This is a genomic window from Actinomadura decatromicini (genome assembly GCF_008121305.1).
GTDB lineage: Bacteria > Actinomycetota > Actinomycetes > Streptosporangiales > Streptosporangiaceae > Spirillospora > Spirillospora syzygii.
The window spans coordinates 568,084-729,835 of record NZ_VSRQ01000006.1 but is presented as its reverse complement, the minus strand read 5'-3'; the positions used below and the strand labels follow the sequence as shown (position 1 = coordinate 729,835).

Here is a 161,752-nt window from a genome sequence, read left to right as displayed (position 1 = left end):
TTGGGCGTTCGGTGGTTTTGGCGGAGGGGAAACACCCGGTCCCATCCCGAACCCGGAAGTTAAGCCCTTCAGCGCCGATGGTACTGCATGGGAGACTGTGTGGGAGAGTAGGACACCGCCGGACACATATTAACGGGAAAGGCCCCGCCGATACCGGCGGGGCCTTTCTCATTTCTGGGGTTGTATTGCTCGCGGACGCTGGATGGGTCGGACGGTGAATCGACATCCTCCGCTTCTGGAACAGCGAGCTCGCATTCGTCGAATCCCTTCCGCGGGAGCGCCGCGAGGTGCGCTGACCTCTCCAACCCGTAACTCGGCTCAACTATGTGAATGCGTTGAAGACGGCCTCCGGGGTGTCTCGTTTTTCGTAGAGGGTCCAGGCGGTGTCTGCGAGGGTGTCCGGGTTGAGCGTTCCGACGACCATTCCGTCCAGGCAGTCGAGTTGTGAGGTGACCATGCGGTGGATGTCGCCGCGCTCGATCAGCCCGCCGATGGTCAGCGTCCCCGCGTAGACGCCCTGGTCGGCGAGGGCCGCGTTGAGGGTCAGCGCGTAGTTCCGCAGCGCGGCGGACGAGATCGCCAGGTTTCCGATCGTCGGCATCGGTACGACCGAACTCAATCCACCGGCGAACAGCAGCCCGCCGTTGCCTTGCTTCACCATTCCCGGCAGGACCGCGCCGACCGTGTCGATGGCCGGATACACCCAGCTCATCGCGTCCTTGGCGGCGGTGACGTCGGTAGACGTGATGGGCGCCGGGCGTGCGGCCGGGTCCGCGGCGCCGGGGCCGTAGTAGACGACATCGATGCCGCCGTGGTGTTCGGCGATCGCGCGCAGTGCGGCGAGCAGGGCGTCTCGGTCGCGGACGTCGGCTGGATGGGACGTCGCCTCGATGCCCGCGTCCGCCAGCGCGGCGACGTAACCGGGGTGCCGGTCGCGGTTCCGCGAGATGAGGGCGATCCGGTGACCCTCGCGGCCGAAGCGCTGCGCGATCGACATGCCGAGACCAGGCCCGACACCGATGACGACGGTCGTTGCTGACATGACGCGAGACCTCCGGAGGGAGACAACTTGAGGAGAGCCTCAAGTTAGCACAAATCTTGAGGGTGCCCTCAAGTTCATAGGATGGAGGCATGCCCGAGACGACGAGACCCCGCAGGGCCGATGCCGCGCGCAACCGGGAGAAGCTCCTCGCCGCGGCGTCCGCCGTCTTCGGGGAGCGTGGGCTCGACGCGCCCTTGGAGGAGGTCGCGCGGCGCGCCGGAGTCAGCATCGGCACGCTCTACAACCATTTCCCCGCCCGCGAGGACTTCTTCGACGCGATCTTCCCCGAGCGGCTCGCCAGGCTGGACCGGATCGCCGAGGCCGCGCTGTCCGACCCCGACCCGTGGAACGGGTTCGTCGCCTTCATCGAGGGTCTGTTCGCCCTGCAGGCCGAGGACCGCGGGCTCAACGACGCGCTGGTCCGGCGCTTCCCGCTCGCGGCCGAGGTGACGGCGGCGTGCCATCGCGGGTTCGTGAATCTGGTCGAGATCATGGCGCGGGCCAAGGCGTCCGGGCAGCTCCGCGACGACTTCGAGGCGTCCGACGTCGCGACGCTGATGTGGGCGATGTCGCAGGTCATCCGCGAGTCCATTGATGTCGCGCCGGACGCCTGGCGGCGCTGCCTCGCGTTCTACCTCGACGGCCTGCGCGCGTCCGCCGCCCACCCGATCGACGTCCGCCCGCTGACCGAGGAACAGATCGATCGCAGGCACGATAGACGCTGATGACCCCCATGGACGCCGATGACCCCGAGGTCCGTCCGCTTAGTTGGATTCCAGTGTCTCCAGCAGGGACGCTACGGCGTTCAGGTCGTCCTCGCTGAAGACGCGGATGCCCTCGCGTTCGAGCAGTGCCGTCGTCACGCCCTCGCCCGGGATCGGCGTGCCCGTGAAGGTGCCGTCGTAGACGCGGTGGCTGCCGCAAGACGGGCTGCCCTCCTTGAGCAGGGCGATGCGCGCGCCGGTCCGCCGGGCCGCGTCGAGCGCCTGGCGGGCGCCGTGCAGGAACTCGGCGGTCATGTCGTCGCCGTGCTCGGTGCGGACGCGGGCCGTCCCGTCCAGGACGGCGTGCCCGTCGCCGCCGACGATCTCGGCCGGTGGGCGCGGCACGGCCAGGCCGCCCGACACCTCGGGGCAGAACGGGACGAGCCGCCCCTCAGCCCGCCACCGTTCGAACAGCCCGCCGCCGACCGGCTTCGCCGCGCCGTCGTAGCGGACGCGCCGTCCGACCAGGCAGGAGCTGACCAGAATGCGTTCCACGCCCCCAGCCTAGGCAGGTCGGGCGAATGCCCGGACAAGGTCGGTCACTTGCGGATGCGGTTCACCGCCAGTTGCGCGACGCGGACGGCCCCGCCCGGGCTGAGCCGGACGCCGCGCCACGCCAGCCGCCCGTGCGCGGGCGCGACGATGAGCGCCTGGTTGCGGGCGACGCCGCGCATGATGTCGCGGGCCAGTTTCTCCGCCGTGTAGAGGCGCGGGGACGCCTTCGCGATGTCGCCGGTCGCGTCGCCGCTCATCGGCGTCTCGGGCAGGTCTGGGTTGACATTGTGCAGCAGCGGGGTGTCGACGAAGCTCGGGCAGACGACGCTGACCTTCACGCCGCGTCCGGCCGCTTCGGCGCGCAAGCCGAGCGACAGGCCGACGACGGCGTGCTTGGTCGCCGTGTACGGGATGCCGATCGGCATCGGGACGAGCCCGGCCAGCGACGCGGTGTTGACGATGTGCCCGTGTCCCTGCTCCAGCATGATCGGGTAGGCGGCGTGGACGCCGTGCACGACACCCTTCAGGTTGATGTCGATCGCGCGGTTCCAGTGGTCGAGCGTGAGTTCCTCGGCGAGGCCGCCGATGGCGATCCCGGCGTTGTTGAAGACCAGGTCGAGCCGTCCGTGGTCGTCCTTCACGGACCGGTAGACGTCGGCGACGGCGGCGGCGTCGGTGACGTCGAGAGCGGCGGCGGACGCCTTGCCCTTGCCGAGGCCGTTCAACCGGTCCGCGACCTGGGCCGCGCCGTCCGCGTTGACGTCGGTGACCATGACGGTGTCGCCGCGCGCCACGAGGGACGTGGCGATCGCGCGGCCGATGCCGGACGCGCCTCCGGTGACGATCGCGACGCTCATCGCGCGTTCCCCTCGGCCGAGGCCGAGGCCGAGACGGCGCGGCGCTGCTTCGGCTCGTCCCAGATGCCGAACGCCCGCCACACTTGCTTGCCGACCGGGCCGACCACGCCGAGCTCGGCCATCAGGTCGCGGATCTTGCCGACCGAGTTGGAGATCTCGGCCTGCGACGCCTCACTCCGGTACGCCTGGCGGACGACGTCCTTCGGGATGCCGAAGTGCCGCACCATCGGGCCGGGCGGGGACAGCATGATCCGGGCCATCACGCCGAGCACGACGGGCGTCGCGACGCCGAGGATGCGGCGGCGCAGCGGGTTCATCTTCGGCACGCGGTGCTTGAGGTAGTGCCGGGCGAACGAGATGTGCCGGGCCTCCTCCGCGATGTGGATCTTCATGATGGTCTCTTCGAGCGGGTGCTTGATGTGCCCGCCCTTCAGGGACTTGCGCTGGACGTAGTCGATCGGGTCCTCGCCGCCGAGCACGAACACGAAGAACATCTCGGTGCTGACCAGCGGGATCCACGGCGCGGCCTGCGCGATGAGGCTGAGCGAGCGCGGCATTCCGCGGATCGGCATCTTCGTGCGGTTCACGAATTCCTGGAACATCATTCCGTGGTGACATTCCTCGGTCGTCTCGTGGTAGACGTACCGGAATTCCGGGCGGCCGTTCGGCAGCCGGTAGGCGTAGTTGAGCAGTCCGCGCTTCAGCAGGTTCTCGAACTGGAGCCCGATCTTCATGGCGGTGGCGACGCGCCACAGCCCGATCTGCGCCTGGATCTCCGGCGGCTGCGACTGGTACCACTCGGTCTCGCCGAGCCGGTCGAACGGCGGCAGCACCCAGCGCGGGTCGTTCTTGTCGACGGTGAACTCGGGGTCGTCCCACGGGATGTCGGCGTACGCCTCCCAGTGCTTGTCGACCGACGCCTTGTTCAGGCGGTCGATGACGCCGAGGTAGGACTTCCTGTCCTTGATCTGCTCACGGACCTCTTCGGCGAGTTCGGTGGGGGCTTCGGGCATTTCGGTGCGCTCCCTAGGGGCGGTCGGCCGGGGCCGACGGACGTTCAGGGGTGGTGTCAGGGATGGCCGCGGGGACTCCGGGGCCCGGGACGATCAGCCGCGCCACGTCCTTGACCTGGCGCAGCACGGCGGCCTGGTGGCCGTCGGCGTCGTCGTCCAGCGCGTTCTGGATGGACAGCCCGACGAACATCGCGAACACGCCGCGCAGCATCGTCGGGACGAAGTCGGCGGGCAGCGTGTTCGCCGGGAACAGCCGCTCGAAGGTCTCCAGGATGACCTGGAGGATCCGCTCGTTCAGGTCGCGGCACAGCGGCCGCAGCTCGTCGTCGGTGCGGGCGGCGACCGCGAGCTCCATGAGGGCCTTCGCGGGACGTCCGCGGAACACCTCCCAGAGCAGGTCGAGCGCGCCGGAGACGTCGCGCCGCTCGGGCGGCAGCACCGCGAACGCGGTCTCGTAGGCGAGCCGCTGGGCTTCGAGGAGGTGCTCCAGCGCCGCCGCGACCAGCACCATCTTGGTCGGGTAGTGGTGCTGCTGCGCGCCGCGCGACACTCCGGCGCGGCGCGCGACCTCCGTGGTGGACGTCCCGGACCAGCCGAGGTCGACGAGGCACTCCATGGTCGCCTCCAGGAGCCGCGCCTGCGTCTGCGACCGGCGCTCCTCCTGCGTACGGCGCCGCGGCGGACGGTGCCGGTGCCTGCGGCGGCTGCTCACTGCCATGCCCCAGACGGTACGAGCCGACATACAAGCAAGCAAGCCTGCATGTATGTTGTCCGCGTCACAATTGGACATCCAGTCTTATTGATCGCCGGGCGTGCCGGACGTGCCAGGCGTGCCAGGCGTACCGCGCGGGACGTAGCCGGGGCGTCCGCGCTGCGTCCGGGGGAGCAGGCGCGGTGCATCTCCTGACCCGACGACGGGCGGCATGCCGCGCCGCCACGATCCCGGGCATGGGAAACGCAGCAGAGGCAAGGCGATCCATCAACGACGGCACGGGCAACGACGACACGGGCCGGGCGCGGAGCGGCGGCGGCGCCCGGACGGAAGGGCTCACCAAGGTCTACGGCTCCGGCGACATGGCGGTGCGGGCGCTCGTCGACGTCAGCGTGGAGCTCCCGGCGGGCCGGTTCACCGCGATCATGGGGCCGTCCGGCGCGGGCAAGTCCACGCTGATGCACTGCGTGGCGGGGCTGGAGGACGCGACGTCCGGCAAGGTCTACGTCGGCGACCAGGAGCTCGGCGCGCTGTCGGACCGGGGCCTGACGAAGCTCAGGCGCGAGCGGATCGGGTTCGTGTTCCAGGCGTTCAACCTGCTCCCGACGCTGACCGCGCGCGACAACATCCTCCTGCCGATGACGCTGGCGGGCACGACGCCCGACCAGGAATGGCTGGCGACGGTGGTGCGCGTGCTGCGGCTGGGGGACCGGCTGTCGCATCGTCCGTCCGAGATGTCGGGCGGGCAGCAGCAGCGGGTCGCGCTCGCACGCGCGCTGGTCACCCGTCCGCAGATCGTGTTCGCGGACGAGCCGACCGGCAACCTCGACTCCCGCACGGGCGGCGAGGTGCTGAACCTGCTCCGCAACGCGGTGGACGACCTGGGCCAGACCGTCGCGATGGTCACCCACGACCCGGTCGCGGCAGGGCACGCCGACGCGGTGGTGTTCCTCGCGGACGGACGGATCGTCGACGTCATGGAGGCGCCCACACCCGACCGGGTGCTGGACAGGATGCGCGGTCTGGGGGACGTCCGATGACAGGGCTCGTTTTCAAGGAACTGTGGGGACGCAAGCGCCGCATGGTCGGCTCCCTGGTGGCGGTCTTCCTCGGCGTCGCCTTCCTGACCGGAACGCTCGTGCTCGGCGACACCCTCGCAGGAAGCATCGACGGGTACTACTCCAAGGCGTTCGGCAAGACGGACGTGACCGTACGCAACGCGGTGAGCGTCAGCGACGAGCCGTGGGGGTCGCGTGGGCAGATCGACGCGTCCGTCCTGGACAAGGTCCGCCGGGTGGACGGAGTCGCCAACGCCGAACCCGTCATCCGGGGCTCCGGACAGCTCCTCGCCAAGGACGGCACCGTCATCGCCTCGCGCGGCCCGCGCACCGCCGGGAACTGGATGACCGACCCCAAGCTCAACCCGTACCGGCTCGCCGAGGGACGCGCGCCCCGCGCGCCGAACGAGGTCGTCATCAACAAGATGTTCGCGGACGAGGGCAAGCTCAAGGTCGGCGACCGGACGGCGGTGCTCACCCCGGAGAAGGTCCCGGTGACCGTCGTCGGGATCAGCAAGTTCGGCGACGAGGACGCCTTCGGCGAGACCTCGTTCACCGCGTTCACCCTGGACGACGCCCGCCGCTACGTCGCGAAGTCGCCCGACCGGATCAGCGAGGTCTCGCTCCGCGCCGCGGACGGCGTGAGCCAGGACGAGCTGGCCTCGCGCGTCCGGCCCGTCCTGCCCGGCGGGACCGAGGCGATCACGAACAAGGCGCAGGTGGACGAGGGCATGTCCAAGGTCGAGTCCGGCTTCCTGCAGATCTTCCGGACCGTGCTCGGCGCGTTCGGCGGGGTGGCGCTGCTCGTCGCCGCGTTCAGCATCCACAACACGTTCGCGATCACGATCGCGCAGCGCACCCGCGAGTCGGCGCTGCTGCGCGCGCTCGGCGCCGGCCGCCGCCAGGTGCTGACGATCGTCGGTTTCGAGGCCCTCGTCATCGGCGCCGCCGCGACGCTCGCCGGGCTCGCCGGCGGGATCGGGTTCGCGCTGTTCCTGCGCTGGCTGTTCGGCGCGTTCCGGATCGGCATCGCGATGGAGGGGCTGACCGTGTCCGCCACCTCCCTCATGATCGCCGTGCCGGTGGGGCTGGTGGTGACGCTGGTGGCGGCGCTCGGGCCAGCGCTCCGGGCGTCCCGGGTCGCGCCGCTCGCGGCGCTGCGGGAGACGGCGGCGGAGTCGCCCCGGCCGACCGACACGCGGGTCATCGTCGGCGGCGTGCTGGCCGCCGTCGCCGCCGGGACGGTCGTGTTCGGCGCGGTGAGCGAGCAGACGGCGATGGCGGGCGCGGGCGCGATCCTGTGCGTGGTCGCGACGGTCGTGCTCGGGCCGGTCGTCGCGCGTCCGGCAGCCGCGCTCATCGGCGCGCCCGCGGCCCGGACGCGCGGCGTCGCCGGGATGCTGGCCAGGGACAACGCGTCCCGCAGCCCGAAGCGCACGGCGGGCGCCGCGACCGCGCTGATGATCGGCGTCGGCGTCGTCACGCTGCTGACGGTGTTCATCGGGTCGCTCGGCGCGTCCCTGGAGGACAGCGTCGCCGGGTCGTTCAAGGGCCCGCTGGTCGTCAACTCCGGCAACAACGAGACCGGCGGGTTCGGCACCGGCCTGGCCCGGGACGCGGCGCGGCTGCCGCAGGTCGAACGGGTCGCGGGCGTCGGCGGCGGCGCAATGCGGGTGGACGGCGACGCCTCCACCGTGAGCGCGGCCGACCCGTCCGCGCTGGGGCGCGTCCTCGACCTGGACGTCAGGCGAGGCGCGCTGTCGGACGCGGGCACGTTCGCCGTGGCGAAGGGCGTCGCCGACGACAAGGGCTGGCGCGTCGGCTCGACGGTGCCCGTCACGTTCGCCGACGGCGCGTCGCAGCGGCTCACCGTGGGCGCGATCTACGAGAACACCGACCTGACCGGCGACTACGTCGTCCCGCGGACGGTGTTCGACGCGCACACCGGGCAGCCGCTCGACACGCACGTGTTCGTCGACCTCAAGCCGGGCGCGTCGGTCGCGGAGGCGCGGGCGGCGCTGACCGCGCTCGCCAAGCCCTACGGCGGTCCGGACGTGCAGACGCGCGACGGGTTCGTGTCGTCCCTGACCGAGGAGCAGCGGGGGTTCATCACCGTCGTGTACGGGATGCTGGTCCTCGCCATCGTGATCGCCCTGCTCGGCATCGCGAACACGCTGTCGCTGGCCGTCCACGAGCGGACGCGGGAACTCGGCCTGCTGCGCGCGGTCGGCGCGACACGTCCGCAGATCCGGTCCATGGTCCGCTGGGAATCGGTGATCGTCGCGCTGGTCGGCACGGCGGGCGGGATCGCGCTCGGGCTCTTCCTCGGCTGGGGGCTCGGCGCCGCCCTCGGCAACCCGTTCGCGCCGCCGGTCGTGACGCTGGCCGTGGTGGCGGTGGCCGGCGCGGTGGCGGGGGCGCTCGCCGCGGTCCGCCCGGCGCGGCGCGCGGCCCGGCTGGCGATCCTGTCGGCGATCTCCGCGCCGTGACCTCCCGTCCCCCCGGCCGTGCCGGCGGCCGGGGGGACGGGGCGCCGCGGACCGGCGCTGGCTATGGTGAGTCCATGCAGGTCAACCAGTCGGGCAAGCTGACCAACGTCTGTTACGACATCCGGGGGCCGGTGCTCAAGCGGGCCAAGCAGCTGGAGGCGCAGGGGAACAACATCCTCAAGCTGCACATCGGCAACCCGGCCCCGTTCGGCTTCGAGGCGCCGCCGGAGCTGCTCCAGGACATGATCCGCAACCTGCCGGAGGCGCACGGTTACAGCGACTCCAAGGGCATCCTGCCCGCCCGCCGCGCCATCGTGCAGCGGCTGGAGGACGACGGCGTCGCCGGCGTCGACGTCGAGGACGTCTACCTCGGCAACGGCGTCTCCGAGCTGATCGTGATGACCCTGCAGGCGCTGCTCAACGACGGCGACGAGGTGCTGATCCCCACCCCGGACTACCCTCTGTGGACGGCGGCGGTGTCGCTGTGCGGCGGGCTGCCCGTCCACTACCTGTGCGACGAGGCCGCCGACTGGGCGCCCGACCTGGACGACATCGAGTCCAAGATCACCGGCCGGACGCGGGCGCTGGTGCTTATCAACCCGAACAACCCGACCGGGGCCGTCTACCCGCGTCCGGTGCTGGCCCGGATCGTCGAGCTGGCGCGCCGGCACAACCTGATCGTCTTCGCGGACGAGATCTACGACCGGATCCTGTACGACGACGCCGAGCACGTGCCGATCGCGTCCCTGGCCCCCGACCTGCTGTGCCTCACGTTCGGGGGGCTGTCGAAGAACTACCGCGTGGCGGGGTTCCGGGCGGGGTGGGTGGCGCTGTCCGGGCCGAAGGAGCACGCCGAGTCTTACATAGAGGGCCTGGACATACTCGCGAACATGCGGCTTTGTCCGAACGTCCCCGGGCAGCACGCCATCCAGGCCGCGCTCGGCGGATACCAGAGCATCGACGACCTGGTGCTGCCGACCGGACGGCTGGGCGAGCAGCGCGACCGTGCGTGGAAACTGCTGAACGACCTGCCGGGAGTGAGCTGCGTACGGCCCATGGGCGCGCTCTACGTCTTCCCTCGGCTCGACCCCGAGATGTACCCCGTCGAGGACGACATGCGGTTCGCGCTCGACCTGCTCGAACAGCAGAAACTGCTCATTGTGCAGGGGACGGGGTTCAACTGGCCGTCCACGGACCATTTCCGCATCGTCACCCTGCAATACGCCGACGATCTGGAGGACGCCATAGGCCGCATTGGCGAATTCCTCAGTACTTATCGCCGGTGAGCGGGTCGAGCTAGTCCGGGTCGGACGCGGCGGCGTCGAGGCGGCGGAGCGCTCCGCGGACGACGTCCGGGTCCGTCGTCGCCCAGAACGGGGGCAGCGAGTTCTTGAGGAAGCCCCCGTAGCGCGCCGTCGCGAGCCGCGGATCGAGGACGGCGACGACGCCGCGGTCGTCCATCGACCGGAGCAGGCGTCCCGCGCCCTGGGCGAGGAGCAGCGCGGCGTGCGTCGCGGCGACCGCCATGAAGCCGTTGCCGCCGCGCGCCGCGACCGCCCGCGACCGCGCCGACGAGACGGGGTCGTCCGGGCGCGGGAACGGGATCCGGTCCATGATGACGAGCTGCAGCGACGGGCCGGGCACGTCGACGCCCTGCCAGAGCGACAGGGTACCGAACAGGCACGTCCTCTCGTCGTCGGCGAACTGCTTGACCAGGAGGGGCGTGGAGTCGTCGCCCTGGCAGAGGAGCGGATGGGACAGGTGGTCCTTCAGTTCGTCGGCCGCCCGGCGCGCCGCCCGCATCGAGGAGAACAGGCCGAGCGTGCGGCCGCCCGCCGCCTCGATCAGCTCGGTGATCTCGGTCAGGTAGGCGTCGGCGAGGCCGTCCCGTCCGGGTTGGGGGAGATGGCGCGCGACGTACAGGATGCCCGCCTTCGGATGGTCGAACGGGGAGCCGACGTCCAGCCCCGACCAGGCGATCTCTTCGGTCTTCTCCGTCGCGGTCTTCTCCGTGGCGGTCTTCTCCGTCGCGGTCTGGGCGAGGCCCTCGGCGGCGGTCTTCGCGTCCCTCGGGCCGCTCTCGTTCAGCGGCGGCAGGCCCCACTGGCGGGCCAGCGGCTCGAACGACCCGCCCAGGGTGAGCGTCGCGGACGTGAGGATCGCGGTGCGCCGCTCGAACAGGGTCGTCCTGAGCAGGGCGCCGACCCCGATCGGCGCGACGTGCAGTGTGGGCGGACGTTTGGGACGACCGTCCGGGACGAACGGCTTCTCCAGCCAGACCACGTCGAAGCGCTGCGCCATTTCCGGCTTGAACGCGTCGAGCATCCTTACGGCGGTGTCGTGGAGGTCTTCCAGCGAGGACCGCGCCGCTTTGCGCGCGGCGGCGTCGCCTGGGTCGGCGTCCTTCTTCTCTGGGCCGAGCGAGGTGAGGCATGCGTGCGCGGCGTCGCGGATGGAGGCGAGAGTGTTACCCAGGGCGGAGGACAGGACGTCCATGCGCTCGGCGGGCATTTCCTCCAGTAGGAGGCCGAGCCCCTCTGCCGACTCCTTCAACCGGTCCGCGGTGGTCTCGTCGATGAGACGGCCGCACCGGCGCGCTGCCGTCTCGACCCCGGCCGCGCTCAGATCGCCGGTCGCGACGGACGTGACCCGGTCGACCAGTTCGTGGGCCTCGTCCACGATGACGACATCGTGCTCGGGCAGGACTTGGAATTCCTCCAGCGCGTCGATGGCGAGCAAGGCGTGGTTGGTGACGACGATGTGCGAATCACCCGCCTCCGCCCGTGCCAGCTCGGCGAAGCATTCCGTCCCGTGCGGGCAGCGCTGCGCTCCCAGGCACTCCTGCGCGGTGACCGCGACCTGCCGCCACGCCTGTTCGCTGACTCCCGGGACCAGTTCGTCGCGGTCGCCGGTCTTGGTCTCGTCCGCCCATTCGTTGAGGCGCTTCACCTGGCGTCCGAGCGTGGACAGTTGCTGCGGGTCGAACAGGCTCGGGCCCTCGTCCTCCTCCGGGACGCCCGTCTGCACGCGGTGCAGGCAGAGGTAGTTGCGACGGCCCTTGAGGATCGCGAACTTCAGCTCCGTCCCGAGGAGCGGGCCGAGCGCCTCCGCCAGGCGCGGCAGGTCGCGGTCGACGAGTTGCCGCTGCAACGCGATCGTCGCCGTCGACACGACCACCGTCGTCTGCTTCTCCACCGCGTACCGGATCGCCGGAACGAGATAGGCCAGCGACTTGCCCGTGCCGGTTCCGGCCTGCGCGGCGACGTGCTCACCGGACTCGATGGCCTTCTCCACCGCCTTGGCCATCTCCATCTGGCCCGGTCTCTCGGCGCCCCCGATGGACGCGACGGCGCCGGCGAGCAGGGTCGCCATGTCGGGAATCCGGGTGTCGCTGCCGGTCAGCAGATCAGGGGCGGGCACGTCGGCCAACGCTACCGTCCGGGGCGGACACCCGCGTCCGCTACCCGGCGGCCCGAAGTTATCCACAGTCGGCGGAAGGGGTTCGCCCGGCGATGGCCGGCTGCGAGTGTCGACCGCATGACATCACTGGTGATCCGCACCATGCTCGACGCCATCGCGGCCGTGCCGTACCTGCTCGGGTTCCACCCGTCGCGCAGCCTGGTCGTGATCGGTTTCGAGGGCTCCATGCCCGGCTCCTGCGCGGCCCGCATCGACTTACCGGCGTGCGAGGCCGCCGCGCGGACGGCCTCCGTCCTCGCAGGTCACGGCTTCCGCCGTGCCCTGCTGCTCGGCTACGGCCCGGCGGACGAGGTCGCCGAGTCCGCCGCCGCCATGCACGCCGCCCTCGGCTCGGCGGGCGTGACCGTCGCCGAGGCCGCCCGCGTCGCCGACGGCCGCTACTGGCCGCTCACTCCCGACTGTCCGCCGGAGGGCGTCCCGTACGACGTCTCCGCGAGCACCATCGCGGCCGAGGCGACCTTCGCGGGACGGGTCGTCCTCGCTGACCGGGACGAGCTCGTCCGCTCCGTCCAGCCGCTCGACGGCCCGGCCCGCGCCGCCATGCGCCGCGCCACCCAGCGCGCCGAACTCTCCGAGCCCGGCGATGACCCGGTGGCCCTCCTCGACCGCGTCCTGGCCCGCGCGTACGTCGGCGTCCTCGCGACCGACGACGAGGTGGCCCGGCTCGGCGTCCAGCTCACCGACCTGCGCGTCCGCGACGAGGCGTGGCTGCGCCTCGACGACGAGGCCCCCGCCGCCGACATCGTCTTCTGGCGGGACGTCCTGCGCCGCGTCGAGGAACGCTACGCCCCGGCCCCGGCGTCCCTGCTGGCCTACGCCGCCTACAGCGCGGGCGACGGCGGCCTGGCCAACGTCGCCCTGGACCGCGCCCTCAACGCCGACCCGACCTACACGATGGCCGTGCTGCTCCACGAGGTCATGGACGCGGGTGTCCCTCCGTCCAAACTCAGCAAATCCAGAACCCGCGACCGACACCGAGAAGCAAGCTGACCGCCCACACGAAATCCCGCCACTGCAGGACACCTGGCTGGTGTCCGTGCCGCCGCCCCCGCCGCAGCGGTCACTTGCGGCGGACCGGGCGGCCACCGGCCACCCACCCCGCTAGCCGGTGGTCGCAAGTGACCGCAGCGGCCGCTTGCGGCGGCCGGACGGCCAGCGACCACCCACCGAACTAGCCAGCGGTCGCAAGAGAAGGAGTGACCAGATGCGCTGATCAGGGGCCTGGCCTGCGTCTCGCCCACGACGCATCCCCTAGGGTGCTGATCATGGCATGTCGTATTTCCGAGCTGGTCATCGATTGCCGGGATCCGGAGACGCTGGCGGCGTTCTGGTGCGAGGTCCTGGGGTTCATCGTGCTCCACACGGAGGACGGCGCGATCGAGATCGGGCCGTCTGAAGGGTTCGGCGGTCTGCAACCGACGCTGGTCTTCAGTCCCAGCACCGATCCCAGAGTCGGCAAGCTTCCGTTGCACATCGACGTCAACCCCACCGACCGCGACCAGGACGCCGAACTCCAGCGCCTCCTGGCCATCGGTGCGCGTCCGGCCGACGTCGGCCAGACCGGCCAAGAGAACTGGCACGTCCTGGCCGACCCAGAAGGCAACGAGTTCTGCCTCCTACGAGCCCGCCTAACCTGACCCACGACCCCCACAGCACGCACAAACCTGTCGCGGCCCCTGTGCCTACCGTCCGCCCGTGTTCCTACTGTCCGCCCGTGTGTCTACCGTCCGCTTGCGTGCTGCCGTCTGCTTGCGTGCTGCCGTCCGTCTGTGCGGCGCCGTTCGCCGTCGCGCTGGGCTGCTCCGCACCGGGCGCGGCTCCGCATCAGGCCGCGTCGTGCCTGAGGTGCCTGCCGCGTCCGGCCGTGTTGTGCCTTCCCGTGCCCTGCCGTCCGGTGTCGGGCGTGAGTTCGAGGCGGTCAGTGCTCGTTCGGATCGGGGTGTGTGCTCGGTCGGTGACCTGCGGCTCGTGGGGGCTTGCGTGCTCCGAGGCGGGTCCGAGCGCCGTCGCCAGCTGTGACGTACGCCGCTGCCGTCGCGCCAGCGGCTGCCAGGTCGGTGTGGGTGCCGAGGCGGCGGGGGGGCTGTGTACTCAGATCGATTGGGGATTGGTTTCGTCATTTTTGGTCGCTTAAGAAAGTGGATCATGGTTGACTGCGGGGGCGGAGGTGGCGGCCATGTATGCATCTGACCAGGTATGGCGTGAGGTTGACGCCTATTTCACGGGGTCTCTTGTCGCCGAAGACGACGCGCTCAGTGAAGCCCGCGCGTCCGGCGTGGACACCACCATGCCCCAAGCGGAGGTGTCGCCCAACCAGGGCAAACTCCTTGCGATGCTCTGCCAGGTCGCCGGGGCGAGGCGCGTGCTGGAGTTCGGCACCCTCGCCGGGTACAGCACGGTCTGGATGGCGCGTGCCGTCGGGGACGGCGGTCATGTGACCACGCTGGAACTGGAGGAGCAGAACGCGGCGGTCGCCCGGAAGAACCTCGAACGCGCGGGCGTCGCCGATCGCGTCGAGGTCCTGGTGGGTCCGGCGGCCGAGTCCGCGCAGCGGCTCATCGACGACGGCGTCGCGCCTTATGACTTCGTGTTCATCGACGCGGACAAGCCGAGCAACCCGGCCTACCTGCGGGCGTCGCTGGCGCTGACCCGTCCGGGCGCCGCGATCGTGATCGACAACGTCGTCCGCAACGGTGCGGTCACCGACCCGGACAGCTCGGACGAGCGGGTTCAGGGCGTGCGCGCGGTCGTGGCCGACATCGCGAGTGATCCGCGCCTGGACGCCACCACACTCCAGACGGTGGGCGTCAAGGGGTGGGACGGCTTCACCCTGATCCGCCGCACCGGTTGACCGGCCCTACAGGTCGCTTCAGCGGAACTCTCATGTGATTGGCGTGCGACCCCTGACCAGCGCGGGCCGGTTGACCGGCCCTACAGGGCGCGTCAGGGAACTCTCGTGCGTTCGGCGTGCGACCCCCGACTAGCGCGCACCGGTTGACCGGCCCGCGGATCACGTCGGGGAATTCTCATGGGGCTGGCCCTGGCTAGCACTGGGCCGGGAGCCGCTGGCCAGCACTGGGCCGAGGGGTCAGGGGGCTACGGCCTGGCCGGGGGTGCCGGGGTCTATGCGGCGGTCGGGGTTGCGGGCGTTCCAGGCGCGCATGCGGGGCGGATAGCCGACGATCTGGACGTCGTAGACCGGTAGGCCGAGGTCGTGGGCGACCTTGCCGATGACCTTGGGGGAGCCGACGCGGCGGCGCGTCCATTCGCCGTCGTGGGCGACGGCGACGGCGGTGGTGTCGGTGGCGAAGGTCTCCGGCTCGACGAAGAATTCGACGCCGCGCCGTGAGCGGGCGAATGCGATCAATGCCTCGATGTCGGCGTCGGTCGCCTCGCGGTCGAGCTTCGTCACCGTTGACCCGCGGTTCTTGCGGATCCCGAATCGATCCCGGAACCTCATTGCCTGCCCCGTTGTCCGAAGGGCTCCGGAACCATTCCGAAGCCGGTTGCGATGTATGACAATAACGAGTTTTCGGCGTCCGGAGGTTCCCGACACAGCGCTGACATACCCGGCGGGGCGGGGCCCGCGTCCTAGACTGGCGAGTCAAGGGGGACCACCAGCGGGGGTGTTGATGGACGGGCCGGTCCTGGTCCGGCGGGCGGCCGCTGCCGTGCTCGCGGCCGCGATCTGCGGATGGCTGAGCACATTCGCCCCTGGTGCGGGACGTGCCGAACTCACCGCCGCGCACGGCCGCGGGCCCGTCCAGAAGACGCCGAAACGTCCGCCGGAGCCGCCCGAACCGCCGCCCCCTGATTGCGCGCGTGCGAAATGTGTGGCGCTGACGTTCGACGACGGTCCGGGCGAGAGCACCGCCGAATTGCTGGACATCCTCGCCGCCCGCAAGGTCAAGGCGACCTTCTTTCTGATCGGGGAGAACGTCGTGAAGCGTCCCGATCTGGTGCGGCGCGAGCGCGATGCCGGACATGAGATCGCCGACCACAGCTACACGCACGCCGACCTTGGCAGAACGTCCAAGAAGAAGGCTTTTTCGGAGTTGACGAGGACGCAGGACGCGATCCGGCAGGCGTCCGGATACACGCCGGTGCTGCTCCGGCCGCCTTATGGGTCGACGTCCAAACGCCTGACGGAACTCACCCGCGAACTGGGGCTCGCGCAGGTTCTCTGGGCGGTCGACCCGGTCGACTGGGAGCACCGCGACACCGGCTACGTCGAACGCCGCGTGCTGAAGGCGGTCAAGCCGGGCGACATCGTCCTGATGCACGACATCCACCCGACCACGGTGAAGGCCGTCCCGGGAATCATCGACCGGCTGGCAGGCGAGGGCTATGCGTTCGTCACCGTGCCGGAGCTGTTCGGCGGGAGACTGATCCCGGGGGAGGAGTACGACCGGCGGAACTCAGGGGAGGCTCAGGGACTTCCCTGATGGTCCGTCGTGCGTTCGCCGCCGACCATGAGTACATGGACAGCAGCTACGCGGTGGGGGATCTGAGGGTCTCGGACGCCGAACGGGAACCGGTCATCGAGCGCCTTCAGGAAGCGTACGCCGAGGGCCGTCTCGACCACGACGAGTTCGACCTGCGCATGCATTTGGCGATGACCGCCAAGACCCGCAACGACCTGGGCGCGGTGATCCGTGACCTGGCGCCCGTCCCTTCGGCGCCCGTCCACTGGGACGGCGAGGCGCCCACGGGAGAGGATCGCATGCTCGCCGCCGTGTCCCACGCGGTCGCCATTCCGACGTTGTTCGTGGGGCCGCTGGTGCTGATGCTGGTGAGCGGAAAGCGGTCGGGTTACGTCCGGCGGCAGGCGGCGGAGGCCGTGAACTTCCACGTGACGCTGCTGCTCGTCACGATCGTCACCTTCGGTGTCGGCGGCGCGCTCTACGCCGTCGCGTGGATCCTCTCCATCATCGCCGCCATCTTCGCCCTGAGCGGGCAGACCTTCCGCTACCCCTGGATCCTCCGCCTGATCAAGTAGCACACTCCCCGAGCGGCTCATATCCGGAGCTGCTCCGCGCGTCCACCCATTTGAGACGCCGCTACGAACTCGCGTCGGGATGACCGAGCACACCCGCGCGGTATATGCCTGTCTGTCCATCTTCGGGTGATTCTGCGCACCCAGAGCGGCCTGCCCCGCCGGGGATCGATCGACGGCCCGGTCTCAGGGCGGCCGGTGACCCACTGCCGCGCCGCGCTGAGACCCCGTGCCGTCGTGCGCGCGGAATGTCGGTGGCGTGTGGTTCGGTGTGTCGTGGCGGCGTTCTCGGCGCGGGTGGTGAAACTGCGAGGCCGCGTGTCCGTGGGTCGGGACGTGGGGTTTGTCGGGGTGGGGCTTTGGGGAAAGGTTGACGTGGCTGGGCTGTGGCGGTTGTGTCGCCTGCAGGAGATGAAAAGACGTCGATGGTGTGCGCGTGCGGGCTTATTCCCCTCCGTGCCTGTGACTCCCCTAACGTCCGGGTTGTGTGGACCGTGCATGGGATGATCGATTAACTGTGTTCGGGAGGGGTAGATGACGGAACTTGCGGTCAAGGGCGACCACCAGCGGGCGGTGGAGTCGCTCAGGAGGTCGTACGAGGCGATCCCCGAGGGGACGCCGATACGGCTCGCTAAGCGGACCTCGAACCTGTTCCGGTGGCGCGACCCCTCGGAGGCGCCCGGGCTGGACGTGTCCGGCTTCGACAAGGTGCTGAGCGTCGACCCCGAGGAGCGGACCGCGCAGGTCCAGGGCATGACGACCTACGAGGACCTCGTCGACGCGACGCTGCCGCACGGACTGATGCCGACGGTCGTCCCGCAGCTCAAGACGATCACGTTGGGCGGCGCGGTGACGGGTCTCGGCATCGAGTCGACGTCGTTCCGCGACGGCCTGCCCCACGAAGGCGTCCTGGAACTGGAGGTCCTCACCGGGGACGGGCGCGTCGTCACCGCGACGAGGGACAACGAGCACGCCGACCTGTTCTACGGCTTCCCGAACTCCTACGGGACGCTCGGCTACTCCCTCCGCCTGAAGATCGAGCTCCGGCCCGTGAGCCCGTACGTGCGGCTGCGCCATCTGCGCTTCGGCGACACGGCGGAACTGGCCAAGGCGATGGGTGAGATCACCGAGGCGGGGACGTTCGAGGGCGAGACCGTCGACTTCATGGACGGCACGTTCTTCAGCCCCGGCGAGCAGTACATCACCCTGGGCTTCTTCGCCGACTCGGCCCCGTACACGTCCGACTACACGGGCCAGGGCATCTACTACAAGTCGATCCGGGAGCGGTCGGTCGACTTCCTGACGATCCGCGACTACATCTGGCGCTGGGACACCGACTGGTTCTGGTGTTCGCGCGCGTTCGGCGTGCAGAACCCGACCGTCCGGAGGCTGTGGCCCGACAAGTACAAGCGCTCCGACGTGTACCGCAAGCTCGTCGCCTACGACCGCCGGTACCACGTCGTCGCGCACGTGGAGCGGTGGCGCGGGCTCAGGCCCCGCGAGGACGTCATCCAGGACATCGAGGTCCCGGTCGAACGCCTCCCCGAGTTCCTGGAGTTCTTCCACGCGGAGGTCGGCATGAGCCCGGTGTGGCTGTGCCCGCTGCAGGCGAAGGAGCGGTGGCCGCTGTACCCGCTCGAAGTGGGCCGCGCCTACGTCAACGTGGGTTTCTGGGGAACGGTCAGGCTTCCCCCGGGCCGCATCCCCGAACACCACAACCGGCTGATCGAACGCAAGGTCGCCGACCTTGACGGTCACAAGTCCCTCTACTCGACCGCTTTTTACAGCAGGGACGAGTTCTGGCGTTACTACGACGGGGAGACCTACCGGCGGCTCAAGGGCGGTTACGATCCGGCCGGCCGACTGCTGGACCTCTACGACAAGTGCGTACGCGGACGCTGACCATGCGCCCGCTTCGGGGGAGTGTCCCGGTCGGCCGCGTCCATCGGCGCCGGGGCGGAGAGACAGGAGGGAACACATGACGCTGGCGAGGGTCTTCGAGCAGCTCGCCGGGGCTGAGGCGCCAGTGGAGTTCACGGCGTACGACGGGTCGCGCGCGGGGGTGCCCGGCGCCGACATCCGGCTGGACGTCCGTTCGCCGTACGCGGTGTCGTACCTGCTGCACTCGCCGGGCGCGCTGGGTCTCGCCCGCGCCTATGTCACCGGGATGCTCGACGTCCACGGCGACATGATCAGGGCGCTGACGACGATGCAGCAGGTGCTCAGCGACGTGACACGGGTGGACAAGGCGCGGATCATCCGCGCGGTGGCGGGCGATCCCCTGCTGCGCGCCGCGGCGACCCGCCGGCTGGACCCGCCGCCCCAGGAGGCGCCGTTCAGCCGCATCCCGTCGTGGCTGCGGCACTCCAAGAAGCGGGACGCGCGGGCGATCTCGCACCACTACGACGTCTCGAACACCTTCTACGAGTGGGTCCTCGGCCCGTCCATGGCCTACACGTGCGCGTGTTACCCGCGGGCGGACGCGACGCTGGAAGAGGCCCAGTTCAACAAGCACGACCTGGTGGCGCGGAAGCTCGCGCTGAAGCCGGGGATGCGGCTGCTGGACGTGGGCTGCGGCTGGGGCGGCATGGTGATGCACGCCGCGAAGGAGTACGGGGTCAAGGCGCTCGGGGTCACGCTGTCCAAGCAGCAGGCCGAGTGGGCGCAAAAGGCCATCGCCGACCGCGGCCTGTCCGACTTGGCGGAGGTGCGGCACCTCGACTACCGGGACGTCACCGAGACGGGCTTCGACGCCATCAGCTCCATCGGGCTGACCGAGCACATCGGCAAGAAGAACCTGCCGGCCTACTTCTCGTTCCTGCACGGCAAGCTGAGGAAGGGCGGGCGGATGCTGAACCACACCATCACCCGTCCCGACAACACGCTGCCGTCCCGCAAGGAGAACGGGTTCATCAACCGGTACGTGTTCCCGGACGGTGAGCTCGAAGGCCCCGGCTACGTCCAGATGCAGATGAACGACGCGGGTTTCGAGATCCGGCACCAGGAGAACCTGCGCGAGCACTACGCCCGCACGCTGACCGGCTGGTGCGACAACCTCGACGACCACTGGGACGAGGCCGTCGCCGAGGTCGGCGAGGGCACCGCCCGCGTGTGGCGCGTCTACATGGCGGGCTGCGTGCTCGGCTTCAACCAGAACTGGATCCAGCTGCACCAGACCCTCGGCGTCAAGCTGGACGACGACGGCGTGAGCCACATGCCGCTGCGTCCCGACTGGGGATCGTGACGGCGGAACCGCTCCCGACACCGAGGACGGCGGGTCGACCGGGAACACCCCGGACGGCCCGCCGTCGCGGTGTCCGGGGTCAGGGCCTGGCGGCGTCCCAGGCCGCGCTGGTGAGGAAGTAGGTGTCGTACAGCTCCTGGACGTCGAGCAGGCTCTCCGGCGGGACCTTGCCGTAGGCGATGCGCTCCAGGTGCCGGAAGTACTCGAACCGCTCGACGCCCGGCGTGATGACGATGAGGATGTCGGCGTCCTCGCCGGTCGCGGCGGCGAAGGCGTGCGGCAGGCCGGGCGGGACGACGACGAGGTCGCCGCGTTCCGCCGTCACGACCTGCTCGCCGGACAGCAGCTGGGCCGCGCCGTCCAGCAGGTAGAACAGCTCGGCGGAGCCGTCGTGGCGGTGCGGCTTGGCGCCGTCCGCGCCGTCCGCCAGCGTGACGCGCTGGGTGGACAGCGCCCCGCCGGTCGCGCTGCTGTCGGCCAGCAGCCGGATCGTGGTCGGCGACCGCCCGATCACCTCGGCCTCGGCGGAACGGACGATCACGGACTCGTCGAAGTCCGGTGCGATCAATGACATGTCGGTCACTCCTTGGTGCGGGACGAACAGGGCGTGCAGTGAACAAGACGCCGGTGAGCAGGGCGTCGGGGCGAGCAAGGTGCGAGATGAACAAGCCAACCCAATAAACAGGCTGCGGGGTGAGCAGCATGTGGGGGACAGGCCGGACGGGACAAGGCCAGGGCAGAGGTCAGACGGCGAAGAGTAGGGCGGCGCTGGCCAGGACGACGACGGCGGTGGCGGCGTGGATGCCGAGCGCGGCGGCCCAGGTCCCGCCGTGCCGCCGGACGATCAGCGCGTCCCCGGCCGGGACGATGGCCACGACCAGCATGTACCACCCGAGGGCGTGGGCACTCGCGAACGCGGCGAGCGCGAGGCCGAGAAGGCCGAAGACGAGGTCGCGCAGCCCCTTGATCTCCAGGTAGGCGGCGTCGCCGTCCTGCTTGGCGGGCACGCCGTACCCGGCGGCGGCCGGACGGGGCGAGACGAGGAACCGCGCGCCGATGAACGCGACGAACAAGGTCAGCGCGACGGCCAGTCCATAGGCGAGGGGAGTCAGCATCGGTATCTCCAACTGCTAGCACTGCTAGGAACAAGAACGACGCTAACATAGCAACGGCAGAAGCGCTAGCGATGCTAGAATCAGGGTCATGTCGATCCAGACGCGCCGGGAGCGCGAGCGGGCCGAGCGGGAGCGGCTGATCGTCACGGCCGCCCGCGAGCTGGCCGAGAGCGAGGGCTGGGACGCGGTGACCACCCGGCGGCTTGCCGCCGAGATCGAGTACAGCCAGCCCGTCCTGTACAGCCACTTCAAGGGCAAGGACGCGATCATGGCGGCCGTCGCGGTCGAGGGCTTCGCCGACCTCGCCGCCGAGCTGCGAGAGGCGCGGGACGGCGCCCGCCCCGCGCACGAGCTGGCGGCCGTCGCCGCCGCCTACACGGGTTTCGCCGAACGCCGTCCCGCCCTCTACGACGCGATGTTCACCCGCTCCGTCGACCTGCCGTTCGCGAGCCCGGAGGCGCCCCGAGCACTGCACGCCGGGTTCGGCGAGTTGCGCGAAGCGCTGCGCCCGATCGCGGGCGACGACGACCTCGACCTCCTGACCGAGACGTTCTGGAGCGGCCTGCACGGCCTCGTCACGCTCACCCGCGCCGGACGCCTGCCCCCCGAGCGCCGGGACGCCCGCCTCGCCGTGCTGGTCGGCCGGTTCTCGGCCTGACCTCGGGCCGCCCAACGCCGGGTCAACATTCCGCCCTTCCGGATATCGTCGCAGGTCAACGGGGGTAGGCGGGGGACGACGACGCCGACCCGGGGGGACGCCATGCACATCACGTCCCCGGTGAAGCCGATGCTGGCGGCGACGGTCGACCGTATCCCGCCGCCGCAGTCGTGCCCCGGCGGCTGCGCGTACGAGCCGAAGTTCGACGGCTTCCGGACGGTCGCGATCGTGACCGACTCGGGCGCGGTGAACCTGTGGTCGCGCCGCCGCACCAGGCTCGACGAGGCGTTCCCGGAGATCGTCGCGGCGGTCGGGGAGCAGCTCCGGCCGGGGACGGTCGTCGACGGCGAGATCGTCCGCTGGGGGGAGGACGGCCGCCTCGACTTCGCCGCGCTCCAGCGCCGCCACGTCGCGGGGCGCCGCCGCCGCGAGCTCGCCCGCGCCGAGCCCTGCCACTACGTCGTGTTCGACGTCCTCGAGTCGGACGGCGCCGACCTGCGCCCGCGCCCGCTGCGGGAGCGGCGCGCCGTCCTGGAGGCCCTGCTCGGCGGTGCCCCGGCGGACGCGCGGGTCGTCGCGACGCCGCAGACCACCGACGTCGAGGAGGCCCGGATCTGGTTCGACGCGCTGGCCGGGCAGGGCGTCGAGGGCCTCGTCGTCAAGGACGCGGGCGGCGCCTACCGGGAGGGGCGCCGCGCCTGGCGGAAGGTGAAGCGGCGGATCACCACCGAGGCGATCGTCGGCGGCGTGACCGGGACCAGGCAGGCGCCCGAGTCGCTGATCCTCGGCCGGTACGACGCCGACGGCAGGCTCCGCGTCGTCGCGCGGACGACGCCGCTGCCGCCCGCCGCCCGCGTGGAGCTGGCGGAGGTCCTGCGGCACGCCGACCAGGACCATCCGTGGCCCGCCGAGCTGCCCGCCGGGTTCGCGGGCGGCCCGTACGGGGCGCACCCGCCGATCCGCTACGTCCGGACGGAGCCGGAGATCGTCGTCGAGTTCAGCGCGGACGCCGCCGTCGAGCGCGGGCGCTGGCGGCACGGGGTCAGGTTCGTCCGCGTCAGGCCGGACCTCGCGCCCGGCGAGGCGCCTTTCTTCGGCGCATGACGGATGGACGCGGCGGCCCGCCGATGGTAAGCCCGTCCTGAACGGGCCGCCGGCACGGCCCGCGGAGCGCGGGAGCCCCCATGGAACACGACTACGTCATCGTCGGCGCCGGGTCCGCGGGGTGCGCCCTGGCGGCGCGGCTGTCCGAGGACGCGTCCGTCACGGTCGCCCTGCTGGAGGCGGGCGGTCCGGACGACAAGAGCGAGATCCACGTCCCGGCCGCGTTCCCGAGGCTGTTCAAGACCGAGTACGACTGGGACTTCACCACCGTCAGGCAGGCCGAGCTGGACGGGCGCGGGCTGTACTGGCCGCGCGGCAAGATGCTCGGCGGCTCGTCGTCGATGAACGCGATGATGTGGGTGCGCGGCCACGCCGCCGACTACGACGGCTGGGACGTCCCCGGCTGGGCCTACGACGACGTCGAGCCGTACTTCCGCCGCGCCGAGGGGCGGGTCGGCAGCAACGACGGCGGCGTGTACGGGACGTCCGGCCCCGTGACGATCTCCGAGCAGCGCAGCCCGAACGAGGCGACCCGCGCGTTCCTCGCCGCGTGCGCGGCGTCCGGGCTGGCGCGGCTGCCGGAGCTGAACGGGCCGTCCAACGAGGGGTACGCGCTGACGCCGGTCAGCCAGCGGCGCGGCCGGCGGTGCAGCGCCGCGGACGCCTACCTGCGCCCGGCCCGCAGGCGCCCGAACCTGACCGTGGTCACCGGCGCGCAGGTGACGCGGATCCTGATCGAGGACGGCCGGGCCACCGGCGTCGAGTACGGCGGGCGGCGCGTCATGGCCCGCCGCGAGGTGGTGCTGTCGGCGGGGGCGATCGGCTCGCCGCAACTGCTGATGCTGTCCGGCGTCGGCGACCCCGACCACCTGCGCGAGGTGGGCGTCGAGCCGGTCGTGGAGCGTCCGGCGGTCGGACGGCACCTCCAGGACCATCTCGCGGTCGGCGTGATCCGCCGCTGCCCGCGTGCGGTCACCCTCGCGAACGCGGAGTCGCTGCCGAACGTCGCCCGCTACCTGCTGCTCCGGCGCGGGCCGTTCACCTCCAACGTGGGCGAGGCCGTCGTGTTCACCAAGAGCGATCCGGCGCTGGCCGCGCCCGACCTGGAGCTGGTGTTCGCGCCCGCGCCGTTCGTCGGGCACGGGCTGACGCCGCCGACCGAGCACGGCGTGACGGTCGGCGTGGTGCTACTGCAGCCCGAGTCGTCCGGGCGCGTCGCGCTCGCGTCCGCCACCCCGGCCGCCGCGCCGTCGATCGACCCGGCGTACCTGACGTCCGACCGCGACCTCCGCGTGCTGATGCACGGCGTCCGCCGGGCGGAGGAACTGCTCGCGGCCGAGCCGCTGAAGCCGTACATCGGCCCGCCGATGGACCCGTACACCGGCGTGAACGGCGACGCCTCCCTCGCCGGATACATCCGGCGGACGAGCGAGTCGCTCTACCACCCGGCCGGAACCTGCCGGATGGGGACGGACGGCGAAGCCGTCGTCGACCCCGGCCTCCGCGTCCGCGGCGTGGCGGGGCTGCGCGTCGCGGACGTCTCCGTCCTGCCGCGGATCACCCGCGGGCACACCAACGCGCCCGCCATCATGATCGGCGAGAAGGCCGCGGACCTGATCAGGCAGGCCGGTTCCACGGGCTAGCGCAGCCAGGCGAGGACACGCTCGTTCACCTGGTCGGGCTGGTCGAGCTGGACGAAATGCCCCGCGCCTGGGACGAGTTCCGCGTGCGACCCGTCCGGCAGCGCCGCGAGGACGGGCCCGAGGTCGCCGCCGGGCGCGATGACGTCCGCGCTGAGGCAGCCGTCCTCCGTGCCGTGCAGGTAGAGGACGGGGACCTCGCCCTTGGCCGACACCGCCTCCTGCTCGGCCGCGTACCGCTCGGAATGCCGCGAGGTGTCGAACATCGCGCGGTAGTAGCCGAGCGCGGCGGAGACGTTGTCCGGTGCGGCGAGGCAGGCCATGGCGTGGGCGACGTCCTCCGCGCGCTCGGCCGCGCCGGGCGGCGACCAGTCGCGCCACAGGTTCGCGATGAAGCTCCGGTCGACGGCGGCCTCGGCGAACCGCGTCTGGAAGACGAAGATGTAGAACGACCGCTTGAGCTGCTCATAGTCGAAGAACACCCCGGCCATCACCGGGATCGGCGGGACGGACAGCGCCACCGCCCGCCGCCAGCGTTCCGGGGCGATGTTCGCGGCGCCGTAGGCGGCGAAGGCGCCCCAGTCGTGCCCGACGATCACGGCGTCCGGCCCGCCGCCGAGCGCCTCGTGCAGGGCGACGGCGTCGGCGGCGAGGGCCCCGGCCTGGTAGGCGCCGTCCGCCGGGACGGACGTCGGCGCGTAGCCGCGCGTGAACGGGGCGACCGCGCGGTATCCGGCGGCGGCCAGCTCCGGCATGAGGTGCCGCCAGGTGTGCGCCGAGTCGGGGAAGCCGTGCAGGAGCAGCGCGAGCGGCCCGTCCTCGGGGCCCGCCGTGAGAATGCCGAAGTCGAGGCCGCCCGCACCGACGGATCCGGCGGTGATGGCGCCGATATCGTCCAATTCGTCCATGTCATTCGTGTCATCCCTGTCGTTCATGTGGCCTCCCTCGGTTTCGCGGCGCACGCTACCCGGCCCTCCCGCGCCGCCGAAGGCGTTCGGAACGACCCCCTCCGGAGACCGGCGTAGACGAACTGTGATGCGTGTCACCGCGCTGATAAGCGTGCGCTTGCGCTTTACTTTGAGAGAGTTCCTGTAAACCGAATCGGGTTCGGAAGCGGCGAGGTGGTGGCGGGTGGCCAAGGTCGAGGACATCAACCTGACGGACTGGGATTTCTGGCGGCGGCCGCACGCGGACCGCCACGCCGCCTTCAAGGCCCTCCGGTGGCATCCCGAGCTGGTGCTCTTCGAGGAACCCGACATCGTCATCATGCCGCAGGGCCCCGGCTACTACGCGCTGACCAGGTACGACGACGTGGTCGAGGCGTCCCGCCGGCCGCAGGACTTCTGCTCCGGCAGGGGCGCGATCAGCATCCCGGACATGCCCGGCGACATGCACGAGTACTTCGGCTCCATGATCAGCATGGACGACCCGCGGCACGCCAAGATCCGCCGGATCGTGTCCCGGGCGTTCTCCCCGCGCATGATCCAGCGGTTCGAGGACCGGGTGGAGGCGGTCGCCGGGCAGATCGTCGACGGCGTCGCGGCGGGCGGCGGCACCGGCGACTTCGTCGCGGACGTCGCCGCCCGCCTCCCGCTGAAGATCATCTGCGACATGATGGGCATCGCCGAGGAGCACTACCGGACGGTCCTCGACGCCACCAACGTGATCCTCGCGGGGAACGACTCGGAGTTCGTCCCGTCCGACAACGCCGAGGAGTTCGCGATGGCGCTGCTCGGCGCGGGCGAGACCCTCAGGGGCCTGGTCGAGGAGCTCGGCCGCAAGCGCCGCGACGACCCGACCGACGACCTCACGTCCGCCCTGGTCAACGCCAACATCGACGGCGAGTCGCTGACCGACCAGGAGCTCGGCTCGTTCTTCATCCTGCTCGTCGTCGCCGGGAACGAGACGACCCGCAACGCCATCGCGCACGGCCTCGACCTGTTCACCCGCAACCCCGACCAGCGGGCCCTGCTCGCCGAGGACTTCGACGCCCGGATTCCCGGCGCAGTCGAGGAGATCGTCCGGTACGTGTCACCCGTGATCTGGATGCGGCGGACCGCCACCCGCGACACCACGCTCAACGGGCACGAGGTCAAGGAGGGCGACAAACTCGTCCTCTACTACTGGTCGGCCAACCGCGACGAGACGGTGTTCACCTACCCGGAGAGGTTCGACATCCTGCGCGACCCGAACCCGCACGTCGGGTTCGGCGGGCCCGGGCCGCACTTCTGCCTCGGCGCGCACCTCGCCAGGCGCGAGATCACCGTGATGTTCCGGGAACTGCTGCGCCGGACGCCCGGCGTCCGCGCGTCCGGCGAGCCCGAGCGGCTGGAGTCCAACTTCATCAACGGGATCAAGCGCCTGCCCTACGCGCTCTGACTCAACCGGCTCTGACTCAACCGGCTCTGACTCAACCGGCTCTGACTCAACCGGCTCTGGTTCACCAGGGCAGCGGGCCGTCCTCGGCGAGGTAGGCGCCGGACGGGCCGTCCGGGCCCTGCGCCGCGACGCCCGCGATCACCGCCGCGCCCTGCGCCGCCGTCCGGGGCCCGGCGTGCCCGTTCATGTCGGTGGCGCAGTACCCGGGGGCCACCGCGTTCACCTTGACCGGCGTGTCCGCCAGCTCCCTGGCGTAGGCGACGGTCACCGCGTTCAGCGCCGTCTTGGACGTGTTGTACGGCAGCAGGTTCGGTCCGTCGAGCGGTTCGGCCGGGTCGGTCAGCCACCCCAGCGAGGCGAGCCCGCTGGACACGTTGACGATCCGCCCGGCGGGGGAGCGGCGCAGGAGCGGGAGCATGGCGTTGGTCACCGCGACGACGCCGAGCACGTTCGTCTCGAACGCGGCCCGGACGAGCTCCGGCGCGACCCGGCTCGGCGGCGGCGAGGTCGCCGGGCCGGTCGCGTCCGTCGTCGTGATCCCCGCGTTGTTGACGAGGACGTCGAGCCGTCCGTGCTCGTCGTCGATCCGCTTGGCGGCGGCCTCGACGGACGCGGGGTCGGTGACGTCCACCTGGACGAACCGGGCGTCGATCCCCTCGGCGGCGAGCGCGGCCGCCGCCCGCTCGCCCCGGTCCGCGGACCGGGCCCCGACGAGGACGGTCATGCCCCGGCCGCCGAGCGCGCGGGCCGTCTCGAACCCGATCCCCTTGTTCGCTCCGGTGATGAGTGCGATCTGTGTCGTCATGCCGCCCAGGCTCGTCGGCGGCGGCCCGGCTGAGGAGAGACCGCCCGAGGCTGGGACCGGCGGTACCACCGTCCGCGTGGCGCCCGCGCCGCCGCGTCGGACATCCTGGAGGCATGGACAGGCAGGAGTTGGCCGCGTTCCTGCGCTCGCGCCGCGCCCGCATCCGGCCGGCCGACGTCGGGCTCCGGGCCGGGACGCGGCGCCGCACCCCCGGCCTGCGCCGCGAGGAGATCGCGCACCTCGCGGGCATGTCGGTGGACTACTACATCCGGCTCGAGCAGGGGCGGGGGCCGCGCCCGTCGCGGCAGATCCTCGCCGCGCTGGCCCGCGCGCTGCGGCTGACCGACGACGAGCGCGGCCACCTCCACCACCTCGCCGGGGAGCCGCCTGACCCGCCGGGCGGGCCGTCGCGCGACGTCCCGCCCGGCATCCTGCACCTGCTCGACCGGCTGGACGACACGCCCGCCTACGTGCTGAACCCGCGCCACGACATCCTCGCCTGGAACCCCCTCGCCGCCGCGCTCATGACCGACTTCGCCGCCATGGAGCCCCGCGACCGCAACGTCATCCGGTGGCTGTTCACCGGCCCGGCGATCGAGCGCTACGACACCGACGCCTACGTGGCGCAGCTCGCCCGCGAGTCGGTCGCGGACCTGCGCGCCGCGTCCGGCCGCTACCCGGACGACCCCGGCATCGCCGAGCTCGTCGCGGAGGTCTCGGCGCGCAGCCCGCTGTTCGCCCGGCTGTGGGCCGAGGGCGAGGTCGGGATCAGGCGCGGCAGCCGCAAGTCGATGAACCATCCGCTGGTCGGGGAGCTTGAGCTGCACTGCGACATCCTTTACGTGCCGGAACGCGACCAGCGGGTGGTGCTGTACACGGTCGCGCCGGGGACGCCGTCCCACGAGGGGTTCAAGAAGCTCCGGGAGATCGCCGCCGAGAGAGCGGGCGATCTGAAGACGTCCGCCGCGCGGCTCCGCTGGTGACGCGGGCCCATGGACAGGCGGGAGATGGCGGGGTTCCTGCGGTTGCGGCGGGCGCGCGTCCAGCCCGGGGACGTGGGGCTTGAGCCGGGCGTCCGGCGCCGCACGCCCGGGCTCCGCCGCGAGGAGGTGGCGCGGCTCGCGGGCATGTCGGTGGACTACTACATCCGGCTCGAGCAGGGGCGGGGGCCGCGCCCGTCGCGGCAGATCCTCGCCGCGCTGGCCCGCGCGCTGCGGCTGACCGACGACGAGCGCGCCCATCTGTTCAACCTCGCCGGGGAAAGGCCCGCGCCGATGCCGGGGCCGCCGCAGGAAGTGCCCGCCGGAATCCTGCACCTGCTGGAACGGCTGGACGACACGCCCGCCTATGTCCTGGACGCGAAATACGACGTGCTCGCGTGGAACGACATGGCCGCCGCGCTCATCATCGATTTCTCCGCGCTGGAACCCCGCGACCGCAATCCGCTGCGCTGGCTTTTCCTCAACCCCGATTCACGCCTCACCGAGGAAGGCGGCGAATACGGGACGTTCGCGCGGTTGAGCGTCGCGGATCTGCGCACCGCGCTCGGCCGTTATCCGGACGACCCCGGCGTGACGTCCCTGGTGGCGGAGCTGAGCGCGGGCAGCGAGCAGTTCCGGCGGCTGTGGGAGAGGCACCATGTCGAAGTGCGGCGCGGGTCCAGCAAGTGGATGCGGCATCCCGTCGTCGGGGACATAGAAGTGCATTGCGATGTGCTGCACGTCCCCGAGAGGGACCAGAAAGTCGTCCTCTATACGGTCGAGCCGGGGACGCCGTCGCACGAGGCGTTCCGGCTACTGCGCGTGATCGGGACCCAGGACCTCAGCCCGCGCTGAGGCCCCGGGCCCGGACGCCCGGCCGGACGCCGCCCGTCAGCGCAGCTCGCGCTTGAGGATCTTGCCCGTGGCGGTCATCGGCAGCTCCTCGCGGAACTCGACGAGCCGCGGGTACTTGTAGCTCGCGAACTGCTCCTTGCCCCACGCGACCAGCTCGTCCTCGGTCACCGAGGCGCCCGGCTTGCGGATCACGTACGCCTTGATCTCCTCGCCGTGCGTCGGGTGCGCGACGCCGACGACCGCGGCGAGCGAGACGTCCGGGTGGGTGAGCAGGACCTCCTCCAGCTCCCGCGGGTACACGTTGTAGCCGCCGCGGATGATCATGTCCTTGGAGCGGTCGATGATGTAGTAGTAGCCGTCCTCGTCGCGGCGGGCCACGTCGCCGGTGCGGAACCAGCCGTCCCTGATCGCGTCCTCGGTCGCCTCGGGACGGCCGTAGTAGCCCTTCATGATGTTGTGGCCGCGGACGGCGATCTCCCCGGGCCCCTCGCCCTCGATCTCCTTCCACTCGTCGTCGATCAGCTTCATCCGCACGCCCCACACGGGCAGGCCGATCGAGCCCGGCCGCGTCGGGCGGTCCGGCCGGTTGAACGACGCCACCGGCGACGTCTCCGAGAGCCCGTAGCCCTCCAGGATGTCGACGCCGAACTTCTCCTTGATCCCCTTCAGGACCTCCATCGGCAGCGCGGCGCCGCCCGACACCGCGACCCGCAGGTTCTCCCGGATCGCCGCCACGTCCCCGGCGGACGTCTCGTCCGTCAGCAGCCCCCAGTACATGGTCGGGACGCCCGCGAAGATGTTGACCTTCTCCTTCACCATCAGCTCGACGGCCTGCTTGGCGTCGAACCGCGCCTGCATGACGAGCGTGGCGCGGCGGTAGATGCCGACGTTCATCACGCACGTCTGCCCGAAGATGTGGAAGAGGGGCAGGGTCACCAGGGACGTGTCGTGCAGCGTCCGGTAGAAGAGCGTGTCGTCCACCATGGCGTTGGTGAGCAGGTTGTGGTGGGTCAGCTCGGCGCCCTTGGGCTGGCCGGTCGTCCCGCTGGTGTAGATGATGACGGCGGTGTCGTTCGGCTCCGTCAGCTCCGCGTCGAACGTGTTCGGCTGCCCGCCGAGCGCCGCCCAGAACAGCTCCGCGCCCTCGATCGGTGACTCGGTCGCCGCCAGGCTCGCCGGGAGCAGGAAGAGGTGCTCGCACGCGTCGGCCTGGTCGAACCCGGCCTTGCCCATCTCGCCGAGCGGCAGCTCCGGCGTCCCCTCGAAGCAGAACAGCGCCCTGGCGTCGGAGTCGGCGAGGTGGTAGGCGATCTCGCGCGGCTTCAGCAGGACGTTCAGCGGGACGACCACCGCGCCCGCCTTGAGCGCCCCGAAGTACACCATCGGGAAGTAGGGGAGGTTGGGACAGGACAGGGCCACCTTGTCGCCCGGCCCGATGCCCCGCGACCGCAGCAGGTTCGCGACCTGGTTCGCCACCCCGTCGACGAACGAGTAGGAGAGCCGTATGTCGCCGAACACGACCGCGTCCCGGTCGGGCGTCTCCCGGGCGGCGTCCTCCAGCAGCACGGACAGGTTGAGCATGACACTCCTTGGGCGGAATGGTGACCGGCCGGTTTGTTACCGGCGAGTGTATGAACCGTTCCACACATCCTGCTGCATGGGGATACGCGTGCGCCATCCCCGGACGCGGCTTTGACGTGCCGTTTCCGTCCTTGCGTGGGTTAGGAGAGCCGGGAGGACCGGACGGGACGGGCCCGGAGATGGGAGCGGGGACCGGGCGGGAGCGCGGTCCCGCCCGGTCCCCTCTGGGGTGCGGGCGACGGAGAGCGACGCTGCCCGCTGAGGAGTGGTCTGTGTGTCAGCCGAACTCGGCGTCCGAGCACTGGTAGAAGGCGTTGCCGGTGTCGGCGATGTCCCACCCGGCGAGGACCAGGCGCCTGCCGTGCTTGTGCGGCGGCGTGCCACGCCGGGCCGTGCTGGACGAGGAGCGCTTCCCGCCGGCGGGCCGCCGGCCGTCGAGCAAGCCGTCGAGCTGGCCGTCGAGCGGGGCGGAACCGCCCCTGCCCGCGGCCGGCCCGGCGGACGCCGTGGCGGCGAGGGCCAGTGTCCGCGTGTGCGGCGGACGGATTCTGGCTGGCATACGCGCTCCTCCTGGCGGGAGGTGGAAGCGACCGTGATCGGAGTCGTAGCCACGGGCGGACGGATGGACGGGGGTCGAGCCGGGTGGTCGAGCGGGATGTTCAGTTAGGAGCGAGCAAGATTTCTTATAGGAAACCTTCCTATTAGTAGAGCATGAATGATGGCCGCCCGCCCCGTCAACCCCCAGGTTTTCTGGCCGCATCCGGCCGTCCCCGCGCGGCCCCGGCCGCGCCCCGCGCGGTGTCCGAGGTCCCCGTTACGATGAGGCGCTCCACCGACAAAGGGGCGCGCTATTTTGATCATCTTCGGCTGGCGGGTGGTGTTCTTCACCCTGACCAGGGGAACCTTCCACTGTCCCGACTGCGGCGGCGACCGCGACTACCGGCGCCGGCAGGGCCGCAACTTCTTCACGCTGTTCTTCATCCCGGTCATCCCGCTGACGAAGACCGGCGGCGAGTTCATCGAGTGTGACACCTGCCGCGGCCGCTGGAACCCGGGCGTGCTCAACGTGCCGACCACCGCGCAGCTCGCGCAGATGCCCGCGATGCTCCTGCGCCTCGCCATCGCGCAGGTGCTGCGCTCCGGCGACTACACCAACGCGGCCGCGCGCGCCCGCGCGGTCGGCGTCGTCCAGCAGGCGGGCGACGCCGGCTACGACGACGCCGGGCTGACCGCCGACCTCGGGCGCCCGTTCGAGGAGGTCAGGGTCGAGATGGGGCACGCCGCCTCCGCTCTCGCGCCCGAGGCCCGCGAGAGCATCCTGCGCGCCGCCGCCGAGATCGCGCTGATCGACGGGCGGCTCAGCGTGTCCGAGGAGGAGACGCTGTCCGCCGTCGGCGCCGACCTGCAGCTGACCCGCGTCCAGGTGACCGGCGTCATCTCCATGGCCCGCCAGGAGTCCGGCCACTGAGCCCGGAGTCCAGCATCCGGGCCGGAATCCGGCATTCTGAGCACCGGCGCGAGGGCTTGCGGTTGCGCTACTCTTGCTGTATGTCCGCACGGCTGCTCCTCGAACGACCACGTTGACGCACTGACCGTCAACGTGGTGGCCCCTCCTGCGCGAGGGGCCCTTTCATGTCGGAGGACGGCCACGACCTGTGGCGGCATCCAGCGAACGAGCAAGAAACCGGAGTCGGAAGCGTGAGCAGCGACGAGCACTACGATCCACGGGCGGTTCAGGACAAGTGGCAGGCTCGCTGGGCTGCGCTCGAACCCTTCGCGGCGGACGAGAAGGACGAGACCCGCGAGCGTCGCTACGCGCTGGACATGTTCCCCTACCCCAGCGGTGACCTGCACATGGGCCACGCGGAGGCGTTCGCGATCGGCGACGTCCCCGCCCGCTACTGGCTCCAGCGCGGGTACAACGTCCTGCACCCCATCGGCTGGGACTCCTTCGGCCTGCCCGCCGAGAACGCCGCCATCAAGCGCGACTCGCACCCCGCCGAATGGACGTACGCCAACATCGACACCCAGGCGGCGTCGTTCCAGCGGTACGCGCCGTCCTTCGACTGGACGCGGCGGCTGCACACGTCCGACCCCGAGTACTACAAGTGGACGCAGTGGCTGTTCCTGCGCTTCTACGAGCGGGGCCTGGCCTACCGCAAGGGCGGCCACGTCAACTGGTGCCCGAAGGACCAGACCGTCCTGGCCAACGAGCAGGTCGTCGGCGGCCACTGCGAGCGCTGCGGCACGCTGGTCGAGAAGCGCGTGCTGACCCAGTGGTACTTCAAGATCACCGACTACGCGGACCGGCTGCTGGACGACATGGCGCAGTTGGAGGGCAAGTGGCCCGACCGCGTCCTGCTGATGCAGCGCAACTGGATCGGCCGCTCCACCGGCGCCGACGTCGACTTCGTCATCGAGGGCCGGGACGAGCCCGTCACCGTCTACACGACGCGCCCCGACACCCTGTACGGCGCGACGTTCATGGTCGTCGCCGCCGACGCCGCCCTGGCCGAGGAGGTCTGCGCCCCCGACCAGCGCGCCGCGTTCGAGGCGTACCGCGAGGAGGTGTCCCGCGAGAGCGAGATCGAGCGGCTGTCCACCGAGCGGGAGAAGACCGGCGTGTTCCTGGGCCGGTACGCGGTCAACCCGGTGAACGGGGAGCGGCTGCCGATCTGGGCGTCCGACTACGTGCTGGCCGAGTACGGGCACGGCGCGATCATGGCCGTCCCGGCGCACGACCAGCGCGACCTGGACTTCGCGCTGAAGTTCGGGCTGCCGGTCCGCGTCGTCGTCGAGACCGGGCTGGCCGACCCCGCCGAGACCGGCGTCGCGACGCCCGGCGACGGCGCGGTCGTCAACTCCGGGCCGATCGACGGGCTGACCAAGGCCGATGCCATCGCCCGCATCATCGAGATCCTGGACGAGCGGGGCACCGGGCGCGCCGCGGTGAACTTCCGGCTGCGCGACTGGCTGGTGTCGCGGCAGCGCTTCTGGGGCTGCCCGATCCCGATCGTCCACTGCGAGGCGTGCGGCGAGGTCCCCGTCCCGGACGACCAGCTGCCGGTCACGCTGCCCGAGGGGCTGCGCGGCGCCGACCTGGCGCCGAAGGGCACGTCTCCGCTGGCCGCCGCGTCCGACTGGGTGAGCGTCGAGTGCCCGAAGTGCGGCGGCGCGGCCCGCCGCGACACCGACACCATGGACACCTTCGTCGACTCGTCCTGGTACTTCTTCCGGTACTGCTCGCCGCGCTACGAGGGCGGCCCGTTCGACGTCGAGCAGGTCCGCCGGTGGATGCCGGTCGACCAGTACACGGGCGGCGTCGAGCACGCCATCCTGCACCTGCTGTACAGCCGGTTCTTCACCAAGGTCCTGTACGACATGGGCATGGTCGAGTTCACCGAGCCGTTCCGGCGGCTGCTGAACCAGGGCCAGGTGATCAACCAGGGCAAGGCGATGTCGAAGTCGCTGGGCAACGGCGTCGACCTGGGCGAGCAGATCGCCGAGTTCGGGGTGGACGTCGTCCGGCTGGCGATCCTGTTCTCCGGCCCGCCGGAGGACGACATCGACTGGGCGGACGTGTCCCCGCACGGCATGTCGAAGTTCCTGTCCCGGGTGCACCGGATCGCGTCCGAGGTGGCGTCCGCGCCGGGCGTCGACTTCGCGTCCGGCGACGTCGGGCTGCGCCGCGCCGTGGCCCGCACCGTCGACGAGGCCACGACGCAGGTCGAGAACGAGCGGTTCAACGTCGCGATCGCGCGGATCATGGAGCTGGTCGGCACGACCCGCAAGGCGATCGACTCCGGGCCGGGCGCCGCCGACCCGGCCGTCCGCGAGGCGGCCGAGGCGATCGCGGTGATGCTGTCGCTGTTCGCGCCCTACACCGCCGACGAGGTCTGGGAGCTGCTGGGACGCACCGCCCCGGTGATCCGCGCGGGCTGGCCGTCCGCCGACCCGGCGCTGCTGGTGGAGGAGTCGGTGACGTGCGTCGTCCAGGTCGCGGGCAAGGTGCGCGACCGGCTGGACGTCCCGCCCGGCATCGCTGGCGACGAGCTGGAGCGGCTGGCGCTGGCCTCCGCCCGGGTCCAGGACGCGCTGGGCGGCGCGGAGATCGCCAAGGTCGTCGTCCGGGCTCCGAAGATCGTGAACATCGTGCCGAAGCGCTGAGCGGACGCTGAGCCGCGTCACGCGGACGCGGGAACGGCCGCCGGAGGACTCTCCGGCGGCCGTTTCCGTCGTCTCGCGTGGCCGCCCCCGTGCCGGGGCGGGTGATCACATCTTGCGCAGGACCGCCACGACCCGGCCGAGCACCGTCGCCTCGTCGCCGGGGATCGGCTCGTAGGCGGAGTTCTGCGGCATCAGGAAGATGTGGCCGTCGTCGCGGCGCTTGAACGTCTTCACCGTCGCCTCGCCGTCGATCATGGCGGCCACGATGTCGCCCTGCTCGGCGACCGGCTGCTGCCGGACGACCACCCAGTCACCGTCCGCGATCGCCGCGTCGATCATCGAGTCGCCGGTGACCTTCAGCAGGAAGTGCGTGCCCTCGCCGACGAGCTGCTTGGGCAGGGTGAACACGTCCTCCACGGCCTCCTCGGCGAGGATCGGGCCACCGGCGGCGATCCGGCCGACCAGCGGCACGTACGCGGGCGCGGGCTGCGCCGAGCCCGGCTGGCCGCCCGCCGTCTCGTAGGGCTCCTCGTCGGTGCGCACCGGCGTGGCGCCGGGCACCCGCACCTCGACCGCGCGCGGCCGGTTCGGGTCGCGGCGCAGGAAGCCCTTGCGCTGCAGCGCCCGGAGCTGGTGCGACACGCTCGAGGTGCTGGTCAGCCCCACGGCCTCGCCGATCTCGCGCATGGACGGCGGGTACCCGCGACGCTGCACCGAGTCGCGGATCACCTCCAGCACCATGCGCTGCCGCTGGGTCAGCCCCGTCTCGTCCATGGGGCCGTCGGGCAGCTCCCGGACCTTGCTCATCGCTCGTCGCCTCCCGGGCGCCTCGATCCGTCACTCCTTGCAACGAACGCTATCGCGTCAGGGGCCAATGATCAAACAATTGTTCGAAGATGTGCTCGCTTTTTGTCGCGGGCTCCTGGTAGAACATCGTACAGACGTTCGATCGAAAATGCATTCGACCGCGAGGAAGGGAGAGATGCCGGATTCACCCCACGGTGACCGCTCTGGCGACCGGGTTCCGGTCCGGCTGACCCGGCGGGGGCGCGCCGTCCTGATCGGATTCGCGGCGACGGTCACGCTCGTGGGCCTCTGGCTCAACGTCGGGCAGGGCGCGTTCGCGGGCGACGGCGGGTCCGGCGCGTCCCGTCCGGCCCGGACGGTCGTCGTCGGGCCGGGCGACACGCTCTGGAGCATCGCCTCCGCCGCCGACCCGGGCGCCGACCCGCGCCGCGTCGTCCAGCGGATCATCGATCTCAACGGGCTCGGCGGCGACCCGATCGTCCTGCCAGGTCAGGAGTTGCGCCTCCCCTCCGGGTGACACGCCGGGACGAGCCGGGCGAACCGCACGGTCCGTGGTCGGCGGCGACCCGCTGTGACGACACGCCCGGAGGGAAATTCGGGACGCCCGAGATGACCTGCGCGGACGCGCCGGATGTGACGTGTGAGGCATCCGATCAGGTTGCGTACGCGTGCGCCGCGCCGTACCGTTGACCACAACATCTAGTAGTCACACCGCTGTACTTCACCCATATATGGAAGTGTTCGGCGGTGTGAAGCGTTATCGTCAGGGGAGGGATCGAGCGTGCATTGCCCGTTCTGCCGCAACCCTGACACCAAAGTGATCGACAGCCGTTCGACCGACGACGGGGGCGCCATTCGCCGCCGCCGCTCGTGCGCCGAATGCGGGCGTCGCTTCACCACGCAGGAGAACGTCCTCGTGATGGTGGCCAAGCGCAGCGGGGTCACCGAGCCGTTCTCCCGAGAAAAGATCATCGCCGGGGTGCGCAGGGCCTGCCAGGGCCGTCCGGTCGGTGAGGATGCGCTCGCGAAATTGGGGCAGCGGGTCGAAGAGGAGATCAGATCCGCCGGATCCGCGGAGATCCCCTCCCATGAGGTGGGTCTCGCGATCCTCGGTCCGCTTCGCGAACTCGACGAGGTCGCCTATCTGCGATTCGCCTCGGTCTACCGGAGCTTCGAGTCGCTGGACGACTTCGCCAAGGAGATCGAAGCATTGCGTAAGGCCGGTGCCTCGGGGGAGCCCGGCCCGTCCCGGTAGGGGCGATTCCGAAAAACAGCAGCAGAAGTGAGAGCGCCTCCGCGCGGGCATGGCCCGTGCGGCGGCGGGGTTGTTCCTGGACAGGGCCCGGCGGGTGGGCCCGAGAGGGGGAGATGGTCATGACGGAGACGGTGAGCGGCTCGGCGGCACGGCGCGGCAAAGGGAGCCGCAAGGGGCTGAAGATCGAGCGGATCTTCACCACCCCCGGCGTGCATCCTTACGACGAGCTGCGCTGGGAACGTCGTGACGTCGTCATGACCAACTGGCGCGACGGATCGGTGAACTTCGAGCAGCGCGGCGTCGAGTTCCCCGACTTCTGGTCGCTGAACGCCGTCAACATCGTCACGTCCAAGTACTTCCGCGGGGCGGTCGGCACGCCGCAGCGCGAATGGAGCCTGAAGCAGCTCGTCGACCGCGTCGTCCGCGGATATGTGGAGACGGCGCTCGCCGAGGGCTATTTCGCGTCCGACCAGGACGCCGAGATCTTCGACCACGAGCTGAAGTACGCGCTGGTCCACCAGATGTTCAGCTTCAACTCGCCGGTCTGGTTCAACGTCGGCACCAAGTCCCCGCAGCAGGTCTCGGCCTGTTTCATCCTGTCGGTCGACGACACGATGGAGTCGATCCTCGACTGGTACAAGGAAGAGGGCGTCATCTTCAAGGGCGGCTCCGGCGCCGGCCTCAACCTCTCCCGCATCCGCTCCAGCAAGGAACTGCTGTCGTCCGGCGGGACGGCGAGCGGGCCCGTGTCGTTCATGCGCGGCGCCGACGCCTCCGCCGGGACGATCAAGTCCGGCGGCGCGACCCGGCGGGCCGCGAAGATGGTCGTGCTGGACGTCGACCACCCCGACGTCGGGGAGTTCATCGAGACCAAGGCGCGCGAGGAGGACAAGATCCGCGCGCTCCGGGACGCCGGGTTCGACATGGACCTCGGCGGCAAGGACATCGGCAGCGTCCAGTACCAGAACGCCAACAACTCCGTCCGCGTGTCGGACGAGTTCATGCGGGCCGTCGAGGCGGACGGCGACTTCGCGCTGCGCGCCCGGATGACCGGCGACGTCGTCGAGACCGTCAAGGCCAAGGACCTGTTCCGGCTGATGGCGAAGGCCGCGTGGGAGTGCGCCGACCCCGGCATCCAGTACGACGACACGATCAACGACTGGCACACCAACCCCGAGACCGGGCGGATCACCGCGTCCAACCCGTGCTCGGAGTACATGAGCCTCGACAACTCGTCCTGCAACCTGGCCAGCATCAACCTGCTGAAGTTCCTCACCGACGCCGGGACGTTCGACGTCACGCGGTTCGTCAAGCTCACCGAGCTGATCATCACGGCGATGGACGTCTCCATCACCTTCGCCGACTTCCCGACCGAGAAGATCGCGGAGACGACCCGCGACTACCGGCAGCTCGGCATCGGCTACGCCAACCTGGGCGCGCTGCTGATGGCGACCGGGCACGCCTACGACTCCGAGGGCGGACGCTCCCTCGCCGCGGCGATCACGTCGCTGATGACGGGCGTCGCCTACCGCCGGTCCGCCGAGATCGCGGGCGTCGTCGGCCCGTACGCGGGCTACGCCCGCAACGCCGAGGGCCACAAGCGGGTCATGCGCAAGCACGCCGCCGCGAACGAGGGCATCCGCACGCTCGACTCGATGGACAAGGCCATCCACACCGCGGCCTCGAAGCAGTGGCAGGAGTGCCTGAAGGCCGGCGAGAAGCACGGCTACCGCAACGCGCAGGCGTCCCTGCTCGCCCCGACCGGGACGATCGGCCTGATGATGGACTGCGACACCACCGGCATCGAGCCCGACCTCGCGCTGATGAAGTTCAAGAAGCTCGTCGGCGGCGGATCCATGCAGATCGTCAACAACACTGTGCCGCGCGCGCTGGAGAAGCTCGGCTACCAGCAGGAGCAGATCGAGGCGATCGTCGAGTACATCGCCGAGCACGGCCACGTGGTGGACGCGCCCGGCCTGCGTCCCGAGCACTACGAGGTGTTCGACTGCGCGATGGGCGAGCGGGCGATCAGCCCGATGGGGCACGTCCGGATGATGGCGGCGGTGCAGCCGTTCCTGTCCGGCGCGATCTCCAAGACGGTCAACATGCCGGAGAAGGCCACCATCGAGGACATCGAGAAGGTGTACTTCGAGGGCTGGCGGCTCGGCCTGAAGGCCCTCGCGATCTACCGCGACAACTGCAAGGTCGGCCAGCCGCTGTCCGTCGCGGGCAAGAAGGAGGAGGTCAAGGAGGCTCCGGTGGAGACCCGTCCGGTGCGCCGGCGGCTGCCGAAGCAGCGTCCGGCGACCGTCACCCGCTTCTCCGTCGCGGGCGCCGAGGGCTACATGACCGCCTCGTCCTACCCGGACGACGGCGTCGGCGAGGTCTTCCTCAAGCTCGGCAAGCAGGGCTCCACGCTCGCCGGCGTGATGGACGCCTTCTCCATGGCGATCTCCATCAGCCTCCAGTACGGCGTCCCGCTGGAGACCTGGGTGGAGAAGTTCACCAACATGCGGTTCGAGCCCGCCGGGATGACCGACGACCCCGACATCCGCATGGCCACCTCGGTGATGGACTACATCTTCCGCCGCCTGGCGCTCGACCACCTGCCCTACGAGGAGCGCGCGGGCCTCGGCATCCTGACGGCGGGGGAGCGGGCCATGCAGGCCAACGGCGAGGACCCGGCCGCCCTGCACGCCGAGGACGAGGTCGACCACGAGTCCCTGGCCCAGACCGCCGAGATCACGAGGCCGGCGCCCGCGTCGCCCGCCCCGGCGGCCGAGGCCCACTCGTCCATGGAGGTCATCGAAAGCCGCCAGGGCCGCACGGCGGACGCGCCGCTCTGCCTCACCTGCGGCACCAAGATGCGCCCCGCGGGCAGCTGCTACGTCTGCGAAGGCTGCGGCTCCACCAGCGGCTGCAGCTAGGCGAAGCATGAGAAGGGGGACCGGCCGCGGGCCGGTCCCCCTTCGTCGCGTTCTGGCACTGGGGTTGGTCAGAGTTCCTCGGTGACGCCGGGGGTGCGTTGTTTGCGGGCCGCTTTGCGGGCTCCGGCCACCATGACGTCCTCTTCGGAATTGTCGGAGTCGTCAGGGGTTTCGGCGGGCTCCGGTTGCGTCTTCGTCGCGCGGCGTCGCTTCTTCGGCGGTTGTTCTGCGGGTGGGGTCTCAGTTCCGCGGAGGGAGTCGACGAAGCTCGCCGCGTCGTCCTCTTCCTCTTCCTCCGTGTCCGGGTTGTGCAGGCGGCGGGCGACGATCCAGCGGTCGACGGTGAGGCGGCCGCCGCCGCCCGCGGCGAAGAGCAGGCTCGCGAGGCCAAGGGCGAGGACGAGTTCGTAGCCGTCCTCGATCTTTCCGCCGTCTACCAGGAAGACGCCGTTCTCCGCGTGGACGAAGAGGAACGCGCCCGCCATGTCCATGAACAGCAGGACGCCGGTGATCGGCAGGCCCAGTCCGGCGATGAGCGCGGCACCGCCGAGAACCTCGACGAAGGCGGAGTAGATCGCGGCGGCGGTCGGCAGCGGCACGCCGAGGGAGTCGAACGAGCGGCCCGTCGCGGTGATGCCCGCCTCGATCTTCTGCCAGCCGTGCGCCATGAAGATGATCCCGACGCCGACCCGGGCGAGGGCTGCCACGACGTCGTAGAGCGGCCGAGTGCGCATACCGTCGGCTCCTTCGGACGGGGATGGCCGATTTGACGGAGAGTATGACGTCCTGGCTGGTATCCCGCGAGTCGCCCAGTTGAGAGGGCGTTAGCGTGGTGCGGACGCGGCGCTGCCCGCTGCCTGCGCTGAGTTCGGACGAGAGCGAGCCGCATGAAGAAGCACCAGTACGAGGTGTCGGTCACCTGGACGGGCAACACCGGTTCGGGCCGGACTTCTGAGGTTGGTTCTTCGTGAGGTTCTGGTGAGATGATCTGGTGGGTTGGTGAGATGCTGAACGCATGATGGGATCTCGCCAGCTCGAGTACTTTCGGGCCGTCGCGCGTGAGCTGCATTTCACGCGGGCGGCGGAGGCGCTGCGGATCGCGCAGCCCGCGCTGTCCCAGCAGATCCGCAAACTGGAGCGGCAGTTCGGCGTCGCGCTGTTCGAGCGGAACAACCACCGGGTGGAGCTGACCCCGGCCGGGGCGGCGCTTCTGGAGCACGCCGAACGCATCCTGGCCGACATGGCCGCGGTCGAAGACGAGATGCGCGGGTGGACCGAAGGCACTCGCGGGCGGATCCGTCTCGGGGGCGCGCGCGGGTTGACGGCTCGGCTGGCGCGCCTGTTGGCGGAGTTCGCCCGCCAGTACCCGGCGATCGTCGTGGAACTGCTGGAGATGAACACCGAGGAGATGGTCGCGGGCCTGTACGGTGGACGGCTCGACGCCGCGACCGTCGTACGTCTTCCTCCGCAAGAAGAGGGACGACGGCTCGAATCCCTACCGCTCGGTGAAGAGCCTCTCGTGCTTGTTACGGCGCCCTCTGGGCCGCTTGCGGGAAGGTACCGGGTTCCTGTCGCGTCCTTGGACGGGGTCGACCTGGTGTGCTACCCGCAGGGATCGGTCATACGGGAGATCGTCCTGTCGGCCCTGGCGGACGCCGGCGCTACGCCGCACATCCGTTTCGAGACGCGCGAGTACAGCACGGCCAGGGCCATGGTCTCCGTCGGGCTCGCGGCGGCCGTCATGCCGCGCTCGGTGGCGGAGGAGCCGGGGCAGCCGGTCGGCGTCGTCCGGCTCGACCCGGAGCCGACCTGGGCGCCGTCGCTGGCCTGGCCCGCCGGACGCCGTCCCGGCCCCGCGCTGGCCGCGTTCATCGACTTCATGGCGCGGCACCCCGGCCTCGCTTCATAAGCTCTGCATATCACCAGTAGGTTAATCATGTCTTGGACGTCTGACCTTGTCGCGCCGATGATTGACGTGTCCGCGGAGCGCGGGAAATTCTGAAATGGAGCACGCCATGAAGCGCGGTAGGCACGAATTCCAAGGTCTGATGGGCGGCGATCCCGAGGAGGCACTCGCCGAAGTGTTGCGGACCTCCCCGCAGATGTTCGAGACGGTTGTGGACGGGGCGTTCGGCGGCCCGCTGTCCCGTCCGGAGTTGAGCCGTCGTGCGCGCGAGCTGGTGACGGTCGCCGTCATCGCCGCGGGCGGCGGAGCCGACCAGCGTCTGGCCAGTCATGTGCGGGGAGCGTTGCGGCAGGGTGTCGCTCCGTCCGAGTTGCTGGCGCTTTGCGAACACCTCTCGGTCTATGCGGGTTTCCCGCGCGCGCTTGACGCACTCGCCGTAGTGAACGACGTCCTTGCGCAGCAAGGGATACCGGTCCCTCCGCGGCTGCATCGGGTCGCGCTCGCTGACCACGAGACGGTGGTCGCCCAGCGAGGAGACCACGGACCCGCAGTGATTCTGTCCCATTCCTTGGGTGTGGACTGGCGCATGTGGGAGCCGGTCATGGACCGTCTGGCCAACGGCCGCCGCGTCTTCGCGTACGACTTCCGCGGCCATGGCGCGGCAAGGGGGATGTCCCGTCCGTTCACCATGGACGACCTCGCGGCAGACATGCTCGGTGTCATGGACGCTTTCAGCGTCGACCGTGCGCACGTCGTGGGATTGTCCATGGGCGGGGGCATCGCGCAGACCGTCGCCGTCAACGCCCCAGAGCGGGTGGCGTCGCTGGCCTTGCTCGCCACGACCGACCACCCGTTCGATGCGTTCGAGGGCCGCGCGCGCTCTGGCGAGGTGGACGGGATGGAGGCGCAGATCGTCCCGACACTGACGCGGTGGTTCACGCCCGCCGCTCTCGCCACGAACCCTTGGGGTGTGCGGTACGCGCGTGAGCACATTCGCCGTTTCGACCCGTCCGACTGGGCCGCCGCCTGGCGCGCCTTCAAGAGAGTGGACGTTCAGGGACGGCTCGCCAGGGCGAAGTTCCCCGTCCTGGTACTCGCGGGTGAGCACGACGCCTCGACCACACCGGAGATCATGTCGGGCATAGCGGAGCGCATTCCCGGCTCGACTTACCGGGAGCTTCCCGGGACGCCGCACATGCAGACGCTCGAACAACCCGAACTGGTCGCAGAGGCGCTGGACGAGTTCCTCCCCGCCGACCGGTAGGCGCCTGGGCTCTTACCGTGTGCGCCCCCGCGCTTTCAGGGGAGTGGCGGGCATCGCGGGCGCGGGAATGGGCGGACCGTCGTAGCCGCGCACCTCGCCGAAGCGGTCACCGGTGGTCCAGTCCTCGCGCGCCCGCGCGATCTCCTCGCCCGTCCTGGCGACGAAGTTCCACCACATGACGAGCTTCTCCTCGAACGGTTCCCCGCCCAGAAGGACGAGGCCGCTGTCGCCGTCGGCCCGCAAGGGGAGTTCGCGTCGTCCGGACCCGAGGTAGAGCATGGAACCGGGCTCCACGCGCATCCCATCGACCTCGGTTGAGCCCGACATGGTGAGCACGGCGTACTCGAAGTCTGGCTCGACCGGTAGGCGCACGTCGGCTCCGTCGTCCAAGGCGAGGTCCGCACCCACGATCGGCGTGAATGCCGTGCCGGGCGAGGAAGCGCCGTCGAGGTCACCCAGAATGACCGTCGCGTTGAAGCCTGGACCGTCCACGACGGGAAGGTCACCATGATGCTCGAACGCGGGGTCGGTGTGCCGGTGCCCATCGGGCAGCGCCACCCACAATTGGGCCCCGTGCAGGATCGACGGGTGGTCGCGTGGCGATTCCTCCGAATGCGCGATGGCGCGTCCCGCCGTCATGAGCCCGAGCTCCTTCGGGCGGACGGTCTGCAAGCTGCCGAGACTGTCGCGGTGCAAAACCTCGCCGTCGTGCAGCCAGCTCACCGTCTGCAGCCCGATGTGCGGGTGAGGCGGCACCTGCATGCCAGGCTCGTCCGCGATGTCGTCGGGTCCGTAGTGGTCGACGAAGCACCAGGCGCCGACCATGCGCCGTCCCAGGCTGGGCAGAAGCCTGCGGACGACCGTGCTCTCGCCCAACGGCACCCGGCGCGGAGGCAGGAGTTCATGCACGGGACCGCCCGGCACGTCGTCCCGTCCACCGCATTGGACCGGCTTCGGTCGTACATCGAGATTGCTCACCAGCGTCGCCTCCCCCAACTCGACCCCGGAATCAAGGCTAGGACGGTGGGGTTTGAATCTACGTGATGCACGGTGAGTACAAGGTTCCCGGGGGCAAGCTCGTCGTCGCAGACGTCGATGTCGTAGATGGCCTTCTGCGCAACCCCAGGATCAGCGGCGATTTCTTCCTCGAACCAGACGAGGCCCTAGAGCGGATAGACCGCATCCTGGACGGCCTCCCGGCCGGCCTGGACGCGAAGGCGATCGGCGCCCGCGTGGAGGCGGGTCTGCCACGCGACACGGTCATGCTGGGAATCACCGCCGAGGCCGTGGGGATCGCCGTCCGGCGGGCCGTCACGCGCGCCTCGGACTGGCGGGACCACGACTGGCGCCTGATCCACGAGCCGCCGCAGGAGCCCGCCCTCCACATGGCGCTGGACCAGGTCCTCGCGGAGGAGGTGGGCGCGGGACGCCGCCCGCCGACGCTGCGGGTGTGGGAGTGGGCTTCCCCCGCTGTCGTCATAGGCAGCTTCCAATCCCTCCGGAACGAGGTGGACGCGGAGGCGGCCGAACGCCACGGGGTGAATGTGGTGCGCCGCATCAGCGGCGGTGGCGCGATGTTCATCGAGCCTGGCAACACCATCACGTACTCGCTGTACGCGCCGGAAACGCTTGTGGCCGGGATGTCGTTCGCGGAGAGCTACGCCTTCCTGGACGACTGGGTCCTGGGCGCGCTCGGCGAACTCGGCATCAGAGCCTGGTACCAGCCGTTGAACGACATCACGTCCGACCAAGGCAAGATCGCCGGGGCGGCTCAGAAGCGGCTCGCCGCCGGAGCGGTACTGCACCACGTCACCATGGCGTACGACATCGACGCAGAGAAGATGCTCCAGGTGCTCCGGATCGGCAGGGAGAAGATCTCCGACAAGGGCATCGCGAGCGCCGTCAAACGGGTCGACCCACTGCGCCGCCAGACGGGACTCGCCCGCGAGGACATCATCGACCGCATGATTCAGCACTTCCGGACCAGGTACGGCCTGGCCGAAGGACACGTGACCGAGGACGAACTCCGTCTCGCGCACAAATACGTGGGCGACAAGTTCGGCACCCCGGAGTGGACCGCGCGCGTGCCCTGACGCTGGAACGCACGCACAGGCCGGGCGCGCGGAGGCGGGCGGAACTCATGGTCGTTTCCGTGCGTCCTCTCCTCATGCAGGTCGCGGGGCCGAGCGGCCACCCCGTAGGTTGGGCAGATCGGCCGATGATGAGGAGCGTTCATGTCGATGCAGAAGGGCGCCAACACCGCGGTGCCGGTTCCCTCCGTCCGGGTCGAACTCGGCTGGCAGAGCGGGCCGGGCGTGCCCGACGCGGACGCGTCGGCTCTCCTGCTGGCGGACACGGGACGGGTGCGTTCGGACGACGACTTCGTCTTCTACAACCAGCCCGCCCACAAGTCGGGTGCCGTCCGGCATGAGGGCAAGCAGCAGGGACCGACCGTCCTGGACGTCCTCGCCGTCGACCTGGACCGCGTCGAGCCCGGCATCGACAAGATCGTCATCGCGGCGTCCTCGGACGGCGGGACGTTCGGCCGGTTCCAGGGGCTGTACGTGCGGGTCGTCGACGCGGCCGCCGGAACGGAGGTCGCCCGGTTCGACAGCCAGGGCGCCACCACCGAGACCGCGTTCGTGCTGGGCGAGCTGTACCGGCGGCAGGGCGGCTGGAAGTTCCGCGCCGTCGGCCAGGGCTACGACTCGGGCCTCGGCGGCCTGGCCACCGACTTCGGGATCTCGGTCGACGACCCGGGCCGGGCGGCCCCTCCGCCGCCCCCGCCCGCCCCTCAGCAGCCCCAGACGCCGCCCCCGCCGCCCGGCGGGCAGTACGCCCCGCCCCCGCCTCCGCCCGGCGGCCAGTACGCGCCTCCGCCGCCCCCGCCGGGCGGCGGGTACGCGCCGCCGCCCCTGCCCGGGCAGTACGCCCCGCCGCCTCCGCCGCCGGGCCAGTACGCCCCGCCGCCCTCCGGCGGGCAGTACACGCCGCCTCCGCCGCCCGGCCAGTACGCACCGCCTCCGCCAGGGCAGTACGCGCCTCCGCCTCCTCCGCAACAGCAGCAGCCGCAGCAGCAGGGCGGGGCCGTGTCGCTGACGAAGAACGCCCCGTCGGTGTCGCTCACCAAGCACGGCGCGACGTCCGGCCACATGCGCGTCAACCTGAACTGGACCGCGCGTGAGGGCGCCGCCAAGGGACTCCTCGGCAAGCGCCGCCGCGGAGTGGACCTCGACCTCGACCTCTGCTGCCTCTGGGAACTGCAGGACGGACGCAAGGGCATCATCCACGCGCTCGGTGACATGGGCGCGCTCGACCGTCCGCCTTACATCAAGCTCGACAAGGACGACCGCACCGGAGCGATCGAGGCAGGGGAGAACCTCCACATCAACCTCGACCACACCCGCGACTTCAAGCGGATCCTGGTGTTCGCCGAGATCTACGAGGGCGCCGACGACTTCCGCGGCCTGGGCGCGGTCGCCACGCTGTTCCCGGTGGGCGCACCGCCCATCGACATGCGCATGGACGACTGCGTCGACGCGTCCCGCGACGCCGTCCTCGCGCTCATCGAGAACGTCAACGGCGAACTGGTCGTCCGCCGGGAGGGCCGGTTCGTCCTCCCGCCGCCCGGACGCCCGCGCTGGGGGAAGATGACGGTCGACCAGGCGTACAACTGGAATCTGGAGTGGGTCGCGTCCCGCGGTAAGGACTGACCCTCGGGTTCGCGCATGTGCTAGGCAGGGCCCGGAACATTGGCTGTTCCTGCCGATTGTCCCGGGCCCGGCGCCGACGGTAGGAACGTCGCATGACTACTCAGCGGCAGTATCCCGTCGTCCCCGCACCCCGTTTCGACGTTCCGGCCACGGAGGCCGCGGAGCGCGCGCGGGCGTTCGCCGACACGATGACGCTGCGCCGCACCGTGCGAGACTTCTCGCCGCACCCGGTGCCGCAGGACGTCATCGACCATGCGATCCGTGCCGCCGCGACCGCTCCGAGTGGGGCCAACCTCCAGCCATGGCGTTTCGTGGTCGTCACCGACCCCGAGCGCAAGCGGTTGCTCAGGGAGGCCGCGGAGCGGGAGGAGCGCGAGTTCTATGAGCGGCGCGCCTCGGAGGAGTGGCTTGAGGCGTTGGCCCCTCTGGGCACCGACTGGCGCAAGCCGTTCCTGGAGGACGCCCCCGCGGTCATCATCGTTTTCGAGGTGCACAAGGGGCCGGAGACACCGCGCCCCTACTACGTGAAGGAGTCGGTGGGCATCGCGGTCGGTTTCCTGTTGGCCGGGCTCCACCAGGCCGGTCTGGCGACCCTCACGCACACCCCGAGCCCCATGAAGTTCCTGAACGAGGTGTGCGAGCGTCCGCAGGAGGAACGCGCCTACGTCGTGATCCCGGTCGGCTACCCGGCCGACGACGCGATGGTCCCCGACATCACCCGCAAGCCGGTGGACGAGGTCATCGTCCGCCTCTGACCGTGGCGGGGACGCCTCAGGCGGCCTTCACGGCGTCGGCCAGCTTCTTGTCGCGCGCCACCCGCACCAGGGCGGCGCTCAGCCGCGCGAGGTCCTTGTCGGGCACCTGGGACGCGAGCCGGTCGGCGTCGGACGGGAGGCCGATCCGCTCCGCGCCCTTCTTCACCTGGCCGTCCACGTAAGGGCGCAGCCAGGGCCAGATGGCCTGGGCCTCGCGGCAGAAGATGTCCACTCCGGTGGGCCCGATGCCGGGGAACTCCTGGAGCAGTTCGGCCGCCTTCTCGGGATCGCGCCCAGCCTTGGCGGCGAGCCGTCTGAGGTCGCCCTTGTACTTGTCCTGGACGAGGTCGGCGACGTCGCCCAGCCGGGACGCGGTGCTCTCGTCGTATCGGACGTAGTGGCCGCGTCCCAGGGCGTCGACCCGCTCCTGCCAGGTCAGCTTTTCCATGCCGCGTGGCGTGCCGCCCCCGGCGTCGAACAGTTCGCGTGCCGCCGCCATGGCGATGTCCGACGAGATGCGGGCACTGAGCAGGTTGGCCAGGACGAGCAGTTTGAACAACGCGGCCGGCTGGTCCTTCAGCGTGATGCCCGCCTCTGCGGCGAACGTCTGGCCTGACTCGTTCAGCAGCTTCTTCACAACGGCGTCCATGGCGTCCACCTCCCGTTGAGGCCGCACTTACCCGAGGCGGCGGAGATGACTCATGCGCCGACGCCGGGCCCGGTCACAGGAGGCTGAGCTGCCCTTCGCCTGCGAGCGGGTCGCGGTGCTTCTTCAGGTGCTTCCAGCGCGGAAGGTCGTCCAGGTAGGACCACGACATCCGGTGATGCGGCGTTGGCCCGAACTCCTCAAGCGCCTTCTGATGGACGGGCGACGGATATCCCGCGCTGTCCGCGAACCCGTATCCGGGGAATTCGCCGTCGAGCGCTGCCATGAGCCCGTCGCGGTGAACCTTCGCCAAGACGGAGGCGGCGGCGACGCTGACCGAACGCTGGTCGGCCTTGACCTCGCAGCGCACCCGCCAGGGGCGGCTCAGGAAATCGTGCTTTCCGTCCAGGATGACGATGTCCGGAGTGACGGGCAGCGCCTCCAACGCGCGAACGGCCGCGCGGCGCAGCGCCTCCGTCATTCCCATCGCGTCGATCTCCTCGGGACTGGACGCGCCGATGGCGTAACCGGAAAGCCATCCGGACAGGACTTCGGCGAACGACTCACGATGGGTTTCGGTGAGCAGTTTCGAGTCGGTCAAGCCGATGGTCTTCTTCCCACGTCCCTGGAGGACCGGTGGCGGCGTCAGGTCGGTGACCGCCGCGCACGCCACGACGGGGCCTGCCCAGGCGCCGCGTCCGACTTCGTCCACCCCGGCGATGCGGACCTCACGGCCCGCTGGTGACATGGCCCGGAGTTCGTCCTCGATCTCATAGCCCGCTACGCGCGACACCGTGTTGGCCGTATCGGCGGGGCCGGGAGCTAGTCCGGGCAGGGCACGGGTGGGGTCGGTCAAGGGATCTCCTCGGGAACCGTTCAGGGGACGCGCCTCGGGGACGCGCCCCAAATCGTAAGGTCCCCGGGGCCGTGCGCGCCGAAGGCGGGGCGGGGACGTGACGAATTCGGCCGGAGTCGGCTGCGAGTCCTGAACGGGCACTTCTGGACAGTCCAAATGTCCTGGTCTCGGAACCGGCGTTTCCCCGTACCGCAGCAGTTCGGCGGGCGTGACACCAACGAACCGGGCGCGGGGAGTCCCGTTCCGGGCGGTCCTGCGCTTTACTCGCTTCTGATGGCTTTGTTCGGCAGGTCCCGCTCCCGCCCGGCGAAGGACGCCGCGGCACGGGATCTTTTCGAGCGCCTTCGTTGGCGCTATTTCCAGATCACCCCGGGCGTCCGTTTCCTGGCCGGGGTGCTGCTCGTCGCGCTCGCGCTGACGGGCGCGATCCTGCTCGACGGCCCGATCCTCGCTACGGCGGCGTTCGCGGTGGTCCTGCTCGTCGTCGTCCACCTGACGCTGCGCTCGCCCACGGGAATGGCACTCATCACCGTGGTCGTCGCCTGGCTCGCGTTGTCGATCCCGCTGGGCGGGCTCTACTCGGGCGAGGACCACCCGCCGTATCTGCGCGCCGATCTGCTCCTTGCCTTGCTCGCCCTACCGGTGGCGTTCATCGCGTTCCGGTTGCGGGGGTACACGCCATGGCGCACCGCACTCGTCGCGCTGGGCGCGGCAGGGGCGGCCACGGCCGCACTGGCGCATCCGCTGCCGCAGACGAGCGCGGCACCGGCCTGGGCGGCGGCCCTCGCCGTCCTCGTCTACCGATGGGACCGGGCGCGCCGCACGGTGCCCGCGGAGGCGTACGAGACCGGCTGGGTGCAGGAACAGGCCGGACCCAAGGGAGACACGAGCGTGGGGCCGCGTAAGCACTCGTCAGGCAACGACAAACGGGATCGGCCTGAGAAGACCGACCGGCCAGCGCGCTCCGGCAGGCCCGACCGGCGGAACTCCGACGAGGACGACGCAGGCGTCGCCGCGGCCGTGCCCGCCGGCCATGGGCAGCGCGCCGCCGCGCAGGCGGCCGAGGCCGCCGCCGCTCCGGAGCGCACCGCGCCCGGGGAGACCCGCAAAGAGAACACTCCGGAGATCTCCGTGGCGGAGGCGCTCGCCGAACTGGAGGCGATGATCGGGCTCGAACCGGTCAAGCGCCAAGTCCGCTCGATCGCCGCGTCCATCGAGGCGGCCCATATGCGAGCCGCCGCCGGGGTGCCCACGGAGAAGCCGATGCGGCACTTCGTGTTCGTGGGGCCGTCCGGCACGGGCAAGACCACCGTGGCACGTGTTCTCGCCAAAATCTTCTACGCCTTCGGGCTGCTGCCTGAACCGACGTTGGTCGAGGCCCACCGCGCGGATCTCGTCGGTGAGTTCCTTGGGGCCACGGCCCTGAAGACCAACCGGCTCGTCGACTCCGCTCTGGGCGGGGTGCTGTTCATCGACGAGGCGTACAGCCTCGCCAACTCCGCCGAAGGGCAGCCCGACCGGTTCGGTGACGAGGCCGTGCAGACCTTGCTCAAGCGTGCCGAGGACGACCGCGACAACCTCGTCATCATCCTGGCGGGATACGACGCGCAGATGGCCGAGTTCCTCGACTCCAACCCCGGCCTGGCGTCGCGGTTCGGGACGCGCGTGCATTTCCCGTCGTACCGTCCGTCCGAACTGCTGCAGATCGCCGACTACCACACCGGCCTCCGGGAGGACCGGCTCGACGCGGAGGCCCGGCAGAGGCTCGCCGAGCGCTTCGAGGAGGTCGAACGGCGCGGCATCGTCGACGAGTTGGGCAACGGACGGTTCGTCCGGTCGCTGACGGAGGCGGCGGCGCGCGCGCGGGACGTGCGGGTGGTCGACGCCGTGTCCGGCGGGCCCGCGCGGCCCAGCGCCGACGACCTGGTCACCCTGCGCGCCGCGGACGTCGAGGCCGCGTTCGCCGAGGTCACCGAGCGGTACCGGGGCTACGCCGAGACGCCGACGCTGGACGAGGCGCTCGGCTCGCTCGCCGCGATGATCGGGCTCGAACCGGTGAAACGGCAGGTCAGGGAGATCGCCGCGCAGCTCCAGGTGGCCCGGATGCGGCAGGAGCAGGGCCTTGTGACCCGCCCGCCGACCCGGCACTTCGTGTTCACCGGACCGCCCGGCACCGGGAAGACGACCGTCGCTCGTGTGCTCGGACGCATCTTCGCCGCGTCGGGGCTGCTCGCCCGCCCGGAGGTGGTCGAGGCACAGCGCGCCGACCTCGTCGGCGAGCATCTAGGTGCGACGGCTCTCAAGACGAACAAAATCATCGACTCCGCCCTCGGCGGTGTCCTTTTCGTGGACGAGGCGTATTCGCTGAGCAATCCGGGCTACTCCGGTGGGGACGCTTTCGGCGCCGAAGCGGTGCAGACCCTCCTCAAGCGCGCCGAGGACGACCGCGACCGGCTCGTCGTCGTCCTCGCCGGTTACGAGGACGACATGAACCGGTTCCTGTCGTCCAACCCTGGGCTCGCGTCACGGTTCGACGTCCGCGTCGACTTCCCTTCCTACGGGCCTGACGAACTGCTCCGTATCGCCCAGCTCATCGCCGAAGAGGGCGGCGACCACTGGGAAGAGCGTGCCTTGGACGACCTCGCCCTGGTGTTCCAGCGCGTCTGCGGTGCCGGACGTATCGACGAGTTGGGCAATGGACGCTTCGCCCGCTCCCTGTACGAGAAGGCGTGTGCGTGCAGGGCGCTGCGTGCTGCCGGTCTGGGCGACGCCGCCACGGCCGATGACCTGACCGTCCTCACCGCCGAGGACGTCCGTGACGCCTTCGCCGACCTCGCCCATCGCCTGGCGTGACCCGCGGCGCGTTCTGTCCGGGGCGTGCGCTGTAATCGAGGGCATGACCTCGGTGACATGGGCGCAGGTGCTGGCCTGGCGGATGCGGCGGCAGTTCATCGAACGCCCCGAGGACGCGACGGCGGTGCGGATAGCGCGGCGCTTGGCCGGAGTCCAGGCGCAGGTCGCGTCCGCCGCGGAACTCGCCGTGGCGGTACGGCGCACGACCCCCGAGCCGGGGGCCGTGGCACGGGCGCTGACCGACGAACGCACCCTCGTCAAGACGTGGGCCATGCGCGGAACCCTGCACGTGCTCCCCGTCGAAGAGGCCGCCGCCTATCTCGCCCTGTGCGCCACGGCCCGCCCCTGGGAGAAGGCGAGTTGGCAGAAGACCTTCGGAGCGACCCCAGCCGACCTGGAGGCGATCGCGGCGGCCGCCACCGACGCGCTGTCGGGCGGAGCGGCGCTCACCCGCGAGGAACTCACCAAGGCAGTGGTCGGCGAGACCGGGTCGCAGCATCTCGCCGAGGTACTCGGGTCGGGCTGGGGGACGCTGCTCAAGCCGCTCGCCTGGTGGGGTGTGCTCTGTTACGGGCCTCCGCAGGGCACACGGGTGACGTTCGCCTCGCCGCGACATTTTCTGCCCGGCTGGTCGGACCTCCCCTCGGTGGAGGACGCCGCCCGCACGGTCGTCCATGCGTTCGTCGGGGCGCATGGGCCCGCCACCCCTGACATGTTCGACAACTGGCTAATGCGCAAGACGAGCCGCAAGAAGGACGTCAGGGAATGGTTCGCCGCAGCGCAGGACGGCATGTCCACCGTCGACGTGGACGGCGTGCAGATGTACGTACTGGAAGAACACCGCGACGAACTCTTGGCGACCGCGCCGAGCACGTCTGTGCGGCTGCTCGGCGCGTTCGACCAGTACGTCCTCGGAGCCGGGACAGGGGCGGCCTATCTGGTGCCCGCCGAACGTCGCAAGGAGGTCAGCCGGGCCGCGGGGTGGATCTCACCCGTCGTCCTGTACGAGGGGCGAGTGGCGGGCGTCTGGGACGCCAAGGACGGTGACATCGCCGTCACCACGTTCGAGGACGTCCCCGCCGCGCCGCTCAAAGAGGAGGTCGCCCGAATGAGCGCTTTGCTGGCCTGACCGGGTTCGCGCCAGGCCGCGCGAAGCGAACCGGAAACCCTCGTCTAGCGTGACCGACCATGGACGAGCGGGAAGCGCGGGACGATCCGGTCGAGTACCGGCAGGAGCGCTACAAGCCGCCGGACGGCGCGGCCGAGATCCTGCTGATCCGGCATGGCGCGTCCGAGCCCGCCCGACCGGACCGCCCGTTCCCGCTCGTGGACGGCCAGGGCGATCCCGCGCTCGCGCCGGAGGGACGCCACCAGGCCGAACGTGTCGGTGACCGGCTCGCGGAGGAGCGCCTCGACGCCATCTACGTGACGCCTCTGCGCCGCACCGCGCAGACCGCCGCACCCCTGGCACGCAGACTCGGGTTGGAGCCGCGCGTCGAGCGCGGGCTGCGCGAGGTGTATCTCGGCGAATGGGAGGGCGGCCTGTTCCGGAAGAAGGTCGCCGAGAACGATCCGGTGGCACAGCGGATGTTCGCCGAGGAGCGCTGGGACGTCATTCCCGGCGCCGAATCCAACGAGGCGTTCGTCGCGCGGATCGACGAGGCCCTCACCCGCTTGGCCGAGACCCATGCGGGCGGACGCATAGCCGTGTTCACCCATGGTGGGGTGATCGCGCAGGCGCTCGCGTCCGTGACCGGGGCGAGGCCGTTCGCCTTCATGACGCCCGACAACGGCTCCATCTCGCGGCTGGTGAGGCTCGGTGCCCTGTCCTCGATTCGGGGCTTCAACGACGTGGCGCATTTGGAGAGGTCCGCGCCCGCGCCCTTGACCTAAGTACGGAAACGGAGGTGCTGGCCGGGACGCAACTGCGCGGCGTCGTTGACGGCTGGCGACTCCAGTACGGCCACCACGGGGTAGCCACCGGTCGTCGGATGGTCGGCCAAGAAGATGATGGGCAGCCCGTTGGGCGGCACCTGGAGCGCCCCGGTGACCATGCCCTCGCTGCCGAGTTCCCCCTCACGAGCACGGGTGAGCGCTGGACCGTTCAAGCGGACGCCCACGCGGTTGCTGTCCGGCGACACCTCGTACGACGTGGACGTGAGCGTGACCATCGCGTCCTCGGTGAACCAGTCGTCACGCGGGCCGGGAAGGATGCGCAATACCGGTGTCTCGGCCAGAGGCGGTGTGGGGGCGATGTCCACGGCGATGTCCGCGAGCCCAGCAGAAGAACCCAGCGCTAGACGGTCGCCTGGGGAGAGTGGTGCGGGACCAAGGCCGGACAGCAGGTCGGTCGAACGACTCCCAAGTACCTGCTCTGTCTCGACCCCACCGCGCACAGCGAGATAACTGCGCAGCCCGGACGAAGGCGTACCGAACTCGACCAGCGCACCGTCCGGAACATGGCAGGGCGCGTTCGTCCCGCATCCTCGTCCGTTGACGGACAGCGGCACAGGAGCGCCCGTGACCGCGATCCAGGCGTGCTTGTGGAAACGCAGCGACGCCCCACCGAAAGTGAGCTCAACGCCTGCCGCGCCCTCGGGATTGCCGACCAGCCTGTTGGCCAGGCGGAGCGCCCGCTGGTCCGCGGCCCCCGAGCGCGGGACGCCGAGGTGAGCGTGCCCCGGCCTGCCCAGGTCCTGGACGGTCGCCAGCGGCCCGGGCCGTACGACCTCGATCACGGGCGCTCCCCGGGAACGAACCGCACGCGCGTCCCCGGACGCAGCAACGAGGGCGGGTCGCGCGTCTCGTCCCACAGCCGCAGGTCCGTCCGGCCGAGCAGCCTCCAGCCGCCCGGCGACCGGGACGGGTAGACGGCGGCGTACGGACCGGCGATCGCCACCGAGCCGACCGGGACCGACGTCCGCGGCGACGACCGCCGCGCCACATGCAACACGGGGTCGAGGCCGGTCAGGTAGGCGAAACCGGGGGAGAAACCCAGGTAGGCGACCGTGTAGGAGGCGGCGGAGTGGCGCCGGACGACCTCGCCGCTGGACAACCCGGTCAGCCGGGCGACCTCGTCCAGGTCCTCCCCGTCGTAGACGACCGGCACTTCCACCGGGTCAGCGTCGTCCGCCGCGTCCGCGGGCAACCGCAGTTGCGGGAGCCGCGCGGCGAGCCGGTCCAGATCGGCGGACTGGTCCGCCACGACCAGGACCGTCCGCTCCCCGGGGACGACGTCCACCACACCAGGGAGACCCTCGTCGCGCAGGGCCGCGTTGAGGCGCAGCGCGGTAGCGAGGTCCTCGGTCTCCACGAGCAGGGCCGCATCACCGGCACGGAGCACTCTCACGCGAACGACTCCAGCACGACGCCCGCCCCGGACAGGGCCGACCGCACCGACCGCGCCAATTCCACCGCGCCGGGAGTGTCGCCGTGCACGCACATGGAGCGCGCCTTCAGCGCGACCTCACCGCCGTCTACCGCGACGACCGTTCCGTCCAGGGCCATCCTGACCGCACGCTGGACGACGGCGTCCGGGTCGTGGATGACCGCTCCCGGTTCCCGGCGGGACACCAGCGCACCGGACGGAGTGTAAGCCCGGTCGGCGAAGCACTCGGCGACCACGGTGAGCCCGTCGGCCACGTCATGCACCGCCGAGCCGGGAAGGGTCAGCAGAGGCAGCGAGGGGTCGTACGCACGCACGGCGTCTGCCACCGCCCTGGCCTGCACTGCGTCCCGGACCACCCGGTTGTAGAGCGCCCCATGCGGCTTGACGTAGGCGACACGTCCGCCTTCTGTTCGGGCGATGCCGTCCAGGGCGGCGATCTGGTACAGGATCTCGGCGGTCAGCTCGGCTGGGGCGACGTCCATTTCCCGCCGTCCGAAGCCCGCCAGATCCCGGTACGACACCTGGGCGCCGATCGTCACGCCGCGTTCCACGGACGCCGCGCACACCCTCCGCATGATGAGGGGATCGCCCGCGTGGAACCCGCACGCCACGTTCGCGCTCGTGACGACGTCCAGCAGCGCGAGGTCGTCGCCCAGTTCCCAGACGCCGAACCCCTCACCGAGGTCGGCGTTGATGTCCATGATCGCCATGCCCAAGACCTACCACCGAATCCCGGGACTCAGACGGACTCTTCGCGCACGTCCTCGACCTCGTGCCTGGACGCCCACGCCTGGTACACGCCCCGGTCGAACAGTTCCAGGCCGAGGCCCTCGGCCACCGGCGCCTCGCCGCCGCCGTACTCCACGCGCAGCCAGCCCTCGTGCTCGCCGAGCACCACGAACGGCTCGCCCCGCCAGGTGCAGCGCGTCAGGACGTACCGGAACTGCTCCACCTCCGACCGCGGCACCACCTGGACCCACCTGTCCGGCGCCGTCTGGCGGAAGCCGTCGACCGGCTGGGACGTATAGAGCCGCACGCAGTCGCCGTCCGGGCTGGCCTCGTACTCGGCACCGTGCCAGACCGCGTAGAAACCGTGCCGGACGCTCATTCCCGTCCCCCGGGAAGCCGCACGAGCCACCGGCGGTAGTCGGCGTCGTAGGACGCCACCAGGGTCTCGGGACCGTTCGCGACGATCCGGTACAGCTCGGCCCCATGCGGCAGGCGCTGACTCTCGATCTTGAACTCGGGAATGGCCGGGCCATCCGCGGACGTGCGCTCCGACCCACCCAACGGACGTCGGAACAACGGCGGCTTCACCGCGGGCCAGCGGATCGCGAAGACCTCCTCGTCCGTGGGCGCGAACGGCGATCCCTCGTACAGCAGTCCGAGGCCGTGGATCATCGCCGCCGGGGTCTTCATCTCAGCGACGTCCTGGAGCCGGTGCACGTACCCGGCGACGAGGTCGTAGCCGCCTTCCAGGTAGTGCTGCACATGCTCCGGCCGCACCACCTTCTGCATGACCACGACCTGAGCCGTGCCCTCCACGAACAAGTGCTCTCTAGGGAACGGGACTGTCTGCTGCCTCGTAAGAGAGGTTTTCTCCTGGCCCCCTCCGGGCGAGGGTGCGTCCGGTGTCCGCTGCGGACTGGCCGGCCTGTCCGCGACGACGTCGCGAGCGGTGACACTCGGCCCGTGCTCAAGCGTCGGCGTCACCGGCAGCCCCTGCGGATCGCTCGGCGTCTCGCGCGGCGAGGGCGGCGGGGCGGGCGGGGCGGGCGGACGTGTGGGCGGCTGTGAGGCGGCGCGGACGGCGGAGGGTGGGCGAGGTTCGGCCCGCTGGGGAGCGGGGCTCTCCGGCGGGCTGGGAGCCTTCGGCGCGGCGGCGCGTCGCTCGCCGGCGGCGCCGCCGGTCCGGCCGCGGGACGGTGACCGGACCGACGCGCCCGCGACATGGACGTCCGTCGGGGCGGGCGGCGTCGGCGCGGCCGCCGGGCGCGGCTCCTCGGGCTCGAAGAGCGCCTTGGCGTCCAGGAAGGACGCGCTGGGCAGGCCCGGATTGATCGCGAGCTGCCACTCCGGGTGGGGCCACCGCCGGGCCAGCTCCGACAGCGACGCCTCCCGGTGGTGCACCGCCTGACCCTGCAAGGAGCGGTCCATCGCCTCGGGCGAGGTGAACGCCAGCACGAACGTCCCGTCGCCGAACTGAGCAGTGGCGAACTGGTGCCCGCCCGCGCCTGGTTCACCGGGCGCGGGCAGGTACAGGACGGCCCGTGCCAGCAGTTCGAGGTAACCGCTCTGGTCACCGCGCTCACGGGCCTCGGTGAGCGCGCTCTCCAACGCCGAGCCGGACGGACGCGCGGGCCGTGCGGCCGGACGTCCGCCCCCCTCCGGGACGGCTGGCCGGATCCCCAGCCCGGGGAGCGACAGCGGGCCGCCGTCCGGTCCCGACCGGCTGGCCTGGTAGACGAGCCCGAGCGGCGACTCGATCCCGTAGGCGTCGCGGAACGCGCCCACCATCTGCCCGGCGAGCAGGGCGCACGTCTCCAGATGCTCGGCCGCGGTACGGCCGCGCTCGCGTACGGGGAACTGGCGCCACCAGTTCCTGCGCTCCTCGTCGTCCGGTGGTTCCCAGCCGAGCGCCCTGAGCCGCCGCTCCTGGCCCGGGGCGAGCGGCCTGGGCAGGAAGGCACTGCTGACGGCCTCCGCGTCGAACAACCCCTCGGCCCGCATCGCCTGGACGTACGGCAGCCCGCTCAGCCCTTGGACGATGACGAACGAAGTGACCGGCAGGCGTGAGAGCTCCAATGTCAGCCGCTGGGCGAAGTCGTTCCAGTCCACTCGGATCCACTCTCACGTATGTGGGGGCGGGAATGCCTTACTCGACGGTAGCCCAATCGGCGGCGGCCGAGCGGCGCCTCACTCGGATCGCGGAGCGGGAACCGCGTCGGCCCTCACCGGCGTCCACGCGCCGCCGATGGCGTCGTACACCGCCAGGGGGGTCTCGTCGCCCTCACCGGCCGAGTGCCAGAGGCGCGTGCCGTGCGGCGGCCGTAGCGGAACACCGGTCGGTTCCCGGGCGGCGCTCGGCCTGTTCGTGGGCGCCCCCAGAGGAGCGGGCTCCGGTTCGGCGGGCAGCGGCTCTACGGGTAGGGGCTCGGGTGCCGCGCGCTCGACGGGCGGGGTCTCAGGTATCGAAGGCATGGCCGGCACGTTGGGCACGGACGCGCCGGACCCAGCCGCAGACCCACCCGACGCGCCAGGCCCGGACGCCTCCGGTTCCGGCGTCCCGGATTCGAGGGCGGCGTGCAGGTCGGCCGCCGAATACGGATCGATCGCCGTATGGGAATCGTCGTGCGCTTCAGGACCGTGTCCGGCGTGACTCGCCGAGGAACCGTTCAGGGCACTGCTGGGACGCTTGGGCTCACCGGCGACGGGGTTCGGCCCGGCGAGCGCGGTCGGATCGACCGTCCCGTAGGGATTCGCAGAGCCCTGCACGGGCGGAGGCGTCCGACGCGAGTCGCCGTGCAGTTCTCCGTGCAACCGGTCGATGACGGACGAGTCCAGAAGGACCTCGCTGGGCAGGCCCCAGTTGATGGCCAGCCGCCAGGTGGGGTCGGGCCACCCGGACGCGAGTTGGGCGAACGACGTCCGCCGGTACAGGCCGGGACGCCGGTCGCCCGTGCGCGCCAAGGCGCCAGGTGAGGTGAACACCGTGACGTAGGTACTGCTGCCGATGCTGATGGTGGGGAACTCGGCGCGGTCGGGGTCTTCCACCGCGCTCGCGCTTGCGGGGAGGACCAGATCGGCGTTGGCCAGCAACCTGAAGTACGTGGTGTTGTCACCGTTCGCCTTGGCCTCGGCCAGACGTGGCTCCAGCAATTCGGCGTTCACACGGGAGGTGCCCTCAAGCGGCATGGACGTCCCGGCAGGGGGCGTGCCGACGGGCGGGGGAGTCGCCCCCGCCAGCGCGTCGGCTGCGGGCGGGACGCCCGGCGACGCGGCCGGAGGGCCCGCCGACGACGCGCGGCGCTTGTTCACGCGCGACGGGTCGGCCACGTCGATGCCGAAGTCGGTCAGCTCGATGAGCCCCGTGCCGTGCCGGTGGAACGACTCGTACACCAGATCGGACGGCCGCCGGACGCCCTGGACGTCCCGCAGGGCGGTGACCATCACGTCGGCCAGCCGCGAGAAGTCGGCCTCGGTCACGGACCGCATCCCGCCGGGCGTGCCGAACTCGGGCAGCTCCGTCCACCAGTTGCGCGGGGTGGGGTCGGACGGCGGACGCCAGCCCGCCTCGCTCATGACCTCCTCGTCGGCGAGGGTGAGCAGGAGCGGGCCTTCGAGGAAGTTGTTGCTGACGGCCTCGGCGTAGAGCCGGTCCGGTTCCCGCATGGCCTGCACGTAGTGTCGGCTCTCGTCGCGCTCCCGCACGATGAGGATCGTGTCCCGTTCGAGCCCCGCCAGCTCGCGTCCCAGCCGCCAGGCGAACTCGGACCACTCCAACAAGATCACTCCCTACGGCCGGGGGCGGGCCCCCGGGCCCCGCGAGACCATGCCCGAGACCCGATGATTACCGCCGGGGACGCCACGCGCAAACCGGGAGTTCACTCCGGCGCGGGTTCGTGACGAAGCACACGCAGCGCCGCTCTGAGGGCCTCCGGCTCGTCCCCGTTACGGTCCAGCACGTCGATGAGTTTGTGCAGGATCTCGTGTCGTTCGTAGCCGACGTCGAGGAGTGAGCGGGCGGTCTCCCATAGCTGCGGGGGCTCGCCGTCCCAGAGCCGCTCGGTGAGGCGTTCGTGCGCGACGATGTGCTCTTCGTCCGCGCCGGGATGCTCGAACTCCAGAATGGTGCGCCGGTCATCGGGGTCGGCTGGGTCCAGGGTGGACAGGTTGATGAATCCGTGCCGTCCCGACCGCCTATGGGTGCCGGACAGGAAGGGAAGCGCGAACGCCCTGCGCGGAAGCGCCTCCAGATCCCCGTCGGGGAGCAGCCGGTCGACCAGCTCACGGTCGAGACCGAAAGCGGCCGGGTCGCGGTAAGCCTCGGCGAACTTCGCGGTGGCGTCCCACAGGGCGTCCAAGGTCGCCCTGATCCCCTCCTCGGGCAGCCCGGTGCGCTTGCCCGCCCATCTCACCCAGGCGGCGAGGACGTGGGGCACGGCCTCCTGTTCGGACGGGGACAGCAGAACCTTCCGCGGCAGCCAGTCGAGCAGGAACATCTCGCACTTGATGGGGCTGACCCGAAGCGGTCTACCGAAATCGTGCGTGCAGCCGTAGTCGATGATGCGGTCGACGCACCGGCTGGCCGCCGAGAGGTCGGAGAGACCGTCCGCCTCGTCCGAGGCAAGGAACCGGGCCGCGATCGTGGCCCGCCTGTCACGCCCGTGCACCGGCGCTTGGGGGAGGCGTCCACCCGGGGGCAGGATGTCCACGCGCGCGCGGACGAAGGCGTGATACGAGCCGAAGTTCTCGTTCACGGGCGGGTCGTCGGTGTCGTCGGTGAGGTCCAGCGCGCTCTGCAACAGCGCCTTGGCGTCGCGCGGGTCGTACTCCTCGAACCGCATCAGCGGGTTCTCGCGTCCCTCACGGCGGCAGTGGTCGAGAAGGGTGTCGACCCTGGACGAGACCCATGCGTCCCTGACCATCCCGACCGACGGCGGCCGTCCGGGACGCGCGGCGGGTGCGAACGGATAGCCCGCCTTGTGAACGGCCCCGCCCTTGTTGCGGTCGACGAGGATGACCAGGGCGTGCCGTTCTGCGCCGCCGTAGGTGTAGGTGCAGACGACGGAGTCCTGGTCGCCGTAGACGTCCCTGGACACGTAGCACTCTTCGGGGGCGACCATTCCCACGCGGTCGGCCCATCCCGGCCTGGCGACGCCGTTCTCCATCAGTTCGAGTGCCGCGCCCTCCGCCTTCGCGGCCTGCCGCGGGGTGCCCATGTAGGCCATCCCTATGAGCAGCGCCAGCGCGGCGGGGGTGCCCGCGGCCCGTGCGTAGTCGACCAGGGGTTCGCCGATGACCTCTTCGACGTCGCCGTCCGGTACGCGTCGCCCCCACCAGGAACCGAGGATCTCGCTGATGACGAGCTCGGCGTCCAAGGGGCTGCGCAGGGCGAGCAGTTCGCGGGCATGCAGCAGCATTCCGTCGAATATCGCCGAGACCTCGTCGGGGGGTGGGGGACGGTCCCGGCCCGGTTCCCCGGAGGGGCGGTGGCGGTGGCGGGGACTCACCCTTCTAGCCTCTCAGATCGGCCGTGTGCGATGTCCAGGACACGTCCGAAGACAGGGGGCCGCCGGGCGGTCGCTCCGCCCGCTCAGCCGTCCACGCCGCTCGCGGGGCTCCGGCCGGACGGCGGCTCGGACTTCAGTATCCCGGTGAGATGCTCCCGGGCCATCCGCTCCACCCTCGCGGGAGTGGCCTCAAGACCCAGATGGGTCATGCACGCCTGCACGTCGGCCACGCATCGATGCACCGTGTCCGACGTGAAGGTCGCGAACTCGTCGCAGAGCCGTCGCGCGAGCGCCTCACGGGTCACGCTGCGGTGATCGGCCAGTGCATGCATGAGCGCACACCTCCGCGCACGGGGTTCCGATGTCCCATTCCAGCGCGTTTGCGGGGAGAGTCAATACGTTCCGGGCCGACGTTTCGCAAATTCTGGGTCATCTTCGGCGGAGGACTTGTCCATATCCGCGTCCACATCATTGACCTGGGGGTTCTCCCCGTCCGGTGAGGTGCGGACGGTGTCGTGCGACCGCTGCCAGGAGTCCGCCCAGCCCGCGTGGTGCCGGGCGGCCCAGTCGGGATCGACGCGCCCGGTGAGCATTCCCTGGAGCGCACCCCGGTCCCGGAACGCCTCCCAAAGGTGCCCTGCGGTCACCGCCACGATGACGAGGAAGAGCCAGTCGTGGACGAACGTCGAACCCGTCCGCCACCGGTCGCTCCAAGGATCGGGGAACGTCATGATCTCGCCGGTGCCGAGCATCAGCAGGATCGCGCCCGCGACGAAGGCCGCGTTCAGTTTCTGGCCCGCGTTGAACTTGCCCACGGGCAGGACTCCGCGTCCACTCCGGACGGCCCTGCGGTCGCGGCGCCTGAGCCACTCCCAATCGTGCGGAGCGAATCTGTTCAACCGGCGGAGGTCGGCCCTGAACGCCCGAGAAACCAGACCAAGGACGATCGGAACCGGCAACGCGAACCCACACCAGACATGGACGGTCTTGAGCATCTCCCGATGACCCACCACCGTCGACAGTGCCGGGAGGTACAGGCAGGCGGCGGTCGCCATGCAGATCAGCATCAGCGAGCCGGTCACGTGGTGGATCGCACGTTCGGCGCGGGTGAACCGCAGCAACCACGTCCGCGCGGGCGGCGCAACGTCATGTTGGTGCATCATCACGCCCGTTCGACCGTCCCACCCAGGCGTCCACGTCGTATCCGAGGTTCTCCCAGTAGCCGGGCTTCACGCGATCCGTCAGCTCGATCCCGCCGAGCCATTTCAGCGACTTGTAGCCGTACATGGGCGCCACGTAGAGGCGGGTCGGCCCGCCGTGATCGTGCGTGACCGGCTTGCCGTCCATCTGCGTCGCCACGAGGACGTCGCGCCTACGCGCCTGGCTCAACGTCAGCGACTCGGTGTAGACGCCGTCGAACGACGTGAACCGCACCGCACGGGCCTGGGGCGACACTCCGACCGCGTCCAGGAGGTCGGGCAGGGCGACACCCACCCAGCGGACGTCCGGGACGCGCCAGCCCGTCACGCACTGGAAATCTTTGTCGAGCACCGTCTGGGGGAACCCCGCCAGATCGGCCATTCCGAAAGACCGAGGCTTGTCGACAAGGCCACTAACGGTCACGCGGTGGGTGGCGACACCGTGCCGCTTCACACTCCCCGTGACCGAGTAGTAGCGAAAACCGCCCGCCGCCGGGAGGACGTCCCCGATCGACCCCGCCGGCGCCAGCGCGCGGCTCACTTTGTCCTGGAGCGATGCCCCCACGGCGACCCCCGCGACGCCGAGGCCGAGCATCCCGAGTACGACCCGCCGTCCGACGGGGCTGCCTTCCGCCCGTTCGTCCTCGTTCACGTCCCCATTCGAGCACCGCCGCGCTGGGCGCGCCAGGTTCCGGGGGCTCCCGTAAGACTTCTGACAGATCCGGGACCGGCTCTAAGCTGGGCGCATGGCCACGAAGGTACAACTCGCCCAGCGTCCCGAGGCCGATGAGCTGCTCGGACGCAGCCCGCTGGCCGCGCTGGTGGGCATGCTGCTCGACCAGCAGGTCCCGATGGAGTGGGCGTTCACCGGGCCCTACACCATCGCCCAGCGGCTCGGCTCCGACGACCTGGACGCGCACGAGATCGCCGCCTACGACCCCGAGCGGTTCGCGGCGCTCCTGTCGGAGAAGCCCGCCGTCCACCGGTACCCCGGTTCCATGGCCAAAAGGGTGCAGCAACTGTGCCAGTACCTCGTGGAGAACTACGACGGGGACGCAGAGCGGGTGTGGAAGGGCGTCGACAGCGGTAAAGAGCTGTTCAAGCGCCTCAACGGCCTCCCCGGGTACGGCAAGCAGAAGGCACAGATCTTCGTCGCCCTCCTGGGCAAGCAGTACGGCATCCAGCCCGACGGCTGGCGTGAGGCCGCGGGCGCCTACGGGGAGCAAGGCTCTCACCGTTCCGTCGCCGACATCACCGGGCCCGAGTCGCTCGCGAAGGTCCGCGCCTTCAAACAGGAGATGAAGTCCGCGGCCAAGAACGCCCGCTAGCCGTACTCGGCCAGGCCCGGTGCGTTCGCGATCGTGCCCGCACATGCGTCCTCGCGTGCGCGGACGCGCCGAACCCGCCGAGTTGACGCCCTGTGACGCCCGATCGCCGTAACATCTCCTACTCGCCGTCCTCGCGGACCGCCTCCCCGTGTCCAGGGCGACGGCGCCCGAATCCGACCGTGTTCGCTTGGTGTCGAAGTGACGATGATGTTCATCAGGGCTTCCGTCCACGGCGAACCATCGGGATGATGAATACCTGACTCCGACCGGTGTTGTGATGGAGGCGGGAGCGCTAGCCTGCTCCCATTCACTCATAGTGATGAAAACTTGCCGCGCGGTACGGGACCCTCTGGGGCGGAGGTGTTGTCCATGAGCACCGAGACGTCCGTTCCGCATCCTCGCGTCTCAGGGGTGGAGGGCCAGCCCATGGATGCGTCCGACGCCGCGCTGTACGCAACCCTGCTGACCGAGGCGCCCGCCGGGCTGGCCTTCTTCGACCGCGAACTGCGCTGCCGCAGGGCGAACGACGCCCTCGCGGCGCTACTGGGCGTGTCCGTCCGGGACCTGCAGAAGCGCAGACCCGGCGAGGTGCTGCCGGAGGCGCTCGCGACGGCCTTCGAGACGGCCCTGCGCAAGGTCATCGCCGAGGACCGCCCGCTCAGCGACCTCGACCTCGTCGTCCCGTCCGGCGGGCCCGTCGCGCCGGCCGCCGCGCCCGCGCCGCCGGTCCCCACGGCGTCGCCCGACGCGCCGGGCGTGTCCACGGCGACCGAGGAGCGGATCCTCGCCTGCACCTGGCTGCCCGCCAGGGGCGCCGACGGCGAGCACCTCGGCGTCGTCCTGACCGCGCTGGACGTGACCGACCGGCGCAGGGCCGAGGAGGTCATCCGCCGCAAGGAGCAGCGCTACCGCTCGCTCGTGGAGGCCAGCGCCCAGGTGGTCTGGGTCGCGGCGCCCGGCGGCGGCGTGATCGACGACGCGCCGGAGTGGCGGGCGATCACCGGCCAGACGCCGGACGACTACGCGGTCGGCGGCTGGCTGTCGGTGGTGCACCCCGAGGACCGTCCCCGCATCGAGGCCGCCTGGACCGAATGCGTCGACGAGAACCGGGTCTTCGAGACCAACTACCGGGTCCGCACCAAGAGCGGCACCTACCGGCACTTCGACGTGCGGGCGGTGCCCATCTGGGAGGGCGACGCCGTCATCGAGTGGGTCGGCGCCAACACCGACGTCACCGGGCAGCGCGAGGCCGAGGAGATGCGCGGTCGGCTGACGGAGCAGCTCTCCGCTGCGGCGCTGCGCACGGCCCGCCTCCAGCAGGCCACCTCGATGCTCGCCGAGGCGCTGACCGTGTCCCAGGTCGTCCAGGTCATCACCGAGGTCGGACGGTCCGCCATCGGCGCCGACTACTCCGCCGTGGCGCTCCTCGACGACGACAAGCTCCGCCTCAGCATCGTCGGCCAGCCCGGCGCCGAGGGCGAGGCCGGGCTCGCCTCCCGCGACGAGATCAAGGTCAGTGACCAGACCGTGATGTCGGTGGCGGTGCGCGAGAGCCGTCCGTTCCTGGCCGAGCACCCTGACAGCCTGCGCCTGCAACTCGGGCACGGAGAGCGCGACCTGTTCGCCCAGCACACGGAGGAACGTGCCTGGGTGGGTCTTCCGCTCCTCGCGGCGGGTGCGCCCATAGGCGCGCTCCGTTTCTCGTTCACCCGCCCTAGGGAGATCACCGAGGAGGAGCGGGTCTTCCTGGAGGCGCTCGCCGGGCAGTGCGCCCTGGCCGTCGAACGAGCCCTCCTGTTCGAACGCGAGCACAAGACCGCGGAGGAGCTCCAGCGCAGCCTCCTTCCGAGCGACCTCCCTCAGCTGCCCGGAATGGTGCTCGCCGCCCGGTACAACCCCGCCACCCGCCACGTCCAGGTGGGCGGCGACTGGTACGACGTGTTCCGGCTTCCCGACGACCGGCTCGCCGTGGCCGTCGGCGACGTCATGGGCAAGGGCGTCCTGGCGGCGGCCGGAATGGGACGTGTCCGCAACGCCCTGCGCGCCCTGGCCCTCAACGATCCGCGTCCCGCCGCCGTCCTCGCGGGCCTCGACCGCCTGTTCAGCGCGACCGAGGACGAAGAGCAGTTCACCACCGTCGCCTACGCGGTCATCGACCCCGAGACGGGCCACGGCGAGTTCAGCAACGCGGGCCATCCGCCGCCCCTCCTGATCTCTCCGGACACGCCCGCGCGGGTCAGCACGCGCGAGCCCGGGACTCCCCTCGGCTGGCCGAGCCAGCGGCAGCAGACAAGTTTTTCCATCGAGACCGGCAACACTGTGGTGTTCTATTCCGATGGACTTGTGGAGAACCGTAGGCGTGGGGTGGACGCCGGGCTGGAGGAGCTTGTCGCCGTGGCCGCGGACGCCCCACCTGAAGTGGTAGGAGATCCCGAAAGACTCGTCGACTTCCTGGTCGATCGGATGCTTGCCGGGTATGAGCAGGTAGACGATGTGACCGTGCTTGCCCTGCACGTCCCGCCCAAGTCCGGGTGACGCCCGCCGGCAACGGCCGAAGAACGGCGTCGCACGTACGAAGGACCGTCCCGCGCCCTCTAAGGTGGAGAGTTACCGGGTAGGACCTCCAAGGCGGAATGCGCAGCAGTGCCAGAATGCTTGACCCAGAGAGAGCGGGTACGCTGCGGTCCCGCACCGGGAGGTTCGTTCCGTGTGTGGTCCCACTCAGTGTGAGGCCGGGCCCGTCAGGGCACTTGGGTCAGCCAAGCCACACGTTCGTTCGAGAGGTATTTGTGTCGCCTGCTAGCTCGACCTCGAAAGCGTCAGATCTGCACGATCACGTCATCGCGCAACTGATCGAGCGTGGACGGTCCCAGGGCAATCGCCTCGAAGCCGACGACGTACGACGTACGTTCGAGGAGGCCGACATCCCCGTGTCTGCGGCCTCCAGCATTCTGCGGAGCCTCAGCAAGGAGGGTGTGACCGTCATGGTGAGCGCTGCCGACTCCGCGGCGCCTAAGCGTTCGCGCAAGCGCGCGACGCCGCCGGCGCGCAGGCCCAGGACGGCCGCCGCGGCCAAGGAGCAGCCCGACACGGTGACCGCGGTCGTCGGTGACGACGCGGCCGCCGAGGATGTCGTGGCCGAGCCGCGTCCCGCCGCCGCCAAGCCCGCCGCGCCGAAGAAGGCCGCGCCCGCCAAGGGCGCCAAGTCCAAGAAGGCCGCCGCGAAGAAGCGCGCGGCCCCCACCACCACTGCCAAGCCGGCGCCGGCCAAGCCCGCCGCCGACTCCAAGGCGGCCGACGACCCCGAGGTCGAGGACGACGTCGACGTCGATCTCGACGCCGACCTCGCTGATCTCGACGACGTCGAGCTCGTCGAGGACGACGCCGCCGAGACGGACGACTCCTCTGAGACCGAGGAAGAGGAGGTCGCGCCCGCCCCCGCGGCGAAGGAGGCCGCGCCGGGCAAGCCGGCCGGCGGTTCGCCGTCCGAGGAGGAGGGCTTCACCCTCGGCGACGACGACGAGGACGCGCCCGCGCAGCAGATCGCCGCCGCCGGCGCGACCGCCGACCCGGTCAAGGACTACCTGAAGCAGATCGGCAAGGTCCCCCTGCTCAACGCCGAGCAGGAGGTGGAGCTCGCCAAGCGGATCGAGGCCGGGCTGTTCGCCGAGGAGCGCCTCGCCGTCGCGGCGGCGGCCATGTCCGAGGAGGACCTCGAAGACTTCGAGTGGATCGCCGAGGACGGCCGCCGCGCCAAGAACCACCTGCTGGAGGCCAACCTCCGGCTGGTGGTGTCGCTGGCCAAGCGCTACACGGGGCGCGGCATGCTGTTCCTGGACCTGATCCAGGAGGGCAACCTCGGTCTGATCCGCGCCGTCGAGAAGTTCGACTACACCAAGGGCTACAAGTTCTCCACGTACGCCACCTGGTGGATCCGGCAGGCGATCACCCGCGCGATGGCCGACCAGGCCCGCACCATTCGCATCCCGGTGCACATGGTCGAGGTCATCAACAAACTGGCCCGCGTGCAGCGCCAGATGCTCCAGGACCTGGGCCGCGAGCCCACCCCGGAGGAGCTGGCCAAGGAACTCGACATGACGCCTGAGAAGGTCGTCGAGGTCCAGAAGTACGGCCGTGAGCCCATCTCGCTGCACACCCCGCTGGGCGAGGACGGCGACAGCGAGTTCGGCGACCTCATCGAGGACTCCGAGGCCATCGTCCCGGCGGACGCGGTCAGCTTCACCCTGCTGCAGGAGCAGCTGCACTCCGTCCTGGACACGCTCAGCGAGCGCGAGGCGGGCGTGGTGTCGATGCGGTTCGGCCTCACCGACGGCCAGCCGAAGACGCTGGACGAGATCGGCAAGGTGTACGGGGTGACCCGGGAGCGCATCCGGCAGATCGAGTCCAAGACGATGTCGAAGCTGCGTCACCCGTCGCGGTCCCAGGTGCTGCGCGACTACCTCGACTGATCAGAACGCGATCGCAGGGCCCCTTCCACGGAAGGGGCCCTGCCTCGTTTTCGTGGTCTCCGTCAGTCGTGCAGGACGACGTCCAGGTTCGCGCCGTTGAGCTCCGCGGTGTGCCCCAGCCCGGCGACGGTCTTGAGGAGCTCCTCCGGGGTGCGGGGCGAGGCGCCCGCCTTCAGCAGGTCGTGCGCGATCTGCCCGCGGGTCGCCTTGGCCATGTGGCTGACCACGGTCCGCTTGGGGACGCCGCCGACGAGCCGCTCCCGGAACACGCGCACCGCCACGGCCGGGCCGGGCGCCTTCCACACGGCCGCGTACGGCCCCGAGCGCATGTCGACGACCAGGTCGTCGTCCAGATCGTCGTGCAGGCGCAGGGCCTTGCGCATGGGCGGGCGCCAGAGCGTCCCCAGACGGCCGGCAGGGGGCAGCGAGACCGCCATGGCGAGCCGGTAGGGCGGGACGCGGTCCGTGAGCCGCAGAGCGCCCCACAGGCCCGAGAAGACGATGATCTGCTCGGCGGCGGCGTCGGCGTCCAGGTCGGCGAGCCTCAGGTTGTCGTAGAGGACGCCCGTGTAGAGCCGCGCGGCGGGCAGGGTCGGCGCCTCCCGCAGGGCGAGGTTGCGGGCCAGGGCCTCGTCCGCCTGGCCGGGCGGGAGGGCGAGCACCTCCGCCGCGTTCTTCCGCTTGCTCGCCCGCATCAAAACTTTCAGGACGCGCTCGCGCATGGGATTCAGGCCGGGGAAGCTGAGCGAGCCCAGGTCGAGGGGCGGACCGTCCCCGTCGCTAGCCTTCTTCTCCGACGGCGGCAGCAGGATGTGCACGATCCCCCCGAAAGCGGTGGCTGATGGAGCGGTTCCCAGAGGTCGGACGGCTGGTCGCCGAGGCGTGGCCCGCGCCGTCGACCAAGGATATGGGCGGCTGGCTGCTCCGGCATGCGGGAGGTGTCACCAAGCGGGCCAACTCCGTCCTGCCCCTGGGCGACCCAGGGGACGTGGGCCACGCCGTAGGTCAGGCGGAGCGCTTCTACGGGAAGCTGGGCCTGCCGACCGTGTTCTCGATCGACGCCCAGGCGAAGCCTGCGGAACTCGACGGGTTCCTGGAGGCGCGCGGTTACGAACTGGTGGATCCGACACTCGCCATGGTGGCCGCCCTACCGGACGTTCCCGAACGGGACGGCGTGCGGATCGCCGACACACCGTCCAGGGAATGGCTGGATCTCTGGTGGTCCGTGGACGGCCGCTACGGTCACGAGCTCCCGATGGCGGAGCGGATCCTCACCGGCGTGCGGGCGGGCTACGCGTCCCTGGACGGCCTCGCCGTCGGACGCGGCGTCCCCCAGGGAGAGTGGCTCGGCGTGTACGCGATGGCCGTCGCGCCCGACGCGCGCAGGCGCGGCCTGGGACGGCGCGTACTCCGGGCCCTCCTCGCCTGGGGACGGGAGCAGGGATGCGAACGCGCGTACCTGGTCGTCGTCGAACGGAACGCCGCGGCGGTCGCCATGTACGAGGCGGAGGGCTTCGAGCGGGCCGCAATCTACCACTATCGCGTGAAGAAAGACCCGTCGAGTCACGATAAGTGATTCTCGAATTACTCTTCGAAGTCATCGCGTTCCGGCTCGGGGAATGCGAACGGCGGCCACCGTTTCCGGTGGCCGCCGTTCATCGGGCCCTGTCTATGGGGAACTACCGCTCCTCGACCGGGGCGGAGGCCGGGGTTTCGATGAGTCGGTCGGTCTCGTCCTGGATGTCGGCCCCGTTGGCGCGGAGAGCCTCTGCGTACTTGCGCCCGTGGTGGGCACAGAACAGAAGGTCGCCGCCGCCTACAAGGACTGCACGGACGTAGGCCTGGGCGCCGCAGCGGTCGCAGCGGTCTGCGACGGACAACGGCTTGGTTGGGGCAAGGGCTCCAGTCACGGCACCTTCCTCATGCTCGGGGTCGGTACTTAGGACAACATCTAACCCGACGCTGGCGTTCCCAACCTGGTTCTTCGTACGCCCACAGCAGAATGGCCCAATTAGTGACTGACGTCACAGCGGGCTACATCGCCTCAAGCGGCGTCCCAACGGAACAAACGCATGGCGATCAGGGTCCCTACCACCGCGACACCCAGCAGAACGCCGATTTGCGGCAGCGCGGACATCGGCCCTAGGCCGCGTCCCATCACGTTCAGCATCCCCTCGTTCAGGTAGCGCAGGGGGAAGATGTACGACAGACCCTTCAGCCAGGTTGGTGCGTCGTCCAGGGGGAAGAACGATCCGCCCAGGAAGGCCATCGGCAGGACGACCAACTGCGTCACCGCCTGGGCCGTCTCTTGTGTCTTGGCCCATGCGCCGATCAGCATGCCGATCGCCAGGAAGGCCAGCACCCCGGACAGGACCATCGGGATCGCCATCCACCACGAGCCCCCGAGTTGCAACCCGAACATGGGCAATTGCGCCACCAGGACGAAGAGCGCGAACTGCACGAGCGCCACGGCCAGGCTGACCGCGACACGCGCGGCGAACACGGTGGGGATCGGGGCGGGGGAGAGCTGGAGTCGGCGCAGGATGCCCTTCGTCCGCCACGTCACCAGCGTCTGGGAGGCGCCGAAGACGCCCGCCGACGCCAGGGCCCACCCCAGGAGGCTGGGCGTGAAGAACTGGATGGCCTTGAGCGAGTCGTCCTCGACCTGCTGGTTGGTCACCTTGTAGGCGGGCGGCTTGCCGGTGGCGGCGAGGTTGGCCGACTGGACGAGCGAGTCCATCAGACCGCGCACGGTCCCCGACTTGACCTGGTCGGCGGCCGAGTAGTGGACGACGAGCTCCGGTCCGTGCTGCTCGATGACGGCGTCCGCGTCGCCCTTCTCCACCTTGCGCAGGGCGGCGGCACGGTCGGACGTCTTGGTCACCTTCATGACCTTGGCCAGATCGCCATGGGCGACGGCCTGGTCCAGGACGACTGACGGGCCGACCTCCAGCACCTTGACCTTCGACGTGGTCTGGTGGCCGAAGATGCCCCCGAACACGACCAGGAACATGAGCGGGAACAGCACCGTGAAGAACAGCGCCGTCCGGTCCCTGCGGAAGCCCAGGAACATGGCCCGGGAAAGGCTCTTGAAACTCTCGAACGTGCTCACGCCCTGTACTCCCGTCCGGTGAGCTCCAGGAAGACGTCCTCCAGCGTCGCCCCGTGGATCTGGACGCCGTCCAGGGCGTCCTTGGCGGCCATCGCGGCGATGACCGCGGAGGGGTCGCGAGTGGTGATGATCAGCGAGACGCCGTCGTCGGCGACGTCGTCCGCGCCGGGCAGGAGCCGCGCGTCCTCCACCGCGAGGACGCCGGTGGCCACGCTGATCCGCGCGGGCGCGTCCAGGCCGCGTACCAGCGTCGCGGGCGGGCCCAGTTGGAGGATCCGGCCCGCGTCCATGATGGCGACGCGGTCGCAGAGGCTCTCGGCCTCGTCCATGTAGTGCGTGGTGAGGACGATCGTGCGTCCCTCTGTGTTGATCTCCCGTAGGACGTCCCACAGGTTGCGCCGTGCCTGCGGGTCCAGTGCGGCGGTCGGCTCGTCCAGGAACACGAGTTCCGGATCGTGCACGAGCGCGCACGCTATGGACAGGCGCTGCGCCTGCCCGCCCGACAGCTTCTCCACCCGGACGTCGGCCTTGTCGCCGAGCCCCACCAGGTCGAGCATCGCGTCCGCCTTCTTGGAGGCGACGCCGTAAAGGGAGCCGAACGTCCGCAGTTGTTCGCGCGCGGTGAGCCGCTCGAAGAAGGACGACGCCTGCAACTGGACGCCGATCCGGGGGAGCAGCTTAGAGTTCCGCGGCCATGGGGGCAGGCCCAGCACGGACACGTCCCCCTCGTCGGCCTCCCGCAACCCCTCGATGATCTCCAGGGTCGTGGTCTTGCCCGCGCCGTTCGGGCCGAGGATGCCGAAGAACTCGCCCTCCTTGACCCCGAACGTCACCCCGTCCACGGCCCGGACGTCCCCGTAACGCTTGCGGAGGCCCGTGACCTCGATCGTTTGAGCCATGCGGAGGACGATAGGGAAGCCGCGTCTCACCGCACACCCACCTAAAGGTGGACGTTCGGGTCTAGATGCCGGAGCGCGGTAGCCTGGCGAGTCGACCGGGTGCGCCGCGCCGGACGTGCCGGAACGTCCGCGGCGGCGAGCCTTTCGGAGGATTGTCGGTGGCCGGGGGTACCCTTCTGCCGACCGTCCCACCCCCGAGGAGCGCACGCACGTTGACCGCCGCGACCGCCGAAGCGACCACCGATGACCCGCACGGCTACTCCGCCCGGCACCTCTCGGTGCTGGAGGGGCTGGAGGCCGTGCGCAAGCGACCCGGGATGTACGTCGGGTCGACCGACAGCCGGGGCCTCGCCCACTGCCTGTGGGAGATCGTCGACAACTGCGTCGACGAGGCCCTCGCCGGATACTGCACCCACATCGGCGTGACGATGCACGCCGACGGGTCCTTCGAGGTGTCCGACAACGGCCGCGGCATCCCGGTCGACCTGGAGCCCAAGACCGGCCTCCCGGGCGTCGAGCTGGTCATGACCCGGCTGCACGCGGGCGGCAAGTTCGGCGGGGTGTCCTACACCGCGTCCGGCGGGCTGCACGGGGTCGGCGCGTCCGTGGTGAACGCGCTGTCCGCGCGGCTCGACGTCGAGGTCGACCGCGACGGGTACACCCACGCGATCAGCTTCCGGCGCGGCCTGCCCGGCGAGTTCGCCGACGAGGGGCGGCCGAACGCCAGGTTCAAGAAGAAGTCGGGGCTGCGCCAGACCCGCAAGGTCGCCAAGAAGGTCACCGGCACCCGCGTCCGGTTCTGGCCCGACCTGCAGATCTTCCTCAAGGACGCCACGATCGACCAGTCGCTCGTGCTGGACCGGATGCGGCAGACCGCGTTCCTCATCCCCGGCCTCACGATCGACGTCCGCGACGAGCGCGGCGAGGAGGTCGTCGACGAGACGTTCCGGTTCGACGGCGGCATCAGCGAGTTCTGCGCCTACCTCGCCAAGGACCAGCCCATCGTCGACGTCCTGCGGTTCCAGGGGCGGGGTCACTTCACCGAGACAGTTCCCGTACTGGACGACCAGGGCCACCTGACCCCCACGGACGTCGAGCGCGACCTTGAGGTCGACATCGCGATGCGCTGGGGCACCGGCTACGACACCATCACCAAGTCGTTCGTCAACGTGATCGCCACCCCCAAGGGCGGCACCCACGTGCGGGGCTTCGACCGCGCCGTGCTCAAGGTCCTGAACGAGCAGTTGCGCTCCACCAGGCTGCTCAAGAACGGCGACGAGGACGTCATCAAGGAGGACGTCCTCGAAGGGCTCACCGCGGTCGTCACGGTCCGGCTGCCCGAGCCGCAGTTCGAGGGCCAGACCAAGGAGGTCCTCGGCACCTCCGCGGCGACCCGCATCGTGTCCCAGGTCGTCGCCCGCGAGCTGCGCGAGATCTTCGAGAACCCGGCGCGCGGGCAGAAGCAGCAGCTGCGCGCCGTGCTGGAGAAGGTCGTCGGCGCGGCCAAGACCCGCATCGCGGCCCGCACCCAGCGCGACAACCAGCGCCGCAAGAACGCCCTGGAGAACTCCGCCCTCCCGGCCAAGCTCGTCGACTGCCGTACCGCCGACGACCGCAGCGAGATCTTCATCGTCGAGGGCGACTCGGCGCTCGGCACCGCGAAGCTCGCCCGCAACTCCGAGTTCCAGGCGCTGCTGCCGATCCGCGGCAAGATCCTCAACGTGCAGAAGGCGTCCGTCGCCGACATGCTGAAGAACGCCGAGTGCGCCGCGATCATCCAGGTGATCGGGGCCGGCTCGGGCCGCACCTTCGACCTCGACTCGGCCCGCTACGGCCGGATCATCCTGATGGCGGACGCCGACGTCGACGGCTCGCACATCCGCACCCTGCTGCTGACCCTGCTGTACCGCTACATGCGGCCCATGCTGGAGGCCGGGCGCGTGTACACCGCCGTCCCGCCGCTGCACCGCATCGAGCTGATCAAGCCCAAGAAGGGGCAGGACAAGTACGTCTACTGCTACAGCGACGGCGAGCTGACCCGCAAGCTGGTCGAGTTCGAGCGCAAGGGCCAGCGCTGGAAGGAGCCCGTCCAGCGGTACAAGGGCCTCGGCGAGATGGACGCCGACCAGCTCGCGGAGACCACCATGGACCCGCGGCACCGCATCCTGCGCCGGATCCGCATCGAGGACGCCGACGAGGCCGCAAAGATCTTCGACCTGCTGATGGGCAGCGACGTCGGGCCCCGGCGGGCGTTCATCACGGCGGGCGCGTCCGAACTGGACACCGAGCGCATCGACGTGTGACCGGCGGCCGTGCGTCCACCCGGGCGTCCGTCCTGGCGTTCGTCCGGGCGTGTCCACCCGGCGGTGGAGAAGGCGAACTCCAGCCGAGCGCCGATCCGCACGCCGCCCGCGTTCTCTAGCGTCGGACGCATGAACGCGCTGGGCAGCACGCGCCCCGCCCGCACCGTGCCGCGGTGCGCGGACGGGCGCACAGGGCACACGGTGATCGTCCGTCTCCGCCGGGACGGCCCCGCCGGGTGGCGTCCCGTCCGGGGACGGACGGCGCACCGCCCCGCAGCGGTTAGCGTCGTACCGTGAACTGCGGCATCCCGAGGCCCAAGGAGCGGGCCATCTCGCGGGTCCTCGTGGTGATCCTGCTGACCTGGGGCGCGTTCGCGTACCTGCGCGGGCTGGTCCGCTCCGAGCAGCCGCCCGCGCTGCACGGGTTCGGTCTCGGCGTCGTCGCCATCAACGTCGTCATGATCACTCTGCTGGCGGCCGGGGCCCGCGCGGACCACCGGAGGGACGGCCGGTGGCGCACGGCGTCGATCGTCCTGCTGGTCGCCGCCCTGGTGACCTCGCTGGCGTTCTACGGGCTCGACCCCGAGTTCGGCGGCTCCTTCATCGTCCCGATGATCGCGCTCTGGGCGCTGTTCAACCGGCTTCCGCTGCCGTGGGGCGTCGCGACGAGCGCCCTGACCATCGTGATGCTCGGCGCCCTCGGCGAGGTGTTCCGCGACCGCGGCGCCGACTTCGGGCTGCTGGTCGCGTTCCTGGGCGTGACGCTGGGCGCGGTGGCGAGCAGCCAGGGCGCCGCCGCGCGGGAGGCGACCAGGCGCGCGGAGGCCGCGAACGCCGTGCTCGCCGAGCGGTCGCACATCGCCCGGGAGATCCACGACATCCTCGCCCATTCGCTGTCGGCGCAGATCGTCCACCTGGAGGGGGCTCGGCTGCTGCTGGCCCGGGACGGCGACCGCGTCCAGGCCCTCGACCGGGTCGAGCGGGCGGGCAACCTGGCCCGCTCCGGCCTGGAGGAGACCAAGCGCGCGCTGGCCACCCTGCGGGGCGAGATACCGGAGCCCAAGGAGGCGATCGCCGAACTCGCGGAGGAGTTCTACGCGAGCACGGGCCGCCCGTGCGACGTGGAGGTGACGGGCGTCCCGCGCGAACTGCCCGCGCAGGCCGGGCTCACGGTCGTGCGGACCGCGCAGGAGGCGCTGACGAACGTCCGCAAACACGCTCCGGGCGCGCGCGCACATGTCGCCCTGCGCTACCTCGGCGACAGGGTCGAACTCGAAGTGACGGACAGCGGCGCCACGGAGTCCGTCATCGAACTGGACGGCGGCGGCTACGGGCTGGTCGGCATGCGCGAGCGCGCCGAGCTGATCGACGGGACGCTGATCACGGGCCCCGACGGCAAGGGCTTCCGGGTGTCCCTCAAGGTGCCGGTGTGACGGGAGACTGGACGCGGTGAGCGAGAAGACGAGAATCCTGGTCGTCGACGACCAGACCGTGGTGCGCGAGGGCCTGGTCCTCCTGCTGGAACTGCTGCCCGGCCTCGACGTCGCCGGGTCGTGCGGGGACGGCGAGCAGGCCGTCGCGATGGTCGCCGAGCTGGAGCCCGACGTCGTCCTGATGGACCTGCGGATGCCCCGGGTGGACGGCGTGGAGGCCACCCGCCGGATCAAGCAGGACCACCCGGACGTGGAGGTCGTCGTCCTCACCACCTACGCCGACGACGAGTCGATCTTCGCCGCGCTGCGCGCCGGGGCCCGCGGCTACCTCACCAAGGACGCGGGCGCCGACGAGATCGCCCGCGCGATCGCCGCCGTGCGCGGGGGAGCGGCGCAGCTCGACCCGGCCGTCCAGCGGCGGCTGGTCGAGGCGGTCGCGACGGAGGAGCGTCCGCGCCGTCCCGCCCCGGGCGGGCTGCCGGACGGGCTGACCCGCCGCGAGGCCGAGGTGCTCGCGCTGATCGCCCGGGGACGCTCCAACGCCGAGATCGCCGGTGACCTGTTCATCTCCGAGGCGACGGTGAAGACGCACATCAACAACCTGTTCGCCAAGGCGAACCTCCGCCACCGGGCGCAGGCCGTCACCTACGCGTTCAAGCACGGCCTCGCCGGATGATCATCGGTCACCGGGCGGCAAGACCTCGGTCAAAGCGCGTCCCCGGCCGTCCGGACGCGCCCAGCATGGGACCGTGCTCAGAACCTGCATGATCGCGGACTACCTGCGCCCGTACGCGCAGTGGCGGATCAACCGTCCCGACTCCCACCGCGACGACCGCAACGCCCGCGCCGCCATCGGCCTGATCGACGCGGCGGCCTACGTGGCGCAGCTGGACGACGCCGAGCGCGTCATCGTCCGCCTGATCGTCGCGGGCTGCTTCCGCGACGGCCGGTTCGACCCGGGCCCGGAGGGGGAGCGGATCATCCGCTTCTGGCATTACGACGACCCGTCCGGGGGCCCGTCCGACCTGCTCGAAACGCTGGCGGCCTGCGCCGAGCGCGGGCTGCGCTCCGGGCGGGCGGAGATCGGAACGTTCCCGCGTCCGCGCAGGGGCGAGACGACCCCGGCGTAATACAGCCGGTGTGGTTCGCCCGGTGTGGTTCAGGCGGCGTAATTACACCGAATTCACACGGGGTCGTTTCCGGGCTTCCACTTGATGCCGCAGCCGAGGCTCGGCGTGTGCGGCTCGGGGACGCCCTTTCCGGCCAGCACCAGGTCGAGCGCGGCCCGCAGCGACGCCCCGTCGGCCGGGACGTCGTTGCTCGGCCGCGCGCCGTCGAACTCGCCCCGGTAGGCGAGGCGGCGGTCCCGGTCGTAGAGGAAGAAGTCGGGGGTGCAGGCGGCCTTGAACGCCTTCGCCGCCTCCTGCGACTCGTCCACCAGGTACGGGAAGCCGAACCCGGCGCGCTCGGCCTGCTCGCGCAGATGCTGGGGGCCGTCGTCGGGGTAGTTCACGACGTCGTTGCTGCACACGGCGACGGTGGCGAGGCCCTTGGCGGCGTACTCCGCGGCGAGGGCGCCGATTCCCGCCTCGACCCGCCGCACGTAGGGGCAGTGGTTGGACATGAAGATGACCAGCAGAGCGGCCGCCCGCGGAAAGTCCTCGTCCGACACGGTCCCGCCCTCGACGGACGGAAGCCTGAACGCCGGAACCGGAGACCCGAGCGGCACCATGAACGATGCGATCGCCATCCCCCCATCATCACCCACCGGCACCCGTCCCACCCGAAGACCGGACCCGCCTCCGTCGTCCGGGCCGGCGACTGCTAGGCTCCATACCAAAAGGTTTGGTATGGAGGTCTGAGTGGGCAGCGAGGACTGGCTGGACGAGGGGCTGGCGCTGCTGGCGGAGCAGGGGGCGCCGGCGGTGACGCTGGACCGGATGTGCGAGCGGATGGGGATGTCCAAGGGGGCCTTCTACCATCACTTCGGGTCGATGCCGAAGTTCCGGACGAGGCTGCTCGCGCACTACGAGGAGCGGCACACCGCGGCGATCATCGAGCGGGTGGAGAGCGCGGGCGACATCTCGCCGCGGGCGAAGCTGGGGCGGCTCGCGGCCGTGGCCGTCGACGGCACCGGAGCCGATCTCGGGGTCGCCATGCGGGCCTGGGCGAAACAGGATCCCGAGGCGGCGGCCATGCAGGAACGGGTCGACGCGGCCCGGATCGCATACCTGCGGGAACTGTGCGCGGGGATCGGGTACCCCGCCCCGGAGCGCATGGCCACGCTCATCTACCTCGTGGTGATCGGTGGCGCGCACGTGATGCCTCCGCTGCAAGGCGAGGAGATGCGCGACCTGTACCAACTGCTCTTCCCACTCCTGGACGGCAGGGAGGCCACATCGTGAGGATCATCGACCGCGTCCCCGAACTGCGGGAGCTGCTGGCGGACGCCGACCACGTCGACGTCCGCGAAGCCGAGTCGGAGGTGAGCCTGCGGGAGTTCGTCGCCGGGGCGATGGGACGGAACCCGGCCTGGATGCGCGGGCTCTTCCGCGCCAGGGGAGTGCTGGCGAGGATTCTGCGCCTGCGCGAACCCGATATCCCGATCCGCGCGGTGCAGCGTCCGGAGGAACTGCCGTTCGCGCCCGGTGGCCGCGTCGCGTTCTTCACGGTCAAGGAGGCCGCCGAGAATCGCTTCGTCGTACTCGAAGCGAAGGACAATCATCTGTCGGCTTGGCTGGTGGTGGCCACGGAACCCGCGGCGGAGGGCCGTGCGCGGTTCGAGCTGGCGACCCTCGTCAAATACCACCGCTGGACGGGGCCGGTCTATTTCGGCGTCATCCGTCCGTTCCATCATTTGATCGTCGCGGGGATGACGAGGGCGGGGGCGCGCGGTTCGTCCGTCGCGAGAGAAGGGGGAGTCGACCGGTGGGTTCCGCGGTTGCTGTTGACGATCGCCGCCGGGCACGTCGCGGTCGGGCTGGTCGGCGACCGGGCGCGGTGGGGCGGCATCGTGTCGGAGGGGTTGTGGAACACGGTCGCGGGCGATGACGACGCCCGACGGTCGACCCTGTGGTTCATGCTCGGCGGAATCGCCCTCGGCGGGCTCGCCGTCCTCATCCGCCGGTCCGTGATCGACACCGGAAGGATGCCGCCCGAGACCGGCTGGATTCTGCTGTCCTCCGCCATTCCGGTCTGCGTCCTGGAACCCAATTCCGGTGCTTGGACGCTTCTTCCCCTGGGTGCGCTCGCCCTGTGGGGCTCGCGCCGTGACCATTCCGCGGCGTCCGGAACTTTGGAACACGGAAAGCCCGCTCCGACCCAATGAGAAAGTCCCGGCGCCGCAGGGCGCCGGGACTTTCCGTGTTACTCCGCGGGTTCGGGCTCGTCCGGGGGCGGCGGGCCGAGGGGGCCGCTGATGGAGGTCAGCGGGCTGTCGAGCGGTTCGCCGGAGCCGTCCCGGCGGCCCAGGGTGACGTTCAGCATCGCGGGCCTGCCGCCGGCGGCGGCGGCGCGCAGCGGCGTCGGGGCCGCCCACGCCTGGAGGAGGACGTCCTCGCCCTTGAGGAAGCGGTGCGCGCGGACGCCGCCCGTCGCGCGTCCCTTGGACGGGAAGTCGGCGAAGTCGGCGAGCTTGATCGCCCCGGTCTGGGTGCCGGGCAGCGCCGACGACGAACCGGAGATCGTGATCACGCGCGCCTCCCTGGCCGGATCGATCGCCCCGAACCACAGGACGCGCGCGCCGGCGCCGAGCTTGATGCCCGCCATCCCCCCGGCCGCCCGTCCCTGCGGACGGACGAGCGACGCCGCGAAGTGCAGCAGTTGAGCGTCGGTGGTGATGAACACGAGGTGCTGCTCCTCGGAGAGCAACTGGACGGCGCCGACCACCCGGTCGCCCTCCTTGAGCCCGATCACCTCGAACTCGTCGCGGTTGGCCGGGAAGTCAGGGACGACCCGTTTGACCACGCCCTGCGCGGTGCCGAGGGCGAGCCCGCCGCCCTCCTCGCCCACGGCGGCGAGGCCCACGATCGTCTCGTCCGCCTCCAGGTCGACGTACTCGGTGACCGGGGCGCCGCCCGCGAGGGACGGCGGCGTCGCCGACGGCGGCAGCGTCGGCAGGTCGAGGACGTCGATGCGGATCATCCGGCCGAGCGAGGTGACGGCGCCGACCTGGCCGCGCGCCGTCGCGGGGACGACCGAGGTCAATACGTCGTGCGCGGAGCGGGGGCCGCTGTCGGGCAGCGGACCCGGGCCGTGCGTGCGGGCCATGAGCCCGGTCGAGGAGAGCAGGACGGTGCAGGGGTCGTCGGCCACCTCCAGCGGGACGGCCTCCGCCGCCGTGTGCCCGGACGACTCCAGGAGGATCGTCCGGCGCGGGGTGGCGAACTCCTTGGCGACGTCGCCGAGCTCCTTGGACACGACGCCGCGGAGCTTGCGCTCCGACTCCAGGATCGCGGTCAGCTTCGCGATCTCCTTGGCGAGCTGCTCCTTCTCCTTCTCCAGTTCGAGCCGGTCGTAGCGGGTGAGGCGGCGCAGCGGCGTGTCGAGGATGTACTGGGCCTGGATGTCGGAGAGGTCGAAGATCTCCATCAGCCGCGCCTTGGCCTGCGCGGCGTCGTCGCTCTGCCGGATGACCTGGATGACCTCGTCGATGTTCAGCAGGGCGACGAGCAGGCCGTCCACGAGGTGGAGGCGGTCCTCGCGCTTCTTGCGGCGGAACATCGAGCGGCGCCGGACGACCTCGATGCGGTGGTCGACGTAGACCTGCAGCATCTCGCGCAGCCCGAGCGTGCGGGGCTGGCCGTCGACGAGCGCGACGTTGTTGATGCCGAACGTCTCCTCCATCGGCGTCAGCCGGTAGAGGTCGGCGAGGACGGCCTCCGGGTTGAAGCCGTTCTTGATCTCGATGACCAGGCGGAGGCCGACGGTGCGGTCGGTGAGGTCCTTCAGGTCGGCGATGCCCTGGATCTTCTTGGCGTTGACCAGTTCCTTGATCTTGCCCTTGACGCGCTCCGGGCCGACCGCGTACGGCAGCTCGCTGACGATGATGCCCTTGCGGCGGGGCGTGACGTTCTCGATCGACGTGGTGGCGCGGGTGCGGAAGGTGCCGCGTCCGGAGGCGTAGGCGTCGCGGATGCCGTCCAGCCCGACGATCTTGCCGCCGGTGGGCAGGTCGGGGCCGGGGACGAAGCGCATCAGGTCGTCGAGGGTGGCGTCCGGGTTGTCGATCAGGTGCCGGGCCGCGGCGATGACTTCGCCGAGGTTGTGCGGCGCCATGTTCGTGGCCATCCCGACCGCGATCCCGGACGCGCCGTTGACCAGCAGGTTCGGGAACGCGGCGGGGAGCACCTCGGGCTCGGTCTCCTGGCCGTCGTAGTTCGGCCGGAAGTCGACGGTGTCCTCGTCGATGGACTCGACCATGAGCATCGCGGCGCGGGTCATCCGGGCCTCGGTGTACCGCATGGCGGCGGGCAGGTCGTCGCCGCCGAGCGAGCCGAAGTTGCCGTGCCCGTCGACGAGCGGCATCCGCATCGCCCACGGCTGCGCCATCCGGACCAGCGCGTCGTAGATGGCGCTGTCGCCGTGCGGGTGCAGCTTGCCCATCACCTCGCCGACCACGCGGGCGCACTTGACGTGCCCGCGGTCGGGGCGCAGCCCCATCTCGTTCATCGAGTAGAGGATCCGCCGCTGGACGGGCTTCAGCCCGTCGCGGGCGTTGGGGAGCGCCCGCTGGTAGATCACCGAGTAGGCGTACTCGAGGTAGCTGCCGCGCATCTCCTCGGAGACGTCGACGTCGACGATGTTCTCCTCGAAGTCCGGCGGGGGAGGGGCCTGGGATCCGCGTCGTGCCATGCCCCACATTGTGGCCGGTCCCACGGACATCTTCGGCCCGCCCCACCGGTTCGGGCGCTCTCCCGAGAAGATCGGTGTCGTTCCGTCACCTTCGCGGACGTGTTCAATGAGCCGGGACGGTTTCGTTTCCGCAGGCGGAGGTTCCCTTGAGCGCGCTGGCCGACTTCCAGAACTCGATCTATCTGCAGGGGCTCGGCGACGTCGTCCCGCAGCTTCCGACGGACCTGACGAAGCTGGAGGGGCTCGCCGAGCGGGCGCTGTCGGCGCGGGCGTTCGGGTACGTCGCGGGGTCGGCGGGCAGCGAGGCGACGGCGCGGGCCAACCGGGCGGCGTTCGACCGGTGGCGGATCGTGCCGAGGATGCTGAGGGACGTGTCCCACCGCGACCTGTCCGTGGAGGTGCTGGGCACCGAGATGCCGTCGCCTGTGGTGCTCGGGCCCATCGGCGTGTTGTCGATCGTCCATCCCGATGGGGAGTTGGCCGTCGCACGGGCTGCGGCTGAGGAGGGCGTGCCGATGGTGCTGAGCACGGCGTCGTCCTACGGCATCGAGGACGTGGCCCAGGCGAACGGCGACGGGCCGCGCTGGTTCCAGTTGTACTGGCCGAAGAACCAGGATCTCGCCGTGAGCCTCCTGGAGCGGGCCAAGGCGGCCGGGTACACGGCTCTAGTCGTCACGCTCGACACGTTCACGGTGGCGTGGCGTCCGCGCGACCTCGACCAGGCGTACCTGCCGTTCCTGCGCGGTGTGGGCGTCGCGAACTACTTCAGCGACCCGGTGTTCCAGGGGATGGTCGGCGGGCCTATCACCGACGCCAACCGGGACCAGGCGATCCTGCACTGGGTCGCCACGTTCGGGAACCCGAGCCTCACTTGGGACGACCTCATCTTCCTGCGCGAGCACTGGGACGGGCCCATCGCGCTCAAGGGCGTCCAGCATCCGGACGACGCCCGCCAGGCCGTCGACGCGGGCATGGACGGCGTCATCGTCTCCAACCACGGCGGACGCCAGGTGGACGGCGCCGTCGCCTCCCTGGACGCCCTGCCCGGCGTGGTCGACGCCGTCCGCGACCAGGCGACGGTCCTCTTCGACAGCGGAGTCCGCACGGGATCGGACGTCGCGAAGGCGCTCGCGCTCGGGGCCAAGGCGGTGTTGGTGGCGCGTCCGTATGCCTATGGGCTGGCCCTCGGGGGACAGGCGGGAGTGCAGCACGTCCTACGCTGCATCCAAGCCGAACTGGAACTGACGCTGGCGCTCTCAGGGATATCGCGTCCGGACGAGCTGACCCCGGACCTTCTCGTGCGCGCGTGACTCGCGCCGGCCCACTCGGGCCGGCTCTCAGTCGTTGAAGGCGCGGCGGGCGACGACCAGGCTGCCGCGCTTCGTGACCGGCAGCGGGGTGCGCAGGCGCCGCGCCGCCTCCGCCGCCTCCGGCCGGGGGACGCGCCGGGCGACCAGGTAGTCGCGGACGGCGTCGTGGTCGGGCAGCGTGAGCAGCGGCGCGTCCCAGCGCTCCACCTCGACCTCGCCGAACACCTCGCAGACGCGGGCCGGGGCCTCCTCGGCGTCGAACCCGGACGGCTCGGGCCGCCACACCGGCGCGAGCTCCGGGCTGTCGGTGCGGCAGACGGCGGTGACGAGCAGGACGCCGCCCGGCGCGAGGACGCGGCGCGCCTCCCGCAGGGCTCGGCCGGGATCGTCCAGGTGGTGGAGCAGGTTCACGGCGACGGCGGCACCGAACGTCCCGTCGCGGAAGGGGAGCCGCAGCGCGTCGGCCCGGACGCGCGGACGCGGGTGGGCGCGCAGCAGGGCGGCGGACATGTCCAGCCCCACGAACCGGAACGGCGGCGGGTCGGGGAGGGCGTCGCTGAGCGCGCCCTCCCCGCAGCCGATGTCGAGCACCCGGGACGGCCCGTCGTTGAGCAACTTGGCGGCGATGTGGTCGTGCAGGCTCCGCGCCCCGATCAGGTACTTCCTGACGACCCTGGCGGCGAGGCGGAAGGACTCGGTGTCGGAGTCGTGCTCGGGTGTGCGGGCCATGCCCTGAGTCTGCCCGGCGGGACCGCCGCGAAAAGCCGGGAGCGTCGGGGGCGCGGCGCGTCAGGCGGTGACGCCGCCGTCGATGACCAGGTCGTGCCCGACGACGTTGCGGGACGCGTCCGAGGCGAGCCACAGGGCCGCGTCGGCGACCTCGGCGGTGTCCGACACCCGGCCGGACGGGGCGGCCGTCCGCATCCGCTCCGCCCGCTCGGCGGGGGTCTCGCCGGGCAGCAGCGACATCGGCGTGTCGGTCGGCCCGGGGCTGACCGCGTTGATCCGGACGCCGTCGGCGATGTGGTCGAGCGCGGCCGTCCGGGTGAGGACGCTGACCGCCGCCTTCGACGCGGCGTACGCGGCGAGCCCCGGCCGCCGCCCGTGCGCGCCGATGTTGGACGAGACGTTCACGATCGTCCCGCCGCCGTGCCCGCGCATGTGGGCGATCTCGTGCTTCATCGACAGGAACACGCCGGTCAGGTTGACGGCGAGGACGGCGTCCCAGGCCGCCTCGTCGACGTCGGCGACCGGCCCGGCCGCGCCGAGCACGCCGGCGTTGTTGACCGCGACGTGCAGGCCGCCGTGCCGGGCGACGACGGTCTCGACCATGCGGGCGGCGGCGGCCGGGTCGGTCACGTCGGCGACGACATGGTCTGCCCTGCTTGTCCCGTATGCGCCGATCTCTTTGGCGGTGGCGGCGAGCGCGTCGGCGTCGCGTCCGGCGAGGACGACGGTGGCGCCCGCGCGGGCGAGCGCGTGCGCGATGGCGCGGCCGATGCCGCCCGCGCCGCCGGTGATCAGGGCGACGCGGCCGTCGAAGCTCGTCATGGGTCGACTCCTAAACTAGATCGAACGTTCTCGAATAAGGGCAGGGAAACCCGCTGCCCGAGCAGGGGAGGGGTCAGTCGAGGAGGGCGGCCGCCTGGCGTGTCGCGTCCCGGAGGCGGCCGTCGTCGGCGGGGACGCGCCCCAGCACGCGGACGCCTTGGAAGAAGACGACCAGGAACCGGGCCAGCGCGCGCGGGTCGCGGTCGGGCGGCAGTTCGCCCTGGGCGCGGGCGCGGGTCAGCGCCGAGGTGAGGGACGCCTCAAGGAAGTTCCAGCTCGCCTCGACCAGGCGCGCGGCAGCCGGGTCGCGGGCGGCGAGCTCCACGGCCGAGTTGACCACGAAGCAGCCGTGCCGTGGCCGGTCGCGCGCCGACTGCTTGCCGTACCGCTCGATCAGCCGCCTGATCGCGGGCAGGACGGGCCCCGGCTGCGACAGCGCCTCCGCGATCGCCGGGTCGGTCGTCTCCAGGTAGCGCTCCAGCGCCTTCAGGTACAGCTCGTGCTTGCCGCCGAAGGTCGCGTAGATGCTGGCGCGGGCGACTCCGAGATGCTCGACCAGGTCGGCCATGGACGTCGCCTCGTAGCCGCGCTCCCAGAACAGCTCCAGGGCGCGGTGGAGCGCCGCGTCCGGGTCGAACTCCTTCGTCCGTGCCATGGCAGGACGATCCCATATCAAGAACGATCGGTCAAATATCAGTGGGACGCGCGCGCCGGGACGGCGGGCCGCCCGAGGTCCAGCGTGTCCAGTACCGAGCCGTCGGCGGCGAGCGCTTCCACGACCGGGCCCTGCCGCGAGCCCCACACGACGGCGGCGTGGCCGTGCGCGGGGACGTCCAGCAGCCGCGTGCCGACCCGGATCCGGGCGACCTCGGCCGACGCGCGCAGCCGCGCCTCGTTCACCCACTTGGCGCCCCACGGCAGGAGGCGTCCGGCGTTGCGGACCGTCCGGCCGGACCCGTACTTCAGCAGGTACCGCCCCATCTCGCCGGACGAGCGGCGCGCGAGCGCGTCGTCCGGGGCCGTGCCGCCCCCGCCGCCGAGCTCCATCCACTCGCCGTCGCGGCGGTGGAACGTGAAGCCCTCGATGAACGCGCCCGGTCCGGACGCGGGGTCGCCCCAGTGGTGGAGGAGCGTGACGACGGCGACGTCGCCGTCCATGTCGAGTCCCAGCGGGAGGAAGTCCCGGCCGTCGTCGAAGGCGGCGGGCGCCGGGTCGGGCAGGCCCTCCCTGAGGAGACGCAGGCACTCCTCGCGCACCTCGTGATGGTTCATAGTCGGGGACCTCTGGATCGTGCGGGCCGGGTGGACGCCGTGGCGGCGGGGTGGACGCCGTGGCAAGCGGGTGGACGCCGTGGATCGACCTGGGGTGGGAAGGCGAAAGGCCCTCCCGCGGAAGGGCCCGGCGTCGGACACACTCTAGAGGTCCGGCTCGTCTGGTTTCACCTGTCGGGTGCGCTCCCGTCAGCGGCTCGTCATCCGTCCTTCACCGGCCCGCCGTCCACCGCCTCACCGGGCGTGAACGCCCGCACCGCGAGGGCCGCGCACAAGATCGCGATGGGCAGTTCGGCTCCGACGGCGAGCGCGACCGAGAGCGCGCGGTGGGCGCCGGGCGTGGCGGTCGTCACATCGAACCAGGCGTCGGTGACCAGCAGGGTCGCGGTGACGGCGGCGACCGTCCGGTACCGCTCGTCGCGGCGGACGAGCAGCAGGCCCGTGCCGAGCAGCGCCGCCGCCTCCATCAGGTCGAGCCCGACCCAGGCCGTCGACCAGTTCGGGACGACGGCCGTCGACGGCATCGTCCGCGCGAGCCCCCATATCCAGGGGGCCATGGCCGCCGCGCCTCCGATGAAGGCCCAGCCCAGCCACCGTCCGCGCGGCCGCCGCGCTCGTACGGGCACGGGCCGCTTCCGTGCGGGAGCGGCCGGACGCGCGGGCGCGGGTCGCGGCGGACGTGACGTGAGCGGCGGACGTGATGTGAGCGGCGGCGCGGTTCCGGCGACCATGGCGAACCCCCTGGAGACGTTGATCGATTCGAGTCCAAGCCTCGCCTTCCGGCGGGTCGCGGTCGGTAGCGCGGCTATCCGACTTGGGGTGGCACTAGGTTCACCCTCCGCTCTGCAGCCTGGACCATGGCGGGCCCGCGGGCGCCGCCCCTACGGTTGCGCCATGGCATCCATCACCGCGGCGACGCGGCGTGCGCGCGCACACGCGCCGTGGTCGTCCGCGGCGTGGCGGGACACCGCGTTCGTCGCCTCCGGGGTGCCGCTCCAGTCCGCCGGATGGCTGATCGTCGGCGTCCTCTGGACGGTCTGGACGCCGGTCAAGGTCCTGCCCGTGCTCGTCCTCACCGGGGCGTCGGTGATGCTCCTGCTGCTGGCGCTCCGGCCGCTGACGTCCTGGCAGCGGGAGCGCTGCTGGGCGCTGCTCGGCCTGCGCGTCCCGCGCATGCCGGGCTTCGAGGACGGCCGCGCGTGGGACGCCCTGCGCGACCTGCGCTCGCCCGAGCTGTGGCGCGTCCTGCAGTATCACCTGGTCGTCGGGCCGTTCCTCGCGGTCGGCGGTCTCGCCGTCATCGCCGCCTGGGCGGGCGGGCTCGTCCTCGCCGTCTCGGGGCTGTACGCGTGGGCGCTGCCTCCCGGCGGCCCCGACCTGGCCGAGCACCCGCCGCGCGTCGTCCTGCTGACCGTGATCGGCGTGCTTCTCCTGGCCATGGCGCCGTGGGTGGCGGCGGCCGTCCGCCGGGTGGACGCCCGCGCTGTCGCGTCCCTGCTCGGCCCGGACCGCGCGAAGGAGTTGCAGCGGCGCGTCGACGACCTCGCCGAGAAGCGCGCCAGCGTCGTCGACGCCGCCGACATCGAGCGCCGCCGCATCGAGCGCGACCTGCACGACGGGGCGCAGCAGCGGCTCGTCGCCCTCGCGCTGAACCTCGGGCTCGCCCGCGAGACCCTCGCCGGCGTGCCGGACGACGCCATGCGCGTGATCGTCGAGGCGCACGAGGAGGCGAAGGAGGCGCTCAGCGAGCTGCGCACGCTGATCCGCGGGCTGCACCCGGCCGTCCTGGAGGACCGCGGCCTGGACGCCGCCCTGTCCGGCATCGCCGCGCGGGTGCCGCTGCCCGTCCGGCTCAGGGTCGAGGCGGAGCCGCGCGCGTCGTCCACGGTGGAGGCGGTCGCGTACTTCGTCGTGTCGGAGGCGCTCACCAACGTGGTCAAGCACGCGCGGGCGAACGAGGTGGACGTCGCCGTGCTCCGCCGCGGCGACACGCTGCGGGTCCGCGTCTCCGACGACGGCGTGGGCGGCGCCGACCCGTCCGCCGGGACGGGCCTCACCGGGCTCGCGCGGCGCGTCCGGTCCGTGGACGGTACCTTCCGTATCGCCAGCCCCGCCGGGGGCCCGACGACCGTCACCGTGGAGTTGCCGTGCGCGTTGTGATCGCCGAGGACTCGGTGCTGCTCCGGGCCGGGCTGATCAAGCTGCTGGAGACCTCGGGCTTCGAGGTCGCGGCGGCCGTCGGGGAGGCCGAGGGGCTGCTCGCGGCGGTGCGCGAGCACCGTCCGGACGCGGCGATCGTGGACGTGCGGATGCCGCCCGGCTTCACCGACGAGGGCGTCCGCGCGGCGCTCGTCATGCGGCGCGAGTCGCCCGAGGTGGCGGTGCTGCTGCTGTCCCAGTACGTCGAGGAGCGGTACGCGGCGGACCTCCTCTCCACCAGCACCAGCGGAATCGGCTACCTGCTCAAGGACCGGGTCGCCGACGTCTCCGTCTTCCTGGACGCGCTGCGCCGCGTCGCGTCCGGCGGCACCGCGCTCGACCCCGAGGTCGTCGCGCAACTCCTGCTCCGCCGCCACCGCGACCCGCTCGACCGGCTCACCCCGCGCGAGCGGGAGGTCCTCGCGCTGATGGCGGAGGGACGCTCCAACGCCGGGATCGCCGCCGCGCTGGTGGTCAGCGAGAGCGCGGTCGCCAAGCACATCAACAGCATCTTCGCCAAGCTCGACCTGCCGCACGCCGAAGGGGACCACCGGCGGGTGCTCGCCGTCCTGCGCTTCCTGGACGGCGAAGCATGACCGACACGCCCACACCCCTCTCAGACCCGGACCCGGAGCGCGCGCCGCAGCGAGACCGCGAGGCGGGGCGGGAGCGCGAGGCAGGCCGGGACCGGGAGGCGGGACGAGAACGAGAGGCAGGCCGGGACCGGGAGGCGGGGCGAGAACGAGAGGCAGGCCGGGACCGGGAGGCGGGACGAGAACGAGAGGCGGGGCGGGACCAGGAGGCTGAGGGGGAGCCGAGGCCGCGGCGGCGCGGCGTGTGGATCGTCCTCGCCGTCGTGACGGCGCTGGTCGTGGTCGCCCCGGCGGGCGTGTACGCCTTCGGACGGGCCGTCCGGCAGACGGCGGAGAGCGTCACGCCCTACCACGTCGCGATCAAGGAGCTGCGGCTCGACATGGACGACGCCGAGGTCTCCGTCGGGCCGGGACCCGAGGGCGAGGCCCGCGTCTACCAGCGCCTCACCTGGGGCCTCCACAAGCCCGCCGTCACCGAGTCGCTGGTGGAGGACGTGCTGTTCATCACCTTCCGCTGCTCACGGGCCGGCCCGGTCGTCGGCCGCGAGTGCGGGGCGGACGTCGACGTCCGGGTCCCGCCCGGGGTGCGGGTGTCGGCCGTGACGGGCTCCGGCCGCGTCGTGGTGCGCGGCCTGGCCGGGGACCTCGACCTGCGCACCGGCTCGGGCGAGGTCCAGGTCGCGGACGTGCGCGGACGGCTCCGCCTCCAGGCCCGCTCCGGCGAGATCACCGCGACCGGGCTCGCCTCGCGCAAGGTGGTGGCGGAGGCGTCGTCCGGGGCGCTCGACCTGCGCTTCGCCGAGCCGCCCGACCTGGTGACGGCCATCGTCCACTCGGGGTCGGCGAAGGTGATCGTCCCGCCGGGGTCGCAGTACCAGGTCCTCGGATGGACGGGCTCCGGCTCCGCACACCTCAACCCCGCCGTGGTGGACGACGCCTCACCTCGCCGGATCTCCGTCCAGAACAACTCGGGCTCGAGCTACATCGACTACCGCGACGACTGACGACACCTCCTCTGTGACGTGCCTGTGGTGGAGGCAACACCGTCAACGTTTGCGTCATTGGTGTCGAGGCGGTTTACTGCTGACGTGACCTTCGTGCGCCCGTTCCCTGAGCACCGCTCGCCGACCGTGTCGGCCGCGCGGGCCGCTCGCCGCGCGCGCTGTCGTCGAATGTGTGACCGCTGAGGGCCCCTGCCGCCTGAGCCTCGCGCCCCGAAGCGAGCGAGTCCCCGACACACGAGCCGTCATGAACTTTCAACGTCACCTCCTGGCCCACGCCCCCTATCCACCGGGCCGCTCCTGACCATGTCCCCACCCGGCCAAGCCGCGCCTAGCACCACGCGCAGCGACGCCTCCGCCTTCCGCATCGCATCCGCCCCAGCGGCCGGCACCGCATCGCGGCCCAGCCCGGGGTCGCAGTCGGCGCCGCATCCCGTTCCAAGCTGGGAGCGCGCTCGGCATCGCGTCGCGGTCCAGGCTGAGACTGCGGTCGGCGTCGCATTCCGGTTCGCGCCGGGATCGCGGTCGGCGTCGCGCAGCGGTCCAGGCTGATCGCGCTCGCGCTGCGGTTGCGATTCGGGTTGGGATCGCGGTCTGTGGCGCATCGCGTTTGTGGCGTGTTGCGGGCGTGCTGCCAGTGCGGTCCGCATCGCGGTGCCCGTGGCCGGGGGATCACGAATCGCGGTTCGCGTCCGTTGCCTTCGCCGGGACGGGTCGCCGATCGCGAGGTGGTCCCGCGTCCGTGGCCGTCGCATCCAGCGTGTGGCCGTCCGCTCCTACCCGTCGTCGCCGCCCATCAGGCGACCCCGATGAACTGGTTTCCTGTGATTCAGATCGAAAAACTCAGAAAGGTCTATCGCGGTCGCGGCCGCGAGGTGACCGCCGTCGACGGCGTCGACCTGACCGTCGCCGAGGGTGAGGTCTTCGGTGTGCTCGGTCGCAGCGGCGCCGGGAAGAGCACCCTGTTGCGCTGCGTCAACCTGCTGGAACGGCCGGACTCCGGGCGCGTCGTGGTGGACGGCCGGGACCTGCTGGCCCTCCGCGGCGGGCGGCTGCGCCGGGCCAGGCAGGGCATCGGCATGATCCACCAGCACTTCGGCCTGCTCGGCAGCCGGACGGTCGCCGGGAACGTCGCGTTCCCGCTGGAGGTCATGGGCGTGCCGCGCGGCGAGCGCGCCCGCCGGGTCGCCGAACTCCTGGACCTGGTCGGGCTCACCGAGCACGCGAAGGCGTACCCGGCGCAGATCTCCGGCGGGCAGAAGCAGCGCGTCGGCATCGCCCGCGCGCTCGCCGGACGTCCGAAGGTGCTCCTGTCGGACGAGGCGACGTCCGCGCTCGACCCGGAGACGACCGCGTCGATCCTCGCGCTGCTCCGCGACCTCAACCGGCGGCTCGGCCTCACGATCCTGCTGATCACGCACGAGATGGGCGTGGTCAAGAGCATCTGCGACTCGGCCGCCGTGATGCGGGACGGCCGGATCACCGAGTCGGGACCGGTGACCGGGCTGCTCGCCCGTCCGGGATCGGAGCTCGCCCGCGGCCTGTTCCCGCTGCCGCCCGCCGAGCCGCGTCCCGGCACCACCCTGGTCGAGGTCACGTTCACCGGCGGCGCCACCGACGAGCCGTTCGTGTCGGCGCTGGCCCGCAAGTACTCGGTGGACGTCAACATCCTCGGCGGCGCCGTCGAGACGGTCGGCGGCGAGCGCGTCGGACGGCTCCGGCTCGAACTGCCCGGCGACCCGTCCCTGAACGCCGCCCAGCTCGCCTTCCTCCGCGAGGCCGGGCTCACCGTGGAACTCCGCACCCCCGAGGAACAACCCCGAACCCCTGTGGAATCCGGGAGCCCCGAGGAACTCCGCACCCCCGAGGAGGACGTCCGATGAGCTGGGACGAGGTCATGCCGCTGCTGTGGCCCGCCACGGTCGACACCCTCTACATGACGGGCGTCGCGACGCTGTTCACCGCCGTCCTCGGGCTGCTGCTCGGCGTGCTGCTCGTGATCACCGAGCGCGGCGGGCTGCTGCCCGCGCCGCCGGTCAACCGGGCGCTCGGCGTGGTCGTCAACATCGGGCGGTCGCTGCCGTTCCTGATCCTGATGGTGGCGATCATCCCGTTCACCCGGACGGTCGTCGGCACCAGCATCGGGAACGCGGCCGCGATCGTCCCGCTGACCGTCGGCGCCATCCCGTTCTACGCGCGGCTCGTCGAGATCGCGCTGCGCGAGGTCGACCCCGGCGTCATCGCCGCGGCGGACGCGATGGGCGCCACCCGCCGCGAGATCGTCGGCAAGGTCATGCTGCGCGAGGCGCGCCCCGGCCTGGTGTCCGGGCTGACCGTCACCGTGATCGCGCTGATCGGCTACACCGCCATGGCCGGCACGGTCGGCGGCGGCGGGCTCGGCAACCTCGCCGTCGTCTACGGCTACGAGCGCTTCGAGACCAAGGTCATGGTCGCCACCGTCGCGCTGCTCATCGTCATCGTCCTGGTCATCCAGGCGGCGGGGGACCTCGTGTCCCGCCGGCTGACCCACCGCTAACAAAGAGAAGGGCACCTGTCGTGCTTCGCAAGATCACAGTCGCACTGGCCTCCGTCGGTCTCCTCGCGGGGCTGACCGCCTGCGGCTCGTCGGGGGCGTCGGACGATCCGGACGCGCCGCTGAAGGTCGCGGTCAACCCCGTCCCGCACGGCGACATCCTGTCCTACGTCAAGGACAATCTGGCCGCCAAGGAGGGCCTCAAGATCGAGATCGTGACGTTCAGCGACTACCAGCAGCCGAACACCGCGCTGACGGAGAAGCAGGTCACGGCCAACTACTTCCAGCACGTGCCGTTCATGGAGGAGTTCGAGAAGAAGTCCGGGAAGAAGCTGTCGTTCGTCGCGCCCGTCCACCTGGAGCCGCTCGGCGTCTACTCCAAGAAGCTGAAGAGCCTGCAGGACGTCCCGAAGGGCGCGACCGTCGCCGTCCCGAACGACCCGGCGAACGAGGGGCGCTCGCTGAAGCTCCTCGCCGCGAACGGGCTGCTCACGCTGAAGCCGGACGCGCCCGCCAGCGCGACCGAGCGCGACATTACGAGCAACCCCAAGGGCCTGAAGTTCAAGCCGCTGAAGGCCGCGCAGCTGCCCCGCTCCCTGGAGGACGTCGACCTCTCGGTGATCAACGGCAACTACGCGATCGAGGCGGGCCTCGCGCCGAACAAGGACGCGCTCGCCGCGGAGAAGCCCGAGGGCAACCCGTACGCGAACGGCGTCGTCACCCTGCCGGAGAACAAGGACGACGAGCGCGTGAAGAAGCTCGTCAAGCTGCTCCAGGGGCCCGAGGTCAAGAAGTTCGTCGAGGAGAAGTACAAGGGGTCGGTGCTGATCGCCTCTTGATCCGGAAAGCGCGGCGTTCTGTCCTCGGCTCCTGATAGGACATGGATCCACGATCGCATGAAGGGGACCCATGGGCGTTTATCAGCATCTTGAGGAGTTCGCCGGGCTGCCGGTGGCCATATTCAACGCGGAGCCGGGGTCGGACGACGAATTTGACACCGGCTCCGCGAAGGCCGACGGCCTCCCGGCCGCCGCCGAGGCCGCCTGGCACGTCGGGACGTTCTTCGACGACGAGCCCTTCGCGGACGTCTTCCAGCGCTTCCTGGCCACGGTCGACACCACCGAGGTCACCGCGCTCGTCATCGGCTACTGGGGCGCGTCCTACGACGACAACGTCGCCGACCCGGCGGCCCTGCTGGCGGAGTCCGCCGCGTCCTTCCCGAAGCTGCGGTCGCTCTTCCTGGGCGACATCACCGGTGAGGAGTCGGAGATCTCCTGGATCGAGCACTCCGACATCTCGCCGCTGTTCACCGCGTTCCCCGGCCTGGAGCGGTTCGAGGTCCGCGGCTCGCAGGGCCTGTCGCTCGACCCGATCCGGAGCGAGAGGCTGACGGCGCTGCGGTTCGAGTCGGGCGGGCTCCCGGCGGCCGTCGTCCGCGCCGTGGGCGCGAGCGACCTGCCGAACCTGGAGCACCTCGACCTGTGGCTCGGCGAGGAGAACTACGGCGGCGACGCGACCGTCGCCGACCTCGCGCCGTTCCTCGGCGGCGAGCGCTTCCCCGCCCTGCGCCACCTCGGCCTGGAGGACAGCGAGATCCAGGACGAGATCGCCGCCGCCGTCGCGGGCGCGCCGATCGTCGCCCGGCTGGAGTCGCTGAGCCTCGCGATGGGCATCCTCACCGACCAGGGCGCCGAGGCGCTGCTGTCCGGCCAGCCGCTCACCCATCTGCGGAAGCTCGACCTGCACCACCACTTCCTTTCGGACGCGATGGTGGAGCGGGTGCGGATCGCGCTGCCCGGCGTCGACGTCGACCTCGACGACCAGGAGAAGCCGGACGGCGAATGGCAGTACATCGCGGTGTCCGAATGACCGCCTGGCACAGCTGCCCCGTGGGCGCGGGATGACGTTCGCCGTCGTCGGCACGCCCGGCGACCGGCGGCCCGCGCTGTTCGCGGCGGCGTGCCGGTCGGCCGGGCTGCCCGAGCCCCGGCTCGTCCCGTGGACGGACGTGCTCCGCGGCGCCGAGATCGTCCTGGCGCCGGGCGAACTGCTCCGCGTCGACTCGCCCGGCGAGGACGCCGAGGCCGACGCGCTGCTGCGCGGCCCGGGGCCGCCCGCCCGGGTGGGCGGCGGTGCGCGCTGGCACCGGACGTTCACGGCCGCGCTGCGGCGGCTGTCCGCGGCGGCGTCGGCGTCCGGCGCGCGCCTGCTCGGCGACGCCGACGAGATCGGGGTCATGTTCGACAAGCGGGCGACGCACGCGCGGCTGCGGGCCGCCGGGGTGCCCGTCCCGCCCGCGTTGCCGCAGGTGGACGGCTATGCTGCGCTCCGCGCTCGGATGGCCGAGGCGGGGCTGAGGCGCGTGTTCGCCAAGCCCGCGCACGGTTCGTCCGCCTCCGGGGTCGTGGCCGTGCAGGCCGCGCCGGGACGAGTCAGGGCGGTCACGTCGGCCGTGATGGAGGGCGACCGGTTGTTCAACTCGCTGCGCGTCCGCACCTACCAGACCGAGGACGAGGTCGCAGCGCTCATCGACGCGCTCACCCCGGACGGCCTGCACGTCGAGCGATGGCTGCCCAAGGCCACGGTCGGTGGGCGCGTGTTCGACCTGCGCGTCGTCGTCATCGACGGCGAACCCACGCACGCGGTCGTCCGCACCAGCTGTCATCCGATGACGAACCTTCATTTGGGTGGAGCCAGGGGAGACCTGTCCGCTGTGCAAAGCGCGTTGGGCGAGGCGGGGTGGCGACGGGCGTTGGACGTGTGCGCGCGTGCTGCCGCCTGTTTCCCCGGCAGTCTGATGGTGGGAGTCGACCTGCTCATCGGCCAGGGCATGCGCCACATGGAGGTCGGCGAGGTCAACGCGTTCGGGGACCTGCTTCCCGGGCTGACCGGTCTCCCCGGTGGCCCGGCCCAGGGGCTCGATACCTATGCCGCCCAGGTTCGAGCCGCGTTGTCCTTCGCGTGTACGGCGTGACCCGCATGCACGACATGAACCGCATCATCGGCACCCATGATCTGCTGCTGATAACGCTCGACACGCTCCGGTACGACGTGGCCGAGGAACTGGCCGAGTCGGGTCAGACGCCCAATCTGGCCGGGCTTCTCCCAGGCGGGCGTTGGGAACGCCGCCACACGCCGGGCAGTTTCACCTACGCCGCGCACGCGGCGATGCTGGCCGGATTCCTCCCGACGCCCGCGTCCCCCGGGCCGCATCCGCGGCTTTTCGCCGGAACGTTCCCGGGCAGTGAGACGACCGCGTCCGGCACGTGGACGTTCGACGCGGCCGACCTGCCGTCCGGGCTGGCCGCCGCCGGATACCACACGGTCTGCGTCGGCGGCGTCGGGTTCTTCAACAAGGTGACGCCTCTGGGACGCGCGCTTCCGTCGCTGTTCGCCGAGAGCCATTGGGAACCCGAATTCGGCGTGACCGACCCGGATGCGCTGCCCAACCAGATCGACCGCGTCGCCGAAATCGTGGCGAGGCTGCCCGCCGAACGCTGCCTTTTCCTGCTGCTGAACGTCGCGTCCCTGCACCAGCCGAACTGGTTCTACCTGGACGACGCCACGCACTCGAAAGAGGAGGCGCGCTCGAAAGGCGACACGCGAGCCAGCCATGCCGCCGCGCTCCGCCACGTCGACGCCCACATCGGGCGCTTGTTCTCGCTGATGCGCCGCCCCTGCTTCGTCATCGTCTGCTCCGACCACGGAACGGCGTACGGCGAGGACGGTCACACCGGCCACCGTTTCGGCCACGAGGTCATCTGGACAGTTCCATACGGGGAGTTCGTTCTGCCGTGAATCCCTACGAGGCGTATGTGTACGCCTATCCGCACAAGACCGCCTACCGTCCGCTTGAGCCTTTGCGTCCGCTGCGCGACGTGTGGGCGGACGAGCCCCTCGACACCCTCTTCCTCTACCTCCACGTGCCCTTCTGCGAAATGCGGTGCGGCTTCTGCAATCTGTTCACCCGCACGGGCGCGCCCGAGGAGCTGACCAGGGCCTACCTGGACGCGCTCGACCGGCAGGCCACCGCCGTCCTGGACGCCCTGGGTGCACAGGACCGCGACGCGGCGTTCGAGACGGCGGCCTTCGGCGGCGGCACGCCGACCTTTCTCAACGCTTCCGAGCTGGAACGCCTCTGCGACATCGCCGGACGGTTCCCGGGGTTCGGCGCGATTCCCTTGGGCGTGGAGACGTCACCGGCCACCGCGACCACCGACCGGCTGACCGTCCTCGCCGAACGCGGGACGAGCCGTATTTCCATCGGTGTTCAGTCTTTCCTGGACGAGGAGGCGCGGGCGGCCGTCCGCCCTCAGAAACGCGCGGAAGTCGAGGCCGCCCTTGACCGGATTCGCGCTGTAGGTTTCCCGACCCTCAATATCGACCTCATTTACGGCATCGACGGCCAGACGCCCGCGACGTGGACGCATTCACTGGACGCGGCCCTCGCCTGGCGGCCCGAGGAAATCTACTTGTATCCCCTCTATGTTCGTCCCAAGACAGGGCTTGAACATCGCACCCGAGAATGGGACGACCAGCGCCTCAGCCTCTACCGAATCGGCCGCGACCACCTCCTGGCCGAAGGCTACGAGCAGGTGTCGATGCGAATGTTCCGCCTCCCCGGAGCCGCCGCCAACGGGACGGAATACTGCTGCCAGACTGACGGCATGGTGGGCCTCGGCTGCGGGGCCCGCTCGTACACGTCCCGACTGCACTACTCGTTCGAGTACGCGGTCGAGACAAGGCTGGTGCGTTCGATCATCGACGAATACGTGGCGGAGAAGGACTTCGAGTTCGCCCACGTCGGCTTCGAACTGGACGACGACGAACGGCGCCGCCGCCACCTCATCCAGTCTCTCCTCCAGGCAAGCGGCCTCGACCTCGGCCTCTACCGATCGCGCTTCGACGCAGATCCTCACGACCACTTCGCTGCCGAACTTCGCTCATTCGACGACCGGGGATGGCTGGAGACGACCGGCGAGGTTCTGCGCCTCACTCCCGAAGGGCTCGCCTACTCCGACGCCATCGGGCCAGCATTGTTCTCACCGCACGTTCAGGCGCGGATGAAGTCCTACAAGGTGCGCTAATGGAGCACCTGACGATCCTCTACCGGGGCCCATTGGCCAGTTGCGACTACGACTGCCCGTACTGCCCGTTCGCCAAACGCCGCGACTCGGCGGAGCAACTCCGCGCCGACCGTGCGGCCCTCGAACGGTTCACGGAATGGGTCTCTGGGCAGAATTTTCGCATTTCCGTGCTGTTCACGCCGTGGGGAGAGGGGCTCGTCCGCTCCTGGTACCGGCGCGCCCTGGTCGAATTGAGCCACCTGACCCATGTCGAGCGCGTCGCGATCCAGACCAATCTCAGCCACCGCGTCTCGTGGACGTCCGAGGCCGACCTCGCCCGGCTCGCGCTCTGGGCGACCTACCACCCCGGCCAAGTTCCCTACGACCGGTTCCTCGGCAAGTGCCAGGAACTGGCGGGACGCGGCGTGCGGTTCAGCGTCGGGATCGTCGGGCAGCCCGACCACCTCGACGCCGCCCGCCGCCTCCGCGCCGACCTGCCCTCCGGCACCTACCTGTGGGTCAACGCCGCCGAGGGCCGCGTCTACGACGACGCCGAGGCCGACCAGTGGACCGCGATCGACCCGCTGTTCCCCGTGAGCCGCCGCCCGCACCCGAGCCGCGGCCTCGCCTGCCGGACGGGCGACACCGTCGTGTCCGTGGACGGCGACGGAACCGTCCGGCGCTGCCATTTCGTCCCGGCCGTGCTGGGAAACCTCTACGACGGATCGTTCCTGGACGCGCTGGCTCCGCGCCCGTGCCCCCTCGATGTCTGCGACTGCCACATCGGTTATGTCCACCTCGAGCCGCTCGGCCTTTACGACACCTTCGCGGGAGGCGTCCTCGAACGCATTCCGCTGCTATTCCCGTGACCGTCCCGTAGAGCCGATCCGGGCAGGTGGCGCCCATCTCGGCAAGGGAGGCGGAATGCCCCGGGCGACTGCGGGGTAAGGCGGACCCTGGCAGCGGCGGTGAACCTAGGCGGACATGTGGACCATTTACAGCGCCCCCATTTCGTTCTCGCGCTCGCGCCCGCCGAGGTGGCGGTGCGCGCGGCGCGCGACACGGTGCGCGCCGTGATGGAGCGCTGGGACCGGGAGGACGTCAACGGCGACCTCGAACTCATCACCAGCGAACTCGTCACCAACGCGATCCGGTACGCGAAGGCGATCACGGTCGTCCTCTCCCTGCCCGACGCCACGACCGCGATGGTCGAGGTCTGGGACGACAACCCGGACGTCCCCGCCGCGCCCACCATGGACCTCCAGGCGGAAAGCGGCCGGGGGCTGATGCTGGTCGGCGCCCTGTCCCGCTCCTGGGGCTGCCGCCCCACCGGAGCGGGCAAGGTCACCTGGGCCCGAACCCACACCAACTGACGAGGCCCGTGGTCAGGTCTGTTTTTCGGGGTGGTAGTCGGTTTCGTCTATGCCGAACGTCCAGGCGACGCCCGCACGGGCCGTGCGGGTGTCGGGTGGGACGCGGAGGTAATAGGTGCGGTGGGTGCCGTCGGGCTCCGGGGTGGAGTTGACCACCTCGACCATGACGACGGGTTCGTCGCCGGGGAGGTCGATCGACCAGAGGACGCCCGTCTCGTCCCGGTGCACGGGGCGTGCGCCCGTCTCCGCGAGGTAGCGGTCGTAGCCGAAGATCTCCAGCATGACGCGGCGCAGCTCGGCGTTCTGCTCGGCCGAGATGCGGTCGGGGGTGAGGCCGGTCAGCGACTCGACGAAATCGGGCGGGATCGGCATGCCGCGCCAGGCGTGCAGTGCGAAATCGTCCGGGTAGGCGAGGGCGGGGCCGTCGCCTCGGTGAAGGCGTCCGGGCTCGTCGCGGTGCAGTTCACAGGGCCGCTCCGACAGGATCACCAGGTTTTCGTAGGGCCACCACCAGCCCGCCGAGCGGGCCGCCTCGGCGAGTCCGGCGAGGGGGCCGTCGAGGCGTCCGAGCGTCTCGAAGAGGGCGAGCCAGGGCGCGTCGTGCTGGCCGAGGACCGCGTCGAGCGTGGCGCCCCGCAGCAGCGCGACGGCCTCGTCCTCCCGCGGGTCGGGCGAGCCGGCGCGCCGCGCGTGCTCGCCCACGGCGGCGCGCACGCGCGTGACCAGCGCCTGCACCTGGTTCCAGAGCATCCCGCCGGTCTCGGCCCAGGTGCGCGGCCACTGCTCCGGCCCCTGTTCGGAGCAGGCCGCCGCGCGTTCCGCCTCCCACGGGCGGGTCCGCACCTCCGTGAGGACGCTCCTGCCCGCCGGGACCGTACCGAGGTCGGCGCGGGCCAGGTCGACCAGGTCGCCGAGCCCCGCCGCCCGCAGCGCGCCGCCGTGCCCGGCCAGGACCGCCGCCGCCACCGCGCCGCGCGCGGGGGAGGGCACCCAGACGAACCGTGCGGGCGCGACCAGCCCGGCGGCGGCGTAGGCGGCGGTGACACCGGCCTCGGCCCGCACACGGTCGGCGGGACGGGTGTCATAGGCGGCCGACTGCCAGTCGCCGACCACGTAGTGCGGTTCGCGTGCCGTCGAGGTGAGCATCCCGTCCCCCTAGTCGGCCACGACGCGGACGGCGCCGGGCACGTACTCGCGCTGGCGGATCACCCGGTACCAGCCCCTCGGCAGGGTGATCGCCGCGTGCTCCTCGTGGACGAGCCGCCCGCCGGACGGCAGGTGCAGGTGGTCGGGAGCGAGCGGGTCGGGCGAGCGCAGCAGCGTCCCGGGCGCGGTCAGCGCGTGCGCGTGCCCGGTGGCCTCGCCGAGCGCGAGGACCATGCGGCCCCGCCCGTCGCGCGGCGCGGGCGGCAGGTCGCGGACGCCCACCGGAAGCGCCTCCTCCGGCACGGGCAGGATCAGGATGTCTCCCTGTCGGTACATGCCGCGAACGTAACGCCCGCCACCGACAGAACTCGTTCGCGCTGGTCGCGGCCCTAGAACCCGCGGGTTCTGCGGGCGGCGGGACGAGCCCAGCGGCCGGACGCGCTCAACCCGACGTGCTGGAACGCGCGCACGAGCTCGCCGCCGAGGTTGACGCCCGCCGCCAGCGCGAGGGCCACCGACACGGCCCCGATGAGGCTCAGCACACCGGCCTCGGGGGAGCCCGAGTTGAGCTCGACCATGCCCCGGTACAGGGCCGTCCCGGGCAGGAGTGGGCCGATGGACGGCACCACATAGGGCATGACGGGTTGTCCGCTCCTCCGTGCCTGCCAGTTCGCCAGGACGCCGACCACGGTGGCGGCCATGCCCGCCGCCAGGACGGGTGGAACGTGCCACCCCCGTGCCATGACGTAGAGCACCCAGATGAGCGCCCCACCCAGGGCCGCCGCCATCAGCACGTCCCGCGGCACGGCGAGGGACACCGCGAACGTCAGCGAGATCCCCGCCGCCGCGATGACCGCGATGGGACGCAGCTCCGCCGCCGGTGTGGGCAGGTGCCGGACGTCGATCTCCACGCCCAGGTTGACCGCGAGGTACACGACCGCGCCCAGCCCGGCGACGATCGCCGCGATCATGAAGAACACCTCGAGCACGCGCGCGCCCGCGCTGACGAGGTCCCCGGTGATGCCGTCCTGGATGCTGGCCACGAGCGGTCGTCCCGGAAGCAGCGCCAGGATCGCGCCGGTGACGATGGTGGCGGCCTGCCCCGGGTTGCCCATGGCGACGACCACCGCCGCCGCCCCCGCGCCTATGGCCGCGGCCACGGTCAACTGGAAGAACTCCGCGATTCCGCGGCGCGCCAGGGCGGCCGCGGTGCGGTCGCCGAGGAGGGTGGCGATGAACGCCGTGGTCGCCACGAGCGGTCCACCACCGGACAGGACACTGCCCGAAGCGGCGATGAGACCCAGCGACACGACCAGCAGCCAAGCCGGGTATGGAGGACGGGCCCGCTTGATCTCGGCGAGCCGCCGGTGGGCCTCGTCCAGTTCGAGCATCCCGATGGACGCGTCCTGGACGAGTTGGTGCAGCGCGGTAAGCCGCCAGAACGCCGGGACACGGCGGCGGATGGCCCGCGTCCCCGTCATGGGCGGCGCGCCCTTCCCCGGATGGGCGGACACCAGGAGGCTCGTCAACGTGACCTGTACCTCGCACCGAGGCAGTTCGTAGGCGACCGCGAGGCCGAGCATGGCCTCGTTCACCCGTTCGGTGGTCTCGCCACTGGCCAACAGGAGCTCGCCGACGCGCAGAACAAGGTCGACCGCACGTGGGTCGACGATCTCACTGGGTTCCTCTTCGGGGGGCTCCGGGGGTGAGTGGTCCATGAGGACCCGCCACGTCCGTCGCAAGCGTTCAGCCGCGCTCATTACGCCGCCCGCGTTCCTTCCGCACCCGTGATCGATCTTGTTGGCAGGCTACCCGCGGCCTCTTCGCCGCGACTCGGCGGCCTCGCCGGACGGGCTGTCCGCAGCGAAACGCTCGCCTCCGCGGGGCGGCGTCCGAGCGATCGGATGTCGCCCCGTTCACGTGCGGGATGCCCGCTGACCTGAGGGCTAAGCGTTCTCACGTCCGCCGGGCCTGATGCCCTCGTCTCACTGGCGACCGCTGATCGCCCGGTGAGCGGCATGGGCGGCGACCGGCATCGGCAGGACGAACTCCTTCATGGTCGGGTTCCTTCCGGTGAGGTTGGTGAGGTCCGACCCGCTCTGAACTTAGCGCGTATGTTCAGTTACCTATAGTGACATTCTTGTTGGGGGTGAAGATGCCTGGGTGCGCCAGATCCTGCTGAGAGGCGTGGCCCGCTGGCGGCGGCTGCCGATCAACGGCGTGGGCGGTCGACGCTTGACCGCGTAATCCACAGAACGCGGTTCTGGTGCGGGGGCTTCTTCGGCGCTGGTACCAAGGACGCATGACTGATTCCGACGGACTCCGGGAGCAGGCCGAACGGTGCCTGCGCGCGCTGGCGGGCGACCACGCGCGGCTCCGCGACGACCAGTGGACGGCGATCCGCGCCCTCGTCGTCGAACGGCGGCGGGCGCTCGTCGTGCAGCGCACCGGGTGGGGCAAGTCCGCCGTCTACTTCGTGGCGACCCGGCTGCTGCGCGAGCGCGGCGCCGGTCCGACAGTGATCGTCTCGCCGCTGCTGGCGCTGATGCGCAACCAGATCGACGCCGCCGGGCGCGCGGGCATCCACGCCCGGACGATCAACTCGTCCAACACGGGCGACTGGGACGCGGTGTTCGGCGAGGTCGACGCGGGGGACGTCGACGTCCTGCTGGTGAGCCCCGAGCGGCTCAACAACCCCGAGTTCCGCGACTTCGTCCTGCCGAAGCTCGCCGCCGGCGCGGGCCTGGTCGTGGTGGACGAGGCGCACTGCATCTCCGACTGGGGCCACGACTTCCGTCCCGACTACCGGCGGCTCCGCACGCTGCTGGCCGAGCTGCCGCCCGGCATCCCGGTGCTCGCCACCACCGCGACCGCCAACGCCCGCGTCACCCAGGACGTCGCCGAGCAGCTCGCGGGTGACGACGCGCTCGTCCTGCGCGGCCCGCTCGAACGGGAGTCCCTGCACCTCGCCGTCGTCACGCCGCCCACCGCCGAGCAGCGCATCGCGTGGCTGGACGAACACCTCGCCGACCTCCCTGGATCGGGCATCGTCTACACCCTCACCGTCGCCGCCGCTCACGAGATCAGCGGCTACCTGCGCGACCGCGGCCACGCGGTCGCCGCCTACACCGGGCAGACCGAGCAGGCCGAACGTCTCCAGGCCGAGCAGGATCTGCTCGACAACAAGCTCAAGGCCCTCGTCGCCACGAGCGCGCTCGGCATGGGCTTCGACAAGCCCGACCTCGGGTTCATCGTCCATGTCGGCGCTCCGCAGTCGCCGGTCGCCTACTACCAGCAGATCGGTCGGGCGGGCCGCGGCGTCGACCGCGCTGAGGTCATCCTCCTTCCCGGCAGGGAAGACCGCGACATCTGGGCCTACTTCGCCAGCCTCGCCTTCCCGCCGGAGCCCGTCGTCCGGCGCACCCTCGACGTCCTGGAGGAGGCGGGCCGCCCGCTCTCCACCGGAGCCCTCGAACCCCAGGTCGACCTCAGCCGGACGCGGCTCGAAATGATGCTCAAGGTGCTCGACGTCGACGGCGCGGCCCGCCGCGTCAAGGGCGGCTGGACGTCGACCGGCGTCCCCTGGTCCTACGACCGCGAACGCTACGAGCGCGTCACCGCCGAGCGGCGGCGCGAACAGCAGGCGATGCTCGACTACATCTCGACCACCGGGTGCCGCGAGGAGTACCTGCGCCGCCAACTCGACGACCCCGCCGCCGCGCCCTGCGGCCGCTGCGACAACTGCACGGAACGCCGCTGGTCCGCCCACGTCACCGGGCAGGGCGCGTCCGAGGCCCGCGAGCGGCTGCACCGTCCGGGCGTCGACATCGCCCCCCGCCGCATGTGGCCCACCGGCGTCAAGGACGACCTCGGCGTCGCGGGCCGCATCGAACCCGCCCTCCAGGCCGAGGTGGGCCGCGCCCTCGGCCGCCTCACCGACATCGGCTGGGGCAACCGCCTGCGCGCCCTGTTCGCAGGTGACGACACCGACCTTCCCGACGACATGCTCAACGCCGTCGTCCAGGTCCTCGCCGCCTGGGACTGGCCCGCCCGCCCGACCGGCGTCGTCACCATCGGTTCGCGCTCACGCCCGCGCCTGGTCTCCACGTTCGGCCACCGCATCGCCGAGGTCGGCCGCCTGCCCTACCTGGGCGAACTCACCCCGGTCGGCGATCCGACCCCGCGCCGCCACAACAGCGCCCAACGACTCCGCTCGGTCTGGCACTCGCTGACCGTCCCACCCGACCTGGCCGCCCTCGTCTCCGACACCCCCGGCCCCCTCCTCCTGATCGACGACCGCGTCGAAACCGGCTGGACGATCGCCGTGGCAACCCGCCTCCTCAAGGAAGCCGGAGCCCAATCCGTCCTCCCGCTGACCCTGGCCACCCCGTCCTAACCCACCCTCCGACACGCCCGCCAACCAATACCCGCGTGTGTTCCTCTGGGGGGGCCGGCTTTGCGGGCCTCCCGAGTGGGGAGGCCGCGCGCCACCCCGGGCCCGCGTGCCCCTGTGACGCGGGTGGGGTGGCCGACCCGTGCGCGCGGCCCCGCGCACGGGTCGGCGTCCGGTCCCGGCGCCGCGGCGGAGAAGAGCCGCGGCGAGCGGGAGTCGGGTCCCCGGGCGGCGGCCCCGGCGGCCGGCACCGCCGGGGCGCGCCCGGGAGCGCCGCCGTCGGTATGGGACGGCTGACGGCGGCGAGGAGCGGCCCACGACGAAAGTGTTCTAGAGGTTAGAAAAGTCTGTCCAGTTGTTTAGGAGAACATCTTGAGATAAGTTCAGCGGGAAATGTCATCATTTCCCGGCGAGATGGCCCCCCGGCCATTTCAGCGGGACGACGGAACAGGTAGTAATGTCCGACCCCGTGTCACCGACCCTTGACGCGCTCCTCGACTGCCCGTCCGGACTGCTCGATATGACGTTCGATCAGCTTCGGACCCTTCTGGCGGTGCACGAGTCCGGGTCCGCGCTGCGGGCGGCCCGCGCCCTCGGACGCGAGCAGTCGAGCGTCCAGAAGCAGCTCGACACCCTGAACCGCAACAGCCAGACCTTGTGCGGCGAGGTGCTCACCGTCCGGCAGGGGCGCGGCAAGGACTTCCTGTTCACGCCGACCGGTGAAGACACGGTCGAACTGGCGCGTTTGACGTTCGAGAAATGGCTGGAGTCCATTCACTGGAGCAGGCGCAGGCTCGGCCGGATGCTCACCGTGGGCACCACGGAGTTCACCCTGCCGATCGTGTCGCGGGCATGGAACCGGGTGTCGGAGGAGTTCCGGCAGCGCGAGGTCGAGTTCAAGGTCGCCCACGTCCGGACGAAGGAGCTGTGGTCGCGGCTGGAGACCCGGCAGGTCGACTTGATCTGCGGCAGCATCGTCAGCACTCCCGAGGGCGACCTGCGGCTGAGGGAGTACGAGGTCGTCGAGTACGCGCGCGGCCAGGCGTGGTTGCTGACCAACCTGCTGGAGAACGAGCTGCCGGACACGCCGGTCGAGACCAGCAGGCTCGGCGGGGTGCCGCTGGTCGTCCCGCCCGCCGGGCTCGTCGCCGACCTGCTCGCCACCTGGTACGGGCCCAGCTTCCGGGAGCGGCTGAACGTGGTCGCCGACATCGACGACGTGCACTACGGGCTGTCGCTGCTGCGCTCCGGCTTCGTCCGCGGCTGCATGATCGTGACCGGCTCGATCGGCCGGGGCATGGCGGCGCAGGACGAGCCCGGCACCGTCCCGCTCCGCGCCATCGCCCTGGACGACGACCTGGAGCCCAAGGCCGAACTGATGACCGGCGCGTTCGTCCGCCGCGCCGACCTCGAACGCTACGACGCGGGCCACCCCCTGAACCGGCTATGGGCAGCGGTGAAGGAGGACGTCCGCACCTACACCCCTCTCGCCTAACCCGGCTGAGCGCGCGTAACCCGGCTGAGTGCACGTGACACGGCTGAGTGCACGTGACTCGGCCGAGTTCGCGTAAACCCGGCTGAGTTCGCGCAATGCCGCCGGTCTCACGTGACCCGGCTGAGTTCGCATAACGCCGCCGAGTTCACGTGCCCTGCCGAACTGGCGCGGCCCGGCCGAGTTCGTGTGGCCCGGTCGAAGAGGATTCTGGCCGCCCACACGAGCGACCACACCGAACGCTCAGACACGAGTGCCCGTGCACGAGTGCCTGGACCGCCGCCCGAAGCTCCTCTTCATGAGCCCCGCTCGACCTCTCTTCTGAGCGCTGTGCGCCCCCTTTTGCTTGGATGACGCACCTTCACGCTCTTGGACCGAAGCCCAGCCGGGGTCCCGGTTCGTGCGGCCGCAGGCGCCCCAGCGCCGGAGGCCGCACGAACCGCGGAGCGAGGGGCCGTTTCCCGAGAGCGAACGCGTTCGGGAAACGGCCCCTCGCGACAACCGGGGGTTCCAGGGGGGCGCCCCCCTGGGCAAACACAGCTACTTGATCTGGTTGTCCACCACGTCGAGCGTGGGGCGGGCGCCCAGGTGCTGCATGGCCCGGGCGGCCAGGCGGCAGCCGGCGGTGAGGGCGTCGGCGGGCTGCTTGCCGTCCAGCCAGGGCGGGAGGAAGCCCGCGACGAAGGCGTCGCCCGCGCCGGTGCCGTCGATGATCTTCTCGACGGGTTCGGCGGCGACGGTGACGGGCTCGGGGCGGCCGTTGGTGTACCAGAGGGCGCCGTCGGGGCCGCTCTTGATCACGACCTGCGGGTACCAGGCGGTGAGCACCTTGGCGGCCTGCTCGGGCGACTCGCGGCCGGTGAGGATCTCGGCCTCCTTGGCGTTGACCACGAGGAGGCGGGCGCCCTGCGTCCATTCCAGGAAGGGCTCGGCGCCCATGCGCTTGAGCGGCGAGGACGAGCCGCCGTCCACCGACACCGACATCTGCGCCTTGCGGGCGAGGTCGAGGGTGTGGATGGCCGCCTTGCGCGACCCCTCGTTGATCAGCGCGTACCCGGACAGGTGCAGGTGCGTGCCCTGCGAGAACAGGTCCTTGCAGCGCTCGATGTCCTCGGGGAGGAGGGCGCCGTTGGCGCCCGGGTCGGAGAGCATCGTCCGGTCGCCCTTGTGGGTGACCATGATCACGCAGGTTCCGGTGGGACGCTCCTGGTCCATGACGAGGCGGGCGTCGACGCCGTACCCCATCAGTTCCATGTCCCGGTTCCGGCCCGCGATGTCGGAGCCGCGGCGTCCGACGAAGGCGGCCTCGGTCCCCTCCACGGCGAGCCAGGCGGCCACGTTGGCGCCCGAGCCGCCCCCGTGGATCGTCACCGCGGCCGGCGTGTCGCTACCCTTGGCGAGAGGGAACGCGGCACGCGCCACGGTGTCTGTCATAAGATCGCCGACCACGACCACGCGCGTCATGGAGTCATCACCTCGATCAACACGGCCCGCGCGAGCGGCAATTCTGGGCGTGTGCTCGACCGTAACAGCTATCGAGCCCTGATTAGGTCTCGAACGCGCAGCGAAACCGAGGAAGCCCATTTTTTCGATCGCGGGCCAGGGGTCGCCTGTGCCTTACCCTCGGGTACGTGACCGAGCGTTACCCGGATCAGTGGGAGGCCGACGTCGTCCTGAGCGACGGCGGGACGGCCCATCTGCGCCCCATCCGGAGCGCCGACGGCGCGATTCTGCGCGATTTCTACGCGCGCCTGTCACCGGAGTCGATCTACTACCGGTTCTTCTCGCCGCGCCCGCACCTGTCGGACCGTGACATCGAACACTTCACCGGCGTCGACTACGACCGCCGGGTCGCGCTGATCGCCACGATCGGCGAGGAGATGGTGGCGGTCGTCCGGTACGACCGGCTCGGCGAGCGCCCGGAGACGGCGGAGGTCGCGTTCCTCGTGGAGGACGCGCACCAGGGCCGCGGGCTCGGCCCGGTCCTGCTGGAGCACATCGCGGCGGCGGCGCGGGAGCGCGGGGTGCGCCGGTTCGTGGCGAGCGTCCTGCCCGACAACCGGCGGATGACCAGGGTGTTCCGGGAGGCGGGGTACCGGGCGGAGCAGCGCTTCGAGGAGGGCGTGATCGAGCTCGTCCTCGACCTGGAGCCGACCGAGACGTCGCTGGAGGTGATGGCGGCGCGGGAGCATCGGGCCGAGTCGCGGTCGATCCAGCGGCTGCTGTTCCCTGGGTCGGTCGCGGTGATCGGGGCGAGCCGGGCCGAGCACAGCGTCGGGCAGACGGTGCTGCGCAACCTGCTGTCCGGGGACTTCAGCGGGCCCGTCTACCCGGTGCATCCGACGGCGGTGGCGGTGGCAGGGGTGCGCGCGTATCCGTCCGTCCTGGAGGTGCCGGACGATGTCGACCTCGCCGTCGTCGCTGTCCGCGCGGATGCCGTCCACGAGGTCGTGGAGCAGTGTGCGAGCAAGGGCGTGCGCGGCCTGGTGGTCGTGTCCTCCGGCTTCGGGGAGATCGGGGACGAAGGCCGCGCCAGGCAGGAGGAGTTGGTGCGGCTCGCCCGCGCCTACGGGATGCGGGTTGTCGGGCCCAACTGCCTGGGGATCGCCAACACCGACCCGGACGTCCGGCTGAACGCGACCCTGGCCCCGACGATGCCGGGACGCGGCCCGGTCGGCTTCTTCTCCCAGTCCGGCGCGCTCGGCATCGCGATCCTCCAGCGGACGGCGGAGCGCGGCCTCGGCCTCTCCACATTCGTTTCCGCAGGGAACCGGGCAGACGTCTCGGGCAACGACCTCATGCAGTACTGGGAGGAGGACCCGGCGACCAAGGCCGTCCTCCTCTACCTGGAGTCGCTGGGCAACCCGCGCAAGTTCGCGCGGCTGGCGCGCAGGCTCGGCCGCCGCAAGCCGATCGTGGCGGTGAAGAGCGGGCGCAGCACGCAGGGCGTCCCGATCGGGCACGCGGCACGGGCGCTGACGCTGCCCGACCACGCCGTCAGCGCGCTGTTCGAGCAGGCGGGCGTGATCCGCGTCGAGGACATCTCCGAGCTGTTCGACGTGGCGCAGGTGCTCGCCTACCAGCCGCTCCCGGCGGGCGACCGCATCGCGATCATCGACAACTCCAACTCGCTGGGGCTGCTCGCGCAGGACGAGGCCGTCGCGCTCGGCCTGGACGTCCGGCCCCGGATCGACCTCGGTCCGCGCGCCGACGCCGACGACTACGAGGCCGCGCTCGCCGGGGCGCTGGACGACGACACCGTCGACGCGGTGGTCGCGCTGTTCGCGCCCCCGACGATCGGCGGCTACGACGTGCGCGTCCCGGAGAAGATCCTGCGGCTGGCGGCACAGGGCCGCAAGCCGATCGTGGCGACCTACCTCGGCACCGAGGGGATGCCCGCCGACCTGCGCGTCCCCGGCCCGGACGGGACGGCGGCGGAGGGCTCGGTGCCGTCCTACCCCTCGCCGGAGGACGCCGTCCGGGCGCTGGCGTACGTGATCGGGTACGCGCGGTGGCGGCGGCGCCCGCCGGGGCGCATGCCGGTGTTCGACGGGATCGACCGCGACCGCGCGCGGGAGCTGGTCGCGTCCTGGCTCGGCGGCGACGGCGCGGCGGACGTCGCGCCGGAGCGGGCGGCCGAGCTGCTGTCCTGCTACGGCATCGACGTCGAGGACGACGCGGACGGCCACGGCGTCCCCACCCGCATCGTCGTCCGGGAGGACCACTCGTTCGGCGCGGTGATCTCCTTCGGCATCGCCGACGAGACCGCCGCGCTCCTGGACGACCGGGCGCACCGGCTGTCGCCGCTCGCCGACGCGGAGGCGGCGGAGATGGTCCGCGCCATCCGGACGGCGCCGCTCCTCCTCGGCCATCGCGGCGCGGAACCGGTGAACCTCGCCGCCCTGGAGGAGTTGCTGCTGCGCGCGTCCCGCCTCGGCTACGACCTGCCCGAGGTGGCGCGGCTGGAGCTGAACCCCGTGCTGGCGGACGCGTCCGGCGCCACGGTGCGCGGCGTGACGCTCAGGCTGGAGCGGCCGCCGGGCCCGCGTCCCGAACTGGGGCCGCGCCGCCTGTCCTGACGGCCTTCTCTCCCTGACCCGGCGGCCTCCCCCTCCTCGCCGCACGACGCCGACACCGCGCCGTGCCCAGCAGCGCTGACGGCCTCCTGCTTGGAGGAGTACGGGTCAGGCCGGTGGGCCGGGCGGGCTCGGGGACGGGGTCGGTGGGATCGGGTCGGGTTCCGGCCCTGGCGGGACCGGGTCCGGGTCGGGCGTGGGCGGCGTCGGCTCGGGCGCCGGTCCGGGCGGCGTCGGCTCCGGCGGCGGGCCCGGCGGGACCGGCTCGGGCGACGGCCCCGGCGGGACGGGCCCGGGCGGCTGCGGGGACGGCCCGGGCGGCCCCGGCGGCGGCTCCACCGGCGGGACCAGCGGTTCCGGCGCGGGCGCCGGGTCGGGGCCGGGCGGCGGCACCGGCGGGGGCTTCGGCAGCGGCTTCTCGTCCATGCCCGCCTCGTACCCCGCGTGGGCGCGGCTGACCGCCCGTCCGGCGGCCATGTGCGCGTCCGGCCCCGGACAGGGCAGGATGGGCCCATGAGGGAAACCCGAGCGACCGCCGGCGGCCTGCGCACGGCGATCGAGCGCAGCGGCTACTACCCGGACCTGGTCGCGGACGCGGTCGAGTCGGCCGTCGGGGAGGAGCCCGTCGTGGCCTACGTCGTCCACCACGAGGCGACGTTCGACCCCGCGATGGAGGTGCGGCGGCACGTGACCGTGCTCGTGCTGTCCGCGAGCCGGCTGCTGGTGTGCCACACCGACGAGCACCCGCCCGGCGACGGCATGGCGCAGCCGCACGCGTCCACCACCACCGAGGCCGTGAAGCTGGAGCGCGTCCAGTCGGTCGCGGTGACCAGGGTCGTCCCGGACCCGGCGTCGTACGTGCCGGGCGTGCCGCCGACCGAGGTGGTCCTGACGATCGGCTGGGGCGCCATCGCGCACATCGACCTCGAGCCCGCGACCTGCGGCGACGAGAACTGCGAGGCCGACCACGGCTACACCGGCAGCGTCACGGCCGACGACCTGTCCCTGCGGGTGAGCGAGGCCGCGGACGGCCGCGACGCCGTGACGCAGGTGCTGGCGTTCGCGGAGGAGCTGTCCGCCGCGACCGCCCGGTGACCGCCGGGACGGCGGGGCCGCCGCCCGTCCCGCGGTACGGGTCGGGCGCGCTCGCCGACCTGCCGCCGTCGGTGCTGGCGGCGCTGGGCGTCCCGGACGCGGTGAACGTGCTGGGCCTCGCGCCGGTGCCGCGCGCCTGCGTGCTGATCGTCGACGGGCTCGGCTGGGAGCAGCTCCGCGCCCACCCGGACGAGGCCCCGTTCCTGTCCGCGATGGACGGCGGCCCGATCACGTCCGGCTTCCCGGCGACGACGGTCAGCAGCCTCGGGTCGCTGGCGACGGGCGCGCCGCCCGGCGCGCACGGTCTGCTCGGCGTCCAGGTGGCGATCCCGGGGACCGGCCGCCTCCTCAACTGCCTCCGCTGGCAGGACGACTCCGTCGACCCGGCTCGGTTCCAGCCCGTCCCGACCGTGTACGGGCGGGCGGCGGCGGACGGCGTCGCCGTCTCCTACGTCGCGCTCGGCCAGTACCGGGGGACCGGCCTCAGCCGCGCCACCGTCCGCGGGGCCCGCTACCGTGCCGCGAACGGCCTCGGCCAGCTCGTCGGCCGGACGGAGCTGGCGCTGCGCGAGGGCGACCGCTCGTTCGTCACCGTGTACCACGCCGACCTCGACGCGACCGGGCACCGGTTCGGCGCCGGGTCCGCCGACTGGCGGCACCAGCTCCGCTTCGTGGACATGCTCGCCGAGCGGATCGCGGACGTCCTGCCGCCCGGCTCGGCCCTGCACGTCACCGCCGACCACGGCATGGTCGACCCGGTTGAGCGGGTCGACTTCGACGCCGTCCCCGAGCTGCGAGACGGCGTCGCCCTCCTCGGCGGCGACGCCCGCGCCCGGTACGTCTACAGCGAGCCGGGCGCGCACGACGACGTCCTCGCCGCCTGGACGGCCCTGCTCGGCGACCGGGCGTGGGTCGTCCCGCGCGAGCGGGCGGTCGCGGACGGCTGGTTCGGCCCGCTCGGCCCCGGCATGCTCGACCGCGTCGGGGACGTGATCGCCGTCCCGCACGCCGACCTCGCGATCGTCGCGTCGGAGCGGGAGCCGTGGCTGGACCGGATGGTCGGCATGCACGGCTCCCTCGTGGCGGCGGAACAACTCGTCCCGCTGCTGACCACGTCGAGGCACTGACCAGGTTCAGGCACTGACCACGTCCGGCACCGACCACGTCCGGCACTGACAATGTCCGGCACTGACAATGTCCAGGCACTGACTCTCGGGGGACTTGAGATGAACCAGGAATCGCCCCTCCCTAATCCGGGCGACGCCGGTCAAACTGACGGTGTGCACCCTCTCATCGAAGCGCCCGCGCTCGACCGGCTGCTCCGGCGGCAGACGCCCGTCGTCCTGCTGGACGTCCGGTGGCATCTGGGCGGACCCCCGGGGATCGAGTCGTACCGCAAGGGGCACCTGCCCGGCGCCGTGTTCGTCGACCTGGACCAGGACGTCGCCGGGCCGCCGGGGCCGGGCGGCCGCCATCCGCTGCCCGACCCGGCCGCCTTCGAGTCCGCCATGCGCCGCGCCGGGGTGTCGGGCGACAGCCTCGTCGTGGTCTACGACGACGCCGACTCCACGTCGGCGGCGCGGGTGTGGTGGTCGCTGCGGTATTTCGGGCACGAACGCGTCCGGGTCCTGGACGGCGGCTACCGCGCCTGGACGGAGGCGGGCCACCCGGTGAGCACGACGGAGCCGGAGGTCAAGCCGGGCGACTTCGTCGCGAGCCCGGGACGGCTGCCCGTCCTCGACGCGGAGGGCGCCGCGGAGCTGGCGACGGCCGGGGTGCTGCTCGACGCGCGCGCCGCCGAGCGGTACCGCGGCGAGCTGGAGCCCGTCGACCCGGTCGCCGGGCACATCCCGGGTGCCCGGAACGCGCCCACGTCCGGCAACGTCGGCGTGGACGGCCGGTTCCTGCCCCCCGAGCTGCTGCGCGAGCGGTTCGCGCAGCTCGGCGCCACGGACGCGCTCGACGTCGGCGCCTACTGCGGCTCCGGCGTGACGGCCGCCCACGAGATCCTCGCGCTGAACCTCGCGGGCATCCCGGCCGCCCTCTACGTGGGCTCCTGGTCGAACTGGGTGACCGACCCGTCCAACCCGATCGCCACCGGCGACGGCTGACCCGGCCCCGCCGGGCCTCGACCCGCGCGGCCCGGCCGCCATCGGCCGGGCCTCGACCCGCGCCGACCGGTGGCACCGACCGAGCTTCCAGCGGCGACCGGTCGCCACCGGCTGAGCCTCCAGCGGCGACCGGTCGGTGTTGGCGGGGTCAGCCCGCGCCCAGGCAGAGGAAGCCTGCGAGTTCTGGGGGGCGGGGGAGTGCGGCGAGGGCTCGGGACGGCGGGTCTCCGGCGGACAGGCGGGCGTGGAACGCGGCCATGAAGCCCGGCGTCGACTCGTCCCGGACGGGCGCGACGCTGGCGATCACGGTCGCGGCGCCGAGCGCGAGCAGGACGCCCGCCATGCCGAGCGCCGCGTCGCCCCCGTCGGCCCGTCCGATGTCGCAGGCGGACAGCACGACGACGCGCGGCGGGACGGCCAGCTCGTCCAGGTCGTGGACCATCAGCGGCCCGCCCGCGAGCCGCAGCCGCGAGAACAGGGCGTTGCCCTCGCGGAACTCGCCGTGCGCGGCGACGTGCGCGAGGGCCGCGCCGTCCAGGGCGTCGCGGACGGCCTCGGGACGCGCGTCCGGGCCGTCCAGGACGGTGGCGTGCGGGTGCAGCCGCCGCAGCGCGTCGATCTCCCGCCGCGCGTGCCGGAGCCCGGGACCCGCCACGAGGACGGTCCGCCCGCCGCCGCGCGCCGGTTCGCGGGCGCGCGCCCACGCGGACGCGGACGGCACGACCGTGAAGGCCCGCCCGTCCAGCGACGGCAGCACCGCCCAGGGCAGCCCGTGCAGCGTGCCCGTCGGCGCGATGACCAGCTCGCGGTCGCCGACGGCCCGCGCCAGCGGGGCGAGCAGCCGCCGGTCGAGCCGGCCGGCCGTGTCGGCGAGGGCGTCGAGGGCGCGCGGGTCGTCCCGCTCGGCGAGGCGCCGGACGGCGTAGCGCAGCAGGCCGGTGTCGCGGACGGCCTTGTCGGCCGCGCCCAGCCGGTGGCGCTGGGCCTGACCGGCGACGACGGTCACCGCGTGCAGGTCGCGGCCGACCGCGACCAGCTCGACGAGCGCCCGGTCGCCGAGCGCGGCGGCGACCTCGGCGAAGCCGGGGGAGTGCCCGCCGGACGCGCCGGACGGACGGTGCCGCGTCCGCGCCCGGACCGTCGCCTCCAGGGCCGCCATGTCCGCGGGCAGCGGGGTCCCGGCGCCGCCGCGCGCCGTGTCGCCCGTCCGCTCCGCGCTGAACGCGCGCAGCCTGGCCAGCGCCGCCGCCCGCTCCGGATCCCGCGGCGGACGCACCCGGACCGGCCGCGCGATCGCCCGCCGCCGCTCCTCGACCGTGAGCAGCTCCCCCGCCGACCGGGCGAGCGTGAGCCCGAGGTCGGCCAGGTCGGTGACGAGCCCGGTCGTCCGCGCGCGGAGGTCGAGCGCGTCGAGCGCCTCCGCGTACTGCTCCGTCACCCTGAGCCCGGCCCTGACGGCGGCGACCGCGCCCTCGTGGTCGGCCCGCGCGGAACGTTCGAGCGCGACGGCGTGCCAGGCGGCGATCTGGGCGGACGCGGGCCCGCGCGAACGCCCGACCCGGGACAGCAGGTGCCCGGCGGGACGGCCCAGCGACAGCGCGACCCGAGCGGCGACGATCCGGACCTCGTCGGCGGCGTCGGTCCACCCGCCGCCCTCCAGCCGGTCCGCCGTCGCGATCGCCGTGCGCAGCAGCACGCCCGACCGCTCGCCGGACGCCCATCGCGCCTTCACCAGGACGTGTTCGGCGAGCAGCATCCATCCGGCGCGTTCCTGGTCGGCGAACGCGGCGCGGGCGCGTTCGGCGGCGTCGGTGCACTGTTCGGGGTTGCCGTCGGCCAGTTCCGCGTGGGCGAGGAGGAGGAAACCGTCCGCGATGTCGCACCGGTAGCCGTTCGCTGTGGCGGCGTCCAAGGCCGCATGGAGAAGAGGACGCGCTTCACCTGGAAGACCCACCGAGATGAGGGTCTCCGCTTGGTCGAACCGGCATTGCGCCAGACGTTCACCGGACAGATGGGCTTCGGCCTCGGCGAAGAGGCGCAGCGCGCGCGGGACGTCCCCACGCCGCGACACCGCGAACGCCAGGTTCCCCTTGGACATCGCCGTCAGGTGCCGCAGCCCGGCGGCCTCGCCCACCGCGACCGCCTCCTCCAACGCGGCCTCCGCCTCGCCGAAGTCGCCGCGTAACGCGCAGGCAAGGCCCAGGTTGCCGAGGAGCCCGCCGAGTGTCACCGGGTCGTCGCCCTCGCGGAGGCCGGGAAGGGCCCGCGCGGCGACGTCGTGCGCCTCGTCCAGGCGTCCGGCCCTCGCCAGGGCGCAGGCCCGGTTGGCGGCGAGGCGGTCCGCGTCGGTGCCGCGCAGGTGGGGCGCCGCCTCGTCCGCGTGGGACAGCGCCTCGCCGATGTCACCGGCCGCGGTGAGCAGCCCGACGAGGCTCATCCGGATCTGCGCCGCCGCGTAGCCGTCCGCCGCGGCGAGGGCTCGGCGGAGGTAGGCGAGGCCCTCCTCGAGAAGCCCCAGCTCCTTGGCGGCGAGCCCGGCCGCCCGCAACACGCCCACACCGCCACCGTCAACGCCGCCGCCGTCAACGCCGCCACCGTCGTCCACGGCGTCGCCGTCGAGGTCGTCGCCGGTCTCGTCGCGGTCGTCCTCGTCGCCGTCGAGCAGGGCGCGTGCCCGGGCGAGCGCGGCGGCCGGGTCGGCGGCGGCGAGACGGAGCAGGGCGCCCTCGTCCCCGTCCGTCTCGTCCCCGTCAGCGGAGGATCGGTCCGGGTGGGCGGGGTCCGGGTGGGCGGGGTCCGGGTGGGCGCGCGTCACAGGCGGACCCAGCTCGTCACGATCGACGTGCCGTCGTCCAGGTGGAACACGAGGCTCGCCAGGCCGGCGGGCACGCTCGGCACGCAGAACAGCCCGGCGGGCTCCGCGCGCGCCGTGATCCCGTCCGGCGGGAGCTCCAGGTGCCGGACCCGGACCAGCGCGGCGGACGGCGGCACGAGCCGCCCGGTCAGCTCGCGGTCGCGGCCGTGCGCCGCCACCTCCACCTCGACCTCGACCGTCCCGCCCGGGCAGGCGAACGTCAGGACGCGTCCCGCCGTGCCGCGGACCCCGGCCGCCGTCCGCCCGGCCCGGTCGTGCGACAGCTCCGCCAGCGTCGCGGACGGCACGCGCAGCGCGATCGCCGCGCGCGCCGCCGCGAGGACGCCGGCCGGCACCGGGTCGAGCGTCTCGAACGCGCCCCGCACGCCCGCCATCAGCTCGTCGTCGTTCACGGGACGAGCCTCCGCAGCGCGTCCAGGCACCGGGCCCTGGTCGGCCCGACGCTGCCGACCGGGATGCCGAGCGCGGCGGCGAGCTCGGCATGGCTGGACGCGACCGCGAACAGCCGCAGCAGCGTCCGGCAGCGGCGCGGCAGCGCCTCCAGCGCCGCGCCGACCAGGCCGAGCCGCTCGCGGCTCAGCGCAACCCGGTCAGGGCCGGGCTCCGGCGCCCGCGGCGCGGGCACGAGCGGCAGGTCGCGGCCGCGCAGCCGGACGAGCCGCAGGCTCTCGTTCCGCGCGGTCGTGGCGAGCCAGCACCCCGTGGCGGCCGGGTCGCGCAACCCGTCGATCCGCTCCACGAGGCGCAGCCAGGTGGTCTGCACCACGTCGCCGGAGTCGGCGTCGTTCAAACCGTGCGAGCGGGCGATCGACCACAGCAGGCCGCTGTGGCGCTCCACGAGCCGGGCCCACGCGGCGCCGTCGCCGCCGCGGGCCCGGACCACCAGCTCGTCCGTACCGTCGTTCTTCTGGGCCACCGAAGTCTCCTCCCGAGGCCCCCCGCGTTGTTCACCCTACGACATCGACACCTCACTCCGCGTGGACGACTCCGGCCATCTCAGACGCCCCCGGCCCAGCCGCCCCCGCTTCCGCCGTCCCGGACGTGCCCGCCTCCGCCGCCTCGGACGCGCTCGCCTCCGCCGTCCCGGGCGCGTCCGACTCCGTCGTTTCGACGAGCACGCCCAGGTCGGGGAGGGACGGGTGCGTGGACGGGGCGAGGACGCGGTCCGCCGCCGCGACCGCCGACACCCCTTCCACTGCGGCGACGGCGGCGATCCGGCCCGCCACGGCGGGGGCGGCGAACGACGTCCCGCTCCATGTCGCGTAGCCCTGGAAATGGTCGGGGTCGATGCCGCGCACGGGCGGGTGCGTCCCGTCGAAGCGCACGAAGGCGCCCGCGACGTCCACGCCCTGCGCGCAGGCGTCCACCCACCAGCCGTGGTTGGAGAACGCGGCCCGGTCGGCGCCGTCCAGCGCCGCGACGGCGACCACCGGCTTCATCGCGGCGGGCCAGAACGGGCGGTCGGTGGCCGCGTTCCCCGCGCACGCCACGACGACCGTCCGGCGGCCGAGCGCCGCGATCGCCCGCGCCAGCACCGGGGACGGACGGTCGTCATAGGTGTGGCAGCCGAGTGAGACGTTCACCACGTCCACGCCGCCGCGCTCGGCGAGCCACGCCAGCGCCCGGATCACGTCGAGCTCGTCGCCGACCCCGTCGCCGCCGATCACCCGGCGGGCCAGCAGCCGCGCCGCCGGCGCCCGCTTGAGCACCTCGCCCGCGACGAACGTGCCGTGCCCGGCCTGCGCGTCCAGGTCGTAGTCGAGGTCGGCGTCCAGGATCTCCGCGACCTCGTCGCGCTGCTCGCGGAACCAGTCCGCGTCCTCCCACCAGGGGTGCGGCGCCAGGCCCGTGTCCAGGACGGCGACCGTCACCTCCCGGCCCGCCTCCGCCGCCGGACGGGGCGCGGGCACCGGCCCGGCGGGACGCGGCCGGTCCGCGGGACCGCTCCACCACATCGGCTGCCCGACGACGAGGTGGTTCGGCGCCGCGCTCAGCCGCCGCCGCGCCGCGCCCGTGGCGGCGGTGCGCACGCCGTCCGCGCGCAGCCGGGACGCGAGCTCGCACACGTCCACCTTCGCCGCCGGGCGCAGCCGCAACCGGGTGACGCCGTGCTCGTCCCGCCGCCCGTCGTGCCAGCGCCGGATCGTCGACTCGGCCGCGGCGGCGTCCCGCCCGGCCACCAGGAGCTGGTCCCTGCGGATCAGGGCCGGCCGCCCCGGCAGCGCCTCCACCACGACCGCGTCGCGGTGCCGCGCCAGCACCCGCTCCAGCCGTGCCTGCTGATCGAACATCGGTCCTCGCTCTCGTCGCCCGGCTCCGGCACTCATCGTGTCGAATCGGAGACCAAGAGTGACCGGAATCGGACATGCGACCACGACCGGACCCGGTCCCGCCGGTTGCCCGGCTTTCCCCACACGGCGGCCCAGCACGCCCTAACCTGTCGTGGAGGCCCGTGAACCCTGTGCATGCAGTCCTCCACCGTTCAACAAACGACGGACTCACGGTGGTGCGACACGTGCCGATGATGCACAATGAGGGACGCGGACGCCGACTTGGGACGTACGAGGCCGTAGGGGAAGACGAGCCTCGGTACAGATCCAGGAGGTCCGGTGACCGCACGTGGCGTTTTCTACGTCCACTCCGCGCCGCCTGCGCTGAGCCCGCACATCGAGTGGGCCGCCGCAGGTGTTCTCGGTGTGCCCGTTTCCCTTGAGTGGACCGATCAGGCGGCCGCACCGGGAACGCTGCGCGCCGAGCTGCATTGGGAGGGGAGGCCGGGCACCGCCGCGGGCATCACCTCCGCGCTGCGCACCTGGAAGCTGGTGCGCTTCGAGGCCACCGAGGATCCCACCCCGGGCTCCGACGGCGTCCGGTTCAGCTTCACCCCGTCCCTCGGGGTGTTCACCGGCGTCATCGGGGCCAGCGGGGACATCATGATCCCCGAGGACCGGCTCCGCTCCGTCATGGCGAACGCCGCGGTCGGCAAGATCACCCTGGAGCACGAGCTGGAGCGGCTCCTCGGCACCCCGTGGGACAACGAGCTCGAACCCTTCCGGCGGGCCGGGGACGGCGCGCCCGTCCGCTGGCTGCACGCCGCCGTGTGACGGCCGGGGCGTCCGCCGACGCCGCCCGGTGGAGCGTGCCCGTCCCGCGGCTCGCGCGCCCCGCCCGGCGAACGTCCGGCGCGCGGCGCCCGCCGCCCGGCACGGCCGCGGAAACACGCGAAACGGCCCGGCGAGGTTTTCCTCGCCGGGCCGTTCGGCGTGCCGTGCGGTCGGTCAGATGGCGCGTTCGAAGGCGACGGAGACGTTGTGGCCGCCGAACCCGAACGAGTTGTTGAGCGCCGCCGCCGGGCCGTCCGGCAGCTTGCGCGGCTCGTCGCGGACGATGTCGAGGTCGACCTCGTCGTCGAGGTCCTCCAGGTTCGCCACGAACGGGACGAGCCCCTCCTTCAGCGCCAGGATCGTGAAGATCGACTCCAGCGCGCCCGCGCCGCCGAGCAGGTGCCCGGTCATCGACTTGGTCGCGGTGATGACGGCCTTCCGGGCGGCGTCCTCGCCGAGCCCCGCCTTGATGGACGCGAGCTCCGCCACGTCCCCGGCCGGGGTCGAGGTGGCGTGCGCGTTGATGTGGATGATGTCGGCGGGCTCAAGCCCCGCGTCGGCGAGGGCCCGCTGCATCGCCTTGGCCTGCCCGCGCCCGCTCGGGTCCGGCAGGACGATGTCGTAGGCGTCGTTGGAGTACCCGGCCCCGGACGCGTACCCGTTGATCTTCGCGCCGCGCCGCCGGGCGTGCTCCTCCGACTCCAGGATCATGACCGCGGCGCCCTCGCCGAGGACGAACCCGTCGCGGTTCTTGTCGTAGGGCCGGGACGCGCGCGACGGCTCCTCGTTGCGCGTCGACATCGCGCGCATGATCCCGAAGGAGGCCATCTGGAGCGGGTGGATGCACGCCTCGGTGCCGCCGCAGACGATCACGTCGGCGCGGCCCGCGCGGATCATGTCGATCGCGTAGCCGACCGCCTCACCGCTGGACGCGCACGCGCTGACCAGGGCGTGCGACCCGGCCGTCGCGCCGAACTCGATGCCGACGTGCCCGGACGCGCCGTTCGGCATCAGCATCGGGACGGTGAACGGCGAGACCCGCGACCAGCCCTTCTCCCGGTACACGTCGTAGCTGTTCAGGGCCGTGTGCAGGCCGCCGATGCCGCTGGAGAGCACGACGCCGACCCGGTCGAGGTCGACGACGAACCCGCCCTCGACGCCGGCCTTCTCCATGCCCTTCTGCGGCTTGCCGCCGGGGGACGGGGCGAACCCGGCGTCCGCCCACGCCTCGCGGGCGGCGATCAGCGCGATCGCCTGGTTGCGGTCGAGCCGGCGCAGCGCCTGCCGCGGCATCACCTCGTCCGGCGGCACCTTGAGCGTCGCGGCGAAGCGGACCGGCAGGCCCTCGACGCCCTCCCACTCCAGTGTGCGGATCCCGGACTCTCCGGCGAGCAGGGCGGACCAGGTCGACGGCAGGTCTCCGCCGAGTGGGGTCGTTGCACCGAGACCCGTCACGACGACTCTGGTCTGGCTCTTGCTCATGTGGATGCTCCTTGCGGGCTGTGAGGGGCGGTCGCAGCTACCCGGACGGCCCGCGGGCCGCCGCCGTGGCGGGTCCCGCGGGCCGGCGCGTGCCGTCCCCGCGTGCTAGCTCTTGACCGGGGCCTGCTGCAGGTTCTGGACGAAGTCGATGACGTCCTTCACCGTCTTCAGGTTGCGCAGCTCGTCGTCGGGGATCTCGACGCCGAACTGGTCCTGCGCGGCCACCGCGATCTCGACCATCGACAGCGAGTCGATGTCCAGGTCGTCGATGAAGTTCTTCTCCGGGGTCACCTCGGACTTGTCGATGCCGACGATGTCGTCGATGATCTCGGCGAGGCCGGCCAGGATCTGCTGTTCGGTGGCGACTTCTGCCATGGTCTGCGTTTCTCCTTCGGTGGGTTGGTCCAGAGCCTGCGAGCAGGTGTGACGGCCTACGGGATCTGGATGACTTGGGCAGCGTAGGACAGCCCGGCGCCGAACCCGACCAGCAGGGCCGGGGCGCCGGACGGCACGTCGCCGCGTTCGATCATGCGGGACAGGGCGAGCGGGATGGAGGCTCCCGACGTGTTGCCGGAGTGGACGATGTCGTCGGCCACGACGGCGTTGTCGGCCTTCACCTTGCGGGCGATGGCCTCGATGATCCGGAGATTGGCCTGGTGGGGGACGATCGCGGCGAGGTCGGCCGGGCTGATCCCGGCGCGCTCGCACGCCTCGGCCGCGACGGGGGCGATGGCGGTGGTCGCCCAGCGGAACACCGCCTGCCCCTCCTGCCGGATGAACGAGTGCCGGTCATCGATGATGATCTTGTCGTACTTGTCGCCGGCGCTGCCCCACACGACCGGGCCGATGCCGGGCGTCTCGCTGGCGGTGACGACCGCGGCGCCCGCGCCGTCCGCGAAGATGATGCAGGTGGAGCGGTCCGTCCAGTCGATCCACTGGGACATCTTCTCCGAGCCGATCACCAGCACGTTGCGGGCGCTCCCGGCGCGGACGGCGGAGCTGGCGGTGCCGAGCGCGTAGCAGAACCCGGCGCACGCGGCGTTGATGTCGAACGCGCCGGGCGCGTCGATGCCGAGCCGGTGCGCGATCTGCGCGGCGTGCCCCGGCATCGGCGACTCCGCCGAGCAGGTGGCGAGGATCACGAGGTCGATGTCGGACGGGGCGAGTCCGCTGCCCGCGAGCGCCTTGCCGCCCGCGTGCACGCCGAGCTCGACGATGCCCTCGTCGTCGCCCGCGATGCGCCGCTCCGCGATGCCGACCCGGCTGCGAATCCAGGCGTCGTCGGTCTCGACCGTCTTGGCGAGGTCGTCGTTGGTGACGATGCGCGCCGGCCGATAGTCGCCGAACGCCAGAATCCGAGCCCCCGGAGCCGCCTCAGGAATCCGAAGCCCCCCGCTCATGCCGCGGCCTCCGCGTCAATCAGCGCGCGGGCTTTGTCGAGGTCCGCGGGGGACTTCAGGGCGACCAGTTCGACGCCCTTCAGCTCGCGGCGGGCGAGGCCGGTGAGGGTGCCCGCGGGCGGCAGCTCGATGATGCCGGTGACGCCCAGCCCGGTCATGGTCTCCATGCACATGTCCCAGCGGACGGGCGCGCTGACCTGGGCGACCAGCCGGTCCACGAAGTCGGCGCCGGACGCGACGACCGCGCCGTCGCGGTTCTGCAGCAGCCGCGTCCGCGGGTCGGCGACGGGCGCCCCGGAGGCGACGCGGCCGAGCGCGTCGACGGCGGGCGCCATGTGCTCGGTGTGGAACGCCCCGGCCACCGACAGCGGGCGGAGCCTGGCCTTCGCGGGCGGCTCGTCGGCGAACCGGGCGAGCTGCTCCAGCGTCCCGGCGGCGACGACCTGGCCCGCGCCGTTCACGTTCGCGGGGGTGAGCCCGTGCTTGTCGATCGAGGCGAGGACCTCGGCGGGGTCGCCGCCGAGCACGGCGGTCATCCCGGTCTCGGTGACGGCGGCGGCCTCGGCCATCGCGCGTCCCCGCTCCCTGACGAGCACGAGCGCCGTCTCGGGGCTCAGCACTCCGGCGATCGACGCCGCGGCGAGCTCTCCGACACTGTGCCCGGCAACCGCGCCGGGCACGGCACCGTCCTCGTACAGGACGCCGTAGGCCGCCAGCGCGGCGGCGACGAGCAGCGGCTGGGCCACAGCGGTGTCACGGATCTCCTCGGCGTCCGCGACCGTCCCGTAGCGAACCAGGTCGAGCCCCGTCACCGCGGACCACCAGGCCAGGCGATCGGCGACTCCGGGTATCTCTAGCCATGGCTGCAAGAAGCCGGGGGTCTGGGCGCCCTGGCCGGGCGATGCGAGGAGAATCACTCGACCAGCCTGCCGCCAACGCCCCTCCCATCACGATGCCTGACGGCACAACTTTGCCCAGGGCCCTTTGTACGACCCCTACAACCCTGGTCACTTAGGGGACGACCCCCTAGCCACGCAGCGAGAAGAGTCGTGACGTGCGTCTCAGCGGGCCGCCCCCGGCGTGGGTCAGCGGGATTGGAAGCGGCCGAGAACCAGCGCGATGCGCAGGGTGAAGGCGTTGCGTCCGTCGGTCGGGGCGAGGCCGGTCAGTTCGGTGACGCGGCGGAGCCGGTACCGCACCGTGTTCGGATGGACGAACAGCAACCGCGCTGTGGCCTCCAGCGACGAGCCCTGTTCGAGGTAGGTGGTGAGCGTGTCGAGCAGGGGTGCGCCCGCGGCGAGCATCGGGTTGTAGACGCTGTCGACCAGGTAGCGGCGCGCCTCGTCGTCGCCGTCGAGGGCGCGCTCGGGAAGCAGCTCGGTCGCCTGGACGGGACGCGGCGCGTCTGGCCATCCGGCGGCGGCGCGGAGCCCGGCGACGGCGGCCTGCGCGGACAGCGTCGAGTCGTAGAGGTCGGGGACCCGCGGTCCGACGACGACCGGCCCGGGCCCGCACTTGGCGGCGATCGGACGGGCCGCGTCCATCGGGTCGGTGTCGCCGCCGACGATGACGATCACCCGGTGCCCCTGGACGCCCGCCAGCACGTCGGCGCGCGCGCGGCGGGCGGCGAGCTGCATCTGGTCGATGGTGACCTCGGGTTCTTCGTCCTCGGGGGTGAACCCGGCGATGACGGTGACGGGCTTGGACGTCCAGCCGAGCGCGGCCGCCCACGAGTGCATGCCGTCGTCGACCTCCCCTTGGAGGACGGCGTTGACGACGAGGGCTTCCAGCCGCGCGTCCCACGCGGCGCGCGTCTCGGCGGCGCGCGCGTACACCTGCGCGGCGCCGAACGCCACGTCGCGGGTGTAGCGCAGGATGGCCTCGCGGAGCTGGGCCTCGCCGCCGGGCGCGGCCAGCTCGTCCAGCCGGGTCTCGACCACGTCGATGATGACGCGGACCATGTCGATGGTGTGCTGGAGCTTGATGGCGCGCAGCAGCTCGCGGGGCGCGGTGCCGAACACCTCCCCGGCGATGGCCGGACGGGTCCGCTCGTTGTTCTTGAACCACTCGACGAACGCGGCGATGCCGGCCTGGGCGACGAGCCCGATCCAGGACCGCTGGTCGGCGGGCATCCGCCGGAACCAGGGGAGTTGTTCCTCCATGCGGGTGAGGGCCGCGGTGCCGAACGTCCCCATCGCCTTCTCCAGGCGCCGGGTCGTCTGCTCGCGGATTTCGGCATCGTTCGCGGTGTCCACCACCCCAGGGTGCCACCCCCGACGACGTGGACCGGCCCGAAGCGCGCCCCGGAGTCAGCCGGAGGTGACCTCGGCGGGACGTCCGAGCGCGATCGCGGTGAGGTTGCGGAGGGACGCGGAGCCCGGCGCGAATGGTCGCTGTGCCCGCCGTTCCCGGCGTCGAAGACCCGCGCGCCGAACGAGCGGGAGACCGTGTCGGCCCCCAGTTGTTCAGGCATGGGTTACTTCTTTGGGGCGGCCCAGGGCTATCAGGGCCAGGTTGTGCAGGGAGCGGGAGCCTGGGGCCAGGTAGCCGCTGTGGGGGCCGGTGCCGGCGTCGAAGGGGAGGGCGCCGAAGCCGGACGAGACCGGGTCGGGGCCGAAGCCGAGCCCGGCGACGCGGACGTTCGGTACGTAGCGCATCCAGTCGCCCTTGGCGCGGCCCGCCCAGATGTGCGCGGACGTCCCGAGGTCGGCGGCGTGTCGCACCGTGGTGCCGGGGCTGCCGAACAACGCGATGTCGTCCACCGGCAGGGGCGCGAGACGCGGGGCGGCCTTGGCGCAGACCACCGAGCCGTAGCTGTGGCAGAGGAGCGCGAACCGGGTGTGGTCATTGACGCGGTGCACGTCCGTTAAGAGTTCGCGGAGGGTGCGGGCACCGGATTCGGCGCGTCCGGTGGTCAGGACGGCGGTGCTCCGGGTGGACGGCGAGTCGTAGCCGAGCCAGGCGATCACCGCCACGTGCGCGCCGGGAGCGTCCGCGCGTAGCCGCCGGTAGAGCGCGCGGCTGCCGCCGCCGACGAACTTGGCAGAGTCGTAGTCGGCCAGCGAGTTGTCGGCGCCGGGCACGACCACCGCGACCCGGTCGGCGTGCCGCAGGTCGCCGAGGACTTCGACGGCCTGCCCGTCGCCGCGCGCGTCGAACGACAGGAATCGGCGACCATTCGAGAGGAAGGCGGGGAGGGCCCGCAGCTTGGTCTCGTCGTGGGCGCGCCGGGCGGTCGCCAGCGCGCGGCCGATCTCTCGGTCGGTGGCCCGGTAGCGGGCGTTCAAGGTCGCCGCCGTCAGCTCGGGCGGCGGCGCGGGCGCGCTGTACAGCTCGGCGCGGGCGGTCGCGGCGGTGGTGGAGCCGGTCGCCGCCAGGACCGACAGCACCGCCGCGACCGTGCGGATCCTGGGCATCCGGGCCGTCCCTCTCGGTGAGTCGAAGCACTGAGTAGGACGCTAGAAATCCGGCCCCCGATCGCGGATCAACCGGCGGAGTGGTCTTTCGAGGTGCGACTCCGGTAGCACCGATGCCACCCCGGTATGGCCCGCCCGCCGGCGCCGTCGCTCCGGGGTATCAGTCGCCGGGCCTGACCAGGCCGATCTCGTAGGCGTAGACGATCGCCTGCGGACGGTCGCGGAGTTCGAGCTTCATCAGGATCCGTCCGAAATGGGTCTTGACGGTCTGCTCGGCGACGACGAGCCGTTCGGCGATCTCCCCGTTGGACAGCCCCCGCGCGACCAGCGCCAAGACTTCGGTCTCCCGCCCGGTCAGCTCGTCCAGCCGCGCGCGGGTCGGCGTGCGCGGGCCGCCGAGCCGGGAGAACTCCGCGATCAGCCGCCGCGTGATCGACGGGGACAGCAGCGCGTCGCCCGCCGCGACGACCCGCACCGCGTCGGCCAGTTCGGTCGCGGACGCGTCCTTGAGAAGGAAGCCGCTGGCCCCGGCGCGCAGGGCCGCGTAGACGTAGTCGTCCAGGTCGAAGGTGGTGAGCATGAGGATCTTCGGTGCGTCCTCGTCGGCGTCGGCGAGGATCCGGCGGGTGGCCTCCAGGCCGTCCATCACGGGCATGCGGACGTCCATCAGCACCACGTCGGGGCGCAGCGCGGCGACCCGCCGCACGCCCTCCTCGCCGTTCACGGCCTCGCCGACGACCTCGATGTCGGGCTGGGCGTTCAGCAGCACGCCGAATCCGCTGCGCACCATGCCCTGGTCGTCGACGATCACGACCCGTATGGTCACGTGGCGTCCCGCGCCAGCACGGGCAGGTTGGCGGTCACGGCGAATCCTCCCTCGGGGGCGTGCCGCGCGGTCAGGGCGCCGCCGAGCGCGGCGGCCCGCTCCCGCATCCCGACGAGGCCGTGCCCGCCGCCCCGGATGCCCGGATCGGGGGACCGGCCGTCGCCGGGCGGCCCGTTGACGACGCCGAGCCACACTACGCCGTCGTCGTGGGTCACCTCGACCTGCACGTGCGAACCGGGCGCGTGCCGCATGGCATTGCTCAGCGCCTCTTGCAAGATGCGGAACGCGGTGAGGCCGACGCCCGGCGGGAGCCCGGCGAGGTCGCCCTCCACGCGCGTCTCCACCGACAGCCCGGCGGCCCGCGCGTTGCCGACCAGCTCGCCCAGCCGGTCGAGGCCGGGCTGCGGAGCGGTCTCGGCGCCGTCCTCGCCGCGCAGGACGCCGAGGACGCGGCGCAGCTCGGTCAGCGCGTCGAGCGCCGTCGCGCGGATCTCGGCGAGGTCGCCGCGGGTCTCGTCGGGCAGCGACTCGACCTTGTAGGGCGCGGCCTCCGCCTGGATCGCGATCATCGACATGTGGTGGGCGACGACGTCGTGCAGCTCCCGCGCGATCCGCTGCCGCTCGGTGAGCACGGCCTCGGCGTCCTGGTGCCGCCGCGCCTCCTCGGCGAGCTGCCGCTCCCGCTCGGCGAGCTGGCGCCGGGACGTCTGCCGCAGCCGGACGGCCGCGCCCACCGCCAGCGGCAGCAGGAGCAGCACCATCGCGTTCGGCGCGGTCTCGGCGTCCTTGATCCACACGCCGCCGAGCGACAGCAGCCCGACGCCGAGCGTGACGTCGCGCGGGCAGCGGACCGCGACCGTGTAGAGCGCGGCGACCCCGGCGATCGCGCCCGCCGGGACGTACGGCATGCCCACCCAGTCGCCGACGTCGACCAGCGCCGTCGCCGCGAAGCTCCACCGCCACGCGCCGAGCGGCCAGCGGTCGCGCAGCGCGAGCGGCGCGGCGACCGCCACCGCGATGAACAGCTTCGTCGCGCCGGACAGCAGCACGCCCCGCTCGACCGCCTCGTCCGACAGCAGCGCGACCGTGCTGGCCACCATGACGACGGTCAGGGCCGTGCCGAGCATGTTGACCACGTAGCCGAACGGCAGCCGCCCGACGCCGACGTGCCGCGTCCAGCGCAGCGGCCGGGGCCAGGGCCGGTCGAGGGGCGCGGGATCGGCGCGTCCGGTGACCGCCGCGGCCAGCAGCACGTCCCGCAGGACGTACCGCGGGACGTTGGTCTCGGCGGCCATGAGCCCAGGCTAGAGAACGCCCGCCGTCATCCGGATGACACCGTGGTAGGACACGTCCCGTCATACCTGACGGTTACGAAGCCCGGGCGCTCTACAGTTTCAGCCGAGCGGCCCGCGACTCCAGGTAGCGCTGCTCGGCGATGCTGGCGGTGGCCTTCGCGGCGAGCCGGTAGTGCTCGTAAGCCCCGGCCGTGTCGCCGGTCTTCTCCAGCAGGTGCGCCCGCACGGCCAGCAGCCGGTGATGCCCGGCCATCCTCGCGTCATCGTCCAGCGTGGACAGCAGGGCCAATCCGGCCTGCGGGCCTTCGGTCTCGGCGAGCGCGATCGCCCGGTTGAGGGTGACCATCGGGTTGGGCGCGATCCGCTCCAGGATCAGGTAGAGGGCGTGCACCTGCGCCCAGTTGGTCTCCTCGGCCGTGGCCGCGTCGGCGTGCGTGGCGGCGATGGCGGCCTGCAACTGGTACGGCCCGAGCGCCGGGCCCGCCAGCGACGTCTTGATCAGCTCGGTGCCCTCGTCGATCAGGCCGCGGTCCCACTTCGCGCGGTCCTGCTCGTCCAGCGGTATGAGGTCTCCGGTATCCGTCGTGCGGGCGTCCCGGCGGGCGTGGGTCAGCAGCATCAGCGCGAGCAGGCCGGTCACCTCGGCGTCCTCGGGGAGCTGCGCGTGGACCATCCTGGCCAGCCGGATCGCCTCGCGTGCGAGGTCGGCGCGGTGCAGCTCGCTGCCCGACGACGCGGTGTACCCCTCGTTGAAGATCAGGTAGAGCACGTGCAGGACGACCCGGAGCCGCTCCTCCCGCTCCGCGCCCTCCGGCAGGGTGAACGAGCTGCCCGCGGCCTTGATCCGCTGCTTGGCCCGGCTGATCCGGGCCGCCATCGTGGCCTCCGGCACCAGGAACGCGCGGGCGATCTCGGCGGTGGTCAGACCGCCGACCGCCCGCAGCGTCAGGGCGGTCTGGGACGCCGCGGTGAGCGTCGGATGGCAGCACAGGAACAGCAGAAGCAGGGTGTCGTCGGTGTCCGGCACGTCCTCGGGGACCACCTCGGCGGCCGTCGCCGACTCCCGCTCGCGGCGCGCGTGGTCGCTGCGCATCTGGTCGACGAGCCGCCGGGACGCGACGGTCACCAGCCAGCCGCGCGGGCTGTCCGGCACTCCCTCGTCCGGCCACTGCACGCTGGCGGCGAGGACGGCCTCCTGCACGGCGTCCTCACACCCCTCGAAGCGACCGTACCGACGTACCAACGTGCCGAGGACCTGCGGCGTGAGCTCACGCAGCAGGTCCTCGATGCCTGGGCTGGTCATGCCTCCAATTGTCCGTCAGCGAACATGACCTGCCGCACCTCGATCCCGAGACCCTCGATCGCGGCGTCCGGGATCTGCGCCGCGAGCTCGATCGCGCGCTCCTTGTCCTCGCAGTCGATCAGGTAGAAGCCGCCCAGGTACTCCTTGGCCTCCAGGAACGGGCCGTCGGTCACCACCGGCTGGCCGCCCCGCACGGACACCACGGCGGCCTGGGACGGGTCGGCGAGCGCCTGCGTGGTGATCAGCTCCCCGGACGCCTTCAGCTCCTCGATGAACCGGCCGTGGCCCTCGCCGATCGCCGCCCGCTCCGCGTCGGTCAGCGCGTCCAGCACGGCCGGGTTGATGTGCATGCTGATCAGGAACTTCATCTCGTACCCCTCGTCGTCTCGCGGCCCCGGGCGGGCCCCGTTCCGCGGGCCCCTGCTGGGCCCCTTCGACCGTTGGTCGGAGCCACCGCCGCCGCCTTGACGTCCCCGCGCCAAGAATCTCGGACGGATTCTCCCCGGTCTCGATGTCGAGAACCGCTCGGCCGCTCCGACCAACCGTCGAAACGTCGAGAGAACGGACCTTCGGATATGCGAATCGACCGGGCATGGCTGGGCGCGGCCCTCCTCATGCTGCCGACCTTCATCGTCGCGATGGACGCCACGGCGCTGCTCCTCGCGCTCCCCGAACTGAGCGCCGACCTGGGCGCGAGCGGCGTCGAGCAGCTGTGGATCAGCGACGGCTACGGGTTCCTGGTGGCCGGCATGGTCATCACGATGGGCACGCTCGCCGACCGGATCGGCCGCCGCCGACTGCTGATCGTCGGCGCGGCGGCGTTCGCGGCGCTGTCGATCGTGGCGGCCTTCGCGGCCGACCCGCTGATGCTGATCGCCGCGCGGGCGCTGCTCGGCGTCGCGGGCGCGACCCTCGCCCCGTGCACCCTCGCCCTGCTCACCAACGTCTTCCGCGACGAGAGGCAACGCGGGAAGGCCATCGCGATCTGGGCGACCTGCCAGTTCACCGGCGGCGCGCTCGGGCCGGTGCTCGCCGGTGTCCTGCTCCAGCACTTCTGGTGGGGATCGGTGTTCCTGGCCGCCGTCCCGCCGATGCTGCTGCTGGTCCTCGCCGGGCCCGTCCTGCTGCCGGAGTTCCGCGGCGACCACGCCGGACGCCTGGACCCGACCAGCGTCGGGCTGTCCCTGGCGGCGGTGCTCCTGATGATCTACGGGATCAAGCAGGTGGCCGTGGAGAGCGCGCGGGCCGTGCCGGTGGCGGCCATCGTCGTCGGCGCGGCCATCGGGTTCGTGTTCGTCCGCCGCCAACTGCGGCTGGAGACGCCGCTGCTGGACCTGCGGCTGTTCCGCAACCGGCCGTTCACGGCGGTGATCGTCGCGCTGGTGCTCGCCGGGATCGCCATGGCCGGGACGGGCCTGCTCGTGACCCAGTACCTGCAGAGCGTGCTCGGCTACTCGCCGGTCGCGGCGGCGACGCTGTTCGCGCCGATGGGCCTGGGCGTGGCGGCCGGCACCATGGCCGCGCCGACGCTGGCCAAGCGGATGAAGCAGACGACCGCGATCGCCGGTGGGCTGGGCGTGTCCGCGCTGGGCAGCCTGCTGCTGGTGGGCGTCGGCGGCGCGGGCACGCTGCCACTGGTGATGATCGGCATCGCCGTGCTGGCGCTCGGCACCGGTCCGCTGTTCGCCCTGGGCACCGGTCTCGTCGTCGGGTCCGTCCCGCCGGAGCGGGCGGGGTCGGCGGCGTCGATGTCGGAGACCGGCAACTTCTTCGGCGGCTCGCTCGGCTTCGCGCTGCTCGGCGTGGTGGCCGCGGCCGTCTACCGCGACCGGATGGACGGCGGCTCCGACTCCCTGGCGGGTGCGATGGCCTCCGCCAGAACCCTTCCCGCCGACCAGGGCGCTGACCTGGTGGACGCCGCGCGGGAGGCGTTCACCGCCAGCCTGCACGTCACCGGCCTCGTCGCGGCGGTCATCTTCGTCGGAGCGGCCGTGCTCGTCCTGGCCATGCGCCGCCCAGCGGACCGGCCCGCCCCGACTCACCGTGTACACGATGGCGAGCTCATGGAACCGCCGAGTGCGGCCCGCTCCACGCTTTGAGCGGATCGGATGTCTGGGTACGGTGCGAGGCGTGGAGCCCGTCGAAGCCCTGCGCCGCATCGCGTTCCTGCTGGAGCGCGCCCACGAGCCGACCTACCGGGTGCGGGCCTTCCGCACGGCCGCCGACCTGGTCGGACGGACGCCTCCCGACGAGGTCGCGGCCCGCGCCCGCGAGGGCACGCTGACCGCGCTGCCCGGCATCGGCAAGGTCACCGCCCTGGTGATCGAGGAGGCGCTGCGCGGCGAGACGCCCGTCTACCTGCGCCGACTGGAGGCCACCGAGGGGCAGCCGCTCGACGAGGCGACGGCCGCGCTCCGCGCGGCGCTGAAAGGCGACCTGCACACGCACAGCGACTGGTCGGACGGCGGCTCCCCGATCCTGGAAATGGCCGAGACGGCGCGCGGGCTCGGCCACGAATACCTCGCGCTCACCGACCATTCGCCGCGCCTCAAAGTCGCCAACGGCCTGTCCGCCGACCGGCTCCGCGAACAACTCGACATCGTCGCCGAGTTGAACGGACAGCTCGCCCCGTTCCGCATTCTGACCGGTATCGAGGTCGACATCCTGGAGGACGGAGCCCTCGACCAGGAAGCGGACCTCCTCGACCGCCTGGACGTGGTCGTCGCCAGCGTCCATTCCAAACTGCGCATGGACCGCGTGGCGATGACCAAACGCATGGTGACGGCGATCTCGAACCCGCGCGTGAACGTCCTCGGCCATTGCACCGGACGCATCGTCAAAGCCGGAGGCAAGCGCGGCGGGCTGCGCCCGGAATCCGAATTCGACGCGGCCCTCGTCTTCGACGCCTGCGCCGCCTACGACGTCGCCGTGGAGATCAATTCCCGGCCCGAGCGGCTCGACCCGCCGAAACGGCTGCTGCGCGTCGCCGTCGAGGCGGGCTGCCGGTTCGCGATCGACTCCGACGCCCACGCCCCCGGCCAGCTCGACTGGCAGCCCTTCGGCTGCGAACGCGCCGCACGCTGCGCCGTCCCGCAGTCCCAGGTCGTCAACACGCTCCCGGCCGACGACCTCCTCTCCTGGACGCGTTCGAAACTCTGACGCCTGCGAGGGCCGAAAGGGCAAGGCGTCTGCACCCGAGCCTGCCCGTCCGGACGTATCGCCGAGCAGGACGGAACGGTGACACTGGACGCTCCCATCCGGTGGTCCAGAGGGGGACGCACGTATGCGAGCGCAGAAGCCCGGCGAGGAGCAGCGGAGGGAAACGCAGCGCCCGGGAAGGGCCGCGCCCGCGCGGCAGACCTCGTCCGGCGGCGGAACGACGGCGGACTCGATACTGGGACTCCAGCGCCTCGCCGGAAACGCGGCGGTGTCCCGCATCCTGGGGCGGCGGCACGCGCCCGCGACCCCCGTCCAGCGCATGAACCAGGACGAGTTGCACCGGAATCCGCAGGGTCCCTCGCTGCGGATACGGGGTCCCCGCCGCTCCCACGCGAGCGGCCGCACACCGAACGCGCTGACGCGGGAGGAATGGGAGACGCTGCCGGAGGCCACCCGGAACGGCAGCCACAAGGAGCGCGTGGAATCCGACGAGGATCCGAACACGCTCCAGGAGACCGATCCGGGGCTCCATTACTCTTTGGGCAGCGTCCGCAGGCTGGCGCCGGGGATTTCCGAAGAGGCCGGGCGCAACGAGGTACTGGAGGGCATCGGCCGCAGCGACCCGGCGACGCGCGACTACTGGAACCGCCAGGACGCACGCGACGCCCAGCTCGGCCGCGACGCGCGAGCCACGCTCAACGCGTACACGGGCACTCCCGCGAGTCGGCACCAGCGCCACCAGGACGTGGAGCAGGCCCTGGACGACGACAACTCCCAGGACGCGATGGACGACCTGCGCGCACTGCTGGAGAATTACGAGGGCGTGGCCATCGGCGGCCCCCACTCCGGGGCGCCGATCTGGGGGTTCCTGTGCGCGCACATGGCGGAGATCCGGCAGGCCGGCGTGCGCACCCTCTACCTGGAGAGCATCCGGGACGACGCCTACCAGGCGCGCGTCGACGCCTACCTCGCAGGCGGGGCCATGAGCCCCGAGCTGCGGGCGTTCGCCGTCCGCTACGACGGCAGCCACAACCTGGGCGCGACCGGGCTGAGAGCCCTGCTGGAGGCCGCCCGGACGCACGGCATGCGGGTCAAGGGCCTGGACGGCCGCCCCGCCCGCCGTCCCACGATGCAGGCGAACGCTCTTTACCAGCGGGCCGTCGCCATGAACACTTACGCCAACCAGGTCGTCGCCAACGACCGACGCCGTCCGTCGGCGGCGGGCGCCTACCTCATGGAGTTGGGCGCCCGGCACACCGGCATGCACCCGGGCCCGGCGCAGGACATGACGGTGCACGGGACCCCGTTCCAGGCGGGCGAGGAGTTCCCCGGCGTCGACGACCTGCTGGACATCCCGGCGGTCTCCTTCCAGGACGACGGCCGCCTCCGCCGCCTGTCCAACTCCTGACCGCGGCGGAGCCCGCCGTCCGGTCGCGCTGGACTGTCGGAGGCGCCGCGTACGGTCGCCGTGTGAACCGCACCGACCGCTTGTACGCCCTGGTGGAGGAGTTGCGGGCCTGCGCGCCGCGCCGGGTCAGCGCACGGGAGCTGGCCGCGCGGTACGAGGTGAGCGCCCGCACGATCGAGCGCGACATCTGCGCGCTGCAGCAGGCCGGTGTCCCGATCTTCGCGGACGTGGGCCGGGGCGGCGGCTACACGCTCGACAAGAGCCGCACGCTGCCGCCGCTGAACTTCAGCCCCGCCGAGGCGGTGGCCGTCGCGATCACGCTGGCCCGCGCGACCGGCTCGCCGTACACCCGGTCCGCGCGGACCGCGCTGCACAAGATCGTCACGGCGATGTCGGCGGCCGACAGCGCCTCCGCCCGCGAGCTGGCCGACCGCATCCGCTTCCTCGGCCCGGCGGACGGCGACGACCCCGCGTCGGCTGTGCCGTCCGTTCCGTCCGTGCTGGAGGAGGCGATCGTGACGCGCCGGGTGGTCCGCCTCACCTACGTCGACCGGGAGGGCGCCGAGACCGAACGCGATGTCGAGCCTGTGACGTTCACGGCGTCCGCCAACGGCTGGTATCTGACGGCCTGGTGCCGGATGCGGGGCGGCTGCCGCATCTTCCGCACCGACCGCGTACGCCGCGCCGTCCTCCTGGAGGAGACCGCCCCCGAACGAGCCCCCGACGCCATGCACAAGGACGCCCCGCGCGACTTTGTCGCCCGTCCCCTCGAATTCGTCTGATCCACCCTCCCCGCGAGAGCCATTGTCAACTCCCCAGATCCCGGGATGTCGCCTTCCATCGCCGCAGCGCATATTCGGGGCATGCCTTCGGCGACGGACGGAGGCGGCGGGGAATTCTCCGGAGGGGGAGAAGTGAAGAAGTCAGCACGGTTTCTCGTAATGGCGGCGGCGTCCGCGGTCATCGCCGGTGGCGCTTTCGCCGTCGTGGGGACGGCGGCCGACGCCGGTACGGCGGGACGGACCAACCAGCGCGTCGCCGCGACCACGCTGTGGGCCAAGGTCGCCGCGAACGGCGCGTTGCTCGACGCGTCGGGCATCGGCGGCGTCAGCCACACCCCTGGGCGCTACAACCTCACCACGAGCGTCGACATCATCAGGTGCGCGCTGACCGGGACGGTCAACACCGAGGGCGGCGAGGACCCCGGGCCGGGGAGCGCCTGCTAGCCCGACGGGGGAAGGCCCGGAAACGCGATCCCAAATCGCGTTTCCGGGTCTGGCCGTCCCGCCGGCCAGGGCCTCGTGAAAAGTGAAAATTGAAGGGTTGGAACATTTCACCGTTGATTGAAAGTGAATGGCGTGAAAGTTACCCTCCGGGTTGCTCGCAGCCGCCGGTGCAGGCGGCGCCGCTCCCAGTGAAGGGAACCGCATGCGCAGAGGGATCGCCATTTCCGCCGTCGCCGTCGCGCTGACCGTGGCCGCGGCGTCGGTCAGCCCGGCGGCGGCGAGCCCGCGCCTCGTCCGAGGTTCGAACGGGCTCACCGTCCAGATCGTGAGCGTCAACGGCTCCGGCTGCCCTCGCGGCACGGTCATGGCCGCCGTCAGGGAAGACAAGGGCGCGTTCGTCGTCGGCTACAGCCAGTTCATGGCCCAGGCGGGCGGCTCGTCCAGGCCCATGGATTCCCGCAAGTGGTGCCAGGTCGCCTTGAAGGTCGGGGGTGTCCCGAAGGGGTTCACCTACGCCATCGCCTCGACGGACCACTACGGCTTCGCCTCCCTGGAGGACGGCGCGAACGCCACTCATGAGGCCGCCGCCTTCTTCTCGGGTCAACCGGGGCACGTCACCACCACGCACAGCCTCAACGGCGCCTTCAACCACACCTGGTCATTCACGGACCTGACGCCGCCCAGCCAACTCGTCTACAAGCCGTGTGACGAGGAGCCGAACCTCAACATCGATACCGACGTGCGGGTCGACAAGGGCACATCAGATCCGTCGAAGGTCAGCTTCATCTCCGTGGGCGACGAACTCCAGACCACCTACTACGTCACTTGGAAGATCTGCCCGTAACCACACCCAGCCGGACGAGAAGGGCAGCAAAGCTCTGGCGGGTGAGGTTCAGGTGGCCGGTGTCAGGGGCTTTGCTGTCGCGGATGCCGATGTGACCGTTCAAGTCCGCGATCTCGACGCAATTGTTTTCGACCGCGCCGCTGTGGGTGCTCTTACGCCATTGGACCGCGTTATTCATGGCTGCGATGCCAGGCGGCCCAGGAGGGCGGTGAAGTCTTGGCGAGTGAGGGTGACATGGCAAGTGTGGGGTGACTTGCTGTCGCGGATCGCGATGCGGCCGTTGAGGTTGGCGATCTCGACACACTCGCCTTCGTTGCCGCCGCTGTAGGTGCTCTTGCGCCACTGGGCTTGGGACAGTCCGGGGGTGTTCATGGCTGTGACGCTATCTCGTCGATGAGTTCCATCGAAGCGGTTCTGTTCAGTGTCGCCGAGAGCAGCAGGTCGAAGATCTCCTCGTGAGACGCGACTTCGTCCTCGTTCTCTACAAAGATGCTCTTGTCCCATTGGTCGCCCACGGTCACGGTAAGCCGTCCAGGCGGGCGCAAGGAGATGAGATGACACGGGGTGATGAGCGAGAGGTATTCGCTGGACGTACTGGGAAGGATGCGCAGGTCCACGTTTTCGAGCCGGGCGACTTCTGCCAGCCGCCGTATTTGTGCGCGCAGGATCACGGGATCGCCGCCGACCTGGTTGCCGAGGACTGTCTCAGCGATGATCGGCACATAGCGGGGCGGGTCGGGGCGGCTCAACACCTGCTGCCGGGACATCCGGAAGTTGACCAGCATCCTGGCGGTGTGTGAGTTCTTGGCGGGGCCGACGGCCATGAGCTTCCAGGTGTAGGCGGGGATCTGGAGGAGTCCCGGAATGATGTTGGGCTGGAAGGTGCGGATCATGGCGGCGTCCTCTTCCAGACTGGCAAGGTCCAAGGCCGCAGCGGAGATCCGGTACTCGAACGCCCGAACCCACTTGCCGGGTTTGTGGGTGGCGAGGTGGAGGAGGGACTCGCGGAGCGGGCCGTCCGCGATGTCGTAGAAGTTGAGGAGGGCGCCCAGTTCCTCCGGGGCGATGGGGTGGAGGCCGTTCTCGACCATGCTCAGCCAGCCCTGGGAGCGGCCGAAGCGGCTGGCGGCGGTCCCCACGGTCAGCTTGTGGTGTTCGCGGGCCTTGCGGAGCGCCGAGCCGATCCGGCGCTGGCGGACGGTTGGAGCGTTACCGAAAGACATCCTTCAAGAATGTCACCGAGGGTGGCCGATTGTGTGCGAACAGCGCGTGGCCGAACGTTCAGCGGCTAAACGTTCAGGCGGGCGCGCGCGAAGGCTTCGGGCGGCGAATGTGGCGGGCGACTCCGAAAGGAAAGGAGGCGCTCCATGGAAGCGCCCAAGACGAGGACGCGGGGAACGGCGACGCGGAAGGAGGGTTCCGAGTCCGCCGTGCGGCGGCGGCGAGGTGTGTCGTGGATCGCGTCGTGATCGGTTGCGGCGGGCAGGACGTGGTGGGCGCGATCACGTTGCCGGGTGTCCGGCGGTCCGTCCGGTACGCGCGGCTGTTCCTGCGGGACATGCTGCCGCCAGGTCACCCGCTGCTGGACGACCTGGTCACGGTCGGGAGCGAGACCGTCTGCAACGCCATCACCCACACGGCGTCCGGTGACGGCGGACGGGTGACGGTCAGCCTGCTGACCGGTCCCGGCCTGTATCGCCTGGAGGTCGCCGACGACGGGGCGGACGGCAAGCGGCCGTACGTCAAGGCGGAGTGCGGCGACGAGAGCGGGCGCGGGATGCGGGTCGTCGAGGCGCTGTCGGAGCGGTGGGGCTTCCGGGTGGACGGCCATCGCACCGTCGTCTGGGCGGAGTTCGGATTCGGGAACTCGCGGGAAAACTCCGACAGAGGGTTGTCGCCGTGTCCTCCCAGGCTGGTCTCGACAGCGTGCAAGGAGGAAACGGATGAGTGTTCCCGCGTTCAATACGGTGACGTGGTTCCAGGTCGGGACCGACGCGCCGGATGAGGCCCGCCGCTTCTACGGCGACATGTTCGGCTGGCAGTTCGCGCAGGACGAAGGCGAGGACGGCTACGACCTCATCACCTACCCGGGCGCCGAGCGTCCGAGCGGCGGGATCGCGCACAGCGCGGACGCGTCCGAGAACCACGCGATATTCCTCGTGATGGTGGAGGACGTGGACGCCACCTGCGCGCGGACGGAGAAGAACGGTGGGAAGGTCGCCGTCCCGGCGACGACGACCCCGAACGGGCTGCGATTCGCCTACCTGGACGACCCGTCCGGCAACCGCTTCGGCGTGTTCAAGCCCGCGGCGTCCTGACGCGCGAGTAACCAAAGGGCCCCGAGGCGAACCTCGGGGCCCTTTCCCGTGATCGCGGCCTACACCTCCGCGATCACCACTTCCTGGACGGAACCCAAGCCACCGCCACGGGCCGGGCGGCCGGAGGGCGCCCAGCGCCCGGAGGCCGCACGGCCCGCCGAGCCGGTCGACCGCAGCGGCACGACACGAACCCGCACGGTCCCGGTGACCCGCACCGTGCCGTGAGGATCGACCGGCTCGCGACGGGGGTCTGGGGGGCGCCCCCCAGGTAGATCACGCGTCCCCGCCGGTGTTGCTTTCGGGGCTGCCCGCGCCGCCTGCGAAGACGTCGGAGACGTCGGCGTTCAGGCGGTACTTCTCGATCGCCTGGTGGAGGGTCTCCGGCTTGATCTCGCCGTTGCGGGCGAGGCGGGTGAGCACCGCGAGGACGATCGAGGCCGCGTCCACGTGGAAGTAGCGGCGGGCGGCGGCGCGGGTGTCGGAGAAACCGAAACCGTCGGTGCCGAGCGACGTGAAGTCGGAGTGGACCCACGGGGCGATCTGGTCGGGGACGGCGCGCATGAAGTCCGACACGGCGACGATCGGCCCGGCGACGCTGTCGAGCCGCCTGGTCACGTACGGGACGCGCTGCTCGGCGTCCGGGTGGAGCAGGTTCCACTCGTCGCAGTCGCGGGCCTCGCGGGCCAGCTCGTTCCAGGAGGTGGCCGACCAGACGTCGGCGGCGACGCCCCAGTCCTCGGCGAGGAGGCGCTGCGCGGCGAGCGCCCAGCGGCCGCCGACGCCGGAGGCGAGGATCTGCGCCCGCGGCGTCTCGCCGTTCCCCGAGCCGACCTCCGACGCCGCCTGGTACAGGTAGAGCCCCTTGAGCAGGCCGTCGACGTCGAGGTTCTCGGGTTCGACGGGCTGCTGGTAGGGCTCGTTGTAGACGGTGAGGTAGTAGAAGACGTCCTCGCCGTTCGGGTGGGCCTCGGACGTCCCGTACATGCGTCGCAGCGCGTCCTGGACGATGTGGGCCAGCTCGAACGCCCACGTCGGGTCGTAGTGGACGCACGCCGGGTTCGACGCCGCGAGCAGCGGGGAGTGCCCGTCGGCGTGCTGGAGGCCTTCACCGGTCAGGGTGGTGCGTCCGGCGGTGGCGCCGAGCAGGAACCCGCGGCCCATCTGGTCGCCGAGCGCCCACATCTGGTCGCCGGTCCGCTGGAACCCGAACATCGAGTAGAAGATGTAGACGGGGATCATGTGCTCGCCGTGCGTGGCGTACGCCGTGCCCGCCGCGATGGTCGAGGCCATCGAGCCGGCCTCGCTGATGCCCTCGTGGAGCATCTGCCCGCTCTCCGACTCCTTGTAGGAGAGCAGGAGCTTGCGGTCGACGGCGTCGTAGGTCTGCCCGTGCGGCGAGTAGATCTTGGACGTGGGGAACAGCGAGTCCATCCCGAAGGTGCGGTACTCGTCCGGGGCGATCGGGACGAACCGCGCGCCGATGTTCTCGTCCTTGATCAGGTCCTTGAGCAGCCGGACGAACGCCATGGTCGTCGCGACGTTCTGCTTGCCGGAGCCCTTCTTCAGCTCGCTGTAGACCGGGTCGCCCGGCAGCTTGAGCGGCTTCGCCCGTACTACTCGTTTCGGTACGAACCCGCCGAGGGCGGCGCGGCGCTCGCGCATGTACTGGATCTCGTCGGAGTCCTCGCCCGGGTGGTAGTAGGGCGGGAGCGGCGCTTCCAGGGCCGAGTCGGGGATGTCGAGGTAGAGCCGGTCGCGGAACTCCTTCAGCTCGGCCTTGGTGAGCTTCTTCATCTGGTGCGTGGCGTTGCGGGCCTCGAAGTCGGAGCCGAGCGTCCAGCCCTTGATGGTGTGGGCGAGGATCACGGTCGGCTGGCCGACGTGCTCGCGGGCCGACTTGAACGCCGCGTACACCTTGCGGTAGTCGTGGCCGCCGCGCGACAGCTTGCGCAGCTCGTCGTCCGACAGGTGCTGGACGATCTTGCGCAGCCGCGGGTCGGCGCCGAAGAACTTCTCCCGGATGTACTCGCCGGACTCGACGCTGAACGTCTGGAACTGCCCGTCCGGGGTGGTGTTCATCTGGTTGACGAGGACGCCGTCGACGTCCTGGGCGAGCAGCGGGTCCCAGTCGCGGCCCCAGATGACCTTGATGACGTTCCAGCCCGCGCCGCGGAAGAACGACTCCAGCTCCTGGATGATCTTGCCGTTGCCGCGGACCGGGCCGTCGAGCTGCTGGAGGTTGCAGTTGACGACGAAGGTCAGGTTGTCGAGTTCCTCGCGGGCGGCGAGGCCGATCGCGCCGAGCGACTCCGGCTCGGACATCTCGCCGTCGCCGAGGAACGCCCACACGTGCGAGCGGGACGTGTCCTTGATCTTGCGGTTGTAGAGGTAGCGGTTGAACCGGGCCTGGTACACCGAGTCGATGGCGGTCAGCCCCATCGACACGGTGGGGAACTCCCAGAAGTCCGGCATGAGCCGCGGGTGCGGGTAGGACGACAGCCCGCCGCCCGGGTGCGAGTGCTCCTGCCGGAACCCGTCGAGCTTGTCGCCGGGGAGGCGTCCCTCCAGGTAGGCCCGGGCGTAGATGCCGGGGGACGCGTGCCCCTGGATGAACACCTGGTCGCCGGACTCGCCGTGGTCCTTGCCGCGGAAGAAGTGGTTGAAGCCGACCTCGTAGAGCGAGGCGGCGGAGGCGTACGTGGCGATGTGCCCGCCGACGCCGATGTCGGGCCGGTTCGCCCGCGACACCATGATCGCCGCGTTCCACCGGATGTAGGCGCGGATGCGCCGCTCCACGTGCTCGTCGCCGGGGAACCAGGGTTCGTGCTCCGGCGGGATCGTGTTGATGAAGTCGGTGCTGCGCAGGCCGGGCACCCCGACCTGGAGCTCGCGCGCCCGTTCCAGCAGCCTGAGCATCACGTAGCGGGCCCGGCCCCGGCCCTCGGTCTTGATGACCGTGTCCAGCGACTCCAGCCACTCCCGGGTCTCGTCCGGGTCGATGTCGGGCAACTGGCTCGGCAGGCCGTCGCTGATGATCGAAAAGCGTTGACGTCCGGAAGCCACGGGTTCCCCTCTGTCCTTACCGTCCTTGCTGGTGAGACCGCCGCCGCCGGGTCGGCGGCCGGCGGTCCCCGGCTGACTGTTCGTCGCCTCGGTACGTGATCCATCGTCGCCGTTTATGACGGCTAACGCATCTCTACCAACCGGTAACCATTGTCCCCGGCCGGCCCCGGGGCAGACCCCGGGCCGGCCGGTTCTTCCTTGGATCGGAGGGGTGATTCCCCTCGACGGGGGGCGGGGAACGTATGAGGCTGGAAGTGCACATGCCGGCACCGTCCGTCCTGGTGGCGGACGTGCGAACTTGGGGGAGCGATGAACGGACGAGTCGGAGACCGGCTGCTCGTGCACGGCAACGTCGTGGGCCAGGCCGACCGGGCGGGAGAGATCGTCGAGGTGCGCGGACCGGACGGCGGCCCGCCCTACGTGGTGCGGTTCGAGGACGGCCACGAGACCCTCGTCTACCCCGGCCCGGACGCGGTGATCGAGTCCCGCGAGGAGATCACGCGCTAGGCGGGCCCCGGATCGGGTAGACCGGGGGCATGGAGAGCACCGTGGTCAGGGTCGCCACCGGCGGGCGCGAGGCCGTGCACGACATCACGGCCGAGTGCGAGCGGTTCGCGGCGGCGGCGGGCGGTGACGGGCTGCTGCACGTCTTCGTCCCGCACGCCACCGCCGGCGTGGCGCTCATCGAGCTCGGGTCTGGCAGCGACGACGACCTGCTCGCGGCCCTCGGCGACCTGCTGCCCGCGGACGACCGCTGGCGGCACGCGCACGGGTCCCGCGGGCACGGGCGGTCGCACGTGCTGCCCGCGATCGTCCCGCCGTTCGCGACGCTGCCCGTCGTGGGCGGCCGGCTGGCGCTCGGGACGTGGCAGTCGGTGGCCCTCGTCGACCTCAACGTCGACAACCCGGAACGTCAAGTCCGCTTGTCTTTTCTCAAAGGATGAGCGAAAGCGAACCCCGGGCACAGGGCCGGAGAACTCCGAGATCGGACCAATGAGGCCACCAAAAGCCGGGAAGACACTTGCGCTAGGGGCCCTCACTTGTGTGGACTGTCCCGCAAACACCGCGCAGGTGCGGACGGGCCACCCGGCCCGGGGGCCGGAATGACAAGCACGGCACCGTGCGGAATGGCGACAATGGGAGGACTTTCGTGAGCGCGACCGCGGGTCAGGCGCAGTCTGAGCGCAGCCTGGCCGAACGGCTCGGCCTGAAGGCGGGCCAGGTGGTGCAGGAGATCGGCTTCGACGACGACGTCGACGAGGGGCTCCGCGAATCCGTCGAGGCCGTCACGGGGAACGAACTGGTCGACGAGGACTACGAGGACGTGGTCGACGTCGTGCTGCTGTGGTGGCGCGAGGAGGACGGCGACCTGTTCGAGGGCCTGACCGACGCGATGATCCCGCTCACCGGAGGCGGCGACATCTGGCTCCTGACCCCGAAGGCGGGCCGGGACGGGCACGTCGAACCGAGCGACATCGGCGAGGCCGCGCAGACGGCCGGCCTGTCGCAGACCAGCAGCGTCAGCGCGGCCAAGGAATGGTCCGGCACGCGGCTGGTCGCGCCCAAGGTTCGCAAGTGACGCCCGAACGGCGAGTGACGCCCGAACGGCGAGCGAGGCCCGGTCGGCTGGTGACGCCCAGGGTCGGCGAGTGACCCGGGCGCCCGCGACCGCGGGCGCGGGCGGGATGCCAGACTGGACCCGTCCTCCACGCCCGTGGGGGACGGGCGCATCCCGCCGCGCGCGGGACGGATCACGGGAGCTGTATTGGCGGTAGAGGTGGGCGAGGTCGCCCCCGACTTCGAGCTCAAGGACCAGCACGGCACTCCGGTGAAGCTGTCGGACTACCGCGGCCGGAAGAAGGTCGTGCTGATCTTCTACCCGCTGGCGTTCAGCGGGGTCTGCACCGGCGAGCTGTGCGAGGTCCGCGACGAGCTGCCCTCGCTGGGCGACGCCGACGACGTGCAGGTGCTCGCCGTGTCGGTCGACTCGATGTTCGCGCTGCGCGCCTGGGCCGACCAGGAGAAGTACCAGTTCCCGCTGCTGGCCGACTTCTGGCCGCACGGCGGGACGGCGCAGCGCTACGGCGTGTTCGACGACGCCAAGGGGCTCGCCGTGCGCGGCACCTTCGTCATCGACACCGAGGGCGTGGTCCGCTGGAAGGTCGTCAACGCGATCCCGGACGCACGCGACATCGGCGAGTACCGCAAGGCGCTCGCCGAGATCTGAGCGAATCGGACCGGATCACCGTGGGGGGCGTCCCCCGCGGGCCCCGGAAGGGGTGGCCGGAACCGGTCCCCGCACCGCTGGAGGTGTGATGCCCTGCTTCCGTTGCGGGGCGCGGCAGACGGACCCCGTCCGGGGCGCCAGCCCGTGGAAGCGCGGGGTCCGCGCGGACCGGCAGGTCCTGATCTGCCCCGGCTGCCAGTCCGCCCGCGACTGGGCGGACGCGCTCGACCGCTGCGCCGAGTGCGGCTCGGCGGCGCTGGTGTGCCGCCTCGGCGAGGTCGAGTGCCGCGACTGCGGCCACACCCGCGACGCCGCCCCGGGCGACCTCGTGCGCTCGGGAGCGGCGCCCGCCGCCCCCGGCGACGGCGACCTCTCCGCGGAGGTCGCGGCGGCGCTGAGCCGCGTCCTGCGCGGCGGTCCCGCCCGCTAGCCCCGCGCCGCCGGGGCGCCGGCCGGGTGCCGCGCTGACCGCTGGAGCGGCGCTGACCGTGTCCGGTCGCGCTGACCATGGCATTTCGGGCTTGACGCGACATTTCGCACGCTGGCACGCTGCGCGGATGCCGATCGTGCTGATGCGCCTGGTCAACCGGATCACCGGGCGGTCCTGGCGCGCGCCCGCGCTCGTCCTCCTCGCGGCGTTCGTGGGGGGCTGGGCGCTGATCGCGGTGTTCGAGCCGTCCGGCGCCGACATCAAGCGGCCGGACGAGTACGTCTGGTACTTCCTCGTCAGCGGCACCACCACGGGCTACGGCGACCTGTCCCCGGAGACGACCGGCGGGCGGATCGGCGGCGTGCTGATCATCGTGGCGGGGCTGACCGCGGGGCTCGTGATGTTCGCCGAGCTGACGCTCTGGATGGGGAAGGGACGCATCATGAGGGCGACCGGGCAGGCGCGGCTCCACAAGCGCGGGCACATCGTGATGGTCGGCTACGACCGGGACGGCCTGCGGGCCATCATCGGCCAGTTGCGCGCCGACCCCGAGTTCGCGCGGACCCCGGTCGTGACGATCTTCTGGCCGGGTGAGCTGACCGGTGAGAACCCCGACCCGGGCCTGTACGACGTGGTCGCGTTCGACGAGTCCGCCTACGAGCGCGCCTGCCTGGAAGCCGCCCGGACGGTCGTGGTCGTGGGCCGCAGCGACGACGAGACCGTCCGGGTGATGCTCGGCGTGTCCGCCTACCTGCGGCGCAACGGGGAGCCGTCCGTCCACCTGCTGGCGGGGGTGCACGACGGCGGCCGCCGCGCGGAGATCACCGAGGCGCTCGCGCTGATCGGCCCGGACATCGAGCCGGTCGACATCGACGACCCGGCCGTGGTCGCGGTCGCGATCCGCAACCCGGGCGTCGCCGCGATCTACCACAACCTCGCCAGCACGCTCGACACCGATGGAACGCTCTACCGGGTGGACGTCCCCGCCGACGCGGGCGAGTGGTCCCGCCTGGACGTGGCGGTCTTCCTGCTGCGCCGCGGCAGCACGCTGCTCGCGGTGGGCGAGTCGCACCGTCCGAACGCCCGGTTCCGGCTGACGGCCGCGCCGGACGAGCGGGTGCGCGGCGGCCAGTCCCTCGCGGTGGTGGCGCCGTCCCGTCCCGAGATCCCCTGGCACGAAGTGGGCTAGGGCCCGGAGCGGGCCAGCGGAGACCGCAGGAGCGACGCCGTCCTCGACGGAGGGCGGCGTCGCCGCTTTTGACAACCTTGACCCGCCTTAAAGTCCCCTGCTAGCTTTTGCCGCAATCTGGAATAGCTTTCCGTATCACGGAAATCTATGGAGGTGCTCCGGTGCACAAGCTCATCCCGGTCCTCGTCGCGGCGCTGGTCGGCGTCGCCGCATGCTCATCGTCCGGGGACGGGGACTCCTCCGGCCCGGTCGAGCTGATGGTCTGGCACGGCCAGGACGACACCGCGGCGCGGTCGATCGAGAAGCTCGTCCAGTCGTTCAACGCCTCCCATCCCGGGATCAAGGTGAAGACCGACTCCGGCGGCACCACCGCCGACGCGATGCTGCCCAAGGTCACGGCCGGGTTCGCGGCGGGCACCTACCCCGACATCGCCTACATGTACGGGTCGTGGGGCGCCGCGCTCGCGCGCAGCCCGAAGGTCCCCGATCTGAAGAAGTACCTCGGCCCGGACGCGAACTGGGACGACTTCTGGCCCAACACCCGGCAGACCGCGACCGTCAACGGCAAGGTGATCGGGTTCCCGGCCGTCGTCGACGACCTGACCGTCCTCTACAACAAGAAGATGCTCCACGACGCCGGGCTCAAGCCACCCGCGCCGACGTGGACGTGGGACGACTTCCGCGCCATGGCGAAGAAGCTCACCGACGCCAAGAACAAGAACTACGGCACCACGTGGGCGGTCAGCGGCGGCGAGGAGACGACCTGGACGCTGTGGCCGCTCGTCTGGCAGCGCGGTGGAGCGATCCTGTCGAAGGACGGCAAGAAGGCCGCGTTCAACGCGCAGCCGGGGGTGGAGGCGCTCACGTTCCTCCAGCAGATGGCGACGCAGGACAAGTCCGTCTACATCGACTCCAGCCCGGCCGAGAAGGGCCAGAAGCTGTTCGAGTCGGGACGGCTCGGGCTGTTCCTGTCCGGCCCGTGGGTGCTGCCGGACGTCCAGACCGCGAAGATCGACTACGGGATCGCGCCGCTGCCCGGGACGAACGGCGACCACCAGACCGTCTCCGGGCCCGACAACTGGGCCGTCTTCGACCACGGGAAGCGGCGCGTCAAGGCGGCGGCCGAGTTCCTCACCTGGCTGACGAAGCCGGAGCAGCAGCTCGTCTGGATGAAGGACACCGGCCAGTTGCCGACCCGCCAGTCGATCACCAAGCTCCCCGGCTACCAGGAGTTCGTGAAGAAGTACCCGGGCATCGACGTCGTCACCCAGAACCTCGCGAACGCCAAGCAGATCAGGCCGGTGAACTCCAAGTACCCGCGGGTGTCGTCGTTCGTCGCGACCGCGATCGCCGCGGTGCTGCTCGGCCGGTCGGACCCGAAGAGCGCGCTCGACGACGCCGCCCGCAAGTCCGACGCGCTGCTCGCGGTGCCCGGCCAATGAGCACGGCGGTCACGACGAAGAAGGACGACCGGCGGGCGGCCCCGCCCCGTCCGGAGCGCAGGGGCAGGCGCAGGCTCGGCGACCAGGCCGCCGGATGGTCGTTCGCCGCGCCGTCCACGCTGCTCGTGCTCGGCTTCTCGCTGCTGCCGATGGGCTGGGCGTTCCGGCTGTCGCTCACCGACTCCGACCTCGTCAGCGAGGGGCAGGGCGTCGGCTTCGCCAACTACCGGACGCTCGCCGACGACCCCGTGTTCTGGAAGGCGATCCGCAACACGCTGGAGCTGACCGGCATCTACATCCCGGTGTCGCTGCTGCTCGGGCTCGGGGTCGCGCTGCTGCTGAACAAGCCGATCCGGGGGATCGGGTTCTACCGGGCGTGCTTCCTCGTCCCGTTCGTCGCCTCGGCCGCCGCCGAGGGGCTGCTGATGGCGTTCGTGTTCGACAAGGACTTCGGCGTCGTCAACGGGCTGATCACCCGCGCGGGCCTGCCCGCGCAGGGATTCCTGGACGACCCGTCCCAGGCCCTCATCGTGATCAGCGGGATCTTCATCTGGACGCAGTTCGGCTTCAACGTGGTGATCTACCTCGCCGCGCTGCAGGACATCCCGAAGGAGGTGCTGGAGGCGGCCGCCATCGACGGAGCGGGGGCATGGCGGACGTTCCGGCACATCATCGTCCCGTCCGTGCGGCCGATCTCGCTGTTCCTCGCCGTCTGGGGGCTGATCGACTGCCTCCAGTTCTTCGACCTGCTGTTCACCTCCACCAAGGGCGGGCCCGTCAACTCGACGATCACGATCGTCTACTACGTCTGGCAGCTCGCCTTCGAGTTCTTCACCGCCGGGTACGGCGCCGCCGTCGCCTACGCCCTGTTCGCGGGGAGCCTGCTCGCGATCGTCATCGGCATGGTGTTCGGCCGCAAGAAGGGGTTCCTGCTATGACGACCGCGCCGTTCTCCCGGCTCCGGCCGCGCCTTCGTCCGACCGGGCGGCTGCCCAGCGCGCGGCACCTCGTGCTGCTGCCGCTGTCGCTGCTGATGGTGGTGCCGTTCGTGTACATGCTCGGCGCGTCGGTCATGACGCGGGCGGAGCTGAACCGGTTCCCGCCGCCGCTCGTCCCGCCGGGGATCGACCTCGCCGGGTACCGGGGGCTGCTGACGGACTCGCAGTTCCCGCGCTGGTTCCTCAACAGCGTGATCGTCGCCGGGGTGATCGTCCTGTCGCAGATGGTGCTGTGCAGCATGGCGGGCTACGCGTTCGCGCGGCTGCGGTTCACCGGGCGGAAGGTCGCGCTGGTGCTGGTGATCGCGACGACGCTGATCCCGTTCCAGCTCACCGTGATCCCGACGTTCCTGATCTTCAACAAGCTGCATCTGATCAACACGCTGGGCGCGCTGATCGCGCCGCAGCTCGCGTCCGCGCTCGGCGTCTACCTGATGACGTCGTTCTTCCAGAACTTCCCGCGCGAGCTGGAGGAGGCGGCGCGGATCGACGGCTGCTCCCGGTTCGGGGTGTTCTTCCGCGTCGTCCTGCCGGTCGCGCGGCCCGCGCTCGCGGCGCTCGCCGTCATCACGTTCATCTACGCCTGGAACGATCTGTTCTGGCCGATGGTGGCGATCTCGTCCCAGGAGAACTACACGGTGCAGGCGGGGCTCGCCACGTTCCAGGGGCAGCACCGCGCGGACTGGCCGCAGATCATGGCCGGGACGGTGCTGACGACCGTCCCGGTCCTCGTGGTGTTCCTGATCGGGCAGCGGCGGTTCGTGCAGGCCCTGGCGGGAGCGGTGAAGGGATGACGGGTCAGGGGCACAGGCCGAGCAGGCGCGCGGCGTTGTCCGCGTAGACGCAGGACAGGACGTTCGCGGAGAGCCCGAGGCCGCTGATGTGCCACCGGCCCATCAGCGGCGGGTCCTCCGCGGAGTGCGGGAAGTACTCGTCCTTCGTCTCCAGGAAGCGGAAGTGCGTCGTGTAGGTCTCGCGGTTCGGCGGGAACTCGTCCGTGCCGAACAGGACGCGGCCGGGGAAGCGGGTGATCAGGTCGAGCGTCGCGCGCGGCTGCCGGCCGAGCTCGGCGATCCGCGCGGCGATGTCGATGTGCAGGTTCGGGTAGGCGGCCAGCATCCGGGCGACGCGGCCGAGGTCCTCGGCCTGGCAGCCCGCGTGGACGGCGACGAACACCGTCCGCGGGTGCGCGGCGATGAGGTCCTCCAGCGCGTCCATGAGCCGGTCGAAGCGCGGGAACCGGCCCGGGTCGGCGAACGACCAGTCCGGGTGGGCGAGGAGCTGCTCGTACCGCTCGTTGCGCTCGTCGACGGGGTCGAAGAACGCGATCGGGTCGGCGGTGTGGATCGCGACCGGGATCCGCAGCTCCGCGGCCGTCTCCCAGAGTTCGGCGAGGCGCGGGTCGTCGGGCAGGACGAGCTGCCCGGCGGAGTCCCGGATGTGCAGGCCGAGGTCCTTCCACACCTTCAGGCCGCGGGCGCCCGCGGCGACGGAGCGCCGCAGGCTCTCGGCGAGGGCGCCCTCGCGGCCGATGTCATCCCAGTCGACGTGGCAGTACGTGTAGAAACGGCCGGGATGGGCGCGGTCGTAGCGGTCGAGGTTGGCCTCCAGCTCGTCGCCCCAGCGGCCGTCCAGGTTCACGATCGTCCGGACGTTGCACGAGTCCATGAGGGCGAGTAACGCCCCCACGTCCTGGACGGCCCAGTTGCCGGTCAGCCAGCGGCCGAGATGGTTGTGCGCGTCGATCGCCGGGACGGCGGCGCGCGGCACGGACGTCTCCGGCACGCGCAGCCGCGGCCGCGGCCGGTACTCGCTCAGCTTCATCGGGAGTCTCCTCGGCGCGCGCGGCGGAGGCCGGCGGGGAGCGCGTCGCCGTGCGCGTCGATCATGTCGTCGACCAGGTCGTGGATCTGGTCGAGGGTCAGGGTGGCGGCGGTGTTCGGGTCGAGCATCGCCGCGTGGTACACGTGCTCGCGGCTGCCCTCCAGGGCGGCCCGGACGGTCAGCTCGCCCACGTTCAGGAACGTCCGGTTCAGGGCGGCGAGCTGGGGCGGCATCGCCCCGATCCGGGTCGGCCGGACGCCCGCCCGGTCGACCACGCAGGGCACCTCCACGCAGGCGTCCGAGGGCAGGTTGGTGATCAGCCCGTCGTTGCGGACGTTGCCGTGCACGATCCTCCGCTCGCCCGTCTCGATCGAGTGGATGATCTCAGAGGCGAGCTCCGACATCGGCTCGATCTCCACGTCCTCGCCGGCCGCGAGCTTGCGGCGCGTCTCCTCGTAGGACGCGAGGTTCTCCTCCGACCACTCCAGGTAGGCGCCGACGTGGATACCGAACTTCTCCACCTGGTCGTCGTGCCGCAGGAACCACGGCAGGTACTCCGAGCCGTGGACGCTCGACTCGGTCGGGAAGTGGCCGAACCGCGTGAAGACCTCGGCCCGGACCGTGTTCCGCAGCTTCGGATCCGCCGCGACCACCTCGGCCAGGCGCGGATACATGTTCCGTCCCTCGTGCTCGAATCTCAGCACGAAAGCCTGGTGGTTGACCCCGGCGGTGACGAACGCGGTCTCGTCCACGGGGACGCCGACCAGCTCCGCGAGCCGCGCCTGGGTGTCGCGCACCGAATGGCAGATGCCGACGACGTTGCGGAAGGACGTCCCCTCCCACACCGCCCTCGGGATCATCGTCATCGGGTTGGTGTAGTTGAGGAGCAGGGCGTCCGGGGCCAGTTCGGCGAGGTCGTCGCCGAGCGCCGTCATGACCGGGATCGTGCGCAGCGCGCGGAAGATCCCGCCGATGCCGAGCGTGTCGGCGATCGTCTGGCGCAGCCCGTGCCGGGCCGGGACCTCGAAGTCGATCCGGGTCGCGGCGAATCCGCCGACCGCGATCTCGTTGATCACGTAGTCCGCGCCCGCGACGGCGGCGCGCCGGTCGGCGTGCGCCTCGACCTTGGCGGGCAGCCCCCGCCGGGCGACCATGCGGTGCGCCATCGCCTCGGCCGTCGCGAGCCGGTCGGCGTCGATGTCGTGCAGGACGAGCGTCGAGCCGCCGAGCCCCGGCAGCGTCAGGAGGTCGGACAGGACGTTCTTGGTGAACTCGACGCTCCCGGCGCCGATGAAGACGATGCGTGCCACTGCTCTTTCCCTTTACATGATCGCGAGCTGGCCGCCGTCGACGACCAGCTCGGCTCCGTGGACGAAGGACGCCTCGTCCGAGGCGAGGAACGCGTAAACGGACGCGACCTCCGCGGCCTGCCCGGCGCGGCCGAGCGGGATGTGGTCGCGCTGGTAGGCGGCCACGAACCCGGGGTCGAGGCTCGCCTCGATCGACGCGTTCAGCGGGGTGCGGATGTAGCCGGGGCAGACCGCGTTGACGCGGATGCCGTACCGGCCGAGCTCGACCGCCATCGTCCGCGTGAGCTGGAGGACCCCGCCCTTGGACGCGTTGTAGTGCGCGTAGTCCTCCTCGCCGCCGAGCGCGTTCGTGGAGGCCATGTTGACGATCGAGCCGCGCGTGCCGCGCTCGACCATGTGCCTGCTGACCGCCTGCCCGACGAGGAACATGCCGCGCAGGTTCACCGCGATGATCGTGTCCCAGTGCGCCGGGGTGATCTTCAGGAACGGCTCGCGCCAGGACGTCCCGGCGTTGTTGAGCAGGACGTCGATCCCGCCGAGCGCCGCGTCGGCCTCGGCGACCAGGCGCGCGACGTCGTCCTCGCGGGAGACGTCGCAGACCGTGCCGGAGATCTCGCCGAGGGCCCCGAACTCGGCGACGACCTCCCCGACACGGTCGAGCCCGCAGACGAAGACCCGGGCGCCCTCCTGGAGGAACCGCTGCGCGGCGGCCTCCCCGATCCCGCTGGTGCCGCCCGTGATCAGGACGTTCTTGCCGATCAGCCCGCGCATGGCCGCCACCTCCCGCGGCCGCCGGTCGGGGTGGACGTGGACGTGTGCATGGACGGACCTCTCAGACTCCGAGCACGACCGGCCGGCCGACCTTCGGCACGAAATACTCCTGGTCGGGGAACCGGCGGTCGAGCGTGTCGACGAACGTGGTGACGGACTCGGCGTTGACGGCGAACAGGTCGTGATGGCTCGGGACCAGCCAGCGCGCGTCGGCCGCCGCCGCCAGGTGCGCCGCCTCCCGGACGGTCAGGTTCCCGACGATGCCGAGCTCCTCGCGGATCCGGTCGCGGCCGTTCACCGGCAGCAGCGCGACGCGCGGGCGCAGGCCGTCCAGCGCCCGGTCGATCTCCGGATGCAGGACGGTGTCGCCCGCGTGGTACACGGACACGCCTTCCTGCAGCTCGACGACGTAGCCGAGGAAGCGGTGCGCGCCGTCCTGGACCATCACGTCGTAGCATTCCGGGCCGGTGTACTCGGGGGAGTGCGCGGCCGGGATCGGATGCACGCGGACACCGCCCAGCTCAAGGGGCCGCCCCGCGTGCGCGGGCTCGAAGGGCGCGCCGAGCGCGGCGACGTCGTCGCGCAGGGCGGGCGGCGCGACCACCGTGAACCGCGTGCGCGCGAGCGCGGGCCCGAGCGTGTGCGGGTCGAAGTGGTCGGCGTGCTCGTGCGTGACGAGGACGACGTCGGCGTCCAGCTCGCCCGGCGGGAACGGCGGCGGGAACCTGCGCGCCCACCGTCCCGGCGGGCCGAACTCCGAGTCCTCGGCCAGCCGGTCGGACAGGTAGGGGTCGACGGCGACGACCGTCCCGTCCGCGCCCTTGAGCAGGAACCCGGCCTGGCCCAGGGCGCAGACGCCGACCATGCCGGACGGCACGGCCAGCTCCCGGAACCCCGCGCTGACGTTCATGACCCTCTCCTTTCTCGCCTCTCTAGGGGGTGAGGAGCGCCTTCACGGGCTCCATGCCGCCGTTCATCAGCTCGGTGAAGACCCGCGCCCCGTCCGCGAGGGGGAAGGTGTCCACCCAGCTCAGGTCGCATTCGGCGGCGATGTCCGTGGCGGCGGCGAACTCGGCGGCGGTGTAGCCGAACGAGCCGAGCAGCCGCTTCTCCGCTCGGACCAGGTCGGCCGCGTCGAAGCCGGGGTCGGCGCTCGCCAGCCCGAGCGCGACCGCGATCCCGCCGGGACGCAGCCGGGCGAGCGCGTCGGCCCGCGTCGCCGGGAGCCCCACCGCGTCGAAGACGACGTCGAACTCGCCGGTCAGCGCGGGGCCGGCGGCGTCCGCGCCGAGCCGCGCCGCGATCGCCGCGCGCCGCGGCGACACATCCGCCGCGACGACCGACGCGGCGCCGCGCAGCCGCGCGAGCTGCACGCACAGCAGCCCGATCGTGCCGCAGCCGATCACGCCGACCCGCGCGCCGTCCGGGCCGTCGGCGACGTTCCAGCTGTGCAGGGCGTAGGCGATCGGCTCGATCAGCCCGGCGGCCGTCCACGTCATGCCGTCCGGCAGCTGGTGGACGGCCGACGCCGGCACGGCGACCCGCTCGGCGAACCCGCCGGGCCGGTGCACGCCGATCAGCGCCCGCTCGCGGCAGAGCTGGCGCTGCCCCCGCCCGCAGAGGTCGCAGACCCCGCAGGAGAGGATCGGGTTCACCACGACGCGGCGGCCGTCCGGCAGGGTGCCGGCGAACTCGTGTCCCATGACGAGCGGCGGCGTGCGGAACCCGGGTGTCCGGACGCCGTGCAGCTCGCTCCCGCAGATCCCGGCGGCGGCCACCGCGACGAGGGTCTCCCCGGATCGCACGGACGGCTCGTCGATGTCCTGGAGTTCCACCACACTCGGTGCGGTGAATACGAGTGCCTTCATCACGCGGCGAATGTAGCAGGGCATCCGTATTGTGGGCTATCATTCCGTATCACGGAAATCCGGAAGAGGGGCGTATGAGCACCAAAGAGTCGCCGGTCGCCAGCGTCGACCGGGCGCTGCGCATCATTCAGTTGCTCTCCGAGAGCGGGCGCGGCGTGACCCTGGAGGACCTCGCCGTCCGCTCCGGCATCCCGCGCAGCTCCCTGCACCGGCTCCTCGGCGCGCTCCGGCACCGCGGCTTCGCCGCGCAGCCGGAGCCGAACGGCCCGTACTTCCTCGGCACGGAGCTGCTCGCCGCGGCCTTCCGCTTCTACGACCGGATCGACCTGCGCTCGCTCGTCCACCCGGTGCTGCTGCGGCTGCGCGAGGAGCTGAACGAGACCACGCACATGGCCGTCCTGGACGGCGCCGAGATCGTCTACGTCGACAAGGTCGAGGCCATCCACCCCATCACGATGACCTCGGTCATCGGCGGGCGAAACCCCGCGCACTGCACCGGCGTCGGCAAGGCGCTGCTCGCCTGGACCTACCCCACCGACGAGGCGATCAAGCTGTGGGCCTCCACCCAGGACCTGCGCGCGGTCACCCGCAACACGATCACGTCCCCGGCCCGGCTGGCCGAGGAGATGGCCGCGATCCGCGAGCGCGGCTACGCCCTCGACCTGGAGGAGAACGAGGAGGGCGTGCGGTGCGCGGCCGTCCCGGTGTTCCTCGGGCGGGGCGTCCCGTCCGCGGGGGTCAGCGTGACCGCGCCGAAGGACCGCTTCCCGAAGGGGCGGCTGACCGAGGTGGCGGTGCGGCTGCAGGCCGTCCTCGCCGAGGAGCTGGACCGCCCCGCCGGCTGACCTGGGACAGAGTCTATAATGCGAAATAGCCTTCCATAATACGGAAAGGATGTTCGCTGGATGGACGCTGTCGCCGCGCTCGCCGACCGGCTCCCCTCCGGCCGGGTCATCGCCGACCCGGACGCGATGGACGCCCACAGCCGCGACCAGACCTACGCGGTGCCGGGCGCGCCGCTCGCCGTGGTGCTCGCCCGCGACACCTCCGACGTGGTCACGGCCGTGCGCTGGGCGGCCGAGCACCGCGTCCCCATCGTGCCACGCGGCGGCGGGACGGGCCTCGCGGGCGGCGCCACCGCGACCGACGGCTGCCTCGTCCTCTCCCTCGCCCGGATGACCGCGATCCGCGAGCTGGCCCCCGCGGACCAGCTGGCCGTCGTCGAGCCCGGCGTGATCACCGCCGACCTCGACCGGGCGGCCCGCGAGCACGGCCTGATGTACGCGCCCGACCCGTCCAGCCACGAGATCTCCACCATCGGCGGGAACCTCGCCACCAACGCGGGCGGGCTGCGCTGCGTGAAGTACGGCGTGACGCGCGACTCGGCACTCGGCCTTGAGGTCGTCCTCGCGGACGGGCGGGTGATCCGGACCGGCGGGCGGACGGTCAAGCGCGTCACCGGCTACGACCTCACCGGCCTGTTCGTCGGCTCGGAGGGGACGCTCGGGGTGATCACGTCGGCGACCGTCCGGCTGCGGCCCGCGCCGGCGGGCCCGCCGGTGACCGTCCTCGCCACGTTCGGGTCGGTCTCCGCCGCGGGCGCCGCCGCCGCGTCGATCATGGGCGCGGGCCTGCGGCCCAGCCTGCTGGAGCTGATCGACCGGGCGATGCTGCGCGCGATCGACGACTGGCGCCGCATCGACCTCGACACCGACACCGCCGCCATGATCATCACGCAGACGGACGGGCCCGAGTGCCCGGCCGAGGAGCTGCTCCGCCACTGCGAGGAGGCGGGCGCCGACTTCGCCGCGATGTCCACCGACGAGGCGGAGGCCGCCGCGCTGCTGGAGATCCGGCGGCTCGCCCATCCGTCCGCCGAGCGGCTCGGGAACTGCCTGGTCGAGGACGTGTGCGTGCCCCGCTCCCGGCTCCCCGAGATGGTCGGCCGCGTCGAGCGCGCGGCCGAGCGGCACGGCGTCACGATCCTGACGGTCGCGCACGCGGGCGACGGCAACCTCCACCCGGTGTTCATCTTCGAGCGCGGGCTGACCGAGCCGCCGCCCGACGTCCAGGCCGCCGCGGACGAGGTGTTCACCGCCGCGATCGAGCTCGGCGGCACGCTGACCGGCGAGCACGGCGTCGGCGTGCTGAAGCGGCCGTGGCTGGACGGCGAGCTGGAGCCCGGCGTCCGGGACGTCCAGCGGCGGATCAAGCAGGCCCTCGACCCCGATGGGCTGATGAACCCGGGTAAAGCGATCTGATCTTCATCCGCCTTGGCGGACGCGGAAGGTGATGCCCGCCTTGACCAGCCTCTCGATGAGCGCGTCGCCCATGGCGGCGGCGGTCGTGACCTGCCCGGACGTGTCCGGGAGGTCGTCGTGGGCGAGGCACAGCGCCGACTCGGCGAGCATCTTGGCCGTCTCGCCGTAGCCGGGATCGCCGCCCGCGACCTCGGTGACGACGCGCGCGCCGCCGCCCTCGCCGACGAACGTCACGCTGAACCAGCTCCGCTCCCGCTCCCGCGCGGACGGCCCGTCGCCGGGGGCGCGCAGGCGCCGCAGCAGCGACCGTGTGGGCGGAAGCAGCGCGAGCCCGACCAGCACGGGGGCTCCGGCGGCGAGCGCGGCGGCGCCCGCCAGGCGCTTCACGGCGACGTAGTGGCCGTAGCTGAAGTCGGGCCCGTACCGGTCGAGCGCGGCGGCCGAGCGGACGACGATCTGCGGGTCGAGGGTCGGCATCGGAAGCGTCCAGCCGCCGCCGACGCGGGTGCGCGGGATCGGACGGCGGGAGATCCGCACCGCCCGGCCCTTGGGCTTCTCCTCCATCCGCGCGCGCTCCTGCTCCGCGCGGCGCATCCCCGCCATGTCGGCGAAGACGTCGATGGCCGAGTGCCAGGTGCCTCCGGACGGCGAGACGCGCCCCCGGACGAAACCTTCCACGCGCAGCGGCACGCCCTCCGGCAGGTGCTTGACCGTGAAATAGGCGCCGAGGTCGTGCGGGATCGAGTCGAACCCGCAGGCGTGGACGATCCGCGCGCCGCTGCGCACCGCCTCCTCGTGGTACTTCACGTACATGCGGTCGACGAAGGTGGGCTCCCCGGTGAGGTCGACGTAGTCGGTCCCGGCGCGCGCGCACGCCGCGACCAGGGGCTCGCCGTATTTCGAGTACGGGCCGACCGTCGTGATGACGACCCGCGCCGCGTCCGCGAGCTTCTCGATCGACGCGAGTTCGGCGATGTCGGCGTGCAGCAGGGGGAGGTCGGCGCAGGCGGGGTTCAGCTCGGCCAGCCGGTCGCGGACGGCCGCGAGCTTGGCCTCGTCGCGTCCGGCCAGGGCCCAGCGCGTCCCGGGACCCGCGCGCCCGGCGAGGTACTCGGCGGTCAGTGCGCCGGTGAACCCGGTCGCGCCGAACAGCACGACGTCGTACGGGCGCCCAGCCCGGGACGGTCGGTCGTCGGTCATGCGTCCCTGCCTCTCTGGGGGGCGTCCCCCAGGCCCCCGTGGGGTCGGCGCCATGATCCTCGCTTCGCTCCGGTCATGCGTCCTCCCTTTCGCGATTCCGAATCCGATTCTGTCGTGTCCGGGCGGGGATGCGCACGCCGACGCGGCGGGGCGCGGCCGTCGGTCGGCTGCGGTGGGGCGGCGGTGTGATCGTCCGCACTCCTCTAGGGTTTGCTCAGATGAGGGAAAAGGTGGTGCCGTGACCGCGCTCGCAGTGGCGATGGACGTCGTCGCGGCGGGCTTCCTCGCGTGCTCCGCCTTCCTCCTGACGCGGGGACGGGGCGTCTCCGGCGGCGAGGGCGGAGGCTCCACCGCGATGCTGCTCATCGCCGTCAGTCTGGGCCTTCTGTCGGTCTCCCTGTGGAGCCTGCCCTAGAGGCTCTCCGCTGTACGTCCCCGGCGACTGTGGCCTGGAGGCAATCCAAGTTCTCCTCCAGGTAATGCAGAACAGACGGGGCGACCCGGTCGTGCCGTCGCCCCTGATCACCCCTCCGCGCGGAAGCTTTCAAGCCGGCCGCGTGTTATCCGACACCCTTGGCCACTGGGCTTCGAGGCATGTCCGGGGAGCCCGGCCGGACGGTCCCGGGGCCCGGCGGCGACGGGCCCGGAATGAGTACTGTGGATGTTGGACACGGAGATGGGGGAGACGTTGCTTAACCCTGAGGATCTGTACGAGCTCGACACCGACCTGCCAGAGCTGACGGGTCCGGTGCTGCTGCACAGCCTCGACGGCTTCGTGGACGCGGGGTCCACCGGGCAGCTCGTGCGCGAGCACCTCCTGGAGGCGCTGGAGCACCGTGTCGTCGCCCGCTTCGACGTCGACTCGCTGATCGACTACCGGGCCCGCCGCCCGCCGATGACCTTCGACCGCGACCACTGGGCGTCCTACGAGGCGCCGGAGCTGGTCGTCCGGCTGCTCCGGGACGAGGCGGGCAGCCCGTTCCTCATGCTCTCCGGGCCCGAGCCCGACCGGCTGTGGGAAGGGTTCACGTCGTCCGTCCTGCATCTGGTGGAGCGGCTCGGCGTGGGGCTGGTCGTCGGGTTCCACGGGATCCCGATGGGCGTCCCGCACACCCGTCCGGTCGGCATCACCGCGCACGCGACGCGGCCCGAACTGGTCACCCGGAACTCCTGGTTCGACAAGGTGCAGGTGCCGGGCAGCGCCGCCGGCCTGCTCGAACTGCGGCTCGGCGAGGCGGGGCACGACGCGGTGGGGCTCGCGGTGCACGTCCCGCACTACCTCGCGCAGTCCGCGTACCCGGCCGCCGCCGTCGCGGCGCTGGAGGGCGTCATCGACGCGACCGGGCTGGACCTGCCGGTCGAGCGGCTCCGCGAGGCGGCCACCGCGACCGACGCCGACATCGCCGAGCAGGTCGACGGCAACGACGAGGTGGAGAAGGTCGTCCGGGCGCTGGAGCAGCAGTACGACGCCTTCGCCGGGGCCGCCGCCCGCGACAGCCTCCTCGCCGAGTCGCAGGACATGCCCACCGCCGACGAGCTCGGCGCCCAGTTCGAGCGCTTCCTCGCCGAGCAGGACGGACCCGACTCCCAGGGCTAGCCGCCCACTCCCCACCGCGTCGGCCGCACGGACATATCCGGCCCGCCGCTGGGTAGGCGAGCCAGCAAGAGGGGAGGCTCGCTCATGCCCCAGAAGGTCAACGAGGTGATGACCCCGGTGCCCGTCGCGGTGCCGCCGGACACGTCCCTGACCCGGGCCGGGGACCTCATGCGCCAGCACGGGATCGGCGACGTCCTGGTCGTCCACGACGGACGGCTGCGCGGCATGGTCACCGACCGCGACATCGTGGTCCGCGCCGTCGCCGTCGACCGCGACGTGTCCGCCACGACCGTCGCGGACATCTGCAGCACCGAGATGGTCACGATCCCGCCGGACGCCGACGCGGACGCCGCCGTGCAGCTGATGCGGCGGCACGCCGTCCGCCGCGTCCCGGTCGTGGACGGCGACCGGCCGATCGGGATGGTGTCGATCGGGGACCTCGCCGTGCAGCGCGACGAGCGCTCGGCGCTCGCCGACATCAGCGCCGAACCGCCGAACCGGTGACCCCGCCCGCCGGTCGCGAGGTGTGATGCGGGACGTCATCGTCGTGGGCGCCGGTCCCGCCGGATCCGCCGTCGCCCGGCACCTCGCGGGGTCCGGCTTGGACGTGCTCGTGCTGGAGAAGTCGTCCTTCCCGCGCGAGAAGGTCTGCGGGGACGGGCTCACGCCGCGCGCCGTCGACGAACTGCGCGCCCTCGGCGTCGACCTCACCGGGCCCGGCTGGTTCCCCAACAAGGGCATCCGGCTCGTCGGCGCGGGCCGCCGCCTGGAGATCGCCTGGCCGGACGGCCCCGGCCTCACCCGCACCCGCGCGGGCCTCGACGAACTGCTCGCCCGGCACGCCGCCGCCGCGGGCGCGACCCTGTGGGAGGACACCAAGGTCATCGGCCCGGTCCACGCCGACGGACGGGTGACCGGTGTCCGGACCGCGGGCGGCGTCGAGCACGCCCGGGTCGTGATCGCGGCGGACGGCGCGTCGTCCCGGCTGTCCGTCGCGCTCGGGGTGCGGGCGCGCCGGGACCGTCCGATCGGCATCGCGGGCCGCCGCTACTACCGCAGCCCCCGCCACGACGACGACCACCTCGAAATATGGCTCGACCTCGCACCCGCCGGATACGGCTGGGTCTTCGGCATGGGAGACGGCACCTGCAACGTCGGCGTGGCCCTGCTGCGCGGCGAGCACCCCGACTACCACGGCCTCCTCGCCCGCTGGCTGGCCACGCTCCCGCGCGACTGGGGCTTCACCGAGGACGGCGCCACAGGCCCCCTGCGGGGCGCGGCCCTGCCCATGGGGTTCAGCCGCCAGCCCCACTACCTGCCGGGGCTGCTGCTCGTCGGCGACTCGGGCGGGATGGTCAACCCGTCCAACGGCGAGGGCATCGCCTACGCGCTCGAAGCCGCCCGGATCGCCGCCGAGGTGGTCGCCAAGGCGTCGTCCGCGCCCGTCCCGGAACGGGTCCTGCGGACGTATCCGGCGGCGCTGAAACGCGCCAACGGCGGGCCGTTCACGCTGGGCCGCGCCTTCACCCGCGCCATCGACGACCCGCGCGTCATGCGCGTCGCGACCCGGCAGGGGCTGTCCCACCCGTGGCTCATGCGGTTCGCGCTCAAGGTCGTCGGCGGGCTGCCCGCAGCGGCCCGGCCCACCGCCGCCGACCGGTTGGCCGACGCCCTGACGCGCCTCACTCCCGCGTCCTAGGGTGCTGCCACAGACAAGGGTGTGCTTCCACAGACAAGGAGTGTTCGGATACAGCCAAGATCCAGGGCCGGGCGAGCCGCTGGACTTGGCCGGACACTGGGAGAGGGATGCATATGAGCAGCGAGGCGTACGACGTCGTCAAGGCCCACTACGCGGCATCCGACCGCGGCGACCTGGACGGCATGGTCGCGGACTTCGCCGACGACATCGCCTGGACGGAGATGGACGGCTTCCCCTACGCGGGCACCTACGTGGGCGTCGACGCGATCAAGGCCGGGGTCTTCGGCCGGCTCGGCCAGGACTGGAAGAACTTCCGCGCCGACCCCGACGAGCTCGTCGACGGCGGGGACGGCACGGTCGTCGGGATCGGCCACTACTCCGGGACGTATCGGGCGACCGGAAAGGCGATGCGCGTGCGGTTCGTCCACGCGTGGCGGGTGAAGGACGGTAAGGTCACGGCCTTCGAGCAGTTCACCGACACGCATCTCGTCCGCGAGGCCATGCAGTGAGCACGGTTGCCACTGGCGCGACCCCGGTCCGAGGGTGCACCATGTGAACGACGGAGCAAGCGGGGCTTCACCTGGGGAAACGCGCATGTCCATGGTCATCAGGACAGCCGATCTGCCCGCCGCCGAGCGGTTCGACTTCTGGCGCAGCTCGGTGTCGGACACGTTCGTGCCGCTCCGGGCGGAGACGACCCGCCCGGAGCTCTTCGAGGGCCGCATCCGCGGCCGCGAGCTCGGGGCGCTCAAGGTCACGGAGGTCGCGTCGACGCCGAGCGTCGTGCGGCGCACCGGCGCGCTGATCGCGCGCTCCGACCCGGGGCACTACAAGATCGGCGTCCAGCTCAACGGGTACTGCCTGCTCACCCAGGACGGGCGGGAGGCGGCGCTCGTCCCCGGCGACTTCACCATCTACGACACGACGCGCCCGTACACGCTCGCGTTCGACGACTCGTACCGGCAGCTCGTCCTGATGGTGCCGCGCCGCCTGCTGCACCTGCCCGAGGACGCCATCGCCCGGGTCACCGCCACCCGCATCTCCGGGCGGCAGGGCGTCGGGGCGCTGCTGTCGGCGTTCCTCGTCCAGCTCGCCGAGCAGCTCGACGAGCTGGACGACCACGGCGGCGTCCGGCTCGGCGACAACATCGCCGACCTGCTCGTCACGCTGCTCGCCGAGCACATGGACATGTCCGCGCCGACCCCCGAGTCGCGCCGCCGCGCCCTGCTGCTGCGCGTCCGCGCCTACATCGAACGGCACCTGGACGACCCCGACCTCTCGCCGGACGACATCGCCGCCGCGCACTTCGTCTCGTCCCGGCACCTGTACAACCTGTTCCGCGAGGAGGGCACGACCGTCTCATCGTGGATCAA

Annotated in this window: 153 protein-coding genes and 1 rRNA gene (1 of these 154 cut by a window edge); 86 read left to right on the top strand and 68 right to left on the bottom strand. The window is 71.6% G+C overall.

From position 1 onward, the window contains the following. Positions 1-7 precede the first annotated feature (7 nt). Positions 8-124: ribosomal RNA gene (gene rrf, locus FXF68_RS29600) — 5S ribosomal RNA — on the top strand. Positions 125-322: 198 nt separating this feature from the next. On the opposite strand, the gene FXF68_RS29595 is transcribed toward rrf, so the two are convergent. After that, positions 323-1,042: an SDR family NAD(P)-dependent oxidoreductase gene (locus FXF68_RS29595; RefSeq protein WP_148764828.1), complete on the bottom strand. Its 720-nt coding sequence runs from the start codon at positions 1,040-1,042 to the stop codon at positions 323-325. A gap of 89 nt (positions 1,043-1,131) precedes the next feature. Here FXF68_RS29595 and FXF68_RS29590 point away from each other — a divergent pair, with 89 nt between their 5' ends. Continuing rightward, positions 1,132-1,767 (top strand): TetR/AcrR family transcriptional regulator, encoded by a 636-nt coding sequence (locus tag FXF68_RS29590; protein WP_148764827.1) that lies wholly within the window; start codon positions 1,132-1,134, stop codon positions 1,765-1,767. Between the two features lie 39 nt (positions 1,768-1,806). Here the strand turns inward: FXF68_RS29590 and FXF68_RS29585 are convergent, their stop codons facing one another. Genes FXF68_RS29585 through FXF68_RS29570 form a run of 4 tightly spaced genes read right to left on the bottom strand, consistent with a single transcriptional unit; the run spans position 1,807 to position 4,889 of the window. Continuing rightward, positions 1,807-2,301 carry a 2-thiouracil desulfurase family protein gene (locus FXF68_RS29585; protein ID WP_148764826.1) on the bottom strand — a complete coding sequence of 165 codons (495 nt, stop codon included), beginning with the start codon at positions 2,299-2,301 and terminating at the stop codon, positions 1,807-1,809. Positions 2,302-2,345: 44 nt separating this feature from the next. Then, positions 2,346-3,158, bottom strand: coding sequence for an SDR family NAD(P)-dependent oxidoreductase (locus FXF68_RS29580; protein ID WP_148764825.1), 813 nt, complete (start codon positions 3,156-3,158; stop codon positions 2,346-2,348). Beyond that, positions 3,155-4,171, bottom strand: a complete 1,017-nt coding sequence (locus FXF68_RS29575; RefSeq protein ID WP_148764824.1) for an AurF N-oxygenase family protein — start codon at positions 4,169-4,171, stop codon at positions 3,155-3,157. The genes FXF68_RS29580 and FXF68_RS29575 overlap by 4 nt, the downstream gene beginning before the upstream one ends. Before the next feature lie 13 nt (positions 4,172-4,184). Further along, a complete protein-coding gene (locus tag FXF68_RS29570; RefSeq protein WP_246179004.1) occupies positions 4,185-4,889 on the bottom strand; it encodes a TetR/AcrR family transcriptional regulator in 705 nt (234 codons plus the stop codon). Between the two features lie 230 nt (positions 4,890-5,119). Between FXF68_RS29570 and FXF68_RS29565 the strand changes: the two genes are divergently transcribed. The 3 genes from FXF68_RS29565 to FXF68_RS29555 all read left to right on the top strand — a co-directional run bounded on the left by FXF68_RS29565 (position 5,120) and on the right by FXF68_RS29555 (position 9,716). Then, on the top strand, positions 5,120-5,923 hold the full coding sequence (locus FXF68_RS29565; RefSeq protein ID WP_148764822.1) for an ABC transporter ATP-binding protein: 804 nt from the start codon (positions 5,120-5,122) through the stop codon (positions 5,921-5,923). Continuing rightward, entirely contained in the window at positions 5,920-8,430 is a 2,511-nt protein-coding gene (locus FXF68_RS29560; protein ID WP_148764820.1) for an ABC transporter permease, read from the top strand. The genes FXF68_RS29565 and FXF68_RS29560 overlap by 4 nt, the downstream gene beginning before the upstream one ends. A gap of 74 nt (positions 8,431-8,504) precedes the next feature. After that, entirely contained in the window at positions 8,505-9,716 is a 1,212-nt protein-coding gene (locus FXF68_RS29555; protein WP_148764818.1) for a pyridoxal phosphate-dependent aminotransferase, read from the top strand. A 10-nt stretch (positions 9,717-9,726) separates the two neighbouring features. Here the strand turns inward: FXF68_RS29555 and FXF68_RS29550 are convergent, their stop codons facing one another. After that, on the bottom strand, positions 9,727-11,802 hold the full coding sequence (locus tag FXF68_RS29550; protein ID WP_187438165.1) for an ATP-dependent DNA helicase: 2,076 nt from the start codon (positions 11,800-11,802) through the stop codon (positions 9,727-9,729). Positions 11,803-11,967: 165 nt separating this feature from the next. On the opposite strand from FXF68_RS29550, the gene FXF68_RS29545 reads away from it, so the two are divergent. The 3 genes from FXF68_RS29545 (at position 11,968) to FXF68_RS29535 (ending at position 14,761) form a co-directional block, all read left to right on the top strand. Then, a complete protein-coding gene (locus FXF68_RS29545; RefSeq protein WP_148764816.1) occupies positions 11,968-12,900 on the top strand; it encodes a DUF4192 domain-containing protein in 933 nt (310 codons plus the stop codon). Positions 12,901-13,175: 275 nt separating this feature from the next. After that, positions 13,176-13,547, top strand: a complete 372-nt coding sequence (locus FXF68_RS29540) for a VOC family protein (RefSeq protein WP_148764814.1) — start codon at positions 13,176-13,178, stop codon at positions 13,545-13,547. A 539-nt stretch (positions 13,548-14,086) separates the two neighbouring features. After that, complete coding sequence (locus FXF68_RS29535) at positions 14,087-14,761, top strand: O-methyltransferase (RefSeq protein ID WP_148764812.1); 675 nt, start codon at positions 14,087-14,089, stop codon at positions 14,759-14,761. 237 nt (positions 14,762-14,998) lie between these two features. Here FXF68_RS29535 and FXF68_RS29530 read toward each other — a convergent pair whose 3' ends face one another. After that, a complete protein-coding gene (locus FXF68_RS29530) occupies positions 14,999-15,370 on the bottom strand; it encodes a hypothetical protein (RefSeq protein WP_067897618.1) in 372 nt (123 codons plus the stop codon). A 172-nt stretch (positions 15,371-15,542) separates the two neighbouring features. Between FXF68_RS29530 and FXF68_RS29525 the strand changes: the two genes are divergently transcribed. The 4 genes from FXF68_RS29525 (at position 15,543) to FXF68_RS29510 (ending at position 20,150) form a co-directional block, all read left to right on the top strand. Then, a complete protein-coding gene (locus FXF68_RS29525) occupies positions 15,543-16,355 on the top strand; it encodes a polysaccharide deacetylase family protein (protein ID WP_148764810.1) in 813 nt (270 codons plus the stop codon). Between the two features lie 35 nt (positions 16,356-16,390). Continuing rightward, positions 16,391-16,909, top strand: coding sequence for a DUF1707 and DUF4870 domain-containing protein (locus FXF68_RS29520; protein ID WP_148764954.1), 519 nt, complete (start codon positions 16,391-16,393; stop codon positions 16,907-16,909). A 531-nt stretch (positions 16,910-17,440) separates the two neighbouring features. Then, positions 17,441-18,808 carry an FAD-binding oxidoreductase gene (locus tag FXF68_RS29515; protein WP_148764808.1) on the top strand — a complete coding sequence of 456 codons (1,368 nt, stop codon included), beginning with the start codon at positions 17,441-17,443 and terminating at the stop codon, positions 18,806-18,808. A 76-nt stretch (positions 18,809-18,884) separates the two neighbouring features. Further along, on the top strand, positions 18,885-20,150 hold the full coding sequence (locus tag FXF68_RS29510) for a class I SAM-dependent methyltransferase (protein ID WP_148764806.1): 1,266 nt from the start codon (positions 18,885-18,887) through the stop codon (positions 20,148-20,150). A gap of 79 nt (positions 20,151-20,229) precedes the next feature. On the opposite strand, the gene FXF68_RS29505 is transcribed toward FXF68_RS29510, so the two are convergent. Beyond that, a complete protein-coding gene (locus FXF68_RS29505; RefSeq protein ID WP_148764804.1) occupies positions 20,230-20,724 on the bottom strand; it encodes a cupin domain-containing protein in 495 nt (164 codons plus the stop codon). A gap of 169 nt (positions 20,725-20,893) precedes the next feature. Beyond that, positions 20,894-21,265 carry a DUF4267 domain-containing protein gene (locus tag FXF68_RS29500; RefSeq protein WP_148764802.1) on the bottom strand — a complete coding sequence of 124 codons (372 nt, stop codon included), beginning with the start codon at positions 21,263-21,265 and terminating at the stop codon, positions 20,894-20,896. A gap of 88 nt (positions 21,266-21,353) precedes the next feature. On the opposite strand from FXF68_RS29500, the gene FXF68_RS29495 reads away from it, so the two are divergent. The 3 genes from FXF68_RS29495 to FXF68_RS29485 all read left to right on the top strand — a co-directional run bounded on the left by FXF68_RS29495 (position 21,354) and on the right by FXF68_RS29485 (position 24,670). Continuing rightward, positions 21,354-21,923 carry a TetR/AcrR family transcriptional regulator gene (locus FXF68_RS29495; RefSeq protein ID WP_148764800.1) on the top strand — a complete coding sequence of 190 codons (570 nt, stop codon included), beginning with the start codon at positions 21,354-21,356 and terminating at the stop codon, positions 21,921-21,923. Positions 21,924-22,025: 102 nt separating this feature from the next. Further along, on the top strand, positions 22,026-23,027 hold the full coding sequence (locus FXF68_RS29490) for an ATP-dependent DNA ligase (RefSeq protein WP_246179003.1): 1,002 nt from the start codon (positions 22,026-22,028) through the stop codon (positions 23,025-23,027). Positions 23,028-23,107: 80 nt separating this feature from the next. Then, a complete protein-coding gene (locus FXF68_RS29485) occupies positions 23,108-24,670 on the top strand; it encodes a GMC family oxidoreductase (RefSeq protein ID WP_148764798.1) in 1,563 nt (520 codons plus the stop codon). Here the strand turns inward: FXF68_RS29485 and FXF68_RS29480 are convergent. After that, positions 24,667-25,602: an alpha/beta fold hydrolase gene (locus tag FXF68_RS29480; protein ID WP_246179002.1), complete on the bottom strand. Its 936-nt coding sequence runs from the start codon at positions 25,600-25,602 to the stop codon at positions 24,667-24,669. The two genes, FXF68_RS29485 and FXF68_RS29480, sit on opposite strands and share 4 nt — an antisense overlap. Positions 25,603-25,798: 196 nt before the next feature. On the opposite strand from FXF68_RS29480, the gene FXF68_RS29475 reads away from it, so the two are divergent. Further along, complete coding sequence (locus tag FXF68_RS29475) at positions 25,799-27,046, top strand: cytochrome P450 (RefSeq protein WP_148764796.1); 1,248 nt, start codon at positions 25,799-25,801, stop codon at positions 27,044-27,046. Between the two features lie 61 nt (positions 27,047-27,107). Here the strand turns inward: FXF68_RS29475 and FXF68_RS29470 are convergent, their stop codons facing one another. After that, a complete protein-coding gene (locus tag FXF68_RS29470) occupies positions 27,108-27,851 on the bottom strand; it encodes an SDR family oxidoreductase (RefSeq protein WP_148764794.1) in 744 nt (247 codons plus the stop codon). 113 nt (positions 27,852-27,964) lie between these two features. Here FXF68_RS29470 and FXF68_RS29465 point away from each other — a divergent pair, with 113 nt between their 5' ends. Both FXF68_RS29465 and FXF68_RS29460 read left to right on the top strand, forming a co-directional pair. Beyond that, a complete protein-coding gene (locus FXF68_RS29465; protein WP_148764792.1) occupies positions 27,965-28,834 on the top strand; it encodes a helix-turn-helix transcriptional regulator in 870 nt (289 codons plus the stop codon). A 9-nt stretch (positions 28,835-28,843) separates the two neighbouring features. After that, positions 28,844-29,686 (top strand): helix-turn-helix transcriptional regulator, encoded by an 843-nt coding sequence (locus FXF68_RS29460; RefSeq protein WP_148764790.1) that lies wholly within the window; start codon positions 28,844-28,846, stop codon positions 29,684-29,686. Between the two features lie 36 nt (positions 29,687-29,722). On the opposite strand, the gene FXF68_RS29455 is transcribed toward FXF68_RS29460, so the two are convergent. Together FXF68_RS29455 and FXF68_RS29450 are read right to left on the bottom strand one after the other, a co-directional pair. Next, positions 29,723-31,267 (bottom strand): long-chain-fatty-acid--CoA ligase, encoded by a 1,545-nt coding sequence (locus FXF68_RS29455; protein WP_148764787.1) that lies wholly within the window; start codon positions 31,265-31,267, stop codon positions 29,723-29,725. 277 nt (positions 31,268-31,544) lie between these two features. Continuing rightward, positions 31,545-31,826 carry a lytic polysaccharide monooxygenase gene (locus tag FXF68_RS29450; RefSeq protein ID WP_148764785.1) on the bottom strand — a complete coding sequence of 94 codons (282 nt, stop codon included), beginning with the start codon at positions 31,824-31,826 and terminating at the stop codon, positions 31,545-31,547. Positions 31,827-32,120: 294 nt separating this feature from the next. On the opposite strand from FXF68_RS29450, the gene FXF68_RS29445 reads away from it, so the two are divergent. After that, entirely contained in the window at positions 32,121-32,735 is a 615-nt protein-coding gene (locus FXF68_RS29445) for a zinc ribbon domain-containing protein (RefSeq protein WP_148764783.1), read from the top strand. A gap of 230 nt (positions 32,736-32,965) precedes the next feature. Then, the gene (gene leuS, locus FXF68_RS29440; RefSeq protein WP_246179001.1) at positions 32,966-35,434 is read left to right on the top strand and encodes a leucine--tRNA ligase; all 2,469 of its coding nucleotides are present in this window, start codon (positions 32,966-32,968) and stop codon (positions 35,432-35,434) included. Between the two features lie 105 nt (positions 35,435-35,539). Here leuS and lexA read toward each other — a convergent pair whose 3' ends face one another. After that, on the bottom strand, positions 35,540-36,241 hold the full coding sequence (gene lexA / locus FXF68_RS29435) for a transcriptional repressor LexA (protein WP_148764779.1): 702 nt from the start codon (positions 36,239-36,241) through the stop codon (positions 35,540-35,542). A gap of 175 nt (positions 36,242-36,416) precedes the next feature. Between lexA and FXF68_RS29430 the strand changes: the two genes are divergently transcribed. From FXF68_RS29430 to FXF68_RS29420, 3 genes are all read left to right on the top strand, one after another. After that, entirely contained in the window at positions 36,417-36,758 is a 342-nt protein-coding gene (locus FXF68_RS29430) for a LysM peptidoglycan-binding domain-containing protein (RefSeq protein WP_148764777.1), read from the top strand. A gap of 264 nt (positions 36,759-37,022) precedes the next feature. Continuing rightward, on the top strand, positions 37,023-37,496 hold the full coding sequence (nrdR, locus tag FXF68_RS29425; protein ID WP_067897671.1) for a transcriptional regulator NrdR: 474 nt from the start codon (positions 37,023-37,025) through the stop codon (positions 37,494-37,496). 119 nt (positions 37,497-37,615) lie between these two features. Beyond that, complete coding sequence (locus FXF68_RS29420; protein ID WP_148764775.1) at positions 37,616-40,423, top strand: vitamin B12-dependent ribonucleotide reductase; 2,808 nt, start codon at positions 37,616-37,618, stop codon at positions 40,421-40,423. A gap of 68 nt (positions 40,424-40,491) precedes the next feature. Here FXF68_RS29420 and FXF68_RS29415 read toward each other — a convergent pair whose 3' ends face one another. Further along, positions 40,492-41,157 (bottom strand): DoxX family protein, encoded by a 666-nt coding sequence (locus FXF68_RS29415; RefSeq protein ID WP_148764773.1) that lies wholly within the window; start codon positions 41,155-41,157, stop codon positions 40,492-40,494. A gap of 281 nt (positions 41,158-41,438) precedes the next feature. Here FXF68_RS29415 and FXF68_RS29410 point away from each other — a divergent pair, with 281 nt between their 5' ends. Together FXF68_RS29410 and FXF68_RS29405 are read left to right on the top strand one after the other, a co-directional pair. Further along, positions 41,439-42,332: a LysR family transcriptional regulator gene (locus FXF68_RS29410; protein WP_148764771.1), complete on the top strand. Its 894-nt coding sequence runs from the start codon at positions 41,439-41,441 to the stop codon at positions 42,330-42,332. A 94-nt stretch (positions 42,333-42,426) separates the two neighbouring features. After that, a complete protein-coding gene (locus FXF68_RS29405) occupies positions 42,427-43,593 on the top strand; it encodes an alpha/beta hydrolase (RefSeq protein ID WP_148764769.1) in 1,167 nt (388 codons plus the stop codon). Positions 43,594-43,605: 12 nt separating this feature from the next. Here FXF68_RS29405 and FXF68_RS29400 read toward each other — a convergent pair whose 3' ends face one another. Continuing rightward, positions 43,606-44,571, bottom strand: coding sequence for a pirin family protein (locus tag FXF68_RS29400; protein ID WP_148764767.1), 966 nt, complete (start codon positions 44,569-44,571; stop codon positions 43,606-43,608). A gap of 65 nt (positions 44,572-44,636) precedes the next feature. Between FXF68_RS29400 and lplAB the strand changes: the two genes are divergently transcribed. The 3 genes from lplAB to FXF68_RS29385 all read left to right on the top strand — a co-directional run bounded on the left by lplAB (position 44,637) and on the right by FXF68_RS29385 (position 48,061). Next, positions 44,637-45,686, top strand: a complete 1,050-nt coding sequence (gene lplAB / locus FXF68_RS29395) for a lipoate-protein ligase LplAB (protein ID WP_148764764.1) — start codon at positions 44,637-44,639, stop codon at positions 45,684-45,686. A 141-nt stretch (positions 45,687-45,827) separates the two neighbouring features. Further along, positions 45,828-47,306, top strand: a complete 1,479-nt coding sequence (locus tag FXF68_RS29390) for a TerD family protein (RefSeq protein ID WP_148764762.1) — start codon at positions 45,828-45,830, stop codon at positions 47,304-47,306. A 92-nt stretch (positions 47,307-47,398) separates the two neighbouring features. Continuing rightward, the gene (locus FXF68_RS29385) at positions 47,399-48,061 is read left to right on the top strand and encodes a nitroreductase family protein (RefSeq protein WP_148764760.1); all 663 of its coding nucleotides are present in this window, start codon (positions 47,399-47,401) and stop codon (positions 48,059-48,061) included. Positions 48,062-48,077: 16 nt separating this feature from the next. Here FXF68_RS29385 and FXF68_RS29380 read toward each other — a convergent pair whose 3' ends face one another. Both FXF68_RS29380 and FXF68_RS29375 read right to left on the bottom strand, forming a co-directional pair. Beyond that, entirely contained in the window at positions 48,078-48,710 is a 633-nt protein-coding gene (locus FXF68_RS29380; RefSeq protein WP_148764758.1) for an HhH-GDP family DNA glycosylase, read from the bottom strand. A gap of 73 nt (positions 48,711-48,783) precedes the next feature. Further along, positions 48,784-49,455 carry a ribonuclease HII gene (locus FXF68_RS29375; protein WP_148764948.1) on the bottom strand — a complete coding sequence of 224 codons (672 nt, stop codon included), beginning with the start codon at positions 49,453-49,455 and terminating at the stop codon, positions 48,784-48,786. A 381-nt stretch (positions 49,456-49,836) separates the two neighbouring features. Here FXF68_RS29375 and FXF68_RS29370 point away from each other — a divergent pair, with 381 nt between their 5' ends. From FXF68_RS29370 to FXF68_RS29360, 3 genes are read left to right on the top strand one after another with little or no spacing between them, the layout of a single operon-like run. Then, entirely contained in the window at positions 49,837-52,416 is a 2,580-nt protein-coding gene (locus tag FXF68_RS29370) for an AAA family ATPase (RefSeq protein ID WP_148764756.1), read from the top strand. 43 nt (positions 52,417-52,459) lie between these two features. Further along, positions 52,460-53,545 (top strand): winged helix DNA-binding domain-containing protein, encoded by a 1,086-nt coding sequence (locus FXF68_RS29365; RefSeq protein ID WP_148764754.1) that lies wholly within the window; start codon positions 52,460-52,462, stop codon positions 53,543-53,545. A 59-nt stretch (positions 53,546-53,604) separates the two neighbouring features. After that, positions 53,605-54,309 (top strand): histidine phosphatase family protein, encoded by a 705-nt coding sequence (locus FXF68_RS29360; protein WP_148764752.1) that lies wholly within the window; start codon positions 53,605-53,607, stop codon positions 54,307-54,309. Here FXF68_RS29360 and FXF68_RS29355 read toward each other — a convergent pair. From FXF68_RS29355 to FXF68_RS29305, 10 genes are all read right to left on the bottom strand, one after another. After that, positions 54,306-55,154, bottom strand: coding sequence for a 5-oxoprolinase subunit C family protein (locus FXF68_RS29355; protein ID WP_148764750.1), 849 nt, complete (start codon positions 55,152-55,154; stop codon positions 54,306-54,308). The genes FXF68_RS29360 and FXF68_RS29355 overlap by 4 nt on opposite strands. Beyond that, the gene (gene pxpB / locus FXF68_RS29350; protein ID WP_148764747.1) at positions 55,151-55,765 is read right to left on the bottom strand and encodes a 5-oxoprolinase subunit PxpB; all 615 of its coding nucleotides are present in this window, start codon (positions 55,763-55,765) and stop codon (positions 55,151-55,153) included. Before pxpB ends, FXF68_RS29355 begins: the two co-directional genes overlap by 4 nt. Beyond that, the gene (locus tag FXF68_RS29345) at positions 55,762-56,514 is read right to left on the bottom strand and encodes a LamB/YcsF family protein (RefSeq protein ID WP_148764745.1); all 753 of its coding nucleotides are present in this window, start codon (positions 56,512-56,514) and stop codon (positions 55,762-55,764) included. Before FXF68_RS29345 ends, pxpB begins: the two co-directional genes overlap by 4 nt. 29 nt (positions 56,515-56,543) lie before the next feature. Further along, positions 56,544-56,912, bottom strand: a complete 369-nt coding sequence (locus tag FXF68_RS29340; RefSeq protein WP_148764743.1) for a hypothetical protein — start codon at positions 56,910-56,912, stop codon at positions 56,544-56,546. Then, positions 56,909-58,642, bottom strand: a complete 1,734-nt coding sequence (locus tag FXF68_RS29335) for an SseB family protein (protein ID WP_148764741.1) — start codon at positions 58,640-58,642, stop codon at positions 56,909-56,911. Before FXF68_RS29335 ends, FXF68_RS29340 begins: the two co-directional genes overlap by 4 nt. Before the next feature lie 78 nt (positions 58,643-58,720). Further along, positions 58,721-60,307, bottom strand: a complete 1,587-nt coding sequence (locus FXF68_RS44150) for an SseB family protein (protein WP_246178999.1) — start codon at positions 60,305-60,307, stop codon at positions 58,721-58,723. Between the two features lie 101 nt (positions 60,308-60,408). Continuing rightward, positions 60,409-61,947, bottom strand: a complete 1,539-nt coding sequence (locus FXF68_RS29320) for a hypothetical protein (protein ID WP_148764739.1) — start codon at positions 61,945-61,947, stop codon at positions 60,409-60,411. A 173-nt stretch (positions 61,948-62,120) separates the two neighbouring features. Beyond that, positions 62,121-62,369 carry a hypothetical protein gene (locus FXF68_RS29315; RefSeq protein ID WP_148764737.1) on the bottom strand — a complete coding sequence of 83 codons (249 nt, stop codon included), beginning with the start codon at positions 62,367-62,369 and terminating at the stop codon, positions 62,121-62,123. A 60-nt stretch (positions 62,370-62,429) separates the two neighbouring features. Beyond that, entirely contained in the window at positions 62,430-63,200 is a 771-nt protein-coding gene (locus FXF68_RS29310; protein ID WP_222870132.1) for a cytochrome b/b6 domain-containing protein, read from the bottom strand. Next, positions 63,184-63,888: a molybdopterin-dependent oxidoreductase gene (locus FXF68_RS29305; RefSeq protein ID WP_222870131.1), complete on the bottom strand. Its 705-nt coding sequence runs from the start codon at positions 63,886-63,888 to the stop codon at positions 63,184-63,186. Before FXF68_RS29305 ends, FXF68_RS29310 begins: the two co-directional genes overlap by 17 nt. Positions 63,889-63,982: 94 nt before the next feature. On the opposite strand from FXF68_RS29305, the gene FXF68_RS29300 reads away from it, so the two are divergent. The 3 genes from FXF68_RS29300 (at position 63,983) to FXF68_RS29290 (ending at position 69,033) form a co-directional block, all read left to right on the top strand. Next, the gene (locus FXF68_RS29300) at positions 63,983-64,564 is read left to right on the top strand and encodes an HhH-GPD-type base excision DNA repair protein (protein ID WP_148764735.1); all 582 of its coding nucleotides are present in this window, start codon (positions 63,983-63,985) and stop codon (positions 64,562-64,564) included. Positions 64,565-64,990: 426 nt separating this feature from the next. Next, entirely contained in the window at positions 64,991-67,099 is a 2,109-nt protein-coding gene (locus tag FXF68_RS29295; protein ID WP_425458624.1) for a SpoIIE family protein phosphatase, read from the top strand. Between the two features lie 254 nt (positions 67,100-67,353). Continuing rightward, complete coding sequence (locus tag FXF68_RS29290) at positions 67,354-69,033, top strand: RNA polymerase sigma factor (protein ID WP_148764731.1); 1,680 nt, start codon at positions 67,354-67,356, stop codon at positions 69,031-69,033. Positions 69,034-69,095: 62 nt separating this feature from the next. On the opposite strand, the gene FXF68_RS29285 is transcribed toward FXF68_RS29290, so the two are convergent. After that, the gene (locus FXF68_RS29285) at positions 69,096-69,851 is read right to left on the bottom strand and encodes a YaaA family protein (RefSeq protein WP_148764729.1); all 756 of its coding nucleotides are present in this window, start codon (positions 69,849-69,851) and stop codon (positions 69,096-69,098) included. Between the two features lie 23 nt (positions 69,852-69,874). Between FXF68_RS29285 and FXF68_RS29280 the strand changes: the two genes are divergently transcribed. Beyond that, positions 69,875-70,609, top strand: a complete 735-nt coding sequence (locus FXF68_RS29280; protein WP_148764727.1) for a GNAT family N-acetyltransferase — start codon at positions 69,875-69,877, stop codon at positions 70,607-70,609. A 103-nt stretch (positions 70,610-70,712) separates the two neighbouring features. On the opposite strand, the gene FXF68_RS44145 is transcribed toward FXF68_RS29280, so the two are convergent. The 3 genes from FXF68_RS44145 to FXF68_RS29265 form a co-directional block, all read right to left on the bottom strand. After that, positions 70,713-70,943: a DUF7455 domain-containing protein gene (locus FXF68_RS44145; RefSeq protein ID WP_148355490.1), complete on the bottom strand. Its 231-nt coding sequence runs from the start codon at positions 70,941-70,943 to the stop codon at positions 70,713-70,715. Between the two features lie 134 nt (positions 70,944-71,077). Further along, the gene (locus tag FXF68_RS29270; protein ID WP_222870130.1) at positions 71,078-72,145 is read right to left on the bottom strand and encodes an ABC transporter permease; all 1,068 of its coding nucleotides are present in this window, start codon (positions 72,143-72,145) and stop codon (positions 71,078-71,080) included. After that, positions 72,142-73,044: an ABC transporter ATP-binding protein gene (locus FXF68_RS29265; RefSeq protein ID WP_148764725.1), complete on the bottom strand. Its 903-nt coding sequence runs from the start codon at positions 73,042-73,044 to the stop codon at positions 72,142-72,144. Before FXF68_RS29265 ends, FXF68_RS29270 begins: the two co-directional genes overlap by 4 nt. A 212-nt stretch (positions 73,045-73,256) precedes the next feature. On the opposite strand from FXF68_RS29265, the gene FXF68_RS29260 reads away from it, so the two are divergent. The 4 genes from FXF68_RS29260 to FXF68_RS29245 all read left to right on the top strand — a co-directional run bounded on the left by FXF68_RS29260 (position 73,257) and on the right by FXF68_RS29245 (position 77,910). After that, a complete protein-coding gene (locus tag FXF68_RS29260) occupies positions 73,257-75,347 on the top strand; it encodes a DNA gyrase/topoisomerase IV subunit B (RefSeq protein WP_148764723.1) in 2,091 nt (696 codons plus the stop codon). A gap of 293 nt (positions 75,348-75,640) precedes the next feature. Then, positions 75,641-76,780 (top strand): sensor histidine kinase, encoded by a 1,140-nt coding sequence (locus tag FXF68_RS29255; RefSeq protein ID WP_148764721.1) that lies wholly within the window; start codon positions 75,641-75,643, stop codon positions 76,778-76,780. Between the two features lie 16 nt (positions 76,781-76,796). Continuing rightward, on the top strand, positions 76,797-77,456 hold the full coding sequence (locus FXF68_RS29250; RefSeq protein WP_148764719.1) for a response regulator: 660 nt from the start codon (positions 76,797-76,799) through the stop codon (positions 77,454-77,456). Positions 77,457-77,529: 73 nt separating this feature from the next. After that, positions 77,530-77,910: a hypothetical protein gene (locus FXF68_RS29245; RefSeq protein WP_148764717.1), complete on the top strand. Its 381-nt coding sequence runs from the start codon at positions 77,530-77,532 to the stop codon at positions 77,908-77,910. 53 nt (positions 77,911-77,963) lie between these two features. On the opposite strand, the gene FXF68_RS29240 is transcribed toward FXF68_RS29245, so the two are convergent. Continuing rightward, positions 77,964-78,530 (bottom strand): thioredoxin family protein, encoded by a 567-nt coding sequence (locus tag FXF68_RS29240; protein WP_148764715.1) that lies wholly within the window; start codon positions 78,528-78,530, stop codon positions 77,964-77,966. Between the two features lie 112 nt (positions 78,531-78,642). On the opposite strand from FXF68_RS29240, the gene FXF68_RS29235 reads away from it, so the two are divergent. Both FXF68_RS29235 and FXF68_RS29230 read left to right on the top strand, forming a co-directional pair. Continuing rightward, complete coding sequence (locus FXF68_RS29235; RefSeq protein ID WP_148764713.1) at positions 78,643-79,185, top strand: TetR/AcrR family transcriptional regulator; 543 nt, start codon at positions 78,643-78,645, stop codon at positions 79,183-79,185. After that, entirely contained in the window at positions 79,182-80,108 is a 927-nt protein-coding gene (locus FXF68_RS29230; protein WP_187438155.1) for a DUF6463 family protein, read from the top strand. Before FXF68_RS29235 ends, FXF68_RS29230 begins: the two co-directional genes overlap by 4 nt. Before the next feature lie 38 nt (positions 80,109-80,146). Here FXF68_RS29230 and FXF68_RS29225 read toward each other — a convergent pair whose 3' ends face one another. Further along, positions 80,147-82,633 carry a DNA gyrase/topoisomerase IV subunit A gene (locus FXF68_RS29225; protein ID WP_148764709.1) on the bottom strand — a complete coding sequence of 829 codons (2,487 nt, stop codon included), beginning with the start codon at positions 82,631-82,633 and terminating at the stop codon, positions 80,147-80,149. Between the two features lie 146 nt (positions 82,634-82,779). Between FXF68_RS29225 and FXF68_RS29220 the strand changes: the two genes are divergently transcribed. Further along, positions 82,780-83,943 carry a lactate 2-monooxygenase gene (locus tag FXF68_RS29220; protein ID WP_148764706.1) on the top strand — a complete coding sequence of 388 codons (1,164 nt, stop codon included), beginning with the start codon at positions 82,780-82,782 and terminating at the stop codon, positions 83,941-83,943. A 27-nt stretch (positions 83,944-83,970) separates the two neighbouring features. Here FXF68_RS29220 and FXF68_RS29215 read toward each other — a convergent pair whose 3' ends face one another. The 5 genes from FXF68_RS29215 to FXF68_RS29195 form a co-directional block, all read right to left on the bottom strand. After that, positions 83,971-84,672, bottom strand: a complete 702-nt coding sequence (locus FXF68_RS29215) for a class I SAM-dependent methyltransferase (protein WP_148764704.1) — start codon at positions 84,670-84,672, stop codon at positions 83,971-83,973. Positions 84,673-84,732: 60 nt separating this feature from the next. Further along, entirely contained in the window at positions 84,733-85,494 is a 762-nt protein-coding gene (locus FXF68_RS29210) for an SDR family NAD(P)-dependent oxidoreductase (protein WP_148764702.1), read from the bottom strand. 73 nt (positions 85,495-85,567) lie between these two features. Further along, entirely contained in the window at positions 85,568-86,149 is a 582-nt protein-coding gene (locus FXF68_RS29205; RefSeq protein ID WP_148764700.1) for a TetR/AcrR family transcriptional regulator, read from the bottom strand. Between the two features lie 38 nt (positions 86,150-86,187). After that, complete coding sequence (locus FXF68_RS29200) at positions 86,188-86,766, bottom strand: nuclear transport factor 2 family protein (RefSeq protein WP_148764698.1); 579 nt, start codon at positions 86,764-86,766, stop codon at positions 86,188-86,190. Between the two features lie 200 nt (positions 86,767-86,966). After that, positions 86,967-87,392 (bottom strand): hypothetical protein, encoded by a 426-nt coding sequence (locus FXF68_RS29195; protein WP_148764696.1) that lies wholly within the window; start codon positions 87,390-87,392, stop codon positions 86,967-86,969. Between the two features lie 268 nt (positions 87,393-87,660). Here FXF68_RS29195 and FXF68_RS29190 point away from each other — a divergent pair, with 268 nt between their 5' ends. The 12 genes from FXF68_RS29190 (at position 87,661) to FXF68_RS29135 (ending at position 99,531) form a co-directional block, all read left to right on the top strand. Next, a complete protein-coding gene (locus tag FXF68_RS29190) occupies positions 87,661-88,926 on the top strand; it encodes a sensor histidine kinase (RefSeq protein ID WP_148764694.1) in 1,266 nt (421 codons plus the stop codon). Next, positions 88,914-89,561, top strand: a complete 648-nt coding sequence (locus FXF68_RS29185) for a response regulator (protein WP_148764692.1) — start codon at positions 88,914-88,916, stop codon at positions 89,559-89,561. The genes FXF68_RS29190 and FXF68_RS29185 overlap by 13 nt, the downstream gene beginning before the upstream one ends. Further along, positions 89,558-90,562, top strand: coding sequence for a DUF4097 family beta strand repeat-containing protein (locus FXF68_RS29180; RefSeq protein ID WP_148764690.1), 1,005 nt, complete (start codon positions 89,558-89,560; stop codon positions 90,560-90,562). Before FXF68_RS29185 ends, FXF68_RS29180 begins: the two co-directional genes overlap by 4 nt. A gap of 821 nt (positions 90,563-91,383) precedes the next feature. Then, on the top strand, positions 91,384-92,442 hold the full coding sequence (locus FXF68_RS29175) for a methionine ABC transporter ATP-binding protein (protein WP_187438163.1): 1,059 nt from the start codon (positions 91,384-91,386) through the stop codon (positions 92,440-92,442). Further along, complete coding sequence (locus tag FXF68_RS29170) at positions 92,439-93,095, top strand: methionine ABC transporter permease (RefSeq protein WP_148764686.1); 657 nt, start codon at positions 92,439-92,441, stop codon at positions 93,093-93,095. The genes FXF68_RS29175 and FXF68_RS29170 overlap by 4 nt, the downstream gene beginning before the upstream one ends. Positions 93,096-93,115: 20 nt before the next feature. Then, a complete protein-coding gene (locus tag FXF68_RS29165) occupies positions 93,116-93,931 on the top strand; it encodes a MetQ/NlpA family ABC transporter substrate-binding protein (protein ID WP_148764684.1) in 816 nt (271 codons plus the stop codon). 70 nt (positions 93,932-94,001) lie between these two features. Beyond that, positions 94,002-94,961 carry an STM4015 family protein gene (locus tag FXF68_RS29160; RefSeq protein WP_148764682.1) on the top strand — a complete coding sequence of 320 codons (960 nt, stop codon included), beginning with the start codon at positions 94,002-94,004 and terminating at the stop codon, positions 94,959-94,961. 31 nt (positions 94,962-94,992) lie between these two features. Next, a complete protein-coding gene (locus tag FXF68_RS29155) occupies positions 94,993-96,066 on the top strand; it encodes an STM4014 family protein (protein ID WP_148764680.1) in 1,074 nt (357 codons plus the stop codon). 5 nt (positions 96,067-96,071) lie between these two features. Next, on the top strand, positions 96,072-96,890 hold the full coding sequence (locus tag FXF68_RS29150) for an STM4013/SEN3800 family hydrolase (RefSeq protein WP_187438161.1): 819 nt from the start codon (positions 96,072-96,074) through the stop codon (positions 96,888-96,890). After that, positions 96,887-98,179: an STM4012 family radical SAM protein gene (locus tag FXF68_RS29145; protein WP_246178998.1), complete on the top strand. Its 1,293-nt coding sequence runs from the start codon at positions 96,887-96,889 to the stop codon at positions 98,177-98,179. Before FXF68_RS29150 ends, FXF68_RS29145 begins: the two co-directional genes overlap by 4 nt. Then, positions 98,179-99,027, top strand: coding sequence for an STM4011 family radical SAM protein (locus tag FXF68_RS29140; RefSeq protein WP_148764678.1), 849 nt, complete (start codon positions 98,179-98,181; stop codon positions 99,025-99,027). Before FXF68_RS29145 ends, FXF68_RS29140 begins: the two co-directional genes overlap by 1 nt. A 117-nt stretch (positions 99,028-99,144) precedes the next feature. Beyond that, a complete protein-coding gene (locus tag FXF68_RS29135) occupies positions 99,145-99,531 on the top strand; it encodes an ATP-binding protein (RefSeq protein ID WP_148764676.1) in 387 nt (128 codons plus the stop codon). A gap of 12 nt (positions 99,532-99,543) precedes the next feature. On the opposite strand, the gene FXF68_RS29130 is transcribed toward FXF68_RS29135, so the two are convergent. From FXF68_RS29130 to FXF68_RS29120, 3 genes are read right to left on the bottom strand one after another with little or no spacing between them, the layout of a single operon-like run. Further along, on the bottom strand, positions 99,544-100,677 hold the full coding sequence (locus FXF68_RS29130; RefSeq protein WP_148764674.1) for a DUF6745 domain-containing protein: 1,134 nt from the start codon (positions 100,675-100,677) through the stop codon (positions 99,544-99,546). A gap of 9 nt (positions 100,678-100,686) precedes the next feature. Then, positions 100,687-101,013: a hypothetical protein gene (locus FXF68_RS29125; RefSeq protein WP_148764672.1), complete on the bottom strand. Its 327-nt coding sequence runs from the start codon at positions 101,011-101,013 to the stop codon at positions 100,687-100,689. Between the two features lie 53 nt (positions 101,014-101,066). Then, a complete protein-coding gene (locus FXF68_RS29120) occupies positions 101,067-102,395 on the bottom strand; it encodes a threonine/serine exporter family protein (RefSeq protein WP_148764670.1) in 1,329 nt (442 codons plus the stop codon). Between the two features lie 584 nt (positions 102,396-102,979). Here FXF68_RS29120 and FXF68_RS29115 point away from each other — a divergent pair. Together FXF68_RS29115 and FXF68_RS29110 are read left to right on the top strand one after the other, a co-directional pair. Next, on the top strand, positions 102,980-105,073 hold the full coding sequence (locus tag FXF68_RS29115) for a RecQ family ATP-dependent DNA helicase (protein ID WP_148764668.1): 2,094 nt from the start codon (positions 102,980-102,982) through the stop codon (positions 105,071-105,073). Between the two features lie 466 nt (positions 105,074-105,539). Further along, positions 105,540-106,565, top strand: coding sequence for a LysR family transcriptional regulator (locus tag FXF68_RS29110; RefSeq protein WP_222870129.1), 1,026 nt, complete (start codon positions 105,540-105,542; stop codon positions 106,563-106,565). A gap of 537 nt (positions 106,566-107,102) precedes the next feature. On the opposite strand, the gene FXF68_RS29105 is transcribed toward FXF68_RS29110, so the two are convergent. Continuing rightward, positions 107,103-108,026, bottom strand: a complete 924-nt coding sequence (locus tag FXF68_RS29105) for a carbohydrate kinase family protein (RefSeq protein WP_148764666.1) — start codon at positions 108,024-108,026, stop codon at positions 107,103-107,105. A 167-nt stretch (positions 108,027-108,193) separates the two neighbouring features. Here FXF68_RS29105 and FXF68_RS29100 point away from each other — a divergent pair, with 167 nt between their 5' ends. Continuing rightward, the gene (locus FXF68_RS29100) at positions 108,194-110,641 is read left to right on the top strand and encodes a bifunctional acetate--CoA ligase family protein/GNAT family N-acetyltransferase (protein ID WP_148764664.1); all 2,448 of its coding nucleotides are present in this window, start codon (positions 108,194-108,196) and stop codon (positions 110,639-110,641) included. 105 nt (positions 110,642-110,746) lie between these two features. Here FXF68_RS29100 and FXF68_RS29095 read toward each other — a convergent pair whose 3' ends face one another. After that, positions 110,747-111,115 (bottom strand): hypothetical protein, encoded by a 369-nt coding sequence (locus FXF68_RS29095; protein WP_187438154.1) that lies wholly within the window; start codon positions 111,113-111,115, stop codon positions 110,747-110,749. Positions 111,116-111,151: 36 nt separating this feature from the next. Between FXF68_RS29095 and FXF68_RS43225 the strand changes: the two genes are divergently transcribed. From FXF68_RS43225 to FXF68_RS29085, 3 genes are all read left to right on the top strand, one after another. Next, on the top strand, positions 111,152-111,733 hold the full coding sequence (locus FXF68_RS43225) for a DUF5998 family protein (RefSeq protein ID WP_222870128.1): 582 nt from the start codon (positions 111,152-111,154) through the stop codon (positions 111,731-111,733). Continuing rightward, a complete protein-coding gene (locus tag FXF68_RS29090; RefSeq protein ID WP_222870127.1) occupies positions 111,730-112,860 on the top strand; it encodes an alkaline phosphatase family protein in 1,131 nt (376 codons plus the stop codon). The genes FXF68_RS43225 and FXF68_RS29090 overlap by 4 nt, the downstream gene beginning before the upstream one ends. 153 nt (positions 112,861-113,013) lie before the next feature. Then, positions 113,014-113,844, top strand: coding sequence for a sulfurtransferase (locus tag FXF68_RS29085; protein ID WP_246178997.1), 831 nt, complete (start codon positions 113,014-113,016; stop codon positions 113,842-113,844). Positions 113,845-113,992: 148 nt separating this feature from the next. On the opposite strand, the gene FXF68_RS29080 is transcribed toward FXF68_RS29085, so the two are convergent. The 4 genes from FXF68_RS29080 to FXF68_RS29065 are packed head-to-tail and all read right to left on the bottom strand — an operon-like array spanning position 113,993 to position 119,010. Then, a complete protein-coding gene (locus tag FXF68_RS29080; protein ID WP_246178996.1) occupies positions 113,993-116,659 on the bottom strand; it encodes a CHAT domain-containing protein in 2,667 nt (888 codons plus the stop codon). Next, complete coding sequence (locus FXF68_RS29075; protein ID WP_148764660.1) at positions 116,656-117,111, bottom strand: hypothetical protein; 456 nt, start codon at positions 117,109-117,111, stop codon at positions 116,656-116,658. Before FXF68_RS29075 ends, FXF68_RS29080 begins: the two co-directional genes overlap by 4 nt. Continuing rightward, positions 117,108-117,635, bottom strand: coding sequence for an RNA polymerase sigma factor (locus FXF68_RS29070; protein ID WP_148764658.1), 528 nt, complete (start codon positions 117,633-117,635; stop codon positions 117,108-117,110). Before FXF68_RS29070 ends, FXF68_RS29075 begins: the two co-directional genes overlap by 4 nt. A gap of 52 nt (positions 117,636-117,687) precedes the next feature. After that, positions 117,688-119,010 (bottom strand): S8 family peptidase, encoded by a 1,323-nt coding sequence (locus FXF68_RS29065; protein WP_148764656.1) that lies wholly within the window; start codon positions 119,008-119,010, stop codon positions 117,688-117,690. A gap of 318 nt (positions 119,011-119,328) precedes the next feature. Here FXF68_RS29065 and FXF68_RS29060 point away from each other — a divergent pair, with 318 nt between their 5' ends. Beyond that, on the top strand, positions 119,329-119,823 hold the full coding sequence (locus FXF68_RS29060) for a DUF3145 domain-containing protein (protein WP_148764654.1): 495 nt from the start codon (positions 119,329-119,331) through the stop codon (positions 119,821-119,823). Positions 119,824-119,997: 174 nt separating this feature from the next. Here FXF68_RS29060 and FXF68_RS29055 read toward each other — a convergent pair whose 3' ends face one another. The 10 genes from FXF68_RS29055 to FXF68_RS29010 all read right to left on the bottom strand — a co-directional run bounded on the left by FXF68_RS29055 (position 119,998) and on the right by FXF68_RS29010 (position 129,913). Continuing rightward, the gene (locus FXF68_RS29055; protein ID WP_148764652.1) at positions 119,998-121,305 is read right to left on the bottom strand and encodes a beta-ketoacyl-[acyl-carrier-protein] synthase family protein; all 1,308 of its coding nucleotides are present in this window, start codon (positions 121,303-121,305) and stop codon (positions 119,998-120,000) included. Between the two features lie 105 nt (positions 121,306-121,410). After that, on the bottom strand, positions 121,411-121,680 hold the full coding sequence (locus FXF68_RS29050) for an acyl carrier protein (protein ID WP_148355420.1): 270 nt from the start codon (positions 121,678-121,680) through the stop codon (positions 121,411-121,413). A 56-nt stretch (positions 121,681-121,736) separates the two neighbouring features. Then, on the bottom strand, positions 121,737-122,705 hold the full coding sequence (locus FXF68_RS29045; protein WP_148764650.1) for a beta-ketoacyl-ACP synthase III: 969 nt from the start codon (positions 122,703-122,705) through the stop codon (positions 121,737-121,739). After that, positions 122,702-123,622: an ACP S-malonyltransferase gene (locus tag FXF68_RS29040; protein ID WP_148764648.1), complete on the bottom strand. Its 921-nt coding sequence runs from the start codon at positions 123,620-123,622 to the stop codon at positions 122,702-122,704. The genes FXF68_RS29045 and FXF68_RS29040 overlap by 4 nt, the downstream gene beginning before the upstream one ends. A 168-nt stretch (positions 123,623-123,790) precedes the next feature. After that, entirely contained in the window at positions 123,791-124,900 is a 1,110-nt protein-coding gene (locus FXF68_RS29035; RefSeq protein ID WP_378232902.1) for a PucR family transcriptional regulator, read from the bottom strand. A 270-nt stretch (positions 124,901-125,170) separates the two neighbouring features. Next, positions 125,171-126,121 carry an alpha/beta hydrolase gene (locus FXF68_RS29030; protein WP_148764646.1) on the bottom strand — a complete coding sequence of 317 codons (951 nt, stop codon included), beginning with the start codon at positions 126,119-126,121 and terminating at the stop codon, positions 125,171-125,173. Between the two features lie 160 nt (positions 126,122-126,281). Beyond that, the gene (locus FXF68_RS29025; protein ID WP_148764644.1) at positions 126,282-126,947 is read right to left on the bottom strand and encodes a response regulator; all 666 of its coding nucleotides are present in this window, start codon (positions 126,945-126,947) and stop codon (positions 126,282-126,284) included. Further along, positions 126,944-128,242: a sensor histidine kinase gene (locus FXF68_RS29020; protein ID WP_148764642.1), complete on the bottom strand. Its 1,299-nt coding sequence runs from the start codon at positions 128,240-128,242 to the stop codon at positions 126,944-126,946. The genes FXF68_RS29025 and FXF68_RS29020 overlap by 4 nt, the downstream gene beginning before the upstream one ends. Before the next feature lie 91 nt (positions 128,243-128,333). After that, complete coding sequence (locus FXF68_RS29015; RefSeq protein ID WP_148764640.1) at positions 128,334-129,545, bottom strand: RNA polymerase sigma factor; 1,212 nt, start codon at positions 129,543-129,545, stop codon at positions 128,334-128,336. Then, a complete protein-coding gene (locus FXF68_RS29010) occupies positions 129,542-129,913 on the bottom strand; it encodes a YciI family protein (RefSeq protein ID WP_148764638.1) in 372 nt (123 codons plus the stop codon). The genes FXF68_RS29015 and FXF68_RS29010 overlap by 4 nt, the downstream gene beginning before the upstream one ends. Positions 129,914-130,120: 207 nt before the next feature. Between FXF68_RS29010 and FXF68_RS29005 the strand changes: the two genes are divergently transcribed. From FXF68_RS29005 to FXF68_RS28980, 6 genes are all read left to right on the top strand, one after another. Beyond that, positions 130,121-131,644: an MFS transporter gene (locus FXF68_RS29005; protein WP_148764636.1), complete on the top strand. Its 1,524-nt coding sequence runs from the start codon at positions 130,121-130,123 to the stop codon at positions 131,642-131,644. Between the two features lie 31 nt (positions 131,645-131,675). Beyond that, positions 131,676-132,704 carry a PHP domain-containing protein gene (locus FXF68_RS29000; RefSeq protein WP_222870126.1) on the top strand — a complete coding sequence of 343 codons (1,029 nt, stop codon included), beginning with the start codon at positions 131,676-131,678 and terminating at the stop codon, positions 132,702-132,704. 124 nt (positions 132,705-132,828) lie between these two features. Further along, positions 132,829-134,112 (top strand): TraB/GumN family protein, encoded by a 1,284-nt coding sequence (locus FXF68_RS28995; RefSeq protein ID WP_148764631.1) that lies wholly within the window; start codon positions 132,829-132,831, stop codon positions 134,110-134,112. 62 nt (positions 134,113-134,174) lie between these two features. Beyond that, positions 134,175-134,894 carry a helix-turn-helix transcriptional regulator gene (locus FXF68_RS28990; protein ID WP_148764629.1) on the top strand — a complete coding sequence of 240 codons (720 nt, stop codon included), beginning with the start codon at positions 134,175-134,177 and terminating at the stop codon, positions 134,892-134,894. A 132-nt stretch (positions 134,895-135,026) separates the two neighbouring features. Then, on the top strand, positions 135,027-135,338 hold the full coding sequence (locus tag FXF68_RS28985; RefSeq protein ID WP_187438152.1) for a hypothetical protein: 312 nt from the start codon (positions 135,027-135,029) through the stop codon (positions 135,336-135,338). A 202-nt stretch (positions 135,339-135,540) separates the two neighbouring features. Next, positions 135,541-136,182, top strand: coding sequence for a DUF4360 domain-containing protein (locus tag FXF68_RS28980; protein ID WP_148764625.1), 642 nt, complete (start codon positions 135,541-135,543; stop codon positions 136,180-136,182). On the opposite strand, the gene FXF68_RS28975 is transcribed toward FXF68_RS28980, so the two are convergent. The 3 genes from FXF68_RS28975 to FXF68_RS28965 are packed head-to-tail and all read right to left on the bottom strand — an operon-like array spanning position 136,160 to position 137,405. Then, positions 136,160-136,360, bottom strand: coding sequence for a DUF397 domain-containing protein (locus tag FXF68_RS28975; RefSeq protein ID WP_148764623.1), 201 nt, complete (start codon positions 136,358-136,360; stop codon positions 136,160-136,162). The genes FXF68_RS28980 and FXF68_RS28975 overlap by 23 nt on opposite strands. Further along, positions 136,357-136,554, bottom strand: coding sequence for a DUF397 domain-containing protein (locus FXF68_RS28970; RefSeq protein ID WP_148764621.1), 198 nt, complete (start codon positions 136,552-136,554; stop codon positions 136,357-136,359). The genes FXF68_RS28975 and FXF68_RS28970 overlap by 4 nt, the downstream gene beginning before the upstream one ends. Continuing rightward, the gene (locus FXF68_RS28965) at positions 136,551-137,405 is read right to left on the bottom strand and encodes a helix-turn-helix domain-containing protein (protein ID WP_148764619.1); all 855 of its coding nucleotides are present in this window, start codon (positions 137,403-137,405) and stop codon (positions 136,551-136,553) included. Before FXF68_RS28965 ends, FXF68_RS28970 begins: the two co-directional genes overlap by 4 nt. Positions 137,406-137,635: 230 nt before the next feature. On the opposite strand from FXF68_RS28965, the gene FXF68_RS28960 reads away from it, so the two are divergent. Together FXF68_RS28960 and FXF68_RS28955 are read left to right on the top strand one after the other, a co-directional pair. Then, positions 137,636-138,187 carry an ATP-binding protein gene (locus FXF68_RS28960; protein ID WP_148764617.1) on the top strand — a complete coding sequence of 184 codons (552 nt, stop codon included), beginning with the start codon at positions 137,636-137,638 and terminating at the stop codon, positions 138,185-138,187. Next, positions 138,126-138,500 (top strand): VOC family protein, encoded by a 375-nt coding sequence (locus FXF68_RS28955; protein ID WP_148764615.1) that lies wholly within the window; start codon positions 138,126-138,128, stop codon positions 138,498-138,500. The genes FXF68_RS28960 and FXF68_RS28955 overlap by 62 nt, the downstream gene beginning before the upstream one ends. A gap of 273 nt (positions 138,501-138,773) precedes the next feature. On the opposite strand, the gene aceE is transcribed toward FXF68_RS28955, so the two are convergent. Further along, positions 138,774-141,563 carry a pyruvate dehydrogenase (acetyl-transferring), homodimeric type gene (aceE, locus tag FXF68_RS28950; RefSeq protein ID WP_148764613.1) on the bottom strand — a complete coding sequence of 930 codons (2,790 nt, stop codon included), beginning with the start codon at positions 141,561-141,563 and terminating at the stop codon, positions 138,774-138,776. Between the two features lie 309 nt (positions 141,564-141,872). Here aceE and FXF68_RS28945 point away from each other — a divergent pair, with 309 nt between their 5' ends. The 9 genes from FXF68_RS28945 (at position 141,873) to FXF68_RS28905 (ending at position 148,643) form a co-directional block, all read left to right on the top strand. Continuing rightward, positions 141,873-142,070, top strand: a complete 198-nt coding sequence (locus FXF68_RS28945) for a DUF1918 domain-containing protein (protein ID WP_148764611.1) — start codon at positions 141,873-141,875, stop codon at positions 142,068-142,070. Positions 142,071-142,099: 29 nt separating this feature from the next. Then, complete coding sequence (locus tag FXF68_RS28940) at positions 142,100-142,507, top strand: YjbQ family protein (RefSeq protein ID WP_148764609.1); 408 nt, start codon at positions 142,100-142,102, stop codon at positions 142,505-142,507. Between the two features lie 206 nt (positions 142,508-142,713). After that, the gene (locus tag FXF68_RS28935; protein ID WP_148764607.1) at positions 142,714-143,142 is read left to right on the top strand and encodes a DUF3052 domain-containing protein; all 429 of its coding nucleotides are present in this window, start codon (positions 142,714-142,716) and stop codon (positions 143,140-143,142) included. Between the two features lie 186 nt (positions 143,143-143,328). Further along, positions 143,329-143,790 carry a peroxiredoxin gene (locus FXF68_RS28930; protein ID WP_148764605.1) on the top strand — a complete coding sequence of 154 codons (462 nt, stop codon included), beginning with the start codon at positions 143,329-143,331 and terminating at the stop codon, positions 143,788-143,790. 88 nt (positions 143,791-143,878) lie between these two features. After that, positions 143,879-144,220, top strand: a complete 342-nt coding sequence (locus FXF68_RS28925) for a hypothetical protein (protein WP_148764603.1) — start codon at positions 143,879-143,881, stop codon at positions 144,218-144,220. A gap of 127 nt (positions 144,221-144,347) precedes the next feature. Continuing rightward, positions 144,348-145,409 carry a potassium channel family protein gene (locus FXF68_RS28920; RefSeq protein WP_148764601.1) on the top strand — a complete coding sequence of 354 codons (1,062 nt, stop codon included), beginning with the start codon at positions 144,348-144,350 and terminating at the stop codon, positions 145,407-145,409. 161 nt (positions 145,410-145,570) lie between these two features. Next, entirely contained in the window at positions 145,571-146,851 is a 1,281-nt protein-coding gene (locus FXF68_RS28915; RefSeq protein WP_148764599.1) for an ABC transporter substrate-binding protein, read from the top strand. Further along, positions 146,848-147,789: a carbohydrate ABC transporter permease gene (locus FXF68_RS28910; RefSeq protein ID WP_148764597.1), complete on the top strand. Its 942-nt coding sequence runs from the start codon at positions 146,848-146,850 to the stop codon at positions 147,787-147,789. Before FXF68_RS28915 ends, FXF68_RS28910 begins: the two co-directional genes overlap by 4 nt. Then, complete coding sequence (locus FXF68_RS28905; RefSeq protein ID WP_148764595.1) at positions 147,786-148,643, top strand: carbohydrate ABC transporter permease; 858 nt, start codon at positions 147,786-147,788, stop codon at positions 148,641-148,643. Before FXF68_RS28910 ends, FXF68_RS28905 begins: the two co-directional genes overlap by 4 nt. Positions 148,644-148,647: 4 nt before the next feature. Here FXF68_RS28905 and FXF68_RS28900 read toward each other — a convergent pair whose 3' ends face one another. The 5 genes from FXF68_RS28900 to FXF68_RS28880 all read right to left on the bottom strand — a co-directional run bounded on the left by FXF68_RS28900 (position 148,648) and on the right by FXF68_RS28880 (position 153,622). Beyond that, the gene (locus FXF68_RS28900; RefSeq protein ID WP_148764593.1) at positions 148,648-149,673 is read right to left on the bottom strand and encodes an amidohydrolase family protein; all 1,026 of its coding nucleotides are present in this window, start codon (positions 149,671-149,673) and stop codon (positions 148,648-148,650) included. Next, entirely contained in the window at positions 149,670-150,983 is a 1,314-nt protein-coding gene (gene melA, locus FXF68_RS28895; RefSeq protein ID WP_148764591.1) for an alpha-glucosidase/alpha-galactosidase, read from the bottom strand. The genes FXF68_RS28900 and melA overlap by 4 nt, the downstream gene beginning before the upstream one ends. Positions 150,984-150,995: 12 nt before the next feature. Further along, positions 150,996-151,754 (bottom strand): SDR family NAD(P)-dependent oxidoreductase, encoded by a 759-nt coding sequence (locus FXF68_RS28890; RefSeq protein ID WP_148764589.1) that lies wholly within the window; start codon positions 151,752-151,754, stop codon positions 150,996-150,998. Between the two features lie 61 nt (positions 151,755-151,815). Next, positions 151,816-152,664, bottom strand: coding sequence for an MBL fold metallo-hydrolase (locus FXF68_RS28885; RefSeq protein ID WP_148764587.1), 849 nt, complete (start codon positions 152,662-152,664; stop codon positions 151,816-151,818). Positions 152,665-152,686: 22 nt separating this feature from the next. Further along, positions 152,687-153,622: a zinc-binding dehydrogenase gene (locus FXF68_RS28880; RefSeq protein WP_187438151.1), complete on the bottom strand. Its 936-nt coding sequence runs from the start codon at positions 153,620-153,622 to the stop codon at positions 152,687-152,689. Positions 153,623-153,696: 74 nt separating this feature from the next. Here FXF68_RS28880 and FXF68_RS28875 point away from each other — a divergent pair, with 74 nt between their 5' ends. Both FXF68_RS28875 and FXF68_RS28870 read left to right on the top strand, forming a co-directional pair. Further along, complete coding sequence (locus FXF68_RS28875; RefSeq protein ID WP_148764583.1) at positions 153,697-154,467, top strand: IclR family transcriptional regulator; 771 nt, start codon at positions 153,697-153,699, stop codon at positions 154,465-154,467. Between the two features lie 60 nt (positions 154,468-154,527). Further along, positions 154,528-155,883 carry an FAD-binding oxidoreductase gene (locus FXF68_RS28870; RefSeq protein WP_148764581.1) on the top strand — a complete coding sequence of 452 codons (1,356 nt, stop codon included), beginning with the start codon at positions 154,528-154,530 and terminating at the stop codon, positions 155,881-155,883. A 3-nt stretch (positions 155,884-155,886) separates the two neighbouring features. Here FXF68_RS28870 and FXF68_RS28865 read toward each other — a convergent pair whose 3' ends face one another. Then, on the bottom strand, positions 155,887-157,083 hold the full coding sequence (locus FXF68_RS28865; RefSeq protein ID WP_148764579.1) for a saccharopine dehydrogenase family protein: 1,197 nt from the start codon (positions 157,081-157,083) through the stop codon (positions 155,887-155,889). 238 nt (positions 157,084-157,321) lie between these two features. On the opposite strand from FXF68_RS28865, the gene FXF68_RS42620 reads away from it, so the two are divergent. The 6 genes from FXF68_RS42620 to FXF68_RS28840 form a co-directional block, all read left to right on the top strand. After that, positions 157,322-157,498 carry a hypothetical protein gene (locus FXF68_RS42620; RefSeq protein WP_187438150.1) on the top strand — a complete coding sequence of 59 codons (177 nt, stop codon included), beginning with the start codon at positions 157,322-157,324 and terminating at the stop codon, positions 157,496-157,498. A 246-nt stretch (positions 157,499-157,744) separates the two neighbouring features. Continuing rightward, entirely contained in the window at positions 157,745-158,680 is a 936-nt protein-coding gene (locus tag FXF68_RS28860) for a proteasome assembly chaperone family protein (protein WP_425458622.1), read from the top strand. Positions 158,681-158,764: 84 nt separating this feature from the next. Further along, complete coding sequence (locus FXF68_RS28855) at positions 158,765-159,184, top strand: CBS domain-containing protein (RefSeq protein WP_148764577.1); 420 nt, start codon at positions 158,765-158,767, stop codon at positions 159,182-159,184. 25 nt (positions 159,185-159,209) lie between these two features. Next, the gene (locus FXF68_RS28850; protein ID WP_148764575.1) at positions 159,210-160,379 is read left to right on the top strand and encodes a geranylgeranyl reductase family protein; all 1,170 of its coding nucleotides are present in this window, start codon (positions 159,210-159,212) and stop codon (positions 160,377-160,379) included. Positions 160,380-160,492: 113 nt separating this feature from the next. Then, positions 160,493-160,888, top strand: coding sequence for a nuclear transport factor 2 family protein (locus FXF68_RS28845; protein WP_148764573.1), 396 nt, complete (start codon positions 160,493-160,495; stop codon positions 160,886-160,888). 85 nt (positions 160,889-160,973) lie between these two features. Further along, positions 160,974-161,752, top strand: the 5' portion of a protein-coding gene (locus FXF68_RS28840; RefSeq protein WP_148764571.1) for an AraC-like ligand-binding domain-containing protein. 178 nt of this gene lie beyond the right edge of the window; the window shows 779 of its 957 coding nt (coding positions 1-779); the start codon lies at positions 160,974-160,976; its stop codon lies beyond the right edge, outside the window.

Coding starts and splice junctions, on each gene's coding strand:
- FXF68_RS29315 (WP_148764737.1), bottom strand. CDS start 62,369: ATGCATGCACTGGCCGATCACCGCAGCGTGACCCGTGAGGCGCTCGCG.
- FXF68_RS29490 (WP_246179003.1), top strand. CDS start 22,026: ATGCACATCACGTCCCCGGTGAAGCCGATGCTGGCGGCGACGGTCGAC.
- FXF68_RS29320 (WP_148764739.1), bottom strand. CDS start 61,947: ATGCTGCTGCATGCCCGCGAACTGCTCGCCCTGCGCAGCCCCTTGGAC.
- FXF68_RS29595 (WP_148764828.1), bottom strand. CDS start 1,042: ATGTCAGCAACGACCGTCGTCATCGGTGTCGGGCCTGGTCTCGGCATG.
- FXF68_RS29340 (WP_148764743.1), bottom strand. CDS start 56,912: ATGAGCGTCCGGCACGGTTTCTACGCGGTCTGGCACGGTGCCGAGTAC.
- FXF68_RS29210 (WP_148764702.1), bottom strand. CDS start 85,494: ATGACGAGCTTCGACGGCCGCGTCGCCCTGATCACCGGCGGCGCGGGC.
- FXF68_RS29010 (WP_148764638.1), bottom strand. CDS start 129,913: ATGAAGTTCCTGATCAGCATGCACATCAACCCGGCCGTGCTGGACGCG.
- FXF68_RS29360 (WP_148764752.1), top strand. CDS start 53,605: ATGGACGAGCGGGAAGCGCGGGACGATCCGGTCGAGTACCGGCAGGAG.
- FXF68_RS28900 (WP_148764593.1), bottom strand. CDS start 149,673: ATGAAGCTGAGCGAGTACCGGCCGCGGCCGCGGCTGCGCGTGCCGGAG.
- FXF68_RS29150 (WP_187438161.1), top strand. CDS start 96,072: ATGCACGACATGAACCGCATCATCGGCACCCATGATCTGCTGCTGATA.
- FXF68_RS29225 (WP_148764709.1), bottom strand. CDS start 82,633: ATGGCACGACGCGGATCCCAGGCCCCTCCCCCGCCGGACTTCGAGGAG.
- FXF68_RS28860 (WP_425458622.1), top strand. CDS start 157,745: ATGTTGGACACGGAGATGGGGGAGACGTTGCTTAACCCTGAGGATCTG.
- FXF68_RS28880 (WP_187438151.1), bottom strand. CDS start 153,622: ATGAAGGCACTCGTATTCACCGCACCGAGTGTGGTGGAACTCCAGGAC.
- FXF68_RS29415 (WP_148764773.1), bottom strand. CDS start 41,157: ATGCGCACTCGGCCGCTCTACGACGTCGTGGCAGCCCTCGCCCGGGTC.
- FXF68_RS29510 (WP_148764806.1), top strand. CDS start 18,885: ATGACGCTGGCGAGGGTCTTCGAGCAGCTCGCCGGGGCTGAGGCGCCA.
- FXF68_RS29535 (WP_148764812.1), top strand. CDS start 14,087: ATGTATGCATCTGACCAGGTATGGCGTGAGGTTGACGCCTATTTCACG.
- FXF68_RS29240 (WP_148764715.1), bottom strand. CDS start 78,530: ATGGCGATCGCATCGTTCATGGTGCCGCTCGGGTCTCCGGTTCCGGCG.
- lexA (WP_148764779.1), bottom strand. CDS start 36,241: ATGAGCAAGGTCCGGGAGCTGCCCGACGGCCCCATGGACGAGACGGGG.
- FXF68_RS28850 (WP_148764575.1), top strand. CDS start 159,210: ATGCGGGACGTCATCGTCGTGGGCGCCGGTCCCGCCGGATCCGCCGTC.
- FXF68_RS28910 (WP_148764597.1), top strand. CDS start 146,848: ATGAGCACGGCGGTCACGACGAAGAAGGACGACCGGCGGGCGGCCCCG.
- FXF68_RS29095 (WP_187438154.1), bottom strand. CDS start 111,115: ATGGCCGCCGGACGGGCGGTCAGCCGCGCCCACGCGGGGTACGAGGCG.
- FXF68_RS29520 (WP_148764954.1), top strand. CDS start 16,391: ATGGACAGCAGCTACGCGGTGGGGGATCTGAGGGTCTCGGACGCCGAA.
- FXF68_RS29545 (WP_148764816.1), top strand. CDS start 11,968: ATGACATCACTGGTGATCCGCACCATGCTCGACGCCATCGCGGCCGTG.
- FXF68_RS29555 (WP_148764818.1), top strand. CDS start 8,505: ATGCAGGTCAACCAGTCGGGCAAGCTGACCAACGTCTGTTACGACATC.
- FXF68_RS29180 (WP_148764690.1), top strand. CDS start 89,558: ATGACCGACACGCCCACACCCCTCTCAGACCCGGACCCGGAGCGCGCG.
- FXF68_RS28970 (WP_148764621.1), bottom strand. CDS start 136,554: ATGAACACCCCCGGACTGTCCCAAGCCCAGTGGCGCAAGAGCACCTAC.
- FXF68_RS28980 (WP_148764625.1), top strand. CDS start 135,541: ATGCGCAGAGGGATCGCCATTTCCGCCGTCGCCGTCGCGCTGACCGTG.
- FXF68_RS29450 (WP_148764785.1), bottom strand. CDS start 31,826: ATGCCAGCCAGAATCCGTCCGCCGCACACGCGGACACTGGCCCTCGCC.
- FXF68_RS28905 (WP_148764595.1), top strand. CDS start 147,786: ATGACGACCGCGCCGTTCTCCCGGCTCCGGCCGCGCCTTCGTCCGACC.
- FXF68_RS29575 (WP_148764824.1), bottom strand. CDS start 4,171: ATGCCCGAAGCCCCCACCGAACTCGCCGAAGAGGTCCGTGAGCAGATC.
- FXF68_RS29115 (WP_148764668.1), top strand. CDS start 102,980: ATGACTGATTCCGACGGACTCCGGGAGCAGGCCGAACGGTGCCTGCGC.
- FXF68_RS29295 (WP_425458624.1), top strand. CDS start 64,991: ATGGATGCGTCCGACGCCGCGCTGTACGCAACCCTGCTGACCGAGGCG.
- FXF68_RS29455 (WP_148764787.1), bottom strand. CDS start 31,267: ATGCTCAACCTGTCCGTGCTGCTGGAGGACGCCGCCCGGGAGACGCCC.
- FXF68_RS29035 (WP_378232902.1), bottom strand. CDS start 124,900: ATGGGGACGTTCGGCACCGCGGCCCTCACCCGCATGGAGGAACAACTC.
- FXF68_RS29540 (WP_148764814.1), top strand. CDS start 13,176: ATGGCATGTCGTATTTCCGAGCTGGTCATCGATTGCCGGGATCCGGAG.
- FXF68_RS28920 (WP_148764601.1), top strand. CDS start 144,348: ATGCCGATCGTGCTGATGCGCCTGGTCAACCGGATCACCGGGCGGTCC.
- FXF68_RS29465 (WP_148764792.1), top strand. CDS start 27,965: ATGGACAGGCAGGAGTTGGCCGCGTTCCTGCGCTCGCGCCGCGCCCGC.
- FXF68_RS29205 (WP_148764700.1), bottom strand. CDS start 86,149: ATGGCACGGACGAAGGAGTTCGACCCGGACGCGGCGCTCCACCGCGCC.
- FXF68_RS28925 (WP_148764603.1), top strand. CDS start 143,879: ATGCCCTGCTTCCGTTGCGGGGCGCGGCAGACGGACCCCGTCCGGGGC.
- FXF68_RS28965 (WP_148764619.1), bottom strand. CDS start 137,405: ATGTCTTTCGGTAACGCTCCAACCGTCCGCCAGCGCCGGATCGGCTCG.
- FXF68_RS28945 (WP_148764611.1), top strand. CDS start 141,873: ATGAACGGACGAGTCGGAGACCGGCTGCTCGTGCACGGCAACGTCGTG.
- FXF68_RS29190 (WP_148764694.1), top strand. CDS start 87,661: ATGGCATCCATCACCGCGGCGACGCGGCGTGCGCGCGCACACGCGCCG.
- FXF68_RS29125 (WP_148764672.1), bottom strand. CDS start 101,013: ATGTACCGACAGGGAGACATCCTGATCCTGCCCGTGCCGGAGGAGGCG.
- FXF68_RS29505 (WP_148764804.1), bottom strand. CDS start 20,724: ATGTCATTGATCGCACCGGACTTCGACGAGTCCGTGATCGTCCGTTCC.
- FXF68_RS29580 (WP_148764825.1), bottom strand. CDS start 3,158: ATGAGCGTCGCGATCGTCACCGGAGGCGCGTCCGGCATCGGCCGCGCG.
- FXF68_RS28845 (WP_148764573.1), top strand. CDS start 160,493: ATGAGCAGCGAGGCGTACGACGTCGTCAAGGCCCACTACGCGGCATCC.
- FXF68_RS29155 (WP_148764680.1), top strand. CDS start 94,993: ATGACGTTCGCCGTCGTCGGCACGCCCGGCGACCGGCGGCCCGCGCTG.
- FXF68_RS28855 (WP_148764577.1), top strand. CDS start 158,765: ATGCCCCAGAAGGTCAACGAGGTGATGACCCCGGTGCCCGTCGCGGTG.
- FXF68_RS29120 (WP_148764670.1), bottom strand. CDS start 102,395: ATGGACCACTCACCCCCGGAGCCCCCCGAAGAGGAACCCAGTGAGATC.
- FXF68_RS29160 (WP_148764682.1), top strand. CDS start 94,002: ATGGGCGTTTATCAGCATCTTGAGGAGTTCGCCGGGCTGCCGGTGGCC.
- FXF68_RS28975 (WP_148764623.1), bottom strand. CDS start 136,360: ATGAATAACGCGGTCCAATGGCGTAAGAGCACCCACAGCGGCGCGGTC.
- FXF68_RS29310 (WP_222870132.1), bottom strand. CDS start 63,200: ATGATGCACCAACATGACGTTGCGCCGCCCGCGCGGACGTGGTTGCTG.
- FXF68_RS29055 (WP_148764652.1), bottom strand. CDS start 121,305: ATGAGCAAGAGCCAGACCAGAGTCGTCGTGACGGGTCTCGGTGCAACG.
- FXF68_RS29515 (WP_148764808.1), top strand. CDS start 17,441: ATGACGGAACTTGCGGTCAAGGGCGACCACCAGCGGGCGGTGGAGTCG.
- FXF68_RS29530 (WP_067897618.1), bottom strand. CDS start 15,370: ATGAGGTTCCGGGATCGATTCGGGATCCGCAAGAACCGCGGGTCAACG.
- FXF68_RS29390 (WP_148764762.1), top strand. CDS start 45,828: ATGTCGATGCAGAAGGGCGCCAACACCGCGGTGCCGGTTCCCTCCGTC.
- FXF68_RS29065 (WP_148764656.1), bottom strand. CDS start 119,010: ATGTTCGATCAGCAGGCACGGCTGGAGCGGGTGCTGGCGCGGCACCGC.
- FXF68_RS29300 (WP_148764735.1), top strand. CDS start 63,983: ATGGCCACGAAGGTACAACTCGCCCAGCGTCCCGAGGCCGATGAGCTG.
- FXF68_RS43225 (WP_222870128.1), top strand. CDS start 111,152: ATGAGGGAAACCCGAGCGACCGCCGGCGGCCTGCGCACGGCGATCGAG.
- FXF68_RS29500 (WP_148764802.1), bottom strand. CDS start 21,265: ATGCTGACTCCCCTCGCCTATGGACTGGCCGTCGCGCTGACCTTGTTC.
- FXF68_RS29420 (WP_148764775.1), top strand. CDS start 37,616: ATGACGGAGACGGTGAGCGGCTCGGCGGCACGGCGCGGCAAAGGGAGC.
- FXF68_RS29380 (WP_148764758.1), bottom strand. CDS start 48,710: ATGGACGCCGTTGTGAAGAAGCTGCTGAACGAGTCAGGCCAGACGTTC.
- FXF68_RS29460 (WP_148764790.1), top strand. CDS start 28,844: ATGGACAGGCGGGAGATGGCGGGGTTCCTGCGGTTGCGGCGGGCGCGC.
- FXF68_RS29265 (WP_148764725.1), bottom strand. CDS start 73,044: ATGGCTCAAACGATCGAGGTCACGGGCCTCCGCAAGCGTTACGGGGAC.
- FXF68_RS29485 (WP_148764798.1), top strand. CDS start 23,108: ATGGAACACGACTACGTCATCGTCGGCGCCGGGTCCGCGGGGTGCGCC.
- FXF68_RS29565 (WP_148764822.1), top strand. CDS start 5,120: ATGGGAAACGCAGCAGAGGCAAGGCGATCCATCAACGACGGCACGGGC.
- FXF68_RS28865 (WP_148764579.1), bottom strand. CDS start 157,083: ATGACCGACGACCGACCGTCCCGGGCTGGGCGCCCGTACGACGTCGTG.
- FXF68_RS28955 (WP_148764615.1), top strand. CDS start 138,126: ATGAGTGTTCCCGCGTTCAATACGGTGACGTGGTTCCAGGTCGGGACC.
- FXF68_RS28870 (WP_148764581.1), top strand. CDS start 154,528: ATGGACGCTGTCGCCGCGCTCGCCGACCGGCTCCCCTCCGGCCGGGTC.
- FXF68_RS29170 (WP_148764686.1), top strand. CDS start 92,439: ATGAGCTGGGACGAGGTCATGCCGCTGCTGTGGCCCGCCACGGTCGAC.
- FXF68_RS29280 (WP_148764727.1), top strand. CDS start 69,875: ATGGAGCGGTTCCCAGAGGTCGGACGGCTGGTCGCCGAGGCGTGGCCC.
- FXF68_RS29570 (WP_246179004.1), bottom strand. CDS start 4,889: ATGGCAGTGAGCAGCCGCCGCAGGCACCGGCACCGTCCGCCGCGGCGC.
- FXF68_RS29495 (WP_148764800.1), top strand. CDS start 21,354: ATGTCGATCCAGACGCGCCGGGAGCGCGAGCGGGCCGAGCGGGAGCGG.
- FXF68_RS28875 (WP_148764583.1), top strand. CDS start 153,697: ATGAGCACCAAAGAGTCGCCGGTCGCCAGCGTCGACCGGGCGCTGCGC.
- lplAB (WP_148764764.1), top strand. CDS start 44,637: ATGCACGGTGAGTACAAGGTTCCCGGGGGCAAGCTCGTCGTCGCAGAC.
- FXF68_RS29020 (WP_148764642.1), bottom strand. CDS start 128,242: ATGGCCGCCGAGACCAACGTCCCGCGGTACGTCCTGCGGGACGTGCTG.
- FXF68_RS28890 (WP_148764589.1), bottom strand. CDS start 151,754: ATGCGCGGGCTGATCGGCAAGAACGTCCTGATCACGGGCGGCACCAGC.
- FXF68_RS29005 (WP_148764636.1), top strand. CDS start 130,121: ATGCGAATCGACCGGGCATGGCTGGGCGCGGCCCTCCTCATGCTGCCG.
- FXF68_RS29365 (WP_148764754.1), top strand. CDS start 52,460: ATGACCTCGGTGACATGGGCGCAGGTGCTGGCCTGGCGGATGCGGCGG.
- FXF68_RS29550 (WP_187438165.1), bottom strand. CDS start 11,802: ATGGCGACCCTGCTCGCCGGCGCCGTCGCGTCCATCGGGGGCGCCGAG.
- FXF68_RS29560 (WP_148764820.1), top strand. CDS start 5,920: ATGACAGGGCTCGTTTTCAAGGAACTGTGGGGACGCAAGCGCCGCATG.
- FXF68_RS29525 (WP_148764810.1), top strand. CDS start 15,543: ATGGACGGGCCGGTCCTGGTCCGGCGGGCGGCCGCTGCCGTGCTCGCG.
- FXF68_RS29410 (WP_148764771.1), top strand. CDS start 41,439: ATGATGGGATCTCGCCAGCTCGAGTACTTTCGGGCCGTCGCGCGTGAG.
- FXF68_RS29385 (WP_148764760.1), top strand. CDS start 47,399: ATGACTACTCAGCGGCAGTATCCCGTCGTCCCCGCACCCCGTTTCGAC.
- FXF68_RS28995 (WP_148764631.1), top strand. CDS start 132,829: ATGCGAGCGCAGAAGCCCGGCGAGGAGCAGCGGAGGGAAACGCAGCGC.
- FXF68_RS28940 (WP_148764609.1), top strand. CDS start 142,100: ATGGAGAGCACCGTGGTCAGGGTCGCCACCGGCGGGCGCGAGGCCGTG.
- FXF68_RS29050 (WP_148355420.1), bottom strand. CDS start 121,680: ATGGCAGAAGTCGCCACCGAACAGCAGATCCTGGCCGGCCTCGCCGAG.
- FXF68_RS29015 (WP_148764640.1), bottom strand. CDS start 129,545: ATGACCAGCCCAGGCATCGAGGACCTGCTGCGTGAGCTCACGCCGCAG.
- FXF68_RS29375 (WP_148764948.1), bottom strand. CDS start 49,455: ATGTCACCAGCGGGCCGTGAGGTCCGCATCGCCGGGGTGGACGAAGTC.
- FXF68_RS29480 (WP_246179002.1), bottom strand. CDS start 25,602: ATGAACGACAGGGATGACACGAATGACATGGACGAATTGGACGATATC.
- FXF68_RS29130 (WP_148764674.1), bottom strand. CDS start 100,677: ATGCTCACCTCGACGGCACGCGAACCGCACTACGTGGTCGGCGACTGG.
- FXF68_RS28885 (WP_148764587.1), bottom strand. CDS start 152,664: ATGAACGTCAGCGCGGGGTTCCGGGAGCTGGCCGTGCCGTCCGGCATG.
- FXF68_RS29200 (WP_148764698.1), bottom strand. CDS start 86,766: ATGAACCATCACGAGGTGCGCGAGGAGTGCCTGCGTCTCCTCAGGGAG.
- FXF68_RS29590 (WP_148764827.1), top strand. CDS start 1,132: ATGCCCGAGACGACGAGACCCCGCAGGGCCGATGCCGCGCGCAACCGG.
- FXF68_RS29045 (WP_148764650.1), bottom strand. CDS start 122,705: ATGAGCGGGGGGCTTCGGATTCCTGAGGCGGCTCCGGGGGCTCGGATT.
- FXF68_RS29430 (WP_148764777.1), top strand. CDS start 36,417: ATGCCGGATTCACCCCACGGTGACCGCTCTGGCGACCGGGTTCCGGTC.
- FXF68_RS29030 (WP_148764646.1), bottom strand. CDS start 126,121: ATGCCCAGGATCCGCACGGTCGCGGCGGTGCTGTCGGTCCTGGCGGCG.
- FXF68_RS29470 (WP_148764794.1), bottom strand. CDS start 27,851: ATGACGACACAGATCGCACTCATCACCGGAGCGAACAAGGGGATCGGG.
- FXF68_RS29405 (WP_148764769.1), top strand. CDS start 42,427: ATGGAGCACGCCATGAAGCGCGGTAGGCACGAATTCCAAGGTCTGATG.
- FXF68_RS29105 (WP_148764666.1), bottom strand. CDS start 108,026: ATGACGCGCGTGGTCGTGGTCGGCGATCTTATGACAGACACCGTGGCG.
- FXF68_RS29140 (WP_148764678.1), top strand. CDS start 98,179: ATGGAGCACCTGACGATCCTCTACCGGGGCCCATTGGCCAGTTGCGAC.
- FXF68_RS29215 (WP_148764704.1), bottom strand. CDS start 84,672: ATGGCCCGCACACCCGAGCACGACTCCGACACCGAGTCCTTCCGCCTC.
- FXF68_RS29370 (WP_148764756.1), top strand. CDS start 49,837: ATGGCTTTGTTCGGCAGGTCCCGCTCCCGCCCGGCGAAGGACGCCGCG.
- FXF68_RS29345 (WP_148764745.1), bottom strand. CDS start 56,514: ATGGCGATCATGGACATCAACGCCGACCTCGGTGAGGGGTTCGGCGTC.